The 186,739-nt window shown below is 64.8% G+C and carries 173 protein-coding genes, 2 tRNA genes, 3 pseudogenes and 2 riboswitches (1 of these 180 running past the window's edge); of the genes and pseudogenes, 99 read left to right on the forward strand and 79 right to left on the reverse strand.

The features are described 5' to 3' along the window. From BLS91_RS10230 to BLS91_RS19925, 5 genes are all read left to right on the forward strand, one after another. Positions 1-152 carry the end of an FAD-dependent oxidoreductase gene (locus BLS91_RS10230; RefSeq protein WP_092340778.1) on the forward strand. 1,501 nt of this gene lie to the left of the window's left edge, so 152 of the gene's 1,653 nt are visible here — the last part of the coding sequence; its start codon lies beyond the left edge, outside the window; the stop codon is at positions 150-152. Between the two features lie 128 nt (positions 153-280). Continuing rightward, complete coding sequence (gene tatA, locus BLS91_RS10235; RefSeq protein WP_092340622.1) at positions 281-493, forward strand: twin-arginine translocase TatA/TatE family subunit; 213 nt, start codon at positions 281-283, stop codon at positions 491-493. A gap of 65 nt (positions 494-558) precedes the next feature. Next, positions 559-1,314, forward strand: a complete 756-nt coding sequence (tatC, locus tag BLS91_RS10240) for a twin-arginine translocase subunit TatC (RefSeq protein WP_092340779.1) — start codon at positions 559-561, stop codon at positions 1,312-1,314. Positions 1,315-1,650: 336 nt separating this feature from the next. Next, on the forward strand, positions 1,651-2,490 hold the full coding sequence (locus BLS91_RS10245; RefSeq protein WP_241983003.1) for a ferritin-like domain-containing protein: 840 nt from the start codon (positions 1,651-1,653) through the stop codon (positions 2,488-2,490). A gap of 102 nt (positions 2,491-2,592) precedes the next feature. Then, positions 2,593-2,751, forward strand: a complete 159-nt coding sequence (locus BLS91_RS19925; protein WP_158252830.1) for a hypothetical protein — start codon at positions 2,593-2,595, stop codon at positions 2,749-2,751. A 61-nt stretch (positions 2,752-2,812) separates the two neighbouring features. Here BLS91_RS19925 and BLS91_RS10250 read toward each other — a convergent pair whose 3' ends face one another. Continuing rightward, positions 2,813-4,450, reverse strand: coding sequence for a molybdopterin-dependent oxidoreductase (locus BLS91_RS10250; protein WP_092340624.1), 1,638 nt, complete (start codon positions 4,448-4,450; stop codon positions 2,813-2,815). A gap of 246 nt (positions 4,451-4,696) precedes the next feature. Here BLS91_RS10250 and BLS91_RS10255 point away from each other — a divergent pair, with 246 nt between their 5' ends. After that, entirely contained in the window at positions 4,697-7,195 is a 2,499-nt protein-coding gene (locus BLS91_RS10255) for a DEAD/DEAH box helicase (RefSeq protein WP_092340625.1), read from the forward strand. Between the two features lie 137 nt (positions 7,196-7,332). Here BLS91_RS10255 and BLS91_RS10260 read toward each other — a convergent pair whose 3' ends face one another. The 9 genes from BLS91_RS10260 to BLS91_RS10300 all read right to left on the reverse strand — a co-directional run bounded on the left by BLS91_RS10260 (position 7,333) and on the right by BLS91_RS10300 (position 18,620). Continuing rightward, on the reverse strand, positions 7,333-8,259 hold the full coding sequence (locus BLS91_RS10260) for a sulfurtransferase (RefSeq protein WP_092340626.1): 927 nt from the start codon (positions 8,257-8,259) through the stop codon (positions 7,333-7,335). A 92-nt stretch (positions 8,260-8,351) separates the two neighbouring features. Further along, positions 8,352-8,771, reverse strand: coding sequence for a LysM peptidoglycan-binding domain-containing protein (locus BLS91_RS10265; RefSeq protein ID WP_092340627.1), 420 nt, complete (start codon positions 8,769-8,771; stop codon positions 8,352-8,354). Between the two features lie 177 nt (positions 8,772-8,948). Continuing rightward, positions 8,949-10,328, reverse strand: a complete 1,380-nt coding sequence (locus tag BLS91_RS10270) for an L-serine ammonia-lyase (RefSeq protein WP_092340628.1) — start codon at positions 10,326-10,328, stop codon at positions 8,949-8,951. 88 nt (positions 10,329-10,416) lie between these two features. Next, positions 10,417-11,001 carry a hypothetical protein gene (locus BLS91_RS10275; RefSeq protein WP_092340629.1) on the reverse strand — a complete coding sequence of 195 codons (585 nt, stop codon included), beginning with the start codon at positions 10,999-11,001 and terminating at the stop codon, positions 10,417-10,419. 290 nt (positions 11,002-11,291) lie between these two features. After that, entirely contained in the window at positions 11,292-13,547 is a 2,256-nt protein-coding gene (locus tag BLS91_RS10280; protein WP_159433848.1) for an ice-binding family protein, read from the reverse strand. Between the two features lie 173 nt (positions 13,548-13,720). Next, a complete protein-coding gene (locus tag BLS91_RS10285) occupies positions 13,721-14,863 on the reverse strand; it encodes a WxL protein peptidoglycan domain-containing protein (RefSeq protein WP_241983004.1) in 1,143 nt (380 codons plus the stop codon). Between the two features lie 126 nt (positions 14,864-14,989). Beyond that, entirely contained in the window at positions 14,990-15,661 is a 672-nt protein-coding gene (locus BLS91_RS10290) for a hypothetical protein (RefSeq protein ID WP_092340631.1), read from the reverse strand. A 146-nt stretch (positions 15,662-15,807) separates the two neighbouring features. Then, a complete protein-coding gene (locus tag BLS91_RS10295) occupies positions 15,808-16,908 on the reverse strand; it encodes a fatty acid desaturase family protein (RefSeq protein ID WP_092340632.1) in 1,101 nt (366 codons plus the stop codon). Positions 16,909-17,063: 155 nt separating this feature from the next. Then, entirely contained in the window at positions 17,064-18,620 is a 1,557-nt protein-coding gene (locus tag BLS91_RS10300; RefSeq protein ID WP_092340633.1) for a dolichyl-phosphate-mannose--protein mannosyltransferase, read from the reverse strand. A 62-nt stretch (positions 18,621-18,682) separates the two neighbouring features. On the opposite strand from BLS91_RS10300, the gene rsmI reads away from it, so the two are divergent. The 9 genes from rsmI (at position 18,683) to BLS91_RS10345 (ending at position 28,660) form a co-directional block, all read left to right on the forward strand. Continuing rightward, entirely contained in the window at positions 18,683-19,546 is an 864-nt protein-coding gene (rsmI, locus tag BLS91_RS10305; protein ID WP_092340634.1) for a 16S rRNA (cytidine(1402)-2'-O)-methyltransferase, read from the forward strand. 62 nt (positions 19,547-19,608) lie between these two features. After that, positions 19,609-21,180: a methionine--tRNA ligase gene (gene metG, locus BLS91_RS10310; RefSeq protein ID WP_092340635.1), complete on the forward strand. Its 1,572-nt coding sequence runs from the start codon at positions 19,609-19,611 to the stop codon at positions 21,178-21,180. Between the two features lie 7 nt (positions 21,181-21,187). Further along, complete coding sequence (locus BLS91_RS10315; RefSeq protein ID WP_092340636.1) at positions 21,188-22,171, forward strand: TatD family hydrolase; 984 nt, start codon at positions 21,188-21,190, stop codon at positions 22,169-22,171. Beyond that, entirely contained in the window at positions 22,168-23,040 is an 873-nt protein-coding gene (gene rsmA, locus BLS91_RS10320; RefSeq protein WP_092340637.1) for a 16S rRNA (adenine(1518)-N(6)/adenine(1519)-N(6))-dimethyltransferase RsmA, read from the forward strand. The genes BLS91_RS10315 and rsmA overlap by 4 nt, the downstream gene beginning before the upstream one ends. 51 nt (positions 23,041-23,091) lie before the next feature. Beyond that, on the forward strand, positions 23,092-24,018 hold the full coding sequence (locus BLS91_RS10325; protein ID WP_092340781.1) for a 4-(cytidine 5'-diphospho)-2-C-methyl-D-erythritol kinase: 927 nt from the start codon (positions 23,092-23,094) through the stop codon (positions 24,016-24,018). A gap of 55 nt (positions 24,019-24,073) precedes the next feature. Continuing rightward, positions 24,074-25,867 (forward strand): ABC-F family ATP-binding cassette domain-containing protein, encoded by a 1,794-nt coding sequence (locus BLS91_RS10330; protein ID WP_092340638.1) that lies wholly within the window; start codon positions 24,074-24,076, stop codon positions 25,865-25,867. A gap of 181 nt (positions 25,868-26,048) precedes the next feature. Then, positions 26,049-26,942 (forward strand): MetQ/NlpA family ABC transporter substrate-binding protein, encoded by an 894-nt coding sequence (locus BLS91_RS10335; protein WP_092340639.1) that lies wholly within the window; start codon positions 26,049-26,051, stop codon positions 26,940-26,942. A 28-nt stretch (positions 26,943-26,970) separates the two neighbouring features. Beyond that, positions 26,971-27,999, forward strand: a complete 1,029-nt coding sequence (locus tag BLS91_RS10340; protein ID WP_092340640.1) for a methionine ABC transporter ATP-binding protein — start codon at positions 26,971-26,973, stop codon at positions 27,997-27,999. A gap of 1 nt (position 28,000) precedes the next feature. Beyond that, a complete protein-coding gene (locus tag BLS91_RS10345; RefSeq protein ID WP_092340641.1) occupies positions 28,001-28,660 on the forward strand; it encodes a methionine ABC transporter permease in 660 nt (219 codons plus the stop codon). A 12-nt stretch (positions 28,661-28,672) separates the two neighbouring features. On the opposite strand, the gene BLS91_RS10350 is transcribed toward BLS91_RS10345, so the two are convergent. Continuing rightward, complete coding sequence (locus BLS91_RS10350; RefSeq protein WP_092340642.1) at positions 28,673-29,164, reverse strand: MarR family winged helix-turn-helix transcriptional regulator; 492 nt, start codon at positions 29,162-29,164, stop codon at positions 28,673-28,675. 123 nt (positions 29,165-29,287) lie between these two features. On the opposite strand from BLS91_RS10350, the gene BLS91_RS10355 reads away from it, so the two are divergent. The 3 genes from BLS91_RS10355 (at position 29,288) to BLS91_RS10365 (ending at position 31,818) form a co-directional block, all read left to right on the forward strand. After that, a tRNA-Gln gene (locus BLS91_RS10355) sits at positions 29,288-29,359 on the forward strand. A 35-nt stretch (positions 29,360-29,394) separates the two neighbouring features. Then, a complete protein-coding gene (gene glmU / locus BLS91_RS10360) occupies positions 29,395-30,840 on the forward strand; it encodes a bifunctional UDP-N-acetylglucosamine diphosphorylase/glucosamine-1-phosphate N-acetyltransferase GlmU (RefSeq protein ID WP_092340643.1) in 1,446 nt (481 codons plus the stop codon). Beyond that, on the forward strand, positions 30,841-31,818 hold the full coding sequence (locus BLS91_RS10365) for a ribose-phosphate diphosphokinase (RefSeq protein ID WP_092340644.1): 978 nt from the start codon (positions 30,841-30,843) through the stop codon (positions 31,816-31,818). It abuts the gene before it with no gap. A 77-nt stretch (positions 31,819-31,895) separates the two neighbouring features. Here BLS91_RS10365 and BLS91_RS10370 read toward each other — a convergent pair whose 3' ends face one another. The 3 genes from BLS91_RS10370 to BLS91_RS10380 form a co-directional block, all read right to left on the reverse strand. Further along, positions 31,896-32,261, reverse strand: a complete 366-nt coding sequence (locus BLS91_RS10370; protein WP_092340645.1) for a hypothetical protein — start codon at positions 32,259-32,261, stop codon at positions 31,896-31,898. A gap of 111 nt (positions 32,262-32,372) precedes the next feature. Then, on the reverse strand, positions 32,373-33,776 hold the full coding sequence (gene gndA / locus BLS91_RS10375) for an NADP-dependent phosphogluconate dehydrogenase (protein WP_420838502.1): 1,404 nt from the start codon (positions 33,774-33,776) through the stop codon (positions 32,373-32,375). 154 nt (positions 33,777-33,930) lie between these two features. Further along, a complete protein-coding gene (locus tag BLS91_RS10380) occupies positions 33,931-34,713 on the reverse strand; it encodes a FadR/GntR family transcriptional regulator (RefSeq protein WP_092340782.1) in 783 nt (260 codons plus the stop codon). Between the two features lie 259 nt (positions 34,714-34,972). Here BLS91_RS10380 and BLS91_RS10385 point away from each other — a divergent pair, with 259 nt between their 5' ends. The 9 genes from BLS91_RS10385 to mfd all read left to right on the forward strand — a co-directional run bounded on the left by BLS91_RS10385 (position 34,973) and on the right by mfd (position 46,144). Then, positions 34,973-36,145 (forward strand): ABC transporter substrate-binding protein, encoded by a 1,173-nt coding sequence (locus tag BLS91_RS10385; RefSeq protein ID WP_233206161.1) that lies wholly within the window; start codon positions 34,973-34,975, stop codon positions 36,143-36,145. Between the two features lie 95 nt (positions 36,146-36,240). Next, positions 36,241-37,164: a carbohydrate ABC transporter permease gene (locus BLS91_RS10390; RefSeq protein WP_233197388.1), complete on the forward strand. Its 924-nt coding sequence runs from the start codon at positions 36,241-36,243 to the stop codon at positions 37,162-37,164. Further along, the gene (locus BLS91_RS10395; protein WP_092340648.1) at positions 37,161-38,042 is read left to right on the forward strand and encodes a carbohydrate ABC transporter permease; all 882 of its coding nucleotides are present in this window, start codon (positions 37,161-37,163) and stop codon (positions 38,040-38,042) included. The genes BLS91_RS10390 and BLS91_RS10395 overlap by 4 nt, the downstream gene beginning before the upstream one ends. Before the next feature lie 2 nt (positions 38,043-38,044). Next, a complete protein-coding gene (locus tag BLS91_RS10400) occupies positions 38,045-38,578 on the forward strand; it encodes a gluconokinase (protein ID WP_233197389.1) in 534 nt (177 codons plus the stop codon). Next, positions 38,565-39,713 carry a galactonate dehydratase gene (gene dgoD / locus BLS91_RS10405; protein ID WP_092340649.1) on the forward strand — a complete coding sequence of 383 codons (1,149 nt, stop codon included), beginning with the start codon at positions 38,565-38,567 and terminating at the stop codon, positions 39,711-39,713. The genes BLS91_RS10400 and dgoD overlap by 14 nt, the downstream gene beginning before the upstream one ends. Positions 39,714-39,767: 54 nt before the next feature. Then, entirely contained in the window at positions 39,768-40,997 is a 1,230-nt protein-coding gene (gene manD, locus BLS91_RS10410) for a D-mannonate dehydratase ManD (protein ID WP_092340650.1), read from the forward strand. Between the two features lie 243 nt (positions 40,998-41,240). Further along, entirely contained in the window at positions 41,241-41,855 is a 615-nt protein-coding gene (locus tag BLS91_RS10415) for a 50S ribosomal protein L25/general stress protein Ctc (protein WP_092340651.1), read from the forward strand. A gap of 56 nt (positions 41,856-41,911) precedes the next feature. After that, complete coding sequence (gene pth / locus BLS91_RS10420; protein WP_092340652.1) at positions 41,912-42,496, forward strand: aminoacyl-tRNA hydrolase; 585 nt, start codon at positions 41,912-41,914, stop codon at positions 42,494-42,496. 18 nt (positions 42,497-42,514) lie between these two features. Beyond that, positions 42,515-46,144 carry a transcription-repair coupling factor gene (gene mfd / locus BLS91_RS10425; RefSeq protein WP_092340653.1) on the forward strand — a complete coding sequence of 1,210 codons (3,630 nt, stop codon included), beginning with the start codon at positions 42,515-42,517 and terminating at the stop codon, positions 46,142-46,144. A 311-nt stretch (positions 46,145-46,455) separates the two neighbouring features. On the opposite strand, the gene nhaA is transcribed toward mfd, so the two are convergent. Next, positions 46,456-47,823: a Na+/H+ antiporter NhaA gene (gene nhaA, locus BLS91_RS10430; RefSeq protein WP_092340654.1), complete on the reverse strand. Its 1,368-nt coding sequence runs from the start codon at positions 47,821-47,823 to the stop codon at positions 46,456-46,458. 147 nt (positions 47,824-47,970) lie between these two features. Between nhaA and BLS91_RS10435 the strand changes: the two genes are divergently transcribed. Next, on the forward strand, positions 47,971-48,723 hold the full coding sequence (locus BLS91_RS10435; RefSeq protein ID WP_092340655.1) for a nucleoside triphosphate pyrophosphohydrolase: 753 nt from the start codon (positions 47,971-47,973) through the stop codon (positions 48,721-48,723). A gap of 3 nt (positions 48,724-48,726) precedes the next feature. On the opposite strand, the gene BLS91_RS10440 is transcribed toward BLS91_RS10435, so the two are convergent. Next, positions 48,727-49,809, reverse strand: a complete 1,083-nt coding sequence (locus BLS91_RS10440; protein WP_174774952.1) for an ABC transporter permease — start codon at positions 49,807-49,809, stop codon at positions 48,727-48,729. Beyond that, positions 49,806-50,813 (reverse strand): ABC transporter ATP-binding protein, encoded by a 1,008-nt coding sequence (locus tag BLS91_RS10445; protein WP_174774953.1) that lies wholly within the window; start codon positions 50,811-50,813, stop codon positions 49,806-49,808. Before BLS91_RS10445 ends, BLS91_RS10440 begins: the two co-directional genes overlap by 4 nt. A 95-nt stretch (positions 50,814-50,908) precedes the next feature. Here BLS91_RS10445 and hisS point away from each other — a divergent pair, with 95 nt between their 5' ends. From hisS to BLS91_RS10480, 7 genes are all read left to right on the forward strand, one after another. Continuing rightward, complete coding sequence (hisS, locus tag BLS91_RS10450; RefSeq protein ID WP_092340656.1) at positions 50,909-52,162, forward strand: histidine--tRNA ligase; 1,254 nt, start codon at positions 50,909-50,911, stop codon at positions 52,160-52,162. A 116-nt stretch (positions 52,163-52,278) separates the two neighbouring features. Continuing rightward, entirely contained in the window at positions 52,279-53,559 is a 1,281-nt protein-coding gene (eno, locus tag BLS91_RS10455; RefSeq protein ID WP_092340657.1) for a phosphopyruvate hydratase, read from the forward strand. A gap of 120 nt (positions 53,560-53,679) precedes the next feature. After that, on the forward strand, positions 53,680-54,183 hold the full coding sequence (locus BLS91_RS10460) for an FtsB family cell division protein (RefSeq protein WP_233197390.1): 504 nt from the start codon (positions 53,680-53,682) through the stop codon (positions 54,181-54,183). Continuing rightward, positions 54,180-54,722, forward strand: a complete 543-nt coding sequence (locus BLS91_RS10465) for a DUF501 domain-containing protein (protein ID WP_092340658.1) — start codon at positions 54,180-54,182, stop codon at positions 54,720-54,722. The genes BLS91_RS10460 and BLS91_RS10465 overlap by 4 nt, the downstream gene beginning before the upstream one ends. After that, positions 54,719-56,035: a S8 family serine peptidase gene (locus tag BLS91_RS10470; RefSeq protein ID WP_092340659.1), complete on the forward strand. Its 1,317-nt coding sequence runs from the start codon at positions 54,719-54,721 to the stop codon at positions 56,033-56,035. Before BLS91_RS10465 ends, BLS91_RS10470 begins: the two co-directional genes overlap by 4 nt. A gap of 22 nt (positions 56,036-56,057) precedes the next feature. Next, on the forward strand, positions 56,058-57,560 hold the full coding sequence (locus tag BLS91_RS10475; protein WP_092340660.1) for an NAD(P)/FAD-dependent oxidoreductase: 1,503 nt from the start codon (positions 56,058-56,060) through the stop codon (positions 57,558-57,560). A gap of 73 nt (positions 57,561-57,633) precedes the next feature. Beyond that, positions 57,634-57,710: transfer RNA gene (locus BLS91_RS10480), tRNA-Leu, on the forward strand. A gap of 35 nt (positions 57,711-57,745) precedes the next feature. Here the strand turns inward: BLS91_RS10480 and BLS91_RS10485 are convergent. From BLS91_RS10485 to BLS91_RS10505, 5 genes are all read right to left on the reverse strand, one after another. After that, positions 57,746-58,390, reverse strand: a complete 645-nt coding sequence (locus BLS91_RS10485; RefSeq protein WP_092340661.1) for a site-specific integrase — start codon at positions 58,388-58,390, stop codon at positions 57,746-57,748. Positions 58,391-58,600: 210 nt separating this feature from the next. Then, positions 58,601-59,440, reverse strand: coding sequence for a DUF6671 family protein (locus tag BLS91_RS10490; protein ID WP_092340662.1), 840 nt, complete (start codon positions 59,438-59,440; stop codon positions 58,601-58,603). Next, positions 59,437-59,736: a P-II family nitrogen regulator gene (locus tag BLS91_RS10495; RefSeq protein WP_092340788.1), complete on the reverse strand. Its 300-nt coding sequence runs from the start codon at positions 59,734-59,736 to the stop codon at positions 59,437-59,439. The genes BLS91_RS10490 and BLS91_RS10495 overlap by 4 nt, the downstream gene beginning before the upstream one ends. Positions 59,737-59,750: 14 nt before the next feature. Next, the gene (locus BLS91_RS10500) at positions 59,751-62,189 is read right to left on the reverse strand and encodes a putative inorganic carbon transporter subunit DabA (RefSeq protein WP_159433849.1); all 2,439 of its coding nucleotides are present in this window, start codon (positions 62,187-62,189) and stop codon (positions 59,751-59,753) included. Further along, positions 62,186-63,640 (reverse strand): proton-conducting transporter transmembrane domain-containing protein, encoded by a 1,455-nt coding sequence (locus tag BLS91_RS10505; protein ID WP_092340664.1) that lies wholly within the window; start codon positions 63,638-63,640, stop codon positions 62,186-62,188. The genes BLS91_RS10500 and BLS91_RS10505 overlap by 4 nt, the downstream gene beginning before the upstream one ends. A gap of 106 nt (positions 63,641-63,746) precedes the next feature. On the opposite strand from BLS91_RS10505, the gene BLS91_RS10510 reads away from it, so the two are divergent. The 5 genes and pseudogenes from BLS91_RS10510 to BLS91_RS10530 all read left to right on the forward strand — a co-directional run. After that, positions 63,747-64,175 (forward strand): MarR family transcriptional regulator, encoded by a 429-nt coding sequence (locus BLS91_RS10510; RefSeq protein ID WP_092340665.1) that lies wholly within the window; start codon positions 63,747-63,749, stop codon positions 64,173-64,175. A 379-nt stretch (positions 64,176-64,554) separates the two neighbouring features. Then, on the forward strand, positions 64,555-64,995 hold the full coding sequence (locus BLS91_RS10515; RefSeq protein WP_092340666.1) for a GyrI-like domain-containing protein: 441 nt from the start codon (positions 64,555-64,557) through the stop codon (positions 64,993-64,995). A 555-nt stretch (positions 64,996-65,550) separates the two neighbouring features. Beyond that, complete coding sequence (locus tag BLS91_RS20330; RefSeq protein WP_276326801.1) at positions 65,551-65,826, forward strand: DJ-1/PfpI family protein; 276 nt, start codon at positions 65,551-65,553, stop codon at positions 65,824-65,826. A 334-nt stretch (positions 65,827-66,160) separates the two neighbouring features. Further along, positions 66,161-66,676, forward strand: coding sequence for a GNAT family N-acetyltransferase (locus tag BLS91_RS10525; protein WP_092340667.1), 516 nt, complete (start codon positions 66,161-66,163; stop codon positions 66,674-66,676). A gap of 70 nt (positions 66,677-66,746) precedes the next feature. Next, positions 66,747-67,218 (forward strand): annotated as a pseudogene (locus tag BLS91_RS10530) (2OG-Fe(II) oxygenase family protein); the annotation flags it as partial. A 20-nt stretch (positions 67,219-67,238) separates the two neighbouring features. Here BLS91_RS10530 and pdxH read toward each other — a convergent pair. From pdxH to BLS91_RS10560, 5 genes are all read right to left on the reverse strand, one after another. Then, the gene (gene pdxH / locus BLS91_RS10535; protein WP_174774954.1) at positions 67,239-67,880 is read right to left on the reverse strand and encodes a pyridoxamine 5'-phosphate oxidase; all 642 of its coding nucleotides are present in this window, start codon (positions 67,878-67,880) and stop codon (positions 67,239-67,241) included. A 553-nt stretch (positions 67,881-68,433) separates the two neighbouring features. After that, positions 68,434-68,694 (reverse strand): Txe/YoeB family addiction module toxin, encoded by a 261-nt coding sequence (locus tag BLS91_RS10545; RefSeq protein ID WP_092340670.1) that lies wholly within the window; start codon positions 68,692-68,694, stop codon positions 68,434-68,436. Continuing rightward, positions 68,691-68,942, reverse strand: coding sequence for a type II toxin-antitoxin system Phd/YefM family antitoxin (locus BLS91_RS10550; RefSeq protein ID WP_092340671.1), 252 nt, complete (start codon positions 68,940-68,942; stop codon positions 68,691-68,693). Before BLS91_RS10550 ends, BLS91_RS10545 begins: the two co-directional genes overlap by 4 nt. A gap of 106 nt (positions 68,943-69,048) precedes the next feature. Next, positions 69,049-69,300 carry a type II toxin-antitoxin system RelE family toxin gene (locus BLS91_RS10555; RefSeq protein ID WP_369827295.1) on the reverse strand — a complete coding sequence of 84 codons (252 nt, stop codon included), beginning with the start codon at positions 69,298-69,300 and terminating at the stop codon, positions 69,049-69,051. Between the two features lie 8 nt (positions 69,301-69,308). Further along, positions 69,309-69,584 (reverse strand): type II toxin-antitoxin system Phd/YefM family antitoxin, encoded by a 276-nt coding sequence (locus BLS91_RS10560; RefSeq protein ID WP_092340673.1) that lies wholly within the window; start codon positions 69,582-69,584, stop codon positions 69,309-69,311. 365 nt (positions 69,585-69,949) lie between these two features. Here BLS91_RS10560 and BLS91_RS19605 point away from each other — a divergent pair, with 365 nt between their 5' ends. The 4 genes from BLS91_RS19605 (at position 69,950) to BLS91_RS10575 (ending at position 72,094) form a co-directional block, all read left to right on the forward strand. Further along, positions 69,950-70,372: an ArsR family transcriptional regulator gene (locus BLS91_RS19605; protein WP_134505144.1), complete on the forward strand. Its 423-nt coding sequence runs from the start codon at positions 69,950-69,952 to the stop codon at positions 70,370-70,372. 167 nt (positions 70,373-70,539) lie between these two features. Beyond that, positions 70,540-70,683 (forward strand): hypothetical protein, encoded by a 144-nt coding sequence (locus BLS91_RS19930; protein WP_158252832.1) that lies wholly within the window; start codon positions 70,540-70,542, stop codon positions 70,681-70,683. Between the two features lie 485 nt (positions 70,684-71,168). Next, a complete protein-coding gene (locus tag BLS91_RS19935; RefSeq protein ID WP_158252833.1) occupies positions 71,169-71,414 on the forward strand; it encodes a hypothetical protein in 246 nt (81 codons plus the stop codon). Between the two features lie 173 nt (positions 71,415-71,587). Continuing rightward, entirely contained in the window at positions 71,588-72,094 is a 507-nt protein-coding gene (locus BLS91_RS10575) for a GNAT family N-acetyltransferase (RefSeq protein WP_092340676.1), read from the forward strand. A gap of 28 nt (positions 72,095-72,122) precedes the next feature. Here BLS91_RS10575 and BLS91_RS10580 read toward each other — a convergent pair whose 3' ends face one another. The 5 genes from BLS91_RS10580 to BLS91_RS10600 all read right to left on the reverse strand — a co-directional run bounded on the left by BLS91_RS10580 (position 72,123) and on the right by BLS91_RS10600 (position 77,132). Then, a complete protein-coding gene (locus tag BLS91_RS10580; protein WP_198412711.1) occupies positions 72,123-72,653 on the reverse strand; it encodes a GNAT family N-acetyltransferase in 531 nt (176 codons plus the stop codon). Positions 72,654-72,883: 230 nt separating this feature from the next. Then, on the reverse strand, positions 72,884-73,294 hold the full coding sequence (locus BLS91_RS10585; RefSeq protein WP_092340677.1) for a RidA family protein: 411 nt from the start codon (positions 73,292-73,294) through the stop codon (positions 72,884-72,886). A gap of 12 nt (positions 73,295-73,306) precedes the next feature. Further along, the gene (locus tag BLS91_RS10590) at positions 73,307-73,858 is read right to left on the reverse strand and encodes a dihydrofolate reductase family protein (RefSeq protein ID WP_092340678.1); all 552 of its coding nucleotides are present in this window, start codon (positions 73,856-73,858) and stop codon (positions 73,307-73,309) included. A 35-nt stretch (positions 73,859-73,893) separates the two neighbouring features. After that, positions 73,894-74,820, reverse strand: a complete 927-nt coding sequence (locus BLS91_RS10595) for a Ppx/GppA phosphatase family protein (protein WP_092340679.1) — start codon at positions 74,818-74,820, stop codon at positions 73,894-73,896. Positions 74,821-74,846: 26 nt separating this feature from the next. Then, positions 74,847-77,132, reverse strand: a complete 2,286-nt coding sequence (locus tag BLS91_RS10600) for a hypothetical protein (RefSeq protein ID WP_134505145.1) — start codon at positions 77,130-77,132, stop codon at positions 74,847-74,849. 186 nt (positions 77,133-77,318) lie between these two features. Between BLS91_RS10600 and BLS91_RS10605 the strand changes: the two genes are divergently transcribed. Further along, positions 77,319-78,785, forward strand: a complete 1,467-nt coding sequence (locus BLS91_RS10605) for a glycoside hydrolase family 1 protein (protein WP_092340681.1) — start codon at positions 77,319-77,321, stop codon at positions 78,783-78,785. Positions 78,786-78,879: 94 nt separating this feature from the next. On the opposite strand, the gene BLS91_RS10610 is transcribed toward BLS91_RS10605, so the two are convergent. The 3 genes from BLS91_RS10610 to BLS91_RS10620 all read right to left on the reverse strand — a co-directional run bounded on the left by BLS91_RS10610 (position 78,880) and on the right by BLS91_RS10620 (position 81,049). After that, positions 78,880-79,614 (reverse strand): ABC transporter permease, encoded by a 735-nt coding sequence (locus tag BLS91_RS10610; protein WP_092340682.1) that lies wholly within the window; start codon positions 79,612-79,614, stop codon positions 78,880-78,882. Continuing rightward, positions 79,611-80,363, reverse strand: coding sequence for an ABC transporter ATP-binding protein (locus tag BLS91_RS10615; RefSeq protein WP_092340683.1), 753 nt, complete (start codon positions 80,361-80,363; stop codon positions 79,611-79,613). Before BLS91_RS10615 ends, BLS91_RS10610 begins: the two co-directional genes overlap by 4 nt. 95 nt (positions 80,364-80,458) lie before the next feature. Beyond that, positions 80,459-81,049: a cysteine hydrolase family protein gene (locus tag BLS91_RS10620; RefSeq protein WP_092340790.1), complete on the reverse strand. Its 591-nt coding sequence runs from the start codon at positions 81,047-81,049 to the stop codon at positions 80,459-80,461. Positions 81,050-81,205: 156 nt separating this feature from the next. Between BLS91_RS10620 and BLS91_RS10625 the strand changes: the two genes are divergently transcribed. The 3 genes from BLS91_RS10625 to BLS91_RS10635 all read left to right on the forward strand — a co-directional run bounded on the left by BLS91_RS10625 (position 81,206) and on the right by BLS91_RS10635 (position 83,440). Beyond that, positions 81,206-81,790 (forward strand): SOUL family heme-binding protein, encoded by a 585-nt coding sequence (locus BLS91_RS10625; RefSeq protein ID WP_092340684.1) that lies wholly within the window; start codon positions 81,206-81,208, stop codon positions 81,788-81,790. A 187-nt stretch (positions 81,791-81,977) separates the two neighbouring features. After that, a complete protein-coding gene (locus BLS91_RS10630; protein ID WP_092108227.1) occupies positions 81,978-82,544 on the forward strand; it encodes a LemA family protein in 567 nt (188 codons plus the stop codon). 11 nt (positions 82,545-82,555) lie between these two features. Continuing rightward, entirely contained in the window at positions 82,556-83,440 is an 885-nt protein-coding gene (locus tag BLS91_RS10635) for a M48 family metalloprotease (RefSeq protein WP_092340685.1), read from the forward strand. 61 nt (positions 83,441-83,501) lie between these two features. On the opposite strand, the gene BLS91_RS10640 is transcribed toward BLS91_RS10635, so the two are convergent. Then, the gene (locus BLS91_RS10640; RefSeq protein ID WP_092340686.1) at positions 83,502-84,722 is read right to left on the reverse strand and encodes a winged helix-turn-helix domain-containing protein; all 1,221 of its coding nucleotides are present in this window, start codon (positions 84,720-84,722) and stop codon (positions 83,502-83,504) included. A gap of 115 nt (positions 84,723-84,837) precedes the next feature. Here BLS91_RS10640 and BLS91_RS10645 point away from each other — a divergent pair, with 115 nt between their 5' ends. Together BLS91_RS10645 and ilvA are read left to right on the forward strand one after the other, a co-directional pair. Then, positions 84,838-86,262, forward strand: coding sequence for an AI-2E family transporter (locus BLS91_RS10645; RefSeq protein WP_233197394.1), 1,425 nt, complete (start codon positions 84,838-84,840; stop codon positions 86,260-86,262). Positions 86,263-86,265: 3 nt separating this feature from the next. Continuing rightward, on the forward strand, positions 86,266-87,501 hold the full coding sequence (gene ilvA / locus BLS91_RS10650; RefSeq protein WP_092340687.1) for a threonine ammonia-lyase: 1,236 nt from the start codon (positions 86,266-86,268) through the stop codon (positions 87,499-87,501). A 154-nt stretch (positions 87,502-87,655) separates the two neighbouring features. Here the strand turns inward: ilvA and greA are convergent, their stop codons facing one another. After that, positions 87,656-88,147 (reverse strand): transcription elongation factor GreA, encoded by a 492-nt coding sequence (gene greA, locus BLS91_RS10655; RefSeq protein ID WP_092340688.1) that lies wholly within the window; start codon positions 88,145-88,147, stop codon positions 87,656-87,658. A gap of 106 nt (positions 88,148-88,253) precedes the next feature. Next, on the reverse strand, positions 88,254-88,742 hold the full coding sequence (locus BLS91_RS10660; RefSeq protein ID WP_158252835.1) for a DUF4307 domain-containing protein: 489 nt from the start codon (positions 88,740-88,742) through the stop codon (positions 88,254-88,256). A gap of 100 nt (positions 88,743-88,842) precedes the next feature. Between BLS91_RS10660 and mca the strand changes: the two genes are divergently transcribed. Further along, positions 88,843-89,691, forward strand: coding sequence for a mycothiol conjugate amidase Mca (gene mca, locus BLS91_RS10665; RefSeq protein WP_092340792.1), 849 nt, complete (start codon positions 88,843-88,845; stop codon positions 89,689-89,691). After that, on the forward strand, positions 89,688-89,951 hold the full coding sequence (locus tag BLS91_RS10670; protein ID WP_092340690.1) for a hypothetical protein: 264 nt from the start codon (positions 89,688-89,690) through the stop codon (positions 89,949-89,951). Before mca ends, BLS91_RS10670 begins: the two co-directional genes overlap by 4 nt. Positions 89,952-89,957: 6 nt before the next feature. On the opposite strand, the gene trhA is transcribed toward BLS91_RS10670, so the two are convergent. Further along, positions 89,958-90,659, reverse strand: coding sequence for a PAQR family membrane homeostasis protein TrhA (trhA, locus tag BLS91_RS10675; RefSeq protein WP_092340691.1), 702 nt, complete (start codon positions 90,657-90,659; stop codon positions 89,958-89,960). A gap of 69 nt (positions 90,660-90,728) precedes the next feature. Between trhA and BLS91_RS10680 the strand changes: the two genes are divergently transcribed. The 3 genes from BLS91_RS10680 to BLS91_RS10690 all read left to right on the forward strand — a co-directional run bounded on the left by BLS91_RS10680 (position 90,729) and on the right by BLS91_RS10690 (position 94,264). Next, positions 90,729-91,514, forward strand: a complete 786-nt coding sequence (locus BLS91_RS10680) for an isoprenyl transferase (protein WP_092340692.1) — start codon at positions 90,729-90,731, stop codon at positions 91,512-91,514. A gap of 61 nt (positions 91,515-91,575) precedes the next feature. Continuing rightward, positions 91,576-92,697 carry an aminotransferase class V-fold PLP-dependent enzyme gene (locus BLS91_RS10685; protein WP_092340693.1) on the forward strand — a complete coding sequence of 374 codons (1,122 nt, stop codon included), beginning with the start codon at positions 91,576-91,578 and terminating at the stop codon, positions 92,695-92,697. Between the two features lie 217 nt (positions 92,698-92,914). Next, on the forward strand, positions 92,915-94,264 hold the full coding sequence (locus BLS91_RS10690; protein WP_369827294.1) for a PhoH family protein: 1,350 nt from the start codon (positions 92,915-92,917) through the stop codon (positions 94,262-94,264). Between the two features lie 53 nt (positions 94,265-94,317). Here the strand turns inward: BLS91_RS10690 and BLS91_RS10695 are convergent, their stop codons facing one another. From BLS91_RS10695 to xseA, 5 genes are all read right to left on the reverse strand, one after another. After that, positions 94,318-95,742 carry a class II fumarate hydratase gene (locus BLS91_RS10695; RefSeq protein WP_092340694.1) on the reverse strand — a complete coding sequence of 475 codons (1,425 nt, stop codon included), beginning with the start codon at positions 95,740-95,742 and terminating at the stop codon, positions 94,318-94,320. Positions 95,743-95,807: 65 nt separating this feature from the next. Continuing rightward, on the reverse strand, positions 95,808-96,458 hold the full coding sequence (locus tag BLS91_RS10700; protein WP_092340695.1) for a carbonic anhydrase: 651 nt from the start codon (positions 96,456-96,458) through the stop codon (positions 95,808-95,810). Beyond that, on the reverse strand, positions 96,455-97,108 hold the full coding sequence (locus BLS91_RS10705; RefSeq protein WP_092340696.1) for a DUF4245 domain-containing protein: 654 nt from the start codon (positions 97,106-97,108) through the stop codon (positions 96,455-96,457). The genes BLS91_RS10700 and BLS91_RS10705 overlap by 4 nt, the downstream gene beginning before the upstream one ends. Next, on the reverse strand, positions 97,105-97,359 hold the full coding sequence (locus tag BLS91_RS10710; RefSeq protein ID WP_092340697.1) for an exodeoxyribonuclease VII small subunit: 255 nt from the start codon (positions 97,357-97,359) through the stop codon (positions 97,105-97,107). The genes BLS91_RS10705 and BLS91_RS10710 overlap by 4 nt, the downstream gene beginning before the upstream one ends. A gap of 5 nt (positions 97,360-97,364) precedes the next feature. Then, positions 97,365-98,582, reverse strand: a complete 1,218-nt coding sequence (gene xseA / locus BLS91_RS10715; RefSeq protein WP_092340698.1) for an exodeoxyribonuclease VII large subunit — start codon at positions 98,580-98,582, stop codon at positions 97,365-97,367. Positions 98,583-98,729: 147 nt separating this feature from the next. Between xseA and BLS91_RS10720 the strand changes: the two genes are divergently transcribed. Continuing rightward, positions 98,730-99,770, forward strand: coding sequence for a 4-hydroxy-3-methylbut-2-enyl diphosphate reductase (locus tag BLS91_RS10720; RefSeq protein WP_092340699.1), 1,041 nt, complete (start codon positions 98,730-98,732; stop codon positions 99,768-99,770). Between the two features lie 62 nt (positions 99,771-99,832). On the opposite strand, the gene BLS91_RS10725 is transcribed toward BLS91_RS10720, so the two are convergent. Continuing rightward, complete coding sequence (locus BLS91_RS10725) at positions 99,833-100,408, reverse strand: DUF6264 family protein (protein ID WP_134505147.1); 576 nt, start codon at positions 100,406-100,408, stop codon at positions 99,833-99,835. 4 nt (positions 100,409-100,412) lie between these two features. Beyond that, on the reverse strand, positions 100,413-101,438 hold the full coding sequence (fbaA, locus tag BLS91_RS10730; RefSeq protein ID WP_092340701.1) for a class II fructose-bisphosphate aldolase: 1,026 nt from the start codon (positions 101,436-101,438) through the stop codon (positions 100,413-100,415). 209 nt (positions 101,439-101,647) lie between these two features. Between fbaA and glpX the strand changes: the two genes are divergently transcribed. After that, a complete protein-coding gene (glpX, locus tag BLS91_RS10735) occupies positions 101,648-102,580 on the forward strand; it encodes a class II fructose-bisphosphatase (protein WP_092340794.1) in 933 nt (310 codons plus the stop codon). Between the two features lie 120 nt (positions 102,581-102,700). On the opposite strand, the gene BLS91_RS10740 is transcribed toward glpX, so the two are convergent. Then, the gene (locus BLS91_RS10740) at positions 102,701-104,128 is read right to left on the reverse strand and encodes a DNA recombination protein RmuC (RefSeq protein WP_092340702.1); all 1,428 of its coding nucleotides are present in this window, start codon (positions 104,126-104,128) and stop codon (positions 102,701-102,703) included. An 89-nt stretch (positions 104,129-104,217) separates the two neighbouring features. After that, positions 104,218-104,832, reverse strand: a complete 615-nt coding sequence (locus BLS91_RS10745; protein WP_092340703.1) for an exonuclease domain-containing protein — start codon at positions 104,830-104,832, stop codon at positions 104,218-104,220. Between the two features lie 63 nt (positions 104,833-104,895). On the opposite strand from BLS91_RS10745, the gene ychF reads away from it, so the two are divergent. Both ychF and BLS91_RS10755 read left to right on the forward strand, forming a co-directional pair. Then, entirely contained in the window at positions 104,896-105,969 is a 1,074-nt protein-coding gene (gene ychF / locus BLS91_RS10750) for a redox-regulated ATPase YchF (protein ID WP_092340704.1), read from the forward strand. A gap of 53 nt (positions 105,970-106,022) precedes the next feature. Beyond that, on the forward strand, positions 106,023-106,697 hold the full coding sequence (locus tag BLS91_RS10755; RefSeq protein ID WP_092340705.1) for an SDR family NAD(P)-dependent oxidoreductase: 675 nt from the start codon (positions 106,023-106,025) through the stop codon (positions 106,695-106,697). A 71-nt stretch (positions 106,698-106,768) separates the two neighbouring features. On the opposite strand, the pseudogene BLS91_RS20645 reads toward BLS91_RS10755, so the two are convergent. After that, positions 106,769-107,450 (reverse strand): annotated as a pseudogene (locus BLS91_RS20645) (transposase); the annotation flags it as partial. Positions 107,451-107,666: 216 nt separating this feature from the next. Between BLS91_RS20645 and fadE16 the strand changes: the two are divergent. From fadE16 to BLS91_RS10800, 7 genes are all read left to right on the forward strand, one after another. Continuing rightward, positions 107,667-108,800 (forward strand): Rv1679 family acyl-CoA dehydrogenase, encoded by a 1,134-nt coding sequence (gene fadE16, locus BLS91_RS10770; protein WP_198412712.1) that lies wholly within the window; start codon positions 107,667-107,669, stop codon positions 108,798-108,800. A gap of 7 nt (positions 108,801-108,807) precedes the next feature. Beyond that, a complete protein-coding gene (locus BLS91_RS10775) occupies positions 108,808-109,632 on the forward strand; it encodes an Rv1680 family SBP-like protein (protein ID WP_092340708.1) in 825 nt (274 codons plus the stop codon). 2 nt (positions 109,633-109,634) lie between these two features. Continuing rightward, positions 109,635-110,624, forward strand: coding sequence for an Rv1681 family radical SAM protein (locus tag BLS91_RS10780; protein WP_198412713.1), 990 nt, complete (start codon positions 109,635-109,637; stop codon positions 110,622-110,624). 11 nt (positions 110,625-110,635) lie between these two features. Continuing rightward, a complete protein-coding gene (locus tag BLS91_RS10785; RefSeq protein ID WP_092340710.1) occupies positions 110,636-111,190 on the forward strand; it encodes a TQO small subunit DoxD in 555 nt (184 codons plus the stop codon). Continuing rightward, a complete protein-coding gene (locus BLS91_RS10790; RefSeq protein ID WP_092340711.1) occupies positions 111,187-111,582 on the forward strand; it encodes an Rv1678 family membrane protein in 396 nt (131 codons plus the stop codon). The genes BLS91_RS10785 and BLS91_RS10790 overlap by 4 nt, the downstream gene beginning before the upstream one ends. A gap of 134 nt (positions 111,583-111,716) precedes the next feature. Further along, entirely contained in the window at positions 111,717-112,286 is a 570-nt protein-coding gene (locus BLS91_RS10795) for an HhH-GPD-type base excision DNA repair protein (RefSeq protein WP_092340712.1), read from the forward strand. 2 nt (positions 112,287-112,288) lie between these two features. Continuing rightward, a complete protein-coding gene (locus BLS91_RS10800; RefSeq protein WP_092340713.1) occupies positions 112,289-113,008 on the forward strand; it encodes a DUF2461 domain-containing protein in 720 nt (239 codons plus the stop codon). A gap of 39 nt (positions 113,009-113,047) precedes the next feature. Here BLS91_RS10800 and BLS91_RS10805 read toward each other — a convergent pair whose 3' ends face one another. The 5 genes from BLS91_RS10805 to BLS91_RS10825 all read right to left on the reverse strand — a co-directional run bounded on the left by BLS91_RS10805 (position 113,048) and on the right by BLS91_RS10825 (position 120,812). Continuing rightward, the gene (locus tag BLS91_RS10805) at positions 113,048-113,845 is read right to left on the reverse strand and encodes a hypothetical protein (RefSeq protein WP_092340796.1); all 798 of its coding nucleotides are present in this window, start codon (positions 113,843-113,845) and stop codon (positions 113,048-113,050) included. A 98-nt stretch (positions 113,846-113,943) separates the two neighbouring features. Then, positions 113,944-116,277 (reverse strand): hydantoinase B/oxoprolinase family protein, encoded by a 2,334-nt coding sequence (locus BLS91_RS10810; RefSeq protein ID WP_092340714.1) that lies wholly within the window; start codon positions 116,275-116,277, stop codon positions 113,944-113,946. Positions 116,278-116,329: 52 nt separating this feature from the next. Further along, the gene (locus BLS91_RS10815; RefSeq protein WP_092340715.1) at positions 116,330-118,456 is read right to left on the reverse strand and encodes a hydantoinase/oxoprolinase family protein; all 2,127 of its coding nucleotides are present in this window, start codon (positions 118,454-118,456) and stop codon (positions 116,330-116,332) included. A gap of 2 nt (positions 118,457-118,458) precedes the next feature. Continuing rightward, positions 118,459-118,902, reverse strand: a complete 444-nt coding sequence (locus tag BLS91_RS10820) for an acetone carboxylase subunit gamma (protein WP_233206156.1) — start codon at positions 118,900-118,902, stop codon at positions 118,459-118,461. Positions 118,903-118,955: 53 nt separating this feature from the next. After that, the gene (locus tag BLS91_RS10825; RefSeq protein ID WP_092340717.1) at positions 118,956-120,812 is read right to left on the reverse strand and encodes a hydantoinase/oxoprolinase family protein; all 1,857 of its coding nucleotides are present in this window, start codon (positions 120,810-120,812) and stop codon (positions 118,956-118,958) included. A gap of 168 nt (positions 120,813-120,980) precedes the next feature. On the opposite strand from BLS91_RS10825, the gene BLS91_RS10830 reads away from it, so the two are divergent. Further along, positions 120,981-122,837 carry a sigma-54-dependent Fis family transcriptional regulator gene (locus BLS91_RS10830; protein ID WP_092340718.1) on the forward strand — a complete coding sequence of 619 codons (1,857 nt, stop codon included), beginning with the start codon at positions 120,981-120,983 and terminating at the stop codon, positions 122,835-122,837. Here the strand turns inward: BLS91_RS10830 and BLS91_RS10835 are convergent. Then, the gene (locus tag BLS91_RS10835) at positions 122,824-124,101 is read right to left on the reverse strand and encodes an MFS transporter (protein ID WP_092340797.1); all 1,278 of its coding nucleotides are present in this window, start codon (positions 124,099-124,101) and stop codon (positions 122,824-122,826) included. The genes BLS91_RS10830 and BLS91_RS10835 overlap by 14 nt on opposite strands. A gap of 204 nt (positions 124,102-124,305) precedes the next feature. Between BLS91_RS10835 and BLS91_RS10840 the strand changes: the two genes are divergently transcribed. After that, on the forward strand, positions 124,306-125,970 hold the full coding sequence (locus BLS91_RS10840) for an ABC-F family ATP-binding cassette domain-containing protein (RefSeq protein ID WP_092340719.1): 1,665 nt from the start codon (positions 124,306-124,308) through the stop codon (positions 125,968-125,970). 18 nt (positions 125,971-125,988) lie between these two features. Here the strand turns inward: BLS91_RS10840 and BLS91_RS10845 are convergent, their stop codons facing one another. Both BLS91_RS10845 and BLS91_RS10850 read right to left on the reverse strand, forming a co-directional pair. Next, complete coding sequence (locus BLS91_RS10845; protein WP_092340720.1) at positions 125,989-126,930, reverse strand: Brp/Blh family beta-carotene 15,15'-dioxygenase; 942 nt, start codon at positions 126,928-126,930, stop codon at positions 125,989-125,991. Beyond that, entirely contained in the window at positions 126,927-128,135 is a 1,209-nt protein-coding gene (locus BLS91_RS10850; RefSeq protein WP_092340721.1) for a lycopene cyclase family protein, read from the reverse strand. Before BLS91_RS10850 ends, BLS91_RS10845 begins: the two co-directional genes overlap by 4 nt. 210 nt (positions 128,136-128,345) lie before the next feature. Here BLS91_RS10850 and BLS91_RS10855 point away from each other — a divergent pair, with 210 nt between their 5' ends. Continuing rightward, positions 128,346-129,188 carry a bacteriorhodopsin-like gene (locus BLS91_RS10855; RefSeq protein ID WP_092340722.1) on the forward strand — a complete coding sequence of 281 codons (843 nt, stop codon included), beginning with the start codon at positions 128,346-128,348 and terminating at the stop codon, positions 129,186-129,188. 100 nt (positions 129,189-129,288) lie between these two features. On the opposite strand, the gene BLS91_RS10860 is transcribed toward BLS91_RS10855, so the two are convergent. Next, the gene (locus BLS91_RS10860; RefSeq protein ID WP_092340723.1) at positions 129,289-129,648 is read right to left on the reverse strand and encodes a LysR family transcriptional regulator; all 360 of its coding nucleotides are present in this window, start codon (positions 129,646-129,648) and stop codon (positions 129,289-129,291) included. Positions 129,649-129,822: 174 nt separating this feature from the next. Between BLS91_RS10860 and BLS91_RS10865 the strand changes: the two genes are divergently transcribed. Continuing rightward, complete coding sequence (locus BLS91_RS10865) at positions 129,823-130,425, forward strand: LON peptidase substrate-binding domain-containing protein (protein ID WP_092340724.1); 603 nt, start codon at positions 129,823-129,825, stop codon at positions 130,423-130,425. Between the two features lie 212 nt (positions 130,426-130,637). Here the strand turns inward: BLS91_RS10865 and BLS91_RS10870 are convergent, their stop codons facing one another. Then, the gene (locus BLS91_RS10870) at positions 130,638-130,832 is read right to left on the reverse strand and encodes a hypothetical protein (RefSeq protein WP_092340725.1); all 195 of its coding nucleotides are present in this window, start codon (positions 130,830-130,832) and stop codon (positions 130,638-130,640) included. Between the two features lies 1 nt (position 130,833). Next, on the reverse strand, positions 130,834-131,859 hold the full coding sequence (locus tag BLS91_RS10875) for an ABC transporter ATP-binding protein (protein WP_092340798.1): 1,026 nt from the start codon (positions 131,857-131,859) through the stop codon (positions 130,834-130,836). 77 nt (positions 131,860-131,936) lie between these two features. Here BLS91_RS10875 and BLS91_RS10880 point away from each other — a divergent pair, with 77 nt between their 5' ends. The 4 genes from BLS91_RS10880 (at position 131,937) to gcvP (ending at position 137,342) form a co-directional block, all read left to right on the forward strand. Next, the gene (locus tag BLS91_RS10880) at positions 131,937-132,563 is read left to right on the forward strand and encodes a DNA-3-methyladenine glycosylase I (protein WP_092340726.1); all 627 of its coding nucleotides are present in this window, start codon (positions 131,937-131,939) and stop codon (positions 132,561-132,563) included. A 31-nt stretch (positions 132,564-132,594) separates the two neighbouring features. Continuing rightward, positions 132,595-132,690, forward strand: a riboswitch (glycine riboswitch). Between the two features lies 1 nt (position 132,691). Next, positions 132,692-132,789: riboswitch (glycine riboswitch) on the forward strand. Between the two features lie 71 nt (positions 132,790-132,860). Then, complete coding sequence (gene gcvT, locus BLS91_RS10885) at positions 132,861-134,009, forward strand: glycine cleavage system aminomethyltransferase GcvT (RefSeq protein ID WP_092340727.1); 1,149 nt, start codon at positions 132,861-132,863, stop codon at positions 134,007-134,009. A gap of 54 nt (positions 134,010-134,063) precedes the next feature. Next, positions 134,064-134,435 carry a glycine cleavage system protein GcvH gene (gcvH, locus tag BLS91_RS10890; RefSeq protein WP_092340728.1) on the forward strand — a complete coding sequence of 124 codons (372 nt, stop codon included), beginning with the start codon at positions 134,064-134,066 and terminating at the stop codon, positions 134,433-134,435. A gap of 6 nt (positions 134,436-134,441) precedes the next feature. After that, positions 134,442-137,342 carry an aminomethyl-transferring glycine dehydrogenase gene (gene gcvP / locus BLS91_RS10895; RefSeq protein WP_092340729.1) on the forward strand — a complete coding sequence of 967 codons (2,901 nt, stop codon included), beginning with the start codon at positions 134,442-134,444 and terminating at the stop codon, positions 137,340-137,342. A gap of 8 nt (positions 137,343-137,350) precedes the next feature. On the opposite strand, the gene BLS91_RS10900 is transcribed toward gcvP, so the two are convergent. Next, positions 137,351-138,142: a CPBP family intramembrane glutamic endopeptidase gene (locus BLS91_RS10900; protein WP_092340730.1), complete on the reverse strand. Its 792-nt coding sequence runs from the start codon at positions 138,140-138,142 to the stop codon at positions 137,351-137,353. 322 nt (positions 138,143-138,464) lie between these two features. On the opposite strand from BLS91_RS10900, the gene BLS91_RS10905 reads away from it, so the two are divergent. From BLS91_RS10905 to BLS91_RS10935, 7 genes are all read left to right on the forward strand, one after another. Next, positions 138,465-140,123, forward strand: coding sequence for a peptide ABC transporter substrate-binding protein (locus tag BLS91_RS10905; protein ID WP_241983006.1), 1,659 nt, complete (start codon positions 138,465-138,467; stop codon positions 140,121-140,123). 143 nt (positions 140,124-140,266) lie between these two features. Then, entirely contained in the window at positions 140,267-141,196 is a 930-nt protein-coding gene (locus BLS91_RS10910) for an ABC transporter permease (RefSeq protein WP_092340732.1), read from the forward strand. Beyond that, complete coding sequence (locus tag BLS91_RS10915) at positions 141,186-142,133, forward strand: ABC transporter permease (RefSeq protein ID WP_092340733.1); 948 nt, start codon at positions 141,186-141,188, stop codon at positions 142,131-142,133. Before BLS91_RS10910 ends, BLS91_RS10915 begins: the two co-directional genes overlap by 11 nt. Beyond that, positions 142,130-143,878, forward strand: coding sequence for an ABC transporter ATP-binding protein (locus BLS91_RS10920; protein ID WP_092340734.1), 1,749 nt, complete (start codon positions 142,130-142,132; stop codon positions 143,876-143,878). Before BLS91_RS10915 ends, BLS91_RS10920 begins: the two co-directional genes overlap by 4 nt. A 311-nt stretch (positions 143,879-144,189) precedes the next feature. Then, complete coding sequence (locus BLS91_RS10925; protein ID WP_092340735.1) at positions 144,190-145,977, forward strand: ABC transporter family substrate-binding protein; 1,788 nt, start codon at positions 144,190-144,192, stop codon at positions 145,975-145,977. 137 nt (positions 145,978-146,114) lie between these two features. Continuing rightward, positions 146,115-147,647: an ABC transporter permease gene (locus BLS91_RS10930; protein ID WP_092340736.1), complete on the forward strand. Its 1,533-nt coding sequence runs from the start codon at positions 146,115-146,117 to the stop codon at positions 147,645-147,647. Then, on the forward strand, positions 147,648-148,688 hold the full coding sequence (locus BLS91_RS10935) for an ABC transporter permease (protein WP_092340737.1): 1,041 nt from the start codon (positions 147,648-147,650) through the stop codon (positions 148,686-148,688). Positions 148,689-148,708: 20 nt separating this feature from the next. Here BLS91_RS10935 and BLS91_RS10940 read toward each other — a convergent pair whose 3' ends face one another. Continuing rightward, on the reverse strand, positions 148,709-149,317 hold the full coding sequence (locus BLS91_RS10940; protein ID WP_134505149.1) for a PH domain-containing protein: 609 nt from the start codon (positions 149,315-149,317) through the stop codon (positions 148,709-148,711). Positions 149,318-149,367: 50 nt separating this feature from the next. On the opposite strand from BLS91_RS10940, the gene BLS91_RS10945 reads away from it, so the two are divergent. The 4 genes from BLS91_RS10945 to BLS91_RS10960 all read left to right on the forward strand — a co-directional run bounded on the left by BLS91_RS10945 (position 149,368) and on the right by BLS91_RS10960 (position 156,000). After that, the gene (locus BLS91_RS10945) at positions 149,368-151,155 is read left to right on the forward strand and encodes an ABC transporter ATP-binding protein (protein WP_092340739.1); all 1,788 of its coding nucleotides are present in this window, start codon (positions 149,368-149,370) and stop codon (positions 151,153-151,155) included. Positions 151,156-151,503: 348 nt separating this feature from the next. Then, positions 151,504-153,306, forward strand: coding sequence for an ABC transporter family substrate-binding protein (locus tag BLS91_RS10950; RefSeq protein ID WP_092340740.1), 1,803 nt, complete (start codon positions 151,504-151,506; stop codon positions 153,304-153,306). Positions 153,307-153,403: 97 nt separating this feature from the next. Then, positions 153,404-154,936, forward strand: a complete 1,533-nt coding sequence (locus tag BLS91_RS10955) for an ABC transporter permease (RefSeq protein ID WP_092340741.1) — start codon at positions 153,404-153,406, stop codon at positions 154,934-154,936. After that, on the forward strand, positions 154,936-156,000 hold the full coding sequence (locus tag BLS91_RS10960; protein WP_092340742.1) for an ABC transporter permease: 1,065 nt from the start codon (positions 154,936-154,938) through the stop codon (positions 155,998-156,000). The genes BLS91_RS10955 and BLS91_RS10960 overlap by 1 nt, the downstream gene beginning before the upstream one ends. 17 nt (positions 156,001-156,017) lie before the next feature. Here the strand turns inward: BLS91_RS10960 and BLS91_RS10965 are convergent, their stop codons facing one another. After that, entirely contained in the window at positions 156,018-156,626 is a 609-nt protein-coding gene (locus BLS91_RS10965) for a PH domain-containing protein (RefSeq protein ID WP_092340743.1), read from the reverse strand. 50 nt (positions 156,627-156,676) lie between these two features. Between BLS91_RS10965 and BLS91_RS10970 the strand changes: the two genes are divergently transcribed. The 3 genes from BLS91_RS10970 to BLS91_RS10980 all read left to right on the forward strand — a co-directional run bounded on the left by BLS91_RS10970 (position 156,677) and on the right by BLS91_RS10980 (position 160,991). Next, positions 156,677-158,383, forward strand: coding sequence for an ABC transporter ATP-binding protein (locus BLS91_RS10970; RefSeq protein WP_092340744.1), 1,707 nt, complete (start codon positions 156,677-156,679; stop codon positions 158,381-158,383). Positions 158,384-158,528: 145 nt separating this feature from the next. Further along, positions 158,529-160,439, forward strand: a complete 1,911-nt coding sequence (gene typA, locus BLS91_RS10975; protein ID WP_092340745.1) for a translational GTPase TypA — start codon at positions 158,529-158,531, stop codon at positions 160,437-160,439. Positions 160,440-160,532: 93 nt separating this feature from the next. Continuing rightward, positions 160,533-160,991 carry a hypothetical protein gene (locus tag BLS91_RS10980; protein ID WP_092340746.1) on the forward strand — a complete coding sequence of 153 codons (459 nt, stop codon included), beginning with the start codon at positions 160,533-160,535 and terminating at the stop codon, positions 160,989-160,991. Between the two features lie 7 nt (positions 160,992-160,998). On the opposite strand, the gene efeB is transcribed toward BLS91_RS10980, so the two are convergent. The 3 genes from efeB to efeU are packed head-to-tail and all read right to left on the reverse strand — an operon-like array spanning position 160,999 to position 164,394. After that, positions 160,999-162,306 carry an iron uptake transporter deferrochelatase/peroxidase subunit gene (gene efeB / locus BLS91_RS10985; protein ID WP_092340799.1) on the reverse strand — a complete coding sequence of 436 codons (1,308 nt, stop codon included), beginning with the start codon at positions 162,304-162,306 and terminating at the stop codon, positions 160,999-161,001. A 20-nt stretch (positions 162,307-162,326) separates the two neighbouring features. Then, positions 162,327-163,496, reverse strand: a complete 1,170-nt coding sequence (efeO, locus tag BLS91_RS10990) for an iron uptake system protein EfeO (protein ID WP_092340747.1) — start codon at positions 163,494-163,496, stop codon at positions 162,327-162,329. Between the two features lie 28 nt (positions 163,497-163,524). Next, positions 163,525-164,394, reverse strand: a complete 870-nt coding sequence (gene efeU, locus BLS91_RS10995) for an iron uptake transporter permease EfeU (protein ID WP_092340748.1) — start codon at positions 164,392-164,394, stop codon at positions 163,525-163,527. Between the two features lie 162 nt (positions 164,395-164,556). Between efeU and BLS91_RS11000 the strand changes: the two genes are divergently transcribed. The 4 genes from BLS91_RS11000 (at position 164,557) to BLS91_RS11015 (ending at position 168,582) form a co-directional block, all read left to right on the forward strand. Further along, on the forward strand, positions 164,557-165,570 hold the full coding sequence (locus tag BLS91_RS11000) for a PIG-L deacetylase family protein (RefSeq protein ID WP_134505150.1): 1,014 nt from the start codon (positions 164,557-164,559) through the stop codon (positions 165,568-165,570). Positions 165,571-165,629: 59 nt separating this feature from the next. Next, positions 165,630-165,953, forward strand: a complete 324-nt coding sequence (fdxA, locus tag BLS91_RS11005) for a ferredoxin (RefSeq protein WP_092340750.1) — start codon at positions 165,630-165,632, stop codon at positions 165,951-165,953. Positions 165,954-165,962: 9 nt separating this feature from the next. Continuing rightward, positions 165,963-167,063 (forward strand): succinyldiaminopimelate transaminase, encoded by a 1,101-nt coding sequence (gene dapC, locus BLS91_RS11010; protein ID WP_276326802.1) that lies wholly within the window; start codon positions 165,963-165,965, stop codon positions 167,061-167,063. A 232-nt stretch (positions 167,064-167,295) separates the two neighbouring features. Then, positions 167,296-168,582 (forward strand): citrate synthase, encoded by a 1,287-nt coding sequence (locus BLS91_RS11015; protein WP_092340800.1) that lies wholly within the window; start codon positions 167,296-167,298, stop codon positions 168,580-168,582. Between the two features lie 25 nt (positions 168,583-168,607). On the opposite strand, the gene BLS91_RS19615 is transcribed toward BLS91_RS11015, so the two are convergent. From BLS91_RS19615 to BLS91_RS11045, 7 genes and pseudogenes are all read right to left on the reverse strand, one after another. Then, positions 168,608-168,868, reverse strand: a complete 261-nt coding sequence (locus tag BLS91_RS19615; RefSeq protein ID WP_134505151.1) for a hypothetical protein — start codon at positions 168,866-168,868, stop codon at positions 168,608-168,610. Between the two features lie 212 nt (positions 168,869-169,080). Beyond that, positions 169,081-169,143 (reverse strand): annotated as a pseudogene (locus BLS91_RS20650) (hypothetical protein); the annotation flags it as partial. 122 nt (positions 169,144-169,265) lie between these two features. Beyond that, positions 169,266-169,595, reverse strand: coding sequence for a metal-sensitive transcriptional regulator (locus tag BLS91_RS11025; RefSeq protein WP_092340752.1), 330 nt, complete (start codon positions 169,593-169,595; stop codon positions 169,266-169,268). A gap of 224 nt (positions 169,596-169,819) precedes the next feature. Further along, positions 169,820-170,083 carry a YHS domain-containing protein gene (locus tag BLS91_RS11030; RefSeq protein ID WP_092340753.1) on the reverse strand — a complete coding sequence of 88 codons (264 nt, stop codon included), beginning with the start codon at positions 170,081-170,083 and terminating at the stop codon, positions 169,820-169,822. Between the two features lie 53 nt (positions 170,084-170,136). After that, a complete protein-coding gene (locus tag BLS91_RS11035) occupies positions 170,137-172,455 on the reverse strand; it encodes a heavy metal translocating P-type ATPase (protein WP_092340754.1) in 2,319 nt (772 codons plus the stop codon). 64 nt (positions 172,456-172,519) lie between these two features. Then, positions 172,520-173,314: a DUF748 domain-containing protein gene (locus BLS91_RS11040; RefSeq protein WP_233197398.1), complete on the reverse strand. Its 795-nt coding sequence runs from the start codon at positions 173,312-173,314 to the stop codon at positions 172,520-172,522. Between the two features lie 131 nt (positions 173,315-173,445). Beyond that, positions 173,446-173,658, reverse strand: a complete 213-nt coding sequence (locus BLS91_RS11045) for a heavy-metal-associated domain-containing protein (protein WP_092340756.1) — start codon at positions 173,656-173,658, stop codon at positions 173,446-173,448. A 155-nt stretch (positions 173,659-173,813) separates the two neighbouring features. On the opposite strand from BLS91_RS11045, the gene BLS91_RS11050 reads away from it, so the two are divergent. After that, positions 173,814-175,253, forward strand: coding sequence for an MFS transporter (locus BLS91_RS11050; RefSeq protein WP_092340757.1), 1,440 nt, complete (start codon positions 173,814-173,816; stop codon positions 175,251-175,253). 286 nt (positions 175,254-175,539) lie between these two features. On the opposite strand, the gene BLS91_RS20655 is transcribed toward BLS91_RS11050, so the two are convergent. Further along, complete coding sequence (locus tag BLS91_RS20655) at positions 175,540-175,686, reverse strand: hypothetical protein (protein WP_233197399.1); 147 nt, start codon at positions 175,684-175,686, stop codon at positions 175,540-175,542. A gap of 31 nt (positions 175,687-175,717) precedes the next feature. Between BLS91_RS20655 and BLS91_RS11055 the strand changes: the two genes are divergently transcribed. Then, on the forward strand, positions 175,718-176,332 hold the full coding sequence (locus BLS91_RS11055; protein WP_092340758.1) for an HNH endonuclease signature motif containing protein: 615 nt from the start codon (positions 175,718-175,720) through the stop codon (positions 176,330-176,332). Between the two features lie 205 nt (positions 176,333-176,537). On the opposite strand, the gene BLS91_RS11060 is transcribed toward BLS91_RS11055, so the two are convergent. After that, positions 176,538-179,153, reverse strand: coding sequence for a penicillin acylase family protein (locus BLS91_RS11060; protein ID WP_092340759.1), 2,616 nt, complete (start codon positions 179,151-179,153; stop codon positions 176,538-176,540). A gap of 94 nt (positions 179,154-179,247) precedes the next feature. Beyond that, positions 179,248-180,231 (reverse strand): 2,3,4,5-tetrahydropyridine-2,6-dicarboxylate N-succinyltransferase, encoded by a 984-nt coding sequence (gene dapD, locus BLS91_RS11065; protein WP_092340760.1) that lies wholly within the window; start codon positions 180,229-180,231, stop codon positions 179,248-179,250. 17 nt (positions 180,232-180,248) lie between these two features. Between dapD and dapE the strand changes: the two genes are divergently transcribed. From dapE to BLS91_RS11080, 3 genes are all read left to right on the forward strand, one after another. After that, positions 180,249-181,361 carry a succinyl-diaminopimelate desuccinylase gene (gene dapE / locus BLS91_RS11070; protein ID WP_233206153.1) on the forward strand — a complete coding sequence of 371 codons (1,113 nt, stop codon included), beginning with the start codon at positions 180,249-180,251 and terminating at the stop codon, positions 181,359-181,361. Positions 181,362-181,388: 27 nt separating this feature from the next. After that, a complete protein-coding gene (locus BLS91_RS11075) occupies positions 181,389-182,624 on the forward strand; it encodes a hypothetical protein (RefSeq protein ID WP_233197401.1) in 1,236 nt (411 codons plus the stop codon). A gap of 93 nt (positions 182,625-182,717) precedes the next feature. After that, positions 182,718-182,894 (forward strand): DUF3117 domain-containing protein, encoded by a 177-nt coding sequence (locus BLS91_RS11080; RefSeq protein WP_092108645.1) that lies wholly within the window; start codon positions 182,718-182,720, stop codon positions 182,892-182,894. A 77-nt stretch (positions 182,895-182,971) separates the two neighbouring features. On the opposite strand, the gene BLS91_RS11085 is transcribed toward BLS91_RS11080, so the two are convergent. Further along, positions 182,972-183,604 (reverse strand): O-methyltransferase, encoded by a 633-nt coding sequence (locus tag BLS91_RS11085; protein ID WP_092340762.1) that lies wholly within the window; start codon positions 183,602-183,604, stop codon positions 182,972-182,974. 87 nt (positions 183,605-183,691) lie between these two features. Here BLS91_RS11085 and BLS91_RS11090 point away from each other — a divergent pair, with 87 nt between their 5' ends. Together BLS91_RS11090 and ppk2 are read left to right on the forward strand one after the other, a co-directional pair. Then, on the forward strand, positions 183,692-184,081 hold the full coding sequence (locus BLS91_RS11090; RefSeq protein ID WP_092340763.1) for a sec-independent translocase: 390 nt from the start codon (positions 183,692-183,694) through the stop codon (positions 184,079-184,081). Positions 184,082-184,102: 21 nt separating this feature from the next. Then, a complete protein-coding gene (gene ppk2, locus BLS91_RS11095) occupies positions 184,103-184,927 on the forward strand; it encodes a polyphosphate kinase 2 (RefSeq protein ID WP_092340764.1) in 825 nt (274 codons plus the stop codon). A 3-nt stretch (positions 184,928-184,930) separates the two neighbouring features. On the opposite strand, the gene BLS91_RS11100 is transcribed toward ppk2, so the two are convergent. Both BLS91_RS11100 and BLS91_RS11105 read right to left on the reverse strand, forming a co-directional pair. Next, entirely contained in the window at positions 184,931-186,097 is a 1,167-nt protein-coding gene (locus BLS91_RS11100) for an Mrp/NBP35 family ATP-binding protein (protein WP_092340765.1), read from the reverse strand. After that, on the reverse strand, positions 186,094-186,651 hold the full coding sequence (locus BLS91_RS11105; RefSeq protein WP_092340766.1) for a DUF1003 domain-containing protein: 558 nt from the start codon (positions 186,649-186,651) through the stop codon (positions 186,094-186,096). Before BLS91_RS11105 ends, BLS91_RS11100 begins: the two co-directional genes overlap by 4 nt. Between the last annotated feature and the right edge of the window lie 88 nt (positions 186,652-186,739).

Consider the following 186,739-nt stretch of genomic DNA (forward strand, 5'->3'; position numbering starts at 1 on the left):
TCGCCGACTCGGCCGCGGCCGGCAACACCAGCGTCGCCTGCATCAGCTCTGCCACCAGGGCCGGCACCGGATGCGGCGGCTGCAAAATGCGCATCATCGACGTTCTCGAGCGCTTCGCCACGTCCGAGCCCGCCGCTGGAACAGCCGGGTAGGCATCCGTTTCTCCCGGATTTCTAGGGAAAATGTTACAACCCAAGAAAATGCTGAGCTTTACCCGGTTTCGCCACGGGTGTGGCCGTTACACTGCTGCACGACCGACTTGATTCGAGGGAGAATTTACATGCTCAGCAACCTGACCGGATGGCATTTTCTGATCATTCTCGTCGTGATTCTGCTCTTGTTCGGCGCTCCGAAACTGCCAGGGCTCGCCCGCAGTCTCGGTCAGTCGATGAAGATCTTCAAGAGCGAGATCACCCCGGAGCGCACCGAGGAAACACCGACCGACAGCAGCTCCGGCACCGATTCGAGCGGCATGCCGAACCCGAAGGTCTAGGCCAGATGGTCGTGCAGGGGGTGCGGAGCGCCCCGGATAAAGGTGCAAACAAGCGCACAGGCAAGATGTCTCTCGGACAGCACCTGCTGGAGTTGCGCAAGCGGCTCTTTCTGGCGGCCCTCGGCATCCTGGTCGGTGCGATCGCCGGCTGGTTTCTGTCGAGTTTCGTCTGGGACGGCCTGCGCGAGCCGATCTACGCGATCGTGCGAGCCCAGAATCGCAACGCGCAGATCAACTACCCCGACATTACGAGTGCGTTCGACCTCAAACTGCGCATCTCGTTCTATGTCGGCCTGATCGTCTCGAGCCCGATGTGGCTCTACCAGATTTTCGCGTTTCTCACCCCCGGGCTCACCCGCAAGGAAAAGCAGTACACCTTCGGTTTCTTCTTCACTGCCGTGCCGCTGTTTCTGGCTGGGTGCGCGGCCGGTTGGTACGTGCTGCCGCACGTGGTCGAGCTCATGACGAGCTTTGCGCCCCGACAGGATGCTGCGCTCATCAACGCGCAGAACTACTTCGACTTCGTGCTCAAGCTCATGATCGCCATCGGAATCGCGTTCGTGCTGCCGGTGTTCATCGTGCTGCTGAACTTCGCCGGGGTGATCAGCGCGCGCTCTATCATCAAATCCTGGCGCGTGGCGATGCTCGTCATTATTCTGTTCACCGCCATCGCGACCCCGGCCGCCGACCTGGTGTCGATGTTCCTGCTCGCCATTCCCATGGTGGTGCTCTACTTCGCCGCCTACGGTATCGCGGTGCTCCACGATCGCCGGGTGGCTCGCCGGCTACCCCCGGTCGGCAGCGACGGGCTCCTGCTCTGACTCGCTAGCTGGCACGAGCGGGCGCGGGCCGCCGGCATCCGCTCTGCTGGCGTCCAGTCGCGCCGGAAAACATACAGAACGCAAAAACCTACAAAGTGAGCATAATTCTTATCGTTTGCTTACGTCCGTGTCCAGCCATCCGGGAGATTGATTTGAGCGGGTAGGTTGCCGTTGTTACTTCAGACACACCCGGCACATTCGCCAATCGACAGGAGAACAAGGATGTTTGATCAGGGTTTCATTACCAGCGCTATCAACCGCAGTGCAGAGAATTCTTCGGATCGCCGAAACTTTCTGCGGGCGGCTGGTGTGGCCGGGTTCGGTGTGGGAGCAGCCATGCTCGCCACTGGCTCACCGGCTTTGGCCGCGGAATCGACCGGCCCGGCAGCCGCGCCGAGTGACGCGTCCATTTTGAACTTCGCACTCAACCTCGAGTACCTCGAGGCAGAGTTCTATCTGCGGGCCACGACCGGCAGCGGGCTGCCCGACAGCATGACGACCGGAACCGGTACCCGCGGCGGCGTGACCGGTGGTCGGATGGTGCACTTCAAGACGTCGATCATCAAGAAGTACGCCGCCGAGATCGCCGCCGACGAGAAAGCTCACGTGGCCTTCCTGCGGTCCGCGCTCGGCAGCGTCGCCGTGTCACGCCCCAAGATCAACCTCGACGCGAGCTTCACCGCCGCCGCCCAGGCGGCCGGACTGGTCAAGCCCGGACAGAAATTCGATGTGTACGCGAACGAGGCGAACTTTCTGTTCGGCGCGTTCATCTTCGAAGACGTCGGAGTCACCGCCTACAAGGGTGCGGCGCCACTGATCTCGAACAAGACCTACCTCGAGGCGGCCGCCGGCCTGCTCGCGGTCGAGGCCTACCACGCCGGCGTCATCCGCAGCACGCTCTACGCGCTCGGTGTGGCGCTGCCCTCGGTGTACACGACCGTGCAGGCGATCTCCGATGTGCGCGACGCCGTCGACGGCCCGACCGACCTCGACCAAGGCATCGGCAACGCATCGAAGGCGAACCTCGTGCCGACCGACGCCAATGGCCTGGTGTTCAGCCGCAGCGCCGCCCAGGTGCTCAACATCACCTATCTCAACGCGGCTCCGGTGCGTTCGGGCGGGTTCTTCCCGGCCGGCGTGAACGGTGTCATCAACACCAGCGGTGCCAACGGCTAGCCCGTCATCCCAAAGCGCGCGGGAGTTGCGCCAGTACGCGGGAGGCGAAACTCCGGCGTACTGGCGCAGCTCCAGCGTCGCGCGTGACGCGGAAAAGTGCAGGTGGGGCCGCGAACACTGACAGTGACGGTGCGGGTGGCCGCTGAGGCCGAGCGGGCGACACTGTGGCGCGACGTGATCGTGGCGAGGGCGTTGTTCTTCGCGCCCTACGAGCACAAGGCCGGCTGCACCGTGCCGATCGCGGTGCTTTGCCCACGCTAGACCGGCCCGGGTGCAGGTTCAATCATGAGCTCGGCAGGCAAACCTACGCCCAGCGCGTCACTTACGAGACGGACACCGAAATCTCGTGCAGTCCGGTGGCCCCGTCGGGCGCGACGTCGGCGGTGGCCGACGTTTGCACGAGACCCTCGGCATCCGTTGCCCGCACCTTGACGGTATGGTTACCGATGGTCGCATCGCTCCAGGTGTAGGCCCACTGCCGCCAGGTGTCGACGGAGATCGCGTCGGCGAGGGTGGCGTCCTTCCACGGGCCGTCGTCGATCTGCACGGAGACACTGCTCACTCCCACGTGCTGCGACCAGGCGACGCCGGCGATGACGACGGATCCGGCGGGCACCGAGGTGCCGTCGCGCGGCACGTCGACCCGGGAGGACAGCTTGACCGGGCCGAGTTCGGACCAGCCTCGCGGAGTCCAGTAGCCCTGTTCCTGATCGAATCGGGTGAGTTTGAGCTCGACGACCCACTTCGTGGCCGAGACGTAGCCATACAGCCCGGGCACGACCATGCGCACCGGGTAGCCGTGCTCGAGCGGCAGTGGTTCGCCGTTCATACCCACGGCAAGAATGGCGTTGCGACCGTCGGTCAGCGCTTCGATCGGGGTGCCGGCCGTGAAGCCGTCCTGGCTCGTGGAGAGCACCATATCCGCCCCGCTCGTGGGCGTGGCGCGGGCCAGCAGCTCGCGAATCGGGTAGCCGAGCCAGGTGGCATTACCGATCAGGTCGCCGCCGACGTAGTTCGACACACAGGCCAGGGTGGTCGTGCTCTCCTCGAGTGGCAGCGCGAGCAGCTCGGCGAAGTCGATCTCGACCTCATTCTCGACCATGCCGGTGACTCTCAGCCGCCAGGTCGTGGGGTCGATCCGCGGCACGCTCAGGGCGGTGTCGATGCGATAGAAGTCCGCGTTCGGCGTGATCAGCGGGGTGATGCCCGCCACGTCGAGGCTCGCCCCGGCCGGTATTGCGGCCTGCCGAACGGATGCCGCTGGCAGCGTGAATAACGCGCGCGCGGCATCCGCTGCCCTGGTCGCTGCGGCGCTGAGCTGGCCGCCGACCAGGGCGAGCAGCCCGATGCCCGCAGTGACGCCGGTGTAGACGAGAACGCGGCGGCGGTCGGGGCCAGGCGTTTCGGCGCGGTCCGAGGTGTCAAAGGGTGCGCCCGGTTTGAGCGCCCCGTCGCGTGTGGCGGCGGTGCTCTCGGTGGCTCGAAGTATCGGCAGCCTCGTGGTGAGGAAGGTCAGCGCGATCGCGGCGACCCCCATGGCGACAACCGCCGGCACCGCGTCGAGGGTGGAGGCGCTCGAGCGGGAGAGCGCCGCGAACAGGGCGATCGCGCCGATCAGCACGACAAGCAGACGGCCGAACGGCGGACGCCTCGATTCAAGAATGCCGGCCAGAGCGGCGACCACGGCCAACACGAGCACGATGGTGACGATGAGCACGAACTTGTCGGCCGTGCCGAACAAGCCGATCACGAGTTCTTTGACACCGGGCGGAACAATGTCGATGACGAGCGCGCCGACGGTCAGCACCGGGCTCGCGCCGGGGGCGATCCATGCGGCAGTCAGCTCGGCCAGGCCCAGGCCGGCCAGGGCTGCGGCGAGTCCCGCGGCCGCCGGGCGCCAGAGGGCCCGGGCGCGGCGGGGGGTCGCAGCCGCAGCGGTATCGGGGGTGACATAAACCATGCCGCCAGCCTAGAACCGGCGGCTGTGATTAGCACTCTGCCCGGGGTCCGCGCCGGTTTCGTCAGACATCCGTCACATCTTGGCTCCGGGTTTGGTGGCTAAGTCAGGAGATCGGCGCTGACATGACCGATTGCCCCGCCTTCGTGCACCTTTCCGAGGGGATTTCCTGAATTAGCCACGGGGGAGGGACGGCGTGGGTACCGTTCGGGGGCGGGAGCGGCAGAAGTAGTGCAGTGTTAAGGGACTATGTCTTTGCTTGCGCGCCTCGAAAACGAAACCGACCCCGACGTTCTCTTCGAGGCGTTCGAATCCTGGGCGACCGACCAAGGCCTCACCCTGTACCCGGCCCAGGAGGAGGCGGTCATCGAGATCGTCTCCGGGGCCAACCTGATCCTCAGCACCCCGACCGGAACCGGCAAGTCGCTCGTGGCCGTCGGCGCGCACTTCGCCGCGCTCTCGGCCGGCAAGCGCAGCTTCTACACCGCGCCAATCAAAGCCCTCGTGAGCGAGAAGTTCTTCTCCCTGGTCGAAACCTTCGGCGCCGAGAACGTCGGCATGATGACCGGCGACTCGAGCGTCAACGCCGACGCCCCGATCATCTGCTGCACCGCCGAGATTCTCGCCAACCTGGCACTGCGTAACGGCGAAGACACCGAGGTCGACCTCGTCGTGATGGACGAGTTCCATTTCTACGGCGACCCGGAACGCGGCTGGGCCTGGCAGGTGCCGCTGTTGCTCCTGCCGCGCGTGCAGTTCATCCTCATGTCGGCCACCCTCGGCGACGTGAAATTCATCAGTGACGACCTGACCCGGCGCACCGGGCGGCCAACCGCCGTCGTCACCGGGGTGGAACGCCCGGTCCCGCTCAGCTACTACTACGAGCAGACGCCGGTGCATGAAACGGTCGAAGAGCTGCTGCACACCGACAAAGCGCCGGTCTACATCGTGCATTTCTCCCAGGCGGCCGCCCTGGAACGCGCGCAGGCCCTCGCGAGCGCCAAGGTCGCCACTCGTGAACAGCGCGACGTCATCGCCGAACTGATCGGCGAGTTCCGGTTCACGACGAGTTTCGGCAAGACCCTGTCGCGGCTCATCCGCATGGGAATCGGCGTGCACCACGCCGGCATGCTGCCCAAGTATCGGCGGCTGGTCGAGCAGCTCGCGCAGCGCGGCTACCTGCGGGTGATCTGCGGCACGGACACCCTCGGCGTCGGCATCAACGTACCGATTCGCACCGTGCTGTTCACCGCTCTCACCAAATACGACGGCGTGAAAATGCGCCAGGTGAACGTGCGGGAGTTTCACCAAATCGCAGGGAGGGCCGGGCGGGCCGGCTACGACACGGCTGGCACGGTGGTCATCCAGGCGCCGGAGCACGAGAGCGAGAACCTCAAGGCCATCGAGAAGGCCGGCGACAACCCGAAGAAGAAGCGCAAGATCGTGCGCAAAAAGGCGCCGGACGGCTTCGTGTCCTGGGGCGAACCAAGCTTTCGCCGTCTGGTCGATGCCGAACCCGAGACTCTGTCGCCCTCCATGCAGATGACCGCGGCGATGCTCATCAACGTGATCGGGCGCGGCGGCGATGCCTTCGCCCACGTGCACTCCCTGGTCTTTGACAACCACGAACCGTGGCGCCGCCAGCTGGTGTTGGCCCGACGCGCCCTGGGCATCTACAAGACCCTGCGTGAAGCTGGAATTGTGGAGCAGAGCGCGAGCGGCAGCATCCGTTTGACCGTTGACCTGCAGGCGAATTTTGCGCTCAACCAGCCGCTGTCACCGTTTGCGCTGGCCGCGTTCGAACTGCTCGACCCGGAATCGCCTACCTACTCGCTCGACATGATCTCGATTCTGGAGTCGACCCTCGACAACCCGCGGCCCGTGCTCATGGGGCAACAGTTTGCCGCCCGGGGTGAGGCCGTGAACGCGATGAAGCGCGAGGGCATCGAATACGACGAGCGGATGGCGCTGCTCGAGGAGATCACGCACCCCAAGCCGCTCGAAGAACTGTTGAACTACACCTTCGACACCTATAAGGCTTCGCAGCCGTGGATCGCGGACTTCGAGCTCCGGCCCAAGTCCGTGGTGCGCGATATGTATGAGCGGGCGATGTCGTTCGGCGAGTTCATCGCGTTCTACAAGCTGGCCCGCAGCGAGGGCGTGGTGTTGCGCTACCTCTCGGACGCCTATCGGGCCGCGCGGCAGACCATTCCCGACGAGGCCAAGAACGAAGACCTGCTCGACCTCATCGAATGGCTCGGCGAACTCGTGCGTCAGGTGGACTCGAGCCTGCTCGACGAGTGGGAAGAGCTGCTGCACCCCGACTTGGCCGCGCACGAAGCGGATGCCCACGCGATCCTGCCGCCGCCGCCTCGCCGCCTGACCACCAACGTGCGGGCGTTCCGCATTCTGGTGCGCAACGAGCTGTTCCGTCGGGTGCAGTTGGCCGCGCTGGAACACTACGACGAGCTCGGTGAACTCGATCGCGAGCATGGCTACTCGGCCGATGTCTGGGCAGACGCGATGGACGGCTACTTCGCCGAGCACGACGAGCTACTCACCGGCGGCAACGCGCGCAGCTCCGACCTGCTCATGATCGGGGAGGGCGTCGAGGAGTGGACCGTGTGGCAGATTCTCGACGACCCGGCCGGCGACCACGACTGGGGGATCAGCGCGAGCGTGAACCTGGCCGATTCCGACGAGCTCGGCGCGGCGGTCGTGCGCGTCACCGGGGTGAACCGCCTTTAGCGCGGCGTCGCGCAGGCGCGTGCCAGTGGATCTGCCCAGGACTGCGCCCGATCTCGGTGGCCGCTAACGAACCGACCTAGCGGCCACCGAATTCCGGCGCGCTCATCCGCGGCGGGCGCCGGCGCGGGTGCTGTGGGCTACACGCCGGGCGCGTTCAGCGGCGCCGCGGCGTCGGCGGCCCACTCGTTGAGCGAGCCGTCGTAGATCGACACGTGCTCGTTACCGGCGCGGATGAGCGCGAGAGCACTCGCTGCCGCGGCGATACCGCCGCCGCAGTAGGTGACGAGGTGACCCGACGCACCCGCCGCTGAAGCCGTGACGGCCGGGGAAAGCGTTGCATCGAGCTGGTCACCGCGCAGGAACGCGTTCGTGGCAGGATCCACGAGCGTGCTGGCCGGCAGGCTGACACTGCCGGGGATGTGCCCGGCACGCGGGCGGGAACCGGCCGTGCCGGCGAATTCCGCCGGCGGCAGGGAGCAGACGAGGGCGGCATCCGCTACGCCTGCCACGATGGACTCGACGAAGCTCTTGTCGACCCACAGCTCGGGACGCGGCGCTGCCGTGAACCCGCCGACGACCCGCGGACGCACGCCGCCGGTCGCAAAGGGGCGCATTTCGGCGTGCCACTTGGTGAGGCCGCCGTCGAGCACGGCGACATCGTCGTAGCCGAAGGCGCGGAACAACCACCAGATGCGGGCCGCCCACTGGCCGACCACGGCGTCGTAGACGACTACGGTCGTGCCGTTGTCGATACCGACGGATGCCGCCGCCTTCTCGAACAGGTCGGCGTTCGGCCGGGAGAAATCAAAATCACCGGCAGGGTCGGAGAAGACGTCGAACAGGTCGGCGAACACGGCCCCGGGAATGTGCCCCTTGGTGAGGTAATCGTCACGACCGCTGAGGTAGCGGGGACCCGCCGCCCCCGACTTGGTCGTGGACGGGGCTAGCGCAAACACGGTGGCGTCGAGAATGACCAGGTTGTCGGAACCGAGATGATCGGCAAGCCACTGGGTCGAGACAACGGGGCTGGACACAAGGCGCGAAGGCGGAACGGGAGAACTCATGGTGCAAGGCTAGCGGGGGCTGCCGACACCCGACGGAACCGGTGCCGGGTCGAGTCATCCGGCGACACAGTGGCCGGTGAAACTCCGGCCGGTTAGCGCGTCGTGGTCCAGTCCAGGTTGATGACCTGCTTGATGTAGATGTTTTCGCCGAGCCCCGGTACCGAGGGGTTCATGGTGAGCAGCAATTGCACCGGAATATTGAACCGCTGAGCGATGTCGAAGAACGCGTCGCCTTCGACGACGGTGTAGGTGAGTAGTGCGCCCGCACCGTCGGCGGTCGTGGTGCCGCGGGCTCCAGGCGTAGCGCCCTGGTCAGCGGCCGGCCCCTGCGGGAGCGGCACCGGCTCTGCGTTGGGAACGAGGTCGGGCACCGTCGGGTTCGGAATCAGCGCCGCCTCCTCGGTGGGAACGGGCGTCGGTGTCGGCGTGGGACTCGGTGTGGGCGTCGGCGTGACGGTCGGGGTGATGGTCACAGTGACGGCCGGAGCCGGTTCGCCGGCACAGCCAGCCATCGCCAAGAGCAGGAGAGCGGCAACGATGATGCCCCACGGGCGGCGTGCGAGTGTGCTGCGAATGGTTCAACCCTTTCAAGAGGCGTGCTGCGACATCGTCGATGCACGCGTTCAGCCAGTTTAGGCTGCCGACATGGCGGCAACACGGAGCTGACTACCCCCATTCAGGGGTATCCGTCAGCACTCGATGACGTTCACGGCGAGCCCGCCCTCGCTGGTTTCCTTGTACTTCGTCATCATGTCGAGTCCGGTCTGCCGCATGGTCTCGATCACGGTGTCGAGCGAGACCAGGTGGGTTCCGTCGCCGTGCAGCGCCATCCGGGCTGCCGACACCGCGGTCGACGAGGCAATGGCGTTGCGCTCGATGCAGGGCACTTGCACGAGGCCCCCGACCGGATCGCAGGTGAGCCCCAAATGGTGTTCCATGGCAATTTCGGCCGCATTCTCCACCTGTCGCGGAGTGCCCCCGAGCACAGCGCAGAGCGCGCCGGAGGCCATGGCGCAGGCCGCGCCCACCTCGGCCTGGCAGCCGCCCTCGGCTCCGGAGATCGACGCGTTGGCTTTGACCAGGGAACCGATGGCCACAGCCGTGAGCAGATACCGACGGATGCCGGCGGCATCCGCTCCGGGAACGAAGCGCAGGTAGTAGTGACCGACGGCCGGGATGATGCCGGCCGCCCCGTTGGTCGGTGCGGTGACCACCCGGCCGCCAGCCGCGTTTTCCTCGTTCACCGCGAGCGCGAAGGCGTGCAACCACTCGGTGGAGGTGTCGCGGTCGCGCAGCGGCAGCCCGTCATATTCTTCCAGGCGCATACGTACCGCCGCGGCCCGACGCTTGACCTTGAGGCCCCCCGGCAGCAGCCCCGTGTGACTGAGCCCGGCGTCGACGCAGGTGTGCATGGCATCCCAAATGGCGTCGAGGCCCGCGTCGAGCGCTGCCGCACCGTGGATCGCTTCCTCGTTGCGGCGGGCAACCTCGCAGATGGTGAGCTCGTGCGCTTCACACAGCGCGAGCAATTCGGCACTGGAATCGTAGGGGAGTGGTTGAGCGACACGGGCCTGTGCGCTCGAGCGTTCGGTGCCGCGGCGGATGAACCCGCCACCGATCGAATAGAAGGTTTCCTCGAGCAGGGGCGGGGCGTCCGTTTCCTTCGCCCAAGCAGTCAGCGTGAGCGCGTTAGGGTGGCCGGGCAGCCGGGTGCGCGGTTCGAAGTGCACGTCGTCGGTTTGGAAGGGAATGCTGTGCCCGCCGAGCAGGGTGAGCGAGGCTCCGTCGTTGAGCCCGGACCAGGCTCCGTGCACCTCGCTCGGATCGCAAGTCTCGGGGCGTAAGCCGGTCAGACCGGCCAGAACGGCGTCGGGGGTGCCGTGACCGAGACCTGTCGAACCGAGGGAGCCAAACAACGAGCAGCGGATGCGCCCCACCTCGCTTGAGCGGCCGGTCGCCACGAGGTCTTCGGCGAACACGCGGGCAGCACGCATCGGACCCACCGTGTGGGAACTGGACGGGCCGATTCCAATGGAAAACAGGTCCAGGGCGGAGACGTACGCTGTCACGCTCTTCAGACTATGTCACCAGGAGCCGTGACGCACGAACGCCTCGCACCGGAGGGTGCGAGGCGTTTCGAGTGATGGGTGCTGAGCTCTACGCGATGGTAAACGTGATGGTCGATACGTACGGGTTGAGGGGGGAGTCGCCGATTGCGCCGGAAAAGTTGGAGCGGAAGGTGTTGGCCGGAACGGTGAGGCTGAAGGTCGGGGTGAGGGTGAAGGTGCCCTTGCCGAGGGTTGTCGAGCGAACGAGGGTCTGACCCGCGTTGCTCATGGTGACGGCGGCGGCGGTGGGAGCCGCGTCGGACCCGGCGCCCGCTGTGATCGTGCCCGGCGTGATGACGAGGTTGGTGGCTGCCAGAGTGCGAACGTCTCCGTCGACCGAGCCGGCAGCGCTTTTGAAGTCTACGACGCTGGCCGAGAGCGACCAAGCGGTGCTGGTGCCGCGTGCGTTGGTGATGGTCCACGCGGCGGTGCCAGTGGACGACTGGGCGTGGACGCCGTCGAGAACGACCGGGGTCATCGCGCTGGGCGCGGTCGGGTTGGCACTGAGGTTGCCGCCGCTGATGGTCGCGTTGACCGTGTCGGTGCTGTCGGCTGCATGGGCGGGCGAGAGGGCCAAGCCGAACAGGATGCCGGTCGCGATGATGATTCCGGCGGTTTTGATTGAAGCCTGCATGGGGTGTCCTCTGATGGGTGCTGGTGAAGTGGGAACGCCAAAAGGCGTGTCCACGCAAAGTGTGGGTGAGCAGATGTCGCAGGCTGTGAACCGAACTCGTTATCCGCTGGGAACGAGTTCCGGAGGCGATAAATCAATACTCACACGGTGGGCTCGCGAAGTGTGGGTTGGTGGCTCAGGGTTGAATCAGCGTTAGCGCAAGGTTGGCGCAATACCTTTAATGGGCGGTAGAGAAAGGGCATTCGGGCAGGAGCGCTTGTAATAACAACCGGGCCCCCGGCCTCGATGCGCTACGAGATGGTGAAGGTCAGAACCGTGACGTAGGGGTTCAGTGGCGAGTGATCGATGGCTCCGGAGTAGTTAGAGCGATAGGCGTTGGCCGGAATCATCAGGCTGAACGTCGGCGTCAGAAAGTAGGTACCCCGGTTCGGGCCCGACGTGGCGACCAGGGTCTGTGGGGCGGTCGAGAGTGTGAGGTCGGTCGCGGTGATTCCGCTGGGGGCATCGGAACTGGGAAGGGAGTCGATGATGCCCGGCACAATGCTCAGGTTCTGCACCGGCAGCACGCGAGCCTCACTCTCGATCGTGCCGGCCGCGCTGATCGGCACCGTGGCGCTCACCGAGAGGTTCCAGGCGCCGCCGCTGCCGCGAGCGTCGCTGATCGACCATCGGCTGGAGACGCCGGTCGCGAACTGCGGCTGGTCCCCCAGCAGGGTCACTGCCGATAGGGTCGCCCCCGCGGTCGTTGCCGAAAGATCTCCGACGGGCGGTGCCGGGCTGGTCGATTTGGCCATATTCATGGTGACAGCGCCGTTGGCGGTCAGCGCTCGCCCGATAAAGCTGACGTCGTTACCGATCGAGATCGCGGCCATGCCGAGAATGGTTCCGCTGAAAGAGGCTGCCGCGCCCAGCGAAACCGCCCCGGCGATCTGCCAGTAGACCCGTGAAGGCTGCGCCCCGTTGACTAACAGGATCTTGCTGCCCGCGGCCGCATTGAAGGCGGCGGGTACCTGGATGATGAAGATGGCGTTCGGATTGCCCTGTCCATCAAGGGTGAGCGTGGAGCTGATGGTGACGGCCGCCGTGGCCCTGTAGACGCCCGACGTGAAGATGCGTCCGGCGAGGTCGCCGGAAATCACGGCGCTCGACGGCCTCGCCGCGGCATCGCTATAGGCAGCAGCGAGGTCCACCTGAGCGGCGGCGGCGGCGGCGTCGCCGCCGTGGATGGTACCGGTGAGGACTCCGGGCGGAAACCCGGTGATCGCAGTCCCCGGGCTCACCCCGATATCGCCGTCGAAGGAGGAAAAGCCGGTGTTCGCGACCGAGGTTGTAGACAGTATGGAAAAGGTGGTGGCGCTGCCGAAGTCTACCGGCGCTTCGCTGGTGAAGGTATTGCTGGCGACGGTGACGGAGCCGTTGCGGGTGAGGGCGCGGCCGGTGAAGCCCGAATAGGCGCCCACGGTGATGTCGGTCCGTCCGAGGATGGTACCCGAGAATGACGAAGATCCGCCGAGCTGCACGACGCCGTCGGTCTGCCAGAAAATCCGTGAGACTTGCGCTCCGTTGATGAGGCGCACGGTGCTGCCGGTGCTCGTCGTCAGGGCGGAGTCAAGCTGAAAGATGAAGACGGCATTGGGGTTTCCCTGCGCGTCGAGCGTGACCGAGGAGTCCAGGGTCAGTGCCCCCGGTGCGGAATATACGCCGGCGGTGTAGGTCTGACCAGACAGATTGCCGCTCAGCGTCGAGGTGGGCGTGCGCGCGGATGCATCGTCGATGGCGGCCTGCAGGTCGATCTGGGCTTGCGCGCTTTCAGCCGTACCGAGATGCGTACTGCCGGTGACCCGACCGGGCGGAAAACCGGTCAGACCAATTCCTGGGCTCACTCCGAGGCTGCCGCTGAGCGTGGATCCGCCGGAGTTTTCAACGGATGTCCCCGCCAGTACGGAGAAGTTCCCGGCCGTTTTCAGCATCACGGGAGGTTCGGTCATGAAGACGCTGTCCGCCAGCGATATGGCGCCATTAGCCGATAGTGCCCGGCCGATGAAGGTTGAACCGGCTCCGCTGGTGATGGCGGTGAGGCCCAGAACATTCCCGGCGAAGGTGGAATTGGCGCCGAGCGAGACCGCGCCGACGACCTGCCAGACTACGTTCGATGCCTGCGCACCATTGGCGAGTACGACGCTGCTCGCCGCCGCGGTTGAGAACGCGGCGTCGATCTGAAAAATGAACACCGCGGTGGGGTCGTCCCGCGCGTCGAGGGTGAGGGTGGTGCTGACGGTGAGGGCCGCGGTGGCCTTGTAGATGCCCGCGGTGAGGGTTCGCCCGGCGAGATCGCCGTCGAGGGAATCGGTTGGGGTGCGACCGGCGGCATCGGCGTAGGCCGTAAGGAGGTCGGTCCGAGCCGTCATGGAATGCGTATCGCCGGCGTGGATGCTGCCGGTGAGAATTCCGGGTGGGAATCCAGTGATCGCCGTGCCCGGGCTGGTTCCCACATTGCCGCTCACGACGCTTCTGCCGGTGCTCGTGACGGCAGTTGCGGCCAGCACGGAGTAACTGCCGGCCGTTCTGAGATTGACAGTCGAGGTGGCGGCCTGCGCCGGCGATTGCGCAACCAACAAGCCGGTCAGGAGGATGAAAACGGTCAGGGCTGGCAGCGCAACGACGTGTGGTCGGCGGCCCCCGGGCCGCTGTGAGGGGCTTCGGGGCGCGTGCTTACGGCTCATCGACGTGGTCGACGCAGGGGCGCGTCGGAATCGACAGCGTCGGACGCCGATACGTCGGCTGTGGCGACCGGCGCGGCGGCCGATCCGGCGACCGGCTCAGCTGCCGCGACTAGGGCGAGCGCGCGACGCGCGCGCTGCACGAACAGGGTGGTGCGCCAGGCGCCGAATGCGATCGTTGCGATCAGGATCAGCATGATGAGAATGATCCACCACGGCACGTAGGCGAAGGTGGTGGTGACCTGTTCGGTTCCGGCGTCGGAGATCAGCTGGGCGTCGGCGCTGCCGAGCTGAATGAAGGCAGCCAGCGGAAGTGTCGCCGTCATGTCGAGGGTGGCTCCGGGAAGGAGGCTCTCCGGTGTCTCGAACTGGAGCTCGGTCGTGGCGCCGATCACGCTGTCGAGGTTCAGGCCAGCGGTCGGATACAGGATGGTGTTGCCGGTGTTCTTGATGGGCAGGGTGAAGGCGATCCCGTCCCCCGACCGTTCCCAGCTCAGGGCACCATGGCTCAGCTGGGTGGTGGTGGTGCCGGCAACGGTCAGGTAGATGCGTACGCCCTGACGCTGGATCACGTCCAGCCGCAGTGCTGCGTCGCCGTTCGACGTCGTGGTCTCACCCTGGATCGGCGGGCTCTGGATGATCAGCCCGCCGGCATAATCTCCCGGTGTGGCTGTGAGGGGAACGCTGAGCCGAAACGGTACCGTCAGGTCGGAGTTGGCCGGGATAGTGATCGATTCGGCATCGAGGGTCACCCAGCTGCCCACGGCCACTTGTACATCGGACTGTGCGGCAAGGGCAAACGCTCCCTGCTGGGTGCTTTGCCCGTCGACGGCATAGTTGAGCAGCGTGACCGGGGCATCGGAGTGGTTGCTGACGATCGCGTTCGCCTCGATCGCTGCACCGGGGGCGAGATCGATGTGGAAGAAATCCGATTCCAGTTCCGGGCGGATGCCCAGTGTTCCGTCGTCGATAGCGGCCGCCGGCTGGCTTATGAACAGGGTGGCCGCCATCGGAGCGAGTGCTGCGATGGCCGCGAGCAGAATGAAGCGCCGCAGTACTCGCGTGCGAACCGTTTCACGGATCGACGTGCGGCTGGGCTGAGCGACCGGCGAGGAGTGACGTGCACTGGTGCGGTGTGACATGGGGTGGACCTTAGCTGGTATCCGGTACAACCCCCGAATGAGGCGATACCTCTAGTCTCACACGGGCGCGAGCGCTGTTGGCCAGCGCGGCAGTCAGTTTTGGCTCAATTTTGGCGCACAGCGGCGTCAGGCGATCGTGAACGTCAAAACGGAGACGAACGGATTCACGGCAGATCCGTCGATCCTGCCTGAGAAATTAGATCGAAAGGCGTTGGGGGGAACGTCGAGGCTGAACTCCGGTGTCAGGGTGAACGTTCCCTTGCCGAGCGTGCGGGTCCAGACCAGGGCCTGGGGCCGGTGGGACACACTAACCGGCTCAGTCGTGGGGGCAGCATCGGCACCTTCACCGGTGTGGGCCGTGACGATTCCGGGTGTAATGGTGAGGTTTTCCGCGTCGACCGTTCGCGGAAGGATGTCGAACGTTCCTGCCGCGCTGACGAAGTCCGTGGCGCTCACCGACAGGCTCCAGGCGTAGCTGGAGCCGCGAGCGTTCGTAATCGTCCACTCGACCGGGGTACCCACGGACGCCTGGTTAGCGCGACCGCCGAGGGGGATGGGGGACATCCTGATAGGCGCGGAGACGACGGCAGTCAGAGAACCGCCTAGAATTGCAGTGCTGACCGTGTCGGTGACCGTCGTATCAGCGTTTGCGGCCGGCGATGACCCGGTGATCGATCCCGCGACGAGGGCGAGGCTGGCCAATCCGATGACTGGCAATCTGGGGAAGGATCGAACGGCAGCGGTACCAGCCACGAATTTGCCCCACAAACTGTCGACGAGTTCGGTGCTAAGCGACACGTGTCGGCACCTTCGACAGGATGAGCGGGTCGAATGGACTTCATTCTAACAAGATCTAGCGACTTAATGTACTAATACCCCAATACCCACACAGACCAAAAACCGGCCGCCTCTCTGATTGGAAGCGGCCGGTGCCCGAAGGCTGGTCAGTGCGTGCGGAAGCGTTGCACCATCGGGCAATCGAACGGGTCACGCGCGGCCAGGCCCACCTTGTTGAGGTAGGCGATGACGATGCCGTAGCTCTCGAAGACGCCGGTTTCGGTGTACTTCACGTCGTGGGAGATGCAGTATTCCTTGGCGATCTCCTGCGCTTTCCGCAGGTGCGGTCGGGCCATGTTCGGAAACAGGTGGTGTTCGATCTGGTAGTTGAGCCCACCCATGTAGGTGTCGATGAAGGTGCCACCGCGAATGTTGCGGCTGGTGAGAACCTGGCGGCGCAGAAAGTCGACGCGGCTTTCGGCCGGAAGCTGCGGCATCCCCTTGTGGTTGGGAGCAAACGAGGCGCCCATGTAGACACCGAACACGGCCATCTGCACACCGATGAAGGCGAAGGCCATGCCGAGCGGCAGAAAGTAGAAGATGACGGCGAAGTAGGCGGTGATGCGCGTGACGAGCATCGTGATCTCGACCCAGCGTTCGCTGACCTTGTTCTTGCCGAAGACGGTTTTGAAACCCTGGATGTGCAGGTTGATGCCTTCGAACATGAGCAGCGGGAAGAACAGGTAACCCTGCTTACGGGTGACGAACGAGCCGAGCCAACTGACCTGCTTGGCATCGTTGTCGGTGAAGACGATGAAGTCGGGCTCGATATCCGGGTCCTTGCCGATGACGTTCGGCTGCGCGTGGTGACGGCTGTGCTTGGTCATCCACCAGGCGTAGCTGATGCCGACGAAAAGGTTGGCGAGGATGCGACCGGCCCGGTCATTCGCCTTGCCGGAGGTGAACACGGCGCGGTGCGAGGCTTCGTGGGCCAGAAAAGCGAACTGGGTGAAGATGAGGCCGAGCGCGCCGGCGATGATCAGCTGGTACCAGGTATCGCCGAGCAGAACGAACCCTGCAGCAGCGCCGAGCGTGGCCACGACGAGAATGGAGAAGACCATCCAGTAGAAACCAGTGCGACGGCCGAGAAGGCCGAGATTGCGCACGGTATGCAGGAGCGCCGAATATTCGGTTGTGGGATTCTTTGTGTCTCCACCCGGCCGGGTCCTGATGATGCGGACCGAGGGTGCGGCTAGTGCTTCCGACATGAGGCCTTATTAGATCGGGACTTCTCAGCCGGGACGTGAGCAATTACTCGTGGAGCAGATAATCGTCAGTCTACGTTCGCCGGAGCGTAATCCGTGCCTCATTCACACAGCATTCTCAGTCATTATATGCCAAAAATGGAATGTATCTGACCGATCTATCGCCAACTTGGCATCCAAATGTGGAGTTGCCAAAACGCGAATGGAGTCTGCATTCCGGTCCATTCCGGGAAGAAGAACGCGGTCAGCAGCAGCGCCACCCCGAGGCCGACAATGACGGCGCCAAGCGCTCCGACCCGCGGTTGGGGGTCATATTCGTACACCTGCGAATGTGCTGAATGCCGGTGTTCTGGCCTGGACAGGTCGGGAATTCGCTTGAGGAACATGCCGATGACGAAAACGAGGCCGAGCAGCAGATAGGGTTCGAACGCGATCGTGTAAAACTGAAAAACCGTGCGGTTCAGGTACATCAGCCACGGCAGGTAGCCGGCGACCATTCCCATGAGAATGAGGCCGACCCGCCATTCCCGGTAACGGGCCAGTCGGTAGACCAGGTAGAGCAGCGCGGCGGTCGCCGCCCACCAGATCAGCGGGTTGCCGACCGAGGTGATCGCCTCGGAGCAGTTCTGAAACTGGCAGCCGAATTCGCCCTGACTGGAACCGCGGTAGTACATGCTGGTCGGGCGAATCATGAATAGCCAGGTCACCGGGTTGGCCTGGTACGGATGCGGCGTGGCGAGGCCCACGTGGTACGTGTATGCGGCCGCCTGATAGTGCCAGAAACTCTGCAGGGTGTGCGGAACCCAAGCGAGCGGACCGGTCCAGGCCGCTCCAGCCCCGTCTGCCCACTCCCGGTAATACCCGCCGCGGGTGACGAACCAGCCCGTCCAGGACACGAAGAACGTGGTGACGGCCACGGGAACCAGGAGCAGGAACGTGGCGGGGGCCTGCTTTAGAATGGCGGCACTGGCCCAGAAAGTGACGCCGTTACGGCGCCGAGCGAGCGCGTCGACGACAACGAGGTAGACGCCGAAGGCGGCCAGAAAGTACAGCCCTGACCATTTCACCGAACTGGTCAGGCCGAAGGCGAGACCGGCGGCAAGCAGCCACGGTCGCCACCACAGGGTCGGGCCCCATCCGACGTCGCTCACCCCGGCCATCCGGGCGGCCAGACGCTTCGCGTGCCATTGCCGATCCATCAGGATCGCCCCGAAACCGAGCAGTGCGAAGAACATCACGAAGTTGTCGAGCAGAGCAACCCGACTCATGACGATGGCATGACCGTCGATGGCGAGCAAAAAACCAGCGATCACGGCCAGTAGGCGCGACTGGAACAGCTTGCGGGCCACGAGCATGATGAGCACGACCGCGAGCACCCCGACCACCACGGTGGCCAGGCGCCAGCCCCACGGGTTGCCGGGGCCGAGCAGGTTCATGCCGAGGGCGATGAGCCACTTGCCGAGCGGCGGGTGCACCACGAACGACGGATCCGTCGTGAAGATGTCGGTCTGCCCGGCCTCGAACAAGGGATTGGCGTCCGCCGGCCAGGTGGACTCATACCCGTTATTGAAGAGGGTCCAGGCGTCCTTAACATAAAAGGTCTCATCAAATACGAGAGCGTGCGGCACGCCAAGGTTCCACAAGCGTAATCCGGCGGCCAGCAGGACCACGAGGAGGGGCGCGCCCCAGCGAACCCATCGACTAGTTGCGAGCACCTGACTATCGTACCGAGCAAGCGAAGAACGAAAGGCTCGCCCGAGGCTGCGAGAATTGCAGCATGATCATCCTTGCTGCCACCCCGATCGGAAATCTCGGCGACGCCTCCCGGCGCCTGATCGAGACCCTGAGTACCATCACGATCGTGGCCGCCGAGGATACCCGCGTCACCGTGCACCTGCTCAAAGCCCTCGGCATCGAGAATCGGCCCAAGCTCATTGCCCTGCACGACCACAACGAACGCGGCAAGGCTGCCGAACTGGTCGAACTCGCCCGCGACGTCGACATCCTCGTGCTGAGCGACGCCGGAATGCCCACCGTCTCCGATCCCGGCTTTCACTTAGTGGATGCCGCGGTGGCGGCCGGCGTGCAGGTCACCGCCCTGCCCGGGCCGTCCGCAGTGCTGACCGCTCTCGCCGTCTCCGGGCTGCCGACCGACCGGTTCACCTTCGAAGGCTTCCTGCCGCGTAAGCACGGTGAGCGGATCAAGCTGCTGCGTGACCTCGCCGCAGAACGCCGCACCATGGTGTTCTTCGAATCGCCCAACCGGCTGGCCGACTCTCTGCTCGACCTCGCGGCCACGCTCGGAGCCGACCGTCGCGTCGTGGTCTGCCGGGAACTGACCAAGTTCTTCGAAGAGGTCAAGCGCGGCACGGCGGCCGAACTGGCCGAGTGGGCGGCGGCAGGCGTGCGCGGCGAGATCTGCATCGTCGTTGCGGGTGCTGAAGTGCGGGTGCTGGACCTGGCCATGGGCGTGGCCGAGGTGCTCGACCTGGTGTCGGGCGGCATCCGCTTGAAAGATGCTGCGGCCGACGTGTCGGCGGCCAGCGGCCTCGGCAAGCGCGAACTCTACGAGCACGCGCTGCAGGCCAAGACCGGGGCATCCGCGCCGAAACCCGACCGGTCGGCTTTTCCGCTCGGTTAGGCCGCGGGCCCGCCCGGCGTAACAGGGAGGAGAGGCGGTGGCCTGGCGCATAAGATGAACGCATGTCCGCTGGCTCTTTTTACATCACCACGCCCATTTTCTACGTGAATGATGTGCCGCACATCGGGCACGCCTACACCGAGGTCGCTGCCGACGTGCTCGCGCGCTGGCACCGGCAGTCCGGCGATGACGCCTGGCTGCTCACCGGCACCGACGAACACGGCCAGAAAATTCTGCGCACCGCCATCGCCAACGGCGTCACGCCCAAGGAATGGGCCGACCGTCTGGTCGAGACCGCGTGGAAGCCGTTGCTGGAGACCGTCAATATCGCCAACGACGACTTCATTCGCACCACCGACGAACGCCACGAGGTGAACGCGCAGAAGTTTCTGCAGCACCTGCACGATGAGGGTCACATCTACACCGGCGAGTACGAGGGCTACTACTGCGTCGGCTGCGAGGAGTACAAGCAGATCAGCGACCTCGTCGACGGCACCGGTGACTATGCCGGCCAGCCGGTCTGTGCGATCCACTCCAAGCCGGTGGAACTGCTGCACGAGAAGAACTACTTCTTCAAGATGAGTGCCTTTGCCGACCGACTGCTGGCCCTGTACGAGGAGAACCCCAACTTCGTGCAGCCGGAAGCGGCCCGCAACGAGGTCATGTCCTTCGTCAAGCGCGGCCTGAGTGACCTGTCGATCTCCCGGTCGAGCTTCGACTGGGGCATCAAGGTGCCGTGGGACGAATCGCACGTCGTCTATGTCTGGTTCGACGCTCTGCTGAACTACATCACCGCGGCCGGCTACGGCCAGAACGACGAGGAATTCGCGAGCCGCTGGCCTGCCACCCACATCGTCGGCAAGGACATTCTGCGCTTTCACGCCGTCATCTGGCCGGCCATGCTCATGGCCGCCGGCATCGAGGTGCCCAAGCAGGTCTTCGGCCACGGCTGGCTGTTGGTCGGCGGAGAGAAGATGAGCAAGTCCAAGCTCACCGGTATCGCCCCGAGCCAGATCACCGACACCTTCGGTTCCGACGCTTTTCGGTACTACTTCATGCGCGCCATCAGCTTCGGCCAGGACGGCTCGTTCAGCTGGGAGGACCTCTCGGCCCGCTACCAGTCTGAGCTCGCCAACGGCTTCGGCAACCTCGCGTCCCGCGTGATCGCCATGGTCGTGCGGTACTGCGACGGCGTCGTGCCCGAAGCTGGCGCGTTGACGGCCGACGACCTCGCGATTGCCGCGACCGAACAGCGCGTGACGGATGCCTCGCGCGCCTTCATCGAGACCCTCGCCATCCACGACGCCCTCGCGAGCGTGTGGGAACTGGTCGACGAGCTCAACGGCTACATCACCCTGCAGGAGCCGTGGGCGCTGGCCAAGAACCCGGAGACGCGGGCGCGCCTGGAGAGCGTGCTGCACACCGCCGTGCGCGGCCTCGGCACCCTCACCGTGCTGCTCTCGCCGGTCATTCCCATCGCGACCGGCAAGCTGTGGACCGCCCTCGGTGGCGACGGCGCGCTCGCCGACCAGCGCATCGACCGGGCCTGGGAATGGGCCGGCGGCGCACACGTCAGCCCGCTCGAGCCGCTGTTTCCGCGCATCGAATCGATCGTGGAGCCGGCCGATGCCTAGCGACGCGATGCCCAGCGATTCCCTCACCAGTCTCGACGGAGGCGTCGACGGCTACGGCAGCGCCATTCGGAAGCGCGAGAACACTCAGGGCCGTGACCTGAGCTACCCGCCGCTGCCGGAACCGCTCACGGTGCCCGTCTACGACAACCACACCCATCTCGAAATCAGTGACGGCGAGCATCCGCTCAGCTACCGGGAACAGCTTGATCGCGCCTCGAGCGTCGGCGTGCGCGGGGTGATCCAGGTCGGCGGCGACGTGGAAACGTCCCGCTGGTCGGCCGCGTGCGCCCTGATCGAGCCGCGCATGCTGGCCGCCGTCGCCATCCACCCCAACGAAGCGCCAGCACTCGACGCGGCCGGCACCCTCGACGACGCCCTCGCCGTGATCAACGAACTCGCCGGACAGCCGCGCGTGGTCGCGGTCGGTGAGACCGGCCTCGACTTCTTTCGCACCGGCGAAGAAGGCCGCGCCGCCCAGTTTCGATCCTTCGAGGCGCACATTCGCATCGCCAAGGAGAACAACCTGGCGCTGCAGATTCACGACCGCAACGCCCACGAAGCCGTCATCGAAACCCTGCTCAAGGTGGGCGCCCCCGAACGCACGGTCTTTCACTGCTTCTCCGGAGACGCCGACATGGCTCGCCTCTGCGCCGATCATGGCTGGTATATGTCGTTCGCCGGCAACGTCACGTTCAAAAACGCCTCCTTGCTGCGCGACGCCCTGTTCGTTGCCCCACGCAACCTGCTGCTGGTCGAAACGGATGCCCCCTTCCTCACCCCCCTGCCCTACCGCGGCCGGCCCAACGCGCCCTACCTGCTGCCGAACACGCTGCGCGGCATGGCTGCCCACCTCGAAACGGATGTCTCCCTGCTCTCCGCTCAAATCACCGCCAACACCGAGCTGGTCTACGGCCGCTGGGACGCCGAACCGGTCACGGCCGCCCACGACGATCCAGGCCCGGACCCCACCCCGCGCGGCGGCATCGCATGACCGACGTTGCTGACGAGCCGAAGCCCGCGAAGACCCTCCTCGGTCCGGCTGAGATTCGCGACCTCGCCGAGATGCTCGGCGTCAACCCCACCAAGAAGCTCGGCCAGAACTTCGTCATCGACGGCAATACCGTACGGCGCATCGTCAAGGTCGCCCGGGTCGCACCCGGCGACACCGTGGTCGAGGTCGGACCAGGCCTCGGCTCGCTCACCCTCGGCATGCTCGAGGTCGGCGCCGCCGTCGTCGCCGTTGAAATCGACGACCGCCTGGCCGAGCAGCTGCCACTCACCGTCGAACTCATGCAGCCCGGCGCCAGACTGTCGGTCATCCGTGCCGACGCTCTGAAGATCACCGAGCTGCCCGGCGACCCCACCCGGCTCGTCGCCAACCTGCCCTACAACGTCTCTGTGCCGGTGTTGCTCTACCTGCTCGAGCACTTCGAGTCGATTCGCGCCGGTGTCGTCATGGTGCAGGCCGAGGTCGGCGAACGCCTCGCAGCCCCGCCCGGCAACAAGATCTACGGCAGCCCGAGCGTCAAAGCCGCCTGGTACGGCGATTTTCGCACCGCTGGCAAGGTAAGCCGCCAGGTGTTCTGGCCGGTCCCCAACGTCGACTCGATCCTCATCGCCTTCGACCGGCGGCCCCAGCCGCTGGAATCCGAGGAGCTCCGGCTCAAGACCTTCGCGCTCGTCGACGCCGCTTTCCAGCAGCGCCGAAAGATGTTGCGGCAGTCGCTGTCGGTCGTCCTTGGGGACTCGGCCACGGCATCCGCTCTGATGAGCGCGGCGGGCATCGACCCCGAGGCGCGGGGCGAGCAGCTCACCGTGCACGATTTTCTCGCCATCGCGCGCGTCTGGTCACCCGCGTAGCTGCGGCGGCGGTCGGTGCGGGCACACAGGCTGGGCTAAGTTAAAAGCATGATGACGACCGCCGGCACCACCGCTGTGCACGCGCGGGCACCGGGTAAAATCAACGTCTTCCTCAAGGTCGGCGCCGTCATGGAAGACGGTTACCACGACCTCGCGACGGCCTACCAGGCTGTCTCCCTGTTCGAGGACGTGCGTGCCACGCCGGCCAGCGACTTCTCGGTCGAGTTCAGCGGCAGCATCGACACCTCCGGCCTCGCCACCGGCGGCAGCAACCTCGCCATCAAAGCAGCCAGGGCCCTCGCCCGCAAGACCGGCTATCGCGGCGGCGTGCACCTCGAGATCGAGAAGAACGTGCCCATCGCTGGCGGGATGGGCGGCGGCTCGGCCGACGCCGCGGCCACCCTGCTCGCCTGCGACGCCCTGTGGGGGACCAGCGCCACCAAGGACGAGCTGCTCGCCATTGCCGCGACCCTCGGCGCCGACGTACCGTTCTCCTTCACCGGCGGCACCGCCATCGGAACCGGTCGCGGCGACCAGCTGAGCCCGGCGCTGGCCAAGGGAAAATTCCAGTGGGTACTCGCCCTGGCCGACTTCGGTATGTCGACGCCCGGCGTGTACCAGGAGCTCGACCGGCACCGCGATCGCCACGCGCAGGACATCTTTCCGGCCGAGCATCAGCCCAGTGTCGACGCGAACGTGCTGCAGGCACTGCGCGCCGGCGACCCGCACATGCTCGCCGACGTGCTGCACAACGACCTGCAGGCTCCGGCGCTGCACCTCGCGCCCGGGCTCGGCAAGGTGCTGCAGCTCGGCGAAGAGAACGGCGCCCTGGCCGGCATCCTCTCCGGCTCCGGCCCGACCGTGGCTTTTCTGGTAGCGGATGCCGACAGCGCGCTCGAATTGCAGGTCGCGCTCTCTGCCTCCCGCCTCAAGGTCGTGCGAGCCACCGGCCCGGTGCATGGGGCCCGCCTCATCTGAGCCTTCGCATTCGGCCCGGGATGACAGCGCCCAGCGTGCCGTAAACTCGGAGGCTATGGCACATCTTCTCGGGGCTGAGTCCCTGCACCTCGAATTTCCCACCCGCGTTATCTTTGACAGCGTCACCGCCGGCCTCAACGAAGGCGACCGCATCGGCGTCGTCGGCAAGAACGGTGACGGCAAATCCACCCTCATGCGTCTGCTGGCCGGCCGCATGGAACCCGACGAAGGCCGGGTCACCCGTCGCCGCGGCGTCACTATCGGCATGCTCGACCAGTCCGACGACCTCGCCAGCGGCCAGACCGTCGGCCACACCATCGTCGGCGGCATCGAAGAACACGTCTGGGCGGGCGACGCCAAGGTGCGCGACGTCATCGGCGGCCTCGTACGCGACATTCCCTGGGACGCCCTGGTCGACGACCTCTCCGGTGGCCAGCGCCGTCGGGTAGCCCTCGCCGCCGTGCTCATCGGCGACTACGACTGCATCTTTCTCGACGAGCCCACCAACCACCTCGATGTGGAAGGCATCTCCTGGCTCGCCGGGCACCTCAAGACCCGCTGGGCCGCCCAGTCGGGCGGACTTGTGGTCGTCACCCACGACCGGTGGTTCCTCGACGAGGTCTGCAACATCACCTGGGAGGTGCACGACCGCCTGATCGAGCCCTTCGAGGGAGGCTACGCCGCCTACATTCTGCAGCGCGTCGAGCGCGACCGCATGAGTTCGGTCGTCGAGTCCAAGCGCCAGAACCTCATGAAGAAGGAGCTGGCCTGGCTGCGCCGCGGCGCCCCGGCCCGCACCGCCAAGCCCAAGTTCCGCATCGATGCCGCCAACGTGCTGATCGAGAACGAGCCGCCGCCCCGCGATACCGTCACGATGCAGTCGATGGCCATGCAGCGCCTCGGCAAGGACGTCGTCGACCTCATCGACATCGGTGTGAAGTTCGGCGACAAGACCGTGCTGAACGACATCACCTGGCGCATCGCACCGGGGGAGCGCACCGGAATCATGGGCGTCAACGGGGCGGGCAAGTCCACCCTGCTGAACCTCGTCGCCGGCACCCTGCAGCCGACCAGCGGGCACGTGAAGCGCGGCAAGACCATCAAGGTCGCCGTACTCACCCAGCAGCTGTTCGAACTCGACGAAATCCGCAACGACCGCGTGAGCGACGTCATCGGCCGCCAGAAAACCAGCTACATGGCCGGCGGTAAGGAGATCACGCCCGGCCAGATGCTCGAACGCATGGGCTTTCTGAGCGCGCAGCTCACCACCCAGGTCAAGGACCTCTCCGGTGGCCAGAAGCGCCGACTGCAACTGCTGCTGATCGTGCTCAGCGAGCCGAACGTACTCATCCTCGACGAGCCCACCAACGACCTCGACACCGACATGCTCGCCGCCATGGAAGACCTGCTCGACTCCTTCCCCGGCACCCTGCTGGTCGTCTCGCACGACCGGTACCTCATCGAGCGCGTCACCGACAACCAGTACGCCGTCATGGACGGCGGCTTTCGCCACCTGCCCGGCGGCGTCGACCAGTACCTCGACGTGCGCCGCAAAGCTGTCGCCGGCCCCGCTCAGGGGTCGCCGACGGATGCCGCTGGCAAGGCCAAAAAGATCCCCACCCTGGGTGGCGCCGAACTGCGCAACGCCCAGAAAGAGCTCGGCTCGATCGACCGCAAGGTGGTCAAACTGCAAGAGCGCATCGCACTCAAGCACGAAAAGCTCGCCGCGCACGACCAGTCCGATTTCGCCGGTCTCGGCGCGCTCGGCGTGAAACTGACCGAACTGGAAGAGACCATCGCCACGCTCGAAACCCGCTGGGTCGAACTTACCGAGTTGATCGAGGGCTGATTCGAAAGAAGCTGTGACGAAGTGTGTCGGCGCAGGCCACACGTCGCAGCTTCGGCACGTATCGTTAAGGGGTACTCGCGCAGCCGCGGTACCAAGCCCCGTGCGGGCGCAGCCTTCTGGTTTGACCGGTCATGGCAGTGCGCCCGGGAGCCCAATCCCCAGATCGCTCGAAGGAATCATCGTGAAAAAAAAGAACATATTCGCCGCCCTCGCCGTCATCCCGCTGGTCGCCCTGCTTGCCGGCTGCGCCGGAGCTTCCGACGGAGCCGCCACCGGCACCGACGGTGACGCCATCAAGATCGGTGTCGTCGGAGCCAGCGACCCGTACTGGGCCTTCTACACCGAGGCCGCCGCGGCCGAGGGTATCGAGATCGAACTCGTCGACTTCGCGCAGTACCCGCAGGTCAACCCGGCCCTGGCGGCCGGTGAGGTCGACCTCAACCAGTTCCAGCACATCGCCTACCTGGCCGAATACAACGAGGCCAGCAGCGACAACCTGGTCCCGATCGGTGCAACGGCCATCTACCCGATCGCCCTGTACTCGTCCGAGTACAGCGATGTCGACGACATCGCCCGGGGCGACACCGTCGCTGTGCCCGACGACGACAGCAACCAGGCCCGCGCACTGGTGCTGCTCCAGTCCGAGGGACTCATCGAGCTGACCGACGGCGGAACGATCTACTCCAGCATCGACGACATCGACGAAGCGGCCTCGAAGGTCAAGGTCACGGCCCTCGAAGCCTCGCTCACCGCGAGTTCGCTGCCCGATGTCGCCGCCGCGATCATCAACAATGACTTCGCCGAGAAGGCCGGCCTCAAGTTCGAGGACGCCATCGCCACCGACGACGCGACCGACCCCAACGCCCTGCCCTACGCGAACATCTTCGCTGCGCGCGACGAAGACAAGAACAACGAGACATTGCTGAAGCTCGTCGAGATCTACCAGAGCACCCAGGCCGTGCAGGACGGCGTGTTCGCTGTGTCCGGCGACACCGCGGTCATGCTGACCACCCCGGTAGCCGACTTGGTTGAGTCCCTGGCCGGTATTCAGGCCGAAATCAAGGCCGCCAAGTAGCTACCCGGTTATCGAGCGAGGCAAACGGATGGCTGTAGTCAGTCTGCGCAACGTGGGCAAGGTGTACCCGCCTCAGGCCAAGGACGGCGCGAGCGTCACGGCAATCGCCGACGTCAGTCTCGACGTTGAGGCCGGTGACATATACGGGATCATCGGCTATTCCGGTGCCGGCAAGAGCACCCTGGTGCGGCTGGTCAACGCGCTCGAACGCTCCACCTCCGGCGAGATCTGGGTGAACGGGCAGAACATTGCCGCGCTGCGTGAGCGCGACCTGCGCCAGGTGCGCCTCGGCATCGGCATGATCTTTCAACAGTTCAACCTGCTCGGTTCACGCACGGTGGCGCGCAACGTGGCTTACCCGCTCGAAGTGGCCGGGCATCCCAAGGAGCAGCGCGCCGCCCGCGTGGCCGAACTACTCGACTTCGTCGGCCTCTCTGATAAGGCCGGGTCCTTTCCCGACCAACTCTCCGGCGGGCAGAAACAGCGGGTGGGCATCGCCCGCGCCCTCGCTACCCAGCCGAGCATTCTGCTGGCTGACGAAGCCACGAGTGCTCTCGACCCGGAAACCACGCACGAGGTGCTCGCCCTGCTGAAGCGGGTGAACGCGGAATTTGGCGTCACCATCATCGTGATCACCCACGAAATGGACGTCATCCAGACCATTGCGACCAAGGTCGCCGTGATGGATCAGGGGCGAGTCATCGAACGCGGCCCCGTCTTCGACGTGTTCTCGAACCCGCAAGCCGCGGCATCCGCTCGTTTCGTTTCGACCGTGGTCAAGGGGATTCCGTCGCCCGACGAACTCGCCGTGTTGCGTGAGCGGCACGCGGGCCGCATCGTGACGCTGGCCTTTCGCGACAGTGCGGTCGATCAGAAGGCCGTCTTCGGCGAGTTCTCGAGTGCCGGAGTGGCGTTCGAGGTCGTCTACGGTGGCATCAATGAGATACAGGGGCGCCCGTTCGGGCATCTCACCCTCGCGCTCACTGGCTTAGACCCGCTCATCGACCAGGTGCTCGCCCACATTCGAACGCTCACGACCGTCACGGAGGTGCGCTGACATGGACGCACTCATCGACCTGCTGCCCGAACTGTGGACGGCCACCTACGAGACCCTGTACATCGTCGCCCTGACCCTGTTCTTCGGTGGCCTGGGCGGCCTGCTGGTCGGTCTCGGGCTCTACTTGACCCGTGCAGGCAGCATCCTCGAGAACAAGCCGTTGTTTTTCGTGCTGAATCTGCTGGTCAACTTCATTCGCCCGATTCCGTTCATCATCTTTCTGGCGGCGGCGCAACCACTGGCCCGGGCCGTCACCGGCAGCGGCATCGGCAATAACGCGATCATCTTCACGATCGCTCTCGCAGCCTCCTTCGCCATGGCCCGCATCGTGGAGCAAAACCTGCTCACCGTGACGCCCGGCGTGATCGACGCGGCCCGCAGCGTCGGCGCCGGGCCGATTCGCATCATCTTCACCGTGTTGCTGCCGGAAGCGCTCGGACCGCTGATTCTCGGCTACACGTTCATCTTCGTCGCGCTCGTGGACATGTCAGCCGTTGCCGGTTACGTCGGTGGCGGGGGCCTTGGTAATTTTGCGCTGCTCTACGGCTACCGTCAGTTCAACCCCATCGTGACCTGGGCGGCGGTGCTGCTGATCATCGTGCTGGTGCAGTTCGTGCAGTTCTTCGGCAACTACCTCGCGCGCAAGGCTCTTCGCCGTTAGCGGTAGCGGTAGCTAGTCGAAGTCGAGGCTGAGCTTTCGCAGCAGGCCGGCCAGCCGGTCCTGGTCGGTCACCGAGAGGGTGTCGAGCAGGTCGGCTTCGGCGTCGACCAGCCGGGTTATGGCGGCATCCACTCGGGTGAGTCCGGCCGGCGTCATGCCCACCAGGATGCCGCGACCGTCGTTGGGTGCGGAGCGGCGCGTGACCAGACCGCGGTCAACGAGCCCGTCGATGCGGTTCGTCATGGTGCCACTTGAGACGAGCGTCTGCAGCAACAACGCCTTCGGGCTGAGCTCGTAGGGCGTGCCGGCGCGGCGCAGGGCCGAGAGCACATCGAACTCCCACGATGCGAGCTCCGACCGGGAGAAGGCGGTGCGGCGGGCCCGGTCGAGGTGCTTCGACAACCGGGCAACCCGGCTGAGCACCTGCAGCGGCGCAAAATCCAGATCGGGCCGTTCGCGCAGCCACGAATCGACGATTCGGTCGACTTCATCATGGGCAGGCATTGCTCCATTATCCCGCTTACCCGGGGGTTTCTTCGCCCAGAGGCCGTCTGGCCGCCGTCAGCGGTGCTGCGCGCCGCTCAGAATCTGGCAGACTTGACTGGTTGCTGGCCTCGGCCGGCATGGTCCGCCATAGTGTAACGGCAGCACGGCAACCTTTGGAGTTGTTCGGTCCAGGTTCGAATCCTGGTGGCGGAGCCCTCACTTTCTTCACCAAATGCGTTAGGAATCTCGTGACAGACGCCCGCCTCGCCATTGTTGTTCTGGCCGCCGGCCAGGGTACCCGCATGAAGTCCAGCCTGCCCAAGCTGCTGCATCCGCTCGCCGGCGTACCGATCGTCAGCCACGTGCTCGCGACCGCGCGGGCGCTCGACGCCGCCCACGTCGTGACCGTCGTGCGGCACGAACGCGACCTGCTGGCCGCCGTCGTGGCCGAAGACCTGCCGGAGAGCACGATCGTCGACCAAGACGAGATTCCCGGCACCGGCCGCGCCGTCGAGCAGGCCGTCGCCGCGCTGCCGGCCGATTTCGACGGTGACGTGCTCGTGATCAACGGCGACGTCCCGTTGCTGAACGCCGCAACGCTCGCCTCCTTCATCGCCTCGCACCGCCAGGGCAACGCGGCGGGAACCGTGCTGTCCGCCTACCCGGACGATGCGACCGGCTATGGCCGCATCATCCGCTCGGTGGAGGGTGCGTTCGACCGCATCGTCGAGCAGAAGGATGCGACGGATGCCGAACTGGCCGTCACCGAGATCAACGCCGGCGTCTACCTGTTCGGCCTGGCCGCGCTGCGCGAGCAGCTCGCCCAGCTCACCACCGCCAACGCCCAGGGTGAGAAATACCTCACCGATGTGATCGAACTGTTGCGCCGGGCCGGCTCCGAGGTGAGCGCTGTTCCGGTCGCGGATGCCTGGATCGTCGCCGGAATCAACGATCGCGCCCAGCTGGGCGACACAGCCCAGAAACTCAACGCCCTCATCGTGCGCGGCTGGCAGCTGGCCGGAGTGACCGTGCAGGACCCGGCCACCACCTGGATCGACCTCAAAGCCGTGCTCGCGGCCGACGTCACCCTGCTGCCCGGCACCCAGATCATCGGCGCCACCGTGGTCGCAACCGGTGCCATCGTCGGCCCGGACACCACCCTGCGCGACTGCGAGATCGGCGAGAATGCCCGGGTTAATCGCACCGACGCGACCTTCGCGGTGATCGAGGCGGGGGCATCCGTCGGCCCGTTCTCCTACCTGCGCCCCAATACCGTGCTCGGTGCCGACGGCAAGATCGGCGCCTTCGTCGAGACCAAGAACGCGCAGATCGGTGCCGGCAGCAAGGTGCCGCACCTGAGCTACGTGGGCGACGCCACCGTCGGCGAGGGGTCGAATATCGGTGCCGGAACAATCTTCGCCAACTATGACGGCGTGGCCAAACACCACTCGGCGATCGGGTCGCACGTGCGCACCGGGTCGCACAACGTGTTCGTCGCGCCGATTACAATTGGTGACGGGGCGTACACGGGAGCAGGCACGGTCGTTCGCAAGAGCGTTCCGGCCGGCGCACTGGCCATCAACGTGACCCCGCAACGCAACATGGACGGCTGGGTTCACGCCAACCGTCCGGGCACGGCCGCGGACACGGCGGCGGTCAATGCCCCCACAAGCAGCGATAAGACTGGAGAATAGGTGTCGGAAATCAAGACCAGCGGCGACAAACGACTAGTACTGGTTTCGGGGCGAGCGCACCCGCAGCTCGCTCTCGACATCGCCACGGAGCTTGGTTCTGAGCTGCTCCACACCGACGCACGCACCTTCGCCAACGGCGAGCTGTATGCCAGGTTCGACGAGAGCGTGCGCGGCTCGGATGCCTTCGTCATCCAGTCCCACACCGCTCCGATCAATGAATGGCTGATGGAACAGCTCATCATGGTCGACGCGCTCAAGCGGGCCTCTGCCAAGCGCATCACCGTGGTCGCTCCGTTCTACCCCTACGCCCGGCAGGACAAGAAGGGTCGCGGACGCGAGCCGATCTCGGCCCGCCTCGTCGCCGACCTGTTCAAGGTCGCCGGCGCCGATCGCATCATGTCGATCGACCTGCACGCCGCCCAGATCCAGGGCTTCTTCGACGGTCCCGTCGACCACCTCTTCGCGATGCCGGTTCTGCTCGAGCACTTCCGCGAGAAGCTCGACCCGGCCACCCTCACCGTGGTCTCGCCCGACATGGGTCGTGTGCGCGTCGCCGACATCTGGAGCGACCGCCTCGGTGTGCCGCTCGCCATCATCCACAAGCGCCGCGACCCACTCGTGCCCAACCGGGTCTCCGTGCACGAGATCGTCGGCCAGGTCAGCGGCCGCGTCTGCCTGCTCGTTGACGACATGATCGACACCGGACGCACGATCGCCCTGGCCGCCGAGGCACTGCGCGAGGCCGGCGCCATCGGCGTCGTCGTCGCCGCCACCCACGCCGTGTTCAGCGACCCGGCCGTTGACATGCTGCAAAACCCGGCCATCAGCGCCGTCGTCGTCACCGACACGCTGCCGATCCCGCCGGAGAAGCGCTTCCCGACGCTCACAGTGCTGCCGATCGCTCCGTTGTTGGCGCGCGCCATCCACGAGGTCTTCGACGAGGGTTCGGTCACCTCGATGTTCGACGGCGCCGCGTAGGTTCAGGCGCTGCCGAGGTGTGAGTTCGAGCCCGATTTTCGTGATTTTCGGGTCAAAACTCACACCTCGTTAGAGAATTATGTGCGCGTGGCCGGGGCCAGATGGCGCGGCGCGGAGGGAATGATGCCGAGCGGCGTCACGAAGGTCTCGCGCTCGTTCACGTCGATCGCGTAGCACTGCCAGCCGAACCCGCCGGGCCCGGCGAACTCGAATCGCGCGTCGAAGTCCACGGCTGAGGGATAGTACTGGGCCACCGCGGTCACACAGGCGTTGCTGGCGGTGTCGGAGGCGACGCGCATGGTCGTGAGCACGCCCGGCACGACCAGGGCGATCAGCCCGAGCACCACGACGACGCGCAAAATGGTTGTGAAGTGCTTGCCGCGCAGGGGGCGGTAGTCGTCGTTCGGCTCGTAGCCGGAGAGCTCGGGGTGATTGTCAGTCATGGGTACTCCCATTCTCCCAGACCTGGGTGTGAAGCGACCCGGTTAAACGAAGCGGCCGGCGGCATCCGTTCTCTACGCGTGAGAAGCGGATGCCGCCGGCCGACACGGCCGCTAGTGCGTCGACGCCTCGGTGTCGATCTCGGTGCGGTCGCCGGACCACAGGGTGTGGAAGGTGCCGGGCATGTCGACGCGGTGGTAGGTGTGCGCACCGAAGAAGTCGCGCTGGCCCTGCACCAGGGCGGCCGGCAGGCGTTCGCTTGCGAGCGAGTCGAAGTAGCTCAGGCTCGAGCCGAAGCCGGGAACCGGGATGCCCGACAGCGCGGCGGTGGATACGACGCGGCGCCAGGCGGCCTCGCCGGCGGCGATGGCGTCGGCGAAGTACTGGTCAACGAGCAGACTCGGGATGGACGGGTCGTTGTTGTAGGCATCCACGATGCGGTTGAGGAACTGGGCGCGAATGATGCAGCCGCCGCGCCAGATGGTGGCGATGGCGCCCTTGTCGATGTTCCAGTTGTACTTGGTCGCACCGGCGATGATCGCGTCGAAACCCTGGGCGTAGGCAATGATCTTCGAGGCGTAGAGCGCCTGGCGCACGTCTTCCTGGAAGGTGTTGCCGACGACGGCGATTTCTGGGCGTGCCGTAATTGTGGCTCGCACCGGTTCGCGCTGCTCCGGGTGGGCCGAAACGGCGCGGGCGAAGACGGCTTCGGCGATGCCGCCGACGGGAACGCCGAGGTCGAGCGCGTTCTGCACGGTCCAGACGCCGGTTCCCTTGGAGCCTGCCTCGTCGAGCACGACGTCGATGAAGGGTTCGCCGGTCTTCGCGTCGACCTGGCGCAGAATCTCCGCGGTGATTTCGATCAGGTAGCTATTGAGCTCCCCGCCGTTCCAGTCGGTGAAGATATCGGCGATGGCCTCGGGGGAGTGCCCGCCGACCTTGCGCAGCAGGTCGTAGGCTTCGGCGATGAGCTGCATGTCGGCGTATTCGATGCCGTTGTGGATCATCTTGACGAAGTGGCCGGCACCGTCGGTGCCGATGTGGGTGACGCAGGGCACACCGTCGACGACGGCGGCGATGGACTCAAGAATGGGGCCGAGGGTCTTGTAGGCCTCCACTGAGCCGCCGGGCATGATGCTCGGGCCGTTGAGGGCACCCTCTTCGCCACCGGAGATGCCGGCACCGACGAAGTTGAGGCCCTTGGCGCTCTGCTCCTTTTCGCGACGAATGGTGTCGGTGAATTCGGCGTTGCCGCCGTCGACGATGATGTCGCCGGGTTCGAACAGCTCAGAGAGCTGGGAGATGACGGCGTCGGTGCCGCGGCCGGCCTGCACCATGATGATGGCGGTGCGCGGCTTCGTCAGCGAGGCGACGAAATCGGCGATGTCCTCGGAGGCGACGAAGTTCGCCTCCGGGTGCTCGGTCGTGAGCAGGCGGGTGCGTTCGGGGGAGCGGTTGTAGACCGCTACGGTGTTACCCTCGCGGCCGGCGAGGTTGCGGGCGAGATTCGATCCCATCACCGCCAGACCCACGACACCAATGTTTGCCTGTGCTGAACCGGACTCTGACACGTTTTCTCCTTTGGGGCTGTACTGAACAGACCACCTACGAGTTTAGCGCACAGGCCTGAACGGTCCCGCAATCGGGGGACAGCATTGCGCAATGCTGGTCCTATTTCGTGGGCTTGCCGTCCCAGATGGAACTCATCTCGTTGAAGGCGCGTTCCATGATGCCGAGCATGGCTTCGTGGGCTGCCTCCGGGTTGCCGCGCTGAATCGCGCTGGCCACATCGACGTGCAGTTGCAGTGCTTCGTTGTGCGGATGCCGCGGCATCAGTCCGTAGTTCGTGCGCCCGGTCAGCACCTCGGCCACCAGGGTGTTGAGTTTGGCGAACATTTCGTTGCCCGAACTGGCCAGCACAAGACGGTGAAACTCGATGTCGAGCACGAGGAAAGCCTCGGGGTCGTCGGCCTGGCCGGCGGCCCACAGCTTGCCGGCCAGCCCCATCAGCTCGCTGGCATCCGCCAGGGGAGCGCGGATGGCGGAGAGCCGGGCGGCCTCCGGTTCAATGGCGGTGCGCAGCTCGGTCAGGGAACGCAATTGGGCGATGCGGGCCGGCGACGCGAGCCTCCAGCGGATGACCTGTGGGTCATACAGGTTCCACTCGGAGGCTGGCAGAATCTGCACGCCGACGCGACGGCGAGAAGCGAGCATACCCATGGAGGCGAGCACGCGGATGGCTTCGCGCACCACCGATCGGGAGACACCGTATCGTTCCTCGAGCTCCTCGATGCGGAAGACCGACTTGCTGGCAAGTTCACCGGCGCAGATGGCCAGGCCCAGCAGATCGACGACGCGCGCGTGCAGGCTGGTCGAGGGGGTTCCGTAGTCAAGGCTCTCGGGCAAGTCGACGAGCGGGTCGGCGCCCGGCCCGGTCGTCAGATTGTGCGTCATGCGCTTGATCATATCGTTCCGGCAATAAACTTGAATAAGTATGCTTTATTCGGTAACGTTTCCTCTCGAGACAGATGTAAAGATGCATTCTGTTGGGAACCGTGGCTCAAAGCGCCGGTTCTTTCGAATGGGAGACACAGTGAAGCGTCATTCAGTTGTTCGCGTTGCGGCCATCGTCGCAGCGATATTCTTCGCGGCGGGCACACTTACCGCGTGCAGTGCCGGTGCCGGTGATGACGGGGGCTCGAAGACTCTTCGAGTGACCCTCGCCAACCACGTGTGGACCGACACGATCAAGAGCAAGCTGCCCGAGTTCGAGGCAGCCACCGGCCTCACCGTCGAGCTCAGCCAGTACGGCGAAGACCAGCTCTCCGATCAGTACAACGTGAAGCTCAATGCGGGCACCGATGAGATCGACGTCATGATGTATCGCCCGCTCCAAGAAGGCAAGCTGTTCGCGAAGAACGGCTATCTGGCCGACCTGTCTGACAACGTCGAGTCGAACGCCGACTGGAACTGGAGCGACTTCCAGTCCGGGCCGGTCGAGTCGACCACCTACGACGGCAACGTCGTTGGCGTGCCGATCATCACCGAGCAGGAAGTGCTCTACTACCGCAAGGACCTCCTCGCCAAAGCCGGACTCGAGGTGCCGACCACGATGGACGAGCTCGAAGCCGCGGCCAAGGCAATCAAGGAACAGAACCCCGGCGTGGCCGGCTTCGTCGCCCGTACCGGCAAGTCCGCCGCCGTCACCCAGTTCTCCAGCTTTCTCTACAGCTTCGGCGGTGACTTCATCGACGAAGACGGCAACTCAGCTATCGCCAGCCCTGAGGCCAAGGAAGCCTACGCGTTCTACGGCGGACTGATCCGCGACTACGGTCCGGAGAATGTCAGCACCGACATGAGCTGGCCTGAGGCCATGGCCATCTTCACGCAGGGCCAGGCCGGACTGTACACCGAGGCCGACAGCCTCTACAAGAACGCGACCGACCCCGAGACTTCCAAGGTCTCCGACACCGTCGGCTTCGCACCGATGCCAGCCGGTCCTGGCGGTTCGGCCGCCTACAACGTGCCGTCCTGGGCGCTCGGTGTCAACGCTGAATCGGCCTACACGGATGAAGCCTGGTCGTTCATCGAATGGGCCACCAGCGCGGACCTGACCCTGGAGGTGCAGCAGGACGGCGTTCCCGGTGCGCGCCAGTCGGTCTGGGAAGACCCGGAGGGCACGTCGACCTACCCGGCCGACCTTGCCGCCGCGATCGCCACGAGCACCAAGAACGGTGTCGGTCATGACCGCCCGCTCGTCATCAAGGTGCCCGAAGCGCGCGAGATCGTAGGAGATCCGATCGTCATCGCCATCACCGGCGGCGACTCCGACGCAGCAGCGGATGCCGCGAGCGAGGCTTTTCAGGGAATCCTCGACGACGAATAACCCGCACCACTGAGGCGGGGCGGATGCCCGAACGCGGTCGTCCGCCCCGCCACCCCCTTCTTTCTGAACGTGCAATACCAAGTGTGAGGTGAACGATGACCACAATGGTCACCACCAAGCCCTCAATGTGGAAGAACTATTCCACCTGGGCAAACCGTCATCGCAAGTGGCTCTTCGCCTCCCCAGCGATGATCTTCGTCGGGCTGCTCATCGCGGTGCCGCTGGGCTGGACGCTGTACCTCAGCGTGACGGACTCCGAGGGCTCGGTGCGCGCAGCATCCAACCTGGTCGGATTCAGCAACTACGTCGAGGTGCTCACCGACACGGATCGCTTCTGGCCCGCCGTGATGCGCACGTTCGTCTTCACCGGCGGAGCGCTGGCCATTGAGCTTGTCCTCGGCATGTGCATTGCCCTGCTGCTCTGGCGCCCGTTCCGCGGCGAGAAATGGGTTCGCGTCGCGATCCTGCTGCCCCTGGTCGCTACCCCGGTCGCCGTCGGCATGATGTGGCGCCTCATCTTCGACCCGAACATCGGCTTCGCCAACCAGGTGCTCAGCTGGATCGGTATTCCGGCCCAGCCCTGGCTGTCCGGCCAGTACACCGCCCTGCCGACGCTCATGTTCGTCGATATCTGGCAGTGGACACCGATGGTCGTACTGATGCTGCTCGCCGGCCTCACCTCACTCTCCGACGAACCCGACGAAGCTGCGCGCATTGACGGCGCCAACGCCTGGCAGCGATTCTGGTTCGTCACTCTGCCACTCCTGCGGGCCACCGTCATCGTGACCATCGTGCTGCGCGGAATCGACGCCCTCAAGACCTTCGACATCCTCTATGCCACCAAGGGCAAGGGCGGCGGGTCATTCCACGAAGTCGAGACGCTGAACATCTATGCCTTCGGCCTGAGCTTCGACTACAACGACTACGGGATCGCGTCCACCGTGCTGATCCTGTTCTTCCTGCTCATCATCGCGATCATGTGGGTACTCACCTACCGCAGAAAGGCGAACCGGTCATGACAACGACCCTGCCAGCCCGTCCTGTCACCCAGACTCCGCGCCCGGTCGCGATTGCACCGCGGCGCCGCAAGCCGCGAGCGTACAAAATCTTTCGGGTCGTCGCCCTCACCCTCACGGTGCTGCTGTTCGTCGCTCCGCTGGTCTGGATGTTCGTCGCGTCACTCAAGACCAATGTCGACATCTACGACGCCAGCAAGACCCTGTTCTTCACGCCGACGCTCGACAACTACGACAACGTGCTCAGCCGCAATAACTATTTCGGATTCATCTTCAATAGTTTCTGGGTGGCGCTGTTGTCCACCGTCTTCTCCCTGCTCATCGGAGTTCCGGCCGCCTACGCGATGAGTCGTTTCGCGATGCACCGCTCCGCGCTGGTCGTCCTCATGGCACGCATCATTCCGGGCGTCAGCCTGCTCGTGCCGTGGTACTTCATCTTCGCCAACATGCGCATGGTCGGCGGCTTCGGCGTGCTGATTCTCTCGCACATGTTCGTCGCCCTGCCGCTCATCGTGTACATCATGATCAGCTATTTCGACTCGACTCCGCTCGAACTGGAGGAGCAGGCGCAGGTGGACGGCCTCACCCACATCGGCGCGTTCCTGCGGATCACCCTGCCGCTGTCGGTTCCGGGACTCGCGACGGCCGGCATCCTCTCCTTTATCTTTTCGTGGAACAACTTCATGTTCGCGCTGGTGCTCTCCGGCGCGAATACCAAGACCCTGCCGGTGGCGATCTTCAACTTCGTCTCGTATGCCAGCATCGACTGGGGAAGCCTGATGGCGGCAGCCGTCGTGGTCACCGTTCCGATCATGGTCATTGCGCTGTTCACCCAGAAGTACATCGTGTCCGGCCTCACCGCCGGTGCGACCAAGGGCTGAGGGTGGGCCTCCCGCCGATCGTCGTCATGGGTGTGCAGGGCTCTGGCAAATCGACCATCGGTGAATTTCTGGCCGAGCGCCTCGGCGCCCGGTTCCTCGACGGCGATACCCTGCACCCCGCCGCGAACAAGGCCGCCATGGCCGCCGGAAACGCGCTGCAGGATGAACACCGGCTGCCGTGGCTGCATGAGGTGGGGCGCTGCCTGGCCGGGGACTACCCGAACGGCATCGTCATCGCCTGCTCGGCCCTCAAACGCAGTTACCGCGACCTGCTGCGCGATCACGCCGTTGACCTGTTCGTGGTTGATCCGGAAGGGTCGATCGACCTGATCGCAGCCCGGCTACGCGCACGCACCCACGAATTCATGCCTCCCGCGCTGCTGCAATCGCAGTTTGACACGCTCGAGGTACGCACACACGATGAACGCGGCGTAACCGTGGACATCGTCGAACCGCCCGGCACCATCGTCGAACGGATCCTTGCGGCTCTCGCCGCCGAAACAGAAAGCGGTGAGGCTGCCCGTGTCACACATTGAACGAGTGGAAACTTTTCTCGTGGCACCCCGTTGGCTATTCGTGCGGCTTGAAACCAGCGATGGCGTCGTCGGCTGGGGCGAAGCCAGCCTGGAAGGGCATTCGGATGCCGTGCGCGCGGTCGTCGAACAGTTCGCGGAATATCTCATCGGCGCCGACCCCGACCGCATTGAAGACCACTGGCAGGTATTGACCAAGAGCGGTTTCTACCGCGGTGGACCGGTGTTCGGCAGCGCTGTCTCCGGCATCGACCAGGCTCTGTGGGACCTCAAGGGCAAGTCGCTCGGGGTACCGGTCTACCAGCTGCTCGGCGGCGCGGTGCGCGATCGCATCCGCATGTACGGCTGGGTCGGCGGCGACGACCCGAGCGGCATCGCCGACGCGATCGCGGCGCAGATGGCCGTGGGGCTGACCGCCGTCAAGATGAACGCCTCCGGCATCATGAGCCGAGTCGGCACGGTCGCTGAAATCGACGGTGTGCTCGAACGGGTCGCCGCCGCACGCGCCGTGCTCGGCCCCGACCGTGATGTGGCCGTGGACTTTCACGGTCGGTTCACGCTCGCCAATACCCGCCGGATCGCCCCGTTGCTCGAACCCCTGCGACCGTTCTTCATTGAAGAACCGGTCGTGCCGGAGAATTCCCACCTGATTGGTCAGCTGGCCCAGGCCACCTCGATTCCGATCGCGACCGGGGAGCGGCTCTACACCCGGCAGGATTTTCTGCCTGTGTTCGAGGCTGGCATCGCCGTGGCGCAGCCCGACCTCTCCCATGCCGGCGGAATCTCCGAAGTACGCCGCATCGCGGCGATGGCGGAGGTGTACGACGTACAGCTGGCCCCGCACTGCCCGCTTGGCCCGATCGCGCTCGCCGCCTGCCTGCAGGTGGGCTTCGCCACTCCCAACTACCTCATTCAGGAGCAGAGCATCGGCATCCATTACAACCAGGGCGCCGAAGTTCTCGATTACGTGCTCGAGAAGGAGCCATTGAAATTCGTCAACGGAAACATTGAACTGTTGACCGGCCCCGGTCTCGGCATCGAGATTGACGAGGCCGCAGTAAGGGCCGCCGACTCGCGCGGGCACACGTGGCGGTCGCCGATCTGGCGGCACGCGGACGGCGCACTGGCGGAGTGGTGACGGCCATCACCGTGCCGAGCCCCCTTCTGATGACACGCACGACCAAGGAGAACCATGAAGATCGACAGAGCAGAAGTCATCGTCACCAGCCCGGATCGCAATTTCGTGACCCTGCGCCTCACCACCGACGACGGGCTCGTCGGGCTCGGTGACGCCACCTTGAACGGCCGCGAACTGGCCGTGGTGGCCTACCTGCAGGAGCACGTCGTGCCGCTGTTGCTCGGCGCCGACGCCCACCGCATCGAAGATACCTGGCAGTTTCTCTATCGCAGCGCCTACTGGCGCCGGGGCCCGGTCACCATGGCCGCGATTGCCGCCGTTGACGTGGCGCTCTGGGATCTTAAAGCGCAGGCCGCCGGGATGCCGCTGTACCAGCTGCTCGGGGGAGCCAGCCGGGACAAAATTCTCGCCTACGGTCACGCATCGGGGCGCGACCTGCCCGAACTGTTCGATTCCATCCGCAAGCATCAGGCGCTCGGCTACCGGGCCATCCGGGTGCAGACTGCCATCCCCGGCCTGAAAGCCATCTACGGCGTTGCCGCGCAAACCCAGACCAGTGGCAAACGCTACGACTACGAACCGGCCCAGCGTGCGGCCAGGCCTGCGGAGGAAGACTGGGATACCCGCGCCTACCTGCGGCACCTGCCGACCGTGTTCGAGGGGGTTCGCGGCGAGTTCGGCGCCGAACTGCCCCTGCTGCACGACGGTCATCACCGGATGACGCCGATCCAGGCCGCGAGACTCGGTAAGTCGCTTGAACCGTACGATCTGTTCTGGCTCGAAGACTGCACCCCGGCCGAAAACCAGGATGCCCTGCGGCTGGTGCGCTCGCATACCACCATCCCGCTCGCGATCGGTGAGGTCTTCAACACGGTCTGGGACTACCAAACCCTGATCAAGGACCAGCTCATCGACTACGTGCGGTCGGCGGTCACCCACACCGGCGGCATTTCGCCCCTGAAGAAGATTCTCGACTACGCCGCCCAGTACCAGATCAAGTCCGGCATTCACGGCCCGACCGACATCTCCCCGGTGGGCATGGCGGCGGCGCTGCACCTCGACCTGGCCATTCACAACTTTGGAATCCAGGAGTACATGCAACACGGCGACGCCACCAACAGCGTTTTCGAACAGTCCTTCAGCTTTTCCGACGGCTACCTGCACCCCGGTAACAAGCCCGGTCTGGGCGTTCAGCTGAACGTGGACGAGGCCGGCAAGTACCCGTACCAGACGGCGTACCTGCCCTTCAATCGTCTGGCCGACGGCACCGTTCACGACTGGTAAGGCAAGCCGACGACACGCCCGGGCTGCAGGGGTGGCTCGAACTGTGTAAGATTGAAACGAACTTCGGCGAGGGATAGTGTCGTGCCTGCATTCTGGGCCGGCGGCATCCGTTATCGACGCGGCGGACGAGGCCTTGGGCTTTTCCTCACGCTGACATGCGTTCGAGTTGAATCAGTACCCCTCTTTCTCGGGCTTCGGCCCGTGAATCACGATCTGGGCTTAGGCCCCGCAAGGAGAAATACCATGGCTAGAGAAGTTACCGCCGTCGAGGCAGACCTCCGCACGAACTTCGGCAAGGGTGCGGCCCGCAAGCTGCGCGTACTCGGCAAGATCCCGGCCGTCATCTACGGCCACGGCACCGATCCGGTGCACGTGTCGCTGCCCGCCCACCGCATCGCCCTGCTGCTGCGTCGCGCCAACATGCTCCTCGAGCTCGACATTGAAGGCACCAAGCAGCTCGTGCTGGTCAAGGACGTGCAGAAGGACCCGGTGAAGGCCATCATCGAGCACATCGACCTCGTCGTCGTGCGCAAGGGTGAAAAGGTTCAGGTTGAAGTTCAGGTGCACATGTCCGGCGAGTCCTTCGCCGGCACGATCGCCGACTTCGACACCAAGACCCTGTTGCTCGAGGTTGAAGCCACCGACATCCCCGAGAACGTCACCGTGTCGATCGAAGGCCTCGAAGACGGCGCCCAGATTCACGCCAAGGACGTTCCGCTGCCCATCGGCGCCGTGCTCATCTCCGATGAAGACGCTCTCGTCGTGTACATCCACACCCCGCGTGGCGAAGACGAAGAAGAGGCCGAGACCGAGGTCATCACGGCCGGCACCCCGGCCGCTACGCCTCCCGCCGCGTAACACCTATTTTCACCTGGTTCCGTCTGGGCTTTCGCCCGCATATACGGAGGAATCCCCTGGATACGAACCTGTGGCTCGTAGTCGGGCTCGGCAACCCCGGGCCCGACTACGCCGGCAATCGGCACAACGTCGGCCAGATGGTGACGGCGCAGCTCGCCGACCGTCTCACGTCGAACTTCAAGCGTCACAAAACGGCCGCCCTCGTCGCCGAGGGACACCTCTCACCGGGTGGCCCCAAACTGGTGCTGGCCAAGCCCACCACGTTCATGAACGTCTCCGGCAGCCCGGTCGCCGCCCTGCTGCGCTTCTATTCGCTGCCCGTCTCCCGGCTCATCGTCGTGCACGACGACCTGGACCTGCCCTTTGACACGCTCAAGATCAAGGTCGGCGGGGGTCACGGCGGTCACAACGGCCTGCGCGACATCATCGCCGCCACCGGAACCAACGAATTCATTCGCATTCGCATGGGCATCGGGCGTCCGCCAGGTCGCCAGAACCCGGCCGATTTCGTGCTGCACGATTTTGCTTCCGCCGAGCGCAGCATTCTGCCCAACCTCATAGCGGATGCCGCCGACGCGGTCGAACTGATCGCCTCCGACGGCGTCGTGGCCGCGCAGCAGAAGTTTCACTCGCCCTCCTAGGCTGCGTAGACTCGTTCAGTGATCCTTCAGGGCTTAATCGCAGCGCTCGCGCGCGCCTCCACGTTCGATAACGCCCTCGCCTATGCCAGCCGGGACGCTGATTTCTCCCTGACCGGGGGCCTGCGTGCCCCGTTGCTGGCCGCGCTGCTCGACCTGCGCCGGGACGACGCTCAGGCCCTGTTCGTCATCACCGCGACCGGCCGCGAATCCGAGGCGCTGCGCGAGAACCTCGGCTGCTTCGCCACGAGCGCTGAAATCATTGACTTTCCGGCCTGGGAAACCCTGCCGCACGAACGGCTCAGTCCGAGCGCCGAGATCGTCGGCAAGCGCCTGCACGCGCTCCGCCGCATGCGCGAGTGGCAGGAGCAAGACGCGAGCGAGCGGCATCCGCTTATCGTCGTCGCCTCGGTGCGGGCCGCGCTGCAGCCGGTCGCCGACAACCTCACCGACTACGAACCGATCGAGCTCACGGTCGGCGGGCGCGGGCACGACCTCGCGGCGATCGTGCTGCAACTGGTCAACGTTGCCTACGCCCGGGTCGACATGGTCACCCGGCGTGGCGAGTTCGCCGTGCGCGGCGGCATCCTCGACGTATTCCCGCCGGTCGCCTCGCACCCCTACCGGGTGGAGTTCTTCGGCGACGAGGTCGAGCAGATTCGGCTGTTCAGTGTTGCCGACCAGCGTTCGCTGCCCGAGCCGGTCGAGTCGGTCAGCCTGCCGCCGAGCCGGGAACTGCTGCTGAGCCCCGCCGTGCGGCAGCGTGCCCGGGAAATGCAGCACGAGTTTCCGAGCCTGGCCGGACTGCTGGCCAAGATCGCCGAGGGAATCCCGGTCGAGGGCATGGAAAGCCTCGCTCCCGCCCTGGTCGACCGGCTGGTGCCGGTCACCCACTACCTGCCGACCAACGCCGCCGTCGCCGTGATCTCGCCGGAACGGGTCGCGAGCCGGGCCATCAGCCTTGCCGAAACCAACCGCGAATTCCTCGGCGCAGCGTGGAGTGCCGCCACGGCCGGTGCCGACGCCCCGATCGACCTCGAATCCGGTGATTTTCTCACCCTCGGGCGCCTGCGCGACAGCGTGAAGTACTCGGCGCCGGGGGTGCCCGCGACCGGTCACAGCTGGTGGACCCTGAGCACTTTTCAGGCCGCGCCGACCGATGCGCCCGTCTTGCCCGAACACCTCGAGATGGACGCACTGCTCACGATTCGTATCGAAGCGGATGCCGTCCCTACCTTCGCCGGCAGCGTCGACGGCGCCGTCGGGCACGTCGCAAGCCGGCTGCACGACGGTTGGGTCGTCGGCATCGTCGCCCAGGGAACCGGCCTCGTGGAACGAGCGGCGCAGGTGCTCGCGGAGCGTGAACTGCCGGTGCGCGTCGTGGACGTGTGGCCGCTGGAGCCGGAACCGGGTATCGCCTACCTGCTGAAAGCATCCGTCGATCACGGTTTCGAACTGCCGCAGAGCAAGCTCGCGCTGATCAGCGAGAGCGAGTTCTACGGTCGCACGGTCGGATATGACGCGCGTCAGATCAAGAAGCTCGCCAGTCGCCGCAAGAATGTCGTCGACCCGCTGCAGCTGGTGGCTGGCGACCACGTGGTACACCAGACGCACGGTATCGGCCGTTTTCTCGAACTGACCCAACGTGAGGTGTCCAGTGGTGGCCGCAACCCGGTCAAGACCACTCGGGAATACCTCGTGCTGGAATACGCGCCATCGAAGCGCGGGCACGCCGGCGACCGGCTCTATGTGCCGACCGACCAACTCGACTTGGTCACGCGCTACGTCGGCGGTGAAGCGCCGACCCTGAGCAAGATGGGCGGCAGCGACTGGTCGAGTGCCAAGACCAAGGCGCGCAAAGCGGTGCGCGATATCGCCGTGGAGCTGGTCAAACTGTATTCGGCGCGCATGGCCAGCAAGGGGCACGCGTTCGGGCCGGACACTCCGTGGCAGCGTGAGCTCGAAGAGGCCTTTCCGTTCGTGGAGACGCCCGACCAGCTCACCACGATCGATGAGGTCAAGGCCGATATGGAACGGCCCATTCCGATGGACCGGCTGCTCAGCGGTGACGTCGGTTTCGGCAAGACCGAGGTGGCCATTCGCGCCGCGTTCAAGGCCGTGCAGGACGGCAAGCAGGTGGCCATGCTCGTGCCGACCACCCTGCTGGTCAGCCAGCACATGGAAACGTTCAAGGAACGCTTTGCCGGGTTCCCCATTCACCTGCGGGCCCTGTCGCGGTTTCAGACCGACAAGGAGTCCCGGGAGACGATCGCCGGCATGCTCGACGGCACCGTCGATGTCGTCATCGGCACGCACCGGCTGTTGTCGCCGTCGATCATCTTCAAAGATCTCGGCCTGGTCATCATCGACGAGGAGCAGCGGTTCGGCGTTGAACACAAGGACGCCCTGAAGAAGCTCAAGACCAACGTCGACATTCTTGCGATGAGTGCGACGCCCATCCCGCGGTCCCTCGAGATGGCGGTCACCGGCATCCGCGAGATGTCGACCCTGGCGACTCCGCCCGAAGATCGACACCCCATTTTGACCTTTGTGGGGCCGTACTCGCAGCGGCAGGTGGCCGCAGCCATCCGTCGTGAGCTGCTGCGCGAGGGCCAGATCTTCTTCGTGCACAACCGGGTCACCAGCATCAACCGCATCGCCGCGCAGATTGCCGAACTCGTGCCGGAGGCACGCATCGCGGTGGCACACGGACAGCTGCCCGAGGCACAGCTCGAACAGGTGGTCGGTGATTTCTGGGAGCGCAAGTTCGACATCCTGGTCTGCACCACGATCATCGAGACCGGCCTCGACATCAACAACGCCAACACCATCATCATCGACCGCGCCGACAAGTTCGGGCTGAGCCAGCTGCACCAGCTGCGCGGTCGGGTCGGTCGCGGGCGCGAACGGGCCTACGCCTACTTTCTCTACGACGAGAACAAGCCACTGTCGGAGACCGCGCACGACCGGCTCGCCACCATTGCGGCGAACAACGAGCTCGGCGCCGGCATGCAGGTGGCCCTGAAAGACCTCGAGATTCGCGGGGCCGGCAACCTGCTTGGCGGCGAGCAGGCCGGCCACATCGCGGGCGTCGGTTTCGACCTGTACCTGCGCATGATCGGTGAGGCCGTTAGTACCTTCCGCGGCGATGTCGCCGAGGGGCAGACCGAGCTGCGGCTGGAGCTGCCGGTGGACGCGCATATTCCGCACGACTTCGTCGACAGTGAGCGGTTGCGGCTGGAGGCCTACCAGAAGCTTTCCAGCGCAAGCTCGCCCACCGCGACCGACGACCAGATCGACCTCGTGCTCGACGAGCTGACCGACCGTTACGGCGAACCGCCGGTGCCGGTGCAGAACCTCGTCGCCGTCTCTCGGCTGCGCTGGCAGGCCCAGCAGGCCAACCTCAGCGAGGTCGTCGCCATGGGGTCGAACCTGCGTGTGGCACCGGCGGACCTGGCCGACTCGATCCAGGTGCGATTACAGCGGATGTATCCCGGCTCGCGTTACGTCTCCTCAACGGGGGCGCTCAGCGTGCCGATGCCGCGGCCGAACGGCGAGCCGCTCGATGACAACGCCCTGATCGAGTGGACGAAGACGCTGCTCGCCGCGATCTTTCCGCCGCCCGTGCCGGCAGTTGCGGGGCCGGCCTAACTTCAGGGGCTTCCCGCGGTGCGCGGGTGTTGCGCCGGTGCGCGCGAGGCACACCTCCCGCGCACTGGCGCAGGTCCCGCGCCTCGCGTGGCGCGGCAGTTCTGGCCAGACCGGAACTCCCGCGCACTGGCGCAGGTCCCGCGCAGCGTGCTCGGTCGGACCCGTATCAGTGCCGGATCTCCCGCGCACTGGCGTACCTCCGGCGCACTGCGACACGGCCGAACGGATGCCCGCTACCGGAACCCCCGCGCACTGGCGCAGGTCCCGCGCGGCCGACTCGAGTGGTGCTTGGTAACGGAACGTGTCGGTTGCTATCGGGCTTCTTCCGACTGGTAGACATCCGGAATGCCATCGTTGTCGCTGTCGATGGCTTCCTTCTCGGCGATCCGCCCGTAGTGGCGGTTACGCGAACGCAGGATCGCCGTGGCCAGCAAGGCGGCCAGGAGCGAACCGACCAGAATGGCGACCTTGGCGTGGTCGTCGTGCGGGCTGCCCTGGCCGAAAGCCAGTTCGCTGATCAGTAGCGACACGGTGAAGCCGACGCCGGCCAGCAGGGAGACCCCGATGACGTCGATCCAGGCCAGGTCGGGGTCGAGTGACGCCTTGGTGGTCTTGGTCACGATGAAGGTCGCGAGCAATACCCCGGTGGGCTTACCCACGACGAGTGCAACGACGATGCCGATCGCGACCGGGTCGGTGAGTGCCCGATACAGGCCGTCGGCGCCGCCGATGGTGACGCCGGCCGAGAAGAAGGCGAATACGGGAATCGCGAATCCGCTGGAGAGCGGGCGAATGCGATGTTCCAAAGTTTCGGCCAGGCCGGGCCCGGCGTCGGGCCCACCGCCACGCTTGCTGCGCAGTACCGGCACGGCGAAACCCAGCAGCACCCCGGCTACGGTCGCGTGCACGCCGGAACCGTGCACGAGCGCCCAGACGATGAAACCGAGAGGCAGAAGCAGCGTCCACGCCGCCCAAGCCCGCGTTCCGAAGAAGTAGGAGAACTTGTGGGTCAACACCCAGAACAGGGCCAGCGGCACGATCGCGAGCAGCAGCAGCGGAACATTCATGTCGGTCGTGTAGAAGAAGGCGATGATCGCGATGGCGAGCAGGTCGTCGACCACGGCGAGGGTCAGTAGAAAGATGCGCAGGGCTGGTGGGAGCTTCGAGCCGATCACCGCGAGCACGGCCAGGGCGAAGGCGATGTCGGTCGCGGTAGGGATCGCCCAGCCGCGCAGCGTCTCAGCTCCGGTTTCGAGGTTGATCAGCACGTAGATGACCGCGGGGATGATTACTCCACCCACGGCGGCGGCCACCGGCACGATGGCGCGGTTGACGCTGCGCAAGTCACCCGCAACGAATTCGCGTTTGAGCTCGAGCCCGGCGAGGAAGAAGAAGATCGCGAGGAATCCGTCAGCCGCCCAGGCGCCGAGACTCAGCTCGAGGTGCCACGGTGCGTAGCCGATCTTGTAGTCGCGAAAGGCGTAGTAGGCGTCGGAAAAACCGGAGTTGGCCATGATGAGCGCGGCCACGGTGGCGGCGAGCAGAATGGCTCCGCCGACGGTTTCTTTGCGCAGGATACCGGAGATGCGCACAAACTCGTTGTGGCTGCCGCGGCGCAGAATGATCGCGGTTGACGGTGCAGATTTCGGGGGAGTGGGCAGATTGGATGGTTCGGTCATAAGAATTCCTCTGGTGTTTCGAGCGCGCACAAGCAACTGCCGACCAGACTTCCCGGCTCACCGTGCATCAGAATACACGACGTACCTGAGCGACCCTCTGGCAGCAGGCCCGCCTACGATTGAAACAACGATCCAGGAGTGTTGACCATGACGAACCCGCTGTTTTCCTCCGCCCCCGCACCGAAGCACGAGGTGCCGACGAGCTCGCTCGACACGCTCATCGCGACCGTCGCGCGGCTGCGTGCTCCCGGCGGATGCCCGTGGGACGCCGACCAGACGCACGCCTCGCTCGTGCGCCACCTGGTCGAGGAGACCCATGAACTGATCGAGGCGATCGAGGCCGGCAGTCGTGACGATCTGCTCGAAGAACTCGGTGATGTGCTCTACCAGGTGCTCTTTCACGCCGACCTGGCCGCGCACACGCCCGAGGAGGACTTCGATATTCAGGAAGTCGCTGCCCGGCTGACCGAGAAGATGGTCGGGCGGCACCCGCACGTGTTCGGTGATGTCACGCTGGAGACGGCGGAGGAAGTCTCGGCCGCCTGGGACGGTTTCAAGGCCGAGGAGAAGCCGGGGCGCACGAGCGTGCTCGACGGTATTCCGACCGGCATGCCGGCGCTGGCCCTCGCCGACAAGGTGCTCGGTCGGGCCGAGAAGATCGGCCTGCTCGATACTGACGAGGGCTTCCCTCTTCCGATCGAGTCCGAGGCCGACCTCGGGCCGCTGCTGTTGGCCATCGTGGCGTCGGCTCGCTCTCAGGGCCTCGACGCGGAGCGTGCCCTGCGCGCCGCCGTGCGCGATCTGCAGACGGAGATCCGCGGAGCGGAAGCCCCCACAGCTTCAGACAACGCGGTCCATGACGACGCCTTCGACGCCGGAATCATCGCCTTCCCTTCCTGACATCTAGGCGATACGACTTCCGGTGGGTAGGTGCGTCGCGGGGGTGCGAGTGCGACGCCAAGCCCAAGCCAGGGCGCCCGCGCCGAGCAGCAGGTGAATGGTGAGGCCGATGAACCAGCTCGGCACCGCGCCGTCGTAGGTCTCCTGTGCGGTCGGTCCCTGCCCGTAGGCCTGGACGGAGCCGTTGGCAGCCTCGTCGCATCCGTTGTACTCGGTATACAGCTCCGGCGCGGTCTGGGCTCCGCGAACGCCGACGGCGATCTGCCCGAACAGGTCGGTTGGGGAGCCGTTCTCATCGAAGCTGCCGGGCGCGGCATCCGCTACGACAACGTAGGGGTTCGCCGCGAGAATCCACCAGTAGTAGTCGAACCGCGGCACGGGGTAGGTCGAGGTCTGCGCGGTGGAGCAGACGATGTCGGACTGCTTGCCGGTTTGCTCGTCGTAGGTCGACGACACGACCTGATAGTTCACACTCGTCGCGTCCTGCTGCGTGGCGGTACCGAGCAGCGCGAATGCGATGAGGGTGCCGAGGCTGAGTGCCGCGACCACGAGATAGGTCAGCACGATCGAGAACAGCGGCCGGGTCAGGATGCCCGACAGCCCAACGCCGACCGCAGCGATGACCCCGAGCTCGGCGGCGAGCACGAGTACGGAGACGCTGATCGTGCCGAGGGAGACCTCGCCGAGAACGACCGCGAAGATAAGAAACGGTAGTGCCGCCGCGAGAAAGGCGAGCGCTGTGATCCAGGCGGCCAGAAACTTGCCGAGCACGAGCTGCCCGGTGCTGATCAGCGTGACCTGCGTGGTGGCGAGGGTGCCGGCATCCCGGTCGCCGTTGATCGCATTGCCGGACACCGCCGGCGAGACCAGCGTGCCGAGCAGCAGCACGAAGAAGATGATGGTCGAGAACACGCCGCCACCGCCGGACAGCCAGGCGGAGGTGGCCAGCCAGAGCAGAAAAGTGACGATCCCCACGAGCAGCATGAAGATGCCGAGCAGTACGTACCAGGAGACGCCGCGCACCCGTTGGCGCAGTTCCAGAGTGACGATCAGCCAGAGTCCGGTCAAGAACACGCGCTTGTTCATGGGGTTACCTCCGGGTTGACGACGATCGAACTGTGTCGTGCCGGTCTCTCCCGGGTGAGGTCGAGAAAAGTATGTTCGAGGTTGCCGACGGCCGGGCCGAAATCGCAGACCGGAACCCCGCTCAGCACGAGGTTGTGCAGCAGGGCCGCGGCCGAGGCTTCGTTCTCGACCTGCACGAGGGTTCCGAGCTGGTCAACGCCGAGAACCTGCACGAGCGCACCGACCACGCCGGGGGTTGCCAGCGCACGTTCCAAGGCTGCTTCATCGAGTGAGCGGATGCGCCAGGCCCTGGCGCTCGCGCCGGCCGCGGCCACCTGCTCCGGGCTCGCTGTGCGGCCGTCGGACAGGTACACCGCGGCATCCGCCATCTCGTCGAGCTCGGCGAGAACGTGACTGGACACGAGGATGGCGGCGCCATCACCGGCCAAGCGTCTCAGCAGCTGGCGCAGCGCGGCGCGGGCTGCCGGGTCGAGGCCGGAGGCCGGCTCGTCGAGCAGCAGCACGCCGGGGGAGTGCACGAGCGCCCTGGCCAGGCTCAGTCGTTGCTTCTGGCCCCGCGACAACACCCGCGAGGGTCGGTCGGCGAAGTCCGTGAGGTCGGTCAGAAGGATCAACTCGTCGGCGCGCACGGCGGCCTGCTCGCGGGTCATGCGGTACATGCGCCCGGTGGTCTGCAGGGCCGCGCGGGCGGAGAGGCTCGGCCAGGAGCCGAGGGTGTCTGGCATCCAGCCCATCAGGGCGCGCACGCGCTCCGGTTCGGTGACCGGGTCGTGACCGTTGATGCGAATGCTGCCCGCATCGGGTGTGAGCAGCGTGGCGAGCATGAGCAGCAGCGTGGTCTTGCCCGAGCCGTTCGGCCCGATCAGTGCCGTGACCGACCCGGCCGGTACCGTGAGGGTCGCATCGAGCAGCGCGAACACGCTGCCGAATGCCCGGCTCACCCCGGTCACCGCGATGCCGCTCGGCACGATTCCATCCGAGCCGAAAATCGTCGTCGCTGACATAGCCACCACCCCCAGTTGTTTCCCCCGAGTCTAGGGGGGCTCCCGTTCGGGGCTGGGCGGTGAAACACATCGACGGCACCTGAGAGAATTGCCCCATGGCTATTGCAGTGACCCCACCGCGCGGTATGCGCGATTTTCTCCCCGCCGACAAGGCCGTGCGTGAGCGTTCGCTCGGCATTATCCGCGACAGTTTTCGTGCTCACGGTTTCGATGAGATCGAAACTCCGGTCATGGAAGACGCCGCCCGCCTGCACTCGGGCCTGGGCGGCGACAACGAGAAGATCGCTTTCGCGGTGCTCAAGCGCGGTCTCAGCCCAGCGGATGTTGCCGCCGCAGCCGAGCAAAACGACCTCGCGTCCCTTGCCGACCTCGGCCTGCGCTTCGACCTGACGGTTCCGCTCGCCCGGTTCTATGCCACCCACCGTGCCGCGCTGCCCACCGTGTTCCGGTCGATTCAGATCGCTCCGGTCTGGCGAGCCGAACGCCCGCAAAAGGGGCGTTACCGCCAGTTCATGCAGTGCGACATCGACATCATCGGCGAGGCCGGCCAGCTCGCCGAGATCGAATTGATCACCGCGGCGGCCGCAACGCTGGAAAAGCTCGGCCTCACCGGCTTCTGCATTCGAATCAATGACCGGCGCATCCTCTCCGCGCTGCTCGCCCACTGGAAAGTCGCGGCCGAGCTGACCGAGCGGGCGCTGATCGTGATCGACAAGCTCGACAAGATCGGTGTCGACGGCGTCTCCGCCGAACTGCAAGCCCTCGGCATCGACGCGCCCGACCTAGCCACGCTGCTCACCGAACTCGGTACCGGCGGCTGGGCCCTCGGGGCAGGTGCGCCGGACTGGCTCGACCCGGCGGCCTTCGCCGACCTCGAAGCCCTTCGCGCTGCACTCCCCGGCGTCGACCTCGAGTTCGACCCCACCCTGGTGCGCGGCATGGGCTACTACACCGGCACCATCTTCGAAATCTCCCACCCGTCGCTTGGCTATTCCCTCGGCGGTGGCGGCCGGTACGACGGCATGATCGGTCGGTTCCTCGGCACCGACGTGCCAGCCTGCGGGTTCTCGATCGGCTTTGAACGCATCGTCGACCTGCTGCAAGCGGATGCCGCATCCGCTCTTGACGCGGTTGTGTTGGTGCACGAGAAGGACGCCGACCCGGTGAGTCTGGTCGCCCTCAAGCGCGACCTCGTTGCCGCAGGGCTGCGGGTGCGGCTGGAACGCCGCACCAAGAACCTCAAGGCCCTGCTCGATCGGGCCGGCGAGGCTGGCTACGGACGCTTCGCGTTTGTGACCGCTGACACCGTGACCAGCGACGATCTCGACTTCAAACCGCTCGGCGTCTGAGCGGACCGGCCGGCCCCTGCAGTTCAGCGGATCGGCTGACGGGTTTGGTTAGACTGAATCCGCGACACATCCGAGCGTCCACCCAGACGTTCACCCCGACAAATCAGGAGACAGTTGTGGCCCTAATTGAGGCAGTAGACGCACGCGAAATTCTCGACTCTCGTGGCAACCCGACCATCGAGGTCGAAGTTCTGCTCGGCGACGGAACAGTCAGCCGTGCTGCCGTGCCGTCCGGAGCGTCCACCGGCGTGTTCGAGGCCTACGAGCTGCGCGACGGCGACAAGGCCCGCTACCAGGGCAAGGGCGTGCTCAAAGCCGTCGAAGCCGTCATCGACGACCTCGGCCCCGCGGTCGAAGACATCGACGCGACCGACCAGCGCATCGTCGACCTCGTGCTTATCGAAGCCGACGGTACCGACAACAAGGAGCGTCTCGGCGCCAACGCCATCCTCGGCGTGAGCCTGGCCGTGGCCAAGGCCGCAGCGAGCTCGGCCGGGCTGCCGCTGTTCCGTTACCTCGGTGGCCCGAACGCGCACACCCTGCCCGTGCCGCTCATGAACATCATCAACGGCGGCTCGCACGCCGACAACGATGTCGACATCCAGGAATTCATGATCGTCCCGCTCGGAGCGGAGTCGTTCAGCGAGGCCCTGCGCTGGGGTGTTGAGACCTACCACTCGCTCAAGGCGCTGCTGCAGTCCAAGGGACTGTCCACCGGCCTCGGCGACGAGGGCGGCTTCGCTCCCAACCTGCCGAGCAACCGTGCTGCGCTCGACCTCATCGTCGAAGCCATCGAAAACGCCGGCTACGTTCCCGGCAAGGACATCGCCCTCGCGCTCGACGTGGCCGCGAGCGAGTTCTTCAAGGACGACAGCTACAACTTCGAGGGCAAGAAGCTCTCGGCCGAAGAGATGAGCGCGTACTACGCCGAGCTTGTCACCGACTACCCGCTCGTCTCCCTCGAGGACCCGCTCGAAGAAGACGACTGGGACGGCTACGTGCACCTCACCGCATCGCTCGGCGACAAGGTGCAGATCGTCGGAGACGACCTGTTCGTCACCAACCCGGTGCGTCTGGCCAAGGGCCTTACGCTCAAGGCAGCGAACTCCATTCTGGTCAAGGTCAACCAGATCGGTACCCTGACCGAGACGATGGATGCCGTCTCCCTCGCCCAGCGCGCCGGTTACACGGCGATCATCTCGCACCGCTCTGGCGAGACCGAAGACACCTTCATCGCTGACCTCGCCGTCGCAACGGATGCCGGCCAGATCAAGACCGGTGCGCCGGCGCGCAGCGAGCGCGTCGCCAAGTACAACCAGCTGCTGCGCATCGAAGAAGAACTCGGCGAGGCCGCGGTCTACGCCGGTCGCACCGCGTTCCCCCGCTTCACCGCGTAACAGCGCCCCACAAGAAAGCACGGGAGCGGGCTCCCGACCACCGATTCGGCTGGTCGGGGGCCCACAGCTTTCACTTGGTACCATTTTCACCAGCACGTTCAGCCAGCGGAAGGAGTTGCCGTGGATCAGAAACGACCTGCCCAGAGCACGTCGGCAGCACGGCAACCCGCTGTTTCGGAAACCGAGACGCCCGCCGGCGGCTGGCTGCGCAGCATCCGCTTCTCCGGATTTTCCCTCGTGATGATGGTCGTACTGATTCTTGCCGTCGTGGTGCTCGCGCCGAGTCTGCGCACCTACGCCGAACAGCGGCAGCAAATCAGCCAGCTCAGTGCAGCTGTCGCCGACCAGAAAGCCGAGGTCGACCAGCTCACGAGCCAGCGGGAGCGCTGGAACGACCGCACCTATGTCACGACGCAGGCCCGAGAGCGGCTGTCGTACGTGCTGCCAGGAGACATCAGCTTTCTCGTCATCAACGATCTGCCGATCGTCGCTCCGCTCGAAGCGGATACGAGCCCGGTCAGCACCAATATTCAAAGCACCACAATTGATTGGCTGGGTTCCTTGTTCGCCTCCACCATGACGGCCGGCCTCGCTCCGCAAGCACCCGCACCGGTGGTGCCATGACCCGGCCGCCGTTCGAACCGTTCACTGCGGCCGATATCGATCTCGTTTCGGCGCAGCTCGGTCGCCCGGCCCGCAACGTGGTCGGCATCGCCGCTCGCTGTGTCTGCGGAGCGCCGACCGTGGTCGCTACCGCTCCCCGGCTGGCCGACGGCACCCCGTTTCCCACGCTGTACTACCTCTGCCATCCGGCCGCGACGGCGGCGATCTCTTCGCTCGAGGCCACCCAGGTCATGAACGAATACAACGACCTGCTCGCCGACGATGACGAGGTGCGGGCAGCTTACGAGCGCGCTCACGAAAGCTTTCTGTTCGACCGCGACCAGCTCGGCACCGTGCCGGAAATCGCCGGGATCTCCTCCGGCGGCATGCCGAACCGGGTCAAGTGCCTGCACGCCCTCGCCGCGCACTCCCTGGCCGCCGGGACCGGCGTGAACCCGATCGGCGACCTCGCGCTGGCGCGTGCGGCCTGGTCGCCCACGGTCTGTGTCTGCCTGGACTACACCGCGTTGGCCGCTGCTTCAGGGTCGGCTTCGGAGTGACCGCACGCTCTCGCCCTGTCACCACCGGTGTCGCGCTCGCCCTCGCCACAACGCTGTTCGCCGGCACTATCGCCGGCTCCGTCGTGGTCGACGCGCCCGCAGCCCACGCCGACCAGATTCGTGACCTGCAGTACTGGCTGAACGACTACGGGTTCACCGAAGCCTGGAACACCACGCGGGGCGCCGGCGTCACCGTCGCCGTCATCGACTCCGGGGTCAACGGCAGCGTTCCCGAGCTGAACGGCGTCGTGACCGGGGGAACGGATGTTTCCGGCCTCGGTTCCGCAAATGGCCAGACGCCGGTCGCCGGCGACGACGATGACGGAGAGCACGGCACTCTGGTGGCCTCGCTGCTGGCCGGTCGCGGAACCGGTGACGGCGCGGGCCTCATCGGGGTGGCGCCGGAAGCATCCATTCTGGCGGTGTCGGTCGGGTTCGGAAGCACCCGTTCCACGGTGAGTAACGATGACCAGATCGCGCAGGGCATCCGCTGGGCTGTCGACAACGGTGCTGATGTCATCAATATGTCGCTTACCCGCAACACGCTGTACTGGCCGGAAAGCTGGGACGACGCCTTTCTTTACGCGTTTGAGAACGATGTCGTCGTCGTTGCTGCGGCCGGCAACCGGGGGAGCGGTACCACCGAGGTCGGTGCTCCCGCGACTATTCCCGGTGTGCTCACTGTGGCCGGTGTTGACCGCAACAAGACGGCAAGTTTCGACGCGTCCTCGCAGGGAATCACTATCGCCATCGCCGCTCCGAGTGAGAAGTTGGTGGGTGTCATGCCGGACTCGTCGTACGTGCAGTGGGACGGAACCAGCGCGGCGGCGCCGATTGTGTCCGGGCTCGTTGCGCTGGTTCGAGCCGCGTATCCCAACCTTGACGCGGCGGGGGTCATGAACCGGGTGATCGCCACCGCGAACGCGAACGGGCAATCAGTGCCGAGCCCGATCTACGGCAATGGTCTGATCGATGCCGCAGCCGCGGTGACCCGATATGTCGCTCCGGCGACCGGGGCCACTCCGAGCGAGTTGCTGACGGAGTGGATCACCCTGCACCGTCGGGCCCAGATCGAGGTGGTTCCCACCGAGGAACCCGCCGCCGAGGCGCCCGCAGCCGTGGACGACGACCCGGCGCTACCGACCCAGAACGTGCTCACGGCCTGGCTTCCCAACCAACTGACATTGACCTATATTAGTCTGCCGCTCGCTGTACTCGTGGTGTTTGGTATCCTAGTAACGCTGTTGGGCATTGGGGCCACTCGGCAAATCAAGCGAATTCGGCGCAACCCCAAAGATTTCGCACAAACATAATCATGTAGGAGGCCTTCTCATCGTGCCCAAAATTCTCATTGTTGGTGGCGGCTACGCCGGTTTTTACACGGCGTGGAAGCTCGAGAAATGGCTACGATCCGGCGAAGCCGAGGTCACCATTGTTGACCCGCTGCCATACATGACGTACCAGCCCTTCCTGCCGGAGGTGGCTGCCGGGTCTATCGAGCCGCGTCACGTGGTTGTGTCGCACCGTCGGCACCTCAAGAAGACCAATGTTGTCTCCGCCAAGGTTACGTACGTGAACCACGCCGAGAAGACGGCCACGATCACTCCGCCGATCGGCGAGCCGTACGAGTTCAAGTACGACATCGTCGTGGTCACGGCCGGTGCTGTGTCGCGCACCTTCCCGATCCCAGGTGTTGCCGACCAGGCCATCGGCCTGAAGACCGTCGAAGAAGCCGTCGCCATTCGCGACCGCGTGCTCACCAACTTCGACCGGGCGGCTGCCCTGCCGGCTGGCCCGGAACGCGAACGTCTGCTTACCTTCGTCGTGGTCGGTGGCGGTTTCGCTGGTATCGAGGTGTTCGCCGAGCTGCGCTCCTTCGCCACCTCGCTGCTTACCCTCTACCCGGAGATCAGCTTCGAAGAGACCAACTTTCATCTCATTGAAGCCATGGGTCGCATCATGCCCGAGGTTTCGCTCAAGACAAGCCTGTGGGTTATCGACAACCTGGCCGGTCGCGGTGCGCAGATTCACCTCGACACCCAGCTGACCAGCGCGGTCGACGGCAAGATCGAGCTCTCCACCGGAGAGACCTTCGAGACCGACCTCATCGTCTGGACGGCCGGAGTCATGGCCAACCCCACGATCGTGCGTCACACTGATCTGCCGATCGAAGAGCGTGGTCGTCTGCAGGTTCGTGCCGACCTGCGTGTTGGAACCGAAGACGACATCATCGCTGACGCCTGGGGTGCCGGCGACGTGAGCTGCGTTCCCGACCTGAGCGGTGGCGGTGTCGGCGGCAACTGCGTGCCCAACGCCCAGCACGCCGTGCGTCAAGGCAAGCTGCTCGCCAAGAACTTGGTTGCTGTGCTGCGCGGCGAAGAGCCCGTGCAGTACCTGCACAAGAACCTCGGTGCCGTGGCCGGTCTCGGCATTGGTGTCGGCGTGTTCCAGAGCGGTAACCTCGCCATCACCGGTCTGCCGGCCTGGTTCGCGCACCGCGGCTATCACGGCCTGGCCATGCCCAGCTGGGAGCGCAAACTGCGCGTCGTCTGGGGCTGGGTCAACAACGTGTTCCTCGGTCGCGATGTCGTGTCGCTCGGCGCCACCGAGAACCCGCGCGCTGTGTTCGAAGAGTTCGCGTCGCGTCCGAAGCCGCCGGCACCGGCTGCTGCTGCGCCCGCAGCCAAGGCGCCGACGGCTCCGCGTGCGCCTCGTGCGCCGCGCAAGCCCACGGTCAAGGCTGCTGCAGCGGATGCCGCCGCTGGCGCCACGAAGGCACCCGCCGCGCAGGCGCCGGTTGCGGAGAAGGCGGCCGCTGAGGCATCCGCTTCGAAGTAGCTTTTCGGTAGGTGCTGCCGGGCGGTATTCGCGCTCGGCAGCACCTACGCTGTAACTGCCCGTCACCGGGTATGCCCCCATAGCCCAATTGGCAGAGGCAGACGACTTAAAATCGTCACAGTCTGGGTTCAAGTCCCAGTGGGGGCACCACGAGAATTTCTACTCTGATCTAGGATTTAACTTGGTCACCGGGGCCTCAGTACCCTGATTGCCCACATTCCGCCCACACTTAAAATCATTCGGGCCTGATCGAGGGCCACTGCGACGCTGTTCAGGTCGTCGTCGAAGAGCTCCGCGTACACGTCGAGGGTCATCGCGGCCGAGGCGTGGCCGAGCATCCGCTGCAGCGCTTTGACGTTCGCGCCGGCGGACACAGCCAAGCTCGCGGCGGTGTGCCGTAGATCGTGCGGCGTGACGCGCGGGAAAGTCGGATCGACCTCCCGGGCGCGTTTGAGGGCGTAGACCAGCCAGCCGTCCCGAGCTGACGGGGTGCGCTGGTGCGACAGCCCGTTGCCAAACAGGATCTGGTCAGGTGTCTTGTCGGCGCAAAGCAGTGCCAGGCGGTCCGCCAGGAACGGCGGGAACGGAACCGTGCGTGCCTCGTGCGACTTGGGCGTGCCGAGGAGAATCTTGCCGCCGACCCGCACGGCGTTCTCCCGTACCGCCAGACGCCTGCGGGTGAGGTCCACGTCTCGCACCCGTAATCCAGTCACCTCACCCCAGCGCAGGCCGGTGTAGGCGAGGGTCAGTATGACTGTTCCGTGCGTCGTCGCCGAGGTTGCGAGCAGGTCGACCTGTTCGTGTGAGAGATACGTGTGCGGTTTCTTCAACCGTAGGCTTCACCGAGCCTCAGATACCTCTCACCAACCGAGTTCAAGCAAGCCCGCTACGCGGCCCTCAACCGAGAGCCGCAATCCGCATAGGAGCGGCAGCAAACCTGGGGCGATTCAGCGAGGGAAACAACGCCGGAAACACCGTTTAAGAGACAACCCCTCGAAATTCGTGGCGTCGAGGGGGTTGGCCTGGACGCGGGCGTCGGGTCAGGGGTTGCAGTAGTCGCACCAGGTGGGGTCGGCGCGAGTGTTGTCGCGTGAGACTCTGCTCCGGTGGTCGCATTTGCCGCAGGCGTGGATGTCGGCGGCGATGACGCGGGTCGGGGAACCGCATTGGGAGCAGGGGAGGCCGTGTTCGACGTCGACTTGCCCGAACCCGGGGGTCTGACAGGTGGGGCATTCGGTGGCGAGACGTTGGGCCATTTGGGCGCAGAGGGTTCGGATGGTATCTGCGCGGGAGGGTGCGTGGTGCGCCCGGTAGTCGGGTAGAACGATCACGGTGGACCCATTCTTGAGCATTGCCTGAACGGTCTGCTCAAGCTGGTCAAGGTCCGTGATGTTTTTGTGGGCGGTGGTTAGGGCAGCTTTCGTGCTTTGCACGATCACTCCTTGGGCGGGGAAGCCTAGCGCTTCACCGTAACGTCGGGCTTGGGGTGCCGCGGTGATGGTGTGGCCTCCGGGGATGGGGGAGGTGGTGCGGGTGCCTTCAATGAGTTCCAGTCCGAGGTCGTCGTCGATGAACAGCAGAATCTCCATGTGCTCGACCGGCCCGAAGGTTGCGCTGAAGCTTCCCTCGGAGGCAAGACCGAGGGTGCTGCTGGCCATTTGCATGCCGAGGCGAGCTTTTACGCGGGCGGCAGCTCTGGGGGTGAGGATGCGGGGGATATCGCCGGCGAAGGTTCCGAACTGGTCGGTGTCCAGTCCTTCGGGGGCGGTGACTGTCGCACCGAGAACGTCACGGAATGCGTCGCGTGCGAGGTGTTCTTTGCCGTGCATGGTTGCGAAGGTGATGTGGCGGTCTTTATAGTGCGTGGGGCGGAGAGTCATTGGAAGTACTCGGGGCGGGAGACGTAGGTGTCGGCCACGAACATGACTCCGCTGGAGGTGCTGAGCAGCTCGCGGATGGCGTCGATGAGCTCGCCGGATTTGCCCGGGGGAAGGACGGTGATGAGCATGGTGAGGGTGTCGTATTCGTTGAACAGCAGGGCACCAGAGTGTTGGCCATGGTGGCCGATGCCAGACACCCCGGATACCGAGGTGTAGCCGGTGGCGCCGGCGGTGGTGATCAATTCGCGGATGGCGGAAGCGTCACGGGCGGGCACGATCACCTCCAATCGAGTCATCTGAGTCAGGTTGTTCACAGTGAGGTCCCTTCCGTGGTCGAGTTTGTCGGTTTCCACCCGTAGGCGCCGTACTGGTGCCAGGGTTCGTGGGCGGTGCTGCGGGCGGTGAGGGTGATCCAGTCGTTGTCGAACAGGTTCCTCAGCACCTGGTTGCGGGAGATGATGACACCGATCCGCTCCAGGGGTGCCTCGATGATGACGGCCAACCGCATCGGCTCATGGAAGAGTGTTGTGCCGACCCCGACCGATTGCCAGGGCAGCCCGCGCCGGAGGTCCCCGGCCTGACCGGCGATCACTCCGATGGTGCCGATGGCGTTGTGAATGGTTTTCGTGCCCGCACCCAAGGTGTCGGGGTTGAGCGCGGAGAAGTAGTACTGGTGGTTGATCCACTGCGCGACCACAAGGGGGGCAGTCATGATTGTCTCCAGCGCGGTCCCGTCCGGGTCGAGGGAGGTGTCGTAGGAGTGCAGGAACACGCGCCGGCCGAGGTCGATCCCGCGGGTCAGGGTGCGGGAGCCGATGACCATAGCGGCGTTGCCGGCGAGCCCGAGCTCGGGGTACACCTCCGCCCAGTCATACGCCCGCGCCCGCACCCGTGCTGGGGACTGCCTCCTCGTCGCTCCCGGAAGATCTGCCGCGCGCTCGTTCAGGAGCGCTAGTCCAGCGTCGTAGTGCAGCTGATCAAACTGGCTAGTCAGGCCGCGGTGGGTGTCGGGGATGAGGTGATGGTCGAGCAGGGTGATGGTGTCGCGGGTGGTGTTGTGGTCGGCTGCGACGAAAACCGTGTCTTCCGGGATGTCGATTCCTCGCAGCATCAGCAGCGCCCGGACGGCCGGGTCGTTGAAGATTGTTGCGGCGGCGCGAGCGTTGGCAGCGCCAGGGTTTCCGCCACACGCGCCGCAGTCCAGGGCGGACTGGTAGAGGTTGTTGGCCGACTCGGAGGAATGTCCGGCCAACACCACCAGTGGTGCGAAATCGGTCATTCCCATCATCCTTACGGCGGTTTCGGCGATGCCGGCGCGTTCCTCGAGCGTGAAAGCGTCCGCGATCGTCACAGCACTATGCAGCGGAACTGAATGCCAGCGGTTCAGTCGTCGATGCAGGCTGGGTGCAAAGGTGCGTAGCATGCTGGTTGGACCGTAGAGCCAGCCGGCCGTTTCCGCGAACGCGAACGGGGTTGCGGTGCTGGAGTCAGCGTTGTGCACGGCCCGACGAAGCGCGTCCCGGGCACGACCGCGCGCCACATACTTCTCAGCGTGAACGGTGTCGGTCGGGTCCTCAGTGAGAGTGTGACGTGGCGTGAGCAGAGCGGGCAGCGAGTTGATGCTCCCGCGGGCGCTGTATCGGGCGAACCGGACGGGTACCCCGAAGAACCCGGCGAACCCGAACGTCTCCACCTCGTCCGTGATTTCTAGGTGACGTCGCATGCCTTCCGATCTGGGGTCGATGCACATCACCACCTGAAATGTGGGCCGCACTCCACGAGTCGAAGTCGCCGGGCTCAGGGACCGGATCAGGGTGGTGCGGTAGTGCAGTTCGTAGGCTTTCTGCCAGGTGAACGGGTGCTCAGTGATCGGGTGGTGGGCCAGCACGCGGGCAATGGCCGCCACGGCTTCACGCGTGGGTCGTTCACTGAGGCGCGCGGTGAGCTGTTCAGCCCGCTGCCAGAGCCCCGCCCGCTCATCGGCTACGCCAGCGGGCGACGGCAATGCTGCCACTGGGAGGGTGAGCACTGCTCGTAGGACGAACCGGCTGGCGAGGTAGGAGGTCAGGTCAATATCGCCGTGCTTCTCTGCCCGCCACTTGATGTAACCGACCCATCCTGGCTGGTGCTCCAGTTCTTGGGCGAGGGTACCCCGGATCAGTTCTGGGGCGATGGCGAGCCGGGCCAGCGCCCAGTCGAGGGCCGCGTCCGCCTGCACTGGTGCTTCCCGCAGGGTCCGTCGTGCGGCCCGAGGCAGACAGGGGTCCCGGAGGGCCAGGCGGCGCCAAGCCCCAAAGAACCCGTCTCCGATGTGAGGCATTGGCCACAGCGGATCCGGGGTCAGGCCCGCGGGCAACCATGCAGCCAGATACTCATCAAGCCACCGCGTCGAGCGCGAAGGTGCGGACGGTGTCGGGATCGGAGCCCACGAGGCGGTGGTCATGTCGAGGACGGCGACTCGAACGGCGGGGACCGTCTGCCCGTCCACGCTGAACGTGGCGGAGGAAAGTTCCGGGATTCGTTCGCTGATTGCTTGGGCAAGGTCGGCATCGGTAATGCGGCCCTTCCTCAGATCCTCCAAATAGTCGTGCTGATCGCGGGTCAGCGCAACCCCAGCCGCGGTGACAGTGTGGAAAGGGTTGGCCTCGTGGCCGGCCAAGGGGTTCACGGCGATGAACGACTCCACCGGCCACCCGGACACGATGTTCCGGGCGGCAGACGCGATCTGCGCGCGAAGAATCAAACTCATGACACAACTCTCTGAACACTCGGCGGGCGGGATACGGTCGTCGTCACAGCGCGGGCATAGACGAGATTGCGGAAACCGGTGAGGCACTGGGTGCTGGCAAGCAGTTGCACGCCCAGCAGACTGAGCCCCGGAAGTAGCAGCAGCCATGCGGGGGCAGCAGTGATGGAGAAGACCGGCTGTAAGGCAGCGGTGAAAGTGTGGAGGAACGCGACGTAGCCGACCAGGAGGAGCACTGTCGCGCCGACACCGGACACGAAGGTGCGGAGCGTGAAGTGAGTGATCAGGGCGGAAGCCAGGGCGACGGAGGCGGTCAGGGAGACGAAGCCGAGCAAGCCGATCGTTGCCGCTGAGGCTGTGGGCGCCAGGACCAGTTTTGCGGCCAGCAGCGTGCCGCCGGGCACGAGGACACCCACCGCTACCGCGATGCCGTAACTGACACGGGTGCGAGGTTTCGGGTCAGGTAGGTCGCGGCTGACGGTGTGTTGGGTGATGCCCGCGCCGGCTCCCAAGAACAGTGCGGACTTGAAGAGGGAGTGAGCGATCAGGTGGAAGATCGCGGCGGCGAACAGCCCGAGGCCGCAGGCCATGATCATGAATCCCATCTGCCCCATCGTCGAAAACACCAACCGACCCTTCACGTCCGCACGCACCAACCGCACCGCAGCAGCGTAGGTGAGTGTTGTCGCTCCCACCAGAAAAACGATCGTCATGACCGAGGCGTGCAGAGCAATGGCGGGAGCGAACCGGAACAACAGGATCGCGCCTGCGTTGACGACACCGGCGTGCATCAGGGCGGACACAGGAGTGGGTGCCGCCAAAGTGAACGGCAACCAGCCGTGAAAAGGGATCTGGCTGGAGCGTGCGAACGCACCTGTCGCCAGCAGCCCGGCCACGATCACCTGCACCGGCACCGGCAGGCCCGTGACCACAGCACCCAGCCGGGCCCAGGACAGGTCCCCGCCACCCGCCACCAGCAGCACCACCACCGCGGACACGAACGCGGCATCGGCGAGGATGAACCTCACCGCGGTGGCCCGCTTCCCGCGCCGAGCCTGAGCTAGCGGAAAATACGTTCCCAGCAGCAGTACCAACGCCGCTCCCGCGCCGATCCACCCGACTGCAAATACCGCGACGGAGCCTGCACACACCATCAGAACGGTGAACCCTGTCAACAAGGCGGAGGCGGCCACAAACCAGAGCTGGCGTGAGTCGCCTCGAAGGTAGCGGATCGCGAAGCTCTGGATCAGGGCGCTGAGGCCTAGCACCAACGCCGATAACACCACCGCCAGGCCATCCACCTGCAGCGTCGACCGCTGGATCCCCACGCGCAGAGAGCCCGAGGAGAAGATGACCGGAATGGCAACGACCGTGACCAAAAATCCGACCCCCATGACCACCGCTACGAGACGTGCGACCACCTCCGCCGGCTGGTTCAGTTGGTTGCCGTTCATACCCGCCCTTCATAACACGTAACATAAAACACGATAAATATAACACGTGTTGTGGATCGGAAATCAGCAATGGGGAAAAGCGGGTCCCGTGGGGGACAATGATTTGATGACGCACTGGACGTTTCTGACCAATCACGCGCACGTGCTGCTGTGTGTGGCCGATAACCCGAACGTTCGGCTGCGGGACGTGGCAGTGCAGGTCGGCATCACCGAGCGGGCAGCGCAACGCATTGTCACCGAGTTGGAAGAGGCCGGCTACCTGGAGCGGGAGCGAGACGGGCGGCGCAACCTCTACCGCCTGAACACGGCGATGCCGCTACGGCACCCGCTGGACCGCGACCACCGCATCGGGGAACTGCTTGCTTTTCAAGCTCTACGGCCCGCCGGCACGACCGGGCTGCCTCAGGACTCCAAGGCCCAGGCCGAGCAGGTCCGCTCGATCGCCGTCGATCGACTGGGCGCGATCCTCTGGCACGCCCCTGCAGAGGTCATGGCGCGCCTTGACGACGCATTGCGTCTTCACTTGCAGCTATAGAGAAACTGCCCTCCACGGCGAGATCCACTCCCGGACGTTGGGGTGTCCGTTGACCGTTCGGCTTACGGTCGGTGGTGGGTGGTGGCATTCTTCAACTCTGGCTATCCATAGACAAATTCGAGGATGATCGTTTGGGGGAACGGATGAGTGTGAATTGCTTGTATTTCAGGTTTTTCTCCTGTGAGATCAGTCGTGTGTGTTGGCAGAATTGTGTGCACCGGTCGAAGTGAACTTTCTGTCTGATGACCATCTGCCTACGGATCTGGATCCGACCATTCAGGCCATCAAACCGACAACAGTCCCTCTGGTTAGAGTAACGAGGCCCTACCATTCTGGGATACACGAGTAAATCGTTCGGGGCCAAGCCTGGGAGGGACCAATGGAGATTGTTGAACTTGGTGAGACTGCCGTCATCGGAATCGAAGTTGTCGCTTACTTCGGCCAGCTACGCTCCGAGATGCCTGCGGCCTGGCGCGAGCTGTTTTCCCGTCAAGACGAGCTGCCCGCCTTAGGCACAGGCGTCTTCGTCGAGGCCAGCAACCATTTAGGCGACGGCCGTTACCGCGAGATTATTGGAGCAGTAGCTGTCGTCGCCGACGTTGCAGTGCCTGATGGTATGGCTGTTGCGCTCCTTCCCGGTGGAAGATTCGTCCACCACCGGCATGACGGTTCGGTGGCAACCATCGCAGGCGGTTACCAGACGATTTATGACTGGGCTGCAGAGCAGGGATTGACTCTCGGGAACCGCAAGCTCGATGTCGGATACACGGCCGATGATGTTCAACAACCGCACGAACTTTACGTCGACATTCTCATCTGACGGCCGCCCCCATTCACGACGAGATCAGGCTATACCGGCCGAACCGCCGTGCAATGCCAGTGATCCGCGCAGCTGTCGAAGTCGTCCGGATGCGGCAGCCTCGTCTACTTGTTGAGAGAGGGACTCGGTGGCAGGTCATCTTTCCCGTGTGGCACAAAATCAGCGAGTTCGGCAATTCACGTAGTCCACCCGAGATCTCTCCCGTTGACTGTTTCCCTTGCGGGCGTTCTCGTCCAGCCCGCCCACATTGCTCCTCCGACTCGCTGGGTGGAGCAGCCTTCGGTCGACAGACCTTGTTGGCCGGAGGCGATCTCGTCCTCGTCGCACTCATCGCATTTTTCAAGGCAGTGCTGAGTCTGCGGAAGCTATCGCGAGCGACCGGGTGGTTTTCCGCGCAATGACAAACCCAGATACGGCCAACCGCTCGGGCTGTCAGATGGCCTGGACGAATCTCACCGGCGCGTCTCGATTGTCCTCTTCGACGGTTTCGAGCTACTCGACGTTTTTGGCCCGTCAGGCCTACTCGGAATGCTGCCGTAGGCGTTTTCTGTCGAATTGGTCGGCTCCTCTCAAGGGCTTGTGAGGAGCAGTCAGGGTGCCGAGGTCGTGGCGACCGTTGGGTATCGTGACGCGAAACTTCCCTCCATCGTTCTCGTTCCTGGAGGACGAGGTACTCGCTCGCTCGTCAACGACGCCGAATTCTTCGAGAGGCTGGCAGCGTGGGCGAGCGAGGCAAGACTCGTGACGTCGGTGTGCACCGGGGCCGCTCTGCTCGCCGCGGCCGGGCTGCTCGACGGGTTTCGAGCGACGACTAATAAACGTGCGTACTGATGGGCGACGTCGTATGGTTCGTCCGTCGAATGGGTCACTCAAGCACGGTGGGTAGAGGACCGCAGCTGATGGCCGTCTTCAGGCGTTGCGGCAGGAATTGACATGATCGCCGCATTGGTTGTACATCTCTTCGGACCAGAGACTGCTGCGGCGGTGGCCGCCGCTGCCGAGCTCAAGATCCACACGGACCCGCACTGGGATCCCCTCGCTGCGGCAAACGGACGAAAGCCGTCCCGCAGAGGGTTCCCTTTCAAACACGAGGTGCTCGAGACCCCGCCTCGCGTGCTGGCACAGCCCGATGTCCCCCTGACGTGCCGATCCGTACACTGGTCACATGTCAGCCAGAGTGCGCCTTGCGCGATCGGGAGACCTCGACGTCATCGAGAAGATTGAAAACGATGCCGACCAGCTCTTGATCAACACACTCAAGCCGGAGGGTTGGGCTGCCGCCCCCTCTGGAGCTGCTCGTGCGTCGCAGCCCGGCTTCATCCTTGTCGTCGAGCTCGACGACGGTCACGTTGGCGGGTTTGTTCATGTTCTCGAGGTCGACGGCCTGTGCCACTTGGAGCAGCTGTCCGTAGCGCCGGCGGAGGCGCGGAAGGGTTGGGGGCGGGCGCTCGTGGCGGCCGCCAAAATCCAAGCGCAGGAGCGCGGGTACCACCGCATCTCGCTTCGAACCTACGCGGACGTCCCATGGAATGCCCTGTTCTACGCAAGTGCCGGTTTTGTCGAGGAAGAGCCATCCACGCAATTTCATCGTTCCCTGGTCGGCGTCGAGGCCGAACTTGGACTTAACCAATATGGGCACCGGGTACAGATGGTTGCCTACGCTGAACCATCAACCCCGTAAGAGGTTCGTCTTTCGGAGTGAGGTCGTTGTGGAATCGGGCGGCCAAGCCGGCGATGCGACGAAAACGTTCACTGTGATGAAGATCGTGCGCTACCCCGGCAAGTTCGACCCGACGCCGAAGCAGGGCGTTGGCGCGCATAAGGATTCCGGGGTGCTGACACTCCTGCGTCGAACCGGGCAAGGGCGGCCTGCAGGTCGAGAAGGACGGTGCCCGGATCGATGCGCCGCCGCTGGATGGGGCCTTCGTGGCGAACATCGGCGAGCTGCTCGAGGTGGCCACCGACGTCTACCTGAACGCGACCGTGCACCGGGTGATCTCGCCGCTCATCGGCGAGGACAGGATCACGATCCCGTTCTTCTTCGGGCCGGCATTCGACGCGACGATCCCGCTCCTCGCCCTGCCCGACGAGTTGGAGACCCCAGGCATCATGGCAGAACCGGAGAACCCGATCTTCACCACGTACGGTGAGAATGCGCTTAAGAGCCGGCTGCGCACGCATCCGGATGTGGCCGCGATCCACTACTCCGACCTCGCCAAGTAACCCCCGGCCGCGGGCCGCGGTTATGGCTGGAGCCGCTCCATCGTCCAGCCACCCGCGTCACCGGCCGTGAACCGCAGGCGGTCGTGCAGCCGGGACGTGCGGCCCTGCCAGAACTCGATCGCGCGCGGAACCACACGGAACCCGCCCCAGTCGTCCGGCCGCGGAATGTCCGTGTCGTCCGGATAACGCTCTTCCACCCGGCGTACCTGCTCCTCGATCAGGGCGCGGCTTGCGATGGGCCGCGACTGGTCACTGGCGACCGCGGCGACGCGAGACGCCCTCGGCCGGCCTACGAAATAGGCGTCGCTGGTGGCGGCATCCGTGGGGCTTGCCGTGCCGTAGACGATCACCTGGCGCTGCATGGCATACCAGGGGAACAGCAGCGAGACGTCCGGGGTGACGCTCAACGCCCGGCCTTTGCGGGACGCGTAGTTGGTGACGAATTCGAAGCCGCTGCCGTCGAGGCCCTTGAGCAGCACGGTTCGGCTGCTCGGCCAGCCTTCCGGGTCGACGGTGCTTAGCACCATGGCATTCGGCTCGTAGAGCCCGGCCTGCTCCGCGGCAGCCAGCCACACGTCGAACTCGACCATCGGGTCGGGGTTGACCCCGGACTCGTTCAGGCTCACTGCGCCGTAGTCGGTGTGACTCGTCAGGGATTCCATCAGTATTCTCGCCCTCGGTTTGAGCCGCCGGAATACGAAAGCTCCCCGGCCTGCCCCTCCAGCCTAGGAGGAACAGGCGGACGGGGAGCCTGTGGCCGCGTGTGTGTCAGTCGCGCTTTTCATAATCGTGGCCTGAGTTGTGGCCCTGTAGTGGTTCCCTTTGCGGGTAGTTCGACTTCCGATGGTGCGCTCGAAGTTCGAGAAATCCTTCGACGTGGACATCATGGCGTCAGTGCCCGGTGTACAGTCCCGCCATGCCCTCGCTTATTCAGCAGAGAATGGCCCTCGAGCGTATTCGCACGTCCGCCATTGTGTGGACCGTGTTCGGCGGGTTTTGGGGCCTGCTTTCAATCGCCAACCTGCTTGTCGGCACAGAGCCGACGCGAGGGGCCCTATACCTTGCCGTCGCGGGAGGGCTGATCGCCGTTGGGCTTGTCAAAATGAGGCGATACCGACGTGAAATTACAGCGTTTGCGGTCGAGAATAGCCCCGACGCCGGCAAGCGTTAACTCCAGTCCGGGCGTCTCGTAGAGGGTTCCGCATACGGCCTGCGTTAGCGCCCGTGATGGTATCGACATCCGGCGATACGGACTTCGTCGTTCTCGACCTTGTAGATCAGGCGATGTTCGTCTGTAATCCGACGTGACCAATACCCGCGGAAGCCGTGCTTGAGGGGTTCGGGTTTTCCGATGCCTTCATTGCCGTTGCGATTAACGTCGCTCAGGAGCGTATTGATGCGTTTGAGGATCTTGCGGTCTTGCGTCTGCCACCAGCAGTAGTCGTCCCAGGCATCCTCGTCCCAGATCAACTTCATTCATCAAGGGCGTGCTGCGTGCCGTGGCCGGCCTCGAGTCGATCGATCGATCCGAGGAGGCGGCGCGCGTTCGCGGGGTTCTTCAGCAGATAGGCGGTTTCCTTGAGCGACTCGTAGTCGTCGAGCGAGACGATGACCACGGGTTCGTGTCCTGCACGAGTGATAACAACTTCTTCTCGGTCATCCACCACTGCTGAGAGTGTCTCGGCGTACTTCGCCCGGGATTCTGAATATGTCATGGTGCGCATTGGGATCCTTTCACGTACAGAAAATTGTACGTCACCTTGATTACGACTACAAGATTCACCCACAGCTCCACCATCGTCGCGTAAGCCGTTCCTGTTGCGGGATCACCTATCGGGATTCGTATATCTCGCGACGATGTCCGAGTCGGAGGACGAGCATGATTAATAGGTCGTCGTGAATCTCGTAAATGATGCGGTAGTCACTCGTTCGGACCCGCCACTCGCCAGAGCCCCCGACGAGTTGGATCGCCTTGGGTGGCCGCGGATCGTCTGCCAAGAGGTCGATCGCTGCTTGAACTCGACGTCGGGCCTGCGGATCGAACTTGCGCAGTTGCCGTTCGGCGGCTGGTGCGATCTTCACCGAGTAAGTCATACGAGGCCGAGGTCCGCCTTTACCTGTTCCCAAGGAGTCGGTTCGCTTTTCGTGCGACGCATCTCTTCACGCGATTCCTCAGCGGCACGAATATCGGCCATGTCTTCGGCCAATTCAATGAGGCGCTCCAAATCGTCGACGTCGATAACGGCCGCGACTCGCCGCCCGCGGCGAGACAAGAAGACCGGCCCGTGCTCGGTGCGAGCGCGGTCGATGATCGATGCGAGCTGGTCGCGTGCATCCGAGACGCTGACAGGGACTGTGGTCGACATGCTTTAATCGTACATTTCACCTACCTGATGTACAAGAGATCTTCAAATGTACAACTGGCCTCCCGCTCAGGGTTCCCTTACGAACACCGCAAGACTCTGTTGCGGCACAAACTTCAGCACGCGTTGTTGTGCCGAGTGCCCCTGCCCTCGCTCCGGTCTTGTTTATCCACATAGCCGATAGTATTATCGCGTATGTGAACATACAGGCGCCAGCGCTAAGCCCGCTCTTCCGGTCAGATGCGCAGGGAGAAATTCTCGCACGGCTGTTTCTCAATGCCGATCGATCATTCACAATCGCCGAACTTGCTCGCGCCGCTAAGTCGCCGTATGCGAGCGCTCACCGAGAAGTCTCTCGCATTGTCCAGATGGGACTTGCCAGCACGGAGAAGCGCGGTCAGTCCGTCGAGGTGCGAGTGCGCGCTGATACGCCGGCCTTTCGGCCCCTCGCGGAACTGCTTGCCCTGACGTACGGGCCGGCTGTCGTGATACCCCAGCATTTGTCAGGGATATCCGGAATCGATCTGGCATTTATCTATGGTTCCTGGGCCGCCCGCCGTGCGGGGGAGCCGGGGGATGCTCCAGCAGACATTGACGTACTCCTCGTCGGCAACCCGCCCCGTGGTGCTGTCAACGAGGCGGCACGCCGTGCGGGCACCAATTTGGGGCGCGAGGTGAACGTGCGAATAGTCAGCACGGCCGCGTGGGAGGCCGCCAGCACGGACCCGTTCTTGCGCACACTGACCGAGCGTCCAATCGTGAGCCTTGAACTTCGTGAGGAAAACCCATGATCGACCGTTGGGACCGCGGTAGATCCGAGGTTGACTTGCTTCTCAAGCAAGGCCGCCTTACGCGGGTCTGGTCAATCAAGGGCTGAAAGCCCGCGGCGAGGGTGCACACGCCGTTCTGCTTGAAGTGGCGATCGCTCAACTCGAGCCACCACGGCAGATTGAAATTCGTGAATTCGACTGGATGCGGCGGCTCCGCAACTCGACGCAATATTCCGACCTCGACCGCCCGTCGGCGAGTGTCGACGACGTCGATCAAGCCGTTCCCGCAGCAGGAGCGATCGTTGATCGTGCAGCTCGACTCTTTGAACTGATGCCGGCCTATTGACGGGGTAGAGACACCGAAAAAGGCTCTCGGGTTTGCCCACATTTTGCCCACAAATGTAGGAAAATGACGTGATTGTGGCACTACTCAAATAACCAAAAACGTTGATATTATGCGGAACTTGCCCGATCGCGGAGTGGCCATTCGCCTCCCAATTGGTTTCAAGTTCCAGTGAGGGCTCCATGAATATTTCGCGTTGATCTCGGCTTTAACTAGGTAACAGGCTCCTCAGGTGCCCCGTTTGCCCAGAGCGCGGTGATGGTCATTTGAAGGTGGCATGTCAGCCGACGACTTCGCCGTGGAGGTTGGCATCACACCAGCGAACGTCGCCATGCTCAAGAACGGTTGCGCTCGAACGATCCCGATTTTCAACCACACTCGACATAATCAGCCTCTTCCTGACTTACCAGCCCGGCGTCATCGTGGTCTGGGACGACGAGCCCACGTGCCAGCTCTATCCGCTAGATTCGGCCCATGACCAAACCACAAAGCGTCGGGCCATATGTGAAAGTGACGCAGCGCGGATGGCCGGAATGGGTTGCCGTTATCGACGCTATGGGTGGCCGGGAGCTTTTTCATCCCGACATCGTGCCGCTGGTACAACATGAAATCGCGCATCTGGAATTGAAAAATCACGGGTGGTGGGCGCAGGCCATCACGATCGCTTACGAACAGCACATCGGCCGCCGGACAGCGCGGCCCTCACTGCTATCAAGATGAACAGTCCGCTGATCGACCATTGCCAGAGATTCGGGTTGAGGATCATGAATGGTTCGCCGTCGAGGTGCACAAAACCCTGAAGTCGGTCCCAGAGCAGCGCTACAGCCGGGCGGCACACCGTAGTCAAAGATGCACATTCCCGCCGTGCGTCAGGACTGTGCAAGTCTCAATGAATGGATTGGCCAAGATCTGCACCTATTACGACTGCGCGCCTCGTGCTGGAACCGCTGTCGGTACTTCATGCCCCTTCTATGGTCGACGTCCTGGCCGCCCCCTCGCTCTATGACTTCACCGGCGGGGAAGCGCCGTCGCTCGAGCAGTTGGAAGACCGTTATGCGGCACAGGCAGTCGGGCACTCGGCGGATGGTTCGCAGTGGTGGTTGAACTGGGTCGTCATTCAGCGTGATGGCATGCAGCCGATCGGGTTCGTGCAGGCAACCGTCGAGAACGACGGATCGAAACTCGTAGCCGACATTGCCTGGGTGATCTCACCGACCTGGCAAAGGCACGGTTTCGCGTCGGAGGCCGCTCAGGGGATGCTCGAATGGTTGCGATCAAACGGGGTGGACCATTTCACGGCACACATCCATCCGGCCAATCATGCGTCAATGCACGTCGCGCACAATCAACAATTACACGTGACATCGTCCAAGAAAGATGGCGAAAATCGTTGGGAATAGGGGCTGCGCTGGGGGCTTCGACCATCCTTCACTTCAAAGTTGCCTTGTGGTCAGGCTCCGCTGGCGCACGTCGAATCATCCGAATTTCCTTGATTCCGTATTCTTCCTTGCACGAACCGTCGGGAATAAAACCGTGCTTACGGTAGAACGCCTGGGCTCGCGGATTGGGATCTGCTACCCAGAGCCCCGCCGCTGTTTCGGGAGAGATGACAGCGTCGAGGAGAGCTTTCCCGGCGCCGGTGCCGTGCGCGGATGCAAGCACGTAGAGGACGTTGAGTTGCTGGCTCCATGTCGCATCGGTATCCGTGGCGGCCGCGCTCTGTGCGATTCCGATCAGGTCGCCGTTCTGTTCCGCGACCGCGATTCGATCGTGAGCGAATCGATCATCCGTGAGCCCGATCGTCCAGAAGCGCTCTCTCGTCGACAGTAACGCTGGGTCGTCCAGCATCTCGTCGCGCATGATGCCCCGATAGGTTTCCTGCCAGGTGGCGACGTGCAGACGTGCCATGGCCGCCGCGTCCGTTGGTACCGCCGATCGGATGACAGGTTGCGTCTTCATACGTTCGATACTAATAACGAATGTTTCGTCAGGCTACTGATCAGCAAGTTTGGTCTCCCAGGCGCCATGTAGACGACTAGCCGAATGGCGACCGACACGGGATCGACCGAGTCGGATGCGGCAAGAGACGATGCATTGGTCAGAGCGCCAACCAGTGAAACGGCGACGAGATAAGCAGTCGCAGCGACTAGAGCGGATGCGGGGCGGTTGGCGGTATGCCCGCCCTGCGACTACGCCCCCCCGCCGAGACCTTGTTGGGGGAACGCAGCTACGGCTTCGATTTCGACGAGAGCGCCCGCGCGTGCTGGGGTGACCGCTAGTACCGTGACCGCGGTGCGACGGTTTCCCCAGACCGTGGCAGTGGCGGCGTACGCTTCACCGGGGTCGATGCCAGTCGCGAGATAGATCGTCAGCTTGACCACGTACTCCGGTCCGGTTCCCGCTTCGGCCAGAACGGCGAGCACGTTGCGCAAAGCCTGCTCGGTTTGCGCTCCGAGCCCATCGAGCAGCGCGCCGCTGCCATCAGTGCCGTTCTGCCCGCCAACGTAGAGCGTGGGCCCTGCGGGCGCGATCATGCCCTGCGCGAAGGCGGGGCTCTGAAAAAGCTCGGGCGGGTTGATCGGTGTGGGAAATGAAGTCATGGTGCTGTCCCCTCAGTCGGTGCGCAGGCCGTAGGTGAGCAGGGCGTTGCCCTTGCTCGTCGTCAAAGACTTCTGCAGCGTCAGCCGCGTCAGGGGATCGGTCGGCTCGAACAGGTGACGGCCAACGCCCGCCACGACGGGGTGCGTCATCACGGTGAGCGAGTCGAGCAGGCCGGCGAAGAGCAGTTGGCGTACGAGCGAAATTCCGCCGACCAGCGAAATCTCGCCGCCCGCCGTGTTCTTCAGGTCGGTCACGAACTCTTCGAGGTCGCCGGTGATCAGCGTGGAATTCTGCCAGGCCAGCTCGCCGGTCAGCGTGCGCGAGGCGACGAACTTCGGCACGGGATTGATGAAAGCGCCGAACGGGTCGTCATGCTCGGCGCTCGGCCAGTAGCTGGCCCACTGTTCGTAGCCAACCCGGCCGAGTAGCACGGTGTCGACGCGGTCCATCATCGCGGTCATTTCCGCGCCGAGCTCTTCATCGAAGCTGTCGAATTGCCAGAGGTTGGGCGATTCGACGACGCCGTCAAGGGACATGAACAGGCCGGCGGTCAGTTTTCGCATCAGGGCTCTCCTATGAGTCGGTGTGAAAGGGCATGCTAACGCAGCCGGTCGAGGTAGCGAAGAATGACGCCTTCGCGCAGTGCCCACGGCGACACCTCGAGTTCGGCAGCCCCGAATGCGGCCATCGCTGCGCCTAGTACGATGCCTCCGGCCACGATCTGAAAAGTGCGGTCGGCGGTGATCCCGGGCAGGGCTGGGCGGGCTTCGGCGGGGATGCGCGCGAGCCGCGGCACCCAGTCATCCAGCTCGGCACGCCCCAGGCGCAGCCGGTCGGCGGCACCGACGCCATCGGAGGTGGTGCCGGCCAGGCGGGCCAGCGAACGGATCGCCTTAGATGACCCGACAATGTGGTGTGGGGCCGGCAGGTGCGCGAACGCGTCAACCGCATCGCGCAGAACGGATGCCGCGTGCTTACGCAACGCAGACACCTCCTCCGGCAGCGGGGGATCGTGGTGCAGAAAACCGATCGTGCTGCGTCCGGCCCCGAGCGGAAGCGACAGCGCGACCTCGGGAAACTCAGCTCCGCCGGCCGCGATCTCCAAGGACCCGCCGCCGATGTCGAACAGCAGAATGTTGCCGGCCGACCAGCCGTACCAGCGCCGCACTGCCAGGAAGGTCAGCCGGGCTTCGTCTTCGCCGGATAACACTTGCAGGGCCACACCGGTTTCCCGTTCGACCCGGTCGAGCAGTTCGGGGCCGTTGGTCGCGTCGCGCAGCGCCGAGGTCGCGAACGGCAGCAACTCGTCGATGTTGTGCTGCTGGGCAACATCCGCTGCGTGTTGTACAGAGGTGAGAACCGCGGCGACACCCTCGTCATTGATCGCGCCCTCGGGAGTGATGTAACGCATGAGACGCAAGACGCTCTTGTCGGCGGCCATCGGCACCGGCGGAGCGCCTTCGTGCGCGTCAACAACCAACAGGTGGACGGTATTCGAACCGACGTCGAGAACTCCTAGGCGCACATGTGTACGATACCGCTTGCAGCGCGCTAGCGCTGAGCGGGCGTGACGAACCGCTGCCAGGCCCACGCACTGGCGCACACCGCGGCGAAGGTTGCTGCCGTGATCCACAGCGTCAGGCCGGTGCCCGCACTCTGCACCTGTTCCACCATCGGTGACAGCGCCGCGAACAGGATTCCGTACGTGACGACGGTCAGACCGGTCCAGACCAGCGGCGACCAGGACAGAATGCGACGCCCGCTAGTATGGCCGACGGGCACCAGAATCAGCACCGCTGAACCGATGGCGGCGAGCACGATCGTGTTGCCCGTCTCCGCGGCCAGCGACGTGACGAAATCACTGGCAGCGGGAAGCAGCGAGCCGAGCGACCAGGCGAGAACGGCGAAGGCAGCCAGCGCGCCCACCCGCACCGCGGCGAGCTGGCCGCGCTGTGCCGTCGTGGGCTGTGCGGCCGCGGGGTGCGCGCCGTGCGGGCTTACGGCATCCGTTGTGGCGGTGAGGGTGACGCTGCCGAGCAGCCCGAACAGCAGGGCGGGGTGAATGTCGAACAGGCGGGACGCGATCGCGGCCGCCGCGATGAGCAGCAGGTAGCGCGGCAGAAAGGTGACCGTTCCGCGCAGCCGCAGTACGCGCGAACTCCACCACAGCGGAACCAGAATGGCCACCGCATTGACCAGTACCAGCCCGATGATCACGGCGACGAGCAGGCGCAGGTAAGCCGGTTGGTCGACGATCGGACCGGACAGCATGACGAACGTCGCGGCCGCCAGGAGCGCCGCTCCGCCAGGCAACCAGCGGTTGAGCCGCACGGTGGGCGCGACCTCGTACTCCTCGCGCACCCGGTTGCGGCCCGCCAGTGAGGGCAACGCCCGAAGTGGTCGGCCGCCGCGGGAGCGGGAGATGGTGCCCGCGAGCAGGCGCAACGGTACGGCGATCAGCAGCAGCGCCCCGAGGGCGAGCAGACCGGCCTGCAACCAAGGAAACGGCGAGCCGGTGCCCGTCGGGCCGATCGCAGCCGCAAACCGAGTCGGGTCATTCCACTGGCCGGGAAAAGCGGATGCCGCAGCCCCCTCGTTCTCCGGCTCCGCCGCTTGCGGGTCTGGCGCGGTGGTCCCCGGCCCCGGGGTCGGCGACGGCTCTGCCGTCGGGCCGGGTGCGGCAACCGCGCCATCCGGTGACGGCGAAGCCGATGGGCTCGGAGTCGGCGTGACCGGTGGCGTTGCCGAGGCGGACCCAGACGGCGTCGGCGTGCTCTCAGCCACATAACTGACCGATGCGGGCGTCGAGCCCGGTCCGACATTGCCGGCGTTGTCCTTCTGCACGGCGATGACCGAGTACGACCCGGCAGCCACGCCACCGGCCGAGCAGGTCCAGGCTCCGCCGATCACCGGGGCGGAGCAGACCGAGTAGGCGCCGGCGAACACCGTCACGGTGGCGCCGGTTTCGCCGGTGCCGGAGTACTGGGCGCCGGCCACGGACACTTGCGCGCCGGTGCTCGGAGAGGTTACAACAGGGGCCTCCGGCGCGGTGACGTCGAACACGATCGCGACCGGTGTGCTCGCGTTCGAGGAAGTCGGTCTACTGAACGATGACGTCTGGCTGGCCGTCACATTCAGGCTGCCGTTACCGAGGCCGGAGAACAGGCAGGCCCAGGCGCCGGAACTGTCGGCGGTGCTGTTGCAGGTATCGCCGTTCGGCAGGGTCGCCGTCACGATGGCCTGGGGGTGCCCGGTTCCGCGCACCCAGCCGTTGGACTCCGATCCGGTCAATCCGCCGAGCACCGTCGGGGCACCGAGTACGGCAACGGAGATCTCGGCGCTCAGAGTTGGACTGCCGGTCACCACCACCCGCAGCGTGATATTGGGTCCGTTCTGCAGGTAGACGTTGTCGCAGCTCCACGAGGTCGACGCGTCGTTGACGATGCACAGCGGGTCACCGCCGCGCGGCGACAAGAGCTGGATTTCCTGGCTGGCAGCCTTCGACCCCGATACGGTGGTGCGGTTGCTGCCGACGAATTGCCCGTTGTTCGGGTGGCTGATCTGCGGAGCCGGCGCCGGGCCGGTCGTCGCGCTGGGATTCGGTTCCTCGGTCGCGGTCGGAGTAGACGCGGCCGGTGTTGACTCGGTCGCTGTCTCGTCTGCCGTAGTCTGCGGCGCCGAAGTCGCCGGAGTCTCTTCGGCCTGTGCGGTCGATAACGCGGGAGCCGCGAGCGCAATGGCGCAGCCGAGCAACAGGGCTGCGATCGCCGCAACGCTGCGGGAGTGCCGCGGGCGCGCCGACGTGCTCAAGACTGCGGTACGAGCCGATGCGGACACATTCACCCCCTGCCCCAATTTGAGGGGTAGTCGGCGGCAAAGTCAACCTCCCGCACCTGCAAACAGAGTAACAAACCAGAGGAATTCTTCGCGGACCCCAAAACCTACCGTCAGTCGGTCGTAAACGTGACACCCTCAAGAGAAGCGGATGCCCCGCGCCGCCCGCCGAAAAGAGCCGCACCCACCATGAATCCCACGCCCCGCAGCCCCGCAGCACCAGCGAATCGCGCCATCGCCGCCCGGGACTGGGAACACCGCGCCGGCGAGCTCGGCGACCGCCTGCCGACCGGGTTCGAGGTGGCCGTGGCCACCTCCGCCTTTCAGATCGAGGGCGCCGCGCGCGACGGCGGCCGCGGCGACAGCGTCTGGGACACCTTCAGCCAGGTGCCCGGTCGCATCCGCGACGGCTCGAACGCCTCCGTCTCGACCGACCACGTGAAGAACTACGGCGAAGACACCTCCCTGCTGCGCGACCTCGGCGTCGATTCCTACGCGTTCTCCTTCGGCTGGACCCGGCTGCAGCCGGAGGGCCGTGGGGCCTTGAACCGTAATGGACTCGCGATCTACGATCGTTTGCTTGACGCGTTGTTGGCTGACGGCATCCGTTCGAGCGCTACGCTTTCGCACTGGGACCTGCCAGCGGTCCTGCGCGGCGGCTGGCTGAACCGCGACACGGCGGGCCGTTTCGCCGACTATGCGCACGCCGTGGGGGAGGCGTTCGGCGACCGGATCGACGCCTGGGTCACCCTGTTCGAGCCGGCCACGGTCACCACGAAGGGGTATGCGCTCGGCACCCACGCGCCCGGCCGTACCCTGCTGTTCGACGCGCTGCCGACGGCGCACCACCAGCTGCTCGCACACGGACTCGCCGTGCAGGCCCTGCGCGCAGCGGACGTGCGCGGACGCATCGGCCTCGTCAACTCGCACACCCCCGTGCAATCCGTCACCGACCGTGACCAAGACCGCTCCTACGCCGCCCTCTACGACCTGCTGCAGAACCGCCTGTTCGCCGATCCCGTTCTGCTCGGGCACTACCCTGACCCGCTCGAACCGTTCGCGGTTGAACTGCGCACCCTGCTCGAGGCCGACCCCGAGGACCTCCGCACGATTCACCAGCCGCTCGATTTCTATGGCCTGAGCTATTCTGAGCCCGCTCGGGTCGCCTCCGGCGCGACGGTGCTGAAGGCCCCCGATGGTCGAGCGATCCCGATCACGTCGTGGCCGTTTCACCTCGAGGCCTTCCGCGAACACCCCACCACTTCGGCCGGCGTCGTCAACGCCCCCGAATACGTCGCCGTGGCGCTCGCCGAAATTCTCGCACGCTACCCCGACCTGCCCCCGGTGTACCTCTCGCTGGCCGGTGGCGCCTTCGCCGACCAAGCGGATGCCCGCCACCAGGTGCAGGATCCCGCCCGCGTCGACTATCTGGCCGAACACCTCGTAGCAGCGCTCGACGCGACCGCGCCCGGTGGTGCGGCCGCCGCCATGGATCTTCGCGGCGTCACCTTCTGGTCGCTGCTCGACGCCTTCGAGTGGAACGCCGGCTACACCCAGCCCACCGGTCTCGTGCACGTCGATTTCACCGACGACCGCCGCACCCGCACCCCCAAGCTGAGCTACCGCTGGCTGCAGCACGCCCTGGCCAACCGCTAAGAACCGCTACACGTAGCGCTGGGTCGGGTTTTCCGCGGAGTTGCGAGTGTTTGAGTGGGGAGCGGAGACCCGACTCAGCGCCCCTTGACCGGCCTCATGGCGTGCGCCGCCGCAGCGTCACCGAGCCGAGCACGACGGCTCCCACGATCCAGGCGCCGATAATGATCAGTTCCCCGCCCACATAGGCGGCATCCTGCGAGTCGGTCGCGACCGCCTGCAGGGCGTCGATCGCGTGTGACAACGGCAACCAGTCGCTGATGGCCCGCAGCACATCGGGCAGCTGGTCGCGAGGCAGAAAGATGCCGCCGAGCAGAATCTGCGGAAACACCAGCGCCGGCATGAACTGCACCACCTGAAATTCCGTGCGAGCGAACGCGCTGGCGAGCAGGCCGAGGGTCGTGCCGAGCACAGCATCCGCTACCGCGACGGCGAGCAGCAGCCAGAGCGATCCGCTGATCTCCAACCCGCACACCCACACCGCGAACCCCACGGCGACGGCCGATTGCGCCACCGCGAGCAGCCCGAACGCGAGCGTGTAGCCGAGAATGAGATCGCCCTTGCCGAGCGGCATCGACAGCAGGCGCTCGAGTGTGCCGGTGCGGCGTTCCCGCAGGGTGGTGATGCTGGTCACGAGAAACATCACGATGAAGGGAAACAGCGCGATCATGCCCGGCCCGATCGTGGCGAATACCGGGGTGTCCGAGAAGATCCAGGCCAGCAGCCCGATCAGCAGGCTCGGCACCACAAGCAGCAGCACGATCGTGCGCGGGTCGTGCCGCACCTGGCTGAGTACCCGACCGGCAGTCGCGAGGGTGCGCTGCGGATTCATGAGTGGCTCCCGTCGCCGGGGCCGGCAAGCGGATGCCGCGCGATCAGCGCCAGGAACGCCCCCTCGGTATCCGCGGTGCCGGTCGAAGCCAGCAACCCCGCCGGGGTGTCATCGGCCAGAATCTCGCCGTCCCGCATGAGCAGCAGCCGGTCGCAGCGGCTGGCTTCGTCCATCACGTGGCTGGAGACGAGCAGGCTCGTTCCCGACGCGGCGAGCTGATGAAAGAGCGTCCATAGTTCGACTCGCAGCAGCGGGTCGAGGCCCACGGTCGGTTCGTCGAGCACGAGCAGATCGGGGGAGCCGAGCAGGGCGCCGGCGAGCGACACCCGGCTGCGCTGCCCGCCGGAGAGCGACCCGACCAGCTGACCCGCCTGAGACGTGAGGTCGGTCAGGGTCAGTACCCGGTCGACGTCGCTGCGCGGGGCCCCCAGCACGGCGCGGAAATACTGCAGGTTCTGGCGCACGGTGAGGTCGTCGTAGACGCTGGCATCCTGCGTCACGTAGCCCACCCGGTGGCGCAGCGACGCCGATCCCGCCTCCCGGCCGAGCACCGTCACCGTACCGGACTGCACCACCTGCACGCCGACGATCGTTCGCAGGAGCGTGGTTTTGCCGCATCCGCTCGGGCCCAGCAGGCCCACCACGACGCCGCGGGGAACACTGACCGACAACCCGTGCAGCACCGGATGCTTCCCCCGTTGCACGTGCAGATCGGTCACGTCGACCGCGGGGGCGGATTCGTTCACCATGGTCGAACTCTCCGCCGCTGCACCCGCCGTGTCAAGCCCACAATGGGCGGTTTTGGCGGGCTCCGATGACCCATACGTCTGTCATCGCGACGAACTCACTGCAGAGACGCTGTGATCTTCTCGGTGGTGGCGATACGTGCGAAGCCGCCGGACTGCAGGTTCAATGCGGTCGTGGCCATGAGTTCATCAGCGCTACGACTTATCGTTCCCAGACCCGGAACCGTGGTCGTTAAGTCGAAAGTTCTTGTGGCGTCGAGTGGGACCACGACGTCGTAGCCCAGATTTCCGGCCATTCGCGCTGTGGTTTCGACACACATGTTGGTCTGGATGCCGCAGATAACCAAGCTTTCGATGTCATGCGCCTGTAACCACTCGTGCAGCGCGGGATCTCCGTAGAAAGCCGAGTTGACCTGTTTCGTGACGAAGAGACTTGGAGCCGCGTCGGCGATGAAGGACATGAGCCGATTTCCGTCCTGGCTGGGATGCAGCGTTGATTCCGGCGATTCGGAGTCGTGGCGCACGACGATGATGGGCCAGTCGTTTGCCCTCCACACGGTGAGGAGGGTTTCGATCTTGTCTTCACACTCGGGGTTGGAAGAATTTCCCCAGAAAGCGGTGTCGTTGAATCCCTCCTGCACGTCGATCACGATCAGGGCTTGGCGCTCGCGGTTCTGTTTCTGACTCATGAGATCCATCGAAGCGGATTCTCTTCGAACAGAACAGTGGCCTAAGCGACAGTGAACGATGAAATCGCGCCAGATGTCTTGGTGTCGCACGCTGGTGAGTGGCTTGACGGCCGCACTTGGGAGCGAGAACCCAGTCATCTGCAGTAGCTTCGGTGCGTGACCGAGCAACAGCCCTACCAAATTGTGAAGCAATATGAGGATTTCGAATTGCGCCGATACCCCGCGCATCTGGTGGCCGAGGTCACCATCGATGGCCCATTCGAAGACGCCGGTAATCGGGCCTTTCGCTACCTGTTCGCGTACATCACCGGCGCCAACCAGTCACTTCGTAAAGTCGCCATGACGGCGCCAGTGGTGCAAACGGATGCCGCCGAAAAGATCGCGATGACCGCGCCGGTACTGCAGCAGAGCGTGAAAGATGTCTCTGGCGCTGCGGCCGGGGAACAGTTCCGGGTGGCTTTCGTGCTGCCCAAGGCGATGACGGCCGAGACCGCGCCGCAACCCACGGACCCGACCGTGCACCTACGCACGGTGCCCGCCAGCCTGGCCGGTGCCCTCCGCTTCAGTGGACGCTGGACTCAGACTCGATACGAACAGCATCTCGAGGAGTTACACGCGGCGCTCGGCGCCGCCGGCCTCACAGCCCTGGGGGCACCGAGATTCGCCCGATTCGACCCGCCGTTCACGCCATGGTTTCTACGCCGCAACGAGGTCCTGCTCGACGTCGAAGAGCCCGGCTGAGCAGCGCTCGCCCTGCCTTCCCGGAAATCCCTGCGCGCCCTGAGCTTGCTTGGAGTGTCATGGGAAGCGGGTGGGAGCCTCCGGGGTCGCGGTTAGTATTGGCAGGTACGCACGGGGGGTCGTTTTTGGCCAGTTCATGTCTCCGTGCCAACGTACACATCTCGCCAATTTGCAAGGAGACGCTGCCATGGAATGGCTCATCCCGGTTTTGATCGTTGTCGCACTCGTCGCCATCGTGGGTATCTACCTGTGGTCGACCTACAACTCCCTCGTCACGCTCAACGTGCGCGTCGACGAAGCGTGGAGCGACATCACGGTGATGCTCAAGCGTCGTGCCGACCTGCTGCCCAACCTGATCGAAACGGTCAAGGGCTACGCAGCGCACGAGAAAAGCGTGTTTGAGAACGTGACCAAGGCTCGGGCCGAGACGCTGTCTGCACAAGGTCCGGCCGACGCATCCGCTGCTGAGAATCACATGCAGACCGCCCTGAAGAGCATCTTCGCCGTCGCCGAGGCGTACCCGCAGCTTCAAGCCAGCCAGAACTACCTGCAGTTGCAGGGTGCAATCGTCGACACCGAGGACAAAATCCAGGCCGCACGCCGTTTCTACAACGGTGGCGTGCGCGAAATGAACACCAAGATTAAGGTCTTCCCGAATCACCTCTTCGCCGTGAACCTCGGTTTCACCGAACGCGAATTCTTCGAGGTGGCCGATTCCGCAGCGATTGCGGAGCCGCCCCGCGTGCAGTTCTAACGGAGCACTAGATGTACAGCGCGATCGCCAAGAACAAACGCAACACCGTCTTCATCATCATCTTTTTTCTCGCCCTGATCACCGGTCTCGGCTGGCTTGCGGGCGTGGCCTACGGCATGAATGGGTATACCGCTCTTATTCTCACGCTTGTCATTGCGTCGGCCTATGCGCTGATCCAGTACTACGCGGCGGGACGCCAGGCCATCTCGATGAGCGGCGGAATCAGAGTCAACAGCCAATCCGACCACCCGAGGCTGTGGCGCACGGTCGAAAATCTTTCCATCACGACGGGCACACCCATGCCCGAGGTCTACATCATCAACGACCCGGCCCCGAACGCGTTCGCGACCGGTCGCGACCCCAAGCACGCGATCGTCGCGGCAACGACAGGCCTGCTCGACATCATGGATGACGCCGAACTCGAGGGCGTCATGGCCCACGAGATGGGCCATGTGCGTAACTACGACATTCGGCTCTCGATGATCGTCTTCGGACTCGTCGTGGCCATCGGCTTCGTGTCAGACATCTTCCTGCGCATGGCGTTCTTCGGGCGGGGCAACAACAGCAACGGCAACCCCGTTGTCATGGTGTTCGGCCTCGTCGCCATGATCGTGGCTCCGCTGATTGCGACGGTCGTTCAGCTCGCCGTGAGCCGCCAACGCGAATACTTAGCGGATGCCACGAGCGCGCTGACCACGCGCCACCCCGACGCGCTTGCCTCAGCCTTGGCGAAGCTCGGCGAGTACGGTCGCCCGATGAAGAAGCAGAACACCTCGATGGCGCACCTGTGGATCGCTGACCCGCTCAAAAAGGGCGCAATGGCGAAGCTCTTCGCTACGCACCCGCCGCTTGAGGACCGCATCGCGCGCCTCACCGCCATGGGCAGCAAGTTCTGACCTAACCGTCCCCTCGATGGCGGTTTCGACGAGCTCGACCAGCGACTTGATGACGACGCGCCTACTGAAGTTCCGCGGCCAGGCCGTCGGCGAGGTTGCCGCGGGGTGCCACCACGATCTCACCGAGCCCCTGCCACAGCGCCGCCTCCCGCAGCACCTGCGCGAGCCGGCCCGCGGCATCCGCTGGCGCTGCAGGCTCGGCCCAGGCCGCCTGCACGCGCAACACCCCGGCCTGCCGGTCGTTCTTGAGGTCAACCCGGCCCACGACCGTATCACCGAGCAGAATCGGCAGCGAGTAGTACCCGAAGATCCGCTTTGGTTCCGGGGTGTAGATCTCGATGCGGTAGTGAAAGTCGTACAACCGCAGCGCCCGGGCACGCTCCCAGACCACCGGATCGAACGGTGACAGTATCGCCTGGGTGTCCATGGTGCGGGGGAGTCTGGCATCCCGATGCAGCCAGGCCGCTCCGGCCGTGCCGCGCGGCCCCCAGCCCGGCACCTCTACCGGAATAAGCTCGCCGACCTCGGCCAGCTCCCGAATGGCCACCAGGGCGGGTGCTGACTTCAGCCGAAAGTAGTCGGCGAAGTCCTTCACGGTGCCGATGCCGTGGGCACGGGCCGAGCGGCGCACCAGCTCGCGGTGGGCATCCGCTTCTGAAATATCCTGGCCGAGCAGCTCCGGCGAGAAGACCTGCTGGGGCAGGGCATAGACCCGTTCGAAGCGGATGCGCCCAGCGCTCACCACGTCGCCCCAGCGGAACAGCACTTCGAGCCCGGTCTTCACGTCGGACCAGCCCCACCACGGGCCGCTGCGCTTGTTGGCGTCGTGCTCGATCTCGCTCGCACGCATCGGGCCGTTGGCGGCGAGTTCGGCCAGCAGCCAGGCCAGCATCTTCTGGTTGGCGCTCGACCAGTTGCCAACGGTGCGCGCCGACCGGTCCCGATTTTGGTGCATGCGCCAGCGAAACAGCGGCCAGACGTCGGTCGGCAGAAAGGATGCTTCGTGCGCCCAGTACTCGGTGAAACGGGCCTCGCGTCCGGTTGTGAGGCGGTCGAGCTGGGACTTGTCGTACGGGCCGAGGCGGCTGAAGGCCGGCATATAGTGGCTGCGTTCAAAGACGTTCACGGAGTCGATCTGCAGCAGCTCGAGCCGGTTCACCAGGGCGGTCAGCTGGCGGATACCGACGGGAGTCGTCGGGCGGGCGCCGAACCCCTGCGCGGCCAACGCGATTCGCCGCGCCAGTGCGGGGGAAATCGTCGCGGGGGAGACTGTGTGAACCATCTTTTCGACTCTATCCGGCGAACCGGTATGCCGGCCATTCGGGCGGCGCAATCATCTGTTACGCCGCACGTGAGGATCGCGTCGTGAGGCCACGCAGCAGTCCTAGACTGGGCAAGTGAGTGAATCTACGGGCAATCCGGGGGCGCGCGCCCTGTTACGTCTGCGCCGCCGGCAGGGTCTTCAGCGAGCCCGTGCTGAGCGTGCACGGGCGAGCGCCGATCAGGCCGGTTCCGAACTCCTCCTCACCCCGGTTGAGGTGGTGACCCCGGCCCCCGTGCCCAACGGGGTTGACGAGAATCTGCCAGCCGGCATCCGCTTGGCTGGAGCGTGGTCCTGGCGCCTGATCATGATCGCCGCGGCTATCGCCATTCTGATTTTTCTCATCATTCAGCTACGGCTCATCATCATTCCGCTGCTGGTCGCGGTGCTGGTGTCCGCGCTGCTGGTTCCCCTCGTGGCCTTTCTGGTACGGCATCGGTGGCCCAAGGGGCTTGCCGTAGCCGTTGCGATGTTGGGCACGCTTGTGCTCGTCGCCGGCCTGGTCACTTTGGCTTCCACCCAGATCGCCGAGGGCACGGTCGGCTTGAGCGATCGCCTCACGGCAAGTTTCGACAACCTCAAGTCAGTGCTCGCGGCCTCACCCCTGCAATTGTCCGAACAGGAGATCAGCAGCTATCTGGATCAAGGGTGGAAAGCGATTCAAAACGACAGCGCCGTATTCATCAGCGGCGCCCTCTCGGTCGGTACCACCCTCGGGCATCTGCTCACCGGCCTGCTCCTGGCGCTGTTCAGCCTGCTGTTCATTCTCATCGACGGCAAGGCCATCTGGGCCTGGATCGTGCGATTCTTTCCCGTGCGTGCCCGTGCCGCCGTCGACGGCGCTGGCATCGCCGGCTGGACAACCCTCGGAAACTTCGCCAAGGTGCAAATTCTGGTGGCCTCCATCGACGCCGTTGGTATTGGTGTCGGTGCCGCTCTGCTCGGGGTTCCGATGGCCATCCCGATTGGTATTCTGGTGTTCCTTGGCTCCTTTATTCCCATCGTCGGTGCCGTGGCGACCGGCTCTGTCGCCATTATCATCGCCCTGATCTTCAACAATTGGGCTGTCGCCCTCGGCATGCTCGGAGTGGTTCTGCTCGTGCAGCAGGTTGAAGGCCACGTTCTGCAGCCGCTCATCATGGGAACGGCCGTGAAGGTGCATCCGCTTGCTGTCGTACTCGTGGTTGCCGCCGGTGCGTTGCTCGCCGGCATTCCGGGCGCCCTGTTCGCCGTACCGATAGCCGCCGTTTTGAACGCGATGACCAGTTACATTGCCGGTGGTACCTGGCGGTCGAGTCCGCCGACGGCGGTGCCTCCGACCGGATCGGTGCTGTGGCAGACAGTGCCGCAGAGCAGACCCGGCTACCGTTCAAGCGGTGCACCGGAACGCACCGCACGGGTGCGTCCGCGGAGCATCCGCACGGCTCGTGATGGCTCAGCCCGCAGCACCCCCTCAGATTTGAGCGCACCTCGCGCGCCGCAGGACAGTTCGGAGAACTAAGACATGCCAGAGACCACCCTCGTCGCACCCACCCTCGCTGAGTTCGAGGCGGCGCGCGCGGTTGTCGCCCAGGTCGCCGATGTGACACCGATGGAGAGCTCGCGGTACCTCGCCGACGTGCTGGGAGCGCCGGTGTACCTCAAGTGTGAGAACCTGCAACGAACCGGCTCCTACAAGATTCGCGGCGCCTACAATCGGCTGTCCAAACTGACCGACGAAGAGAAAGCCCGCGGCGTCGTCGCGGCCTCGGCCGGCAACCACGCCCAGGGCGTGGCCTTCGCTGCCCGTGAGCTGGGCATCAAAGCCACCATCTTCATGCCAGTCGGCGTCGCGCTGCCCAAGCTGTCGGCCACGCGGGACTACGGCGCCGAGGTCATCCTGCGCGGCACGACCGTGACCGAACCGCTGCTCGCCGCAGCCGAATATGCCCGCGAGACCGGGGCGATCCTCATCCCGCCGTTCGACCACGTGGATGTTGTCACCGGGCAGGGCACACTCGGCCTCGAAATCCTCGACCAGGTTCCCGACCTCGAGACGGTCATCGTTCCCATCGGCGGCGGCGGCCTGATCTCCGGGGTGGCCAGTGCGCTCAAGCAGCGCGCCGCACGCGATGGGCGCCGCATCCGCATCATCGGGGTGCAGGCGGAGAACGCCGCCGCCTACCCGCCCTCCCTCGAGGCCGGTGAAGCCACGATGATCAGCATCCTGCCGACCATCGCCGACGGCATCGCCGTCGCCAAACCGGGACTGCTCAACTTCGAGATCGTGCGCGACGCCGTCGACGAGATCGTCACCGTCAGCGAGGACGACACCGCCCGGGCGCTACTCGTGCTGCTCGAGCGCGCCAAGCTCGTCGTGGAACCGGCCGGAGCCGTGGCGGTTGCCGCCATCCTGGCCGGCAAGGTCACGCCCGCGGGGCCGACCGTCGCTATCCTCTCCGGCGGCAACATCGACCCGTTGCTGATGCAGCGGGTGATCAGCCACGGCCTCGCCGCGTCTGGCCGCTACCTCACGCTGCGCATCATGCTGCCGGACCGGCCTGGCCAGCTCGCGCGAATCTCCGAGCTGCTGGCCGAGGCCACCGCGAACGTCATCGAGGTACTGCACACCCGGCACGGCGTCGGCCTGCAGATCAGCGAGGTCGAGCTCGACGTCAGCGTCGAAACACGGGGGCCAGAGCACCGCCAGCACGTCGTCGACACCCTGCGCGCGGCCGGCTACGACCCGCAGATCGACTAGCCGCGCTTCCGGGTCCCCGTTACGGGCCCGGCCCCCGCGCATAACTCCTGCAATTTGTGACCGCTCCCCAACAGATGCCCGGAATTCCGGGCATCTGTTCTGCCCCGTCAGCAAATTGCAGGAGTTGTGGTGCTAAACCGACGGGTCGGGTCGGTCAGGCTCCGGTGAAGGTCTCCACGTTGGTGACGTGCACGGTGATTTCCTTGCCGTTTGGAGTGGTGTAGCTCGTCTTCGCGCCCACCTTTAGGCCGATGATGGCTGCGCCGAGCGGGCTCTGCTCGCTGAATACGTCGAGGTCACTGTTGGCGCCGATCTCGCGGCTGCCGATCAGAAAGCGGCTCTCGTCGCCGGCAATCGTGGCGGTGATAACGGTGCCGGGAACGACGATGCCGTTGCTTTCGGGGGCGTGGCCGACTTCAGCGGTGCGCAGCAGCACGGTGAGGGTGCGAATGCGCGCCTCCATCTTGCCCTGCTCTTCTTTGGCCGCGTGGTAGCCGGCGTTCTCCTTGAGGTCGCCCTCTTCGCGAGCAGATTCGATCTTCTTCGCGATGTCGCCCCGGCCGAAGTTGCTCAGTGTCGCCAGTTCCGCTGCGAGGCGGTCGTGGGCTTCCTGAGTTAGCCAGGTGACCGTTGTGTCGGTTGTCACGAGTGATCTCCTTTATTACGGTCGAATGTGACGCCCGAGCGCAGAAAAGCTCGGGGGTCGCGGATACAGCCGACGCCCCGACGATTGCCGGGGCGAATACGTCAGTTTAGGTCAGCCAGCACTCGTAAATCAAACCCGTGTTGCTCAGGTCGGTGGTGCGTAAAATCTCGGTGAATGACCGGTTGTACAGCGTCGACGGCGGCAGATCGATGATCTTCCAGCCAACCACAGAATAGCTTTCGTTGAGGGCCTGCACCGCGCAACTCGCCGTGCGGTTCACTGGGAGCGACACCTCGAACGTCACGCTGACCGTGTGCTCATCGATGATGGTGTGCCCAATATCGCGTGCCTCGATTTGAGTGGATGCTCCATCCAGACCGGTCCACAGCACCCACGCTCCGAGTACCAGCACAAAAATACCGCCCAGAGCCCAGAGGATCCGTCGGTCGCGAAGCTTGCGATCGGGTGTACGCCCGTAGCGCGATTGGATCACGGCACTCTCGATCGGCGTGGGGGCCGACGTGTCGTCGGATTCGTCCAGGCGGTAGGGCTCGCGGCTCGGCTGAACTCCGGCAGGCGTGCTGTTTTGGGGCACTGGCGATTTCACACTTTCACGGGAGCGATTAGGCTGGTAACTAGGTTATCTGGCCTAAGGTTATCCGGCATTCCTGAGGAGTATGGTGACGCTGCGACTGATGGCTGTGCATGCCCATCCCGACGACGAGTCGAGCAAGGGCGCTGCAACGTATGCCTACTACCGCAGCCTTGGCGCCGAGGTGATGATCGTGAGTTGCACGGGCGGCGAGCGGGGCAGCATCCTGAACCCGGCCCTGAACGGCCATGCCATGGCTGAGCGCGATATCTCAGGTCTCCGCCGCCTCGAGATGCTGGGCGCGCAGCGTGCCCTCGGGGTGCAGCACCGCTGGCTCGGCTTCGAGGATTCCGGCATGAACGAGGACAAGTCGGTGCCGCCGAATTCGTTCGCTGATATTCCGCTGGAGTATTCGGCCGAACCCCTGGTCACGCTGGTGCGGGAGTTTCGTCCCCAGGTTCTGATCACCTACGACGAAAACGGCGGCTACCCGCACCCCGATCACATCCGTTGCCACGAGGTCTCCCTCGAAGCTTTTCGCGCGGCCGCTGCCCCCGACCGGTACCCGCAGTCGGGCGAGCCGTGGCAGATCGACAAGCTCTATTACGACCGCATTTTCAACCTCGAGCGCATCGATGCGATGTACCTGGCGCTCAGCGTCGCCGAGCCCGATTCTCCGCTGCTGGAACCGCTCGGGGCGGCTCGGGAACGCATGGAGAATTACCCGCAGCTGGCCACCACTCACGTGCCGGCAGGAGACTTCCTCGAAGCGCGCGACGAGGCCCTGCGCTCGCATGCGAGCCAGGTCGCCCCCGACAGCAGCTTCTTTTTCTGGCCGAACGATTTGGTACGCGAGGCCTGGCCGTACGAAGACTTCCAACTCGTCGAATCGAAAGTAGACACCGCAATGCCCGAATCTGATCTCTTCGCCGGAATTCCGGACAACGAATGATCTCCCTGTTGAACGTCGTACTCGCCGTCACACCGACCCCCGACCCCGATTTCGACCCGAACACTGTCACCCCCGGTGTCGTCGGGTTCATCGTCGTCTTCCTGATCGGAGCGGCGACCCTGCTGCTCGGTTTCGACCTGGTGCGTCGCATCCGCCGCACCACCTACCGCGCGGAAATCACCGCCCGGCTCGAAGCCGAAATCGCCGAGCGTGACGCCGACCAGAGCACACCGAAGACCCCGGGCGACAAGCCCGAATAACCAGCGTTACGGGTAGAGCGGATGCGTGGCGATCAACAGAATCGCCGCGAAATGACACAGGAACGCCACGACCGTCAGGGTGTGGAAGATCTCGTGAAATCCGAACACGCCCGGAACCGGGTTGGGCTTCTTCAGCCCGTAAACGACCGCTCCGACGGTGTAGCAGAGCCCGCCGATCAGAATGAGCGTCATCATGGTGGCGTTGGCCTGAAAAAAGTCCACGATGAACAACAGCGCGCCGTAACCGAGCACCAGGTAGAGCGGCACGTAGAGCCAGCGCGGCGCGTGGATCCAGAACACCCGAAAGATGATGCCGAGCCCGGCGCCGCCCCAGACCAGCCAGAGCAGCAGCGTGGCCTTCTCCGGCGGCAGCGCGAGCACGGTGATCGGCGTGTACGACCCGGCGATCAGCAAAAAAATGTTGGCGTGGTCGATGCGTTTGAGAATGATGCGGGTGCGCGGCTGCCAGGTGAAGCGGTGGTACAGCGCCGAATTGCCAAACAGCAGCATCGAGCTCAGCACGAACACGGCCGAGCTGATTTTGGCCGCCGACCCCTCAGCCAGCACCAGCAGCACGATTCCGGCCACGATCGTGACGGGAAAAGTTCCCGCGTGAATCCAGCCGCGCCAGGTCGGTTTCACATCCTCCGGATGGGCGTCAGCCGCCTCGATCAGCGGCAGATTGGGGATATCGTGCTCGGTGGCCATGCTGCAAGGATACGACAGGGCGAGCCCCGCGTGCCCCGAACGCCCGTCGGAGTGGACTAGCGTAACTGTGTGCAGAAACCCCAAGTTCCCTCAGCGCGCGGCCTCCTCTACAGGCTGTATCAGCGCCGCCTGAGACGCGGACTGACGCCGGAGCATCTGCCCCGTCACGTGGCCATGATCATCGACGGCAACCGCCGCTGGGCCAGACAACTGGGGTTTCAGACGGCCGCACACGGTCACCGTGCCGGTGCCGCGAAGATGCGCGAATTTCTGGAATGGTGCGACGACCTCGGAGTTTCGGTCGTCACCCTGTACCTGCTCTCCTCCGACAACCTCACCCAGCGGCCCGCTGACGAACTCGCCGATCTAATCGAGATCATCGCCGATCTGGCCGAAGAGCTCTCGCACTATCGCGATTGGCGGGTGCAGCAGGTGGGGTCCAAAGCCGGCCTGCCCCTTCCGCTGGTCGCAGCCCTTGACGCAGCGGATTCCCGCACCAGCGACCGTAAGGGCCTGCACGTGAATCTCGCAGTCGGCTACGGCGGGCGCACGGAGATCACAGACGCGATGCGCAGCATCGTCGCCACCCACCACGCGCACGGTGGCACGCTGGAAGACCTCGCGGAGACGCTCACGCCCGAACTGATCGGCCAGCACCTGTATACCGGCGGTCAGCCCGACCCCGACCTCGTGATTCGCACCTCGGGTGAGCAGCGGCTGAGCGACTTCATGCTGTGGCAGAGCGCGCACAGCGAGTTCTACTTCGTCGAGGCGCTCGGGCCCGACCTGCGTGAGATCGATTTTCTTCGGGCATTGCGCGACTTTTCCCGCCGGCAGCGCCGGTTCGGCGGCTAGACCCGTTGGCGGGGTGAGACCAACGGGGGAGTATTCGTTTTCCAATTGATTGGACCCAAGCATGAATTCGCTCCTGAGCTTCACCGATGGCTTTCGTGATGAACCCGGCTACCTGAACTATGGCCGGGTCGGCCCGCTCTCCGACGCCGTCGTCGCCGAAACCCTCGGCCAGACCGAGGTGCTCTCGCGTGCCCGCTACGGCAGCCTCGACCACCTCGCCGAGCAGGATCTGCGTGCGCGCACCGCGGTATCCGCTCTCACCGGTTTCACGCCTGAACAGGTCGTGCTGCAGCCCAACACCAGCTCGGGTCTGATGCAGGCCATGTTCGGTCTGACCGGTTCGGTGCTGTTATCTGCGGGGGACTTTCCCAGCGTGCCGTTCGCCGCAGTTCGGGCCGCTGAGTCGCTGCACGTGGTCACTCCGCTCTGGTTGCAGACCGAGCACGGCCGCGTCACTCCGGGGCAGATCCGCGACCAGCTCACCCCGGCCGTCGCCGCCGTTGCTGTGTGCCTCGTCGATTCCCGAACCGGCTATCGGGCCGACCTCGAGGGCATCCGTCAGGTCATCGGCGATCGCCTGCTCATCGTCGACGCTATCCAAGGCTTCGGCATCGTCGATGCCGCTTATGAGGCAGCGGATGTTGTCGCTTCCGGTGGACAGAAATGGACGCGGGCCGGCTGGGGCACCGGCTTTCTGGCCCTCAGCGAACGGGCGCTGGAACGACTCGTGCCGGTGTATTCGGGCTACGTCGGCACCGATACCGACGAGCCGTGGGACGAGGTGACCCCGCCGAGCCGCGCAGCCAGTGCCTTCCGGGTGACCAACGGCGACTCCATCGCGCAGGCCCGGTTCGCAGCGGCCCTCGAGCAGATCTCCGACGTCGGTGTCGACGTCATCCAGACCGCCATGAATGACAACGTCTCGCAGATCATCCAACTCGTCGACGAATTCGTCATCGAGATCGTCTCGCCCCGCGATGTTCGCGAACGGGCGGGCATCGTCGTACTCGAGCCGCCGGCTGAGCTGCTGACCACCCTCGTGGCCAGCCTGCACAACCACGGCATCACCGCGACCACCCGCGGCGCCACCGTGCGGCTCAGCGTGCACGCGGCCCTCGACCCTGACACGGTAACCATGCTGAGGGGTGCACTCACCGCCTACACGCTCGCCGCTACCTACTAGCATCGCCGCGGCTCAGACTCTGCGTCTGCCCCAACGTCAGGTGAACGTCAGATTTCGGTGGGCGTGTCGGGTTCCATTTTGCGCCGGTAAGTCGTAGCGTCACTTTTATCAGGTACGGCACCTGATCGAGACGGCCATATAAGTACGGCTCGAGAATTGCTTGATGGCCAGCTCGCCAAAGTGATCCGCGTCCTCGTGACGCAGGGTGGGAGTGGCTGTGACCGCTAATCGAACCGACCTTAATGCGACTGACCGGGTGGAAACATCCGCTTCGCAAACCGAGCGCACCTTTGTGTTGGACACCTCGGTGCTTCTGTCAGATCCGAAAGCGATTTTCCGCTTTGCCGAGCACGCCGTTGTCTTGCCCGTGGTGGTGATCAGCGAGCTGGAGTCCAAGCGCAACGACCCGGAGATCGGGTATTTCGCTCGGCAGGCGCTGCGTAACCTCGACGAGCTGAGGCTCAAGCACGAACGCCTCGACTTTCCGATTCCGGTTGGCGAGGGCGGCAGCCTGCGCGTGGAACTAAACCACTCGAACATGTCGGTGCTGCCGTCGGGCCTGCAATTGAACGACAACGATTCGCGCATTCTCGCCGTGGCCCTGAACCTGGCCAACGAAGGAATGACGGTGACCGTCGTCTCGAAGGACCTGCCGCTGCGGGTGAAGGCCGCATCCCTCGGCCTCGCTGCCGATGAATATCGGCACGAACTCGCGGTCGATTCCGGCTGGACCGGTATGGACGAGATCACCCTCAGCGCCGAGCAGATGAGCGTGCTCTACGACAAAGAGACGCTCGACTCGCGAACGGTGCAGGACCTGCCGATCAACACCGGGCTGGTCATCCACTCCGATCGCGGGTCGGCCCTCGGCCGGGTGACCAGTCGCGGCACGCTCAAGCTCGTGCGCGGCGACCGTGACGTCTTCGGGCTGCACGGACGGTCGGCCGAGCAACGACTGGCCATCGACCTGCTGCTCGACCCGGAGATCGGCATTCTGTCGCTTGGCGGACGAGCCGGAACCGGTAAGTCGGCGCTCGCTCTCTGCGCGGGCTTGGAGGCCGTGCTCGAGCGCCAGCAGTACCGCAAGATCATGGTGTTCCGGCCGCTGTACGCGGTCGGCGGGCAGGATCTCGGCTTTCTGCCCGGTGACCAGGGCGAGAAGATGGGGCCGTGGGCGCAGGCGGTATTCGACACGCTCGGCGCGATCGTCTCGGAGAACGTGGTCGAGGAGGTGATGGAGCGCGGCATCCTCGAGGTGCTGCCGCTCACTCACATTCGCGGTCGGTCCCTGCACGACGCCTTCGTGATCGTGGACGAGGCACAGTCGCTTGAACGCAACGTGCTGCTGACCGTGCTGAGCCGCATCGGTCAGAACTCGCGCGTGGTGCTCACCCACGACGTCGCCCAGCGCGACAATCTGCGGGTCGGCCGCTTCGATGGTGTGGCCAGCGTGATTGAAACGTTGAAGGGGCATCCGCTGTTTGCGCACATGACCCTGACCCGTTCGGAGCGCAGCGCGATCGCCGCCCTCGTGACCGAGATGCTGGAGGGCAACGAGGTCATGTAGCTGGTACGGCAAAGCGCCCGGTCCCTTGCGGGGCCGGGCGCTTTGTCGTGCTGTTACTTCTGCTGCGGGGGACGCGTCATGCTGAGCACGTCGAGGGCAGTGTCGAGCTCGGCGAGCGTCAGGTCACCTCGTTCGACGTGGCCCAGGGCGATGACGGCCTCACGCACGGTGAGTCCCTCAGCGACGGCCTTCTTGGCCACCTTGGCGGCGGCTTCGTAGCCGATGACCCGGTTGAGCGGGGTGACGATCGACGGCGACTTCTCGGCCAGCGCACGAGCGTGCTCGAGGTTGGCGACGAGGCCGTCGACGGTCTTGTCGGCCAGAACGCGGGTGGCGTTGGTCAGCAGGCGGATCGATTCGAGCAGGGCGGTTCCCATGACCGGGATACCGACGTTGAGCTCGAATGAGCCTGAAGCGCCGGACCAGGCGATGGTGGCATCGTTGCCGATGACGCGCGAGCAGACCATGAGCACGGCCTCCGGAATGACCGGGTTGACCTTGCCGGGCATGATCGACGAGCCGGGCTGCAAGTCGGGGATGTTGATCTCGCCGAAACCGGTGTTCGGGCCTGAGCCCATCCAGCGCAGGTCGTTGTTGATCTTGGTCAGTGAGACGGCGATGGTGCGCAGGGCTCCGGAAGCGTCGACGAGGCCGTCGCGGTTGGCCTGGGCCTCGAAGTGGTCACGCGCTTCGGTGATCGGCAGCTCGGTCTCCTGAACGAGCAGCTCGATGACCAGCTGCGGAAAACCGTAGGGCGTGTTGATGCCGGTACCGACCGCGGTTCCGCCGAGCGGAACCTCGGCGACGCGGGGGAGCGCTGTGCGAATGCGCTCGATGCCGAGGCGCATCTGGCGGGCATAGCCGCCGAATTCCTGGCCGAGGGTGACCGGAGTGGCATCCATCAGGTGGGTGCGTCCCGCCTTGACGGCCTCTTTCCACAGTTCAGCCTTGGACTCGAACGCGACCGCGAGGTGGTCGAGCGAGGGGATGAGCTCGTCGATCAGGGCGCTCGTGACGGCGATGTGCACCGAGGTGGGGAACACGTCGTTGGAGGACTGGCTCGCGTTGACGTGGTCGTTCGGGTGCACCGGGCGGCCGAGGGCGCGGGTCGCGAGGGTCGCGATGACCTCGTTCATGTTCATGTTCGAGCTGGTGCCGCTGCCGGTCTGGTAGACGTCGATCGGAAACTCGTTGTCGTACTGGCCGGTGATGACCTCGTCGGCGGCAGCGGCGATCGCGTCAGCAATGTCCTGCTCCAGCACGCCGAGCTGGGCGTTGGCGAGAGCTGCGGACTTCTTGATGCGAGCGAGAGCTGCGATCTGCGCGGACTCGAGCGTGGAACCCGAGATCGGGAAGTTCTCCACGGCTCGCTGTGTCTGGGCACCGTAGAGTGCGTGAGTTGGAACCCGGACCTCACCCATCGTGTCGTGTTCGATCCGGTAGCCGGCGTTTGCGGAGGTGTCCACCACTATGTGCATTCCCTTTCGGTGCTGTATGAGAGTCGTGCTGTGCGCAACGGGTGCGCGATTGTGAGGCGGCGGGTCTAAATGACGCCCACCACGATGTTGGGGTCGGCGTGCCCTTCGCGAAGAACGTAATTCGCACCGACGATAGCCAATGTACCTTCTGCGATGGCCGCGCTGATCAACTCGGACTGCTCGAGCATCTCGGTGACCGTGTCTTTGAGATGTTCCCGGCCCACGTGGCCGGCATCGACCAGCTGAGGGTCCAGAAAAGCGGATGCCGTCACCCCGCTCACGCGACGCACCGCCGGAACGATCTTTTCGATAACGTGATTGATGTGAACGGGCAGGGGCGGGGCATCCGTGCCTTGCGAATCGATGGCGGCGCGCACCGCACCGCACTCGTCGTGGCCGAGCACCAGGATGAGTGGGACGTGCAGCACCGCGACGGCATATTCGAGCGAGCCGAGCACGGATTCGGAGATGATCTGGCCGGCGTTGCGCACGACGAACAGGTCGCCGAGGCCCTGGTCGAAGATGATCTCGGCGGCGAGTCGGGAGTCGCTGCAGCCGAACAGGGCGGCGTGCGGGGTCTGCTGACCGACGAGCTCCGCCCGTCGGTCGACATCTTCGCGGTGCCGGGGGGTACCGGCGACGAAGCGCACGTTGCCCTCGCGCAGTTCGTTCCAGGCCTCAGCCGGCGACGGGGGAGTCGTCCAGGCGCGGTTCATTCGGCGGCGTTCTCTGCCACGTTGGGCGCCAGCGCGGTAGCGAGGGTCTCGAAGTCGCCGGTGGGTGCCGTGCCGATGAGCACGTAGGTGCTCGTGCCGGCGGTGGTGACGAGGGCGTAGTCGAAGTTGCCGCGATCGGCGGCAGCCGCGCTGTTGCGGTAAACGTCCCAGGTGACTCCGGCGATGCTGACCGTGTCAACGACGGGGGAGTCCGGCAGTTTCTGGGCGAGCCAGGTGGGGTTGGCGTCGAAGGCCTGGTTGAAGCCGATGTACTGGTTGTCGGGTGTGAGCAGCCCGATGTACCAGGAGGGTACCTGGCCGTTAGTGCCGGCCCGCCACTCGGCGTCGTTGGCGCTCCAGTCGCCCGGCAATACGGGGCTCGCGAGGGCGTGGTCCACGACGGGCTGCGTCTGGGCAGCGATGCTCGCGTAGTCGATGTCGCGAGTGATCGGGTTGTCATTGCGCGGCACCAGCAGCACGAGCACGAGCACAGCGCCCACGGTGACGAGCAGGGAGAGCACCAGATTGTTCACCGTCTTGTGCGAGCGGTACTTGCGCGAATTCTCGGCGAGCCGGTCGGCGGTCTCCTGCGGAGTCTCCGGCCGGCCGAGTTCGGCGACAACGCGCGGCGGTTTAGGGGCGCGGCTCATCTGGCGGTCGCGGTGTCTTCGCTGGCGGGCGCCGTCGCTGCCAGACGGGCGGCATCCAGTCTGGCTTTGGCGCCGATCAGCCATTCTTCGCAGCGGCGGGCGAGGGCTTCGCCGCGTTCCCACAGTGCGAGCGACTGCTCGAGGGTGCTCGAGCCCTGTTCGAGCTCGTTCACCACGCGGATGAGCTCATCGCGGGCCTGTTCGTAGCTGAGTTCACTGGTGTCTGCGGCGGGCGAGGTCATGGAATCCATTCTAATTATTTCGAAGCGGCGGCGTTGGTGGTGGCGGGAACGGTGCCGCTGGCCAGGGTGAGCAGAAGTTCGGTGCCTTCCGGGGCGTCGTCGGCGCTGCGCAGCACGTGGCCGCTCGGCAGCTGGGCGATCGCGTAGCCGCGGTCGAGGGTGCCCTGGGGCGACAGGGCCCGCAGCTGAGAGCGCAGTTCCACCACCGTGGCCCCGGCACGTTCGAGAACGCGCCCGGTGAGTTCGGCGCCGCGCGCCACGTAGCGGGTGAGGTCTTCGCTGCGGGAGTCGATGATCCAGCGCGGGTCGATCAGCACCGGTCGGCTATGCAGCTGGGAAATGCGGTCGATTTCCGACGAGAGGATGCCGGTGAGTCGGCTGCTCAGGCGGGCCCGGGCCTGCTGCACCCGGTTTAGTTCGTCGCTCACGTCGGGAACGACGCGTTTGGCGGCATCCGTTGGGGTAGAGGCTCGCAGGTCGGCGACGTCGTCGAGCAGCGGACGGTCGGCCTCGTGTCCGATCGCGCTCACCACTGGCGTCATGCAGGCAGCGGCGGCACGCACGAGGCTCTCGTCGCTGAAGGTGAGCAGGTTCTGAAAGTCGCCGCCGCCACGGGCGACGATGATGACGTCGACCTCTGGGTCGGCGTCGAGCCGCTGGATCGCGCTGGTCACCTCGCCGACGGCACGGTCACCCTGCACCGCGGCGTGCGCGACCCGAAAATTCACGGCCGGCCAGCGCAGCTGCGCGTTGCGGATGACGTCTTTCTCGGCGTCGGAATCTTTGCCGGTCACCAGGCCGATGCAGTGCGGCAGAAACGGCAGGCGCTTCTTGCGAGAGGCATCGAACAGGCCTTCGCTCGCGAGCTGTTTGCGCAGGCGTTCCAGTCGCTCGAGCAGGTCGCCGAGCCCAACGTGCCGCATCTCGAAGGCCTGCATGGTCAGCGTGCCGCCCTTGACCCAGAAGTTGGGCTTGACCAGGGCAACAACGCGGTCACCGGCTTTGAAATCGGCGGTGAGTTTGGCGCGCACCGACGACCAGATGGTGAAACTCACGGTGGCGTCTTCAGAAAGGTCTTTGAGCTTGCCGTAGACGTTGCCGCCGCTGGCACCCCACTGGGTGATCTCGCCCTCGACCCAGACCATGCCGAGCCGCTCGATGTAACCGCGGATCTTGCCCGAGAGCAGGGCGACCGGCCACGGCGTTTCGACGGTGGCGGGGGTATCCGTCATGCGGTGATCCTGGCGGTGGTGCTGATCGTGGCGCTGGCGTTGGGCACAGGCGGGTCCTCCCAGAGTTCTTCGGTCGTGCGTGCGTAGACTGAGGCGGTGAACACCAGCGCGCACACTACTAGCAAGCCGACCTCTATTGGCCTGGGCATGCCGCGCATTCCCAGCGCTCGCAACAGGCTTAAGGATACCCCGGTGGTCGGACATAAGCGGGTGCTGCTCGCTGCCCCGCGGGGTTACTGCGCCGGAGTCGACCGCGCGGTCATCGCCGTGGAGAAGGCGCTCGAGCACTACGGCGCCCCCGTGTACGTGCGCAAGCAGATCGTGCACAACATCCATGTGGTTTCCGAGCTGGAAAATCTGGGTGCCATCTTCGTCGACGAGGTCGACGAAGTGCCGCATGGTGCGCACATCGTGTTCAGCGCCCACGGGGTCTCGCCGGCCGTCGTCAACGCGGCCGCCGAGCGCGGATTGCAAGCCATCGACGCCACCTGCCCGCTCGTGACCAAGGTGCACCGCGAAGCCGTGCGCTTTGCCCGCGACGACTTTCAGATTTTGCTGATCGGCCACGAAGGCCACGAAGAGGTCGAGGGCACCGCCGGTGAAGCCCCAGAGCACACCACGCTCGTCGGCAGCCCCGAGGAAGCCGACACCGTTGTCGTGCGCGACCCCGACAAGGTGGTCTGGCTGTCCCAGACCACGCTCAGCGTCGACGAGACCATGGAGACCGTGCGCCGACTGCGGGCGCGCTTTCCCAACCTGCAGGATCCGCCCAGCGACGACATCTGCTACGCCACCCAGAACCGCCAGGTCGCCATCAAGATGGTCGCGCGCGACTCCGACCTCGTGATCGTGGTCGGCTCCGCCAACTCGTCGAACTCCGTGCGCCTGGTCGAAGTGGCTCTGGAATACGGCGCGAAAGCTGCCTACCGCGTTGACTTCGCGAGCGAGGTCAAGCAGGAGTGGCTCGACAACGCGGCCACCGTGGGCGTGACGAGCGGGGCATCCGTTCCCGAAGAACTGGTCGACGAGCTGCTCGCCGCTCTCGCCGATGCCGGCTATGCCGACGTTGTGCCGGTCAAGACGGCCGAAGAAGACCTGATCTTCTCGCTGCCCAAGGAACTGCGCAAGGACCTTTCGGGCGAAACGGATACCCGTGCCTTCGGCGGTCGCGCCGCCGCAGCTGAGTAGGCGGCCGAGCAACCGAAGGGCGGGAGCGCGATCGTTTCCGTCCCTCGGGGTTGCGCACTGCGTTACTGGCGGCTGAGAAACTCTATTAGGGTCGTGTCGATGGAGAGTGCAGCCACGGTGAAGGCGAACAGCACGACGAGGGACACGGCTCCACCGACAATCGGCACGTAGAAAGCCCGTCGATGACGCAGCAGCAGCCGCACGGATATCGCTGCCGCGGCGAGCCAGACGAATATCAGCACGATTGCGCCGGACGTCGTAATCGCACCGATGGATGCAGCGGGATCGTACGTTCCCAGGCCCTCCTGCGTGTAGAACATTTGCATGGCCACCGGGAAACCGCCTAACGAGAATACGCCGTAGACATTTGCCAGGAGTCCGAAGGCGAGTAGGCCGATGGTCCACGGGCGGTCCCAGCCGGGAACGGTTCGCGGTCCGGCCACCGCCGCGGGAGCCTGCTGATTGTTGGGCGGCGGTGTTACCGCTCCCGCCCCGGCAGTGGGGGAGGGAGCGGGGTCAACCCGGTTTGTGTCCTGCGGCGGCTGCCAGATCCAGCCTTCAGGGGCGAGTTCGCCGTACTGGGGGCGCGGGCGTGGGTCTTTCGCGGGTGGTGGAACGGAGTCCGGGTTGTCTGTCATTGCTCTAACTGTTTGAGTGCCCGGCGGAGCCGAGCTGGCGGGTGGAATCAACCACGCGAGCGGCCATGGCCGACTCGGCTACCTTGCCCCAGGCGCGCGGGTCGTAAACCTTCTTGTTGCCGACTTCGCCGTCGACCTTGATCACGCTGTCGTAGTTCTTGAGCATGTAGTCGGCGATCGAGCGGGTGAAGGCGTACTGGGTGTCGGTGTCGATGTTCATCTTGACGACGCCGTTGGCGACGGCTTCGGCGATTTCGGCATCGGTCGAGCCTGAGCCGCCATGGAATACCAGGTCGAGAGGCAGCGCTGCGAGTCCGAACTTGGCGGACAGGCCGGTCTGAATCTGCTTGAGGAGTTCTGGGCGCAGCTTCACGTTGCCGGGCTTGTACACGCCGTGCACGTTGCCGAAGGTGAGGGCGGCCATGTAACGGCCCTGCTCGCCGAGGCCGAGGGCCTCGACCATCTTGATCGCATCGTCGAGCGTCGTGTACAGGTTCTCATTGACGTCGGCCTGCACGCCGTCCTCTTCGCCGCCGACGGCGCCGATCTCGACCTCGAGAATGGCGTTGATCGCGCGGGTGCGTTTGAGGATGTCAGTGGCGATATCCAGGTTCTTGTCCAGCGCGATGGCCGACCCGTCCCACATGTGCGACTGAAAAATGGGGTTGCCGCCATCGGCTACCGCAGACTCCGAGGCTTCGATGAGCGGAATGACGAAGTCACCGAGCGCGCCCTCGGGGCAGTGATCGGTGTGAAGTGCCACGGTGATCGGGTAGTTGTCGGCGACCGAGTGCGCGAAACGGGCGAAGGCGAGCGCGCCGGAGGCCCGGTTCTTCACGGTGTGGCCGGCGAAGTAGTCGGCGCCGCCGGTGGTGACCTGGATGATGCCGTCGGATCCGGCTTCGGTGAGGCCCTGGAGGACGGCGTTGATGCTCTGCGACGAGGACACGTTGAACGCCGGGTAGGCGAACCCGCCTGTCTTCGCTTTGTCGAGCATGGCGGCGTACTGGTCGGGGGTTGCGATGGGCATTGCTTCTCCTCGAAAGTGTGCGGGGGTGTGACCCGAGTCTAGCCACGCCCGCCTCGGCGTGGTCCGTGCGCGATAAGGTGACTCGGGCGGACAATCCGCGCGACCCGCCGCGCATCCGTCGTATTCGAAGTCGAACTTACGTCCGGGAGGACCTTTTGAACAGCACCGAGACCGCCACTCTGTTTCAACACCCCGACCGTAACCTCGCGATGGAGCTCGTTCGAGCCACCGAGGCCGCCGCTATCCGTGCCGTGCCCTTCATTGGCCGCGGCGACAAGAACGCCGCCGACAAGGCCGCCGTCGACGCTATGCGCGCCTTCCTCGGCACCGTCAACTTCGACGGACTCATCGTCATCGGTGAGGGCGAAAAAGACGAAGCCCCCATGCTTTTCAACGGTGAGCACGTCGGCAACGGCCGCGGCCCCGCCTGCGACATCGCCGTGGACCCCATCGACGGAACGAGCCTCACCGCCGCCGGCCGCCAGAACGCCGTCTCCGTCATCGCCGTGTCGGACCGCGGCACCATGCTGGACGCCTCGTCGATCTTCTACATGGACAAGATCGTCACCGGTGCAGCCGGTCGCGGCGTCGTCAGCCTCGACCAGTCGATCGCCGACAACCTGCGTGAGCTTGCCAAGGCAGTGAAGAAACCAGTCGGAGAGCTGACGGTTGCCGTACTCGACCGCCCCCGCCACGCCGGCCTGATCGACGCGATTCGCAGCGCCGGCGCCGGAACCCGCCTTATGCTCGACGGCGACGTGGCTGGCGGTATCAACGCTGCGCGCTACGAGACCCGAATTGACATGTGCGTCGGCATCGGCGGAAGCCCGGAGGGCATCACCACAGCCTGCGCGCTCAAGGCGCTCGGCGGCTACATGCAGGGACGCCTGGCTCCGAAGGACGACGCTGAGCGTGCTCGCGGAGTCGCGGCCGGCCTCGACATCGACAAGCTGCTCGAAATCGACGACATGGTCAGCGGGGACAACACGTTCTTCGTGGCGACCGGTGTGACCGACGGCGGACTCGTCGACGGCGTGCGTCGCAAGGGCCCGATGATCCGTACCGAAAGCATCGTGCTGCGCTCGCGTTCGGGCACGGCCCGTCGCGTCATCGCCGAGCACCTCGCCGAGAAGTGGCTGTAGTCGCTTCGACCGGCTCGGAGCTGGCCTGCAAGACGGGCTCGTAACGCAAACTGCACGCCTCGGGTCTGTTTGTTCAGACTTGGGGCGTGCAGTTCTTCGTTCACACTCTCTGTCACCGACTTACACGTGTACCTCGGAATCCGATTCGTCGGCATCAGCGAGACGACGGTCGATCACGCTGTGTCTGGCCTCATTCAATTCAGCGCCGTCCAGTTGAACGGGCAGGTCCAGCTCGTCGGAAACAGATGCCGGCGCCTCCAACTCGGGCGCGGTCAGCTTGCGCGGCGAATCGTGAATGATTGCCGGTTCAGTGAGCAGCCCAATCTTGGTCTGGTCGATCCCCGGAAACTGCCGAGCGGTTACGAGCACCCGGGATTCGAGTGAGTTGGCGAATTTGTTGTAGCTGTCCACCGTGCGCTCGAGCGCCTTGCGCAGCGACTCGGCATGGCCGCTGAGCGCACCGAGCCGCTGGTACAGGGCATTGCCGAGGTCGAAGAGTTTCTGCGCCTCATCGGTGACGGCCTGCTGCTGCCAGGTGAAGGCCACCGTTTTCAGCACCGCCCACAGGTTCACCGGTGAGGCCAAGGCAACTCGCTTGCTGAACGAGTAGTCGAGAATTGACGGGTCGGCCTCGAGCGCCGCGGACAGCAGGGATTCGCTCGGAATGAAGGCGATCACGAACTCCGGGCTGGCATCGAAGCCTTCCCAGTAGGTCTTCTTGGCGAGCGCGTCAATGTGCGCGCGCACGGCCTTTACGTGCTTGTCGATCAGCAGCTTGCGGCGGGCACCCTCTTCGCCTGTGGCCGTGTAGGGAATGGTGCTGGCTTCGATGTAGTGCTCCAGCGGAACCTTGGCATCGATCGCGATCGACTTATTGCCGGGCAGCCGTACGACCATGTCGGGACGGCCAAGGCCGGCATCCGTCGTGATATTGGTCTGCGTGTTGAAGTCGACGTACTGGGCCAGACCGGCAGCTTCGACGACGCGCCGCAGCTGGGTCTCGCCCCATACACCACGGGTGCTGTTGGAACGCAGGGCACTCGCGAGTGACTCGGTGGTCACCCGTAATTGCTGATCCGAAATTTGCGCCTGCTTGAGCTGCTGCGAGAGCGAACCGTACTGTTCACTGCGCTGCGTCTCGAGCTCGGTGACTTTCTCCTGCATGGTGCGCAGCGTCTCACGAACGGGGCTGAGGGCCTCGAGTACGAGGTGCTCGCGCTTCTCCCGCTCGGACTGCAACTGTTGATCTGACCGCTGGCGCTCGACGGCCTCACGTGACGTGGCCCGGTCGTGGTCGATCTGCGCCGAGAGACCGTCGACGGTGGCGAGAGCGGCCGACAGCTCACTCTGCAGGGCAGCGCGAACCGTGGCCTCGCTCGCTCGGGCCTCGGCGAGGGCTACCTGATGATGGGCTTCGAGCATGGCGGGGTCGTCACCCCCGGTAGCGGTGGCGCGCGCGTGGTTGCGTTGCAGCACCACCACGGCCAACAGGGCGCCCAGCGCGGCACCGACGACGAGACCGACGATCAAACTCAGCAGTGGATCCATGCTTTAAGTCTGCCAGCGACCACTGACATCGCTGGAATGACACTCGGACCGGTCCACATGCCCGAGCCAATCCAGCCGGCTGAGCGCCGCTAGTTGAGCGCCATCGGCCCGTGCGTCGACGCGTGCTCCTTGGTGGCCGCTGGCCCGATCACGCCGATCTTGACCCGGGTCACGTGGGCCAGCTGCTCGATCGTGTCGACCTCGTGACGCCCTGCCGCATGGATCATGATGGCCGCACACGCCTCGGCGTCGGCCAGCGCGTTGTGGTGCGAGAAGTCCTCGAACCCGGCCGCCATGGCCGCGACCGGCAGACGGTACGACTCCAGGTGATAGGTACGGCGAGAAACCTGCAGGCTGCAGACATATTGAAAATCGGGCACCGGCTGGCCGGTCACGAGCGATGCTGTCTTGACCACGCCGAGGTCGAAACCGGCGTTGTGGGCGACGAGATAGTCGTCGCCGACGAAGGCGACCAGCTGCGGAAGCTGCTCGGCCCAGCTGGCGGCATCCACGACATCCGCTGCGGTGATGCCGTGGATGCGCGTGTTCCACTCGGAGAACTCGTCGTGGCCGGGCGGCGGTGCAATGAGCCAGTAGGCCGAATCGACGACCACGCCGTCACGCACTTTCACCATCCCCACTGAGCACGCCGAGGCGCCCGAGGAGTTGGCGGTTTCGAAATCGATCGCGGTGAAATTCAGCACGCCTCATGGTCTCACGGGCCACCGACAGAGCCCGCGCAGACGTGGCCGGTAGAATGCTCTCTCGTGGCTCTTACAATTGCAATCGTCGGACTCCCCAATGTGGGCAAGTCAACCCTGTTCAACGCCCTGACCAAGAACAACGTGCTCGCAGCGAACTACCCGTTCGCCACGATCGAGCCAAACGTTGGAATCGTGAACCTTCCCGATTCGCGCCTGGCCGACCTGGCGACAATCTATGGCAGCAAGACCCTGCTGCCAGCGCCGGTGTCGTTCGTCGACATCGCCGGCATCGTGCGTGGCGCGAGCGAGGGGGAGGGGCTCGGTAACAAGTTCCTCGCCAACATTCGCGAAGCGGATGCCATCGCCCAGGTCATTCGCGGATTCGCCGACCCGGACGTGGTGCACGTCGACGGCAAGGTCAACCCGGCCGGCGACATGGAGACCATCAATACCGAGCTGATTCTCGCCGACCTGCAGACCCTCGAGAAGGCCGTGCTGCGCTTCGAGAAAGAGGTCAAGGGCCGCAAGCTGCCCGCCATCGTGCTGGAGACCGCGCTCAAGGCGCAGGCCATTCTCGACGGCGGCCAGCCGCTGTCGTCGGCCACGCTCGACATCGAGCCGATCCGTGAACTCGGCCTGCTCACCGCTAAGCCCTTCATCTATGTCTTCAACGTCGATGAGGCCGTGTTGCAGGACCAGGCCAGGCTCGACACCCTTGCCGCGCTCGTCGCTCCGGCGAACGCCGTGTTCCTCGACGCGAAGCTTGAGTCCGAGCTGAGCGAACTCGACGCCGAAGACGCCGCTGAGATGCTCGCCTCGACCGGTCAGGCCGAGAGCGGTCTCGACCAGCTCGCGCGCATCGGCTTCGATACCCTCGGGCTGCAGACCTACCTCACGGCCGGCCCCAAAGAGTGCCGTGCCTGGACCATTCACAAGGGTTGGACCGCGCCGCAGGCCGCTGGGGTCATTCACACCGACTTCCAGAAGGGTTTCATCAAGGCGGAGATCTTCTCCTTCGAGGACCTCATGGCCGCCGGTTCGATTGCCGAGGCCCGTTCCAAGGGCAAGGCCCGCATTGAGGGCAAGGAATACGTCATGCAGGACGGCGACGTGGTGGAGTTCAGGTTCAACGTCTAAGCTCGACCTCTTCGCGATCGTCATCACAGCAACATCAATCGAAGGAGACCATCGTGCCTGTCATCGCCATCATCGGAGCCGGACCGGGACTCGGCGCAGCAGTTGCGCGAAGGTTCGGGCGCGAAGGCTTCTCAATTGCCCTGATCGCCAGGAACCCGTCGAAACTAGACGCCATGGCAGCCGAGCTCACCACTGCCGGCTTCACCGCGAGTGCTTACGCTGCGGATGTCCGCACGCCGGCGTCACTCGAAGCTGCTCTTGCGAACGCGGCGGCAGAACTCGGGCCCATCACCGCGCTGCAATATAGCCCGCTCCCGTCGCGCGACTACCTGAAGCCCGTGCTTGAGATGACTCCCGAGCTGGCGTTAGAGGCCCTGCAATTCTCGGCCCTCGGGCTCATCCACGCGGTGCGTGCAGTGCTCCCGGCGATGCGTCAGGCAGGTAGCGGAAGCATCATCATGATCAACGGTGGAACCTCCGTGAAGGCCCGCGCCGACTTCGCCGGCACATCGGTCGCCTTCCCGGCCGAGAGCGCCTACGGCGAGATGCTCCACGATGCCCTCGCGGGTGAGGGCATCCGTGTCAACCAACTTGTGATTCCCGGCGGCATCCCACAGCTTCAGCTTGCCAACGGCATCGACGGGGTCGCCGATCGCATCTGGGACCTCCACGCCGTTGCCGGTCCGTTCCGCACCATGCTCATCCCGCTTGAGGACGGTCGGGAGTAGGGCAGTAGCTGTCTCTATTCTAAATCGGACTGTAGGACGAGAGCAAAGTCAATTCTCTGACGTTGATCGGTTCGGCGGACGTCATCGCGGGTTTCGGTGGCCCATTTCACGACGTGGAACGGGTCGGCGCAGCGGATGGCGTTGGGGGCTTTGTCCGCGACAACACTGGCGATCCAGGCCGCACCATCGGCAGAAACATGCGTGATCTGGGCCGACCGCTCCGGTCCTAACGCGTCGATACATGTCGCGAGGGTGGCTTTGTCCTGACCCGGTGCTGCCCACACAAGACGGCCGGAATCGTGGTCGACGACGCAGGTCAAATACCTGTGGCCGCGCTTTTAACTGATCTTGTCAATTCCGATCCGCGATGCGCATCAGCACAGGGAGGGCGGTCTTGGACGTTTGTGTGGCCAGCCACGGGACTTGGTCGTCAAAAAATAGGGTCTGACCGCTCTGGTGCCGGGCCCACCGCACGCCGGCGACGGTCACATCGTGGACGCGGCAGGACACACGCGGCGCGTCAGCTTCAAGGTGAACTTGAATTGAGCACACGTCCAACCCCCACCAGCGACGCCGCCCGTCACCGAGGTCGCAGCGTGGGCTGCGCTTCTGACAGGACTCGCATCGGTTCCGTTTCGACGCCATCGGACGCACCAACGCGATCAAAATCCTGCCCTCCAGATCAAGATCGACGTCCTCGACGAACGTGTTCTCGACACCGAGGAGAGTTCGCCATATTCTCCGTGCTCGCATGCCGCTTTTTCCGTTCCCGAGTTTCTTACCTTTGACAGTTAGAAACCTAGGAGGAGAGCCGCGTGCGGCCGTTAAGGCGCTCCCAACGAACCCACGGATACTTCAGGAGAGCCAAAAATCATTCTCTTTGATTTGGCATCTCGATACGCAATACTTACCTGGTCGGCACCGCGGTAGTGGCGGCGAGAAACTTCAGCGACGATGCTAGGAGACCGGATGACCATGACACAGACGACGCTCGACGAGACCGTTGCGGAGGTGACGGCAGTGGCCGCCGCTCACGCCGAACAGGTCGATACAGACGGTACGTATCCGATCGCTGCGGTCGAGGCGCTGCGCCGGAGTGGGCTGCTCGGGCTGGTGATCAGCGAGGACGCCGGGGGCATGGGCGCCGGTCCGACCGAGTTTATCCAGGTGGTCGGCTCCATCGCTGCGGCCTGCGGCTCGACCGCGATGATCTACCTGATGCACGTCGCGGCGGCGGTGACAGTGGCATCCGCCCCTCCGACCGCGATGCCGGACCTCCTGTCGCGAATGGCGTCGGGCGAGGTGCTCGGCACACTCGCCTTCAGTGAAAAAGGATCGCGGTCGCACTTCTGGGCCCCCGTGTCGGAATCCGTCACCGACGGCGACGATCTGCGCTTTTCCGCCTACAAGAGCTGGGTAACCTCGGCCGGTCACGCAGACGTCTACGTCATGTCGTCGAAGAGCGCTGTCGACCCAGAGACCGTCGACCTGTACGCGATCCCCTCAGCCACCCCCGGTCTGGAGATCGCCGGCCCCTGGCGAGGGCTTGGGCTGCGTGGCAACGCGTCGAGCCCGATGTCGGTGTCGGTGAAGATTCCATCCGGCTATCGCATCGGCGAGGCGGGGAGCGGGTTCGGCACCATGATGGCCACCGTGCTGCCGTGGTTCAACCTGGGCAACTCGGCAGTGTCGCTCGGGCTCTCGCGGACCGCGGTGGATGCGGCGACGACCCATGTGACTGGGACCCGGTTGGAGCATCTGGATCAGGCGCTGTCGGCGTTACCGACCATTCGCGCTCAGGTGGCGAAGATGAGCATTGCGCTTGCGGCCCAGGGTGCCTACCTGGCTCTGGCGGCGGCACGGGTAGCGAGTCCCGCTGACGACACCGGATTGTTCGTGCTCGGGGTGAAAGCCTCGACGAACGACGCCGCGCTGACGATTACCGAATCGGCGATGCGGGTCTGCGGCGGTGCGGCATTCTCGAAACATCTTCCCATCGAGCGAGCCTTTCGGGATGCGCGGGCCGGCTCGGTCATGGCCCCCACGGCCGACGTGCTCTACGACTTCTACGGCAAGGCCCTCACCGGCCTTCCCCTGTTCTGAGCGCCGGATGTCACAACTAATCGGAGCGCCCCTGCTCGTCGGAGCCGTCGCGTATACGCCCAATGTCGTTCCCATCTGGGAGGGCATCCGTGATTACTTTGATGAGCCCGACACGGCCATGGATTTCGTGCTGTTCTCCAACTACGGCCGTCTGGTCGACGCTTTGCGGGCCGGAATGATTGACATCGCGTGGAATACCAACCTGGCTTATGCTCGCACCGTGCTGCAAACCGATGGGCACGTGCGGGCGCTCGCGATGCGCGACACCGACGCTGCGTTCTCGACGGTGTTCGTGGCGGCGGCGGGCAGCGGATGGTCGGGTCCCGGCGACATCGGCGCCCGGCGGCTGGCACTCGGCTCGGCGGACTCCGCGCACGCCGCGATCTTGCCCCTGCACTACCTTCGCGCGGCCGGCGTGAATGTGGACCACATGCAGCTGAAACGCTTCGATAGTGACATCGGCAAGCATGGTGACACCGGGCGAAGCGAGCTGGACGCGATCGACGCGGTTCTTGCCGGGGACGCCGACGTCGCCGCTATCGGCATCACGGTCTGGGAGAACATTGGCCGCGGTGAGCTGATGCCCGGGATGCTGGAACAGGTCTGGCAGACCGAGACCTACTCGCACTGCATGTTCACCGCCCTGGACACGCTTCCCGAGGCGGTGAGTGCTCCGTGGGTGGCAAAGTTGCTCGCCATGGACTGGGAGGTGCCCGCGCACCGGCGCATCCTTGAACTGGAAGGGCTCACCCAGTGGGTCGAGCCACACCTTGACGGCTACGCCGGCCTCTTCGAGGCGATTGCTGAGCAGGGCGTCGATTCCCGATGGTAGTCATGGCGCTCATGCGCACCGTCGAACAGTTGGCCGAGGGGGACACCGCCGAGTTCCCGGTGGCGTCGGCGAGCGAACTGGACTTGGTGCGCCGGTGGTGCGCGAAGACCGGCAACACGGTGGTCAGCACAATGATGGTCGAGCAAGATGCCGGTTATGTCACCGTCGGTCGCGGACGACCGCGCAACCCGGCGACGATGATCCCCGCCGATCGGATGCCCGGAGCCCGGCTGTGGCTCTATACCAATTTTCATTGCAACCTGGCCTGCGATTACTGCTGTGTGGCGTCTTCACCGAGAGCCGACCCGCGGCTGCTGGGAATCGAGACGATTGAAGCCCTCGTTGCCGAAGCCGCAGCGTGGGGCGTGCGCGAGCTCTACCTCACCGGCGGTGAGCCATTCCTGCTGCCCGATATCGATGCGATCGTGCGGTCCTGCGTCGACCGGCTGCCGACCACGCTGTTAACCAACGGGATGCTGTTTCGTGGTCAGGGACTGCGCAAGCTGCAGGCGATGCCGCGCGCTGGCTTCGCTCTGCAGATCAGCGTGGACTCGCCGACCGCGGAGGTACACGACTCGCACCGCGGCGTTGGGAGCTGGAAGCGGGCGCTAGCCGGCATTCGGGTGGCACTCGACGAGGGCTTCACCGTGCGGGTCGCCGCGACCATCTCGGCGCACGATGACCCGGCATTGGATGAGCTGCACGCGCTGTTCGATGGGCTCGGGATTCCGCGGGCCGATCAGGTGATCCGTCCGATCGCCCTCCAAGGGGTCGCCGATGAAGGGTTCGCATTCTCGCGGGAGTCGCTAATTCCCGAGGTGACTGTGACGGCCGACGGCATCTACTGGCATCCGGTCGCTGCACTCGATGAGGATGCCCTCGTCAGCCGGCAGATTCTGCCGCTCGCTCCTTCTCTCGACCGGGTCAGTGACCTCTTCGCCGAGCAGTGGTCGTCGATGACGGCCGCGTCAACTCTCTTCGCCTGCGCCTGAATAGGAACACCATGACGGGTATCGGAACGCCAGTGAACGCCAGGGCATTGGACGTCAACGCCATCGCTGCCGGCCGGCCAACTCGCGTGGTGCTCGCGGCCGTGCGGATCGCTGTGGGGCTGATGTGGCTGCAGAACGTGAACTGGAAAAGACCGCCCGACTTCGGTCAAGAAGCGGGCAACGGGCTGTATCAGTACACGAATTACGCCGTGGAGAACCCGGTTCTGGCGCCCTTTACCTGGCTGGTGCAGAACGTCATCTTGCCGAACTTCGCTCTGTTCGGCTGGGCGGTACTCCTCGCAGAATTCTGCCTCGGTGCGTTCCTGCTGGTCGGGCTCCTGACTCGCTTCTGGGCGATCGTTGGAATACTGCAGACGATCGCAATCACGCTCTCGGTGCTGAACACACCGATGGAGTGGCACTGGAGCTATTACCTGATGTTTGCAGCCCAATTCGTGATCCTCGCCACCGCCGCCGGGCGTGTCACGGGAGTCGATGGACTGCTTCGCCCCCGCTGGTCCCTCCGCTCGGGCCCGGTAGCCCGGCTGGCGATGGCGGTCTCGTGAACGCTCCCAACGGCACCGCACCGGTACGCGTTCCCCGCGCCTTGAGTTGGCGTACCCGCGGTCTGCTCGTCGCCGGGTTCACAGCGCTCAGCGCATTGTTCTCCCTCGTGGACTACACACCGTTGCATTTTGTTTCGGTGAACCTCATACAAGGGTTACTGCTGGTCGGTTTGGCCGCTCTAGCCGCACTGGGCTGCGTGCTGCGCATGCCCGTGCTGCTTCTCGTGGCCGGCGCGATTCTGATCGTCGCGGGTCTGGTGCGGCTGGTGACCTACGCGCAAACGATCGGTATCATTGCCGGTTCAGTGAACGCCGCCGCGCTGATGGTTGGGTTCGGCGCCGCCTTGGTCGCGATCTGGATAACCTCGCGGCCGATGCCATCGACAGTATAAGGCGCGTCGGCGACACGACCGTCTTCCCAACGCACGGCCGACGGCTTCTCTGCGTGGTTGATGGCGCGCGCGTTGTCGGCGACGCGGCGACTCAGCGGTTTAGCGGTTCAGTGGCGCAGTGGCAGACTGGGCGAATGACGACACTGCACCTCACCGGCGATGCCGCAGCAGACACCCTGCTCAGCGAGAACCCGTTCGCCCTGCTTGTGGGCATGCTCCTCGACCAGCAGATTGCCATGGAGACTGCCTTCGCTGGCCCGGCTAAGATTCACGACCGCATTGGCGCACTCGACCCGGCCACGATCGTGGCCTACGACGCCGAGGCCTTTGTGGAGGTGTTCCGCCAGTCACCGGCCGTGCACCGTTTTCCGGGCTCGATGGCCAAACGCGTGCAGGAGGTCGCCGCGGTCATCGTCCGCGACTGGAACGGCGACACGGCGTCGATCTGGACCGCTGACGACCCGGCCGGCCCGGAGATCCTGCGCCGGCTCAAGGCGCTGCCCGGGTTCGGCGAGCAAAAGACGAAGATCTTTCTCGCGCTTCTCGGCAAGCGGCTCGGGGTCGACGCGGACGGCTGGCGCGAGGCATCCGCTCCCTATGGGGAAGAAGGGTCGTTCCGATCGGTGGCCGACATCGTCGACCCCGAATCACTCACTCGCGTGCGCGAGACCAAGCGGGCCGCCAAAGCGGCGGCGAAGGCGTAGCGGTGGGTGCGCACTTCAGCGCGGCGACCTTCGATTTTCTTGACGAACTCGAGCACCGCAACGAACGCGAGTGGTTTCAGGAACACAAAGCGATCTACGAGGTCGAGGTGAAAGAGCGGATGCTCGCGGTCATCGAGTCCCTCAACCGGGCGATGGGCGACTTCGCCGGTGACTATATTCGCCCGCCGAACAAGGCCATGTTGCGCATCTATCGCGATGTGCGTTTTTCCCACGACAAGACGCCGTACAAGACGCATCTGGCTGCCTCCTGGCCACGGCAGGGGTTGGAGAAAGCCGGAGGGGCTGGACTCTTTCTACAGGTCGGGGTGCGCGGCGTGCTGGTGGCAGGAGGCGCCTACAGCCCACAGCCGCCGCAGTTGCGGGCTATTCGCGACTATGTGCTCGAGCATCACCTGAAGCTGCGTTCTCTGCTCGCCGCGCCCGCGCTCGCCCGCCTTGCCGAGCCGTTCGGCGGCAACAAGCTCACCCGCCCGCCGCGAGGCTTTCCGATCGACCATCCAGCGGGTGACCTGCTGCTCAATCGCAGCTGGGCGGTGTTTTCACACTTGCCCGGTGACAAGGCCCTCGATGACAATTTTACCGACCTCGTCATCGAACGCTTTCGAGCAATCCAGCCGGTCGTTGACTTTCTGAACATTCCGCTGGCCACGGCCACCCCGCTCAAGCAGGAAGCTGCCGTGGGTCGGCGTCGCTCCGCCTGACCGCGACCGACCGAACGGATGCCCGCAAGCCAGCGCCGGCTAGACCAGCGCCGTGATGCGACTCAGCACTCGCTCCGGAACGGCGTGCTGCGGCACTTCGCCCACCAGAAAATCGCCGTCCGGCAGCGTGCCGGAGTCGCTCGACCAGAAATCCGCACCGATCACCGCGCCGCGGAGCGCGCTGCCGTGCAACTCGACCCGATCCTCATGGCGCTGGGCGAGCGCCCACCGGTAGTGATCGGTGACGTTGGCGATCGGAGAATAGGTCGACAGCGGCACCGGCCCGAGAGCGGGGCCGCGATCATCCAGCAGCACCGCCATCAACGGCAGGGCGGCGAATCCGCGCAGCCAGTCGGCGACATACATCGACGCGTTTTCGGCACTGTCGGCGTCGAGCCCTGACACGTCCGCCGACTCGGAAAACGGATGCGTGCGCGCCAGCCACTGCATCGGTGACGGAATCTGCAGCACGACCGGCACCCGCTGGGTTTGGCTGAAGATGGTGGCCAGTTCGATGACGAACGCCGTCGTCGCGGCATCAGTGAGTAGGGTGCGCAGGGCATAGCCAGTGCGGGACTTGGCGCTCATTGCCGCCTGCAGGGTAGGGTCGCCGGCGACGCGTTGCGCGTAGAACCGGTCGAGGCTAAGCAGCGCGAGGTCGGACTCCAGTACGCCCTGAACCTGGCCGAAGAAGTTAGCGTAGGCCATCGGCTCCTGCCACGGCACGGGCTTGCCCTGCAAGAAAACGGATTGAGCGTAGTCATGGCTGTCGAGTACGACCGCCCGGCGGCGGCCCGACGTCGGCTCGGCCAGAAGCTCAGTCAGCGAAAGTGACAAGGTGTCTCCCATCAATCAATCAAACAAACAAAACGTTCGACCCGCGGCTGCGGGGCCGTAAGGAGACGGCCCCGCAGCCGCGGGTCAGCAGGTGGATATTAGGACTTGTGCGCGACGACTTCGCCGTACTTCTTCTCAAGTTCCCGCACGCGGGCTTCGAGCTTGCCGATCTTGAGAACCCGACGGTCCGGAATCATGATCAGCGGGAGTTCGGCGAGCTTGCCCTTGACCCGTTCCGGCTCCGCTCCACCCCAGTGGGTGGCAATCAGATTTTCGTCGTCGTCCTGGCCCCAGGAACCGAAGTAGTGCAGCTCGGCCGGCGGTTCTTCCTGCACGAACTTCTGCACGAACTCCTTGTAGGGAGTGCCGCGCGAAATACGATCGCGCCGCATCTGTGCCCGCAACTCGGCCGTCTGGTGCTCGTGCACGACGTAGGTGCCGGGCTCCCAGACCACGCCGTACATGGTCGACGCCGTGTGGGCGCTGATGCGGTCGAGTTCCAGGTCGGTCACCACGAGCTCAGGGTCGCGCTCGAGCACGTCGCCGTAGCCGCCGCCCGCTCCCTGGGCGATCATGTAGAGCTCGCCCTCCTTCGCCACGTCGAACTGCAACCCCATGTGCGAGGACTGGTAGTCGCCGCCCTCAAACGGCTGCTCGTTCATCACTCGTTCCATCGAGAGGTTGAACTGCGTCGGGTCCTTTTTGATGATGTCGTAGATGTTGACATTTTTCACCATCGCGAGGGGATACACGGGGCAACCGTAGCCACCGAACATGCCGGGCACGGAGGAGAACTTCGATCCGCTCGTGACGGTCATGAAACCCCAGCTGGGTGTGCCGCGCGAGGCGACCATCATTTCGTAACCCATGCCGCCGCGAAACTTGCCGAAGCCCTGATTGTCACGAACGAGACGCTTACTGACCAGCTGGAGAAAGGGGACTTCCTCTTCCATCACTTCCTGCTCGCCGATGTCGGCCATCGCGCAGAACAGCGGGGCAACAGCATCCTCGCCATCACGGAACGCTTTCGCTCCGCCGCCCATGCCGTTCAGGTCGGCGCAGAGGTTGCCGACCTGTTCGCCGTTTTGGGTGGTGCCGCCCCAGAGAAAGTCGTTGATCTGGTTGAACCAGGGCGCGACGACGTTGGAGTATTTCTGCGGTGCCGAGAACTGCATTTTGGCAAACGCACTCTGCAGCGCGGAGAAGCCGCGGAAGGAGGCTTGCAGCGACTGGCCTACGGGGGCGTCGTAACCGGCATCCGCCCAGCTGTGCTCTTCGGTGATGACTTCAATCGGGCTCATGGCACCGGTGGAGCGTGGCAGGTCGGGCCACCAGTACGACAGAATCGCCTGCACCATGAACGCCTTGGTTGAGGCGAGTGGCGAGTTGATGGCACGGTTGAGAATTTCGGGGCCGGTACCGGTGAGGTCCACGATCATACGCTCGCCCTTGATGGTGATCTTGCAGGCGAACTTGATCAAAATGTTTTCTTTCAGCGTTGAATCGACGAACTGGTTGAAAGTAACCGTGCCGTCGGGTAGTTCGGCGATGCGGCGACGCACCTCGGTTTCAACGTCTTCCACGGTGACGCGCAGAGAGGCAACGAATGTCTCCTGCCCGACCTCGTCGATGAGGCGGTCGACGGTGTCCATGATGCGGCGCACGGCGCCCATTTTCACCTTGATGTCGGCGAGCATGAGTTTCGGGTCACGGGTCGAGTGCTGCAGAAAAGTCAGCAAGTCGCGCCGCAGGTGGCCCTTTTCCACGATCTTGATCGGCGAGGCCCGCAAGCCGTCATCGAACGGTGTCTCAGAGCCGCTGGGCATACCGCCCGGCTCGCAGGCGCCGTTTTCACCCTCGTGAATGGTCGCGCCAACCCAGGCGATGATGATGCCGCCGCGAATGACCGGTACGAGCATCGATTGATCGGTGTTGTGCACCATGCCGAAGCGGGAGTCGTTGTGGAAGAAACCGTCACCCTCGTTGATGCCGACGGTGGGCTCATCCTTCCAGTTCTTCATGATGTAGCGGATGGGGTGGTGCAGCACCGAGGAGAATGCGATCACACCACGGTTGGAGAGGTAGGTGACGTCACCCTCGGCGGTGTAGACCGCGCAGGACAGGTCCGCCCATTTGGCGCCGGGAGCGGCGCCCATGCTCTCGCACATTTCGAACGCTTCGTCGAGGGCGCCGGCCAGGCGCTTACGGATGCGGTCGATCTCTAGCGGGTCGATGCCTTTAGCGATGCACTCCTCCTCGTAGGCGGTGCGCGGCATGATCTCGTGGTGGCGCATGATCGCCGGGTCTGGTCCGAGAAAGAGGGTGGTCTCGTCCATGAATTTATCGACCCACTGCTGTTCCTGATCGGTCAATAGCTGGGCTGCGTCGTCGTTTCCGCTGGCGGGCACGAACTCGTCGGTTGTCAGTGTCATGGTGCTCAAGCTCCTTTGCTTATGCGAGGTGTTACGGGGATGGAAGACACGGTCAGTCGCTCAGCAGCCATACCGCTCCCTGCACGGTCGGCTCCAGGCGCCAGCCCGGTTCCACCAGATAGGTGGTGTTCTCGGTCGTGACGATCGCCGGACCGTGAATCACGTATTCGTGGTGGAGCGCCTCGGCATCGTAAACGGGAGTGTCCACTGCGCCGATAATGCTCGTGAAGTGCACCGATCGGTGCGAGACCGGCGCCGGCTTGGACTTCTCGCCGCCGATCTTGATCGACTCGAATTGAATGACCTCGCCCTCGATGAACGACGCGACCCGAATCGTCTGTACGCGGATGCCTGCCTCCGGTGCCTGGGTCCCCTCGCCATAACGCTCGCCAAAGATCTCGGAGAACGTCTTGATCAGGTGCAGCACATCGGCGACCCCGTTGACCCGGTTGATGTCGAACGCTACGGCCGTTGTGACGAGTTGGTTGCCGTATCGCATGTCCATTTCGAGCCGGTAGCGCACGTCGGCGCGATCGTAGCCCTGGCGCACGAGGTCTTCGGCGCCCTTGGCCTCAAGCTCCTCGATGTACCCGTTGAGCGCGTCGTACTGGTTGTACAGGCTGCGCTTAATGGCTTCGTAGAGCACGACGTAGGCGCTGCGCTCGTGAATGTGCAGCGGTCGCATGTTGCCAGCCCCGAGCGCCGAAAACACCGACGCGAAGGGCGGAAACAGGATGCGGCTGATACCGGCGCTCGCCGCGATACCGCAGGCGTGCAGCGGGCCGTTGCCGCCATAAGCCAGCATCGTGTAGTCCTCGATGAGGCCGCCGCGCGAGCGCAGCTCTTTCTCGATACCGATCGCCATCTGCTCGTCGACGGTCTTTTTGATCACCTTGGCCACCTCGACGGCGTCGAGGTCGAGCTCGTCGCTGAGCGTCTCGTCGATCACATAGATCGATCGCTTCTTGTTGAGCTTGATGTGCCCGTTGGCGTAGTTGTCGGGGTCGAGGTAGCCGAGCACTAGGTCGGCATCGGTGACCGTTGGACGCAAACCGCCACGGTCGTAGCAGGCCGGTCCGGGGTCGCTTCCGGCCGATTCGGGCCCGATCTGGATCGCGTGGTGAATGCGGTTGTAGGCGGCGATCGAGCCGCCACCAGCACCGAGGGTGTTGAGGTGGATCATTGGCGCCGAGACCATCCAGCGTCCGATGGTGGGCTGGAAGTCGTAGTGCCGCACTCCGCCCTCGGGTACCAGTCCGATGTCGAATGAGGTACCACCCATATCCATCGACACGACGTCGCCGAGCCCGGTCGATTCGGACAGGTGCTGGGCCGCGCCGACGCCGGCGATCGGTCCGGAGTGAATCGTCTGCAGGGCATCCGTTGAATTGGGCTGCGCCATGCCGCCCGAATTGTGGATGACGAGCATCGGCTTCTCATAACCGGAGTCACGCAGGTTGTTGGAGAGTTGGTTGAGCGCGTGAAACATGGTCTGGTGCAGAAAGGCATCGACAACGGTGGCCATGGCCCGCACGTATTCGCCCTTACGGCCAGATACCTGGCTGCTCAGCAGCACGGGAATCGACCCAAGCTCGTGCGTGGGGTACTCGTCAAGGATGATCTCCAGAATGCGATCCTCGTGTACCGAGTTCTCGGTGGCGTTGGTCAGCGCAATGACGATGGCTTCGGCACCGTTGTCGACGAGTTCGCGTACTTGGGTGCGCACGTCGTCGTACATCAGCGGCACGAGCACCTCACCGACCGAGTCGATGCGTTCTTTCACAGAGCGGATGAGCCGGCGCGGCACGAGCGGGTCCGGCCGCTGGGCATCGGGCATATCGCCCTGCTTGACCCCGTCGAGTCCCTCGCCGTAGCCGCGGCCGCGGGAGAGTGGGATGGTGTCTTCGAAGCCGTGGGTGACGATGGCCGCGACCCGTGGCCCCTTGCCCTCGATCAGGGCGTTGGTGCCGAGGGTAGTGGCGTAACGCACCGAGTCGACCTCTTTGAGCGCGGTCTCGCGGCTGATGCCGGCCCGATCGCAGGCCCGGTCGAGGGCTTCGTTGAAGCCGAGAGCGAGGTTGTGGTGGGTGGTCAGCGCCTTCGACTCGATGTAGACGTCATCCCAGACGAAGAAACAGTCGCTGAAGGTGCCGCCGATGTCCACGGATATGCGTTTCACGGTCAGCGCCCTTCGGTGCGGTGGGAGTGGGAGTGTGCGGACACGGAATCGAACCGGGCGCTGAGGTCGGTCTCAGCGTTTTCGCCCGGACCATAGTTGACGATCTCTTCGGGGTTACCACCGTGGGCCTCCCACTTTTCACGCAGCGAATCGATGTCCCAGAGCATGTCGACGGTCGGCGGGTGCCCTGGCGGCAGGTATTCCGCTTCGATCTGCGTGCCGCAGGTGGGGCAGTAAAACTCCAGAATGCGGCAGAAGGTGGGGTCGGGCGAGAAAGTGAACTCGTACTTTTCCGGGTCAATTACCGGGGGATGAATTTCCCGGGGGTCCCGGTCGTAGACGAGGGTGCCTTCCTTGTAGTTGCCGCGGGCGTCGCCGAAGTCGTGGGCGCACACGCGGCAGATCCACCGCTCCGTGTCGAGGTCGATGAGCAGGTATTCGGTCATGGGAACGCGCATTGTGTTTGTACCTTCCTTGGGAAACACGAGTGGGTTGAGGGTCAGAGCGTGTCGGCGAGTTGCAGATCGCCGGCGGTGGAGACCGTGAGAGTCCAGCCGAGCGGCACGCGCGCGGTGAAGAACGGTCCCTCGACAATGGCCGGTCCGGCCGCCGTGGCACCGGGCTTCTGGTCGTCGAGTTGGTAGACGGCAACGCTGTCGATCTGAGTGGAAGTCGAGCGCACCTGCCGGGCTCCGGCGGCGACGGCGGCGCTCGCCGCAGCGGGCACCCCGCTGGCGATCGTCGGGTGCGGCAGCCGGAAGGTGGCCTTGAGCGTCAGGATCTCTTCTTCATCTTCGACGATCGTCGACCAGTCGAGTTCGCACTCACTCAAATCGTGCCCCTCCTGGAACATGTCCTTTCCGGCATCCGCTTGCATTGACGTGCGCACCGCAGCGACCTCGGCAGCGGAGAAACCCGTCACGCTGGTTTCGTAGGACTGCGCGATGTCGGAAAAGCTGATGCCGTAGGCGGAGAACACCGCGGCGAGCCTCGGCACAAGCACCCGGTGCGCCCCGGCAATGCGTGCGGCGCTGCAGGCGTTCATCGGTCCGCCACCGCCGAACGCGGCGACGGTCGTCTCGCCGGTTGGGCTGACCAAGTCGGCGAAGGACCGGGCCAGATGGCTGGAGTAGCTGGCCTCCATGCGAATCAGCGCTTCCTCGAGACTGATTCCGAGCGGATCGGCAACGGTCTTCGCGATGACCGCCCGCGATCGTGCGGCGTCGAGGGCCATCTCACCATTTAGGTAGGTGGCCGGGTCGAGCACGCCGAGCAACAGGTTGACGTCGGTGATCGTGGCCGACGTTCCGCCGAAACCGAAGCAGGCCGGTCCGGGCGCGGCGCCGACACTCTCCGGTCCGACGGTGATCTCGCCGTCGTGCACGGCGATGATCGAGCTGCCGCCGACGCCGGTTGAACGCACATCGCTCATCTCATACGAGATGTCGACTCCCTGGATCGATCCGCGCCGGTCGACGGCGATAGTGGAATTGGCGACGGCGCCGACATCCGTTGTGGTGCCGCCGACGTCGATCATGAGCACGTTGTCGAGCCCGTAGGCCTCGGCGAGGGCGCGCGTGCCCTCGAGTCCGCCGCGTGGTCCGGAGGAATAGGTCTTGAGGGCGACCGACTTGGCCACGCGGGAGGAGGCACCGTCGTTGCGGTAGATCAGCAGCGGGTTCTTTACCTTGTAGGCGCGCAGCCGGTGTTCGGCGCTGTACAGAAAACGCTCGACCGTCGGGTGCAGGAAGGAGTTGAGAATGCCCGACCAGACCTGGCGCTGGCGGGAGGTGTCCGAAGCAAACTCACGCGAGAACAGAATCGGCACCGAACCGAGCAGGTGTCGGGGAAAATTCTTGAGCATGGTGCGCTTGAACAGGTGCTCGCGCTCGGCGCTCAAGCTGGCGACGACGAGCCGCTCAGCGCCGGCAGTGGTCAGCCGGTTGATCTCGGCGACGAATTGCTGGGCGAGGTCCTCCGGAGCGCCTTCGGCGGCGATAATACCGACGCGGGCGCCGATCAGATCCAGAAACAGCCCCGCCGTGTCAACCGACGTGCCGAGCGCGCCCGGCAGAGAAGGATCGTCGGTGATCAGCCCGATCATCGGGCCCTTGCGCTGCACGAGCGCATTGGTGCCCTGTGTCGACGAATAGCGGATGTGCTGGGTCGAGTGCAGCAGTTCGGCCAGGTTTGCGTCGCCGAACAGCTGAGCGGATGCCTTGGTCATCGCGTCGAACAGACACTGCGACAGGTCGACCGGGGTGGTGAGGGTCTTGGTGAACGTGAAATCCGTGCCGCTGGCGACGACAATGTCGGTGAGGGTTCCACCGTTGTCGATGTTGATCAATCGTTCCATGAGCGCTCCTTTGCGATGCAGTTGTGAATGACCGATGCTCCCTGGGGAGTCACTCCAGCAAGAATGACCCCGCAGTCACAACGTGGCGTGTCCCACATTGGGACACCGCACCGCTAGCGCTCGTGGGGTTGCAGAGGGCATGCTTGCAGAGTCCACAAGGGAGTAGATATGCATAGAGTCGCCGATCGGCGAATCAAGATTGCCGCTGCTCGCGCCAATTTTCTGCGCTTCGGCCATGCCGAAACCCAATCGGTTCCCGGCCCGGTGGCAGCTTCCTGGCAGCGATCCGTCTCGGCCGGCGTTGATGCTGCCTCGTCGCACGCGGTGTTTCACAGCGACCTCGATCTCACCGGTCGGCTCATGCGCTGCTCGGCCCCGGTCATTGCGCGACTGAGTGAGGAGATGGCAGAGATGCCGCTGTCGATCGTGCTGACAGACTACAGAGCGAGAATTCTGAGTCGTTCCGAAACCGACAAGACCATCGGAACTCTGCTCGACGAGGTGTCGCTTGCGCCGGGTTTCAACTACGCCGAGGCCAGCGTGGGCACGAACGGCATCGGCACCGTGCTCGAGTCGGGTCAGTCGTTGTACATAGTGGGACCTGAACATTTTCTGGAGCACCTGCAGCCGTTCGCGTGCGCCGGCAGCCCCATTCGGGACCCGCTCACCGGCCGCGTCGAGGGGGTGCTTGACATCAGCTGTCTGAGCGAAGATTCCAGTCCGCTCATGCATTCCCTGGTACGGTCCGCCGCGCGTGAGATCGAGCGCAACCTGCTCGTCGACCGCAGCCAACGGCAGCAGGCACTGTTCGAGGCATATGTGCGAGTCGATGCCCGCACCCGCGGAGCCGTCATGGCGATCGGTGGAACCGTGGTGATGGGCAACGCCGTAGCGCAGAGCCTATTCTCTCCCGACGAACAGTGGACCATTCACGAGCACGCCCGGTACTTGATGATCGCCCCGGGGCAGCCGGTCGACGAGATCGAACTCTCATCGGGCAAGGTCGTGCAGATTCGGGGCAAGCGCGTTGTGGTGGGACCTGACGTTGCCGGCGTCGTCGTCGTCGTCGACATCCTGTCCGAGCCGGCGCCGGTACCCGCATCCAGGCTCACGCTGCCGCCGCTGCGTGAGCAGCGGGTGACCGAACCGGCGCCTGGCGGCGTTGCCGCGTCATCGGCGGTCCTCCGCGATGTATCTTCCTTGCTCGGCAAGCGCGCCTCGAGCAGCATAGTTACTGCGATCACCGCTGGCGCCGCGCTGCTTGTTCTGGGTGAAGCTGGCGGCGGCAAGGTATCGCTGCTCGCCGAAGTCTACGGCCAGATCGTTCCGCTGGGCCGTAAAGTCGTGTTCCGCGCTGACGAGCTCAACGAGCGCGGCCTGCACTCGATCATGGACACCGACCTGGTCACTGGCGACGCCCGGCCGACGCTGTACATCTTTCGCAATTTCGACCGCTTGAGCGAGACGGTCGCTGCGGAACTGGACGCATTTCTGGTCATTCGGGAGGCGACGGCCGCCTCGGGCGGCATCGCCGCTACGGTGTCCCAGCCAGACCTGCAGGCAGATCTGGCTGCTGCCCGCCCCTACACGACCCTGCTGCACCATTTTGAGACTTCCGTCACGGTCGCGCCGCTTCGGCATCGCATCGAAGACCTGCCCGACATTGTCACCCGGGTGCTCGCGCGGCGGGCCGGACTTCGCCCCGCCACCGTGAGCGCGGGCGCGATGCGGGTGATCTCCCGCTATCCCTGGCCGGGCAACATTCGTCAGCTCGAAGAGGCGCTCGACACCGCCCTGCGCACACGCCCGGTAGGTGCCATCCAGGCCGAAGACCTGCCCGCCTACTGCCACGGCGGCGCACCCCGGCTGTTGTCGGCGCTCGAAGCGGGGGAGCGCGACCTGATCGTCGGCGCTCTGCACAAAGCCGACGGCAACCGGATGCGCGCCGCCGAGTCACTGGGAATCGCCCGGTCGTCCCTCTACCGCAAGCTCAAAAGCTTCGGCATCAGGGTCACCGACTCGTAGTCGCGGCTGGCCGCATCCGCTTGATCGACCAGACCACCACGACGGCGACGAGCGCCATCGCGCAGAGGCCGAGAGCGGAATACCCGGCCAGCGCCAAGATTGGACCGGCGATCGCGCCGCCGAGCGCGCCGGCCGCGTTCATGGACAGGTCGGAGAATCCCTGCAGCGAGGAGCGATCCTCAATGTCGACGGCCTCCGACACGAGCGCCGAACCCGCCACAACGGATGCCGACCAGCCCAGTCCCAGAAAGATGAGGCTTACGGTCATGGTGCTCTGCGATCCGTCGCTGAGCCAGGCCACGGTGAGGGCGACGAGCAGCAATAGTTGCCCACCGAGAATGACCGGCAGGCGACCGAGCCGGTCGGAGAGGGCGCCGAACACGGGAGAGAAGGCATACATTCCGGCCACGTGCAGGCTGATGGTCAGCCCCACGATCGTGAGGGTGGCGCCGTGGTCACGCAGGTGCACCGGCGCCATCGACATCAGGGCCACCATCGTGGCGTGACTGAGGGCAATGACCAGCACCGCATAGCGGGCCGCCGCGTTGCTCCGCAGAATAGCCAGGCCGCCACTGGCCCGGCGGATTCCCGCACTCGTCGTGCGCGCTGCCAGCGCCGTCAGCAGGGGGTCGGGTCGCAGGCCGAGAGCGTAGACGAAGGCGGCGGCGACCGTGGCCGCGAGGGAAAACGCGAACGCGCCCGTCATGGCCGGAAGACCGAGGGCGGCGCCGAGCGCTTCGCCCGGTCCGAACAGGTTGGGGCCGAGCACGGCACCGATCGTCGTCGACCAGACCACGACGGAGAGATCCCGCGCGCGAAAGCGCGAGGTGGCCAGGTCGGTGGCGGCGAAGCGGGCCTGCAGGTTGGTGGCCGAGCCGGCGCCGAGCAGCATCAGAGCCAGCAGGAGCAGCAGAAAGATGTCGACGGACACCGAGAGGATGGCGAGTATCGCGCCGGTTCCCGCAATGAGCGAACCCGTTGCGAGCGATACACGGCGCCCGCGCGCTTGCGCCAGGCGGGCCAGTGGTATGGCCACGATGGCCGCGCCGAGGGTGCTCATGGTGGCGGCCATGCCCGACCAGGCGCTCGATCCCGACAACTGCGCGGCGAGGAGCGCGCCGAGCGACAGCGTTGCTCCCATTCCGATGCCCCCGAGAATCTGGCCCGTGATGAGTACCCGCACCACGCGCTTCTGCAGGGCGGTGTGCCCCACTGGAACCGGTAGCGGTGCCGTCGATTCGGCGGGCGTCGTGTCCTGTGTCATCGTCTGCTCCCCCTGGTACGGCATCGGAAGGCCCGCGTTGCCGTGCACCTGAGGTTCACTCTATCGAGCAGCCCGCGTAGCCCGGTTTGCATCATCGTAGTATACCCCATTGGGTATAAGCGATTCCGGTCAGTGAGCAGCGCACCTGCCGCTAGCCTCGCGCATTTGGCAATGGGAACCTGCGGTCAATGAGACTATGGAGCAATGACCGGAACACTCGTGGCCAAGGGCCTGGCCGGCGGCTACGCGCACCGCACCCTCTTTGAATCGCTCGACCTCACCGTCGCCCCCGGCGACGTCATCGGCGTGGTCGGTGCTAACGGGGCCGGCAAGTCCACGCTGCTGAACCTGCTGGCGGGGCTCGGCGAGCCGCAGGCCGGCACCATCACGCTCAGCCCAGCGGATGCCTTCGTCGGCGCGCTCCCGCAGGAACACGAACGTGTGCTCGGCGAAACGATCGCCGGCTACATCGCCCGGCGCACCGGCTGCGCCGAAGCGACGCTTGAGCTGGATGCCGCGGCATCCGCTCTCGGAGACGGGCAGCCGCGCGCTGACGGAATCGACCCGGCCGACACCTATTCGACCGCGCTCGGGCGCTGGCTGGCCAGCGGCGCCGCCGACCTCGACGAGCGGCTGCCCATCATGCTCGCCGACCTCGGTCTCGCCCTCGGCGAGAATCTCAGCGCAGGCAGCCTGATGACCGCGCTTTCTGGCGGACAGGCCGCGCGCGTCGGGCTCGCGGCCCTTCTGCTCTCCCGTTTCGATATCGTGCTGCTCGACGAGCCCACCAACGACCTCGATCTTGACGGACTCGAACGCCTCGAAGCCTTCGTCACTGGCCTTCGCGGCGGCGTCGTGCTGGTCAGCCATGACCGCGAATTTCTCGCCCGCTGCGTCACACGGGTGCTCGAACTCGACCTCGCGCAGGGCGCGAACAGGGTGTTCGGCGGCGGCTACGACTCCTACCTCGAGGAACGCGAAACGGCCAGGCGGCACAACCGGGAGAACTACGACGAGTTCGCCGCCAAGAAGGCCGACCTCGTCGGACGAGCCAGAACCCAGCGCGAGTGGTCGAGCCAGGGCGTGCGCAACGCCATCAAAAAGGCGCCGGACAACGACAAAATCCGGCGCAAAGCCTCCGTCGAGTCGAGCGAGAGGCAGGCGCAGAAGGTGCGCCAGATGGAAAGTCGCATCGCGCGCCTCGACGAGGTCGAGGAACCCCGCAAGGAGTGGCAGCTCGAGTTCACCATCGGTTCAGCCCCGCGCTCGAGCGCGGTCGTGGCTACCCTGAACAACGCCGAGTTTCGGCAGGGCGACTTCGTGCTCGGCCCCGTCTCCTTGCAGGTCAACGGCGGCGAACGCATCGGCATCACTGGTCCCAACGGCGCCGGCAAATCCACCCTGCTGCGCGCCCTGCTCGGCCGTCAACAAGCGGATGCCGGCAGCGCTCTCATCGGTGCCAGCGTTGCGATCGGCGAAATTGACCAGGCCCGGGCGCTTCTGGTCGGGGCACGGCCCCTCGCCGCGAGCTTTGAAGTTCTCGTGCCCGAGCTCTCGCCCGCGGAGGTGCGCACCCTGCTGGCCAAGTTCGGCCTGAAAGCCGACCATGTGAACCGCCCGGTCGACGACCTGTCGCCGGGGGAGCGCACGCGGGCCGGACTGGCGCTGCTGCAGGCACGTGGTGTGAACCTGCTCGTGCTCGACGAACCAACCAACCACCTCGACCTCGCGGCGATTGAGCAACTGGAACAGGCGCTCGAGCGCTATGAAGGCACGCTGCTGCTGGTCACCCACGACCGGCGCATGCTGGCCAACGTGCGCACCGACCGGCACTGGAATGTCGACGCGGGCCGGGTTCTCGAAGTCTGACGGTCACGTCCTGACAGGTCACCGGGGCAGGGCCATCAACTTCTTTTGGTGCCGTTTTTCGTGGGTAACCACGATCATGTGCGGTACTGTGAGGCCGGCCAGGCCGATGAACAGCACCTGCAGAATCTGCTCCGGCATATCGCCGCTGGGGCCGATGACGAACAGCAAAGCACCGACCGCGAGGATTGGCACCACGGTGTACACCACCACGATCAGGGTGGGTAGTCGCCCGCCGCCACGTTCCTCGGCAAACCCCGCCCTCAAATGCCGAAAGCTGTGCAGAGCACAGAAATACACCAAAAAGAACACCAGCGGTTCGCAGGCCAATGCGAGCACCGATGCCAGCACGATTTCCACGCTCTCATGCGGCCGATGCCGCACTGCGGCGACGGCCGCCACCAGCAGCCCGGCCAGAGCGAGCGGTGCCAGCCCTGCCTGCACGCCCGACACCATCGCGCCGCCAGCACCGGCAAGTACCACGTAGGCAGCGCCCACCTGATCCGGATGTGAGAAGGCCGGTACGCTCAGCAGCCCGAATCCGGCGAGAAAGCGTAGCCACACGCCACGATCAGCGTTCCAATCAGACCCGAAATGCAGCGCCGACACGATCAGGAACGCAACCAAGCTCAGCACCGGGGCGACCAGCCAGAGCAGCACGACACCGACCACAATCACGATGTATACCGTGTTGAACGCGGCAAAACCCAGCGGGGTTCGCCAGAGCCCGGCGCGACGCGCGATCAGTGGATCGAGGGCACCGTGCGGCAGACCCAGCACGGCGACGAGCACGCCGAGAAGTACGACCTGAAGCATAGGTGAGGGCATCGGCAGGCCGAACGCGAGCAGGGCCAGCGTGGTCAGTGCCAGACCGGAGAACACCATCGTTTCGATGGGGACGTGGCGGAGCCGGGCCGTTGCGCGGGCGGTACCGACTCGGGGCGCGGCGACCTGCTCCATCATTGCGTCTCGCCCGAGCCCGTGGTCGCAGTGGGCGTGGCGACCGGTATGGCCTGTGCAGCCGATGCAGAGGTGAAGACTGTGGGTGCGGCCACCTGGGCGATGAACGGGCTCCAGGGCAGGCTTAATATGATTTTGGCATAGTCAGTGGCCCGGGCGCCGTCGCTGAGGAAACGCACCAGGGTTGCCGGCGGCACACCGCGGGCCAGAGCGAGAAAATACTCTGCAGTGCGTTCCGGGTGCGCGCGAACGGCCTGGAGAAAGATGCGGTCGAAGGTTCGTCGTAGCCATGGTTCTTCGGGATGCCCCACCGCTTCCTGCCCCGCCAGGAGACGATCCGTGCACATTTGCGCCCACCGTTGAATACGCAAGAATCCATAGCCTGAGGCGGCTCGCAAAGCGCCGCCCGCATTGCCGGCAAGCACCACCCCGGGTATCTCCGGCACGGTCTGGCGGCCCAGTCCCATGGCCAGCACCCCACCCTCGGTGCGCACCCGACGAACGTCATTTAGACCCAAGCCCGATAAAACGTGGTCCAACTCACCGGCCAGAAGTTCCCGTTTGATCGGCGATGTGCCGAAGCGGGTCCACTCCACGATGGCCCGGTTCGGACCCAATGGCAGCGCGTACACGAAGCTCAGGCCTTGCTCGTCGGTGGCAAGCGACCCCATCAACGTCACCTCGGTCGGGTCGAACGGATGCTGCCCGCCACACTCGAATTCAACGCCCACAAAACTTTGGTACAGCATCGCCGCAGCGGGCCGTGGTCGCGTATCGATCACCTGACGGGCCAGCAGCGTGCCGGCGCTGGTTTCGACCCGCACACCGTCCGGCACCGCACTTACCATTTCGGCGCGCACGCCGAGACGCAGGTCTACACGCGGCGACTGAGCGATGTCGGCCTGCGCGCTGGAATAGAAGTCGATGCCACGAATGTACTGGTAGAACAATTCCGGAACCTGGTGCCGAACCGCGCTACCTGCGGCATCAGAAAAGCTCCACGTCGTCCAGCGATGTGAAACCAGGTGCGAGAGTTCGTGTTGTTCTGGCTGCCAAAAGCACCAGCTGCGGTCATCCTGGTACGCGGTGCGCGGTTCGACGACGACCACGCGCGGGCCGGATGGCGCGCGCGCCAGCCGGGCCGCCAAGCTGAGCCCCGCCAGTCCCGCACCGAGCACCACGACGTCAGCGTCTTCGACAGAGTTCATTTGTGCTCTATTTCTCTTAACCACATGCTGAGGTGGGGTGAAACTGTTGCACGATCGAGTCGGCTGCGACAGCTGAAGAAATCTACGGATGAATAGCTACTACCTATGGACGAGGATTTGGAGTAGGTTTCCTAATATACCTAGCTAGGTTACCTAATTAGGTGCTTTATCTCCCTTACAATCAGCGATTCTCGAGCATCAGAGGCCATTTTGATACCTGATTCACTAACCCAACTGCAGTACGACACCATCTACAACATCTTCTCCCTCGTGATTGCCTCGCAGCTTTTCACCTCCATCTTTCTGGTTATCAGCCTGCCGCGCGTATTGCCGCGATACCGTCAGGCACTGACTGTCGCGGCGATCGTTTGTGGTATCGCGGCATATCACTACTTCCGCATCTTCAATTCCTTCACCGAAGCATTCGTGACCGAGGCTGTCGGCGGCCGCGGTGATTATGTTCAGGTCGCGGGAGCGTCATTCAACGAGGGATACCGCTACGTCGACTGGCTGCTGACGGTTCCCTTGCTTCTTCTTGAACTCGTGGCCGTTCTGGCCCTGGCCCGCAAGGTGCAGAGCAGCCTGCTCACGCGACTCATTCCTGCTGCTGCCCTCATGATCGCTCTCGGCTACCCCGGCGAAATGGCGTCGGACAACCTCACCCGCGGCATCTTCGGTCTGCTCTCCTCGCTTCCCTTCGCGTATATCCTCTACGTGCTCTTCGTTGAACTGACCAAGTCGCTCGACCGCCAACCCGCCACTGTGCGCAAGACCATCAGCTTGCTGCGACTGCTCTTGCTGGCAACGTGGGGCGTCTACCCGATTGCCTACCTGCTGCCCGGACTTGGTATCGACGGGTCAGACGCATGGGTCGGCCTCCAGATTGGATACTCCGTAGCAGATATCCTGGCCAAGTGCCTGTACGGCCTGATCATCTTCCGGATCGCGCGGATGAAGTCCTTCTCAGATGACCAAGCCTTTGCCGAGGTCGAACTGACTCTGGAGGAGGCGACGAGCCTCAAGCAGCCTATCGTTCAGAATCGGCGGAAATAGTCGACGAAACCGTCGACGTGAACGGGACCTGCCCGACCGGTAATCGGTCCTGCGGGTCCCGTTTTGGCCGCCACGTGCATCGCCAAACAATCGTCGCGGATCAGCGCGACTGGCGCTTCTTGCCGAGCTTCGGCTGGCCCTTCACCGCGGGGGCGCGGCCCTTGCCCTTGTTGGCCTTGGCCTTACCGCCGCCACCTGAACCGCCTGAACGGCGCGAACCGCCGGAACCGCCGGCGGCCTGGGTCAACTCGAGGCGTGCGTCGTCCAGGAAGGCAACCCCGATCTCAGTGAGGGTCGTGCTCTCGGCGGCACGATCGAACAATGCATAGCCGAGTTCGGCCTCGACCTGCTTCACCGAGGCGCTGAGGGTGTCGCGGGAGATGCCGAGTGTCTGCGCGGCGCGGGCGAAATCGGGCGCCTCAGCGGCCGCCACGAAATGTGCCAGCAGGGTGATGTCCACGTGAAGCCTCTCGTCGGTTGCGCGGGTTGCGCGCAGCCCTTCTAGGCTACGCGCCGAAACCGGCCGAACCCACCGCTGCACGTACGGAGGTCCCACCACTGCACCCAGCGAATCTTCACCGCGAACAGGTGCCGGGGGCTAGGCGCGGCGCCGTCAACGTGGTTCGCTGGGAGCATGACGACCCTGCCGATGTTCCCCCTGGGATCCGTGCTGTTTCCTTATATGCCGTTGCAACTGCGGGTGTTCGAGGAACGCTACCTCGTCATGCTCGCGCGCGTGCTCGATTCCCCGCCGGCTGAGTTCGGCATCGTGCTGATCGAACGAGGCCAAGAGGTCGGCGGCGGCGAACGCCGGTTCAGCATCGGTACCGTAGCCCGGGTCACCCAGCTGGAGGCGCCAGAGGGCTATCTCGGCCTGGTCGTGCAGGGCGAGCGCAGGATCGAGGTGACCGAGTGGATGCCGGAGAACCCGCATCCGCTTGCCACCGTGCGTGAGCTGCCCGACCTGGAATGGGACGATGCCTTGTTGCCGCGGCGGGAACAGGCGGAGCAACTCGTGCGCCGAACCCTTTCGCTGGCGAGCGAATTCGCCGACCAGGAGTGGTCGCCCGAGGTGGAGCTCTCGCACGATCCGACCGCGGCCGCCTGGCAGCTCGCCGCGATCGCCCCGGTGGGACCGCTCGACCAGATCGCTCTGCTGCGCTCCGACAGCATGGCCAGCCTGCTCGACAACATCATCGAGCTGACCGAGGCTGCGGCCGAATCCCTGGCCTGGTGACGGTCACCGAGGTGTGAGTTTCGCGCCGAAAAGTCGAGAATTTTGGCCCGAACTCACACCTCGGCGGCGAACCTGGACGCCAACGTCGCGCTGGCGCAAAGAAAGCGCTGCGAGTGCGGCCAGGACGAGTGAGAGCCCGAAGAAGACGACGATCGTCGTGACGCTCGCGCCCGTACTGAGCGGGCTGGTGCCGAACGCCCAGTAGTACGGGCTCAGGTTGTGCAGCCACTCCAGGCTCGCGCTCTGGCTGCGAGGGCGTTGAATACGTAGCCGAGCACGGCCACAGCGGCACCGGCAGCGATGCCGCCGATGCGTCGCCCGGTCAGCGCTCCGCCGAGCAGCGCGGCGGATGCCGTCAGCAGATTCACCCCGCCGAACAATAGGCACATGCCGAGCAGGTTTCCCACTTCAATCTGCAGTTTCGACGAATCGTTGAGCGGCAGCACGACCAGGAGCAGCAGCGCGGAGAGCGCGAGGATCTTTACCGCGATGGCGCAGAACCGGGCCACGGCTACCTGTACCCGGGGTGACCCCGTGCGCGAGGGTGAGCTCGAGCCGCCCGGATTCCTCGTCGCCGCCGAGAGCGCCCGCGCCCCAGCTGGTCGCCGCAATGCTCAGGAGCAGAAACCCGATCAGCCCAAACAGGGTCGCCTGGGTATAACCGGCACCGGTGGCAGCCAGGTCGGTGGGGCGGATGCCGCTGGCCACCAGGCGCAGGTGACGGATGGCCGTGGCTCGCAACTCCTCCACACTGTTGATCGTGACGATGCTGCCGCCCCGCAGAATGGCGACCTCGTCGGCCGCCTGCTGAATTTCACTGATCACGTGCGAGGAGAGAAAGACGGTCTGGCCGCGGTCACGGGCTTCGCGCACCAGCCGAAGGACTTCCTGCTGCATAAGCGGGTCGAGGCCGCTCGTGGGTTCGTCGAGCACGAGCAGCTCGGCCTGGTGCATGAACGCCTGCACGATGGCGAGCTTCTGCTTGTTGCCCTTCGACAGCTTTCGTACCGGGCGGTCCAGGTCAAGCCGAAGCCGTTCGGCCAGCTCCTGCACGTGACCGGCGGCAACCGGCCCCGAGATGTCGGCGTAGTGCGCCAGTAAGCAGCGCCCGCTCGTGCGCCCCTCCAGAATCAGCTCGCCCGGCAGATACCCAATGCGGCGCCGCAGTTCCGGCCCCGCATTGCGCGAGCGGGTACCGAGCACGGTCGCCTGCCCCGACGTCGGCCGAATAATGTCGAGGAGCGCCCGCATGATCGTGGTCTTGCCGGCCCCGTTGGGCCCGATCACCCCGAACACCGTGCCGCGCGGCACCTGAAAGATCACCCCGTTTAGCGCCCGATTGTGGCCGAACTGCTTGACGAGGTCGACCACGTCGATGGCGGCACCCGGTGGGGTGACTCCATCGCGAACGTGCGTGGACCGACCGAGTGCAATGTGGCTCACGAAGGCTCCTTGGCTCTCGCTGCGATTTTAGTCCTCGACCGTGAGGCGGGCAGTGTCTAATGGTTTAGATGATAGAAACTTCACCAGCGGATGCCCCACCGTCCGCTTCCGGCGCGATCATCGGCCCCGACGGCCTCAGACGCCCGGCCTGGGCCGCGGTCGACCCGATGTTGCGCGACTACTACGACACGGAGTGGGGCGTTCCGGTACGCAGCGAACACGCCCTGTTCGAGCGCATCAGCCTCGAGGCGTTTCAGTCTGGGCTGTCCTGGGCCATCATTCTGCGCAAGCGCCCAGGGTTTCGCGCGGCCTTCGCCGACTTCAACCCCGATCGCATCGCCGCCTTCGACGACGACGACGTGGCCCGGCTGCTGAACGACGAGATGATTGTGCGCAACCGCCTGAAGATTCGCGCCACCATCACCAACGCCCAGGCCACCATCGCCCTCCGTGAGCAGGGCGGTCTGGTCGACTTCGTCTGGTCGTTCCAACCCGACGAAACCCCCGAGCCGGCAACGCAGGCCGACGTACCGACTCGCTCCGCGGCATCCGCTGCCCTGTCGAAGGCCCTGAAGAAGGTCGGCTTCGTCTTCGTCGGACCGACCACCATGTTTGCGCTGATGGAAGCGATCGGCATGATCGATACCCACCTGCAGGGCAGCCACCGTCGCGGCAGCAGCGGGGTGTGGGGCTAGGCTGGGCGCTACCAACTGAATATCGGGCCGAATGGTCGATGCGGGAGAGTTCGGCGCGAGCGCGTACGAACACCGAAGGAGCAATCCTCCCCGACAATCTCTCAGGTACTCGTACCGCATCGAACTGGCCACTCTGAAAAGAAGACCGGGCGCTTACCGGTCTCGCCCACGGTGAAAGTCAGCGTCCGCGCTGGTGAAGCTCTCAGGCACGAGCGACAGAGGGGGAGTTCCCACGCGGCTCAATCGAGTCGCGAACACCGCCGCGGCCGGCTCTCGGCCCTGTCACCCGGAGAACTCATGACCTCGGCCGATTCCAGCACCCCCGCACCGATCGAGCGGTTCTCGCCCCTGCACCAGGCGCACGTCGATGCCGGCGCCAGCTTCACCGACTTCGCCGGCTGGCAGATGCCGGTGCGCTACTCGAGCGACCTTGCCGAGCACCACGCTGTGCGCACCGCGGCCGGCCTGTTCGACCTGTCGCACATGGCCGAGATTCTGATCGAAGGACCGGATGCCGCCGCCTACCTCGACTACGCGCTGGCGGGCAAGCTTTCGATGATCGAACTCTGGCAGGCCAAATACAGTCTGCTCCTGGCCGAGAATGGCGGCATCATCGACGACCTGGTCGTCTACCGTCTGGGCGACACCAAGTTTTTGGTCGTAGCCAACGCCGGCAACCGGTTCGCCGCCTTCGAGGCGCTCGCGGAGCGAGCCACAGACTTTGACGTCGCCGTGGTCGACCAGAGCGATGACTACGCGCTCATTGCCGTGCAGGGCCCGAACGCCCTCGCCATCCTGGACGCGACCGTGGGCGTCACCGACCTGGGCACCGACCTGCACTTCATGAAGTATTACCGCATCACGGATGCCTTCTTCCGCGGCCACCCCCTGCTGGTCGCCCGCACCGGTTACACCGGTGAAGACGGCTTCGAGCTCTACCTCGCGGCCGAGCACGCCCGCGAACTGTGGGACGCACTGGTCGTAGCGGGCGCCGACCAGGGACTCGTTCCGGCCGGGCTCGCCAGCCGCGACACCCTCCGGCTGGAGGCCGGCATGCCGCTGTACGGTCACGAGCTGACGCTCACGACCTTCCCGGCCCAGGCCGGCCTCGGCCGCGTCGTCAACCTGAACAAGGAGAACGATTTCGTCGGCCGGGCCGCGAGCGTTGCTGGGCCGGAGGGTGGGGCATCCGTTTTGGTGGGCCTGATCGCCGCCGGCAAGCGCGCCGGTCGCGCCGACTACGAGATCTTCCGCAGCCTCGATGCAGCGCACAGCGACGGCGTCATCACGAGCGGCGCGCTCTCGCCGACACTTGGCTACCCGATCGCCATGGCCTACGTCACCCCCGACCTGGCCCGCCTCGGCACCGAGGTGTACGTCGACGTGCGCGGTACCCGCCTCCCAGCAACCGTCACCTCGCTTCCCTTCTATAAGCGCGTCAAATAACTCTTCCCTGTTGAACCAATTCTGAAATCCGTGCAACCTGCGAAAGGCAACACCATGACAGACACATCGAAACTGCAGTACACCGCCGAGCACGAGTGGGTTCTGGTCGAGGGAAACGTCGCGACCGTCGGCATCACCGCCTACGCCGCGGAGAAGCTCGGCGACGTCGTCTTCGTTGAACTGCCCGACGTGGGCAGCACCGTCGCCGGCGGCACGGTCGTCGGCGAGATCGAGTCGACCAAGTCGGTCGGGGAACTCTTCGCACCGGTGAACGGCACCGTCACGGCCACCAACGACGCCGTGGTGGAGAGCCCCGAGCTCGTCAACAGCGACCCGTTCGGCGAGGGCTGGCTGATCAGGGTGGAGTTCGAGACCCTTCCCACTCTGCTCACCTTTGCCGAGTATTCGGCCCTGATCGGGGAGTAATCGCAGATGAGCCACGCTTTCGCGCAGCGTCACATCGGAACGGATGTTGACGCCCAGTCCCACATGCTCGCCACGCTCGGCTACGCCTCGGTCGACGACCTCGTCTCCGCGGCCATGCCGGCGTCGATCCACGCCGACCTGTTCCGCCAGGACGCAGGCAGCGCCCTGCCGCCCGCCGCGACCGAGAACGAGGCCGTTGCCGAACTGCGCGCCCTCGCCGACCGGAACACGGTCAAGCGCTCCATGATCGGCCAGGGCTATTACGACACGTTCACGCCCGCCGTGATCAAGCGCAACGTGTTCGAGAACCCCAGCTGGTACACCGCCTACACGCCCTACCAGCCCGAGATCTCGCAGGGCCGGCTCGAAGCGCTCATCAACTTTCAGACCATGATCGCCGATCTCACCGGGCTGACCACGGCCAATGCGTCGATGCTCGACGAGTCCACCGCGGTCGTCGAGGGCATGCTCCTCGCTCTGCGCGCCTCCAAATCCGGGTCGCGTCGATTTATCGTCGACACGGATGCCTTTCCCCAGACCCACGCGCTGCTCGTCCATCGCGCCGCCGCCCTCGGCATCGAACTCGCTCAGGTCGCACTGACAGAGCGGACCACCGCCGAGGACCTCGGCGACTACTTCGGTGTCTTCGTGCAGTACCCGGCGGCCTCCGGTCGAATCTGGAACCCATCCACCGTCATCGCCCTCGCCCACGAACATAAGGCGCTCGCCGTTGTGGCCGCCGACCTGCTCGCCCTCACCCTGCTGAAATCGCCCGGCGACCTCGGCGCCGATGTGGCCGTCGGCACCAGCCAGCGTTTCGGCGTGTCGATGGGCTTCGGCGGACCGCACGCCGGCTACATGGCCGTTCGCAAGGGACTCGAACGCCAACTGCCCGGCCGCCTGGTCGGGGTGAGCGTCGACGCAGCCGGCCACCCGGCCTACCGCCTCGCCCTGCAGGTGCGCGAACAGCACATTCGCCGCGACAAGGCCACCTCGAACATCTGCACCGCCCAGGTGCTGCTCGCCGTCATGGCCGGCATGTACGCGGTCTACCACGGACCCCAGGGCCTGAAAGCGATCGCCACCCGGGTGCACGAGCGGACCGGCGCCCTCGTTGCCGCCCTGCGCGCCATCGACGTCGACGTGCGGAGCGACGCCTTCTTCGACACCATCCAGGTCAACGTGCCGGCGGGCGCCGCCGAGGTCGTCGCGAAAGCCGCCGCCAGTGGCTACAACCTGCGCCAGGTCGATGAGAACACGATCAGCGTGTCGGTCGACGAGACCACCACGCTCGCCGACCTGTCCTATGTCGTCGGCGCGTTCGGTGGCCGCTCGGCGTTCGGCCACGTGGACTTCGACGCCGTGCAGCACGGACTGCCAGCCGAGCTTGATCGGACGAGCGATTTTCTCACCCACCCGGTGTTCAACACGCACCGGTCGGAAACCAGCATGATGCGCTACCTCAAGCGCCTCGCCGACTATGACTACGCGCTCGACCGCGGCATGATCCCGCTCGGATCCTGCACCATGAAGCTCAACGCGGCGAGCGAGATGGAAGCCGTCAGCTGGCCTGAATTCGCCGGAATCCACCCGTTCGCTCCCAAAGCGGATGTCGAGGGCTACCTTCACCTCGTGCGCCAACTCGAAACCTGGCTGACCGACGTCACCGGCTACGACTCCGTATCGCTGCAGCCGAATGCCGGCAGCCAGGGCGAACTGGCCGGCCTGCTCGCCATTCGCGGGTTCCACCAGTCGAACGGTGAAACCGATCGCACGGTCTGCCTGATCCCGTCGAGCGCACACGGCACCAACGCGGCATCCGCTGCACTGGCCGGCATGCGCGTTGTGGTCGTGGCCTGCGACGACCTCGGCAACGTGGACCTGGCCGACCTGCACGCCAAGATCGCCGAGCACGCCGAGAACCTTGCTGCCCTCATGATCACCTATCCGTCGACCCACGGGGTCTACGAGCACGAGGTCGCGACGATCTGCAAGGCAGTGCACGACGCCGGCGGCCAGGTCTACGTCGACGGCGCCAACCTCAATGCGCTGCTTGGTTTCGCCCGCTACGGCGATTTCGGCGGCGACGTCTCGCACCTGAACCTGCACAAGACGTTCTGCATTCCGCACGGCGGCGGCGGTCCCGGTGTCGGACCGGTCGCGGCCAAGGCGCACCTCGCGGCGTTCCTGCCGGGACATCCGCTCGCCCAGAGCGACGAGCACTACCTGCTCGGTGCTGCTGGAGCCACCGCCACCGTCGTGCACGGCGGTGGGCCGGTCTCGGCGGCGCCCTATGGCAGCCCGAGCATTCTGCCCATCTCCTGGGCCTACGTGCGCATGATGGGAATCGACGGCCTCAAACAGGCCACCGCCGCCGCCGTGCTGGCCGCCAACTACGTCGCCAAGCGCCTGGAGAACAGCTACCCGCTGCTCTACTCGGGCGAAAACGGCCTGGTCGCGCACGAGTGCATTCTCGACCTGCGGCCGCTCACCGCGGCCACCGGCGTGAGCGTCGACGACGTGGCCAAGCGCCTCGTCGACTACGGCTTCCACTCGCCGACCATGAGCTTTCCGGTGGCCGGCACGCTCATGGTCGAACCCACCGAGAGTGAAGACCTCGGCGAGATTGACCGCTTCATCGACGCCATGATCGCGATCAAGGCCGAAGCGGATGCCGTCGCCGCCGGCCGCTGGCCCGCCGACGACAATCCGCTGCACAACGCCCCGCACACCGCTCAGTCCGTGATCGAGGGGGAGTGGGAGCATCCGTATGACCGGGCCACCGCTGTCTACCCGCTCGCGTCCCTGGTGCGGAACAAGTACTGGCCGCCGGTGCGCCGCATCGACAACGCCTACGGGGACCGCAACCTGGTCTGCGCCTGCCCGCCGCCCGAGGCCTTCGAGTAGGGGGTATCTCAGCTGGCCGGGGCGAGCAGCCCCGGCCACCAGCCCAGCGCGAGCGGATAGCCGACAAAAGAGAGAATGTCGAGCAGCCAGTGCGTCACCACGAGCGGCATGGTGCGCCCCCAGCGGGTGTAGCACCAGCCGAACACGACGCCCATGGCCACGTTGCCAAAGAATGGTCCGACACCCTGGTAGAGGTGGTAGCTGCCGCGCAGCACGGCCGAGCTCACAATGATGGTCCAGGTCGACCAGCCGAGTTCGCGCAGCCGCGTGAACAGGTAGCCCACCACGATGAGTTCCTCGAGCAGCGCTGCCTTGAGGGCGGCGAAGACGAGAATCGGAATGGTCCACCAAAAGGTATCGAGCGGCGAGGGCACCACGGCCACTGTAAAGCCGAATGCTCGGCCGGCCAGGTAGAGCGCGAGCCCCGGAATGCCGATGACGAGGAGAAGCCCGAAGCCGCCGAGCAGATCCTTGCCCGGTCGGGTGAAGTCGAAGCCGAGGCGGGTGAACGGGCTCTGGCCGGGCCGCCACAGCAGAAACAGCACCAGCGCTACAGCGGCGAGGCCGAACGCAATGCCGAGAAATTGGTAGGTGAAGTCGAGCCACTCTCGTGGCGACTGCGACCCGTTGAGCGTTGCCGACTGGTCGGCGAGGGGGGTCGTATCGGTCAGGCGGGCCACGATCGACACGATCGAGTACACGGCCGAGGCCCCGAGCGAAAGGGCGAGCACGATGCCAATCTCCCAATACAACGGTGAATTACCGAGCCGGGAACGGTGCGGGGCGGATGCTGGCGGCATGGCCCTATCCTGCCACCTCGGCATCCGCAGACGCTCGCGTCGCGATCGCGGGGGAAGCATCCGTTCGAAACCCGCCTCGCAACATATGTGCAAAATGACAGTGTGTGACGCTCAATAGTTGTCAGATAGATTGCGCGTCTGTAACATTTTTCGCCGCATTGCCCAATCTGGGTAAGTAACAAACTAGGGTCGTAACAACCCCCCAACGTTGAGTCGGGTCTTTTGCGGCCAAAATTGGGTTGACTCTACTGGCGCGTGACACGGTCAAGAGCTGTGTCAGGCGCCCTTTTGTGCATTGGAGCAAAAATTGAAAATCAGGAGAATGGGCATTGTCGCCATCGCTCTCGCCTCGACCGGAGCTCTCATGCTCTCGGGCTGCGCGGGCGGCGCAGAGACCTCCGCTGAAGGCAGCGCGATCATCACCACGAACGGCACCGAGCCGCAGATGTCGCTGATCCCCACCAACACCACCGAGGTCGGCGGCGGAAAGATCATCACGTCGATCTTTGCCGGCCTGGTCTCCTACTCGGCCAGCGGTGAAATTCAAAATGAGGTCGCCAAGTCGATCGAGTCCGACGACGCCACCAACTGGACCGTCACGCTCAACGATGACTGGACTTTCACCAACGACGAGCCGGTCACCGCGCAGTCGTTCGTCGACGCCTGGAACTATGGTGCCCTCTTCGATAACGCACAGGGGTCCTCTTACTTCTTCGACAACATCGTCGGTTTCTCCGACGTGCAAAACTCCATGGACGACCCCTCCGGCGCGGTCGGCGAAGATGGAGCCCCGCTGCAGGTTGGCGATCCGCTAACCGACGGCATGTCCGGCTTGAAGGTCGTTGACGACACCACGTTCACCGTGGAACTCGCTGGCACCGAGGCCGACTGGCCGCTGCGCCTCGGCTACTCCGCCTACTCGCCGCTGCCCTCCGTGGCCTTCGAGGATATGGACGCCTTCGGTCAGAACCCGATCGGTAACGGCCCGTACATGCTCGCCAGCGCGGATGCCTGGCAGCACGACGTGCAGATCGACCTCGTCACCAACCCGAATTACGCGGGCGTGCGCACCCCGAAGAATGACGGTTTGACCATCATCTTCTTCGCCTCTTTCGACGCCGGCTACGCTGCCGTGCAGGGCGGCGACCTCGACGTGCTCGACCAGATCCCCGAATCCGCACTGGCGAGCTACGAATCCGATTTTCCGGACACGTTCGTGAACGAGCCGGCCGCGGTTTTCCAGGCGTTCAACATGCCGTACTACCTCGAGCACTGGTCCGGCGAGGAGGGCAAGCTGCGTCGTGCAGCCCTCTCTATGGCAATTGACCGCGCCGAGATCACCGATGTTGTCTTCCAGGGCACCCGCACCCCGGCCACCGACTTCACCTCCCCGGTCATCGCCGGCTACTCCGACTCCCTCAAGGGTTCCGAAGTACTCGAGTACAACCCGGAAGAGGCCGTCGCACTCTGGGCTGAGGCCGACGCGATCTCTCCCTACACCGGCACCTTCGACATCGCCTACAATTCCGACGGGCCGCACCAGGCCTGGGTCGACGCAGTCGTGAACAGCGTCAAGAACACGCTCGGCATCGACGCGGTTGGCAAGCCCTACCCGACCTTCGCGGCCGCAATCGATGACCGCGACACCCAGGCGTTGACCGGCGGCACCCGCGCCGGCTGGCAGGCCGACTACCCGTCGCTGTACAACTTCCTCGCGCCGCTGTACAAGACCGGTGCCGGCTCGAACTACGAGGGCTACAGCAGCGAGGCATTCGACACGCTCCTCACCGACGGCGCCGCGGCGTCGAGTGTTGAAGAGGCCACGGCCAAGTACGTCGAAGCACAGGAAGTTCTGCTGCAGGACCTCCCGACCATCCCGCTGTGGTACCAGAACACCTCCGGTGTTTGGTCTGACACGGTGAGCAACGTTGAGTTCGGCTGGGATTCTGTGCCGCTCTACCACGAGATCACCAAGAACTAACCATTCGTTCCTAGTACGTCGTTACGAGAGGCCCGGGGTCATGCCCGGGCCTCTCGAGTTCCACTTAATGATTGCGACTTTTTCATGCACTCGACTTCTCCCGTGCCGACCAGCACCGTGTCAACTGCGCCGACGGGTAGCTGATGCTCTGGTATACCGGCAAGCGCCTGCTCCAGATGATCCCCGTGTTCTTCGGCGCCACTTTCTTGATCTACTTCATGGTGTTCTCCCTGCCCGGAGACCCCATCGCTGCCCTCTATGGCGAGCGGCCCCCGTCGCCCGCCGTCATCGCACAGATTCGTTCCGAATACAACCTCGACAAGCCGTTCATCATGCAGTACCTGCTCTACATCGGTAACTTCTTTCAGGGTGACCTCGGCACCACGTACTCCGGTCGCTCCGTCTCGGACGTCATGGCTTCTGCCTTTCCGATCACGGCACGACTGGCCATGCTCGCCCTCGCCTTCGAAGCCCTCTTCGGCATCCTGGTCGGCCTCGTGGCAGGTCTCCGCAAGGGCAAGCTGTTTGACGCGAGCGCCCTCGTGGTGAGCCTGCTGCTGATCAGCGTGCCGACCTTTGTGATCGGCTTCGTGCTGCAATTCGTGTTCGGTGTTCAGCTCGGCTGGGCTCGCACCACGGTGAGTGGGGCGGCACCGCTCGACGAACTGATTTTGCCAGCGCTGGTGCTGGCATCCGTTTCGTTTGCCTATATTGTGCGGCTCACCCGGGCGAGCGTGTCGGACAATCTTAACGCCGACTTTGTGCGCACCGCTACGGCCAAGGGCCTCTCCCGACCCCGCGTCGTTACCGTGCATGTGCTGCGCAACTCGCTGGTTCCCGTGGTGACCTTTCTCGGCGTTGACATTGGCTCGCTCATGGTCGGTGCCATCGTCACAGAGGGCATCTTCAATATCAACGGGGTCGGTGGCACCGTCTTTAAGGCCATTCGCCTCGGCGAAGGACCGACAGTGGTGTCGTTCATCGCCGTGATGGTCGTGATCTTCGTACTCGCCAACCTGCTCGTCGATCTGCTGTACGCAGCTCTGGACCCAAGGATCCGTTATGCCAAGTAAGAATCAGGGCGCGCAGCCGCACTTCGTTGCAGCGCTCGAAGACACCCCCCTCGTGGCCATCGACCGCCTCGATGAGACCGCGAAAGCGCGCAGTACTTGGGCGGATGCCTGGGACGCGATGCGACGCCGGCCCAGCTTCTGGATTTCGTCCGGACTCATCCTGCTGATTGTGCTTGTTGCGTTGGTCCCCACCTTGTTCGCCTCGGTATCGCCGACGCAGTGCCAGTTGTCGGACAGTAACGGGGTGCCGCAGTCCGGGCATCCGCTCGGATTTACCTTTCAGGGCTGCGATGTCTACGCGCGGATTATTTTCGGCACGAGTGCCTCGGTGACCGTCGGCATGCTGGCTGCCGCCATCGTTACCCTGTTCGGTCTCATCGTCGGTGCCCTCGCTGGCTACTACGGCGGTTTCCTCGACGCCGTCGTCTCGCGCATCGGCGACATTTTCTTCGCCGTTCCGACCGTGCTCGGCGCCATCGTGCTGCTCTCGGTATTGCCAGACCGCACCCCGGTCGTGATCGCCCTCGTCATCTCGATCTTCGCCTGGCCGCAGGTCGCCCGCATCATGCGCGGCGCCGTGTTGACCGCGCGAAACTCGGACTATGTCGTGGCCTCGGTCGCGCTCGGTGTCTCGAAGTTCAAGATTTTGCTGCGGCACGTCGTTCCCAACGCCATCGCCCCCGTGATCGTCATCGCGACGGTCTCCCTCGGCACGTTCATCGTTGCGGAGGCCACGCTTTCGTTCCTGGGCATCGGCCTCGGCCCCGGCACCATGTCGTGGGGCCGCGATATCGGCGAAGCACAGACGACCATCCGCACGAGCCCGCAGGTTCTGCTGTACCCCTCGATCGCGCTGTCTCTAACCGTGCTGGCTTTTCTCATGCTCGGTGACGTGCTGCGCGACGCGCTCGACCCCCAGGCGAGGGCACGCCGATGACTCAGTTAGCGACCGAAACCGTGAATCAAATTTCGTCCACCGACTCCGCACCGCTCTTGGAGATCAAGAACCTCGAGGTCGGGTTCCGCACTCAGCGCGGTGTCGTGCCCGCCGTGCGCGGCGTGAGCCTTACGCTCTTCCCCGGCCAGACTCTCGCGATCGTGGGGGAGTCCGGCTCGGGCAAGACCACGACCGCGCAGGCCATCATCAAGCTGCTGGCCGGCACCGGCCAGGTGACCGGCGGACAGATTTTGTTTGAGGGCCGGGACCTGACCACCCTGAACGCCGCCGAGATGCAGGCCGTGCGCGGTCGTCAAATCGGTTACGTTCCGCAGGACCCGATGAGCAACCTCAACCCGGTCTGGAACATTGGGTTTCAGGTGTCCGAAGCCATCAAGGCTAATAGCGGCCTCCGTGGCAAGCCACTGAAGGCGCGCACCATCGAAGTGCTGCAGGAGGCCGGCCTGGCGGATGCCGCCGACCGGCTCAAGCAGTACCCGCACCAGTTCTCCGGCGGCATGCGTCAGCGCGTGCTCATCGGCATTGGGCTCTCGGCCCGGCCGAAGCTGCTCATCGCCGACGAGCCCACGAGCGCGCTCGACGTCACCGTGCAGCGTCAGATTCTCGATCACCTCGCGACCCTCACCCGGGATTACGGCACGAGCGTGCTGTTCATTACGCACGACCTCGGTCTCGCCGCCGAGCGGGCCGAACAGCTCGTGGTGATGTACAAGGGCAAGGTCGTCGAATCGGGGCCGTCGCAGGAGATTTTGGCCAACCCGCAGCACCCGTACACCCAACGCCTCGTCGCTGCGGCTCCCAGCCTCGCCTCACGACGCATTCAGGCCAAGAAGAATCAGGATGCCCCGACGTCCGAAATCTTCTCGGCCGGCGGTACCGATACGGCGCTGATCGCCCGCGCCACCGAACGAGAGCTGGCGGCGACCGGCAAGGACCTCATCTCGGTCGAGGGCATCACCAAGATGTACCGCATCCGTAAGTCGGGGCTGAAATATGACGAACTCCTCGCCGTGAACGACGTGTCGTTCGGGGTCAAGAAGGGCACCACCACGGCGATCGTGGGGGAGTCCGGGTCGGGCAAGTCCACCGTGGCCAAGCTCATTCTGCAGCTGGAAGGCCTCACCAGCGGGCGGATTGAATTCGAGGGACGCGACGTTGCCGGGCTCAAGGGCCGCCAGTTGCTGAACTTTCGCCGCCGGGTGCAGCCGGTGTTCCAGGATCCGTACGGCTCACTCGACCCGCAGTACAACGTGGGGAACACCATTGCGGAGCCGCTGCTGGCGCACAAGGTTGGCACCAAAAAGGAACGCCAGAAGCGCGTGCTGGAGCTGCTCGACCAGGTCTCGCTGCCGGCCTCGACGCAGTTTCGCTACCCGAGCGAGCTCTCCGGCGGCCAACGCCAGCGCATTGCCATTGCGCGGGCCCTGGCGCTCAAGCCCGATGTACTCGTGCTCGACGAGGCCGTCTCCGCGCTTGACGTGCTCGTGCAGGGGCAGATCCTGAACCTGCTCACCGAACTGCAGACCGAGCTGGGGCTGACCTACCTGTTCATCACCCACGACCTCGCGGTGGTGCGTCTCGTTGCCGACAACGTCTGCGTCATGCAGAAGGGGCGCATCGTTGAGGCGGCGTCGACCGATGACGTGTTCGACAGCCCCCGCGAGCTGTACACGCAAGAGTTGCTTGCTGCCATTCCTGGTGGCGACTTCGAGTTCGGTCGCTAACCTGCGTTCAACACACAGGCCCGACCGGTAATACTGGTCGGGCCTGTGTGGTTTAACCGCCGTCACGTGCGCTGGTCGGTGGCGCATTCAGTGGTCTGGCCTGCTGAAACGGTGCAAACATTGCGCGCGGCCGCAACAAACGCAGTAATTGTGCACAATGCGCCCCCGGAACGAAAATAAATGGTGATATTTGGTAACGGTTCGGGTACTTATTGAGCGAAGCCGAGGTTTTCTCTCTATGGTCATATTTATCCGCGCTCGACCTGCGGCCAAATCGCCGTGGTCGACGATCACTTCGCCCAGGAGGAATCTTGTCCATCAGAGGAAAACTGTTCAGGAAGAGTCTCAGTGGGGTCGCCGTTCTTGGCGTCGCCGCCCTTGCCCTGACCGCATGCACCACATCCGGCAGCACCACCACGAATACGGATGCCGCGGCCAGCGGCGGCACGGTCACGGTCGCGGTGGTCAACGACTTCACGTCGTTCAATAACCAGACCCCCCAGTCGAACCTCGACACCAACGGCCAGGTCGGTTACCTCATGGGTAACTACGGCTCCGCCTTCTCCTACATCGATAAAGACTTCAAGATCGTGCACGAAGACAAGTTCGGCACCTTCGAAAAAACCAGCGACGACCCGCAGACGGTCACCTATACGCTGAATCCCGGCAACAAGTGGTCGGACGGTGAGCCCGTCACGGCCGACGACATGGTTCTAGCCTGGGCGACCGGTGCCGGCTATTACAACAGCTCAACCACCGACCCCGACAGCGGCGACGTGGTCTCTGGCACCCAATACTTCGAGATCGCCGCGAGCACCGCAGGCCTCGACACGACCGCCTTCCCCACGGTGAGCGATGACAACCTGTCGATGACCCTGGTCTACGGCACCCCCTACGTGGACTGGGAGCTGGTCAACCCGATCGGCCAGCCGGCCCACATCGTGGCCAAGAAGGCCGGACTCAGCTCCGCCGCCGACCTGACCGCCCTGATGAAGAGCCTGCCCAAGGGTGACCCGGCCAACCCGGCTGCGGCCGACCCCACGCTGAAGGCCGCCGCCGACTTCGTGAACACCGGCTACGACGTGACCGCGTTCCCCACCGACCCCGACCTGCTCGTCTCAAGCGGCCCGATGGTGCCGACCGGCTGGACCCCCGGCCAGTCCTTCACCATGGAGCGCAACAAGTACTACGTGGGTGGCATGATTCCCAAGATCGACAAGATGATCCTGCGCGTCATTCCGGACGCCAACGCCCAGGTCACCGCCCTGCAAAACGGCGAGGTCGACATCATCAACCCGCAGGCATCCGCTGATACGCTCACCGCTCTGGAGAATACCGGAGCCGACGTACTGACCGGAGACCAGGTGTCGTATGACCACCTCGACCTGCGCTTCGACCAGCCGGTCTTCGCTGACATCAAGGTGCGCCAGGCGTTCCTGAAGACCATCCCGCGTCAGCAGATCCTCGATTCCATTGTGACGCCGGTCAACCCCGACGCCAAGGTGCTCAACTCGCAGATCTGGGTTCCCGCCAACGAACCGTACGCAGATTCCGTCGCCAACAACGGCTCGAAGGACTATGCCGATGTGGACATCGAGGGCGCCAAGGCCCTGCTGGCCGGCGCCACCCCCTCGGTGCGTATTTTGTACAACACCAACAACCCGAACCGGGTCGATGAGTTCCAAGCCATCCAGGAATCGGCCGCCAAGGCCGGCATCACCGTCGTTGACGCTGGGTCTCCGGACTGGAGCAGCCTGCTCTCGGGCGGCGACTATGACGCTTCACTATTCGGCTGGATCAGCCCCGGTGTCGGCTCGGCCGGCATCTCGCAGATCTTCTCGACCGACGGTGGTGGAAACTACAACCACTACACGGGAACGAATGACGACGCGATTGCGACCCAGACCACTCTGGATCCCGACAAGTTGATCGCCCTGGAAAAGAAGATGGACAAGCAGATGTTCGCGGACGCTTACGGCCTGCCGCTCTTCCAGCTGCCCGGTGTGTTCGGTGTCGCCAAGCGCGTGAGCGGTGTGGAGTACATGGGTAACCAGACCGGTCCGTTCTGGAACTTCTGGGAATGGTCCGTCAGTAAGTAGCGAGGTCGAAAGACGCGGCTTGATCGCGCAGTTGGGCTCCTGGGTTCGCCCAGGAGCCCAACTGGCGGGTCGGGTGGCATCCGTTTTCTTGTCGTACCCGAGGTACGAACCAACTCCTACAGTGAGGTAGCCCCGGCATGGTGAGCTTCATCCTGAGACGAATTCTCGTTTCCATACTCATCCTGATCGCCGCATCGTTTCTGATGTACGTCATGGTGGGCTACTCGGCCGATCCGCTTCAGGACCTCACGAGCAGTAATTCGCCCAATAAGCAGCAACTCATCAATGCCCGCGTCTCGCTCCTCGACCTTGACGTTCCGCCGCCCCTGCGCTGGGTGCTCTGGCTCGGGGGCGTGGCCAAGTGCGCCATTCCCTTCGCCAACGCCTGCGACCTCGGCTCGACCGTCTCCAAGGCGCAGGTCGTCGATATTCTGCCCAACGCCCTGGCCGCAACGGTGCAGCTCGTGACGTTCGCGCTCGTGCTGGCCATTCTGCTCGGCGTCACGATCGGCATCATCACCGCCCTCCGCCAATACAGCGGCCTCGACAATACGGTCACCTTCGTCAGCTTCTTTCTGTACTCGCTGCCCGCCTTTCTGGTGGCCGTGCTCCTAAAAGAATTCGTCGCCATCGGCTTCAATGACTTTCTGCGCGACCCGGTGATCGGTAGCGTCGCGCTCGTGGTCATCGGCCTCGTCATCGGCGCCATCTGGCAGTCGCTCCTCGGCGGTGACGGGCGGCGTCGCCTCGTGGTGTTCCTCGTGTCAGGTCTGGCGACCAGCGGTGTTCTGCTGCTGATGAGTGCGACCGGGTGGTTCATGCACCCCGGGCTCGGAGCGATCCCGATCATTGTGCTGGTCGCCGCGATCGCCCTCGGCTCGGCCACTCTGCTGGCCGGGCTGCGCAACCGTCGGGCCCTCATCACGGCGGGGATCAACGCCGCGATCGCCATTGTGGCGTACTTCACCCTGCAGCCCCTGTTCGACATCTCGAGCGCCGGCACGCTGTTCATTCTCGCGCTCGCCACCGCTGTCGTGGGCCTGGTCAGTGGTTTCCTCGCCGGCGGCTACGACCGCGGTCAGAACATGCGCGTCGGCCTCATCACGGCCTTGCTCTCGGGCGCCGTCGTGCTACTGGACCGGTTCATGCAGTCCTGGGGCGATCTGCTCACCGCCACCAACGGACGCCCGATCGCGACGGTGGGCTCGAAGACCCCGGGGTTGAGCGGCGATGTCTGGCTGGGCGGGCTTGACGCCTTCGCCCACCTCACCCTGCCGACCATCGCGCTGCTGCTGATCTCCTTCGCCGGGTACACCCGGTATTCCCGCGCCGGCATGCTCGAGGTGCTCAGCCTCGACTACATTCGCACCGCCCGCGCCAAGGGGCTGCCCGAGCGCACCGTGATCGTGCGCCACGCCTTTCGCAACATGCTCATTCCGCTCACCACCCTGGTGGCCTTCGACGTCGGCGCCCTGCTCGGTGGCGCGATCATCACCGAGAAGGTCTTCGCCATCCCCGGGATGGGCAGCCTGTTCAATGCGGGACTCCAGCGCGGTGACCTCAACCCGGTGATGGGCTATTTCCTGATCGTGGCCGCCATGGCGATCACCTTCAATTTTCTGGCCGACATGGCCTATGCCGGGCTCGACCCCAGAGTGAGGATCCGCTAGATGTCCACACCAATTGGCTTGGGGCCGACCCCGCCCGAGATCCCCGCCGACGAACTCGCCGTCGCGAGCGCGATCCCCGAAAGTCAGGGACGCCTGATCTGGCGTCGCTTCGTCGGCAACAAGGTGGCCGTCGCCTCCGTCTTCATCCTCCTGCTCATCATCCTGTTTTCCTTCTCCGCCATCGGCATCGGCCCGATCCCCGGCTGGTGGCAGTACGGGTACAAAGCGCTCAACCCGCAGGTGAACGGCGGCAACCCCACCCTCTCGCTGGTGCCACAGTTTCTCGGCGGCAACGGTATTTCGCTGGGCGAGCATCCGTTCGGCCAGGACCGCATCGGCAAGGACTACTTCGCCATGACCATGCGCGGCATTCAGAACTCCGCGCTGGTCATGGTGGTTCTCGGCCTCATCGCGACCGTCGTGGGCGTGGTGGTCGGGGCCATCGCCGGCTACTACCGCGGCACCGTCGACGCCATTCTCATGCGGGTCACCGACGTCTTCATCGTGATTCCCGCCCTCGTGATCGGCTCCGTCGTGGGCCACTGGTTCGGCGCTCTCGGCGCCCCGGTACTGGCGATCATGCTCGGCTTCTTCTCCTGGATGGGCATCGCCCGCCTGGTGCGCGGCGAATTCCTGTCGCTGCGGGAACGCGAGTTCGTCGAGGCCGCCCGGGTCGCCGGGGCGAGCGACATGCGCATCATCTTCAAGCACATCCTGCCCAACGCCATGGGTGTCGTCATCGTGTCGGCGACGCTCATCATGGCCTCGGCCATTCTGCTCGAGACGGCGCTGAGTTATCTCGGCTACGGCATTCGCTCTCCCGATGTGTCGCTGGGTCTGCTGATCAGCTCGAATCAGTCGGCGTTCCAGACCCGGCCGTGGCTGTTCTGGTGGCCCGGCGCGTTCATCGTGTCGCTCGCGCTGCTGGTGAACTTCGTCGGCGACGGCCTGCGCGACGCCTTCGACCCGCGTCACCGCCGGTTCAAGCTCAGCAAAATGCGCGAAACCCGGCCCGAACCGGAGCTGGAGGCGCAGCCGTGACCCCGCTAGGCCAGCAGGCTTTAGGCCAGCAGAATTGCGACAACGGATGCCACGGCGCCCGCCGCCAGCACGCCAGCCCGACCCCAGGCCCACACGACCACCACCGGCGTCTGCGCGGCGAGCCCGCCGTCGATCAGACCGCTTCGCTGCAGGGCGTCCCAGCGTGCGCGCACCAGTTGCGCCGCCTCGCCGGATTCACTCCCGGGCAGGTCGCCGGGGCGTGGGGAGCTGCTGACGTAGGGCACCGGGTCTGTGCTCTTGCGGCGCCCGGAGCTGGTCAGGCTGCGGCCGGGGGCCGGAGCGCAATACACCGCGAACTTGCGCCCCGGCGTGTAGAGCGTGAGCGCGAACTTGGTGTCGACGTGCACGAGCGCCGCCCACGGCACCACGATGGTGCGCAGCGGATTGCGAATGGTCACGGCCGTGTCGCTGACGCGCAGGTCGGGGCGCCACAGTACCTCCCAGACGAACAGAACCACGAACAGTGCCGGAACGACCAGCCACCGGTTCGACAAAGTCGGGAGCAGAAACACGCTCACCGCGCTAGCGGCGGCAACGCTCGCGAACACGGCGGCGATGATGCGGTTGAACCGCGAGTAGAAGAGATTCGGGTCGGCAGCGACGGGCATGCAGCCATGCTGCCAGAAATTGAACTCACCCACAGCGAAAGCAGGACTTCATGACCGACCAGGTGACGACCACATTCTCCGGCCCCGTACTGCAGGTCACCGACCTCACCGTGCACTTCGGCGTCGATAACGTCTGGGTACCGGCCGCCCTCAAATTGAACTATTCGATCGAGCGGGGCAAGGTGCTCGCCATCGTCGGCGAGTCCGGCTCTGGCAAGAGCGCGAGTTCCATGGCCATCCTCGATCTGCTCCCCGACAACAGCCGCATCTCCGGAAGCGTCAAGCTCAGCGGCCGGGAACTCATGGGCCTGAAGCCGGCGCAGATGCACAAGGTGCGCGGTGGCCAGATCGCCATGATCTTCCAGGAGCCGATGACGGCGCTCAATCCGGTCTACACGATTGGGTTCCAGATCATTGAAACCCTGCGAGCCCACTTCGGCATGTCACCCTCGCAGGCCAAGACACGCGCGCTCGAGCTGCTCGACATGGTCGAGCTGCCCGATCCGCTCAAGGCCTTCAACTCCTACCCGCACCAGTTGAGCGGCGGGCAGCGCCAGCGGGCCATGATCGCCCAGTCCATCTCCTGCGACCCGCAACTGCTCATCGCCGACGAACCTACGACCGCCCTCGACGTGACGGTGCAGGCCGAGATCCTCGACCTGCTGCGGAGCCTGCGCGACCGACTCGACAGCGCCATCCTCTTGATCACCCACGACATGGGCGTGGTCGCCGACCTCGCCGATGACATCGCCGTCATGCGCCGCGGTGTCATCGTGGAGCGCGGCACGGTCGACCAGATCTTCAACGAACCCACCCATCCATACACGATCGCCCTGCTACAGGCGGTTCCGCACCTGGGCCAGCGTGGTGACGAAGCGATCGACATGACCGCGGCGCTCGCCATCGGCACCGACATCGTGGTGGATGCGGTGCTCGCCGCCCGCATCGAGGTCAACGAGCGACTGGCGAATGAGGCGGCCAGTGCTGCCCGCAACGACAGCCGCGAAGTGGTCGTCAAATTCGACGATGTCGTCATCGAGTACCCCAAGCACGGTCGCGTCGCTGCCTTTCGTGCCGTCGACAAGGTCAACCTGTACGTGCGGCAGGGAGAGGTGCTCGGGCTCGTGGGGGAGTCGGGCTCCGGCAAGACCACCCTCGGACGCGCCGCCATCGCACTGCTGCCGATCACCGAGGGCTCATTACACGTGGCCGGCCATGACATCTCCAAGGCCAGCCGGGAGGAGATCCACCGGCTGCACAAGAGCGTCGGCATCGTCTTCCAAGACCCGTCCTCCTCGCTCAACCCACGGATGCCCATCGGTGAGAGTATCGGGGAACCCCTCAAACTGGCGAAGGGGTTGAAGGGTGCCGCGCTCAGCGCAGAGGTGGAGCGACTGCTCGACAGCGTTGAGCTGCCCCGCGCCTACCGCAGCCGCTTTCCGCACGAGCTCTCCGGTGGCCAGAAGCAGCGCGTGGGCATCGCCCGCGCGCTCTCGCTTGAACCCAAGGTGCTCATCGCCGATGAGCCGACCAGCGCGCTCGACGTGTCGGTGCAGGCCCGGGTGCTCGAGCTGATTCAGGGCTTGCAGAAGCAGATGAACTTTGCCTGCCTGTTCATCACACATGACCTCGCCGTCATCGATGTACTCGCCGATCGCATCGCGGTCATGCACCACGGTCGCATCGTGGAAACGGGCACGCGCGATGAGATTTTGCGCTATCCGAAAGACCCCTATACCCAGCGTCTGTTGGCGGCCGTGCCGATTCCGGACCCCAACGAGCAGCGTGCCCGGCGCGAGCTGCGCCGAGAATTGTTGGCCGCCGGTATCGACGACTAGGCGAATTACCGAGCCATCCCAGATTCTGCGACAGATTCCCGTCTTGTTGCAGAGCCTGCAACATAGCGCGTGCCGCTCGTCGATGTCGACGACCTGCGCGCTAAACGTGCGCCCATCCTAGCTGAGCACGTCTAATTTCGGGCTGCACTTTTGAGCAATATGCAGCTAATTCACCCCTATATTGAGCAATACTCATGCTATTTGGGCAATTGCGTTACCAGTGTGTAACGTTTCGCTACTTTACCGTCGGGCGTCCTTCCCCCGACCTAGGGTCGAATCACCACCATGGCGGCGGCGTGACAAGAAATTACGCCGTCGCCATTTGCACACGATCGCACAGGAGGAACAATGAGATTCAGACGTATCGGGGCAGTAATTGCCGCGGTTGGCGCCGCAACGCTCGTCTTATCCGGCTGCTCGGCCCCCACGGCCGAGTCCGGGCTCGATGAGGGAACGAGTGTCGACGTCGCGTGGAACCAGCCGTTCTTCTCGTACAACGGCTTGACGTCGTTCGGCAACGCCACAGCGAACAACAACATCACGTACATGACGAACGACTGGTTCAACTACTACGACAACACGCCGGAGTTGAAGCAGAACGAGTCGTACGGCAGCTACGAGCTGGTGTCGGAAGACCCTCTCACTGTCAAGTACACCCTCGCTGACGACGTTAAGTGGTCAGATGGAACCGCAGTGGATGCGTCCGACCTTCTCCTGAGCTGGGCCGCCAACTCACGCGCGCTCGACACCCCAGACTTCGACTCCAATGATTTCGTCGACCCGGACACCGGTGAGTTCACCGACGCGTTCCCGGACGACGTCGTCTACTTCGACTCCGGTGCGCAGGCCGACTCCGGCCTCGGACTCGTGCACGACGTGCCAGAGATCAGCGACGACAACCGCTCGATGACCATGGTCTATTCGGCGCCCTACGTCGACTGGGAACTCGCCCTCTACGCCCCGCTCCCGGCGCACGTGGTCGCGAAGAACGCCCTCGGCCTCGACGACAATGAGGAAGCCAAGACCGCTCTCGTCACTGCCATTCAGGACAACGACACCGCGTCGCTCGCCAAGATTTCTTCCTTCTGGAACTCCGGCTTCAACTTCACCTCGCTGCCGGACGACCCCGAACTGTATGTGGGGACCGGCCCGTACACGATCTCAGCTTTCGTGGCCGATCAGTACATCACTATGAAGGCCAACCCGGAATACACCGGCGAGAACAAGCCGTCAATCGAAGAGGTCACCGTGCGCTTCATCACGGACCCGCTCGCATCCGTTCAGGCTCTCGAAAACGGTGACGTCGATGTCATCTCTCCCCAGTCCACGTCTGACCTCGTCACCGCGCTCGACGCGCTCGACAAGGTCACCGTGCTCAAGGGGGCAGAAGGTACATACGAGCATATCGACCTGCAGTTCGACCAGGGCAAGAGCGGCGTCTTCAATGACCCGCTGGTGCGCGAAGCCTTCATGAAGGTCGTTCCCCGCCAGGAGATCCTCGACAAGCTGATCAAGCCCATCGTCGGTGACGACGCAACCCTGCGCGGTTCACAGATGATCGTTCCCGGTGCCGAAGGCTACGACGATTCCATCGCCGGCAACAGCTCGGCCGACTACGCCGAGGTCGACGTGGAGGGTGCCAAGGCACTCATCGCCCAGTCCGGTGCGACCAACCTCGACGTGACATTGCTCTACGCATCGACGAACCCGCGTCGTGTCAATGAGTTCGCGCTGATCCAGGCCAGTGCAGCCCTCGCCGGCTTCAATGTGCTCGATGGCGGCAGCGCCGAGTGGGGCGGAATTCTTGGCACCCCCGGTGCCTACGATGCTTCCCTGTTCGGATGGCAGTCGACCAGTCTCGGCGTCTCGAGCGCCGGACCGAACTTCGAAACCGGTGGCATCAACAACCACAACTTCTTCTCCAACGCCGAAGCCGACGCTGTGATCAAGAAGCTCAACGTTGAGTTCGACCCCGCGACGCAGATCGAGCTTCAGCAGGAGATCGACAAGATCCTGTGGGAGAACTTCTACGGTGTGACCATCTTCCAGTTCCCCGGAGTGACGGCATTCAATGACAGCGTCACGGGCATCGACCCGTCGATTCTGGCGCCGACTATCTTCTGGAACATCTGGGATTGGAAGCTCGCCTAACCACGAGAATTTCTCGTTGGTTTGACGTGCTTTTGAGGCGCTGGGACCACTCGGTCCCAGCGCCTTCCACCCGACTATAGGCAGGTAGCCACCGCTCATGGCTTCATTTGTATTCCGGCGCCTCATTGCCGCCGTCATCGTTCTTCTCGCAGCCACCTTTTTGATGTACATGTTGGTCGCCCTCTCTGGCGACCCGCTCAAGGAACTCCGCGAGAGCAGTGCACCCAACAAGCTCGAACTGATGGCGTCGTTGAGCCAGAGGCTCAACCTCGACGTCCCCCCCTTCTTTCGCTACTTCTTGTGGCTCGGCGGCGTTGGTCAATGTTTCGTCGGCGCCTGTGATTTCGGTGTCAACGTTCAAGGCCTTCCCGTCGTCGTCCTGCTTCAGCAGGCCATGGGATCAACACTGCAGTTGGTCACCGGCGCCCAGATCATCGCCATCATCGTCGGTCTGATCGTTGGTATCACCACGGCGCTCCGCCAGTACAGCGGCTACGACTACACCATCACCTTTGCTTCGTTCCTGTTCTTCTCCCTGCCCATCTTTTGGGTGGCAGTGCTGCTCAAGCAATACATCGCCATCGGGTTCAATAACTGGTTGGCCGATCCCCTCATCGGAATACCGGTCATGATCGGTATGTCGATCGTGTCGGGACTGCTCTGGATGTCGCTCCTCGGCGGTGCCGCGCGGCGCCGCTGGATCACCCTCGGGGTAGCGACCGCCTCGACCCTGGCTTTGCTGGCCTACTTCGAGATGTCCGGCTGGTTCACCACGCCGAGCGTGGGCATCGTCGGTGTTTCAGTTACCGCCATCGCCGCAGCCCTCGGCGTCACGGCCGTCTCGGTCGGCCTCAAAGACAAGAACGCCCTGCGTGGCGCTCTCGCCACCGCCGCCCTGGGAATCGCCCTGTACTACCCGATGACCTATTTCGTTTTCCGGAGCATGTCGCTTCCGCTGTTCTTCGCCCTCGCTCTCGGCGCGGTCGTTGCCGGCGGTGCCATTGGCTACTTCCTTGGCGGCCGCGATCGCTGGCAGTCCGCGCGCACCTCGGCCATCGTCGCCGTAATCATCGGTGCGGTGATCGCCATCGACGGCCATCTGCTGTATTGGAACGACTACATCAATTCCAGCCGGGTCAACGGCCGGCCGGTGGCGACCATCGGCTCCGTCACGCCGAACCTCGGCGGAAATTTCTGGATTCAGGGCATCGACACCTTCACCCACCTGCTGTTGCCGACCATCGCGATCATTCTGATCTCCTTCGCCAGCCTTACCCGCTACACGCGGGCGAGCATGCTCGAGGTGATGAACCAGGACTATATCCGCACGGCCAGGTCCAAGGGACTCACCCAGCGCACTGTCGTGGTGCGCCACGCCCTGCGCAACGCCCTCATTCCGATCGCGACGGTGATCGCACTTGATATCGGAGCACTCATCGGCGGAGCGGTGATCACCGAGTCCGTGTTCGGATGGAGCGGCATGGGCCGACTGTTCCAAAACGGTATCGACCACGTTGATCCGAACCCGGTGATGGCGTTCTTCGTCGTGACCGGTCTCCTCGCCGTGATCTTCAACCTGCTCGCCGACCTGCTGTATGCGTCCCTCGACCCGAGAATCAGGGTGTCCTAATGACCGATTCCACGCCCTCCCTGCACGTGCAGCCAGGCCCGCCCGACGAGACCTCGATTGAGCAACGCGAAACGGTCGGGCTCAGCCAGGGCCAGATCGTTCGCAAACGCTTCTTTCACCACAAGGGTGCCGTTGTCTCGATCTTCGTTCTCGCCTTTGTGATCGTGCTCGCGTTCAGCTCGGTCGGCCTCCACGTCTGGGGTCTGAACACGGCCGGCTGGTGGCCCTGGCACTGGAACGCCACGCCGCCGCTGGTCAACCGCGGATTTCCGACCCTGAACCTGATTCCGGGTCCCGGTTTCGGCATCGGGCCGCACCCCTTCGGCCAGGACGAGATCGGCAAGGATATCTTTGCCCTCGTCATGCGCGGCACGCAGCAATCCATCATGATCATGGTGCTGGTCGGACTGGTCGGAACCGGAATGGGCGTTCTGATCGGCTCTCTGGCCGGCTTCTACCGCGGAATCGGCGATGCCCTCCTCATGCGCTTCACCGACGTGATCATCACCATCCCGTTCATCGTGGTGGGTGCGGTGATCGGCCGCTCGGTCGGAGCTGCCGGTCTCGGAGCTGCCATTCTGGGCCTTGCCCTGGGGCTCTTCGCCTGGACCGGGCTGGCCCGGCTGGTGCGTGGGGAATTCCTGTCCCTGCGCGAACGCGAGTTCATCGACGCAGCCAGGGTCTCCGGGGCGAGTGACGCCCGCATCATCTTCAAGCACATCCTGCCCAACGCGGTCGGTGTGATCATCGTGAGCGCCACCCTTCTCATGGCCGGAGCCATCCTCGCTGAAACCGCGCTGAGCTTTCTGGGCTACGGCGTGCGCAATCCCGACACGTCGCTCGGCCTGATCGTGGCCCAGAACGTGGCCGCGTTCGCGACCCGCCCCTGGCTGTTCTGGTGGCCGGGTGTGTTCATCATCGTCATCGCCCTCACCGTGAACTTCATCGGTGACGGTCTGCGCGACGCCTTCGACCCGCGTCAGAAGAAGATGCCGTCCGCGAAGGCGCTGCTGAAAGCGGATGCCCGTCGGGCGCGCGCCGCGCGCGCCTCCAGCACGGTCTAGCGCTCATGTTTCGGGTTCTACAGAACGAGACCGAGTATCGAGGCGGCGAGCAGTCCGGCGAGTACCGCGATGGTGACCCGGTGGGTGGTCACGCGGAGGGCATCCGGATCGATGGCGGTTCCATCCAGGTGTCCGGCGTCCCGCAGCTGTTCCCATCGTTGCCGCAACACAAAGGCGACCTGTCCGGATGCGGTCGTCACCGAGTCTCCCGGCCGAACACTTCGGCCGGCCCCATAGGCGGAATCGCCGAGGTTCGTCACATCGGAGCGCTCGATCGCGATCGCACCGCGGATGCCGGGGCTCGGCGCCGCCCAGACCGGAATTCGCCGCTCGGCGGTGAACAGGGTCAGGGTGTAGCGGGTGTCGATTCGCTGCACGTGCGGCCACGGCACGAAAAATGTGCGGAACACGTTGACGACCGTGATGCCGTGTTGCTCAATCACAATGTGCGGCTGCCAGAACAAAGCTCCGGCTACTGCGGCGAAGAACAGCAGCAGCGGCACGGTGCGTACCAGATTCTCCAGGTCGTTCGCCAACACCAGGCCGATGCACCCCGCCAGGCACAGCACGGCAACAACGCCGGCCAGAACGCGGCCAAAAACAGGACGAAATGTGAAGATCGACATAGGTCCATTTTCACAGACGACGCGCTCGACACAGACAGGACCCCCCTTTCATGAGTAACGAAGCAACCATTTCGACCGGCGACGGCTCTACTTCTCGGCCCGTCACCGAGGCCGTACTCGAGGTCGCCGATCTCAATGTGGATTTCTGGGTCGAGGGGGAGCTCTACCCGGCGGCCATCAACATGAACTACCAGGTGCGCCGCGGCGAGGTGCTCGCCATCGTGGGGGAGTCGGGCTCGGGCAAGAGTACCGGGACCATGGCGCTGCTCGGACTCCTGCCGCAAAACGCACGCACGACCGGGTCGATCAAACTCCTCGGTAAAGAGATCTGCGGCATCCCCGAGTCGGAAATTCGCAAGGTGCGCGGCAACGACGTCGCAACCATCTTTCAGGAGCCGATGACGGCCCTCAATCCGGTCTACACGGTGGGCTTCCAGATTGTAGAAGCCCTGCGCTCGCACTTCGACCTCTCTCCGCACGAGGCCAAAGCTCGCGCCATCGAACTGCTGACGCTCGTCGAAATGCCCAACCCCACGCTGTCGTTCGACAAGTATCCGCACCAGCTGTCCGGCGGACAACGGCAGCGGGCCATGATCGCCCAGTCGATTTCGTGTGACCCGGTCTTGCTGGTTGCCGACGAGCCGACGACCGCGCTCGACGTCACCGTGCAGGCCGAAATTCTCGACCTGCTGCGCAATCTGCACACGCGGCTCGACAGCGCCATCATCCTGATCACCCACGACATGGGCGTTGTTGCCGATCTGGCCGACTGGGTCATGGTCATGAAGAACGGGCTCACGGTCGAGGCCGGGCCCATCGACGACATCTTCAATCGTCCCCAGCATCCGTACACGCAGCAATTGCTCGCCGCGGTGCCGCACCTCGGTCGCGGCATAGAAACGGTCGCCCGGGAACAGGTGGCTCACCCGGTCGGGGGCAAACCGGTCCTCGATTTTCAGAATGTCTCCATCGACTATCCAAAGCGTGGGCGTATTCCCGCGTTCCGGGCCGCCGATTCCATCGACTTTCAAATTTTCCCCGGGGAGATCGTCGGCCTGGTCGGCGAGTCTGGTTCGGGCAAGACAACGCTCGGACGCGCCGCCGTCGGACTGCTCCCAATCGCCGACGGCACGCTCATCTCCTGCGGGATCGACATCTCGCACGCGAAAATGCGCGACCTGCGACCCCTGCGCCGCAAGGCGGGCATCGTCTTTCAGGACCCGGCGTCATCGCTGAACCCGCGGATGCCGATTGGAGAATCGATCGGGGAACCCCTCTATCTGTCCGGCGAGGCGCGTGGCGCCGACCTCGACAAGCGTGTTCAAACGCTCTTGGAACAGGTTGAACTCCCGACGAGCTACCGCAACCGCTTTCCGCACGAGTTGTCCGGGGGGCAGAAACAGCGGGTCGGCATTGCGCGCGCGCTCGCCCTGCATCCGGACCTGTTGGTTGCCGACGAACCGACCAGTGCGCTGGACGTCTCGGTGCAGGCTCGTTTTCTCGATCTGTTGCACGAGCTTCAGGAACGGCTCGGCTTCGCCTGCCTGTTCATCAGTCACGACCTCGCGGTGGTCGACGCTCTCGCCCACCGGATTGCGGTGATGCACACCGGCAGCCTGGTGGAGCAGGGCACGAGCGATGAGATCCTGCGTGCGCCGAAGGATCCATACACGCAGCGACTGATCAGCGCGGTTCCGGTGCCGGACCCGGTGGAACAGCGCATCCGCCGGGAGGCTCGTCAGGCCGCCAAGGGGTAAGAGGAACGGGACGCGCGCCACTCCCACCGATCCGGTGGCGTGGATACGGTAGGATAGTACTTTGGGTCACATTATGACCCCTGGTATCCATTCTTCGTCGCGCGCGAGACTCTGCGGCACTCATTCTTCGTAAGGATCTATTTTTATGGCGATTGCTACACGCAATAACCTCCGAAATGTTGCAATCGTCGCTCACGTTGACCACGGTAAGACGACGCTGGTTGACGCGATGCTCAAGCAGACCGACTCCTTCGCTGACCACTCTCACGTTGAAGAGCGCGCGATGGACTCGAACGAACTCGAGCGCGAAAAAGGCATCACGATTCTCGCCAAGAACACGGCGGTTTCGTACAAGGGCATCCACGCCACCGACGGTCCCATCACCATCAACGTGATCGACACCCCGGGCCACGCTGACTTCGGTGGCGAGGTCGAGCGCGGACTGTCCATGGTTGACGGCGTTGTTCTCCTCGTTGACGCATCAGAGGGCCCGCTGCCGCAGACCCGTTTCGTGCTTCGCAAGGCGCTCGAAGCCAAGCTCCCCGTCATCCTGCTGGTCAACAAGACCGACCGTCCCGACGCGCGCATCGACGAGGTTGTGGCCGAGAGCCAGGACCTGCTCATCGGCCTCGCGAGCGACATGGCCGACGACTTTCCCGACCTCGACCTCGACGCCGTGCTCGACGTGCCCGTCGTCTACGCGTCCGGCCGTAACGGTGCCGCCAGCTGGAACAAGCCCGAAGACGGCACGCTGCCCGACAACGACGACCTCGAGCCGCTGTTCGACGCCATCCTCAAGCACATCCCGGCACCGACCTACGATGACACGCACCCGCTTCAGGCGCACGTCACCAACCTCGACGCCTCGCCGTTCCTCGGTCGCCTCGCGCTGCTGCGCATCTTCCAGGGCACCATCAAGAAGGGCCAGACCGTGGCCTGGGTGCAGCAGGACGGCACCGTCACCAATGTGAAGATCACCGAGTTGCTGATCACCAAGGCGCTGGACCGCTACCCGACCGAGAGCGCCGGCCCCGGCGACATCGTTGCCGTTGCCGGTATCGAGAACATCACCATCGGTGAGACCCTCGCCGACCCCGACGACGTTCGCCCGTTGCCGACCATCACGGTCGACGACCCGGCCATCTCGATGACCATCGGCACCAACACCTCGCCGCTCATGGGCAAGGTCAAGGGCCACAAGCTCACCGCCCGCATGGTCAAGGACCGCCTCGACCGTGAGCTGGTCGGTAACGTCTCGCTCAAGGTCGTCGACATCGGACGCCCGGATGCTTGGGAGGTGCAGGGTCGTGGAGAACTGGCCCTCGCCATCCTGGTCGAGCAGATGCGCCGCGAAGGCTTCGAGCTCACCGTCGGCAAGCCGCAGGTAGTTGTGAAGCGCGTCGACGGCAAGGTGCACGAGCCGTTCGAACACCTCACCATTGACGCGCCCGAGGAATACCTCGGCGCCATCACGCAGCTGCTCGCCGCTCGCAAGGGTCGCATGGAGAACATGGCCAACCACGGCACCGGCTGGGTTCGCATGGAATTCATCGTTCCGTCGCGCGGCCTGATCGGCTTCCGCACGCAGTTCCTCACCGACACGCGCGGTACCGGTATCGCCAACGCGATCCTGCACGGCTACGAGCCCTGGGCGGGCACCATCAACACCCGTACGAACGGTTCCATCGTGGCCGACCGAAGCGGCGCGGTCACCCCGTTCGCGATCATCAACCTGCAGGAGCGCATGTCGTTCTTCGTGCAGCCGACCAGCGAGGTGTACGAAGGCATGGTCATCGGCGAGAACTCGCGCGCCGACGACATGGACGTGAACATCACCAAGGAAAAGAAACTGACCAACATGCGTCAGTCCAGCTCCGACACGTTCGAGTCGATGACACCGCCCAAGCAGCTGTCGCTCGAGCAGTGCCTCGAATTCGCCCGTGAAGACGAGTGCGTCGAGGTCACCCCGGCCGCCGTGCGTATTCGCAAGGTAGAGCTGACGGCATCCGCTCGCTCGCGTCAGGTTTCGCGCGTGAAGAAGATGGACGCGAACTAACCCTTCGCACCACGATGCCCTCTCGGTTCGCCGAGGGGGCATTGTTGCGTGCGGAGGCCGCATTAGAATTCAGACGAACTTGAAGGACTTGACATGACTATTTCCTCCCGTAGCCGCCGCCTCGTGCTTGCGCTCATGATCGCCGCCACCCTGCCCGCGCTGGCGGCCTGTTCGATCGGCGACACCGTGCAGCAGACCGTGAACGGGGTCGTGCAGGATGCGACCGGGGGCGACGTCAGCCTCGATGGCTCGCTCCCGAAAGACTGGCCGGCCGAAGTGCCGCTCATCGACGGCGAGGTTCTGTTCGCCACCGGCGGCATCGGCGAGGGCGAGGTCGGTGGTTGGGTCGTCACGATCAAGGCAACGTCGGCCACGCCGATCGAGGATGCCCGGGCGCAGCTTCTCGCTGCCGGGTTCAGCGTGGCTGTAGGTGTTCCGGGTGCCGACTCCGAAGTGGTGACCGTGACGAACGCGACCTACGGCGTCGTAGTCGCGGGGAACGCCGATGGCATTTTGTACACGGTGACGCCGCTGCCTGACGCGCTGAAGTAATCGCGCGTTATGCGAAGAGGGCGGACCCGACGTAGGCTCCGTCGGCGGCTCCGGCCGGAACCACGAACAACGCACTCCCGACGTGGCGAATGTACTCGTTGAGCGCATCGTGCTTGGCGAGGTTCAGCTGCACGGTCGTGAACTGGGCCGGCGAACGCTGGAAGCTGATGAAGAACAGCCCGGCCTCGAGGCGGCCGAGGTCATCGTTGCCGTCGACGAAGTTGTAGCCCCGGCGCAGCAGCTTCATACCCTTGTTCTGCATGGGATGCGCGAGCCGCATGTGGGCAGCGGCGCCGATGAGTGGCTGGTTTTCCCGACCGGCGATCGTGAAATCGGGCTCGCTGAACTCGGTTCCACCGGAGAGCGGTGCGCCGGCACCTTTGGTGCGGCCGAACACCGTTTCCTGCTCACTGAGAATGGTGCGATCCCAGGTTTCAATGGTCATGCGGATGCGCCGCGCCACCAGGTAGGAGCCGCCGGCCAGCCAGGCCGGCCCGTCGGAGGACGACACCCAGACCTGGTCGTTGACCACGTCGGGCTGCTCGGCCTTGATGTTGGCGGTGCCGTCCTTGAATCCGAACAGGTTGCGCGGGGTGGCCTGGGCCGTCGAGGTCGACGACGTGCGCCCGAAGCCGAGCTGCGACCAGCGCAGGGCTGCCCGCCCGAAGGCGATGCGGGACAGGTTGCGAATGGCGTGCACGGCCACCTGCGGGTCATTGGAGCAGGCCTGGATGCACAGGTCGCCGTCACTTCGGCCGGCATCGAGGTCGTCGCCGGGAAAGTGCGGCAGCGGCGTGAGGTCTGCGGGGCGGCGGGCCGCAATGCCGAAGCGATCGACGCCATCCGCTGTTTCAAATAGGGTCGGGCCGAAGCCGAACGTGATGGTGAGGCCAGCCGTGGGCAGTCCCTGGGCCTCGCCGGTGTCTTCGGGCGGGGCGTCGTAGGGGCCGCTGACGGCGCCGTACTCGCCGATATCCTGGCCGGCGGTCATGGCGGCGGCGGCGATGGTCCAGTCCTGTAGCAGCTCGATCAGCTCCGCCCGCGTCGTGCCGGCCGAGACGTCGAACGCGGCGAAGTGCAGGCGATCCTGCGCGGGCGTGACGATGCCGGCCTGATGGCTGCCGTAAAACGGGTAGACCGCCGAAGCGGATGCCGCCCCCGGCGACGCAGACGCCGCCAGCGCCACCCGGTCCCCGGCTGCCCCCAGCCCGATGCCGGCCACGCTGGCCCCGGCGAGGCCGAGCAGACCGCGCCGGGACAGGCCGCGGGCTGGCACGGCCAGATCGGCGGACCCGGTGCGCTTATCGCGTTTCACGGTGCGCTTCGCGGAGCGACTCACAACACGAGCGCTGCGGTGAGCTGGTTCAGCGGCTCGCCAAGCGCGTTGACCTGGTCGGCGAGGGCTCGAATCTCGGCCGGAGTGAGGTCGGTGTAGAGCGTGAAGCCGTCGCCGACCCGCTGGGCGTCGAGCAGCGCCTGCAGCGAGCCGAACTCGGTGTCGAGCGACGCGGCCAGGTCGGCATCCGTTTTCAGCAAAATGGGACGCACCCCGTCGTAGAGAACTTTGGCGCCGTCAACGTTGGCCTGGAAGTCCCAGAGGTCGGTGTGGGACCAGATCTCTTCCTCGCCGGTGACCTTTCCGGTGGCGACCTCGTCGAGTAGGCCGATGGCCCCGTTGGTCTGCTGCGACAGGGTGAAGGTGAGCCCTTCAACCTTCTCGTGCAGGGTCGCGGTGTCAGCGACGAGTTGTTCGGTGAGTGCCGCACGCTGGTCGGCGGTGTAGGCAACGAAGCCGGCCTCAGCGTCCTGCGGCCAGAGGTCCTTCTCGATGGCGTGCCAGCCGGTCCAGTTTTGGCCCTCCTCGAGGTCGGCCTCGCGCAGGTCGAGCTTGGGGTCGAGGTCGCCGAACGATTCGGCGATGGTCTCCACGCGCTCCCAGTGCACCCGGGTGGAGGCGTACAGGCTGCGGGCGGTGTCATCGTCCCCGGCGGGATAGGCTGCGGCGAACGCGTCGGTGCCGGTGACGAGCTGGTCGATCTGGTCGCTCACGTAGGAGCCGTAGTTGGTGTTGGCGGTGACGATCTGGGCGGCGAGGTCAACGTCGACGGTGGCGGCGGCATCCGTTTTGGTGGCGGTGAACTCGGCCTTGCCGACACCGTCGCCGGTCATGCCCGGCTTGCACGCGGTGAAGTAGCTGCCGGCATCGAGCTGTACCACCAGGTCGCGGCTGAGGCCGGGGCCGATATTCTCGGCCTCACCGACGATGCGCAGGCCGTCCTCGGCTAACAGGTAGAACTCGGTCACTTGGTCACCGGAATTGGTGACCGAAAAACGGATGCTGCCGGCCGGTGCCTCGTTCGCGCTCACCGCGCAGTCGGTCGCGCTGCTGTCCACGGTGAGTGCCGTGTGGGTGGCTGCCGGGTTGTTGGCGACACAGCCGCTCAGGAGGCCGATTCCGAGAACACCGAGGCCGAGCAGGCTGGCGGAACGTAAGACACGGGGCATGGAGATCCTTTGAACTGGGCGAGAAAAGTCAGTGCGCGGCGACGGGCGTGGGCGCCGGCGCGGTTGGTGCTGCCGGGGCCGGGCGGGCGCTCGTGCGGCCGTGACCGCTCTTTCTGATGAACACCGTCAGGGTGGGCACGGCATAGGCCAGCCAGGCGAACATCTCCAGCCAGGTGGTGGCGGGGGAGAAGTTCAGGGTGCCCTTGAGCAGAGTGCCGTACCAGCTGTCCGGCGGCACGGCGGCGCTCACGTTGAAGGCGAGGGCGTTCAGCCCGGGCAGGATGCCAGCCTCCTGCAGGTCGTGCACACCGTAGGAGAGCACGCCAGCGGCCACAACGATGAGGATGGCACCCGTGTAGGTGAAGAACTTCGACAGGTTGATCTTGAGCATGCCGGCGTAGATCAGAACGCCCAAGCCGATCGCCGTCAGGATGCCGAGGGCAGCGCCGAGCAGCGGCATGGTCGTTGCGCCGGTCGCCTGCACTGCGGCCCAGATGAACAGGGCCGTTTCAATGCCCTCCCGGCCGACGGCGAGGAAGGCCACGAGTACGAGCCCTAGGCCGGCACCGACGAGGTGCTTGTCGATGTTGCCCTGCAGGTGGCCTTTGAGGTCGCGTGCGGTGCGCAGCATCCAGAACACCATCCAGGTCACCAGGCCGGTCGCAACGATCGACAGCACGCCGCCGATGGTCTCCTGGGCAGTGAACGACAGCCCATAGGTGCCATAGGTGAGCAGCGCGCCGATGCCGAGGGCGAGCAGCACGGCCAGAGCCACACCGAGCCAGATGCGCGGCAGCACGTCACGTCGACCGATTTTCACGACGTAGGCGATAAGAATCGTCACGATCAGCGCGGCCTCAAGGCCTTCGCGCAGGCCGATCAGGTAGTTTGCGAGCACAGGGTCCCTCGAACAATTCGGGCAATGGTTTCGGGCGAAAAAATTTGGTAAGGCTAACCTTACCGATGATGACTTTAGTCCGAACCGCGCGATCGTGTCTAGTTATGATTTGATTCGGGCACAGCTATTACCCAGCAACGAACAGCCCGCAGAGCAGAAACGGTGCGTACGCCCATGGTCATGTCCGGCAGCGGCGAGCGAATTCTGTTCGTGCATGCCCGGCCTGGCGATGAATCCGCCCTGACCGGCGGCACGATCGCACGGCTCCGCGCCGATGGGTCGCGGGTGGTCGTGCTCTACGCCGCCGCGCCGGCCGAAACGAATGCCGCCGCGCTGGCCGCTGCCCCGACCGCCGCGTGGGTCGCAACCGATGATGCCGCTGTCTCCGGCGCGCTGGCCGAACTGGGAGCGCGCAGCTGGCACCGCCTGCCGCCAGAGCCCGACCTCACCGAGACGCTGCACACTGCGATTGACGAGCTCGGTGCGACGGCCGTGGTCGTAGGAACCGTCACGGATGCACTGCGCGAGATGGCGACGACCGCCGCACACGAGGCCGGGCTGCCGGTGTTCCTTGCCCGCACGGTGCGGCAGGCGCCCGGCCAGCGCCTCATCGCGATCGACGTGGGAGACCACCTCGACCAGAAGCTGCGCGCGCTCGCCCACTTTTCCGCGCGCTGGGGCGTGACCGACCGCACGCGCACCCTCGCCGACGGCAGCACCGACCTGATCACCGACACGGAAACCTTCCTCAGAACGGATGCCCCGCGCCGCTCCCTGCCGCCGCCCGCGCCCCGCCCCGCTCGCCTCACCATCGCGAACCGGTCGCTGGCCGGTCTCGGGGGCTTGGCTGCGGGCATCCTCTTTGGCGTGCTGGGAACCATCGCGCACCAGGCCACCCTGACAGTGTTCGGCGCGGAGCTGCCGATCGGCCTGGCCATCGCGTTCGTCGGCATCGGCGCGCTGCTGCTCGGGCTGCGCCTCGTGGTGGGGGACCGTTTCGTGGTCGGACTGGCCGCGGCTGGGCTGCTCCTGACCATTTTCGTGCTGTCCCTTCGCGGCTCAGGCGGATCGGTGCTCGTGCCGGCCGGCCTGCCGGGAACCCTGTGGACTGTCGTTCCGGCGCTCATCGCGGCGTTCGTGCTGGCTTGGCCGAAACTGCCGCCGCGCCGCCGATAAGGGGCGCCGACCGAGGGGCGTAGAATCAGGAGTCCGCTCTCGAAGGGAATCCCCAGCCTGTGACGTATGTGATCGCTCTTCCGTGCGTCGATGTGAAAGATCGTGCCTGCATCGACGAATGCCCGGTGGACTGCATTTATGAGGGCGAACGTTCCCTTTATATCCATCCAGACGAGTGCGTCGACTGCGGAGCCTGCGAACCGGTCTGCCCGGTCGAGGCCATCTACTACGAAGACGACCTGCCCGAACAGTGGGCCGACTACTACAAGGCCAACGTCGAATTCTTCGACGACCTCGGTTCCCCGGGCGGCGCCGCCAAGGTCGGCGTGCTCGCCAAGGACCACCCGGTAATCTCCGCACTGCCGCCGCAGGCTACGCACTAAGCGGTCTACGTGCTGAAGCCGCTTCCCGATTACCCCTGGGACCAAATGGTCCCCTTCGCTACGCAGGCCCGGCAGCACCAGGGCGGCATCGTCGACCTGTCGATCGGTTCGCCGGTCGACGCCACGCCCGACGTGGTGCAGCAGGCGCTGCGCAGGTCTTCGGATGCCCACGCCTACCCGCAAACCGTCGGTACGCCCGCCCTGCAGCAGGCGATCATCGCCTGGTATGCCCGGCGCCGCGGCGTCACCGGACTTCAGCCGAAGAACGTGCTGCCCACGATCGGTTCCAAGGAACTCGTTGCGCTCATGCCGTTCATGCTCGGGCTCGGCGAGGGCGACACGATCGTGCACCCGCGAGCCGCCTACCCGACCTATGCGATCGGCGCCGCCATTGCCGGCGCCACTGCCCTGGCCTCCGACGATCCCGCCGAGTGGCCGGAGTCGACCCAGCTGATCTGGCTGAACAGCCCCGGCAATCCGGACGGCCGGGTGCTGTCCGTCGAAGACCTGCGGGCCGCCGTTGCCCGCGCTCGAGAACTCGATGCCGTCATCGTGAGTGACGAGTGTTATGCCGAGCTCGGCTGGGACGCCCCCTGGGATTCCGAGCCGATCCCGAGCATCCTCGACCCGCGAGTGATCGAGGGAGACCGCCGCAACATCGTGGCGATCTATTCGCTCAGCAAGCAGTCCAACATGGCCGGGTATCGAGCGGCCTTCGCCGCGGGCTGTGGCGGCGTGCTCGGGCGGCTGCTCACCGTGCGCAAGCACGCCGGACTCATGCTCCCGGCGCCGCTGCAGGCGGCCATGATCGCCGCCCTCGGTGACGACGAGCATGTCGCCGTGCAGAAGGAGCGCTATCGTGCGCGCCGCGCTGTGCTGCGCCCCGCCCTCGAAAAGGCCGGCTTTCGCATCGATCGGAGCGAAGCCGGGCTCTACCTCTGGGCGACCGAGGGACGACCCGCGTGGGAATCCATTGAACGGCTGGCGGCACTCGGCATTCTGGCCGGCCCGGGGCCGTTCTACGGCGATGTTTACCCGGAACACGTGCGGTTCTCGCTGACCGCGACGGATGAGCGCATCGCTGCTGCCGCATCGCGCCTTCTGGCCTGAAATAGCCCCCATCTGGGGTGGACCTCTGTGGACTATCACCAACGAACCGCCCGAACTCTTAGCTGATGCAACAGTAGGCGGTCAGGCCGATTAGGCTGTAATCGCGACAGAATCGACCACAGCAGTTTCACCACTGGCCGATTCAGTGACGCGTCGCCACATTTCATCCGGCAGTGATACCCGAGGAGGCTCCGTGACCAACGTCGCGCAGCAGACAACATCCGGCGAACCGATGAGCGCTGACCCCAACAAGGTCACCCTCACTTTCCCCGGCGGGAGCGCAGAGTTCCCGATCCTGACCAGCGTGGACGGTGTGTCGAGCATCGACATCTCCACCCTGACCAAGAAGACCGGCCTCACCACGCTGGACTACGGTTTCGTCAACACCGCGGCCACCCGCTCCGCGATCACCTACATCGACGGCGACGCGGGCATCCTGCGCTATCGCGGGTATCCGATCGAACAGATCGCCCAGAACTCGAACTTTCTCGAGACGGCCTGGCTGCTGATCTACGGCGAGCTTCCCAGCGCAAGCGAATTGGCCAACTTTGACGATCGCATCCGTCACCACACGCTTCTGCACGAAGACATGCGCCGCTTCTTCGACTCCCTGCCGCACAAGGCGCACCCGATGAGCGTGCTCGCCTCCGGCGTATCGGCCCTGTCGACCTTCTATCAGGACTCGCTCGACCCGAAGGACCCGGAGCAGGTCGAGATTTCGACCATCCGCCTGCTCGCGAAGCTGCCGGTCATGGCCGCCTACGCCCACAAGAAGAGCGTCGGCCAGGCTTTTCTCTACCCCGACAATTCGCTGAGCTTCGTTGACAACTTTCTCAAGCTCAACTTCGGCAACATGGCCGAGCCGTACGAGATCAACCCGGTCGTCAGCAAGGCGCTCGAACGCCTGCTTATGCTGCACGAAGACCACGAGCAGAACGCGTCCACCTCCACGGTTCGACTGGTCGGTTCGACCGAGGCCAATCTGTTCGCATCGGTGTCCTCGGGCATCAACGCTCTGTTCGGCCCGCTGCACGGCGGTGCCAACGAAGCCGTGCTGTCGATGCTCGGGGAGATCCAAGCATCCGGTCAGGGCGTCGAAAAGTACGTCGAACGTGTGAAGAACAAAGAGCAGGGCGTGAAGCTCATGGGCTTCGGCCACCGGGTCTACAAGAACTACGACCCGCGGGCTACCCTGGTCAAGGAGAGCGCCCACGAGGTGCTCGCCGCTCTCGGGGTGAAGGACGACCTGCTCGACATCGCGCAGGAACTCGAGCACATCGCGCTGAGCGACGACTACTTCAAGGAACGTCGCCTGTACCCCAACGTCGACTTCTACACCGGCGTCATCTATAAGGCCATGGGCTTTCCGACGCGCATGTTCACCGTGCTCTTCGCGATCGGCCGTCTGCCCGGCTGGGTCGCTCACTGGCGTGAGATGAACGAGGATCCGGCGACCAAGATCGGCCGCCCGCAGCAGCTCTATGTGGGCTCCGCGGCCCGCGACTACCCGCGCCGGTAGACAGGCTCGTTAGTCGCGGCACCCATTACAGATGAGGGGTAGGGGTGCCCTCATCTCTAACCGGTTCCTCGAAGTGCGCAGCGGCGTCAGCAGCCGGGGACGTGGGCTCGGCGTTGCAGTCTTGGGCGACGAGCACCGTGGATTCTTTGGCGGCGACGACGGTGAACCGTGCGGAGGGGACGGAGACGATTCCCTCAATGGGTCGCCAGCCCTGGTCGCCGAAGCTGTAGTCGGCTCGGTAATCGACGGTGAGGGTGACCGTGTAGGCGCCCTTGAATGTGTGCACGTGGCTGGTGGGGGTGGTCGAGAATTCGGCGAGGCCGAGGTCGGCCCAGCCTTTTCCAATGCCGCTCGAGGATGAAGAGTAGTTCTTCGCGCGCGCGGGCTCGGTAGTGGTGTGAGAATCCGAATCGGCTGTACCGCTGGGGGGTAGTCGCGGAATCTCTGATCGGGCTTGCCGGTGAGTATCATCGCGAGGTGGGTGCGGTCCTGGCGATCGCGGAAGAGTTCCAGGGCCGTGGGGGTGAGGCGTTCTGCTTCGTCGATGATGAGTAGTTCCACCAGGCAACAGGGTGGCCACCCCGTGCTGGGGCTGACCCATCAGTCCTGCGGTGTCTCTCCGCACGAGGGGCTGCGCCCGTCCACGCGTCTGCTCGTTCCTGCGTGAATTCAGCTGGCAGCCGTCAAGAGCGAACGAGGCGGGCTATGGCGTCGGAGGCTTCCTTGATCTTGATGTCTGCCTGCTCGCCGCCGAGCTTGGCGGCGTCGACGACGCAGTGCTTGAGGTGGTCATCGAGGAGTCCGAGTGCAACGCCTTCCAATGCTTTGGTGAGGGCCGAGATCTGGGTGAGGATGTCGATGCAGTATGTTTCCTCGTCGACCATGCGGTGGATGCCACGGGCCTGGCCTTCGATGCGTTTTAGACGAGCGAGGTATTGGCTTTTGTCACCGATGTAGCCGTGCGTGGTGTGGCACGGCTCTGCGGTGGCCCCGGTGGGAGTGATTTTTTCCATGTCGTTGTTCTTCGTTCTTCCTTCTTCGTTCTTCGCGACGGTACCGTCATGGTGATGGGTGTGCGGGCCCGGACCCGCGGGGCCCAGGGTAATCCGTGGTCCCCGTGTTCCGGGTACTCGCTCATAGTCTCTACCCTCTGGGTGGCCTGGGTTCGGGTCGGTATGGATCTCTGACAAGAATGGTTGGGGTGGTGCCGGCTCCCGCCGGCACCACCCCAAGATACTCAAGTGGCCGTGGCGTATTTTGCGGGAGTAGCGTCGAACAGGGGTCCGCAGCCTGCGCAGCAAAACCAATAGCGAATACCCTCGTAGTCGCGGAAGAGGCCTGTGGATTCCGCGTCTGCCTTCACGACCTGGCTTCCGGTCATGACGGGGCACTCGGCGAGGTCGTCACCGCTGGCGGCGAGTAGGTTTTCGGCTGACAGAGGAATGGCAGCGGCGACAAGGGCATTGTTGTCGGCGGTGGCACTGCAACAGCTGTTACTCATTGAAGGGTTTCCTTTCGATGGAACGGGAAGTGTTTCCTTTTGGGCGGGGACAGTCAGACGCCTTGCAGTTGCCGCACGGGAGTGTGCAATGCTGAGGTGGACGCCGTGGTGTTCGCCTTGGACTTGAAGGACCGGAGGCGAAGGCTGTTGCTGACCACGAATACGCTCGAGAGCGCCATAGCGGCGCCGGCGAGCATCGGGTTCAGCAGTCCGAACGCGGCCAGCGGAATGGCCGCGACGTTGTAGGCGAAGGCCCAGAACAGGTTTGTCTTGATGGTGCCCAGGGTCTTGCGGGACAGGCGGATGGCATCGGCGGCGGAGCGGAGGTCCCCGCGCACCAGTGTGATGTCCGCGGCTTCAATCGAGACGTCCGACCCGGTTCCCATCGCCAGGCCCAGGTCGGCCTGGGCTAGGGCCGCGGCGTCGTTCACGCCGTCGCCGACCATCGCCACGACTTTCCCTTCGGACTGCAAGCGGGTGATGACGTCGACCTTGTCTTGGGGCATCACCTCGGCAATGACCTCGGTTATTCCGGCCTCCGCTGCGACGTGCTCGGCGACCACCTTATTGTCTCCGGTCAGGAGCACGGGGTTCAGCCCGAGTGCTTTGAACTGGGCGATCGCCTCGGCGCTGGTGGCCTTGACGGCATCGGCGACGACCAAAACCGCACGGGCCTGACCGTCCCAGGCGACAGCGACCGCTGTCTTGCCCTGAGATTCCGCGGTGGCCTTTGCGAGGGCGAGCGTCTTGGGAAGGTGAAGGGACCAGTCCGCCAGTAGGCTCTCGCGCCCGACGAGCACGGCATGGCCATTCACAGTGCCCTGCACGCCCTTGCCTTGGACGTTCGTAAACGATTCCGGTACCGGAAGTGAGCCGATCTGCTGGGTTGCGCTTTTGGCGATGGCCTGGGCGATCGGGTGTTCGGAGGCGTCCTCCAATGCGCCGGCCAGCCTCAGAACGTCCTCCCGGGTGGTTCCGTCGATGGTGAACACGTCAATCAGCGTCATCTTGCCCGTAGTGACCGTTCCTGTCTTGTCGAGGACGATCGTATCGACCTTGTGGGTGGACTCGAGTACTTCCGGGCCTTTGATGAGGATGCCCAGCTGGGCGCCCCGTCCGGTGCCGACTAGTAGCGCGGTTGGGGTTGCGAGTCCGAGGGCACAGGGGCAGGCGATAATCAGGACCGCGACGGCGGCCGTGAAGGCGGCGCTGAGCGGGAAGCCGGCACCGATCCAAGCGCCGAGCACCCCGATGGCCACGGCGATGACGATCGGTACGACGATTCCGGAGACCTTATCGGCGAGGCGTTGGACCTCGGCTTTGCCCGACTGGGCGTCCTCGACGAGCCTGGCCATCTGTGCCAGCTGGGTGTCCGAGCCAACCCTGGTGGCACTCACGACCAGACGGCCGCCGAAGTTGACGGTTGAGCCGGTCACGGCGTCGCCCTCACCGACTTCGACTGGGATCGACTCGCCGGTGAGCATGCTCGCATCCACCGCCGAGGTACCCGCGACTATCACCCCGTCCGTGGCTATCTTTTCACCCGGTCGTATGACGAACTCATCGCCCACCGACAACTGCTCGACGGGGATCCGTGTTTCGACCCCGTCCCGAACAACCGCGACGTCCTTAGCCCCCAGCCCGAGCAGTGTGCGCAGGGCAGCCCCCGCCTGGCGCTTGGACCTCTTCTCGAAGTATCGCCCGGCCAGGATGAACATGGTCACTCCGGCGCCGACCTCCAGGTAGATGTTCCCGGCGCCGTCGGAGGGGTTGATCGTGAACGAGAACCCATGGGTCATGCCCGGCAGTCCGGCTGTTCCGAAGAACAGTGCGAAGAGTGACCACAGCAACGCAGCGGACGTGCCGACCGAGACCAGCGTGTCCATCGTGGCCGCGCCGTGGCGCAGGTTGGTCCACGCTGCCTTGTGAAAGGGCCAGGCCGCCCACACGATCACGGGAGCGGCCAGCGTCAGGGACGCCCACTGCCAGTAATTGAACTGCAGCGCCGGAACCATGGCCATCATGATGACCGGCAACGACAGCACTATGGACGCGATCAGCCTGTTCCGCAGCGATGTCAGCTCGGGGTCGGGCTGCTCCGCATCGTCGCTCGCCGGGTGGGCCGTTTTCGGTGTGCGGAGCGCCGCCGTATAGCCGGTCTTTTCGACCTCGGCGATCAGCGCCAATGGGTCCAGTCCGGCGGGAGCGGTGACCTTCGCCTTTTCGGTGGCGTAGTTGACGGTCGCGATCACGCCGTCGAGCTTGTTCAGTTTCTTCTCGATTCGCATCGCGCAGGAGGCGCAGGTCATCCCCCCGATCTCTAGCTCGATGGTGTTGCCCAGCGTTTGCGGCTGGGTCGATGTTGCGGACATGGGTCCTCCTCGGTGGTGCGCTTCCTGATCACGGGATGGGCCAGGCGCGCGGTGTCTATGGTGGTCAGTGCCCGGAATGTTCGGCAGGTTCGCCCGGATCCGCAAACTGGGCGGGCCCGGTGGCGGTTAGGACAAATTGGGCCGTGTGGACCTGTTCGTCGACCTGGAAGTCCAGGTAGAGCAGGTAGCGTCCCGGGGTCGGGGCCTCGGTCATGAATGTCACGTCCGGGCCGGAGACGGCGCCGGGCCGGGGTGCTTCGCCCTCGGGGTGGACGTGGAGGTAAGCCAGGTCCCCTTCGCGCAGGGCGACAAGGTGTCCGTAAGAACCCAGGTACGGCTGCAGTGTTGTGACCGGTTCTCCATCACGGGAAACCGAGACAGTGAGCATGGCCTGTTCGCTGGTGCTCAGCGTACCGGCCAGGTCCACGTTGTAGCCATCGACCGTATCCGCGGCAGAAACTGGAGCCGGCGTGGCGGGGGTGAATTCTCCGGCCGCCTGGACCGTTCGGGTCAGAGTGATGTTCTGTCCCGTTGCTGCCGGGACGATGTCCGCGTAGACCCGGTAGCTGCCGGCGGCGTTCCACTTCCAGGGCAGTGACCATACGCCATGGGCATCCATGGTTGGGTGCACGTGGCGGAACTGGGTCCCGTCCGTGCGCACGATGATCAGATGGAGTTTCTTGTCATGGGAGGCCTCGAAGTCGGTGACCGGCGTTCCTGTGGCGTTGGAGATCGTGAACGCGAGTGTTCCCTCCTGATCTGCCATGCCGGGGGACGAGATCTCCCCCAGGAGGAACCCGTCCTGTTCCATCGACAGGCCCTTCACTGATGCGGCCAGCTGTGTGTCGTTGCTGTCCATGACATGTTCTTCCGTTGGCTGCGTCCAGGCCGCCGTGGTTTGGGAGGGAACCACTGCGCCTGCGGTAGCAAATGAAGCGGTAAATAGGGCCGCGAGTCCCACTCCAAAGAGTCCGAGCTTTAGGGGGACCTTCATGGGACACGCACCGCCCCGTAGCCGGCTTCCTCGACCGCTGCGAGGACGGCTGTGTCGTCTAGCTCGGCCTGGCTGGTCACGACAAGCTTTCCGGTCTTCGCGCTCACGTCGATCGACTGGATGCCTACTATCTGGCTGACCTCTTCCCGGATCGTCGTCTCGCAATGACCGCAGGTCATCCCGGTCACCTGATATTCGCGCATTGTCATAAAACTCTCCTTTGCTGAATCGAACACATACCCCTAGGGGGTACTAACATGCCCAACAATATACCCACTGGGGGTATTCCTGTTACCATACCCCCGTAGGGTATAAATCTGAAGTGTGGAATCGCCGACTACGGCGAAAACGAAGGGAATCTGGAATGTCTCAATCAATACCGGGACGGGGAAAGAAGAGGCTCGCGCTTTTCCTCATCGCACTCGCGCAGTTCGTCGTGATCATGGATACCTCAATCGTGGGCGTGGCGTTGCCTCGCATGCAGGAGGAACTGGGCTTCAGCCCGGAGAATCTCTCCTGGGTTTTCAACGCCTACGTCATCACATTCGGGGGGCTCCTCTTGCTCGGCGGGCGTCTCGGGGATGTCTTCGGCGCCCGACGAATGTTCACCACGGGCTGGGTCGTACTGCTCGTCGGCTCCGCCGTCGCGGGGCTTGCCGGAAACGTCGCGTTGGAGTTGATTGGACGCGGCGTACAGGGAGCCGGCGCGGCACTCATCGCACCCGCGGCACTCACGCTGCTGATGAAGACGTTCGGGTCGAGCCCGAAGGAGCTCGGTGGCGCGCTGGCCCTTTATGGTGCGGCCGCACCGGCAGGGGGAACGGCAGGCGTGTTCCTCGGCGGGGTCATCACCGAGTACATGTCGTGGCCCTGGGTCTTCTTCATTAATATCCCGCTCGCCCTCGTGGTCATCGCTCTCGTCGCCACGGCGCTCCCGGCAGACGGACCGCGGATTCGCGGCTCCATCGACACCGCCGGCGCCCTATTGGTCACCGCTGGACTTGCCCTCGGTGTCTTCGCGATCGTCCGAGCACCTGAGTCTGGATGGGACAGTCTAGAAACGTGGGGAACTCTCGCCGGAGCGGTCGCCTTGCTCGGATTGTTTGTGCTCGTTCAGGCTCGCCGGAAGCAGCCGCTAATGCGATTGTCGATTTTCCGGATCCCGAATTTAGCCGCGGCCAACCTCGCCCAGTTATTGCTCGCCGCCGCGTGGATCCCAATGTGGTTCTTCTTGAATCTCTACCTGCAACAAGTTCTGGGTTACTCGGCGTTCCCCAGCGGTGCCGCGCTCCTACCAATGACCGCATTCACCATGATCACCATGATCCTGCTTGCACCGAGACTCGCTGCGCGATTCGGTCCGAAAGTGATGACGGTGAGCGGTCTCGTCGTGCTCGCAGGCGCCCTGATGTGGTTGTCCTTCGTTCGCGTGGACGGAAACTTCTGGGTGGATGTCCTCCCGGCGTCGCTTCTGGCCGCACTCGGGATGTCCCTGGCGTTCATCCCGACCCTCGGCACGGCGATCTCCAGCGCTCCGCCGCAGGAGGGCGGCCTCGCTTCCGGCCTCGTCAACACCAGCTACCAGGTCGGATCCGCTCTCGGGCTAGCGGCGATGACAGCCTTTGCAGCCGCGAACGGTGCGACGGAAAGTGGGAACCTTCCGGCGCTGACCACTGGATTCTCTTCGGCATTCATCGGTGCAGCCTCAATTGCCCTGGCCGGCGCCCTGCTTGCTGCAATTACGCTCCGTGCCCCCACCCGCGCGCCGGTCGTCGAAAAAGAAGCCATCGCGACTCGTCAGTGACAGCGGTCGGGTGCGGTCACGGCGTCGGTGGCCGCACCCAATAGACCGTTAGCTTGTCTTAGCATTGAGTGGTGTGAAGAGGTAGTGGCCTTGACCTCGCATGGTGGAAACCTCAACAGAGAGAATATTTATCACGGGAAACACGCCGGGAATTCACTCCTGAGTTCAAAGATGAGGCCGTGAAGGTTTCGGCAGATTGAACCCCGCAATCCTTCGTATACAAGAAACTGACACTGGCTCTGGAGCAGCGCGGCAATCAGCCCAATCCCTCTGCGTCAAGTAGCGATCATAGTTCGCCGGTCTCTCCGATGCCGAGGTGCTCGCGGCGCGGGTCGCTCAGGCCGCCGCGGATGCTGCTGCCACGGCCGCCGCTGCTGCCGCGGGCCCAGTCCACCGGGACGGCCGGGACGGCCACGCAGACCACTCCGAGCACGCAGCCTTCCCCGGCCGCGCCAGGAACGGGGGTGTTCGGCTATATCGAGGACAATTCGGCTCCGGTGTCAGCGGAGACCATTGCCCGACATCTGTGTGACACCGGCTACCTCGGTATTCTGCTCGACCAAGCCGGGCAATCCCTCAATGTTGGCCGGGATGCACGCCTGTTCAACCGCGAGCAACGCCGCGCCCTCGCCGTGCGTGACGGCGGATGCCGCTGGCCCGGGTGTGACCAACCACCGTCGTGGAGTGAAGCTCACCACATTCAAAACTGGGTTGATCTGGGCTTTTCCAACATCGACCAGGCCATACTGCTCTGTGTTCTGCACCATTTGTTGCTGCACAACCGGCAGTGGAAGATCCTGTTCCTCGATGGAGAGTATTGGCTGCAACCCGCCGTCGAATTCGACCCCGAGCAGACACTGATTGCGCTGCCCAGCAAGAACCCGCTCATGCAGGAGCCGCTGCGGCTCGACCCGCCCGAAGTGAACCCGCACGCAACGGCGACCGCAGACCGCGGCACGTTGGGCGATGTCGGTCTCGACCGGCGGATGGTGGCGCCCCGCAGGCTGGGGCGTGTTGGGCGATGGCGGTCCCGACTCGCGGGATCGCGGGGCCCGAGACCGCTGAAACGGGAGCTCTGATGTGTCACCAAGATTTAGCGTGTTGGAGTGCGAGGGAGTCGTCAGTAGCCGGCAGAAATTGGCCGTTGCCGCAGGGAATCGTCTTTATACCTGGTTTCGCGGGGTCTCCGTTCGAGCACACGGTCGAGGGGGTGTCGGCGTCGTCGACTCGCTGCGTCCCCTCCGCGCCGCTGTCCGTAACGAGCGCCGCTGCTCACCCGGGGCCCTATGAGGCCGGCTCGAGCGTCAGGGTGTTGGTGGCGACGGCGTTGATGGCGGCCGGCGTGAACAGCCACGGACGGGTCTCGTGATCACGCCAGAGTGGCGCCTGGTCGGTGTAGTTGGGGTGGAAGGCGTGACCGGATGCCCCGGTGAGATTGATCCAGGTGGAGTCATCGAAATTCTCCAGGCTCACCACCTGCCGCATTGACGGCACCCAGTCCACCTGGTAGCCCTGGGTGGCATCCCAGCCGACCGCGTTGACGACGGCCGAACCTCCGGCGAGCTCGTACGGCCCGCGGTTGAATAACCACTCAAGCGGGGCGATGCCGGACTTACCGAAGCTCTGGTTGGTGAGTTCCAGGGTGTGGATGCTGCCCCACTGCCAGTCCTGTGGGTTGGAGCCCATGAGATCGGCGGCTTCGGCCGCGGCATCCGTCATCACGCGTCGCAGCATGCTCTCTTGGCCAACGGTGCCGTAGGAAGCGTTCGACCACCAGGGGGAGTTTGGCTGGTCGAGAAGGCTCGTGACCACGGAGAACGCGCGGTCGCCACCGGTGAGAGCAGCGCCGTCGTCGATCTTGCCGGTGAAAATATCGTGCAGCAGGGTGCGCCAGATCACGTTGAAGTACGCCGCGGCCGCGCTGTCGACGTCGACCTGGTAGTCCCAGCCGTCGAGCAACTTCTGCGCTTTGGCGGCGTCACCGGTGAGCCGCACCTGCTGCAGCGCCGGAACGAGCGTCGCTGCGATGGCACTGTAATTGTCACCCTGAATTTCGCTCATCAGTTCGGCTGTCATCGGGGTTTTCGCGGCGATGAGCTCCTGCAGCCGAGCCGTGATCTGGTTCGCCCGGTAGCCGAGGTCCCAGTCGGCGGTCAGCAGGTATGGGTAACTCGGGTCGGTGGCCGCGTTATTGGCCGTGACGATGTATCCGCTCGGCGGATTGAACGTGCTGGGCAGGGCATCAAAGGGGATGTATCCGGTCCAGCCGTACTGGCTGGTCCAGCCGGGAACGGGCAGGGTGCCGTTGCCACTGGCCCGAATGGGAATGAGCCCGGGCGCCTGATAGCCGATATTTCCGTCGACGTCGGCGTAGGTGAGGTTCTGCGCCGGCACCTCGAACAGGGCGGCCGCGGCGCGAAAACTGGTCCAGTCGGTCGCCTGGTTCAAAGCGAAAATAGCGGATGCCGTGTGCCCCGGCGTGAGCGCCGTCCATTGCAGGGACAGCTCGTAGCTGGTCTGCTCCGCGCCGGCCTCGGCGGCGGGGGCGGGTGTCAGCCCGGTGGCCTCGGGAAAGTCGCTCGCGATCCGCTGGTAGCTGGTGCCGTCGAACCCGCTCAGCAATGGCCCGTGTTCGGTCGAACGAATCTCGATCTTCACGTCGTCACCACCGGCGACGGAGATCTTCTCGTCGCGCAGCAGCAGGGGTTTCGCAACACCGTCGAATTCGTAGTTGTCGCCGGTGACCTTCTCGATGTAAAGGTCGGCGACGTCGGGCCCGAGGTTGGTAAACCCCCCCGCGATGCGCTCATTGTGGCCGATGATCACGCCGGGCATGCCGGAGAAGCTGTATCCCGCCACGTCGAACGGGCAATCTGCGGTGATCGACTGGCAGCGTAACCCCACCTGGTACCAGACCGAGGGTAACGCCGGGCCGAGGTGCGGGTCGTTGGCCAGCAGCGGCTTGCCGGTATCGGTGAGGGCGCCGGAGACCACCCATGAATTCGAGCCGATCTCCCCGCCGGCCGGCCCGAGCAGTTCGGGCACCGACCCGAGGTGCGCGCGCAGCTCGGCCAGGGCTCCGGCGTAGGAGTCGACCGAAGCCAGCGCGGCGGGGGCATCCGTTGAATCCGGGGCCGGCTCGGCGGCTTGCGGCGCCCCGGCCGATGGCAGGGTGAGGGCCTGGCTGCCGGTGATGGAGGGATGCTGCGCGGCCGGATAGTCGGGATGCAACTGGCTCACCTCGGTGGGCGTGAGCGTCGTCGACAGCAGAGCCCGGTCGATTTCGTCGTCGAGGTTGGAGCGCAGGTCCCAGGCCATGGCCTTCAGCCAGGCCACGGAATCAGCCGGGGTCCACTTTTCGACCTCGTACCCGGGGTTTTGGAGGCCCAGCACGGCATACTCCAGCGATAGATCGGCGCCCTGATGGGTGTCGAGGTAGGCGTTCACTCCGTCGGCATAGGACTGGTAATAGCCGAGAGTCACCGGGTCGAGCAGGGCCACTTCCTGCTCGGCGACGGCTCGCCAGCCGAGGGTGCGCACGAACGTGTCGGTACCGATCTGGCTCTCGCCGAACAGCTCCGAGAGCCTGCCGCTCGTGACGTGGCGGCGAAAATCCATCTCCCAGAACCGGTCCTGGGCGTGCACGTAGCCCTCAGCGAGAAACAGGTCGCTCGCCGTCTTCGCGGTGATCTGTGGAATTCCGTACGTCTCGCGCGTGACCGTGACGGCGCTTGAGAGGCCGGTGATCTCGACGTTGCCCGCGAGCGTTGGGAATGACCGCGTGACCGTATAGACACCGAGCCCTGCAGTGACGAGCACCAGGCCGACGACGGTCGCGAGTGCGATCAGTAATCGCCGAACGCGGCGGTGCCCCTTGCTGCGCGGTGCGTCGGTTCCCACGTCACTCCTTCGTGAATCGCGCGTTCCCGCAAGAGCGGATGTACGCTACCCGGATGCTAGCGGAACCCACCGACATCCGCTTGTCAGCACCAGCTCAGGCGTGCAGTGCGGCGTTCAGCGTGATTCCGCTGCCACTGCGGGCGAGCACCTCGACGGCGCCGGAGATGGAGTTGCGGCGAAACAGCAGGTTAGGCACGCCGGAGAGCTCGACCGCTTTCACCGTGGCGAACGTGCCGTCGGTGAGCCGTGGTTCGCCGACGAGCACAACCTTGGTGCCGGCCGTCACGTAGAGTCCGGCCTCGACCACGCTGTCATCGCCGATCGCGATGCCCACGCCGGAATTGGCTCCGAGCAGCGCGCGCGCGCCGATCGAGATGCGCTGCGTTCCGCCACCTGACAGGGTGCCCATAATGGATGCGCCGCCACCGATATCCGCGCCGTCACCGACCACGACGCCCTGCGAGATGCGGCCCTCGACCATGGAGGAACCGAGGGTACCGGCGTTGAAGTTGACGAAGCCCTCGTGCATCACCGTGGTGCCGGGGGCGAGGTGGGCGCCGAGCCGCACGCGGGAGGCATCTGCTATTCTCACGCCGGTCGGAACGACATAGTCAAGCAGCGGTGGAAATTTGTCGACGCCGCTGGCCTGAATGCCGGCGCGCTGCAGGGTCGGGCGCAGGCGGGCGAAATCGGTCGGCACCATGGGACCGGCGTTGGTCCACACTACGGTGGGCAGAAAAGCGAAGATGCCGTCGAGGTTGATGCTGTTCGGCAGAACGAGGAGGTGCGAGAGCAGGTGCAGCCGCAGGTAGGCATCCGACGTGCTGGCTGGTGCCGCGCCGAGGGTGATTTCCACAGTGACGGCTTCGAGGCGTACCGCGCGGCGGGCGTCGTCGCCAGCCGCTTCGCTCAACTCCGCCGGAACGATCCAGCGATCGCGGCCGGTCGGCAGCGCGCCGAGTACCGGGGTGGGAAACCAGGTATCCAGCACGGTGCCGTCGGTGGCGACGGTGGCGAGGCCGTATCCCCAGGCCTGGGTCGGTGTGGCAGGAGCGTTTTCGGAAACTACGGAGGGCATACCTCTAGATTAGTAGGGTGACTTCTAGACTTCCGGCCCCAGCAAAAACCACCGTGCTCGACCTGACAGCGACGTCAATCGAACTGACTAGACAAATCTGCGACCTGGAGTCGGTGTCGGGCAATGAGACTGCCCTCGCCGACGCGATCGTGGCGGCGCTTCACGGTTTCGACCACCTCGAGATCATTCGCGACGGCGACACCGTCGTCGCCCGCACCAACCTGAATCGTGCGCAGCGCGTCGTCATCGCCGGCCACATCGACACAGTGCCGCTCAACGACAACCTGCCCACCCGCTACGAGACCATCGACGGCACCGACTACCTCTGGGGCCGCGGCACCGTCGACATGAAGGCCGGCGTGGCCGTACAGCTGAAGCTCGCCGCCGAACTGACCGAACCCGGGGTCGACGTGACCTGGATGTGGTACGACCACGAAGAGGTCTCCGACGAGCTCAACGGCCTCGGCCGGCTCGCCCGCAACCGGCCCGACCTGTTTATCGGCGATTTCGCGATTCTCGGCGAACCGACCCGAAGCCAGATCGAGGGCGGCTGCAACGGCAACCTGCGCGTCGAAGTTCGCACGTTCGGCCTGCGCTCGCACTCGGCGCGCAGCTGGGTCGGCGAGAATGCCATTCACAAGGCCGCCCCGATTCTCAACATTCTGGCCGGCTACCAAGCCCGCGAGGTCGAGGTTGAGGGCCTGGTCTACCGCGAAGGGCTGAACGCGGTCGGCATTACCGGCGGCGTCGCCGGCAACATCATCCCCGACGAGTGCATGGTGCACGTCAACTACCGTTTCGCCCCCAGCCGCAGCGCCGACGAAGCCGTCGCCCACTTGCGTGAGTTGTTCGCCGGCTACGACCTCACCGTGGTCGACCGTGCCGAGGGCGCCCGGCCCGGCCTCGACGCCCCGCTCGCCCGCGAATTCCTGAACGCTGTCGGCGGTGTCGCTACGCCCAAGTACGGCTGGACCGACGTCGCCCGCTTCTCCGCGCTCGGCGTTCCGGCCGTCAACTACGGTCCCGGCGACCCGCTCAAGGCGCACGCCGACGACGAACGCGTCGCCGTGGCCGAGATCACGGCCTGCGAGAACGGCCTGCGCGCCTGGCTGAGCGCATCCGTTCGTTAACGCAGCGACAGAACAATGACTGAGCGGATGCTCCGCCCCCGCAGGCAGACCGCGCCCCGGTCGCGCGCCCGGCGGCTGCCAGCGGCCTGGCACGCCCGCTACCGGCTGACCCCGTGGTGGGGCAAGGTCGTCGTGGTCTGGGCGCTGTCACGCCTGGTCACGACAAGCCTCATCCTGGTGCTGGCGAGCGTACAGGGCCCCAACGCGTGGACCGGTGCCAGCCCGAAATACACCGATTTCGCGACCATGTGGGACGGTCGCTGGTACAACATCGTCGCGGCGGTCGGTTATCCCAGCGTGCTGCCGCTCACCGATGGGGGACAGATCGGCGAGAATGCCTGGGCGTTCATGCCGGGCTATCCGGTGGTGGCCCGGCTGATCATGGAACTGACCAATTTTCCGTGGGCGCCGGTGGCGGTGTTCGTGTCGGTCGGTTTCAGTCTCGGCACCGCCCTGCTGTTCTACCGCCTCATGGCGCGGGTGCAGTCGCCGGCGACCGCCCTGTTCTCGGTGGTGCTGTTCTGCGTTGCCCCGCTGTCGCCGATTCTGCAGTTCGCCTACGCCGAGTCGATGTACCTGTTCTTTCTTACCCTCGCCCTCTACCTGCTGCTCGAGCGCCGCTACTGGCTGCTGTTCCCGGTGATCGCGGTGATGGCCCTCACCCGGCCGAGCGGACTCGCATTTGCCCTCGCCCTCGGGCTGCACGTGATCTACCGCTTCGTCACGCGCCGCCGCGACCCGTTTTCCGTCGCCGAGCGGATGCTGGCGGCCTCCGTTGCCGTCTTCAGCGCGCTGATGGGACTGGCCTGGCCGATCGCGGCCTGGGCCGCCACCGACGACCTGATGGCCTACACCGACACCGAGTTGGCGTGGCGGGCACCGTACATCGGCTACGTGGAACTGGTTCCGTTCACGGCCTGGTTCCAGGGCGGCGTCTGGTGGCTCGGTAGCCCGTGGGGCATCGCGGTGGTGACCGCCCTCATCTTGACCTTCGCCGTGCTGCTGTTCACGCCCGCAGTACGGCGGCTCGGCGTGGATCTGCGGCTGTGGGTGGCCAGTTACGGGCTGTACCTGCTCGCCGTATTCTTTCCGCAATCGAGCACGTTCCGGCTGCTCATGCCGATGTTTCCCTTGCTCGGTGCGGCCGCGCTACCGCGCAGCCGCATCTATCGAGTGTCGATCGTTCTGCTCTTCGTGGCCGGCCAGTGGGGCTGGCTGCTGATCTGCTGGGGCGTGGATGGTTACGACTGGACTCCGCCGTAAGAAGCCTGATTTGACACTGAGTCCGACCCTAATTTACGTCTCGGGCCGAGATAGTCGATAATGGGTATACAAAGACGAATGGAAGGGGAGTTCATGGCGGCCATGAAGCCACGTACCGGAGACGGTCCAATGGAGGCTGTAAAAGAGGGGCGCCTGATCATCGTGCGTGTACCGCTCGAGGGTGGGGGTCGGCTCGTTGTCTCCGTCAACGACGCCGAGGCCAAGGAACTTCACGATGCACTTGCCGGGGTTGTCGCTGCGGCGAAGTAGCCTCGTGTTCCTATAGTTAATACAGCAGAACGGCCACGCAGGTATTGCGTGGCCGTTCTGGTGTATCTGGGAACGTTCTAGGCGCGCAGCTTGGTGATCTGCAGCAGCCCGTCGCCGACCGGGGACAGCGCGCTGATCACAGCGCTCGATGCGGCGATCTCGGTCAGCAGAGTGCGAAACCCGGTCGCGACATCGTCGCGCTGAGCCGGGTCGGCCACCCGTCCGCGCCACAGCGCGTGCGCGACGAGCACCGTGCCGCCCGGACGGGCCAGGCGCAGTCCGTGTTCGACGTACTCGATGACCGACTGTGGGTCGGCGTCAATAAACACAATGTCGTAAGAATTCTCGTTCATGCGGGGCAGAACCTCGCCGGCCTTGCCCGTGATGAGGCGCACCCGGTTCGCCGGAATTTTCGCTTCGATGAAGTTCGCCTTCGCGTGCTGCAGGTGGTCGACCTCGGTATCAATCGAGGTGAGAGTTGCGCCGGGAGCTCCGGTCAGCAGCCAGATCCCCGAGACTCCGGCCCCGGTACCGACCTCGAGGATGCTGCGTGCCCCGGTGGCCGCCGCCAGAACGGCCGATTGCGCCCCCACCGAGGGCGGAATGGCATCGATCCCCAACTCGAGGGATTGCTGGCGCGCCTTGGCGATAGCTTCGGACTCCACGACACAGTCGTCGGAGAATTTCCAGTTCAGTTCAATGTCAGACACAAATAACTCCAGTAGATGATTAGGTCAAGACTAGGGCCGGGGCGCGTGTGGTCTGTGGATGCCTCGCCGGGCAGTTACTCTAAGGACATGTTTGGGCTGACGTTCGAGAAGATTCTTCTGATCGGGATCATCGCTGTCTTCTTGCTCGGCCCCGACAAACTACCGCACTACGCCGCGCAGCTCGCTCGCCTCGTGCGCCAGTTGCGCGATATGGCCAACGGGGCCAAAGACCGCATGCGCGATGAAATGGGTCCGGAGTTCGACGATCTGGACTGGAAAAAACTGGACCCGCGCCAGTATGACCCGCGTCGCATCATCCGGGAAGCCCTCGCCGACGAAGACCCGTTCAAGGAACAGTCCGCAACGATTTCTCGCGCCGAACCCAACCCGGAGGGTGCATACCTGAAACGTAAGCGGGCACGGGAAGCGGCCCTGGCCGCGCTCGAACCGGCCCCGTTCGATACTGAAGCCACGTAGTTCCGGTCTGACGGAGTCTCGATGTCGAAAACGCCTACAACCATTCTGCGCGTCAAGAAGAAGGTCTACGAGGCCGAACTGGCCCGCCTGCAGGCCGAACTGGTCACGATGCAGCAGTGGGTGAAGGCATCCGGTGCCCGTGTCGTGGTGATATTCGAGGGCCGCGATGCCGCGGGTAAGGGCTCGGCGATCAAGCGCATCACCGAATACCTGAACCCCCGCGTCGCACGCATCGTCGCCCTGCCGATGCCCACCGAACGCCAGCGCGGCCAGTGGTATTTTCAGCGGTACATCGAGCACCTGCCATCGACCGGCGAGATCGTGCTGATGGACCGCTCCTGGTACAACCGGGCCGGCGTCGAACGGGTCATGGGCTACTGCACGAGTGACGAATATCGCCGGTTTCTGCACCAGGCACCGTTGTTCGAGCGGATGCTGGTCGAAGACGGAATCCTGCTGGTCAAGTACTGGTTCTCGGTGTCTGACCTGGAGCAGGAACGACGTTTTCGGTCACGCCTGAACGACCCGATGCGGCGCTGGAAGCTCTCCGAAACCGACGTGCTGTCGATCACTAAATGGGTCGATTATTCCAAGGCGAAAGACGAGATGTTCGTGCACACAGACATCGCCGAAGCGCCCTGGTGGGTGGTGGAGAGTGAAGACAAGCGTTCGTCCCGGCTGAACGTGATCAGCCATCTGCTCTCGCTCGTGCCGTACGAGAAGATCGACCCGCCGAAGGTGCACATTCCGCCGCGTCCGCCGGACTCCGACTACGAGCGGCCGCCGCGCGAGGAGAACCACCAGGTTCCCGACCACGCGGCGACGCTGGTCAAGCCGAAAGAGTAGGCGCTAACGCGGCGTGAGCCCGAGGCTGAGGCCGGCCAGGCCACGCGCACGGGTTTTCATGCTGTGGGCCAGCGCCAAAATGGCGCGGGCTGCGGGGTCGTCGGGCGCGCCGAGCACAACCGGCAGTCCGTCGTCGCCGCCGGTGCGCAGGGCCAGGCTGAGCGGAACCTGCGCGAGCACCGGTGCCGGTGTCTCCTGACCGACTGAGAGCCGCCTGGCCACTTCGGCGCCGCCGCCGGAACCGAACAGTTCGAGCAGGCTGCCGTCGGGCTGCACCAGGGCGGACATGTTCTCGATCACCCCGTAGACGCTTTGCCCGGTCTGGCGGGCCACGATTCCGCTGCGTTCCGCCACATCGGCGGCCGCCGCCTGCGGGGTGGTGACAACGATGACCTCGGCGTGGGGGAGCAGCTGGCCGACCGTGATGGCGACGTCGCCGGTTCCTGGCGGTAGGTCGAGCAGCAGCACGTCGAGGTCGCCGAAGTACACGTCGGTGAGAAACTGCTTGATCGTGCGGTGCAGCATCGGGCCGCGCCACGCGACCGCGGCCGACTTGTCATCGATGAACATGCCGATCGAGATGACCTTCACGTCGTGCGCGATCGGCGGCAGAATCATATCGCCGACCTGGGTCGGTTTCACCGCGAGCCCGTCGTGCACGAGGCCGAGCAGGCCGGGAATGCTGAAGCCGTGTACGTCGGCATCCACGATGCCCACCCGCAGTCCTTCGCCGGCCAGGGCCACCGCCAGGTTCGCGGTGACGGTGGACTTGCCCACGCCGCCCTTGCCGCTCGTGATCGCGTAGACGCGGGTGAGTGACTCCGGGCCGAACTGCACGCTGCGCTCCACCTGGCCGCCGCGCAGCTTCTCGGTGAGCGCGGTGCGCTGCTCGCGGGTCATGATCGCCACCGCGACGCTCGCCAGGCCGACCCCAGCCACCGACTCGGCGGCGGCCAGAACGTCGCTCTCAATGCGCGCTGCGGCCGGACAACCAGCAATGGTCAAGCGGATGCCGACGCTCACCCGCCCGGTCTCGCTCACCGTCACCCCCGACACCATGTCGAGGTCGGTGATGGGTTTGCGAATCTCCGGGTCGGTCACCCGGGCCAGGGCGGTGAACACGCGGGCGCGGATGCTGTCGGGCGTTGAACTCAGTGGGGCAGGAGTCATGCGGTGGGGCGGCTTTCGTTGGTGATGTCGGAGCCTGTGGGTTCATCCAGGTGACTGCGCTCATCCAGGTGTTCGAGCAACGCACGCAATTCGGCGCGAATGAAATCCTTCGAGGCCATGTCCTTGATCGCGATGCGCAGGGCCACGACCTCGCGGGCGAGGTACTCGGTGTCGGCGAGGGTGCGTTCGGCCCGCTGCCGGTCCTGTTCGAACTGCACCCGGTCGCGGTCGTCCTGCCGGTTCTGAGCGAGCAGGATCATCGGCGCGGCATAGGACGCCTGCATCGACAAAACCAGGGTCAGCGCGATGAACCCGAGTGCGACGGAGTCGAAGCGCCAGTCCACCGGAGCGAGGGTGTTCCAGGAGATCCAGGCGACGGCGAACAGGGTGAGCCCGAGCAGAAACCACGGGGTGCCCATGCCGCGGGCGATCGCCTCGGTGAAGCGTCCGAACCGGTCCCGACTGTGTCCGCTCCGATTCAGCCCAACGATGTTGCTCGTCCGCAGGCCCTTGGGGGCGTCCAGGCGCAGGTCGGCGCGGTTATTGCGGGCCACGAGTCGTCCTTTGCGCTCCGGGCAGTATTGGTATGGTAATGCTGCCGGTTCGGCGGTTATTGTGGGCCACGAGTCGTCCTTTGCGCTC

The sequence above is a fragment of the Cryobacterium flavum genome, from assembly GCF_900103805.1.
Classification (GTDB): Bacteria; Actinomycetota; Actinomycetes; order Actinomycetales; family Microbacteriaceae; genus Cryobacterium; species Cryobacterium flavum.

Coding starts and splice junctions, on each gene's coding strand:
- BLS91_RS10415 (WP_092340651.1), top strand. CDS start 41,241: ATGGCTAGAGAAGTTACCGCCGTCGAGGCAGACCTCCGCACGAACTTC.
- BLS91_RS10275 (WP_092340629.1), bottom strand. CDS start 11,001: ATGCAGGCTTCAATCAAAACCGCCGGAATCATCATCGCGACCGGCATC.
- BLS91_RS10605 (WP_092340681.1), top strand. CDS start 77,319: ATGAATCCCACGCCCCGCAGCCCCGCAGCACCAGCGAATCGCGCCATC.
- BLS91_RS10740 (WP_092340702.1), bottom strand. CDS start 104,128: ATGGATCCACTGCTGAGTTTGATCGTCGGTCTCGTCGTCGGTGCCGCG.
- BLS91_RS10465 (WP_092340658.1), top strand. CDS start 54,180: ATGACCCGGCCGCCGTTCGAACCGTTCACTGCGGCCGATATCGATCTC.
- rsmI (WP_092340634.1), top strand. CDS start 18,683: ATGATCATCCTTGCTGCCACCCCGATCGGAAATCTCGGCGACGCCTCC.
- fbaA (WP_092340701.1), bottom strand. CDS start 101,438: ATGCCCATCGCAACCCCCGACCAGTACGCCGCCATGCTCGACAAAGCG.
- BLS91_RS10550 (WP_092340671.1), bottom strand. CDS start 68,942: ATGCGCACCATGACATATTCAGAATCCCGGGCGAAGTACGCCGAGACA.
- BLS91_RS10980 (WP_092340746.1), top strand. CDS start 160,533: ATGACTATTTCCTCCCGTAGCCGCCGCCTCGTGCTTGCGCTCATGATC.
- BLS91_RS10515 (WP_092340666.1), top strand. CDS start 64,555: ATGGAGATTGTTGAACTTGGTGAGACTGCCGTCATCGGAATCGAAGTT.
- nhaA (WP_092340654.1), bottom strand. CDS start 47,823: ATGACCGAACCATCCAATCTGCCCACTCCCCCGAAATCTGCACCGTCA.
- BLS91_RS10495 (WP_092340788.1), bottom strand. CDS start 59,736: ATGACTCGATTGGAGGTGATCGTGCCCGCCCGTGACGCTTCCGCCATC.
- rsmA (WP_092340637.1), top strand. CDS start 22,168: ATGACCGACGTTGCTGACGAGCCGAAGCCCGCGAAGACCCTCCTCGGT.
- BLS91_RS10810 (WP_092340714.1), bottom strand. CDS start 116,277: ATGACACTGACAACCGACGAGTTCGTGCCCGCCAGCGGAAACGACGAC.
- BLS91_RS10700 (WP_092340695.1), bottom strand. CDS start 96,458: ATGAACCGCGCCTGGACGACTCCCCCGTCGCCGGCTGAGGCCTGGAAC.
- BLS91_RS10915 (WP_092340733.1), top strand. CDS start 141,186: ATGCCAAGTAAGAATCAGGGCGCGCAGCCGCACTTCGTTGCAGCGCTC.
- BLS91_RS10845 (WP_092340720.1), bottom strand. CDS start 126,930: ATGATGGAGCAGGTCGCCGCGCCCCGAGTCGGTACCGCCCGCGCAACG.
- BLS91_RS10820 (WP_233206156.1), bottom strand. CDS start 118,902: ATGACCGAATACCTGCTCATCGACCTCGACACGGAGCGGTGGATCTGC.
- BLS91_RS10795 (WP_092340712.1), top strand. CDS start 111,717: ATGACGACACTGCACCTCACCGGCGATGCCGCAGCAGACACCCTGCTC.
- BLS91_RS10950 (WP_092340740.1), top strand. CDS start 151,504: ATGAGATTCAGACGTATCGGGGCAGTAATTGCCGCGGTTGGCGCCGCA.
- BLS91_RS10695 (WP_092340694.1), bottom strand. CDS start 95,742: ATGCACATAGTGGTGGACACCTCCGCAAACGCCGGCTACCGGATCGAA.
- BLS91_RS10920 (WP_092340734.1), top strand. CDS start 142,130: ATGACTCAGTTAGCGACCGAAACCGTGAATCAAATTTCGTCCACCGAC.
- BLS91_RS10245 (WP_241983003.1), top strand. CDS start 1,651: ATGCTCGCCACTGGCTCACCGGCTTTGGCCGCGGAATCGACCGGCCCG.
- BLS91_RS10685 (WP_092340693.1), top strand. CDS start 91,576: ATGAATTCGCTCCTGAGCTTCACCGATGGCTTTCGTGATGAACCCGGC.
- BLS91_RS10880 (WP_092340726.1), top strand. CDS start 131,937: ATGATAGAAACTTCACCAGCGGATGCCCCACCGTCCGCTTCCGGCGCG.
- BLS91_RS11025 (WP_092340752.1), bottom strand. CDS start 169,595: ATGGAAAAAATCACTCCCACCGGGGCCACCGCAGAGCCGTGCCACACC.
- BLS91_RS10710 (WP_092340697.1), bottom strand. CDS start 97,359: ATGGATTCCATGACCTCGCCCGCCGCAGACACCAGTGAACTCAGCTAC.
- BLS91_RS19605 (WP_134505144.1), top strand. CDS start 69,950: ATGGGACTTGCCAGCACGGAGAAGCGCGGTCAGTCCGTCGAGGTGCGA.
- BLS91_RS10615 (WP_092340683.1), bottom strand. CDS start 80,363: ATGGTGAACGAATCCGCCCCCGCGGTCGACGTGACCGATCTGCACGTG.
- gcvP (WP_092340729.1), top strand. CDS start 134,442: ATGAGCCACGCTTTCGCGCAGCGTCACATCGGAACGGATGTTGACGCC.
- BLS91_RS10960 (WP_092340742.1), top strand. CDS start 154,936: ATGACCGATTCCACGCCCTCCCTGCACGTGCAGCCAGGCCCGCCCGAC.
- BLS91_RS10440 (WP_174774952.1), bottom strand. CDS start 49,809: ATGAACAAGCGCGTGTTCTTGACCGGACTCTGGCTGATCGTCACTCTG.
- BLS91_RS10500 (WP_159433849.1), bottom strand. CDS start 62,189: ATGAGTTTGATTCTTCGCGCGCAGATCGCGTCTGCCGCCCGGAACATC.
- BLS91_RS10560 (WP_092340673.1), bottom strand. CDS start 69,584: ATGTCGACCACAGTCCCTGTCAGCGTCTCGGATGCACGCGACCAGCTC.
- BLS91_RS10630 (WP_092108227.1), top strand. CDS start 81,978: ATGGAATGGCTCATCCCGGTTTTGATCGTTGTCGCACTCGTCGCCATC.
- BLS91_RS10785 (WP_092340710.1), top strand. CDS start 110,636: ATGACGGGTATCGGAACGCCAGTGAACGCCAGGGCATTGGACGTCAAC.
- BLS91_RS10435 (WP_092340655.1), top strand. CDS start 47,971: ATGACGAACCCGCTGTTTTCCTCCGCCCCCGCACCGAAGCACGAGGTG.
- BLS91_RS10725 (WP_134505147.1), bottom strand. CDS start 100,408: ATGACAGACAACCCGGACTCCGTTCCACCACCCGCGAAAGACCCACGC.
- BLS91_RS10940 (WP_134505149.1), bottom strand. CDS start 149,317: ATGCCCGTCGCTGCCGACCCGAATCTCTTCTACTCGCGGTTCAACCGC.
- BLS91_RS10900 (WP_092340730.1), bottom strand. CDS start 138,142: ATGCCGCCAGCATCCGCCCCGCACCGTTCCCGGCTCGGTAATTCACCG.
- BLS91_RS10935 (WP_092340737.1), top strand. CDS start 147,648: ATGTCCACACCAATTGGCTTGGGGCCGACCCCGCCCGAGATCCCCGCC.
- BLS91_RS10955 (WP_092340741.1), top strand. CDS start 153,404: ATGGCTTCATTTGTATTCCGGCGCCTCATTGCCGCCGTCATCGTTCTT.
- gcvH (WP_092340728.1), top strand. CDS start 134,064: ATGACAGACACATCGAAACTGCAGTACACCGCCGAGCACGAGTGGGTT.
- ilvA (WP_092340687.1), top strand. CDS start 86,266: ATGCCAGAGACCACCCTCGTCGCACCCACCCTCGCTGAGTTCGAGGCG.
- BLS91_RS10620 (WP_092340790.1), bottom strand. CDS start 81,049: ATGAGTCAGAAACAGAACCGCGAGCGCCAAGCCCTGATCGTGATCGAC.
- BLS91_RS10850 (WP_092340721.1), bottom strand. CDS start 128,135: ATGAACTCTGTCGAAGACGCTGACGTCGTGGTGCTCGGTGCGGGACTG.
- typA (WP_092340745.1), top strand. CDS start 158,529: ATGGCGATTGCTACACGCAATAACCTCCGAAATGTTGCAATCGTCGCT.
- BLS91_RS10390 (WP_233197388.1), top strand. CDS start 36,241: ATGACCACAATGGTCACCACCAAGCCCTCAATGTGGAAGAACTATTCC.
- pdxH (WP_174774954.1), bottom strand. CDS start 67,880: ATGGAATCCCTGACGAGTCACACCGACTACGGCGCAGTGAGCCTGAAC.
- BLS91_RS10490 (WP_092340662.1), bottom strand. CDS start 59,440: ATGACTCTCCGCCCCACGCACTATAAAGACCGCCACATCACCTTCGCA.
- BLS91_RS10945 (WP_092340739.1), top strand. CDS start 149,368: ATGACCGACCAGGTGACGACCACATTCTCCGGCCCCGTACTGCAGGTC.
- BLS91_RS10545 (WP_092340670.1), bottom strand. CDS start 68,694: ATGAAGTTGATCTGGGACGAGGATGCCTGGGACGACTACTGCTGGTGG.
- BLS91_RS10350 (WP_092340642.1), bottom strand. CDS start 29,164: ATGCCTGCCCATGATGAAGTCGACCGAATCGTCGATTCGTGGCTGCGC.
- BLS91_RS10285 (WP_241983004.1), bottom strand. CDS start 14,863: ATGTCACACCGCACCAGTGCACGTCACTCCTCGCCGGTCGCTCAGCCC.
- efeO (WP_092340747.1), bottom strand. CDS start 163,496: ATGCCCCGTGTCTTACGTTCCGCCAGCCTGCTCGGCCTCGGTGTTCTC.
- BLS91_RS10325 (WP_092340781.1), top strand. CDS start 23,092: ATGACGACCGCCGGCACCACCGCTGTGCACGCGCGGGCACCGGGTAAA.
- BLS91_RS10250 (WP_092340624.1), bottom strand. CDS start 4,450: ATGGTTTATGTCACCCCCGATACCGCTGCGGCTGCGACCCCCCGCCGC.
- gndA (WP_420838502.1), bottom strand. CDS start 33,776: ATGGGATCGAATCTCGCCCGCAACCTCGCCGGCCGCGAGGGTAACACC.
- BLS91_RS10635 (WP_092340685.1), top strand. CDS start 82,556: ATGTACAGCGCGATCGCCAAGAACAAACGCAACACCGTCTTCATCATC.
- BLS91_RS10905 (WP_241983006.1), top strand. CDS start 138,465: ATGGGCATTGTCGCCATCGCTCTCGCCTCGACCGGAGCTCTCATGCTC.
- BLS91_RS10295 (WP_092340632.1), bottom strand. CDS start 16,908: ATGTCGGAAGCACTAGCCGCACCCTCGGTCCGCATCATCAGGACCCGG.
- BLS91_RS10575 (WP_092340676.1), top strand. CDS start 71,588: ATGGATTGGCCAAGATCTGCACCTATTACGACTGCGCGCCTCGTGCTG.
- BLS91_RS10780 (WP_198412713.1), top strand. CDS start 109,635: ATGGCGCTCATGCGCACCGTCGAACAGTTGGCCGAGGGGGACACCGCC.
- BLS91_RS10580 (WP_198412711.1), bottom strand. CDS start 72,653: ATGAAGACGCAACCTGTCATCCGATCGGCGGTACCAACGGACGCGGCG.
- BLS91_RS10590 (WP_092340678.1), bottom strand. CDS start 73,858: ATGCGAAAACTGACCGCCGGCCTGTTCATGTCCCTTGACGGCGTCGTC.
- BLS91_RS11030 (WP_092340753.1), bottom strand. CDS start 170,083: ATGAGTAACAGCTGTTGCAGTGCCACCGCCGACAACAATGCCCTTGTC.
- BLS91_RS10330 (WP_092340638.1), top strand. CDS start 24,074: ATGGCACATCTTCTCGGGGCTGAGTCCCTGCACCTCGAATTTCCCACC.
- ppk2 (WP_092340764.1), top strand. CDS start 184,103: ATGTCGAAAACGCCTACAACCATTCTGCGCGTCAAGAAGAAGGTCTAC.
- BLS91_RS10910 (WP_092340732.1), top strand. CDS start 140,267: ATGCTCTGGTATACCGGCAAGCGCCTGCTCCAGATGATCCCCGTGTTC.
- gcvT (WP_092340727.1), top strand. CDS start 132,861: ATGACCTCGGCCGATTCCAGCACCCCCGCACCGATCGAGCGGTTCTCG.
- BLS91_RS10865 (WP_092340724.1), top strand. CDS start 129,823: ATGACGACCCTGCCGATGTTCCCCCTGGGATCCGTGCTGTTTCCTTAT.
- dapD (WP_092340760.1), bottom strand. CDS start 180,231: ATGCCCTCCGTAGTTTCCGAAAACGCTCCTGCCACACCGACCCAGGCC.
- BLS91_RS11035 (WP_092340754.1), bottom strand. CDS start 172,455: ATGTCCGCAACATCGACCCAGCCGCAAACGCTGGGCAACACCATCGAG.
- BLS91_RS11040 (WP_233197398.1), bottom strand. CDS start 173,314: ATGGACAGCAACGACACACAGCTGGCCGCATCAGTGAAGGGCCTGTCG.
- BLS91_RS10970 (WP_092340744.1), top strand. CDS start 156,677: ATGAGTAACGAAGCAACCATTTCGACCGGCGACGGCTCTACTTCTCGG.
- BLS91_RS10260 (WP_092340626.1), bottom strand. CDS start 8,259: ATGAGTTCTCCCGTTCCGCCTTCGCGCCTTGTGTCCAGCCCCGTTGTC.
- xseA (WP_092340698.1), bottom strand. CDS start 98,582: ATGACGGATACCCCCGCCACCGTCGAAACGCCGTGGCCGGTCGCCCTG.
- BLS91_RS10775 (WP_092340708.1), top strand. CDS start 108,808: ATGTCACAACTAATCGGAGCGCCCCTGCTCGTCGGAGCCGTCGCGTAT.
- BLS91_RS11015 (WP_092340800.1), top strand. CDS start 167,296: ATGAGCGCTGACCCCAACAAGGTCACCCTCACTTTCCCCGGCGGGAGC.
- BLS91_RS10840 (WP_092340719.1), top strand. CDS start 124,306: ATGACCGGAACACTCGTGGCCAAGGGCCTGGCCGGCGGCTACGCGCAC.
- BLS91_RS10395 (WP_092340648.1), top strand. CDS start 37,161: ATGACAACGACCCTGCCAGCCCGTCCTGTCACCCAGACTCCGCGCCCG.
- BLS91_RS10340 (WP_092340640.1), top strand. CDS start 26,971: ATGGCTGTAGTCAGTCTGCGCAACGTGGGCAAGGTGTACCCGCCTCAG.
- BLS91_RS10830 (WP_092340718.1), top strand. CDS start 120,981: ATGCATAGAGTCGCCGATCGGCGAATCAAGATTGCCGCTGCTCGCGCC.
- BLS91_RS11050 (WP_092340757.1), top strand. CDS start 173,814: ATGTCTCAATCAATACCGGGACGGGGAAAGAAGAGGCTCGCGCTTTTC.
- BLS91_RS10640 (WP_092340686.1), bottom strand. CDS start 84,722: ATGGTTCACACAGTCTCCCCCGCGACGATTTCCCCCGCACTGGCGCGG.
- metG (WP_092340635.1), top strand. CDS start 19,609: ATGTCCGCTGGCTCTTTTTACATCACCACGCCCATTTTCTACGTGAAT.
- BLS91_RS10705 (WP_092340696.1), bottom strand. CDS start 97,108: ATGAGCCGCGCCCCTAAACCGCCGCGCGTTGTCGCCGAACTCGGCCGG.
- BLS91_RS10345 (WP_092340641.1), top strand. CDS start 28,001: ATGGACGCACTCATCGACCTGCTGCCCGAACTGTGGACGGCCACCTAC.
- fadE16 (WP_198412712.1), top strand. CDS start 107,667: ATGACCATGACACAGACGACGCTCGACGAGACCGTTGCGGAGGTGACG.
- glpX (WP_092340794.1), top strand. CDS start 101,648: ATGGAGCTCGTTCGAGCCACCGAGGCCGCCGCTATCCGTGCCGTGCCC.
- manD (WP_092340650.1), top strand. CDS start 39,768: ATGAAGATCGACAGAGCAGAAGTCATCGTCACCAGCCCGGATCGCAAT.
- mca (WP_092340792.1), top strand. CDS start 88,843: ATGGCTGTGCATGCCCATCCCGACGACGAGTCGAGCAAGGGCGCTGCA.
- BLS91_RS11080 (WP_092108645.1), top strand. CDS start 182,718: ATGGCGGCCATGAAGCCACGTACCGGAGACGGTCCAATGGAGGCTGTA.
- tatC (WP_092340779.1), top strand. CDS start 559: ATGTCTCTCGGACAGCACCTGCTGGAGTTGCGCAAGCGGCTCTTTCTG.
- BLS91_RS10670 (WP_092340690.1), top strand. CDS start 89,688: ATGATCTCCCTGTTGAACGTCGTACTCGCCGTCACACCGACCCCCGAC.
- BLS91_RS10505 (WP_092340664.1), bottom strand. CDS start 63,640: ATGAACGGCAACCAACTGAACCAGCCGGCGGAGGTGGTCGCACGTCTC.
- trhA (WP_092340691.1), bottom strand. CDS start 90,659: ATGGCCACCGAGCACGATATCCCCAATCTGCCGCTGATCGAGGCGGCT.
- BLS91_RS10720 (WP_092340699.1), top strand. CDS start 98,730: ATGCCGCGCATTCCCAGCGCTCGCAACAGGCTTAAGGATACCCCGGTG.
- BLS91_RS10610 (WP_092340682.1), bottom strand. CDS start 79,614: ATGAATCCGCAGCGCACCCTCGCGACTGCCGGTCGGGTACTCAGCCAG.
- BLS91_RS10930 (WP_092340736.1), top strand. CDS start 146,115: ATGGTGAGCTTCATCCTGAGACGAATTCTCGTTTCCATACTCATCCTG.
- BLS91_RS10525 (WP_092340667.1), top strand. CDS start 66,161: ATGTCAGCCAGAGTGCGCCTTGCGCGATCGGGAGACCTCGACGTCATC.
- BLS91_RS19935 (WP_158252833.1), top strand. CDS start 71,169: ATGACCAAACCACAAAGCGTCGGGCCATATGTGAAAGTGACGCAGCGC.
- BLS91_RS10380 (WP_092340782.1), bottom strand. CDS start 34,713: ATGACGCACAATCTGACGACCGGGCCGGGCGCCGACCCGCTCGTCGAC.
- BLS91_RS11100 (WP_092340765.1), bottom strand. CDS start 186,097: ATGACTCCTGCCCCACTGAGTTCAACGCCCGACAGCATCCGCGCCCGC.
- BLS91_RS11045 (WP_092340756.1), bottom strand. CDS start 173,658: ATGACAATGCGCGAATATCAGGTGACCGGGATGACCTGCGGTCATTGC.
- BLS91_RS10585 (WP_092340677.1), bottom strand. CDS start 73,294: ATGACTTCATTTCCCACACCGATCAACCCGCCCGAGCTTTTTCAGAGC.
- BLS91_RS10370 (WP_092340645.1), bottom strand. CDS start 32,261: ATGACTGACAATCACCCCGAGCTCTCCGGCTACGAGCCGAACGACGAC.
- BLS91_RS10315 (WP_092340636.1), top strand. CDS start 21,188: ATGCCCAGCGATTCCCTCACCAGTCTCGACGGAGGCGTCGACGGCTAC.
- tatA (WP_092340622.1), top strand. CDS start 281: ATGCTCAGCAACCTGACCGGATGGCATTTTCTGATCATTCTCGTCGTG.
- BLS91_RS11090 (WP_092340763.1), top strand. CDS start 183,692: ATGTTTGGGCTGACGTTCGAGAAGATTCTTCTGATCGGGATCATCGCT.
- BLS91_RS10835 (WP_092340797.1), bottom strand. CDS start 124,101: ATGACACAGGACACGACGCCCGCCGAATCGACGGCACCGCTACCGGTT.
- BLS91_RS10510 (WP_092340665.1), top strand. CDS start 63,747: ATGACGCACTGGACGTTTCTGACCAATCACGCGCACGTGCTGCTGTGT.
- BLS91_RS10965 (WP_092340743.1), bottom strand. CDS start 156,626: ATGTCGATCTTCACATTTCGTCCTGTTTTTGGCCGCGTTCTGGCCGGC.
- BLS91_RS10445 (WP_174774953.1), bottom strand. CDS start 50,813: ATGTCAGCGACGACGATTTTCGGCTCGGATGGAATCGTGCCGAGCGGC.
- BLS91_RS11075 (WP_233197401.1), top strand. CDS start 181,389: ATGCTCCGCCCCCGCAGGCAGACCGCGCCCCGGTCGCGCGCCCGGCGG.
- hisS (WP_092340656.1), top strand. CDS start 50,909: ATGGCTATTGCAGTGACCCCACCGCGCGGTATGCGCGATTTTCTCCCC.
- BLS91_RS10255 (WP_092340625.1), top strand. CDS start 4,697: ATGTCTTTGCTTGCGCGCCTCGAAAACGAAACCGACCCCGACGTTCTC.
- BLS91_RS10825 (WP_092340717.1), bottom strand. CDS start 120,812: ATGGAACGATTGATCAACATCGACAACGGTGGAACCCTCACCGACATT.
- BLS91_RS10265 (WP_092340627.1), bottom strand. CDS start 8,771: ATGGCTGGCTGTGCCGGCGAACCGGCTCCGGCCGTCACTGTGACCATC.